The sequence below is a fragment of the Paenibacillus sp. G34 genome, from assembly GCF_056856875.1.
The window spans coordinates 2,479,870-2,710,555 of sequence record NZ_CM166469.1 but is presented as its reverse complement, the minus strand read 5'-3'; the positions used below and the strand labels follow the sequence as shown (position 1 = coordinate 2,710,555).

Genomic DNA, 230,686 nt, shown 5'->3' with positions numbered 1-230,686 from the left:
GCCAGAAGAGAGGAAATCACTTCTTAAAACACGAACTACACTCTCAATATCAGTCTCATCAATAGATTGTTTCCCGTAGTGAAGAATAGTTTCTCTCACCGGTTTGGCTCCGTACATGGCCAATTGTTCTTTTTGCATGTTCAGCATCAAAATCTCCTCTTTTCCAATTTGATTATGAAGTGTCAGCACAACCTAGATCGAAAACGTTTTTGAAAAAGTGCTGCTATACCCTCAATTTTGAATTTAATTCTGCAAGCATCTGCTGCAGTCTCTTAGGGTATCGCAAGCTTAAGTCGTGATTTCACAGGCTTTTCTTCCCCCTTTTTCAACAAAAAGGTCCGTATATGACCTCAATAAAATGAAAAAATATGTATTATATTAAAATATATAGCATTTTTTTCGTTGTAACACCGTACATAAAAATTGTAAATATTTACTACAAAATTACAAAAAAAGGCCTAAGCAAGAAGTTATATCTTGCTCAGGCACTCTTCTATTTCGAAGCAGTTTCATATTTTTCCATCACAAGCATATCTACGGCCCTTATACCGTTCTCCCAAATCTCTTCAGGATAATCTAGAAAAAAGTCTTTTTTGATATCGCATATCCGAAAACCCAATTTTTGATAAAATGCAAGATTGTTTATACTGGAATTTGCCGTCCCCACAACAAAATGTGTAATCCCACGTTGTTTATGTACGGATACGGCTTTGTTTATTAGTAACTTGCCCAATCCTTTGCCTTGGTGATTGGGAGAAACAGCAATATTTTTGATCTCGATAGCGTCGTTGTGTAATCTGAACGTTACGATGACCCCCAAAGGGTCAGCAGAATCATCCGCAAGATACCAGACGTCCCCATCGTCCAAATATTCCATAACTTTGTCTTCTGATTCATCTGCAAGCAACAACAGTGGCATCATCTTCCGTTTTTCCAGTTGGTCTGTAATTTCATAAATATGGTAACCCAGCAGTAATTCCCCCTTAATATCAGTTAAGCTACATATTGTATTCGTTCATGTGTAATATAATAACTAATTATGCGTAAAATTACATTCTCAACTTCAAATCATTTTTCCCTTTAAAACATAAAAAAATCACTTTCAGTTCAATGCATAAAAAAAACGGCACGAGTTCTGCTACTCGCACCGTTTTAAGCTATCTTAGGTCTTCATCTGAAACCTTAATTAAAGTTAAATTATTTATTATCGTCTGCCATAGGGAACCAGCCCGGTGTATGGATAATGGCATTCCACAATCCGTCAGGGATGACCAGACGTTCCTGATCCGATTTTGTCAGAATAGTCTCAATATCCTCTTCACGGCCGCTCTCGATCTTCTCGACCCAATCCGGCTCAATAATGAGTTCACGTCCAATCGCAAGCAGCGGCACCCCCGTCTCCAGTGCTTCTGCCGCTTCATCTGCGGTATGAATCGATCCTACGCCGATTACAGGCACTTTACCACCGACGCGATCCAGAATAAATTCGATTCTGGCACGTGTATCCTCTTCACCACGTCTTGGTTTTGACCAGAATTCATTTAAGGAAACATGCAAATAGTCGAGATTTTTGTCTTTCAAAGCATCAATCAGTGCATACGTATCCTCCATGGTCAGGCCAGGCGTTTCAGGCTCTTCCGGCGAGAAGCGGTAACCGACAATGAATGGAAGCTTGGTATGCTCGGCAACGACACGCTGTACTTCGTCTACCACGGCGAGAGGGAACGCCAAACGTTTCTCTACACTGCCACCCCAGCGGTCTTCACGGCGATTGGAATGTGGAGAGAAAAATTGCTGGATCAGATAACCATTAGCGCCGTGAATCTCAATACCGTCAAAACCGGCTTCAATCGCACGGCGAGTCGCTTCACCGAAATCACGGATGACCGATGTGATCTCTTCATCCGTCATTTCTCTTGGTTCCGGTGAACCTGGACGTTCACTTGCGACTGCACTAGGTGCAACCACTTGACCAGCAGGAACGGCTTGCTCTGGTGTCAGACGTCCTGCATGGAACATTTGCAGCACAGCAACAGAACCTTGTTGTTTAATGGTCTCAGCCAGACGTTTCAGGCCTGGAACAAAGCTGTCATCATAAGAACCAAATTGAGCGGGAAATCCAATGCCGTTAGGTGTGACATGCGTTACTGCTGTAACTGACATACCTGCTCCGCCCGTGCGGCGTGCATAGTAAGCAAGCTCAGCATCCGATACTGTGCCATCTGGATTAGAAGACATATGAGTCATAGGAGCAAGCACGATTCGGTTTTTCAGTGTAATGCCGCTTGGCAGTGAAACTTGTTCAAACATTTTCGAATACTTTGGATTCATTCGTGGTTCCCTCCTGATATTATATCTTTTTAAATAGATATATAGATATATACATCCCGTTACTGTAATTATTATAATTACGTTTTTACTCAATTGCAAATTTTATTTTTCCATTCCTTGTAAGACTGAAACGAAAGCGATGAAGAATGTAAAACAGGACAGAGTGTCCTCGGACGCCCCATCCTGTTCTTTTAACCATTCCGGGAGTTCAGAAACCCCGAAGTCAAAAACATAAACGTAGCTATATCTTCAGAAAAGCTCAGTAATACCTAAGGTATTCCTCAGTCAACTCATTGCTCAGTAACTCCGAACGTAAGCAAGCTTCTGCTCCATCTCTTCCACACATTCATAACAATCATGTTCGTCATTCGCCACCATTGGCGTAACCGGGTACAGATTCATCTCTGTGCGATTGTATGTTTTAAGCAGTGGCAGCAGTTGTGTCACTCTGGTATTGGCCGGATCGAGCCAGGTGTTGATCTCTTCATCCATGAGAATAGCCGGCATCTTACTGCCAAACTCACGGGTCGCAAGGTTCGCGCCAGCCATAAGCATCGTGCAGGTGCGGAGCGGTTGCTTGCGTGTATCTTTCCAAATCTCATACAGCCCTGCAATGCCAAAAAGTCCGCGATCCGGCATCACAACACGCACGGCATACCTCTTCTTACCTTCTTGTCGCCAGTAATACAGTCCGTTACAAGGAATTACACAACGTTTGGTTTCCACCAGTTTGTAATACGCGGGATTTTCATGAACCGTCATCAAATTGGCGTTCACCGCATCTCGTCCCCAAAATGGAATGAACCCCCATCGGAACTCATCCATTACACGCTCTCCATCCTGATGAAGAATGATGGGTGTATGCTGCGTTGGGCTAATGTTATAACGATTTTTATAGTAATACATGACTCGTTGTACCTGGAAATGATCCCGAACTTCGTCCAGATCGGCCGCGAGTGAAAAGCGTTCGCACATCATCATACACTCCTTTTCCTTAGTAAGGTTGAGTGTATTATTTGTGAGTTAAGGGAATTTATGCATACTTCCCCGGACAGAAAGTGACTTGTTGTGACAAGCATTCTCTTGTGGCACAGGCTTTTTCCTTTTTCCCACGACAAAAACAATGACTTGAGACTCATTTCAGGTTCACTTTTACTTGTTACTATAATAGAGAAAATATACATTTATTGGAGGTTTTAAGTATGAAAAGGAAGTTCTTGATGAGCCTGATGTTGTTCTCAGCGCTTGCGATGTTTGGCAGCACGATCTACGCAGCAACCTTTTTGAATTACGGCTACCCGAGCTCCACCATCCCGATCCGCACCTACAACTACGCTTCTGCATGGCAGGGTCCGATGGATACTTCTCTTGCCAACTGGAACAATGCCGGAGCTAAAGTGAAATTCGTCAAAACAAATAATGCTCAGAACACGATCACCGCTGGCAACTTTAACAATACCGCTTATGGTGTCAACTACGCCTCCGTCTCCGGCAATCAGGTTGTCAGCTTCCGCATCGAACTCAACGCCTCCACGATTACTGCAGATGCATCCAACTTATCCAACTTTATTCAAAGCGTGTTTGTCCATGAACTGGGTCACTCCGTCTGGCTTGGTGACAACCCGACAACAAACAGCCCTTCCATTATGTCTTACACGCGCAATCGTAATTCCATGACCAAACCGCAAACTTTCGATATCAATAATGTCAGATCCAGATACTAATACGACGTATGTAATTCATTCAGAACTTTCAAGCCTATTATCAGAACTTTCAAGCCTATTATAAGGAGGATTCCGATCTATGAAAAAGAATCGAGCACTCGTATTGCTTACCTCATGCATAATGATCCTGTCTGTCGTTGGCTGCTCTCCAGCCACTCCAGGTGCTTCTCCCCCAGAAGCTCCCCTCACGATTATCGCTTCCGAGGATTATCCCAATTATGGCAATGTTGACGCTTTGTCTGACCGGGCTGATACCATCGTGAAGGGCAATGTAATGCAGACCCGGGTCGAAGCTTTGGATGACTCCGTGCAGACTGACTTCCAAGATCCGAATATTAGTAAGGCCGCCGGAAGTTCGGCAGATGCACAGGTTTCTTTTGACAAAATCTATACGATCTATAGGGTTCAGGTAACTGAATCTTACAAAGGGGGTTACACAGCCGGGGATCAGCTTGAAGTCAAGCAACTAGGCGGCCAACTGGGCAACACCGAAATTGTCAATGATGACAGCCTCACGCTTATGCCAGCCAAAGATTATGTACTTTTTCTTGAGACCTATGCGGACACCCCTGCAAGCCTGCTGAACAGTGTTCAGAGTCTCTATGTAGTCAAACCTGCTCCGAAATCAGGTCAGGCCAGCCAGCAAACCGCATCTGAAGTGATTGTCAGTGCAAATCCGGAGAACGATCTGACGCTCAGCCTGAGCGAACTTGAACAAATCAAAAACGAACAGTCCAATCCATAATTCTTCTTTAATGCTTCTTTGCTCTACATAAAATAAAGGAACGTGCCGCTCGGAAAACCGGGCAGCACGTTTTTTATTATTGCTCTGACGACATCTCCACCACCCACAGCTAACATGTGGCATATACCGGAAGGGTAAACCAGAAGCAGCTTCCCTCTCCCTTGGTACTCTGCACCCCGATTTTACCTCCATGCCGTTCTACAATAGATTGAGCTATTGCGAGCCCAAGTCCCGCTCCACCATTACTTTTACTGCGAGCTTTATCGATTCGGTAAAACCGTTCGAAAATACGTGTCGTTTCTTCCGCTTCAATTCCCTCACCTTGATCGGTCACCGCAATTCGCAAAAATGCTCCCTGCTCTGTTGCAGTAAGCGTGATTGTGCCTTCAGGTGAAGAGTACTGAATGGCATTTTGCAGTAAATTGGAGAGCACCCGTTTCATCTGTGCAGGTACCATCATAGCGGCTGGCAATCGATCAGGCAGCTCAATCTCAACATTCAGCTGTTTCTCGGCAAGATGGAACGAAAAACTTTCGAGCGTGCAAAGCAGCAACTCGTCGACATGGCTGGGCTCCGGATCAAACGGCTCCCCTTGGGCTTCCAGACTCGATAGATCAAACAAGTCCTGTATGAGCCCTCCCAGCCTTCTCGTTTCAAGGCGAATCGTATTCAGATAACGTTGAAAGGTAGCTTCATCCTTGATCACATCGTCCTCGAGCGCTTCAACAAAGGCCTGAATCGACGCCAGCGGTGTGCGCAAGTCATGAGACACATTGGCAACCAGCTCTCGTCTGGCCGATTCGGAGTGATGCAGATGATCAAAGCTATCCTTTAGCCTGGCGCTCATTTCATTAAATTGCTGTGCGAGCAGTTTGAATTCCCGCGGTCCGATGAGAGGGACTTCCGTGCGGAAATCCCCTTCGGCCACTCGTATTGTATGTTCAGTAATACGTGATATTGATTTTTCCAAAGGCTTGGTCAGTACATACTGAATAACAAAGGAAAGTACCCCCACCCCAGTCGTTACCCCCGACAACCAATAAAACTGTTCAATCGTAAGCAGCATTTTGGAATAGCTAATGAACAAACAAATCAACAATACACCAATGCCTAGAAGACTCGACAAAACCAGATACGAACGTAGTTTCATGATGACTCACCTGCAAACTTGTAACCAATACCCCAAACGGTTTTAATATATTTCGGATCTGAAGCATTTTGCTCGATCTTCTCTCGTAATCTCCGAACATGAACAGTTACTGTGGTCGTATCTCCTTCGTAGCTAAAGTCCCAGATTTCACTTAACATCTGACTACGCGAGAATACCTGTCCGGGGTGACTCGCCAGCAAATACAACATCTCAAATTCGGTAACCGTTAAGTCAATCAGCCGTCCGTTAATCTCTACCTCGCGTTTCACAAAATCAATCGTCAGCCCTTCATAACGAATCGTATGTGAGGATTGTGCAGATGCAGATGAAACCTGTATCGTTCGCATTCTCCGCAATATCGCTTTGACACGCAGAACCAACTCTCTCGGACTAAACGGCTTGGTCAGATAATCATCCGCTCCCATCGTCAGACCCATCAGTCGATCCTGCTCTTCCCCGCGAGCGGTCAGCATCACAATGGGCACATCCTCGGTTTGCCGAATCTCGTTACAGATTTCCCAGCCATTTTTATGTGGCATCATCAGGTCTAGCACAATCAGATCTGGCGTGTGACTGCGCCACAGCTCAATCGCTTCCATGCCATCCTTAGCTGTTACAACGGTATAACCTTCCCTTTCCAGATACCTTCGGCAAACATCTGTTATATTACTATCATCATCAGCGACCATGATAACTTCATTCAATGAACTCACCCCATATTCAGAACAAGCATTTTGAATCATCATATCACAGGGTGATGATCATGCTTCAGTAAATATTGAGCTGTTTTACTTTCACTTTTTACGTTTATTTCATCGCCTTCACTTCATAGCCTTCATAGGCATCATATATTTGGAGATGACCATGTCCGTCACATATGTGTTGCCCTCATGGATTGTAGGCATCGACTTCAAGCTAACCTGCATGCCGTCTACCATCATTTTTTTAGAATCAACCCACATTTTAATGGTTTTAGCCGCAGGCATCATACCTTCTTCCATCATCATGTCGTCCTTCATCATCATATCGTCCTTCATCATCATGTCATCTTGCTTCATTTGGTCATCTTCCATCATGGTGTCATCTTGCTTCATCATATCATCGTCCATCATCATGTCACTTTTCATTTTCACATCATCTTTCATTGTCATACCATCTTTCATCATCGTGTCGTGCATTTTGTCCATATACATTAACGTTACCGACCGGTCTTTGCTGTCCCACATAATGCTGTAACCATACATTTTGGCCGCCTGTCTCAATTGAACAAGCTCCATGCCATCCTTTTTAATCATCTTCATCTCTGTAGCGCCTGCATTTGCTAATCCCGAAAAAGTTAAAGACATCATCAAAACTGCTGCTACCATCGCTTTTTTGCTTTTACTTGTTTTCATCATTGTTATCACTCTCCATGGTTTAGTTGCTTGCATGGACTACAATAAAGAAAATAACTTACGATTCTCTAAGCAAAATATTACGAAAGCATTACGATGTAAATATTTGTATCCCCCTGTAAATAAAAAACGGTTGAAATCCTCTTTTCGAGAGACTTCAACCGTATCATTCGTTTGGCTACGTCTTATTTTCAACTTGTCTAACAATTAGTTCACACGAATAAAATCAGCCATGGATCGAACCTGGACCGCTCCTGGATTCGAAATGACTTCTGCTTGCTGTAATCCTTCTCTTGAGGTGAACTTCACCTTTACCGGAAGACCAGGAATCAGATCAAAGAAGTTATCCGAAAACACCCCTTCGACTTCCGAGGACATCCAGACCTGTTTGGCAAGCACGTCACTTTCCAGCACCAGATGCACACCATCCTCATCGGCTCCTCCGCTGACCTTGATGTTGGCCGGCTGAAGCGCAAGCTCTTTGGCGGGCAAAAAATAGTGCTCCTGACCAATCTCCGTTACACCTTCTTGATGAAGATCCAACCGAAGCAGCGTTGTCGCAGGATCACGACCTTCAAGCCAATCTGCATTACGCAAAGATAACAACTTCTCACCAGAATTCGGCCCCAAGCTTACTTCGTGTGTTTCCTCCCGATGCACGGCTCCATCGAATCCAATCAAACGAATGTGTAATCTCCCCTCCACCGGTTTCAGTTGATCGGAAATCACATAGATATCGGTGACTTCTTCTTGAGTACCATCTACGGAGACCAATACATCATTGAAACTACGCTTCGCATAATATTGCAATGCCTTCCAGCGACCAAGATAATCCATACCCGCCCACGAAGCGACAGGCCAGCAATCATTCATCTGCCAATATAACGTGCCCATACAGTACGGTTTACGGCGGCGATGGGCTTCGATTGCCGTTTTCATTGCTTCTGCTTGAAGCACCTGACTCATATACAGGAAGGATGGGAAATCCTTCGGTTCATGCAAATACATATCCATATACTGCTTGATCAGTCGATTACCCGCACCATTCTTCTGATGTGCAAGCATGACCTCTGACTCCAAGGCCAAGTCTTCTTGCTCCGCATACGTGCGTACCGACTTGTATTCCGGAAACGACTGGAATCCATACTCACTCATAAAACGGCCGACATAAGTATTATAATTCTCAAAAGGCTCTACATTGTGCCACACGCCCCAATAATGGATATCCCCTTCCGATGTAGACGGATGAGCATGCTGTTTCTCGTCTCCTGTCAACGATACAATTGGGGAAGAAGGCCAGTAGTCGATGCCAGGTGCATACGCTTCGACCACTTCTGGCAGTAGGTCATGGAAAATCGCTTCATAATCTGCCCAGATGCGCTTGCGCTGTTCGGCGTTGTAATCTTTTTTCCAGCCCCAGCCACCATTTTCATTATAATGCGCCCAAGCCGAATCAATCTCATTGTTGCCACACCACAGTACAATACTCGGATGGTTACGTAGCCGTTTCACATTGTCAATCGCTTCATGGCGGACACTGTTCAGGAACGCTTCATCACCCGGATACATGCTGCACGCGAACATAAAATCCTGCCACACCATGATACCGTATTCATCACACAGGTCGTAGAACACATCCTCTTCATAAAAGCCACCACCCCATACACGCAGCATATTCATGTTGGACTCAGCGGCCGATATGATCTCATGCATGTACCGTTCTCGTGTCACTTCGGTGATAAAACTGTCATTCGGAATGTGGTTGGCTCCTTTGGCGAACACCGCAACTCCGTTCAATTCAAAATAAAAGGAAGCCCCGGCTTCGTCCGAATCGCGCACAAGACGGATGGAACGAAGTCCCGTTTTGACCTCGTAGGCTGCGACAGCACGCTCACCCTGAAGTACTTCGGCAGCAAATGCATACCGATACGCTTCACCCAGTCCACGGCTCCACCAGAGCTTTGGATTCTGAATCGAGATTGGGACCTCTACCGTATGGGAACCGGCTTGCAAAGATACGGCCTTCTCCCACCGCTGACCATCTGTGCCTACGCGAATAACGGTATCTATAGGCTGAGAGGTTTCCACTTCTACAACGGCGGTGACTTGTGCCAAAGAGGCATTCACTTCATTTTGCCGGATAAATAGATCATTAATTTTCACATCTGTCCATCCCTCAAGCCTAACTTCACGCCAGATGCCACTGGTGACAAAACGTGGCCCCCAATCCCAGCCGTAATGATATGGCGCTTTGCGAGCAAAGATACTTACTCGTTTATCCCCGAGACCGCCCACGTCAGATTGGTCATTGGATGCAGGCAAGGCATATCCCAGCTTTTCCAGCTTCGGCAGATCCTCCTGAATGGGAGAACGAAAATGAATGCGAAGCATGTTCCCCTGTTCCTTCACTAATGCTTTTATATCTGCCTTCCAAACCCGAAACATGTTATCCGTAGACAACACATGTGTATCATTCACATATACATCCGCATACGTATCCAGTCCGTCAAAAACAAGTTCCAAATGCTCCTGTCCATAGAGTGAGGCCTCAACATCAAAGATTGTACGATACTCCCAGTCCTTCTTGTCGATCCACTGTACTTCCCTCTCATTCGTTCCATAGAACGGGTCGGGAATTTTGCCTAATCTCAGCAGATCAGTATGTACGCATCCTGGCACCTGAGCCGGCATCCACTCCTGATCTTCACACGCCTTGAACGTCCAGTTTTCAAACAGTTGCGATTGGTTTATGCTCATGACAGCCTCCCATGTGGTTCGTAATAAAAGTTTTTTGTTAGGTTTTGTTATTACGATAGCAAACAATTAACAAAACAAAATTAACATGTTAGCTACATAATAGTCAATGCATTTGTTGAATCAAATCCATCTTATTATCTCATCCATCACAAAAAAAGACATAGAGAGCTACCTACCTCTCCATGTCTCTATGAATATGTTTTGTTTTTTCTTCCCAAACTCTGTAAAAACCAAAAAACTTTACTTCATTACGCTAACAATGAATGATACTCGTCCCGCATAATAAGTTCCGCATGAATCAGCTTACGTTCATGGGGAGCTTCGGGATTATTTATTCGCCACAAAAGTTGATCCACAGCTCGCGCTCCGAGATGCTCTTTGTGAATATGTGCCGTAGCCATAATAGGGTCATCCGTCCGCGTATTATCAAACCCTGTCACAGCACACTGTTCTGGAACCTGGACGTCACGACTCCGCAAAGCCTCAATCATAATGTAGGCAGTGTGGTCATTCGCACAGACGATCACCTCTGGAATATCTTCAAGGCTCATGTCTGTGATTGTTTGCTGCATATCCGTATACTCCTGCACCAACAGTCCCGCAGGCTGATCTGAGTGTAGCTGCATTTCCTCAAGTCCCATCCGATATCCCAACCACCGTTCCCTGAAACTAACAGCATCAGGCAACTGTCCAGCAAACAGGAACCGCTTGTATCCCTTGGTTGCAAGCATAATAACCAATTCTTTCATCCCTTTTACGTTGTCAGTAAATACCGTGTCCGTATGAATTGCCGAATCCTCGTGATCTACCATGACAAGCGGAATACGCAAACGGTAGATTTCCAGCAAAACTTGCGTCGAGATTGTACCCACCGTAATGACACCTCGAATGGCGTCTGGATTAAGAACCGAAAACATATCATCGGAAGAAGGCTCCGTGAGCGTCAAAATATCCATACCCTGCTCATTCAAACGCGCCGAAATCCCGTCGAATACAGGGCCCCAGTACAAGGAAGAACGATTTTGAGATCGTATATTGGGAAACAAAATCAATATGGTGCCTTCCTGTTTCTTCTCGAACTTTTTGCCAGAAGATATAGGAGACTCCATTGCTTTATATTTTGGTTCTATTTTAAAATAACCCAGCTGTCCCGCGGTTCTGACTATCATCTCGCGCGTATGCTCACTGACCCCCGGCTTACCCGTAAGTGCACGGGAAACTGCAAACTTGGATACTCCTGCAGCATCTGCAATCTGCTGCATGGTCACTCTTTTGCCCATCTTGCTCACCTGATTCTCCTGATTTTTCATCCAGTGTAGCATAAAACCCCGAATGAACAAAACATGTTTTGTTCTTTCGAGGTTTGTTAGGTTAGAAACTGAATAATCTGTGACTTCCGTTTATCTATGGCCGACTGTCTTCAACTAAACAACTTTAGATGATTCCCATCCATATTCAGCTAGCTCTATAACACCGGACGTTTTCTTCGCCTGAACACAGGCTGCGACAGCTTGATCTCCGTAATGAGTACGCCAATCAGCATCAACGCTGCTCCGCAGTATCCTTGCAGCGTAAGGGACTCCCCCTGAAAGATAAAAGCAAACGCAGCGGCAAATAGCGGCTCCAGCGAAAAGATCAAGCTCGTCCTTGTAGGAGAAGCATGGCGCTGGGCAAAAGTTTGCAAAATATAACCAAGCCCACTGCATAATATGCCAAGACCCAGGATCGATGCCCAAGATTCCGGTGTATCCGGCAGTTGCGGTGTTTCAAACAAAAATGTGGCTGCGGTTCCCCACAAAGCTGCTACACCCAGTTGAATGATTCCCAGTGTAAGAGGATCATGCTTCGGTGTATATTTACCTGCAAGCATAATATAAACGGCGTAAACCAATGCCGCCAGAATACACAACAAATCCCCGAGATGCAGGCTCATTTCATGTTGAAGCGTTAATAGTCCAAGCCCTGCTACAGCGACCACAATGCTGACACCTAGTCGTTTGTCCGGCAACCGACGGCGCATGACTGTCGTTATAATTGGCACAAAAATAACCGCCAAACTGATTAGAAACCCCGCCTGAGACGCTGTCGTTCGCTGTACACCATAAGTGATGAATACAAACGCGGCAAACAGAGCTGTACCCAGCACACCTCCAGCAAGGAACGTACCACGATCTACACTTCTCAAACGGCGGTGAAAGAGAATTCCTGCCGCTATAAAGGCGATTCCAAATCGTAAAGCAATTAAATTAAGTTCCTGTATGGATGCTAGTCCCGATTTCATAAACAGATAAGAAGAACCCCATATCACGGTTGCAAGCAGCATCTGCACGTCTGCTCTTCGTGATGTTTGAATCTGATTTCCCTGTAACCCACTCATCTTGCTTCTACCTTCATTCTACTATATAGTCTGAGCTGCGTTGTATGTACCAAACTAACTCGCCTTGGCAAGTATAAACGATCTCTTTGCATTATAAAAATGAATATTTATAATAGTTAATATGAAATAAATTCATGTATAGAAACATAGGCTAACTTGGAAGGAAGTCATTGTATAATGTCACTGATTAAATATGAAATTTTAAATACAGTTGTGGAATACGGCAGTCTGACCAAAGCCTCTGAAGCCCTGAATATTACACAATCGGCCGTCAGCCACGCTATCGCTAGTCTGGAAAGTGAATGTGGTTTCTCTTTGTTACATCGTAGCCGTTCCGGGGTTCGAGTCACCGCAGAGGGTGAGCGTATTCTTGGTTATACACGGGAGATCACCCGCTGGGCAGAGCTGATGAACCAGGAAATCTCCCTGATCCGCGGGGCAGAGATAGGTACGGTACGAATCGGTACTTTTGCCAGTGTCTCCACCCAGTGGCTTCCCGGTATTCTCAAGCAGTTCAGGCTCCGGCATCCGGGAATTGAGATCAAGCTGTGGGAAGGTGATTATGCCGAAATTGAAAACTGGCTGGCCAGCGGTGCCATCGACCTTGGCTTTTTGTCCCTTGGCGAATCCTCACCATTTGAAACCATCACATTGCAAAAAGACAGGATGATGTGCATCCTGCCTCTGGATCATGCTCTCGCTACCGAAACATCTGTGTCGTTTGAACTTTTACTGGAACAGCCTTTCATCCTTCCCAAATGGGGTGGAGACAACGAAATCGAACGTTTGATCCGGCAGCACGCTGCCAAATTAAACGTTGTCTATGAAGTTGCCGAGGATCAAGCCATTATGGCCATGGTTCGGAGCGGACTTGGCATCAGTCTGCTTCCCGAGATGGTGCTGCAAAATCATACCGACTCACTCGCACTCGTGCCACTTGCAGGTGACCCTTACCGAATGATTGGTTTAGCCTGTGCTTCGCTTCAGAATCTGTCGCCCGCAGCAAGACGTTTCATTGAAGAAGTCCAGCAATGGCTCAACTCTGGACGAGAAGATTTCCAGTCAGAAAGTTTAGTGTAGCATTTTGGATAGTCAACTAACGTGTTAACGATGCTTCTAACTTATTCCCAGACCCGATCAAGCTGATCCGCGTAGTAGCGTATCGCCCGGCTATAGTCCGTTATCCGCTGATCTCCAGAAGTTTCCGCGAGTTGAACGAGTAGCCGCTGCATCGCTTCTGCGTGCGCTCCAAGATTGTAAAGCACCATAGCATAGAACACTTCAAACTCCCGGTGCTCTGGAAATTCCGACATCCCGGTAAGCAGCCATCTTCTGGCCTGCTCGTATTGTCCGAGCGTACGATAAGTGCTTCCGAGACCAAGAATAGCCCCAGCCCGATCTTCTGACGACAGTTTCAGTTGCAATGCTTTTTCATAATAAGGTACAGCCTCGCTTTCCAGACCAAGTGAATCATGTGCCCATGCGAGTTGATACCAGCCTTCTCCATGTTGGGGCTCCAGCTCCGTAATTTGGTGCAAGAGCTCAATGGCCTCCTGTGCTTTGCCCTCCTGCCGCAACCGTATAGCTTGCTGCAAATCATTCATGTAGTTGTCACATCCAATAAAATTAATAACAAAAAGCACATTTTGAAAGACAGGAACAACTAGCGTTGTCCGCCTTTTCCCATTCAAAATGTGCTTTCTGCAGTGCGTTCAGTGCCCTTCATTCGATTCCGAACTAAGACCACGTTGTGTTCGCAACCATCACAATAAATATGAGCATGAGATAATTAACCGAGATCAAAAAGTTAATCTTGGCCCACTTCTCATCATCCTGTGTTTTCAACCCGCTAAGCGTATGTATAAACCAGATGATGCTACTAATCAGAGATATGATCAGAAATACCAGACCAACGTAATCAAAATAATACAGCAGGAATACGGCAGGAATCAGCAGAAAAACGTAAGGAATCATCTGCCACTTCGTGCGTATTACTCCTTTGACCACCGGTAACAACGGGAACCCGGCAGCACGATACTCTTCCACGCGGCGAATACCCAGCGACCAGAAATGTGGAGGTTGCCACAGGAATAACAGTGCAAACAACAACCAGGCTCCTGCATCAATCTCATTGGTTACTGCGGTATAACCAATCACTGGAGGCATCGCCCCTGCAATTCCACCCAATGACGTGCTCCACGTCGAAGTGCGCTTTAACCACATCGTGTAGATCACGATATACGCAAACCAGCCAAGCAAAGCCATCCAGCCGGATAGCGGATTCACCAGTAGAAACAATACAGCTAAACCAGCGACTCCGAGGACCAAACCGTAACCAAGAACAAATCCAGGCTTCAGATGATTAATGTAATCCATTCTTTTTTTCGTTCGTTCCATCTTTTGATCCAGTTCACGATCCCAATAGTTGTTAATGACACAAGCCGAAGCAATCACAAGCGTTGAACCAATAACGACCATAAGTAGAGATAACCAAGCGATATCCCATTTTGAAGCAACCCAGAAACCGACGGCAACCGCAAATACATTCAGCCTTAACAGTCCGGGCTTGGTTAAAGCAATCATGTCTTTAAGCATCAGAAGCCTCCTGAATGATGTGAAAACGCCATTCCTATAATGATACATGTCCCATCAATGAATTACAATCGCTTTCATGCATTTGTCATAACAAAAAGCATCCTCCTCCGCTGTTCGAGCGGAAAGAATGCTTTTTTGTAATTATTTGTGTAATCTCTTTTTAAGGAATGTACTGCTGTACAATTTTAATCACTTTGCCATCTTGAATCGTGAGATGGTAAGGGAACACAGACATATCCATAATTCGTTTATCCCCGTAAAGTGACTCAAACTTGGACAAACTTATCGGCTCATTCCACTGGATCTCTGCACCTTGAACCGTTCCATCCCGATCATACAGCTGCATAAGAACGTTGGCGTCAGCTTTGACTTCAACCTGCTCATGCTCTTTATTATCATTAACAATATAGTAACCGTCAGGTGCTTCGTCTATACCCGCATCCGGATTACGTTGTTTGAATATTGTATTGGCTTCCTCGCCCTGATACCAGCCGATTTTATCTACAGTCAGCATTAATTTGCCGTCTTCCACACGCATTCCGTCAATATATGCTGTGTATACTTCGGAATTGGCCAACTGAGCCTTATTAGCAGAAGGTGACTGAACATTGGTACGCTCCTCCGCATTCGCAGGGGTAAGCAAATATGTAGTCAGCACGATGATGCCAAGTAAAGCCACTGCTGCACCAATGATCTGAAATCTCCATTTTTTCGCCGCGTTCTTCATGCCCATCTCTCCTTATTTCACTATATCTTTACACAGCACACTCCGTTAACATGTGAAAGAATAGTTCAACTTATTTAATCAACCTTAAACGATGCTCTTCCAATTATTAAACGAAAGTTTTGCTTCTCAAACGGACAAGTCATACATTTACGGTTCGTTTACGTTGTAATCATCATACGACATACCACTTTCTGAAAAGTATCAGCCAGATTAAAAATAGTTACAATTCACGTCATCACTCCTAGGCTTGTCCAGCACATGACATAGAGAAACCCCAAATCAGCTGCATTCGGGGTTTCTGCTGCATCTATATTAATCTATGCTTGTACAGGCTGTTTATGCCTAAACTCTTTTAATGACTCGTTCTGGTGTCTTGCGCCAAACGAACCAGCATGTGAGCAAGCATATGACGCTCTTCTTCTTTACCTACATTCCAAAGTTCCTGCAGGAGTTTCTCTTCCCGGTTACGAGGTTCTTCGTTTGCCGCCAGATGATCCGCGACTTTTTGTGCAATCTTGGCCATCTGCTCTTCACTTAAACCGATGGATTCACCCATAGCAATCCGTTTGGCGAGGTATTCTTTGAATGCATCAAAATTTTGTAAAATCTGATCTCTTTCCTCCGGTGCAATCTTTTCGATTGCGTTGTCTACCTGATCTGTGGATACCTGTCCGTCTTTATGGATCACATGATTTTGTTCATTCATACTTATTACCTCCTTCAGTTTAATTGAATGTATCTTATTCTTTGGCTTATGTTGAGCCTGTAATAAGCTTCACAAGCAAGGGTCATATATAATATAAACGTTCTGCTCAAGTTTAATCATACGTTTCAAAAATGGTAGTTGGGTTAATCGTTTTACATATACATGTCGGTGTATGGTTATGTTAGTAAACATCGACGACTACGGATTTGAAGGAGGAAATATCATGAATAACAAGCCTAAACATGATAAAACGAACGACGAACTTAAACCAGGCGTGAATACCGTAATTGAACCGGACAAAAGAAATCCGGGTCCAACGGATATGATTGAAGGTGTCGTTGGAGATATTGTAGATAACATTCGTAAAGATTTTACCCATAAAAAACATGATCCATCCTCGGATAACAATACAGCGGATAAACCAAGTAAATAAACATTCACACCCAAATGATCTCGGGAGCAATCTCTATATTCTAACTTCTAACTCCAGTCTTTATAAGGTGTGCTTGAAAACGTTGAGAGAAGCCAATCAAGACGTAGTCTAGCTATTTTGAAAAGAATCGCAACAAAAACAAGTCTTCCTTTGTGCCGATTTGGCGTAGGAAGACTTGTTTTGTTATTTTTTTTTTAAACCTTGCCACTTAACCTTTAACCAGCGTCTGCAACGCTTTATGAATCCAGATCGCCGCTATAGCACCTTCACCCATCGCAACGGTGGCCTGCTCGGCATGAAGACCAAGATCCCCGGCAATCCACACCTGAGGTGCCGCCTGCATGCTGCGAGGATTAGCCTCCACATGTTTATTATCCGCGATGACAGCCCCCAGCTGTTCAGCCAGCTCATAGTGCACCCGGTTACCACCAAACGCGATAAATCCACGATCCGATTCGAAAATCTGCCCATCCTCTGTTAATACGCCTGTAATATGACCGTCTTCCATCTGCTGTACTTCCTGTACCGCTGCTTCGAGATAACGGACTCCTGCTTGCTTCATTTGGCGATGAAGCTCTGCGGAGATCGCAGTCTGTTCATGATTAATATATAAGAGATCGTCCGTACGTTCGATTAAAGTCATCGCCATATTAGCCCCGGCTTCACCAGCGCCCAACAGAATGGTACGTTTCCCCTGAATTTCATACCCATCACAATCAGGGCATACATACACAGTTCTGCCAAGTGTAGGTTTCAGACCCGGAATGTCCGGTATTCGATCCGACAAGCCGGTTGCCAGAAGCACGGTTTTGGTCTCATAAACGGTTCCAGAGGAGCCCTTAAGCCTGATCTTTTCTTCATGCACACGCATGGCTTCTATAATTCGATCTTTTTCAAAAAAAACACCCGTTTGCTCAGCCTGCATCCTGCCAAGTGCTCGCAGCTCTTTACCGGACACCCCATCTGGGTAACCGAGGATGTTATGATACGTTCGGCACAGCGTTGACCTGCCCTCTCCAGCATCCACAACCAGTACTCGATGCGACAAATATCGTCCTAGCTGGATGGCTGCCTGAAGCCCTGCGATCCCTCCGCCCACAATGATGCAATCAAACTCTCGCATGTGTATTCTCCTCCTGTATGTCCAATAACTTCTCTTTTTCGCGTGGTATACTTACAGGACAATACCTGTCCTTCTATACATTAAACCGCACAAAGAGGCTTAAACGGCCTGACTTATTCCATAGCTTAAACCAAAAATAAAAGACCCAAACCTTCGTTTTCATTAAACGACAGGTTTAGGTCTTCAAGTGTTTAGAACCGATACGATTCGAAGCGCATGGCATTGGTAATGGCATCCCACACATCCGCAGTTTCTCCGCCCATATACCAGTAGGCCAGCCCTGCAATGTTTTGTTGACCGCTCATCAGCACTTTGGCTGACAAAGAGCGACTTTCTTCCGCCCAAATCTCTCTTGCCACAGAACTCGACATATAGTTGATAATATACTGATTCAAACGTGAATCCCAGTGTCTTAGAGATCCTGATGCCGCTGCCCGAACCCCTTGTTCTCCCAGCGTAATGTCCCTTGAAGCACCTACTGGATTCACGGTGGACCAATCCCGCGTATATAACGGAAGCGCGAGAATCGTCTTGGCACCCTCTACCTCGGACAGCATCTTGGCCAGCGCTCTTTCCACCCACGGAAGCGAAGCTACAGAACCTGGCTTGGGATCGCCATTCCAATGCTCCTCATAACTCATGAGCACCATGTAGTCTGAGATCGCCCCCAACTTAACGTAGTCAAAGGCTGCCGTCCAATCCGAACCCAAATTGGGAGATACGTCTACGGATACGACAGCACCTAGAGCGTGCAGAGATCGAGTTAACGAAGTCACAAACGCAGTAAAGCCTTCGCGATCGACAGAGTCTACATTTTCAAAATCCACATTAATACCGCCAAGTTTATATTTTTTCACATAAGCACTTACTTGACTGACAACCACTTTCCGGTTCGCCGAGCTGGACAACATCTGATGTGTCATCTCTTTATTGGAACGGTTACCCAGCATCGGCCATAGCGCTCTGCCCGTAGCAGATGCCCAAGAGAGCAATGTGGCATTGGCGTGATCCGAAACGTTCATATCTTGGTTCAGGAAAAACCAACGCGGAACGACCGTGTTCACAGGCGACTGCTCGACTTGTCTTATAAATTCTGCTGTCGATGAATTGTACTGCCATCCAAGTTGAATCCCATGATCCTGCTTCCGCTGAATTTGCGTGGCCCATGTGTAGTTTTGCAAGATCGAATCCAGCATCACCGCAGCCTCTTCCCGTGTAACTTGGTCAGCTGGCCGGAACATGCCGTTGCTTCCGCGCATCAATCCAAGCTGATGTGCCTTCTGTACATACGGACGAGCCCAGCTTGAGATGTCCGTTGCGTCCCAGTATGTATTAGATGTAAGATCGTTGGCCACAGGACGCTGTTTGAGCATACGAACGAGCAGCGCAGCTGCCTCTTCCCGTGTGATGGATGCATTCGGTTGAAACTGACTCTGACCCTTGCCCTCAAGAATGGATAGATTAGTCATCGCGGCCACATTACCGTAATACCAGGCACTTGTAGAAAGATCCGCAAATGGTTTAATGTTGTTTGAAACGGGCTTTAGTCCGAGCAAGCGCACCGCAAACGATGCAAATTCAGCTCGTGTGACCGCTTTTTTCGGTTCAAACGTGTGCTCCGTTGTTCCTGCCACAATCCCTTTCTGTACCAATCGCGTAATGGCTTCTCTTGCATAGCTTGTACTTGTATCCTGAAAGGTAGGTTGCTGACTCCCCGCTGCGTGCACAGTGCTTCCGCTGCCAGCCACTGAACCGATTAAAATGGCACCGCATAACACCATCTTCCATATGGGATGAAAAACTTGTATAGCTCTATTATCATTTACTATTTTCACAATAAAAGGCCTCACTTCAATGGATTACGATCTTCATTATCGTATCAAATTGAAGCGAGGCCGTATGTGGTTAAATATTGGTAATGTTAGTAATTACTTGTGTACTTTGACACACTCTTCCTTACTTGTGTACTTTAACGCGTTCTTCGATCGGTTGGAACTCTTTCTCGCCTGGGGTTGCGGTTGGTTTACCAAACGGCATCTGAGCGATCAGTCTCCAGTGCTCTGGAATATTCCATTCTTGCTTCACTTTTTCATCAATTAGTGGATTGTAGTGTTGCAAGGATGCTCCCAGTCCTTCTTGCTCCAGTGCAGTCCAGATAACCAGTTGCAACATACCGTTCGATTGGTTAGACCAGATCGGGAAGTTGTCTGCGTACGCAGCAAAGTTTTGTTGAAGCTGTGCTACAACATTATTGTCCTCGAAAAAAAGAACGGTACCGTAGCCGCTACGGAAACCTGCCATTTTCTCCGCTGTGGATTGGAAAGCTTCTTCGTTACCCACAACTTCACGCAAAATCTCTTCCGTGTGATTCCATAGTTTATCATGCTGTTCACCAAGCAATACAACTGCTCGTGATGTCTGTGAGTTAAATGCTGTTGGGGTATACTTTACCGCTTCTTCGACGATTTCCTGAATTTTCGCATCCGAAATTGTGGATTCCTTGCTGATTCCATAATAAGATCTTCTGTTCTTCAACGCATCAAAAAAAGTAGACATTCATATACGCCTCCTAAGTCATTTGTTTGTTCATTGCTAACAAGGTAACTATAATATAGTAACATACATTAGTCAATAAACTATTTTATTTTCACAAATTTTCATCTCTCTTGCGATAGTCTGCCCGGTACTTCTCTTCTGTAGACGAATTACTTTTGGTTTGATCCTTATTTTTCTCTTCCTTTGCTTCCATATTCAGATCTTGCATCGGAATCGGGTCCACGGTTTGTTCTTGCTCATACTGATCCAGCATGCTTTCGTGTCCTGTTTCATATTGCTCCGGATGATCATGCATCTGATCTTGTTTTTCATTTTTCTGTTGCTGATCCGGTGTTTGCTTTTCCATACCTGTTCGCCTCCTGTAATAACAATCCTCGTTATTTAAGATGCTTATGGTTAGTATGACAGTTGTTGTCTCGATCATTGGTGTCTGTCTTACCTTTCTTTACCTGTTCCACTGAAAGTCTAAACATCTGTCGTTGCGTGAAGGGTCCTGAATCCTGATCGCTATTATTTGTTTGTTCTAAACTAAAACGAAAAAAGCCGACCATATAAATCCGCTGGTCGACTTCAGGATGACATCCTCTTATTCTAGGTTAAAACTACTAAGCGATAAGCTTCGTTCAACTTCTTTCTCGGCCTCAGAGTTACCGATGCAACTGACTTCGATACAGATCCGGCGAGCAGCCCACACTTTGTTTAAAAATACGGCTGAAATGAGACAGACGCTTAAAGCCGGACAATCGACTGGCCTCCGTCACACTCATCTCGGGCTGAAACTGAAACAGCAGTTTTGCCTGATTAATACGTCTGTCATATAGATACTTAAATACGGTCAGACCCGTCATCTCTTTGAACATACCTGCCAAATACGGTTTGGACAGATGTAACTCCTGAGCAAGATCGTCCAGACTGATGTCATGCATATAATGAGTATCTACATAGCGGATGATATGCTGGACATGTCTTTCTTTTTCCGATGAAGAGCGCTGTTCCTGTACATGCCCCTGACAGATCTCTGCCACACAATATAACAGATCACATACCCGGATATTCATACGCTCCTGCCTGAATCTGGACGAGTGAGAGGATAACTGATGCAGATCATAGAGCAATCCTTCAAACTCGGTGCGGATCTCACCCGTGAGATTGACCCGGCAATTACCCAGTTCATCGAACGGCTTCAGCACTTCATGGATACGCTCCGGGTGCAAACTTTCGCGAATGGCAGAAGGATCAAAATGAAGCGTAGTCCGAACATAAGGTTTGCCGACTTGGGGATGCGGCCGGTGCAGTGTCAGCCCATGCATTAACACCAGATCCCCCGGTTCCAGTTTGTACACACGATCCCCGATAATATAGGTGCATTCCCCATCATGAAAATAATATATTTCATAGTGCGGATGCGAATGGAATCCGTCCGAATTGCCTGGGTCAAACTGACTCGTAGCTCTGTAGGTATACGCCAGTGGAGCATTAAACTGCATCATGCTAGGCACGTCATTACCTCCTGTACAAAAAGAAAGCGGGATTCCACTTTATACTTGGTTGCCTCTCCGATGCTGAGCTGAATTTATAACAGCTCTCGGATACTCGCTTTAATCTCATCCATGGAATCAACTGGCTCAAAGCGCCGAACGACTTGACCTTCTGCATCAATCAGGAATTTCGTGAAATTCCATTTGATTGCATCGCCGTGCAGCCACTCTGGTGCTTTGTCTGCCACCATCAGCTTGAGCAGTTTCGCCTGAATGTCGTTCTCATCAAAGCCCGCAAACGGACCTGACTTTTTCAAAAAGTCGTACAGCGGATGCGCTGCCTCTCCATTCACATCCATCTTCGCAAACATCGGGAATTTCACCCCGTAGTTGATCTGACAGAAAGACTCTGCCTCTGCACTGCTACCCGGCTCCTGCTCCGCAAACTGATTGCATGGGAAGCCAATAACTTGCAAACCCTGATCCTTGTACTCATCATACAACTTCTGAATATCGTCGAATTGATGGGTATATTTGCACTTGCTTGCAGTGTTCACAATCAGTACGGGCTTTCCTTCATATTGAAAAAGCGGAAAACGCTCTCCACTCGTTCTGGTCACAGTGAAATCATAGATCGTTGGCATAAGTCGAAGTGCACCTCGCAATAGTATGTAGTTAAATGTTTTGTAGAGTCACTTTCAATTATATACGAAGTGAGGCCTCACGAATACTAGGATTGCAAAGCCACATAAACATCGATCTCATTATCGACACTTTCCGGCTGGTAACGTTTGTCCCAGATTTCGAAATCATAACACTCAGGTAAGTGTCCAGCATCATCTAACCACTGTCTATAGATGTAGTCATATGTATCACCTATGTCGGATTCTGGTCCTCTGTGCGTACATGTAACGTATGAGCGAGCTGGCACATGATGAATAATCATTTCAGGCGCCGCACCCTCCGGCTCGTTTACTTCATAGCACAATACATGTGTGAATGGATGCACTTTGGCATTAAAGTCCTCATGGGACGGATAAAATTGCATCAAGAGAACCTGATCATTTTTCCGATGCTTGATCTCGTCTTTGTTCTTTATTAACTTATCATAAAGATTCTGTCGTAATCCTGCCTCAAACTCTTCCACCGTAGCTTCAATGCGATAACCTGCAACGTAAAATGCATCCAATGTAACGATCTTCGTTTCCATCTTCTTCTCCCCCAATGAACCAATAGAATACAAACCGTATTAACGTTGCATTTGCCCGAAAAAGATACGACAAAACTATGTCCACTCTTGCCAATGTTGCTCCAGAAAAATCACTTCTCTCTCATAGTGAGCCAGATGACCTTCTTCAACCATCTTCACAAAGGCTATGTCTCCTGCTGCGGCACGATCCTCTAATGTTTTGCACATAAAGCGAATACGTGACACGACCCAATGTTTCAGATCATGTGGAACATCTAACCCGTAAGCTTTCATAAACATCTCAATGCGTTTCTTTCGAACATTTGCGTGCGTTTCTCTATCGTATGAAGCAACTGATTTTCCTTGGCCTTCAAGTTTAGGCGAAAAATTCGCTAGGGGTACGCAAGTGTATAAAGTGTAGGCGATATCCCACAGCCGTGGCCCAGGGCAAGCCATATCAAAATCAATAATCCCCTGCGGCAAACCATGCCTGAAAACGATATTGTATAAAGCAAAATCGTTATGGCAGACGACTTCGGCTTTCTCTGAATTTGTATTTACTGATTCATGTGAGCGTTCATCTCTACCTATACCTGGATAAAGGTTATCAGGCTGTTCCACCGTGGTGAAATTTACGGTTGCATCGTGATAGGCTTTTAATAAATGGGCAACGGCAATCAGAGATTCGTCTGACCACATATAACTTTCGATCTCCGGATAATCATTACCAGGGACATCTCCGTCAAGGTAAGAGAGTATTTCCCTGCCCTTCTCATCCATGCCCAGATACTTCGGCGCCTGATGGAAGCCCTCTTTTTCCAGATGCAACAGCAGCTCATGTACATAACGATTCGAGTTGCTTCCCCGGCGAACCGTATCTCCAACGCGCACAACGTCATTCACGTTACCACCTGTCAACTTCTCCTCCGGTAGTTCAGTCAACTTGAATCCTCCTCTATTGATAATTCTCTGGCCGCTCGTATTGATATTTATTTTTGTTTTTATGTTTGTACGTTCCCGGGAAACCGGCAACCAGCAATACAAATCCAACAAAAAACATGAAATATACGAGTAGTCCTGTGGGTACATCTACCTTCTGCGTAACTTCTCGCAAACCTTGCTCCGATCCGCTTCCCGACTCAACCAATGCTGCTGATAATCGGATAGACATTCGTTCAAGTGTGGATATGAACACACTCGCAACCATTAACACGACACCCAGAATCTTGTTCATCTGATTCAAAATATAACCCCCTTCTTATTCAAAACAAATCTCACTGTACACTCCGGTCAAAAAGGTCTTTAGCGTTTGAGCCAGTGCATAGTGGTTGGGCAGGTCTTTAGCAATGACACCTCCGATATTACCTGCCTCGCCATGGGTTAGGCAGGTTAGTTGAAGCTCATTCGAATTCCCATATATGAATGAGACCAAGTATTCCAGAGGCTGTTCTTGATATAATCGAATTTTGGTACCTGCCCAGATCGGCTCCTGATCCTGAATCTCATCCATTGGAATCCATACCTCTGTTGTCAAAACAACGACCTCCTCAATAGACCTCACTTCCATTGTAATCCATGTTCTTCCATTAAGGAACTTTCTATAACACTTTTAACGAGCCATGTAGCAGCTTTTCATCCCGGAGTTTTCACATATCCTTCTACGAATGAAGCTATACCTAGTTTCATGAGGTCGTGTTTCTCTGTATATCAAATAGCACCGTCATTTCTGACGGCGCCTGGTATACTCTTTTACTACTCCCGAGTTGTCTTACGTAGCTAAAATGTGATGCAACTGCATATGACTTTCGAGAAATTCAGAACGTTCGACATGGTACAGATCATATATTAATTGCTTTGCATTAATGGCTTGCGTGACCTCTGGGTAAAGATCGTTGGAATATTTAACGTAAGGTAGTTTTGCTACCGCTTTGCGGGAGCGAACATTTTGCTTGCGAATTTTCATAAAAACCGTCTGAATATCGTGTTCAAGAAACAATTCCGTCAAAAAAGCGGACTTCGCTCGCTGGCTATATCCAAGCCCGAAGTACGGTGCACCGATCCAAGTCGCCAGAAATCCAGTCTGGTTGACAATGTGATACAAATCAATGGTGCCGATTGCCGTTCCAATCTCATTCAAAATCGTACGCGTTATGGCCGTTCCCTGTTCTTCTTCAGCGATTAACTGCCTCGTCAAAAACATAAATTCCTCTTGCGACTGACATGCATAACGAACATAAGGGGAAACTGCGGGATCCATCATCAAGCTGTGCAGAGATTGACATTCATGCAGCTCACGCTTCTTCAACATTCTGTCTACCACCCAATCCTTCAAGTTCGCTAGATCAAAGCAAAATTAAGTATAACCATGATTGTGTGGCATTTAATGAATTCTGCTTACGGCTTGTGTAAAAATTCATCAATAAATACGAGTGAACCGGCACCCATTTTTTCGGAAAAAACACACTAAAACGGCATGTTCCTGGTTATAAGAAACATACCGCTCGATTCTTGCTTCTGACAATATCAATTATTGCATGCCTTGCATGATCGCATTAATGATATTTTGTTGTGTTACCGTATTGTTAAACCGGTTGAACAGCGCGAATCCATGCTGGCCGTTGAACCCGTTATCCCAATAAACCGGAACCATTTTATATTTTTTCGCCTTGGCAGTCACGGCTTTGGCATAAACCGCTCGATAGGTACTATTGCTGGAATCATAAGAAGATTTGTCAATGGAACCGAACTCACCCATAACGACTGGATAACCTTGAGTCACAAATTTATCGTACATGGACTTGAACTGAGATTCCAAGTAATCCTCTTGCCCCCATGTCGATCTTTTGGAAGGATTCGTCGAGGTAGCTCCCCATTGCGTAATGTTTCCGTTCTCTTCACCAGCAAAATCCCATGGCGAGTAATAGTGTGCTGAGATCATGATTCGCTTCTGAGAGCTTGGAATGGCGGAAGATCTGAAATTATCACTTGGAACGACAAAACCGTAATTACCCACAGTATAGTCAATGTTTGTGTTCCAGCCTGGTACGAGCAACCATCTTGCATTGTTGTTGCCACCAGTTTTGCGAACGGTATCGACGAAGATCTGATTATAAGCGTTCAAGTTACCATAATATGACGTATTCGGATTGTTGTAATTACCGTCGAATACCTCATTCATCGATTCAAAAATAAGACGTTCATTATAATTGCTGAACTTGTTGGCAACTTGTTGCCACACCTTTTGGTACTTTTCACGAATGACGTTCTGATTGCCACTGTTCACATGTAACCAGGAGCCCGGAATCGAGTGGAACCCGTCACCATGCATATTGATGACTACATATAAACCTTCGTTATACGCATAGTCCACCACTTGCTGTATACGATTAAGCCAAGATGCATTCACTGTATAATTGGGAGCGCTTCCAATATAGTTCAGATAAGAAACCGGAATACGAATTGTTTTAAAACCTGCCGCTTTTACCTTTTTGATCAGCTCAGGTGTGATCGTTGGATTGCCCCATGACGTTTCATTCGGCGTACCGTTCACGGTAGCTTCCAACTGATTACCCAGATTCCAGCCTGCCCCCATCTCTGCAGTAATCTGCGCGGCAGTTAATGATCTCATGTCAGCAGCCGACGCTTTGGAGCCCCATCCCGCAAACGCCGCTGTGGCCATGAAAAGCAGTGCCAAACTGGCTATGCCAAATTTTTTAAACGTTTTCGTCATAACGATACCTCCGCTTATTTTATTTTTGAACAAGCAGTGCAGTTATTCTAGTGATTCATCTGGCTGGTTAAAGAAAGAGATTGATTGATTACATTGATTAGATTGAAGAAATAAGAAAATATATTCCTCCCTTCTCTATGAACAGATTATGCGAAAAAACGGTCCGCACCAACATAATAACACAAATATGGTAAATAAAGTTCATTTTCTTGTCCATTTTGACAGGTTATTACACTTTCTAATCCAAATTGAAATGTTCAATCAGCCAAGCCATGAATTTCCCCTTCTCTTCAAACTGAGGATAATGCGCGGATTCATGAAATATAACCAGTTCTTTCTCTGGTGCTTTTAACGTTTCCAAGTAAACCTTGGCCGCATTAAGGGTCGTCATATAATCATATTGCCCCATTAGGAAATAAGTCGGAACTTGGATCTCGTCCGTAATCTCAGGCAATGGGTGATCCAATGATTCTCGCACAAGCCGATCTTGCAATTGGAGAACCCCGGTATAAAATCGAATGACATCCAATCCATTGTACTCGGGATTTATCAGAAATCCTTTAACATAATCAGCGTTCTCGTTAATGAGTCTGGCTGAACCGCCATACTTTTGCACAAACGTTCGAGGAGTCAGTCCTTTCCCTTGCTGTACAGAATCACGCAATAACTCCAAGTGTTTCACATCCGCTTTGTTTCCTGACGCGTTTGCCTGTTTTATCGTATAATCCAGCGTCTCCATTTCACTCTGAATGGTGTCGGCCACCTGTCCAATTCCAATATAAGCTCTAAACTGTTCTGGAGCTTTTGCAACTGCCTTGATGCCGATATACGTCCCAAAAGAATGCCCGACCAGGATCACCTGCTCTTGATGCAGTTCCTCAGTAACATACGTTGTCAGAGCGATTAAATCATCTGCAAGTACATCGGTTGTCAGCTTCGAATAATCCTCTGCAAAATGGAACGACTTTCCGCTACCGCGCTGATCATAATGAACAATTGTAAAATGCCGCTCGAGCTCACGCTGATATTTTCTTACATAAGGAATCTCTGAGTACCCAGGCCCACCATGAACAAATAACAATACCGGATTGGCTCGATCCGCTCCCCTGATCATCACTTCGTGCCCTTCACCGTTAATGACGACTTGCTCTAGACGGTTTATACTGTTCTCCCCTTCGATACTCGGTGTCCATGTAGGAAAAACGAGAAAAAGTACTATAATCGCTATGATGGTGAAAATGGTGTATTTACAAACTTTAACTACCTTTTTCCGCATACGTCCTCCTTTACTTTAACGGATAAATCCAATGAACAGCCTCTTTCTGTAACTCATCCTGAAATATGTAATTGTGATCCGCACCGACAATGCAGAGAATTCTTTTACCTGCGTGATCCTTCATCGCATTTTTCGCTCGCTGTATCATAATTTGGTTACGAACCTGCCAGCGCATATTTTCCGACTTGGGGCTAACCTTACTTAACCATTCATATTTCATTCTAGTAACTTGATCGAATTCAATCGAATTAAACGGAATGTTCCCATACGAGCTGGTTTCCATTTGCTTTATAAACCAGGCATCATCCTGCTGCTCTAGTTTTTTACGTTCTTCAGCTCCATACCCGATAAATGGATCAAAGTCATGCCACACATCGAGTTCAAACCAATCAATAGGAACAAAAGTAATGCGATGTTCTTCGCATAACGGAAAAATCAGTTCCCAATATTCACTGGCTGGTTCTCCCCAGTACCCCTTGTCCTGAGGATCATTCAAGTACTTCTGCCAGCTCAGCGGATGCACTTCACCACAAATCACATCTGGTTTGAATTCGTTAATGATCCGCTCGTATAGAGACAGCGAACAGTTGTAACGCTCCCTAAGTTCTGCATTGTGAATGGTCCCTAACAAACCAACGGTAGTCATTCGTCAATCTCCTTTATTTCCAATCTAAAATCTTTTCCATCGCTTGGCGCCCGTATCCCCGATCCTGGAATGGCTCGTCAATCATCAGCCTCAGGATACAGTAACTGCCTTCTGCGATGGATGGCAGGTCGTACCCTGACCTCCGTTCTGGGAAAGTACTTAACAGGAAGCCACACTAGACAGATTGTAGGCAACGAACCGCCGCTGTCCCTCCGCGACCTCCAGATTAAATACGGCACGCCGATTGTCGAGTGTAATGTTTTGCAATGTAATGGTACTCATTCAAACTCCATTATTTGTATTTCGATTAGCGAGATACTCATCCTTCGTTAATCCGAACATAATAAAATCCATATGTTTCCCATGAATATAAACAACTTGACGACGAATCCCTTCTTGCACACACCCTAGTTTCTGCATCATTCTAGCCGAGCCTTCGTTACCTTCCAGCACATAATCGTTGAACTTGTGAAGTCTTCGCTCCAAAAAAGCATAACCAAGCAAAATATTCATCGCGCTTGTCCCATATCCCTGACCACGATAAGGTTGATCGATGACAATACCGATACTGAACGTTCCGTTCCGCTCATCAATGCTGTTCAGATTAATGCCACCGATGTTATGCCCTTCAAGATTTTCGATTGTAAACATGATACGACCATTGGTTGATGAAAATGCTACATTTTGATCTATAAATCGTTTAGCTCCAGTGATCGTTGGCGGAAGTTCAACAGCACATTCAAGCAAGATGCGCGCAGGAGTGTCAAAGCCTTCTGTATAACAGTTCTCCCAGTCATCTTCTTCAAAGGCTCTCAGCCTCACCTTGTCATCTTGCCAGTAATACTGGCTGTAATCGATTGTTCCCATAAAAATACCTCCCTTTAAACAGCATATGTTGACATGGTGATTCATCTTATTTTCAATCTGTAAATAATCTCATCATCGGAATTGGTCAGATTCTCGCTTACGAATGACATACTTGTATATAAGTGCTGGGCAATAGGGTTGTCTCGTTCAACGGGATGAATCTGAATGATTTGTGTTCTCATGTGATCTCCTTATTCAACATTTAAAACATTTTGTTGCAAGTTTATAAGTAGAATTGATCTTTTCTACAGCCTGCTTCTCATTCGTAATGACAACTACATCCTTGCCATGTTTACTCGTCATCTCTATGATATCCTGAACGTCATATTGATGGTTCCATTTCACCATCATCTTGCACAAATTGCGAAAAGCCTGTTTGTAATTACACTCCTGCACCCCTATTCGAGATAGCAGAAACCTTTTAATAATCCGATAATCTCGAACCAACACATGGGGATGCAACACAAAAATCAAATCTGCTTTAAGAATAGATGGAGAAGTCCATGGTTTCAGCTGTGCTCCTTCAATGATCCAGGCATCCGAACTAAGATTATCCATTTCATAGAAGGCAATGTTATATTTTCGCGACAGTTCTCTAGCTAAAGTCGATTTACCGCTTCCACAAGCGCCAATAATGCGAATTTTCAAGACCTACTACACCTCGATTGAAAATACGGCAACTTGTTTCCCTAGGATGTCGACATCCTTCTCATGGGTCATGCCATTCTTTTCCGCGATCCGCATCGAGCCTGTGTTTCCGTGCTGGATCAAGGAAATCAAACGTTTCTCCCCTTGTTGCAAACCGTGCTCCTTCCAGGCTTTGGCTTGCTCATACCCGTAGCCTTGTTTCCAATAGGGCTCTCGTACCCAATAACCGACTTCCAGCTCATCGGTGCCATCAATCACTTGTGGTATCAATCCAGACGTTCCAACAAGCTGCTTATCTTCTTTGTTAAAGGCAAGTAAAAGTCCTTTACCTGCCTTGTTCCATTGAATAAATTTATCTAGTGTCTGCATCGTTTCTTCTTTCGTCCATGGATTTCCGTGGCGAATATATGTCATCACGTTTGGTTCACTTGTCATCATATATAAATGTTCGAAATCATTCTTAGTGTATTCACGAAATATAAGCCTTTCTGTCTCCATCCTATACACCAATCCTCGCTTTAACATCTTAATTTAAAATAGTCCGATCCCTATTCACGGTGGAGGTGAAAAATTGCTGCTGTATCTCCCGCCTAAACACTTCGGCGTAGCGATGTCTTCCCAGTTGATCATAACGCTCCTGTACTCGCCTTACATGTTCTTGATCAGCTTTTATCTTGCGCTCAATCTCTTCATACTGCTCCATCGTATCGTATTCCCACATCGCAAAGATCTCACTGGTCGCTTCATCCAGTTGTGTGTGCCATCGCCCGATCAATCGTGCTCCGTATTTCAGTTGTGCAGGCAGCAAAATATCATTGAACAGTGCATTAAATTCATCTACAAATGAAGAAGCAATAATATACGTTTTTCTGCGATAAATCACGGACATAGCCTCCGGCTCTATAATTTGAAGCGGCACCCTTCAAACGGAAGATCATTTTGGATCAGATCAACAGCTGCTGAGATAGCGTTTTTTTGATGATCAGACAAGCTACCCTCATCCCCATTCCAATCCTTTAACCACCAGAAGAATGAGCTTATATTTCGGTACTCCATGAATAAAGGAATCCGAGCGATCCATTCCTGACTTATTGGCTGTTGTTGCACATACCCTTCCAGAAAAGCGGTCAGAAACGTCTTCGCGAACTCATCCTTCGTTCCCCACTTCGGATCATGTGACCCCCACCACACCGCATGTGTAGCCGCGATCCCAATATCCAGAGCATACCAGCCGCGTATCGCATCATCAAAGTCAAAGACATTAAGCTCACCCTGATCAATCAAAAAATTATAAGGATGGAAATCATAATGAATTAGGCCATAACCTTCGGCCTCTCTGGGCAAATCCGTCAGTTGTTGCTCCATTGCTCGAAGCTTCCCTAGGAGCAAGGCATAGTCACCTGTGTGGAGATGTGGGTTCTCCAGTTCCAGCGGAGTCCAGTCGGCTCTAATGAACTTCGGATCTTCGGGCTGATAGCTCTGTGTTAGATGGTGTAAACTGCCCATGACGCTTCCCCATCGAGTAAATAAATCCGTATCCCATACACTCCAGTCATAATCAAAGAAATATCCAGTCGCTCCTTCAAATACCGCGGCAACATAACATTTATCCTGATCACGGCACACAGCAGTCAAATTGCCTTCTACCGTAAGAATGGGTAGTGATGCTCGAACCCCCTTGGACACCAGATAGCGAACCCAGTGGACTTCTGCCTGGATAGATGTTTCATATGCTGCCGGTTTCTCCGATAACCGAAGAAAATATGTTCTGTCTTGCTGGTTGTATTTGTAAACCACATTAGTAGATTGACTTACCAAAACCAGTGACTCAGGAACGATGCCAAAGGATTGAGAAGCCTGTGAAAGTATTGCTGTAGACACCATCTTATTTCAGCTTCCTTTCCTAGCCATAAGTAAATTAGAATTCATCACACTACAATTCCACTCGTAATTTTCATATTCGGAGCATACGTCATATACTTATGTTCATTGAATTCCTTGGCGAATCTCTCCTCTGCCTCATATTGATGGATCGCTTCCTCGGAAGTTAATCCTCGTCCAATGAGGTGGGCAATGACTTCTTCTCGGTTACCCGGGACGGCCCCTAGCCCTTCTTCCTTTAACGCGTTATACAACGTCTGTTTATCCGCTTCATCCATCTGTTGATCTACAAAGTTCACACGATCGCTTACTCGGCATTCCACGCCTGTAACACCAAGCTGACTGAGCAGTGTCGGAATCTTCATGCCTATATTTCCATCTTTGCCACTCTCTCTAGCAGCCTGCTCATACAACTCCTGAAGTACGCCAAGCTTCATGATGCTGGACTGCTCAGTGCCATCCAATGCATAACTCGCCATGTTTGCAATCCAGTGTGGCTCGAAACAAATAATCCTGCCTCCGGCCAACACACTGCCGATCATCTTTTCCAATATCACGCGTGGTTCTGACATATGTAATAAAAATGCATGACTTATCGCAATGTCGTAGACTCGCTCAACCTGCACGGTTTCAATATCACCCTCTATGAAGTCGGCTTGATAAGCACTATGTGAAAAGAGTTCTTTGGCGTGTTTGATCAGTTCCAATCCTCGATCTACACCCGTGTACCTTGAACCAGCCGGCAAGAGCGGCAATAACTTTAACCCCATGTAACCAAAACCACATCCAAAATCTATCATATGTACGGCTTGTTCAATCTTCCATACGCGTTGAACCAGGAATTCGAGATAATCATCGTTATAATAGAGCGAGCGTGTATTTCTAAGATACTCTATTTGATTATCCCAATAATATTCAGCCAATAGATATGCCCCCTCTATGTAAACGCATTCACATATTTAAAAGACTTCTTCTAACTTCATTGACAATTCAGCATATCCCATTCTACTCCTAAAATATGTCATAGTCTATCTAAATTCAGGTTAATTTGATCCCTAACCTCCAGAATTCCTCACCAAACAGATAGCCGTTCTCATATCAGGGTTTCTCCCAAAAACCTACCATATCATTAGGAGTTTGAAATTGTATGCCTCTTTTCATATTGCCCCTCTTCTTTTTACCCTTTCACTTTCTGCATAATAATATCAATCACTTCGTTCGTATCCAGATGATCCGTGGGAATGCGGGTTTCAAATACATCTGCTTTGAACGCTTCCACACACTTCGGTGCTTGTTGATACTGCCATCCGCCGAATTCATCTCCCCGTTTAGCAAGACGTCCATATATAGTCTCTAAATCAGCCGTCAGACAAAAATGATACAAGTCTGTGTCGATCTCCTTAAGCCCATTATAGATGTAATCAAAGTTAGCTTTTTTATAGAGCGTCATAGGAACAATCAAATGTTTATTGTATTTTCCCTTCACCTCTTCGGCCGCCTTCGTCGTCAACACTTTCCAGAGTTCGATATCCTGAAAATCATCCGTGCGCTCCTGCTCTTCTCGATGCTCCTCGGGGAGAAGCTTCCGCAGCATATAACCTATTTCTTCGGGGTCAAAGATCATGCTATTATCAATTCTTGGCTGTAACGCCTTCGCTGCTGAAGTCTTACCAGAACCAAATGCGCCATTAATCATAATGATCATAAAATCACTCCTTCACATGGAATCATATCGGATTAACACTATAAGTCATATTCTATAACAATGCAAAATCCCGTCGGAATGGTCCAACAGGATCATGCTAAAACTTTCGATTAACCATCTCACGCTTTGCACTTTCTTGTGTAAAAATATCCTCTCGGGGCACCATGCGTTTGGGCAGAGTGCGCCCTGCCATAATCTCTTTAGTCGCCTGCATGAGCTGAGGACCGAGTAACGGGTTACATTCAACCACTGCGTTAATCTGCCCGTCCGCCAAAATTTTCAGGGCCTTCCGTGAGCCGTCTACGGACACAATGATAATGTCCTCTCCAGGTTTCAACCCAGCTTCCTGAATCGCCTGAATGGCACCAAAAGCCATTTCATCATTATGAGCAAAAAGAACCTGCGGTTGCTCCGCTTCCGAAACCTGAAGAAAACGGCTCATGACCTGCCTGCCTTTGTCCTCTGTAAAATCAGCAGGAGCACTTTGTGAGAATACAATATGGTCCTGATTACCCAAGATACTTCTAAACCCTTCACCCCGCTGGATCGAAGGCGTTGATCCACTCGTGCCTTGCAGTTCAGCAATTCGAATCGTTCCTGGCACATTCCGCAGTCGATCCTGAATGTATTTTCCCGCTTTCACACCCTCTTCATAGAAGTCCGAACCAATCGTTGTTACAAATAGAGAGGTATCCTGTGCGTCTACAGAACGGTCAACGATAATCACGGGAATCCCTGCTTGTTTCGCCTCTTGAAGAATGTCATCCCAGCCGGATTCCACGACGGGCGCAATAGCGATTACATCTACGTTTTGTCTGATAAACGAACGAACAGCCTCAAATTGTTTCGTCTGAGACTGCTCTGCATTTTTCAGAATAAGTGTAATTCCCGACTCTTTGGCCGCATCCTGAATAGAAGTTGAATTTGCGATCCGCCAGGCACTCTCGGTGCCCAATTGGGAAAAACCTAGTTTAATGGGTTCTCTAGAAGGTGTGTTATATTCCGGTGATTGCATCCATTCCTCTAATGAGGGCAAGGATTCGATATTCGATGGAACAGGAGGGGGCTTAGACTCGGACTCAGCTGCGGTGCAGCCAGCGAGGCACAACAGAAGCAGCATACCCAACCAGCCCACAACTTTTTTCATCAGATCTTTGCCCCTCCCTTAACATCATTTAGCGCAGCCAACTTCTCTATACAACCTGACTTTACGTCCTTATCACACCTCATTGATGCCAAGAGATTCAAACGGTTCATGTTGAAGCAGGCTACTGCAAAGTTTTGGCGGATACTCGCCGTTCGCTCAGAAGACGCTGGAACAAAATAAAAACAAACAGCATCAAACCGATGACAATCTTCGTCCACCATGAACTGAGCGTGCCTTCGAAACTAATTATAGTTTGGATAATTCCCTGGATCAATACACCAAGGAACGTGCCTGCCACGTAACCCACACCGCCGGTCAGCAGCGTTCCGCCAATGACAACCGCTGCAATCGTATCCAGCTCTAGCCCCATTGCATGTAATCCGTAACCGGATAACATGTAGAATGTAAAAACAACACCCGCCAGTGCCGAACAAAACCCGCTTAAGGTATAGACGAATATTTTCGTACGCGCAACAGGTAGTCCCATCAGCATGGAAGATTGCTCACTTCCACCAATCGCATACACATTGCGCCCAAAACGAGTGTAATGCGCAAGAAAGATAGCAAGTAGTAAAACGACCAGGGCAATGATCACATTGATGGAAACGAAGCTGCCACCCGGAAGCGGAATTTTGGCTTGTGCTACATCGGTATAAAACGAGTTCGTAATCGTGATGGTGTCTGTACTGATGACATAACACAGCCCTCTTGCCAGAAACATCCCTGCTAATGTGACGATAAAAGGCTGGATTTTAAAATAATAAATAATGGCTCCCATCACAGTACCAAACACCGCGCCCATAACCAGCACCATGGGAATAACGACGGTAGGTGGCCATCCTTGTTTTTCAACCAAACTCGCACTAATAATTGTTGTCAGAGCGATGACTGAACCTACAGAAAGATCGATCCCTCCAGATACAATGACAAAGGTCATGCCAATCGCTGTAATAATCAGAAAAGCATTATCAATCAGCAAATTAAACAGGACTTGAGTGGAAAAGAAACCTGTATAACGGAACGAGCCAATGGCAATCATTACGGCAAGCAAGCCAAAGGTGACCAGGACCGGGAGCAGCTTTCGATTAAGATACATGGCGATTCACCCCTTGTTCAGCTGGATACTTCCGCTTTTTCAGACGAACTGCCATGGACTTGCGGAAGGATTCGGATTGGATTAAACATACGGCGAGCACGACGAATGCTTTGACAACCAGCGTAACCTCTGGAGGCACACCGATCATATAGATCGTTGTTGTTAAGGTTTGAATGATCAGTGCTCCAACCACCGTACCCATCAAATAGAACCGGCCGCCATTGAGTGACGTCCCGCCGATCACGACAGCCAGAATGGCATCCAGTTCATACCAGAGTCCTGCGTTATTCCCGTCCGCACTGGACACATTGGAACTAAGAATCAGTCCTGCAATGCCAGCACAGAGACCACAGAACACATACACGGCGAGAATGACGGTTTTGGAACGGATCCCCGCCAGCTGGCTGGCGCGAGCATTATTCCCAACCGATTCAATGAATAGCCCAAGGGCTGTTTTTCTGGTGAGCAGAACCGCAATAAGTAGCACGGTCAGCACGATAAAAATCGAAAACGGTAAAGCCGCAAGTGAACCCGCTCCAATGTACTGATACTGCGCGTTGGACACCGTGATAATCTGTCCATCGGTAATCAACTGTGCAATACCACGTCCAGCGACCATCAGAATCAGCGTTGCGATAATAGGCTGGATCCGCGCAACCGATACCAGTGCTCCGTTCCACACACCCAAGACCAGAGCAAGACCAATGGACAATGCAAGTGCACTCAGAACAAGCCAGAGCGAGCTTTGATCTGTTCCTTTGCTGATCGTCATACATGCCATCGCCCCCGATATCGCGACAATGGAACCTACCGACAGATCAATGCCGCCGGTAGCAATTACCAGGGTCATGCCGATGGATACCAGGATCAACGGTGCTCCGAAATTCAGAATATCGATCAAACTTCCATATAAATTGCCTTCACGCATCACAAGCGAGAAAAAATCCGGCGAATAGAGCAAGTTAAATAACAAAAGTAAACCGAGCATACATAGCGGCCAAAACAAATGATGTTTTCGCATCCTGCTAATCATTACGTTAACCTCCTGCCATGGCTTTCATGATTTGCTGCTGATTGATCTGATCCCCAGCAAGTTCTTTGACTTTCTTCCGGTCACGCAGTACAGCAACTCGATCGCTGACCCGAATTACTTCTTCCAGCTCTGAGGAAATGAATAGAACGCCCATACCTTGCTTCGACAGCGAAAGCACGAGTTTCTGTATTTCCGCCTTTGCCCCAATATCAATGCCGCGTGTAGGCTCATCAAGAATCAGCAGATCCGGATTCATTAATAACCAGCGAGCAAGCAATACTTTCTGCTGGTTGCCACCACTCAGGTTTTTGATCAGCTGCTCCGGATTTTTAGGATGGATCTGCAGTAAATTAATATATTTTTCAGCGAGTTCATCCTGCTTTTTACGAGAAATCGGTTTAGACCATCCCCGTGTCGCCTGGTAGGCAAGAATAATGTTCTCTCTGATGGTCAGATCGTCAATGATACCTTCGGTTTTGCGATTCTCCGAGCAGAATGCAATATGTTGATCAATCGCATGCCGCGGCGACTTCACTGTGTTCCCTGTGTCCGCAACAGTCAGTTTTCCTTCATCGGCACGATCTGCGCCAAAGATCAGACGAGCGATCTCGGTACGGCCTGATCCGAGCAAGCCAGCAAGACCAACGACCTCTCCCTTACGAATGGTCAAGTTAAATGGATCGATGGCTCCTTTTCGTCCAAGCCCGGTCGCTGTAATCATAACCTCCCCTGCATCAGGGCCTGCTTCCGTCTCTGCCATTCCTTCGCCCGTTTGCTTCGGAAGTTCCTCCAGCATTTCAAGCTCTTTACCAATCATCTTCAGTACGAGTTCCATACGTGGAAGTGTTGCTGCAATGTACTCCCCTTCCAGTTCACCATTCCTGAGCACGGTCAGACGATCCGACATTTCATATACTTGGTCGAGAAAATGCGTCACGAACAGAATCGCCAGCCCTTCACTCTTCAGCTTGCGCATAATCTGAAATAGCTGCTGCACTTCATTTTTATCCAGGCTGGATGTTGGTTCATCGAGAATAAGTACTTTGGCCGAAATGCTAAGTGCTCTGGCAATCGCGATGAGCTGCTGTACCGCTACCGAATACGACTGCAAAGGTGCTTTCACGTCAATTACTAGATTCAATCGTTCACGCAGAAGCTTCTCTGCATCGCGGTTCATTTGTTTCCAGTGAATACGTCCAAACTTCATCGGCTCGCGACCGATATAAATGTTCTCTGCCACGGTTAGATTCGGGCAAAGATTCACTTCCTGGTATACGGTGCTGATCCCCGCTCTTTGTGCTTCAAGTGGTCCCGATATAGCAAGCGTCCGATTGTCCATCGTCACGGTGCCTTCGTCAATCGAGTAAACACCCGTCAAGACTTTAATTAACGTCGACTTTCCTGCCCCATTTTCACCCATCAATGCATGAATTTCACCTGGAAACAGACGAAAGCTGACGTTAGAGAGTGCTTTAACGCCCGGAAAACGCTTGGTGATGCCCGTCATTTGCAGGATGGGTACGTGATTATCATCCATATCAAATCTCTCCCACTATAAATTAATAAAAGCCCCTTATATTGTAGAAGCCGTTACCCACAATCGGCAGATAGAAAAAAGTCATTTAGCGACAACCAGGTCGAAAATGACTTTTCGGTGTTAACCGCATCTGTTTTTAATATTCGCGTGTAGGCAGTGCTTCTTTGGCCTGCTCCGATGTAAAGGTGGTTTCATCCGTAACAATACGGGCTTCAATCTCTTTGCCATCTACCACAGCCTGAACCGCCTCCATCAACTGAGGTCCGAGCAGCGGGTTACACTCCACGATAAAATTGATTTTTCCATCGGCAGCTGCCTGCATACCATCTTTCACGGCATCGACAGAGATAATGGTGATGTCTACGCCTGGTTTCAAACCCGCAGCTTCAATGGCTTGAATGGCGCCAAGTGCCATATCGTCATTGTGCGCATAGAGAACATCGATCTTTTTATGAGCTTTGAGGAAAGCTTGCATAACCTCTTTCCCTTTGGCACGAGTAAAGTCGCCGGTTTGTGACGCAATGACTTTCAGTTTGGCGTTGGAACCAATGACTTCCATGAAGCCTTCTTGGCGGTCATTCGCTGGAGCAGAACCCGTTGTACCCTGAAGCTCCACGATATTGATCTCTTCTTGGGTATCTTTATATTGGTCACTCAGCCATTGCCCTGCTTTACGGCCTTCTTCTACAAAGTCGGAGCCAATAAACGTCTTGTACAAGGATTTATCCGCTGAATCCACAGCACGGTCAGTCAGAATGACAGGGATGCCTGCATCCTTCGCTTCTTTCAGAACCGTATCCCAACCGGATTCTACCACTGGGGAAAAGGCAATTACTGTTACCTTCTGTTGAATAAAGGAGCGTAACGCTTTAATCTGATTCTCCTGTTTCTGCTGTGCATCGGAGAATTTCAGATCATACCCTGCTTCTTTCGCTGAGTCCTGAATCGATTTGGTGTTCGCTGAGCGCCAGCCGCTTTCCGCACCCACTTGGGAGAAACCAAGTGTAATCGTCTTGGAAGTGGCAGGTGTACTGCCGCTGTCCCCTCCAGAACTCGATGGATTTGTACCGGATGCCCCATTACCGCTGTTACAAGCTGTGCTGACAAGCATAACCATCGCGAGTGTGATGGCGAGTCCCCACTTTTTTTTGCTTCGCATCATGTAATCCTCCCTTTTTCAGTTCACCTTGTGTGGTGTGATCACATTATAAAACGCTTACAATGTTAACTGACATGGAATGTGATACGAATTTTATGTAATAATTTAGTAATTGTAGAGACATGGGATGAAAACGTGTAATTTTTTTAGAGAATGGTGTACTATTTTGCGATACGCTTTCATTGTCTAAATTCATGATATAATAATGCTAACTTTTGATCCCGATCCCTTCAGATGGAGTGAAATACGTTGAAACTTGTTAGGTGGATAGCTTCAAGCCTCAGGCTTAAATTACTCAGCATGTTCATCATCCTCAGTTCTGTACCACTGATCATCGTTGGATTGATTTCTTACCATAAGTCATACACGGTTGTATCCAATCATAATAAAGCCTCCACACAACTGGCTGCTGACCAGCTTGCCAGAAACATCGACATCATGTTTGAAGATACAGAACAGCTGCTGGAACTGGGCAAAAATCCGCAAGTTCTACAGTATTTGTATGCTCAATCCGAGTCCTATGCTGAAGCCAAAGCCATTTTGCAGACGTACAATCTCTACAGGGAAACCTACAAATACGATAAGGTGCTTAATATCTCGTTTGTTAACTTCTACGGCAAAGGCATAAGTGAACGTAAAGGGGTATTCAAGCTGGATCGTAACCCGCTCCGCAATCCCTATTTTCAGTATCTTGTTCAGTACCCGAACGCTATTTTACGAATTCCTCATGCCGCACCAGATGCTGAGTATAACCGTTTGGATGGATTTGCATATCCAAAACAGAATGCGCTTTCAATTATGACAACCGTCAAAGAACGGATTACACATGAAGTCATCGGCTTTATTGTGATTGATATGAATGATTCATTCATTGATGATTTTTTGACAACGACGAAAATTAAAGATTCCGGCTTCTTTTATATTAATGATCAATATGGGAAAACACTTTTCAAACCACCTGCGGGCGAGGCATCTCTCGCCATCATCAACCAGATTAACTCGGTTCCTCTCCATGCACAGCAAGATAGCTTTAACCTATCCGCAGGCTCCAAACCACAGTTTGTTGTATATAGCACGTCCAAGCAAACCGGATGGAAAATCATCGGAGCAGCGCCTTTTCAAGAAATTATTGCTGAGGCCAACAGCATTCGCCAGTTAATCATTATCAGCGTTTTGTTAAGCGCATTCTTTGCTATTTCTTTATATTTTTTCCTAAATAACCGACTCATTCATCCGATACAAATTCTCATGAACAAGATGCGAAAAGCAGCAAGTGGATATCTGGAAGTCAAGGTTACCCCCACCGGTTCGGACGAAATTGCGGATCTAGGGCAAAGTTTCAACATCATGCTGGAGCAAATTAAAACTCTGATCGACAAAAGCATCAAAGAAAATGAACAAGTCAAAATAGCCGAATTACGTACGTTGCAAGCACAAATTAATCCACATTTTTTATACAACACGCTGGAGTCCATCATCTGGATGGCCGAAGCCGAAAAAAAAGAAAGTGTGATCAAGCTGGTTCAAGCCCTTTCCAAGTTCTTTCGTTTGAGTCTTAATAAAGGATTTGACTGGGTCACGATCCAAACGGAGCTTGAACATGCCCGCAATTATCTGGTAATCCAGCAGATGAGATATCACGATATTTTGACATATGAAATCAAAGTTGATCACGAGTTACAACAATATCCAATCCTGAAAATGACGCTGCAGCCCCTGATTGAAAACGCCATCTACCATGGCATTAAAAACAGACGTGGTCAAGGGCTCGTCTCGATTCAGGGTTACGCGGAGGATACAAGTATCGTGCTTACCGTGCAGGACAATGGTATTGGCATGACACCCGAACGATTGACACAGTTGAGAGAAGAACTGGAACAACCGGCAGGCTCACGTTCCCTTCAAGAAGATGAACAAGATGGCGGATTTGGCCTGCTGAATGTGCATGATCGAATACGGCTCTACTTCGGCCCTTCCTATGGCGTTGAGATGGAAAGCACCTATATGGAAGGCAGTACATTTAAGATTCGCATTCCAAAAAGCAAGGAGGTTCAGCAATGAAAAAAGTGATGATTGTTGATGACGAGATCGGTATTCGTGAAAATATACGGAGTAGCGTAGATTGGGAAAAGGAAGGTTTCCACTACTGCGGAGATGCGCCAGATGGAGAGCTGGCGTTACCTTTAATTGAAGAATGGGCACCTGATATTCTCATTACGGACATTAAAATGCCTTTTATGAACGGTTTAGAGCTGGCCTCCATCGTTCGTACACAAAGACCAGAGATCAAGATCATTATAATGAGCGGCCATGATGAGTTCAGTTATGCTCAAGAGGCAATACGACTTGGCGTTACCGAGTACTGTCTTAAACCCGTCAGCGCGACCGAACTGCTTCAGACTTTGCATCAGGTCAGTCAGAAAATCGATGAAGAAGAACAGCGAGTGACCAGCCGTGCAATGACCAAAGAAAAACTGCTTGCCGATCTTTGCGGAGGTCTCATTGGCACAACCGATGCCATCGATTCAGCCAAAAAGCTTTCGCTGCCTCTTTCAGCCAAATTTTACACTATCGCCATTATTGATATCCGGTCGCCAGATGACTCTCAACACTCGGAAGAGTTATTCCATAAAATGTTTGGTTTTCTGGAGAAAGCCTGTGGCGGGCAAGTTGAACTTCTCCCCTACGTTCGAAGCCGAACCGAGCTGGTGCTGTTGCTGAAATCCGGTTCCGAAGACAGGATCACATCGTATCTTGAACAACTTCGAGGATCGATACGCCTTGAACTGGAGCAACAGTTCAACTGCTGTGTCATTCTTGGCATTGGTAGCAATCAGACACGCCTTCAAGGTATTCATGTTTCTTATCTGGAGGCGGATGAGGACAAATATATTACTCGTTTGACCCAACAAAACAAAGCTTCGCTTCGTGATACTCCTCTGAATGATAAAATGAATATTTTGCTGGATCGCAGCCGCTTTCTTGAATTTCTCAAGATTGGCGGGCCGCATCTACGTGACAGCTTTGTACAGGAATTCGCTGCTCCTTTACAGTCGGTTGATTGGAATTCATCATCATATGGCTTGTATTTGTTAAACGACCTTACGCTTGAATCTTTTCGACTGGCCAATCAACTCTTCCGCATGGGGGCCGACCCAGATGAGGATATTCCAAGCCTGCAGCAGATGATCCAGGAAATAACAAGCTGGGAAGGCTGTACTCAATACCTGTGTAATCTGTTGAATCAATTATGGCAGCGAAGAGCAGCATCTTCTGGCAAATACAGTGATGTCATTGATCAGGTTAAAGCGTATGTGTCACAACATTATAATAACGAGCAGGTTTCATTGAAGACGATCTCTGCCCATGTGCGCATCAGCCCTAGTCATCTCAGTAAAATTTTCAGCCAGGAAACCGGGCAGACGATAACAGAGTACTTAACCCAAGTGAGAATTGGCAAAGCCAAGGAACTGCTGAAAACAACGAACAACAAGACTTTTGAGATAGCGTTCAAAGTTGGGTATAACGATCCGCATTATTTTTCAAACATTTTCAAAAAAACAACAGGCATCACCCCCAAAGATTATCGTACACATGGATGTGTATCATTCGAGACACCAAGATTAGATATGAAAGCAGAGCCGATATATGAATAAGCTGAAATCTGCCGGCTGGTTCATGATTATGATGGTGTTCGTTTTATTGGTAACTTCGTGTTCATCAGTCACTTCTAGTCGCTCAATGATAACGTCAAGTTCAAGCGATCTATCGCCTAATAGTCAGGAAGCTAGCCCCTATGTCGCCACAACGGTTGAACCGTCTGAGTCAAACAACAAGACATTCGGAATCATCTATCCGATGACCTATCCGACATATGAAATGATTACAACGGATGCTGCACGGGCTGCTGAAAAACATAATGTCACCTTGGCCGTCAATGCACCGGATGAGGCCAATACCGAACAGCAAATTCGCATTGTGGAGAATATGATCAAACAGCACGTTGACGGTATTGCCATTTCTCCTGTGGATTCTACCGCACTAACACCTGTGATTGATAAAGCAATCGCGGCAGGTATTCCCGTGGTTACGTTCGAATCCGATGCCCCCTCCAGTGAGCGAACTGCTTATGTCGGAGCGGATAATTACCGCACAGGCCGACAGTTTGCCATAACGACAGCAAAGCTGCTACATCATGAAGGCATGATATTGGTCGAAAGCGGTCTGGAGGAGATGCATGGTTTACAACAAAGATTGAACGGTTTTGTTGATTATATTCGTAGTGACACAGACATCGAAATTTTGGAAGTACATTATAATCAGGGTAATGAAAATCGGGCAGTATCGGATATCGAATCCATGATTGAAGCCCACCCCCATTTCAATGCGGTGGTTGGGCTCGATTTTGTTTCTGTCTCTGCATCTGCCCTTGTATGGAAAGCAAAAGGATTGAACCGTCACCTCATTGCTTTTGGTGACAGTTCGATCAGTGAAAAAGGGCTGCTGAATGGTCAACTATCAGCAGCAATTTCGCAAAATGAGCGCATGTGGGGAACGAAAATTGTTGAAACACTACTCCGTGCAAGTGACAGGCTTCCAGTTGAGGATTTTAGAGATACGGGGATTACTGAAATAAACCAAGATATGGTTGCACATGAATAGTTTTAACTCGTTAACCAAGCAATACACCAGGGCGTGTCTTGAAACTTACTGAAGTGCATCGTTTTCAGCCCCCCCCTTGCTTAAAGAGGAGTAAAAACCCTAGAGAGCAGACTCGTAAAGAGTCTGCTCTCTAGGGTTAGGCCTAATCTTTAAATCATGTACAATCCTCATTTTTCTTCGTCAACTGGAAGCCGCAAGCCTTCGATCAGGATAAACAATGTAAGTGCTTGCCCGTAACCCATCGGACTAATCGATATATCTTTATAAAACTGGGCATCGTGTCCCACTGGCGTTCCATAAGACACTTGCTGTACAACTCCGGATTCATCAATATGTTGCAACACGGCTTCAAGCGCTTTTAAACCGGTACTCCGATAGGACTCGTCCAGGTACCCATAGCGGATACCCTTAAGAATGCCGTAACCAAACGCAGCCGTTGCTGAGGTCTCTTTATATGAATCTGGATCATCCAGTACTGTATGCCACATGCCATCCTCATGTTGCAGCTTGCTAAGTGCTCTGACTTGCGCAGTCGCTGTATCCAGCAGATAAGCCTTAAGCCCATCTTCGATCGGAGTAATATTCAGGAAATCCATCACACCAGCCGTATACCATGCATTGCCTCGTCCCCAATGAACAGCACCATAGTTATGATTTTCATTGAAATCCCAACCGTGATAGAACAATCCCGTTTCTTTGTTGTATAGATATTTAATGTGCACAAGAAATTGTCGCTTCGCTTCTTCTACATACTCTTTTTTCTTAAAATACACCCCTGCCTTAGCCAAGAATAGTACGGTCATAAAAAGGGTGTCGATCAGTATTTGGCCATCATTTGCGTCTCCAGTAATCATATGCTGAAACGCACCATCTCCAGTTCGCAGCAGCCCCTTCATAATCCAACTGCTCCACTCTTCGCAGACACGTTCGTATTCCTTGTTTCCGGTCAGTTCGCACAGAGACATCAACGTCAGCATGGGCGCACAAGTATTCACATTTTTTTCGGGTAAGCCTTCCATTAGTCTTGCATTGTACCATGATTCGAGAAATTCCAGCACCTTGGCATCCTTTGTTGCTTCATAGAGCTGGAGCAAACCATAAAGGCCAACACCCTGCGGCCATTCCCACAAGTGAATGTCGATCAGTCCAATGGGAAACTGTTCATTAATGCTTGTGTTTTTCATCGATTCCATTGCATGGGATACCTTGTTTATTTTCTCGAGAAGCACTTCTTGATTCGGCATCATTGCTCTCACTCCCTAGATTTATTGCACACGTTTCAACGTTCTATGTCCTGTACCTTCAACTGACCTGTTACTCCATAACCGTTATGCACGATTTCATCTTCTTGAATAAGAAAAGGTTTGTTCATTCCCCACTGAATGGAACCATATACAGGGTCAGTCATGCTGAGCGTTAGGGCAGTACGGTCAAATTGAGGACTTGCAGACCGGACCTCGTTTATAAAATGGCTAAATGATCCGAATTGTCGCTCATTTCCTGCCCTAATGATCCAAGCATTACGTACTCCAGAAGAAATAAGTTCACGTTCTTTCGTTACTCCGTTCTTCTCCATTTGTGCCCCATTGGCTGCATAGATTGCTGCATACCCCTGATCCAGACGGGCAAAATGCCAGTTCTCATGCTCCACCCACTCTGTGAAGGTATTCGCAGGAAAATAAGCATGTGTCCAATCGGAAGTATGATCCGCAGGAATATCAAACATCATCAGCGCTAATCCTTCATGCTGTACAACGTCGGGCAATATCCCGTTTCCTGCCCAAAAACAAGGCCGGCCATCCCCATGCTTGTATATCTCGGCTGGATGATTCACCCAAATCTGCGCTTCTGGCGACAGTGACAGATGATTCACATGCTCCTGATATCCTTGTTTGCCTGGCCGAAAGCGTGTAATAGTGGATAAAGCATATTCATTTGTTCGATAGTGGTAGAGCTTGGCATAGCCCCCCTTGCCCTGTTGATTGGTGAACTCCAGTTGCTGATTCTCCCCAAGTATTAAGTGTTTCTGATACGCTGCAGGAGGATTATAGTCGGACAAACTAAGCGCTACATTGCTTATGGAATAATTATTCACATGACCGATACCATAACCGATCCAACACATAGAGGTCGTTCCTGCTGCATAACTGCCCAGAAGTTCTTTCTCATAGCTGCGACCGAATGTTGTAGACATCACGCCTCGATGCATCTGAACCGAAATATAATAGAATAACAGATCCATTGCCTTTTTCGCTTGCTGTCTGAGCTGTTCATTGTGTGCAAACTCATAGATATGCAATAGCCCAACAGCATCAATCGGAATATACGCACTGGAATTCCATTCTGCCAGTCCTTCTTCCATAAATCGTTCAAACCATAAAGAAAGTCTCTGCTCTGCCTTCTGACGATGCACTTCACCGGATTCACCACTGTTACTGAATATTTCATCCCCAAACAGTTGACCTGCTAACAGCTCATTGGTATGGAACAACAAGGCATGGTTCTCACTGAAGAACCACATCACATCATCGCCCGGTTCATCAATCCAATATCGATAGTCCAATATGCTTGCTTTTACCCGATTCCAGAATGATTCACTGAACAAACCACTATTTCGTTCATCTCTCCAAAGGCGAAACAGTCCTACTAAATAAAAGTCACTGCAATCTTTCCGCTGCTCAATCCCTTCCACACCTTCAAGTAACATATTCTCCGCTTCTTGCCGATTGCCATTCGTTTTTAGCATAGCAATCGCTGTATGAATGTTAGGACTGCCCTTCTCGGCTATACATTGCAGAGCCAGCGCTTTACGATCTTTAATATCCATAGCTTGCTGAGCAGCCTCATCATAACTGGTGTCGTAGGATTGGCAGCCGAACTTTTTCGTCAGTACTACGTTGGATACTGAAATCGTCAGCGTGAAGTATACATAATGATGGCCGAAATCATTCGTATGTCCCAGAGCCAGATCATTCTGCTTCTCGGCTATGCGAACAGTCTTATTTTCCGTGCCATCAAAGAAATTACCATACTGGATATCAACCTCTCTAACGATGTCTGGCAAGGGAAGCGGCAATCGAAGCTTGATCTGCTCACCTCGGAAAATATCTGAAGGAAAATAAGCTTGTTCCAAGGATTGCTCAGCGGATTGTACATCCTCTTTCAGATGAGGAGCAATAGGCAATGAAATGTGCAATTCCTCACTTCCAAGGTACTCAACTGCAAAAGCATACATCGTATCTCGCTCAGCCAGATCCTCCCAGCAGGCATAAATTTCATTGATTCCAGCTATAAGTTCAGCTTCAATAACGACTTCCTCTTCCTTGTTACGAATAAGTGGTACAAAGTCAGTCACTAACTCCCCGTTGATCCACAATGTTAGACTGCCATAGGTTCTTATCCGAAAAGAAGCCTTATGGTTAGTCGAAGAGATGAGACGTGTCGCCGCATAACTGCGAAGATGTGTCGGTACAAACCAAAATCCTGATTTCTCTACTCGGGGATTACCCCAGGGAGAGTACAGCTCCCATGGCATGCCATTCTTTTCTCCACTGAATGCATCGCCCGGGCTCGGGAACCCACTCCAGTGATCAAAAAAACGATCCACAGTCTGAGATCTCCTATTTTCAACAAACTCCTGTCTGCATGGGTTCTCATGAATAGCAAATCCATCAATAAGCCAGTCGTTAATATCTCCCTCCATCGTAGTTGGAACAAAGGCAACAGGCTCTGTATATATACCGCTGATCATCCAATGATTGATGACCTGATTACCGCCTAATTTCATCGGTTTGTAATTCAAAGTATCTATCCCGTCACAGGTCGGTTCTAACATTCAACTCATCCTTTCATACCTGAAGTAATCATACCGCTGACAAAATAACGTTGGAACACCATAAAAACAATCAGCACAGGAAGCATCGTTATAACGGACATCGCAAGCAAACTGCCCCAATCCACGTTGTATTCACCAATAAAATTAGAGAGAGCTAACTGGATCGTATATTTCGATGGATCACTAATCGCAATTAACGGCCATACAAAATCATCCCATCTCCACATGAAGGAGAAGATCGCAAGCACGGCAAGAATCGGCTTCGCTATAGGAAGAATGATGCTCCAGTAAATTTTCCATTCACCTGCGCCATCCATCCGCGCTGCTTCCATCAATTCATCTGGTACGCTTAGCAAATACTGCCGCATAAGGAATACACCCGTCGGGGTCGCAGCCGGTGGGATAATAATCGCGAGCAGGCTATTATACATTCCAAGTGCGCTGAGCACCTTGAAGATCGGAATCATAATGACTTCAATCGGAATCATAAGTGTTGAGATAAAACCGATTAAGATGATTGAGCTTCCCCGGAAGCGGTACTTTGCAAGTGCAAAGCCTGCCATGGAATTGATCAGTAACAGCAACACTGTTGAGGATAGCGTTACAATGGTACTATTCATAAAATACAGGCCAAAATCACCTTTCCTGAAAGCCTCTTTGAAATGCTCAAAGGTAACTGGCTGCGGCCACAGCTTGGGAGGGAAGCTGTACAGATCGCTATTTGTTTTCAGAGCAGAGATAACGACCCACAAGACAGGCAGGAGCCACAGCACTGCGGCAATACTTAACATACTGTAGATGATAACTTTGACCCAAGGTTTCATGACCATCATGTAGCCCCTCCTTTCGATAGACGGAATTGCAGAGCCGAGAATCCGCCAATAAGGATAAACAGCATCACCGACATGGCGCTGGCAAGGCCAAGCTCCTGCCTGTTAAAGCCAATCTCATAAATATATTGAACAATATAGGTAGTATCCTTGCCTGGGCCACCACCTGTAAGCGCAAACATAAGTGGAAAGGCTTTGAACGCGTCAATCAGAGCCAACATAACGACAAGCAAGCTTGTAGGCTTAAGTAGCGGAAGTGTGATATATCGGAATACCTTTGTTCCAGTCGCCCCATCCAAGCGGGCAGCTTCATAGTAATCTGTAGGTATCGCCTGCAAGCCCGCAATAAAAATGACCATAAAAAAGCCTGCACGCGACCATACTGTCGCAATAATTACAGCCGTATTTGCCCAGAACGAAGAGGTTAGAAAGCCTACAGGTTCCACCCCAACCACAGTTAACAGATAATTCAGAATGCCAAACGAATCTCCAAAAATCCATTTCCAGGTCAACCCCACGATGATGTAAGAAATCATGGTTGGCCAGTAAAATATAGCCCTGAAGAATCCACGCATACGAATCTCACGGGCAAGCAGCAGAGCAATACCTAAGGCTGCCGCATAAATTAGCGGCACAACGATTACTGCATAAATTCCCGTTCTTCCGATGGTTGACCAAAACTCTTGGTCTCCTATAATTTTGATATAATTTTCAAGGCCGTTAAACTTCATCGGATTCAATCCATCATAGACATGGAAGGAGTAATAGAGGCCGAGTAAAGATGGGAATACAATGAACGTTCCAAATATTAAGAGATTGGGAAGTATGAACAGATAAGGAGCAATCAGAAGCTTCCTGTTCTGTTTCGCCAGCGTTTTACGTTTTAATGGTTGTGCCTCACTCATATGCTTGCCCCTTTCTTATGCGTTAAGCGAAAGGGAGCCTAACAGGAATCAATAAGCCCCCAAGTGTGAATGAACGATATGACTTTACGTTTTATTGACTTTTAATAGCTTCATTAATCAGCTTGGCCGTCCGATCCAGGGCTTCTTGCGGAGTTGCCTTGTCTGACAGAACATCCATAATATTATTTTTCAAATCGGTTGAAATCTTGGAAATAAGCGTTTGTCTGGACCAGTCATTGGCCGCAAGCGGCGAACTATTTTTCAGTTCATCCGAGAAGATTTCAAACATCTCCTTGCCAAATTCATAATTCAACGTGGCGCTATCCTTCCGCGGACTCATAAACAACGACTCCTGATTATATTTGGAGTTCACTTCTTTCGATGTTAAATATTCGATAAATTCAGCAGCCTGCTCCTCCTGCCCACTACCTTGGAAAGCCATCAGGAACTTTCCGCCTGGCACGGAAGAACGCTGTGTTCCTTTTGGCATATAAGTGACGCCCCACTCAAAATCAGTAATGTCTTTGTAATTGCTGATCATCCAGTTTCCAGCCCAGTGAGCAGCAACTGTTCCGGAACGGAACAGATTGTTTGGGTTCTCCCCGCCAAGCCATACCGATTCTGGCATAATCCCTTCTTGATGCAACTGCTTGAACATCTCCATGGAGCGAATACCCGCTTCACTATTAATTGCTGCCGCACTGCCATCCTCCGTCAAGATGCTTCCCCCATTCTGGTACAACAGTGTAGACCAGCGATGTGGAGTGACATCCCAAACCATGCCATACCGTGCTCCGCCTTTGTCCATTACCTGTTTTAATGCAGCGATATACTCATCCCACGTCCATACGTCATCAGGAGAAGTCGGCACTTTGACACCGGCTTTATCAAATAAGGTTTTGTTATAAATTAATCCATTCGCTGTGACATCCATCGGCGCTGCTACGATTTTGTCATTCATAACATAATAAGGCTTCAAAGAATCAATAAATTGATCCTGAAATTGCGCAGCATTGTCTACATAAGGGGTGAGATCAACGGCTTGGTTCGCAAAAGATCCTGTATCCGTTACACGGCTCAGAGCAGGTGGTTTGCCACCAGATAACATCGTTTTTAATTTGGTTGGAAGATCTTTGAAGCCAACTTCAATGAGATTAATCTTCACTTTGGCATTGGTCTGCTCATAATCTTTGATGATTTGCTTGATCACTTCGCCTTCTTTTCCGTCAGAGAACCATAAAAAATCAAGAGTAGACTGTTTCGATCCTTCATTGTTACCTGTACTCGAGCAAGCAGTTAGCACAATAAGCAACATAACCATTACCATACTAGTGACCAGCCTAAACGTTGTTCTCTTTGTCATATCAACATCTCCTTAGATGAAATTAATGAATTTCGGCTTCGTTAAGCATTTCATTTTTTCGAAACAACTGTGGTGAAACACCCACGTATTGTTTAAAAGCTCTACTGAAATACACAGGTGTGTTAAAGCCTAATGTCTCGGATATGGACAAAATCGGTGCATCCGTTGACAGCAACAGCTTTTTGGCTTCTGCAATTCTTTTGCGTATGACATAGTTGCTGATAGTGTATCCCGTTGTTTCTTTAAAGGAATGACAAATATAATATTTATTCAAATGTAACGTTTTGGACAGTTCATCGAGCGAAACATTCTCCGCGTAATTTTGGTTCAAATAATGAAGAACCCGGCTTACGCTTGACTGCTTTTGAGAAGAAATCAGAATCGGATCGACGGATTGCTCACTAGTCATTTTACGATAAATCCTCAGCAACAACTGAGTAAGCATCAGCTTAACCATCGTTTTGCATCCTGCACTTCGGGCGTGCATCTCCTCTTTAATCCCCTTAAATGTACTTGTAATGTATTCACGCTCCTCCGGGGACCAATGTACCAACAAACCATTGGGGTGACGGAATATGGACATGAGATTTTCCAATTGACTCAGTTCAAGCATGTCTAATAACAATAATTCCGTAAAATTAACAAAACTTCGCTTGTATACAATCTCTCTCGAAGGATTAATCCGATGAGGGACTCCGCCTCTGAATATAAACATATCCCCGGGCTTCGGCTTATAAATTCGATCACCGATTAAGAACGTTGCATCCCCTTGGATGAAATAATGAATCTCATATCCATTATGTGTATGAATGGGCCATTCATCTTGAAAATTATCCGCTTCTGATCTCACATAAACTTCATTTTCCTGCAAAGCCATATTCGTCGGGGTGTGTATGGTTAACATCAATAAAGATCTCCCTTCTCAGAATACAAAAAGCAATATAGTGTAATAAAATAAAATGATAGCGCTTTACAATGAATTGTATCACAGTTTTTTCGACCTAATCAGAACAATATTGCTGTATTGTTGATCACAATTGTTGCAAATGATTAGAAAGTATTTCATACAAACAAATGCTGGAAATAAAAAAAAACCGCTGTCCAGCACTTAGGCTAGAACGCGGTGGATAAGACAAACAAGGATGCTAGGAATTATTGAGCCGGGACATTCGTATAAGAGCGATTCTCATACTCATCTTTCAGAATACTCATAACGATGCTGTCCCAATACTTCCCGCTTTTATATATTTTTTTACGGTATCGCCCTTCTTCTAAAAAGCCACATTGGAGATAACACTTGCGTGCTGCCTGATTATACTCATATACTTCAAGTTCCAAGCGATTCAGATTGAGTTCTTCGAAAGCGAACTTCTGAATCAGGCGGATGGCTTCACTCCCGTACCCTTGGCCTAGGTACTCTTTTCTTCCTATGACGATAGCTAATGAAGCAAAACGGTTTTTCCAATCTAATTTATACAGGTCAATCTGACCTATATATTCCTGCGATTCTATCGCTCCCACCACAAAGCTTTTACTCAAAGCCTTTCCTTCAACCATCGTTTTGAAAAAGGTTTCAGTTTCATAGCTCGAATGAGGATACAAGAAGTTGTCTGATAAATTTGCCGTAATGTTCGGGTCGTTGACCCACTTCTTCATATACAGCAGATCCGCATCCTGATACTCTCTGAGCATAATTCGTTCTCCATATATACGAGACATATCCGTTACCTCCTGGTATGTTTCCTGGCCTTATCCTTCTTTATTAAAATATCGATGATGAGACCTAACCCTGTCCAAAAAAGCAGATGAAACCCATAAATAAGCGGCTTGAATAGGTGTGTTGTCTCCGGGTTCATATTGATGTCTGTTAGCGGGCGGTTTAATAGTGGATTGAAAGGATTTGTTAAATATATCAAAATGTTTTTATCGTCATTACCCGACAGATTGTTGAAACACACCAGCAATGAGAACAGCACAAACCAGAAGGTCAGCTTTTTGAATATGTTCATCTTCATTGTACCTCCTCTCTAAAAAACTTACCCGATCCGTTTAATCAGGGCTAGAGATGTTATTGAGCTGTTCAATATAAACTTTTTTGTGAAAATGGAAAGATGGGAAAGTTGAATAATCCCAATATCCTCCTGCGGAGTCTTCCGTTCGATGTGGTTGTTCAAATTGACTCCATATTATGGAGTCATCTGTCTCTGTGATTTTCACCAACAACGGCCAGCAACCTGGCAGTCCGCAGTTACAGCCCAGGACTAGGGTTTTTCCTTCATAATTAAAGATATCATCCTCTTGTAGCCTGCCTGTAATGTGTGCTTCAATATGATCTACTAAATCGATATTAAGCCCTTCATATAAACCAGCAATTTCAGACTCGAATTGAGCTTCGTAACGCTTCATTCGCTCAACTAAAGATTCATTATTAACATAAATAGCAATAACGGAAGCTTCTTGTTCTTCTGAGTATTCAACTTTAAATTCAATTGAATCCATAATCTTATCTCCTGTTTGAATAAATTGTCGTTCTTAAGCGGATATCTCCCATCAGTTGCACTCCAAAGCTCGGACAACCTCACCATCGATAAGTTCCTCACTGATCCGTTGAAAACCAAGAGATTCATATAACGCATTAGCAACCACATTCTCAGGTCTATGCCCAATCAAGATGCGTTTGCAGTCTAATGCCTTTCGCATCCATTGAACCAAGGCAAGAAGTGCATCTTTTCCATATCCTCTGCCCTGACATTTACTATCTATCATAAGAGCAGGAAGCCAATAGTCACCCGCGTCATGAACTTGATCGGAGTACACTGCAAAACCAACCAGATCTGAATCATTATAGATGGCCATGGGCTGAAAATCTGTGACAAACCTGGACTCCGCCAGCCAATAAACAACCGGTGCAGGAAACGTTTTTTTCTGTTCTTCACTTACCTCAAGCCAGGTACACGCAAACCAATCATTCGTCGTAACTGGCCTCACCTGAATCGTCATTTAAAATTCCTCCTAATGGTTTTCTTGCTTTTTCGATACACATATTCAACTGTTTTCTCATGTTGCATCACTCCTTTCACGTAGGTTTATGTATTTCAGTGCGATCTATCTCGCTATGCATTTACACAAAAATTCGTTTGCAGCGTCCATTCTAATCTTCGTAGCCATTCCTTTTGTACGTTCGGTTGAGCTTTCTTGATTCGGTTCATAATCTGTATTACTTTGGATGTGGAGTAAGCTTGAATTAAATCATGGGTTACTTCGACATTTGTACGTTCTGTATATGCACCTAGTAAAACCTCTGACAGTTCCTTTGCCATGTGAGGATAATGAAGATGCACAAACCAAACCACCCATGCCACATCAAACAGCGGGTTTCCCCAACCTGCCCATTCCCAATCCAAAATGAACATTGAGTCATTGTACAACATTACATTATGCGGTCCGAAATCCCCGTGAATCAGAGTTTGACCCTCATGATCCGGAATGCTTAATACTTCTTTTGCCATACTCTTGATTCTGCTCGGTACGAACTCCAGTCCATCGACAGCTACAACGGATTTCATGATGATCGGCAACTCTTTATCTTGGTTATCTCGTTTGACGGAGTGCACGTCTCTGGCGAGATACGTCCCGAGCAGCCCATATATTCTCATGCCTTGATCAAGTCCACCTTGATCCAGAAGTGTCTGCGCGTTGACGCCTGGAACATAATCCATCGTGACAAACAGCCATTCGTCCTGCTCAAAATAATCATGTATTTGCGGAGTAACTCCAGAATGTCTTAACAAGTTCAGTGTGCTTATTTCTGTCCCTGCATCTGAATTGTTCACATGATAGATTTTAGCGATTTTCTGCGAATTCGCCCCCTCAAGCAACAGAGTCGTATTCGTATAGCCACCTGTTAATTCAACGATATTCAAATTCGGAAATCTGCTTGACAAGATATCATGTATCACTTCATGCATTCCTTCTTTCTTATTTCCTTATAAGTGCTATTCGCCTATGGGTATTCAAATCTGATCCCTGATCTCCACTAGCATCGGACTATGCTTAGTCAGTTCAGAGAACTGAAAAGATTGATTAGCAACCAAAGCTGTCCAAGCAATGCTAGCCCCTTCTGACTTCCAGACCGAATAAACATACTTGGAAAAAGCATATCCATTCAAGACGTATCCACATTCTTGTAGCTGCCTGAACAACATTGCACTTTCCTCAGTCTTCTCAATATCTGCTAGGATACAAGCCAGATTGTTTAGCGCAATGTGAATATCTCTCTGTGAGTTTCTGCAAGAGTTCATGTCTTCCCAGCTGCCGATAACGGCCTCTTTTTTAAAGTGATCCAAGGAAGACCAATCGATTTGGTCTATGAAATGCATCGTTTCATGTAGCAGCAAATCCACTTCTCTTTCGTCTCTCGAGTGATACAAATAAGCGAGGCGCTGTTTGTTATATACAATGCGGGCAAAAAGAATATTATCCCACAGCTCATCTTCTTCAATGAGCTGTTTCATATGTTCTAGAACATATGGGATCTCGTTGTATCTTTCTAACGCCCAGAACGTACCGCTCAATGCACGGTGGCTCTCAAAGCGAACGGCGCGATTGGAAGCGAGCTTCGGTGCATGATCACAAGCGTATTGGTACCAGTCAATCCAATGCCCGAGATCATTCCCTACAGACAATGATAATGCCTGTGTCGAATCGGAAACGATCCAGTGTAACTGATCCGGGGTAAGGTTTTCTTTCCCCCATTCGAAGAATGCCCGATGATTGGTATAAAGTGGTTCCGGTTTTCTTAACAAGGCGTAGCCATCTGAAATATTCCAATATACCCAGCCGCGTTCAGGCACAGACAACTTGCTAGATTGCTCGTATTCTTCCAGTAAATCAATCATGCCTTGATGATCCCTTTGGGTTACGAATTCCTGAAAAGTCCGGATTATATCCATTCGAATCACCGCCCTTTATAGATATATACATTTGAGATGTATAACTTGAAAGAAAACAATTGTCAGATTGCACGTGTAAATAAGTTCTGCTTATCTCCCTATGACAACGGCTTTGTACCACAAGCAGTAATGAAGTTCATCATGGCATAGGCTTCTGGCGAATGATTTATGGCTTCGAAAGCTCCCTGTAACTGGGCAAACTCCTCCTCGCTAATGATCCCCTTTTCAACGAAATGTACAAAACGTTGCAGATTAAATTGCTGCTTAAAGCCTTCTATCCCCAATAAATCGCTATGTTGAAGAACAGCATCCGTGTCAATATGAATGTATCCGCTCTCAGAAAGCAGTCGCGGCAAACTTCTGCCAATTAACCGGTTACCACCATGTTGTGCAACATAGTCCGCAATTTTCATTAATACGGTGTGCAACGCCGGTATATCCGGATTCACTGCCCCAAAAACACCATCGTCAACATCTATAATAGCAAGTCGGCCACCGGGCTTGAGCACACGATAAATTTCTTGTGCTGCTTCGATCGGATGATGCAGGTGAAGAAAGATGAGTCTAGCTACTACGAAATCAAACGTATCATCCGGCAAATCCATCTGATAAATGGATGATTCCACAAATTGCAGTCGCTCAGAAGAAACGTCTTTCAGCCGTTCTTTGGCTTGTGATTGTAACGTATGATCAATCTCAAGCGAAGTTATCTCGCTGTCTGGCAAGCTGTTCAATAATTGCTCTGTTATGTAACCAGGCCCGCTTCCAACCTCTAATACACGCATTCCATTTTTGAGCCCATACCAAGCCAGATTACGGAATTCCTTAGACCATCCCATAACGGCTTGTATCCTTAACCTCTCTAGTTCTTCTTGAAAACTTAATACTGTGGTTTGGGAATTATAAGTTGAACGTGAGTCCATCGTATTTCTCCTCCTGCTCTTCATTGAGATTGTAAATCTACATGATTACACTTTTTATTACACTTTTTTCCTACCTAAAAAAAGAGCCACCTTGTGATGTTTCTCGATCATTCCGCCTGCATCATCAATAGAATCTTTAATTCTTCCTAAAAGTAAACGCCGAACATCCTCAGAGAGCTGCTGATGCTTGGAATTCGTATTTAACAGCGCGGTATATTCATCACTCGAACAGGACTGTATCCAGTTATACTCCTTGACTTGAATATCTGTGAACAAACCAGAATGCTCCGTTATTTCTTTACGCTCTCTAATGACTTCATCGGGTGAAGGATACTGAGAATCATCCAAATGAGAGGCTAACGCAATGTAATGGGAACGAATCTCTTGATGTAGCTGATCATAGCCTGGAACATGAATCGTCCAGAAAAATCCTATGCAGCCCTCATCCTCGAGCAATTCTGAGGCTCTGCGGTAACCGAATTCTGGATCAATAAAATGAAATGCAGTTCCTGACACCATCATCTTGAAAAGCTTTCCTTCATTATTCCACTCTTCAAAGGAAGTGTTGATGACTTGAATCGATGGATACGATTTGAATTTATCTGCGGTAAACTGTGCCAGATTACTGCCTAATTCAATACACGTAATGTTTGTATAGTCCTCACTTACCAGCCCTCCAGTTGCCTGCCCTGTTCCGCAACCGACCTCTAGAATGGAATCACCCTTCTGAAGCTTCGCGTATGTAAAAATATCCTCAAACATCTCACTCGGATAGACAGGTCTGTACCGATCATATTCACTCGCCACAAGATTGAATGTCTCCTTGTTTTCCATAGAATCAGCCTCCAATTTTTACTAGCATTATATTCTCATTTTCATTGACTAAACTCACCATATTTTATTATTCTTGAACATAAGTGAACAAACCTCTCAATAATGGAATGATACTGTTTCTGTTGCTTAAGATATTAAAATGAATCGGGGTGTTCCGATGAAAAGTATCTTTGAACCCAAGCATGCTGCTGAAATTACAGAGCGTATGGATCAACTCACAGAAGATTCTACACCTCAGTGGGGCAGCATGCAGGTTTCTCAAATGTTAGCTCACTGTTCTGCTTTTCACGATATTCCCCTCGGTAATACGTTCCCGCCAAGAGGTCTGCTTGGAAGACTTGTTGGACGGTTTGCCAAACCGATGTTTTACAATGAAAAGCCCTTACCTCAAAATATGTCGACCATTCCGACAATCGTGATTGATGATGATCGAGAATTTGGGGCAGAGAAAGACAAGCTGAAACAGCAGATCACCACTTTTCAAATAAACGGCCTGGCACAATGCGCTCAACATCCCCATCCTTTCTTCGGAAAACTGACAACTGAGCAATGGGGAAAAGGAATCTATAAACATCTGGACCATCACCTAAAGCAATTTGGGGTTTAACCAGGCTCGGACAGATCACATCATACGAAAAAGCCCATGGCAAAATTCAAGCTTAATAATACATCTCTACATGTACCAAGCTCCAATATGCCATGGGCGATATCGAGTTAAACACTTATCCTTTACTTCTTACTTTCATGCACCGCCAGTTAAGGTCACAACCGATTTCCCCGGAATGTATACATTAAAAGATGACTCCTCTTCCGTAGCTGTAACTCTCTCCTGACAAACCAGATCCAGTTCCGCATTGGTCACGTAAGACTCCATTGTATTGACCATTCCATTCAGACCCAAGTCATGAAGATGAACTTGAACATACTTGTCATGTTCACCATGATTCACAAAAACGGCAGTCACGGTTTGCTCTCCTTCATGGACATAAGCTGAACCTAACAAACCGCTGTCGGCTTCCTCACCTAGCCCGGTCAAGTCGATTCGCTTCGAACCAGGCCGAATGAATCTGCTATAGTTACCAAGTACCCACAGCATTTTCGAAGTTAGTATATTTTGCTCGTCGCCTGCTTCATTGAAATCCGTATAGATCAATCCATCCTTGTAATCCACTTTGGAAACCGCAGTCCACCATTGCCATGCGGCCGCACTCGCTTCTACCAGATCAAAATGAATCGTTCTTGCAACATGAAGCGCAGGCTCAATGCCTAAATCACGTCCAGGTCCATAGTCTCCCAAAATGCAATACTCCGTTACCCAGTATTTGCTGTCCGGGTCATAGTGTTTCATGTTGGTGTGCAGTAGCTTTCTAAGTCTGACCAACCGATCATCACCAGGACTTCTGTAGTCAGACCAGTACGAATGTGAAGCGATTTTATTCCCTATGGCTTCTTTCACCTGAGGATCACCAATCATGTCCTTTATGTACTCCCGATATTTCCCTGTGCCTAGTTTGTTAGCCCCGCTTGAATAGATGCCGCTGCCTGCAAACTGACGATAATATTCATCGTCAAGCAACGACGTGATTTCTACGCCGTCCGGTGCACTGATCCGTGCGTTCAGATCCGTCTGCTGCAGTTGGCGGTACAATTCAAGAATCACTTGTTTCAGATCATCGTTATTGTAACGATTCCCCTCCTGCCAAGACTGGTTCCAGTCCCAAGTCGGCTCGTTGATTGGACTAATATAGTCAAAGTCGAATCCTTTTCCCTTGAAATGGGTTAATACGTCAATCAAATAGGACGCAAACTTCCCTTCATAACCTGGCTTCAGATTCGTTGAACCCACTTCAAGATCAGGCTGAGCATGACCATTTTTGGTCATCCACACCGGCGGGCTGTTCACAAAAGCGATAAGTGTCTGCACGCCTCGATCCCGAGCGGCTTGAAGAAACCACTGTTGGCCCGACTGTTTATTCCAATCATACTCGTGTTCCTCTGACATTTTGAAAGCTTCGGCCCGTCTCCATGGGTCGGGGATCTGCTCCTGGTCGGTTTCTGTTGATCCTGCGCCTATGTTAAAACGCCATGCGGACAACCCGATTCCTCTCTCCCTGGAAAATAACAGATCGGCGATCTGCGCCTTGTTTTCCTCATTCCAATGCTTCCCCAAAGGTTCCATCGACCACGCATCCGATGCGCCAAAATTGTCAATGCTCTGATAACAGGTCTTTCCATTGATCGTAACATGTACATCCGGCTTATCTTTTGTTTCTGGATTATCTCGTTGCATCCCTCATCCTCCTCTTCCGGCTCTAACTTTTCAGACATCTGTACCAACGACTCATTACTTTGCTATGGATAAGAGACTGCCATATGTATAGACAGCCTCTTATGAATTCAGAGACCTTCACAAATGAACAAGTGAAGATCCGCTTTACATTTGTCGTTACGATCGCTTTTATCCTACAAGACCGGAACGTTCCACACTCTCCACGAAATGACGCTGAACGAATAGGTAAATGATAATCAGCGGTAGAATCGCCATCAACACACTTGTATTCATCATCATGGACATGAAAAATGGATCTTGTGTATAAGATGCCGCCGCCTGACCACCACCTGTTAGATACGTAGCAATCGTAAATCCGGAGGAAGACATCATCGACGACATGACTTTCGGTTCGTTCAGATACATATTAGTAAAGAATGAGTCATTCCACTGCCATACAAACGAGAACAGCATGACTGTAACCATCGAAGGTATTGCGTTAGGCAATATAATACGGCCAAACGTTTTGAAATATCCTGCACCATCCACGTATGCCGCCTCTTCAATCTCACGCGGAATACCTCTGAAGAACTGGCGGAAAATGTAGACGTACAGACCCGTTTTCACACCCATCCCAAGGGCTGCGGAAATGAGAAACGGCCAATACGTATTGATTAAGTTGGCTGGACTGCCTCGGAACAGCTCGATCAGACCCATCACATCAAAGTTTTTAAAGTTCAGATAGAGTGGAATCATGATCGTCTGTGAAGGGACCAGAATGGTAAATATTACGGCTGCAAACAGAAAACCGCTGCCCCGGAACTTGATTCTGGCGAAACCGTAACCTGCCAGCACACAGGTTATCGTCTGAAGTAACATAACCGCAGAAGACAACCATAGAGTATTCATGAGCACGCCGGGATAATTCATCGCCGTGAACACAAGTTTAAAGTTTTCGAGCGTAAACGTACGCGGAATCCAGATCACCGTTGGATCATACAGATCGGACATGCTTTTAAAGGAAATCGATATTTTCAATAAAATCGGGTAAAGAATGACAAATGAGATACCAAAGATCAGGACAAATCGAACGAGAATCCATGCCCACTTCTTAATCGCTTCGAACCAGTAGGCCGTAGAACCCAAGCGCTGTAGCCATTCCTTCTTCGCAGGCGGCTGTCCTGCTGCGGTTTCTGTCTTCATGTCAGGCCTCCTTCAGAATTACTAATTTTGATAAAAGACCTTACGGGACACCAGGGCGGTCGTTACCCACAGGATCAGTGCGATAACGCCGAAATACATCCAGGACATCGCCGCACTGAGTCCAAAGTTAAAGCTCTTGAAGGCCGTATCTACCACAAGCCGACTCGTCTGATCACTGATGAAGCTATCCACGATGGTATACACCAGATTCGTCAGAATCAACGGGCTCAGCATCGGGAACGTAATTTTCCAAAAGGCTTCATAGCCCGTAGATCCTTCAATTTTGGCAGCTTCATACAGCGATGGAGAGATCGATTGAAGACCCGCAAGGAAAATCAAAATCTGTACGCCAGACTGACTGACAATCTCGTAAATCCGACTGACCGCACCTGTCAGATATTCAACCAGAATTGGACTCATGCCCGATTCAAGCAGCATAATGGTCAAATCCAGATTTTTCATCACGGACAGTCCGCCGCCCGTCATATCATTGGCACTACGAACAACGGATTGCATCAAGTCACCGTTTTCGATACTCGCAATAATACCTGAGGCCAGAATAACTGGAAGGAAAAAAATGGCTCTCGCCAAAACCCTTCCATGAAACTTCTGATTCAGAATCACGGCAAAAAACAAGCTGAAAATAATAATTAACGGTGTATTCACGACGATATTGACCACAGATTCAGTCAGCATCCTCACATAGGATTCATGAGAGAATAAAGCCTCGCGGAAATTCGCCAAACCGATAAATTCCAGCGTAAACCCTTCATTGGACACCTGTAGATTGCTCAGACTGTATCGGAACGATGAGATCAGAGGCACCATGAACAGCAGCAGGAAGCCGATGAACCAAGGCAGGATGAAATACAAACCGTAATATCTGTTTTTCTGTTCTAACGATAATTTCTTGAGTTTCATTCCGGCGTGTCACCTCCTACCTTGTAGCTCTTCGCTGCAACACGTATGCCGTTTAGTTCCACATCAGCATCGTTGTAATTCACAATAACCGTTTTGCCTTTTTCGAATGTCGTTTGATAAACACCCTTACTCAGCTTCTCATGTTTCACAATGGTTTGATTCTGTACATCCTGTAACACATTGCTCAGTTCCTTATAGCGCTCAGCGGATTCCTGAATCCAGCGCCGGTAATCGGCTGAATATAACGCGTCAAAACTCGTCAATTTGATCGCAGATGGATCTGCGTAGAACCACGTGTAATATGGTGCCGATCCGGTTTCAATCGCCCGCAGCATCTGTACATGGGAATCTTGGTCATCCGCCATGTTCCATGCCTGCCCTGTGTATTGGACGTAGCCGTGATAGACCAGTTGGAAAAAAGGGACCGCTTCATCGGTGATGTTAAACCCGCTGTTGCTCACAGGTGCATCTACAATATGTCTGGCATAGGGACTCGCATAACTATTGCCGCCTTCTACAAGAAGAGAGGCATCCGAACTGCGCACCTGTTCAAGCTGCTGTATTGCAATTTCTTTGGCCTGTTCGCGATTGATCACGTTAGCACGGTTGAAGTCGGAATTCAGCTGGTCGCCTAAATCTCGAAGCGACAGACCTGTAAGTCCTGTTTCCTTGTAATCTTGCAAAAACCCGTTCACAATGCCCGGCACCGCTTCCGGACTCAGCACATAGCCAGGAGATGCTTCATCATCCCGTGTAAAGGAGGAGATATGGTACGGGAATAACTGCGCGAGTTTACCTGTAATTTGGCGTGAAGCATACGATTTCTTGAATCCTTTTGCTTCTGGGAACGCCTCCAGGAAAGATACGTCCGGGTATAATCCAAAACCATTTTCTTGTGTGTAGGCCTGCAGGTTTTGCAAACCTTTAGCGCCACCAAGCTTTTTATCTACATCGATGGACTTCGGCATATTATGATGAATGCCTCCGCCAAACCACCCCGAGTACCGAAGCTGGATGTCCTCTACACCCAGGCTTTGCATTTCTTTTAAAATATCCTGCGCCTCTTCAAACGTCGTCAGAGGTTCATAGGCATTGTACGGGATACCCAGGAAGAATTTTTTCTTCGGAATGCCACCAATCAGTTCGACATAGAAAGGCAACGCAGTATCATCAGCCAAACGGGTGAGTTTCTTTTGCTCCGTTAGATAATCCCGATAAGTCGAGGCCATGCCGGAATAACTCGCATTGTCTGCATTCAGAAATTCATATACAACGGCCATCTCGTTATGAAAAGGCTGTGCCTGAAACCGTTTGACTGTGCTGGAACGCCAGCCATTCGTCAGGGTAACCTCTTCCATGCTGCTCAGCGCAAAGCTTGAATGTACGGTGTTGTACTGATTCAATCTGCCGCTGACATCTGCCTCGACGGACGCAACTGCATCACCTTTCTCGATGACCGCAAGGTAACCTTTGTCTCCATAACTCATACCGAACACAGGCATTCTTGCCTTCTGTTCTTTCTGAATCTGGGTGAGCTGGTTCACGGCATGATCGCTACCATACAGCACTGTACTGTATGGGGATACAGACGTTTTTTTGTTATTAAAATAAATCAATGATCCTGATCCGTCCGGCACCAAGCTATATCCTTCATCCTTCGGCCCGCTGGCACCGAAAAACGGCAGCAGAGACAAAGATTGAATCTTCATCGTATCTGGATACTGGATACCATTCTCCGGAATCGATACGCGCAGACGTCCTTCCTCCAGCCGATAGTGGACAGGCACAACGACACTTGTGCTTCCGCTTTCCTCTTCACCATAAGCCGCTTTATCAATTGCGATCTGTGCCTCATCATAACCAACAGACTCAAAGATGCGGGTAACTTTGGACAAACCTACACCTTTCAGAGAAGAGTCCCGTCTCTCGAAACGTTTGTTCTCCTCATCGTACTTAAAGCGCTTCTCGATTTCTTTCTGATCTTTTTCTTCCAGTTTCGCGAGAATCAACGTGTTAAAGCGTTCCTCGCTAATATATTTAGGGATAGCTTCAATATCACTTTTGACTTCACCCAGCGTGTATACGATGTTGAGGCCGTCCTCTACTTTTTCAACTTCAAACTGACCACTCTCTACACTGTGCGTAAAATTATCGTATTTGAGCGCATTGCCCGTATTATCGTAATACGTCAATTCAAACTGCACATTCAGCTGGGATTTGTTATATCCGGTCGCAATGGCATCTGCTTCACGATCCTGTGGATTGGAAAACCACATGGCACCATTCTTCTTGTCCTTGACCGCAATCTCTGTGGTTTCCGGCTTTAGATACAGGATCAGGCCATCCTTTTCTGCAACAGCTTCCATCCCCTCAGGGACAGCTACTGCTTCCTTATTCTGTTGATTCGCCGATGCTGCCTTCGCTCCTGAGCTGGTCGCAACGGACTGCTCTTCTCCCTCACGTGAAGCATCCGCCTTCTCCTGCTCCGATGAACTTTGTTGTGTTTCAGACGACTCAGCAGACGTATTCTTACTCGTCTCTTGTGAATCGCCAGATGTGGTTGCCACCCGTTCCGATACGGATTCCGCATAATTGACATTTTGAGACGTGAACAAACTTGCGATGAGGATAGCCGCTGCCAATGCGGTACGCTTTTTTCTCATATCAGGCACCTCCTTTCTTCTCCTATTCGCGCAGTGTAATCTCTTGAAAGAGGGTATAACCAAAACTGATAATTTGCTGGATCAGGCTAAAGAAAAGCAAGCCCAGGAAGATCACAACACCCATTACTACGAGCGTAAGCAGCATGGTCATAATCGTTTTCATGACCGAATACTGATGTACCGTCTTGGTTCCGATAAAAAGCAGCCACACAAACCAGATGACACCGAACGAATCCAGCAAGTAATAAAAAGAAGATTCGCGCAGCGTAATCACATTACTAAGCAAAATATTGGGAATGTTAACCAGAATAAGCGGAAGCATCGCATATCCTGTTGCAATCAAGATGTCTTTGAACTTGCCTTCCCCGTCCATCAGCGTGGTCAGCGACCAATTGGCAATACACCAGAGGAGAAAAGGGAGTACGATATACTTGAACTCGTTAATACTGTTAAGTGAAAGTGGATAGTTGTCATTGACAACATATCCGGCAAACTGTCGCTTCAAGATCATTGTTACCGTCACGGCAAGCAACACCAGTAATGCAACGCGCAATCTACCTTTATTTTCATATTTCAAATCCCAGTATCCGTCAAACGGACGTACCGCGACATGTAGAGAGTATTTGAGTTCCTTAATTAGCGACATCTGTGGCCCCCCTCTCATTCCGTGTTCTGGCGATCCGGCGCCAGACGATAACGCTGATTAACAATGCAATCGCTACAGTCATGTACAACCCGAAATATTCGCGCATATATTCTCTCCGATACTTAGCTAAAGCTTTGGAATAGTATTCGCGGTCATTCCCCAGCTTAAGATAGGTCATGGCTTCCTTGTACTTTCCTTCTCGCAGCATTGATTTGCCGATCCCGATATAGGCCATCTCATAGTTCGCGTCAAGGCGCAGTACCTCTTGCCATAACTTGGCGGCTTCCGTATGTTTACCAGAGCTGTACAACCGATTGGCCTCATTAACCAGGCTTCCAAAGGTTGTCGCCTTGAACTCCGTAATCCGGCCGAGATCTCGATCCAGTACGTAGATAGCGTCTCCATGGCTTTCGATAGCGACCGGATTTTTGAACGTACCGATCTGATTGCCCAGTTGACCTATGACATAGAGGAGATTACCGTCCTCGTTATACGTGAACACCCGTCCTCTAGTTGAATCTAGTGCGCGATAGACACCGTTACTGGACACCTTGATATCCACGAAGGAAGAGCGATTGAAGGTCAAATCTCCGACCGGTGCAAATTCACCGTTGACCCGTAGTACATCAATACCGGACGGATTCAATCTTTTGACGGAAGAAAGCGAGTTTTTATCCGCTGTTGTGGTGTAGATAAAACCGCCATCATCGATGTCCGCGTTGTTGAACTCCAGCGGGATAAACCGAACCATTTTCTCACGTTGTTCCTTCGTAGATACGGTTTTCCAGAACAGATCGACTGGATCAAACTGCACACGATTGGTACCCATAAATCCTGTGAAACGTCCGTCACTGTCGAACTCAATCAGTCCTTCGAAGACCCCACGACCAACCACATAGATTCGTCCAGCTTTGTCCACGATCACCTTGCGAGGAAAGTATTCAAAGTTATCACTAAGCACATCCGACTCTGGTGCACCGATGGCACGCACAAAAGTACCATCTTGATTCAACTCTACGATCCGTCGGTTTTCGGTATCTGCAACGTAGATTTGACCAGCTTCCGTCACGAAGAGTCCCTCAGGGTTGTTAAAACTATCCTTTTTACCGTCATGGTTAAAATCTTGAATGACCCGAACCGCTTCCCATTTCTCATTTAAGACAACGATCCGTCCATTGCCTGAATCCAGAATATAGAGCAAGCCATCTTTCGCAGCATATAAATCCAGCGGTGACTGCCATGCTCCTGTTCCGGCCTCTTCCCCTGTGATTACTCTGGAGGGAAGAAACGCAATCGGTGACTTCACCGAATCTCCCCAATAGTTGTAGGTATATCCCTCATACGGTGCCGCATGAGCCTGGTTATGTCCTAATCCAGCAATCAGCAGGGAAGCTACCAGAACGATTAGCCATGATTTCACTCTCATCTGTAACACCCTCTCCCTTAATCCTTCATGCCGGATGAAGCCATCGTTTGAATGACATTGCTCTGCGATAATACAAACGTCACGATTGGCACCGTCATCATGATCACAGCCACGGCAGCGCCTACCCCTGCACGAGCAATCCCTCCTTGCACAATCTGTCCCATGGCATAATGCATCGTTTTGAGTTGCTCACTATAGATGAAGCTACCGCCATCCGTTCCCCACAGCATCTGCATCATCAGGATGAGCAAGGTTAACCAAGCCGGTTTGACAAGTGGCATAACCACCTGAAAGAAAATTCGGTATTCGCTCGCACCATCCATTTTTGCCGCCTCTAGCAGTGCATCCGGGATCTGCTCCATAAACTGCTTCATCAGATACAAGCCGAGCGGATAAGCAAAAGCCGGAATAATGATCGCTTGATACGAGTCCAGCCAGCCGAGTGTCGACATGATCATATAGTTCGGAATGGCCGTGACATGCGGCGAGAACATCAATGACAAGACGATCACCGTGAACAAAATCTTATGTCCGCGAAACTTGTGTTTCGCCAGTGGATATGCTGCCGCCGAGGCCAGCATGATATGACCGAATGTACCCGCCGCCGTAATAAACACCGTATTAAAAATGTATCTTGAGAAGGGGACCCATGAATTTTTCATCACCTGAAACAAATCCGAAAAGTTCTCAAACGTCGGATTCCGAACAAACAGGGTTGGCGGAAATATGAACAGCTCATCCAGCGGTTTAAACGCATTATTAATGACATAGATGAGCGGAACCGCCATAAATGCGCCAAATCCGCCAAGTAGCAGGAACAGCAGGATGTCGACCTGCCAGGATCGGTTGATTTTTCGTTTCATACGCAGGGCTATTTTCATCTGCTATTCCCCCACTCTCTTCAGAAGCTTTTGTACAAGCAGGTTGGAACCCAGCATCAGACCGAATAACACCGTTGCAATGGCAGACGCATAACCCATTTCGAAGCGAATCGTTCCGTAATCCATCAAGTGAGTGACGATCGTATGTGCACCATACTGCACACTCGGAAAACCGGCCAGCGCCGTAGCGACTTCGGCCACCGCCAAGGACGCGGTAATCTGAATAACCGCACCAAACATCAACTGAGGGCGCATCGAAGGCAGCGTAATGTACCATAACTCCTGCCAGCGATTCTGGACTCCATCGATTGCCCCTGCTTCATATAGCGTCCGATCTACGGTCTGCAAACCCGCAATAAACGCCAGGAAACTGGTTCCCAGACTGAGCCACAATTGCACGAGCATGATAATCGCCAGCATATATTTAGGATCTTGAAGCCACAGGATCGGCTCATACAGAATGCCTGTTTTCATCAAGAAACCATTCATAATACCGTAAGAATCCCCCGAGAATATAATTTGCCAAATAAAGAACACATTACCCGAGATCGAAGGTGCAAAAAAGATCAGGGTCATAAAGGCTCTCACCTTGGGATTCAGCTCATTAATCAGCCATGCAAATACAAAACAGGCGATGTAACTGATCGGGCCGGTAACGACCGAGAAAATAATCGTATTTTTGAGACCAATCAAGAAGACATCATCATTCCAGAGCAGCTTGGAATAATTCTCCCAGCCGACCCACTGCGGAAACTCCAGCATATTGAAGTTGGTAAAACTGAAGAAAATAGAGATGATGACGGGAAACACTGTAAACAGTAAAAATAACAACATATAAGGTGAGAGTAGAACATACAAATGTTTATCCCGCTTCATATCTCTGACAAAGAGTTCCCATTTACCCGGCATGCCGGCAGGCGTGCGCTTGGGCTGAGAACTAGTTTTGGTCACCATGTCTGCCTTTTGCAAAAGAGTCCCTCCCTAGCGCATTCCGTCCAATTTAAACTCTTTTCGTTTCTGTTGAATTTCATAGTTAATTTCCTGCACATAATCGTAGATCGCATCCGTGGAATTGGTACCGTTATTCACGACCTCACGCAATGCATTATCCAGATGGCGACCTGTAAAGTAACCTCCAGGAACCTCCGGAACACCCTGCACCCACTCCCACTGTTCTTCCAAACTGCGGTAATCGCGAATTGGCCACGGCAATTCCTGTAATGCTTCAATGTTGGCTGTCGGATAGCGCGCCGCAGCTCCCATCAGACCTTCCATTTCCCGTCCGAATCGAACTTGTGCATCTTTACTAACCCACCATTTCATGAATTCCCACGCGGCATCCTTGTGCTTGGATTGTTTCAGCATGACCGTCGCCGTACCACCACTCGCCACATCCCGTTTGATACTTCCGTCCTTCTGCTTGATGCCTGGAACCGGAACGAATTCCCATAATCCCTTGATTTCTGGAGCGGACACGGATAAATAGTTATAGAAGGTATAATCCATAATGCCAACTGGCATTTCCCCTGTTCTAAAACGCATCGGGAAATCAAACGTGAGCGGGAGCTTATAACTGGTATAGAAATTCGTCCACTCTTTGAACGCTTCCAGTCCCGTTTCCGTATCCATACCACTCTTCGCACCGTGGTCTTGATAGAATGAACCACCCATCTGATAAAGCAGCATCGCATACGCCCGATTGACCTCAAGTACAGGTACACCTGTAGTTTGAGCAAGCGGCAGTGCCATTTCCATGTTGTGCTTCTGCAGCACCGGAATCATGGCATATACGTCTTCCCACGTCTGCGGTGGCTCAAGGTCAAGCTGTTCCAATATATCTTTGCGGTAAAATAACATGTTGAAGATTTGCTGTTCCGGCAGTGCAAATACTTGATCCTCAAATTGATAAGGAACCATGGCACTGTCCCTGAACTGTTGGATCAATTCGTGGTACCCCGGATACGTAGACAGATCCTCTGCCGCATGCCGCATCCCGAAGTTAACCGGTACATCATTGCCTACCTGCATCGCCACATCCGGGCCTTCTCCTGCAAGCGAGGCACGAAGCAACACGTCCGCATTGACCAGCTTGAGATTTACACTTATGCCTGTTAGCGGCGTAAATGTGTCATCAATCATCGCTTTTAATACCTGCGCCTGGTCGCGGCCTGTACCAATCCAGACGGTAACGGACTTATCTTCATCCGCTGTGCTACCGATGGTATCGTAATCTTCAAAGAAGGAATGGAAGAAAGACGAAACCTCATGTCCGGCTTTGCGGAAAGCTGAGTCATTTGCTTTTGGCAGCTTCTCATCAGGTGAAGCCAGCAGCAGATAGTCAATCTCTAAAGGCTGTTCACGCACTTCCAGGAGCCAAGAACCGACGCTACCCACATTAATTTTGAATTGAGACAACCGTTTCTGAACCGTTTCCGGTTTGTCGGCCAGATCAGCTAACTGATAGGCTGTTTTATTCAAAATTGCCGTTTTGTCGCTTTTCTCCCCTGTCAGACGAATTAGCTCTTCAGAAACCGCATTCAAAATATCACTTTGTTTATGAAATACATCCACCATATCCGGAATCTGTTTATCTAATTGATAATCACGATACGGATCAGGTACATTACCTGTGATCATCAGAATTTTTCGATACATCGCATTGATTTCAAGCACACTAGCTTCAACCTGACGGATCAAAGGCGCAATAGCCCCCAGACTGACCTCAAGCTGCAAATCATGTTTTCCTTTGGTTAAATAAAATAAATACGGCTCTTCTTCGCTCCCCAAGACGTTCATCTGCCAATCAGAATCATAGAAGAATGGAATCTGTGTCATCTCTTTGAATGGAGTTTTGTTATCAATTTGCAACGAGCGGGTGGAGTATATGCCCCGCAGCAATTCCTGTCTGCCTTTGATCGCTATCTTATATAAGCCATCCTCTGGTACATCCATTTCCCATGCAATCCATTGCCCCGGCACACGCCAGTTGTTTCCGCCAATGGTGTTCATCCTGATTTTGGAAACATCATACGGTTCTGTCGATGTGCTGGATCGATCTGTAATGGGATACAATGTCGGTGATGACTTGGTTGCAGCCTGTTCCCCTTGAACTTTGATCAAGTGTCCACTGGTTGCCGCGTATCCCTTCGATTCGTACTCCTGCTTAAGTTCAGCATAGGATGGCGGCTCTTCGTAATGATGCAGTTTGATCGAATCAATGACCATCGGCTCCCGTGTTGATACAAGCTTTATGGAGTGTTTCCCTGCTGAAAAATAAAACTGGTACGGCTCTTCATAATAGCCTTCTTTATCTCTCAGGATGGACTCCTGCCACATCGGTGCTTCAATCTGACGCGGACGCAGATCATTGCCTCTGTTGTCTTGTTCGATTTCAGACTTCTCATTGACCCAAACCCGATGAAAGCTAATATTGCGTGCACTGTTGAAAGGGATCTCCCCATCAATCCATAATTCACGTTCGATGGCAGAGCTCTTTCCTTGAATCGGGTAATAGCGCAAGGTCATGTTATACATTCCGGATTCCGGAACATCCACGTCCCATTGCACTGAACCACTTTCCTCTGTTCGTATGAACTTGCCCGTTTCGCCGCCGAGCTCCGTGATCATCTCGGGTTTCATTCCTTCAGCAGCTGTGTAATCTGCTCCTTGAATGACAATTTCCCTGGAAGGCTGCTTCTCGTTCTGGAATTGCTGCAGATAATAATCATAGCTACCCTCAGTAGCAGATTCCGATATCGGCATCACACGGCTCGGATCTGATGTTCGATTTCCGGTTTTCGAATTACCGCTTGCACCGGAACTGAATATCGCATACACCACGACGAGCATTAACATGACGACAACAATCGTCACTCGGGATAATGTGAATTTCACCCAATGCCCCTCCTTTAACTGACTCTCTTAAACGTAATGAGATGAACGGCCGCATACTGTTTTCCGGCTAACGGGAACAGACATGGGGCCGTCAACTTATATGCATTATTTTTTCTTGTCCTGCTCTCCACTTAACACTTTTTTCACGGCTGCCTGCGCAGGTGCGATGACTTGTGCAACACCTGTGGAAGGAGTGATTTCCCCTTTAACAAACTTCTCGGTTACGCTATCCAACTGTTCCTTGATGCCCAGACCGCCGAAGCGTCCGCCAAACAAACGTTGTACCTTGCCATCATCATTCATCGCATTTGCAATTGATGCTTCATCCGGCAATATATTTTCAAGGGACAACCTGCGATTTTCTTGCCAGTTATCAAAGTCTTGCAGGTCTTCCCAGATTTTGACGATGACATCTGCATCCTTCACACCCTTAGGAATCACGTAAGCTGCTGTTTGACCAAATGGTTCATGATATGTCTTCGCTTGAGGTCCCTTCGGCATATAAACATATCCCCACTCATCCTTCAGCTTATCTACGATCCGGCCTTCAACCTCCCAGAGTCCTCCTGGATACATCGCGATCGTGCCTTCTCCGAAATATTTGGCTGGATCTTCCCAGTCGTTTCCTCCGTTAGCTTTGATCACTTTATGCTCGTTGTACAGGCTATGCAGGAAATTAAGCGCTTCCATAGCTTCGGGAGAATTAAACGTCACTTTATTGGTCTGCTCATCGTATAATTTCCCGCCATTACTCGCGATCAGCATCTCCGAAAGTACGTAATGCGCTCCAGCGAGACCATATTGATCCATTTTACCGTCACCGTTTCGGTCAACCGTCAGCTTTTTGGCGGCATCCAGCATCGTATTCCAGTTCCAGTTATCCTCGTCCATTAACTGTTGCGGGTCTTTTATACCCGCTTCTTTAAAAATCCGTTTGTTATAGAACATCCCGCTTTCATTCGGTGTATACCAGCTTTCTAAGCCATACACCTTGTCACCACCAAAGCGCATCGAGTCAACAACATCTTTCTCCACCCGAGTGTCTTTGAGATAATCATCCAGTGGTGACAAGAATCCGCCCTGCATTAGTCCCCAGATGAAACCATCGGGAATACGGACAATTTCTGCAAAAGGTTCGTTGGCAAGCACCGAGGAAGACAATTTTTCGGAAGTAGACCAGTATTCGGTGTTCAGATATTTAATCTTCACGTTATACTTCTCTTCCACCAATTTGATCCGCTCACGTGCTAGTTCATCTGACTCCGAATCCCCTTTTGGTGTGGCATCCCACCAGTGTGATATTCGAATGACCCGTCCGTTCAGATCAGGGGCTGGCGTAGCCTCTTCCTTCTCTTCTTCTTTCGCTGGGGTTGTGTTTGTCTCCGTTTCAGCTGGTTTAGCAACAGGCTCGGCTGGTTTGTCATTTGAACTGCTGCATGCAGACAAAAGCGTGATCAATGCGGCAAACAAAACAAAAAACATTATTTTGTTAGAAATCATTTTTTTCAACATGGGCTGCCTCCCTCAAATAAATGATTTTACCTTAGTGCCATTACCACAAAGCCTCTAACATAAGATACAAAACCAAACCTGTAGCTCCATAGCTTACTCCCTACTTGCTTTTTTCGCCCTTCAATACTTTCTGGATTCCTGCCTGGGCAGGCCCAATGATCTGAGCAACACCTGTCGATGGGGTCACTTCACCTTTCACAAACTTTTCAGTTACACTGCCAAGTGCTTCCTTAACACCTAATCCTCCAGCACGAGCACCGTATACCCGTTCAACCTGTCCGTTGTCATTCATGGCGTTAGCGATTGAAGCTTCGTCAGGCAAAATGTTTTCTAACCATAGGCGGTGATTATCCTGCCAGTTGTCAAAGTCCTGAAGTTCTTCCCAGATTTTGACGATGATATCCGCATCTTTTACGCCCTTAGGAATAACAAAACTTTCGGTACTGTTGACTGTATCCAGGTAAGTTTTGGCTTTAGGACCTTTAGGCATGTAAACATATCCCCAGTCGTCTTTTAACTTATCCAGAATGCGGCCTTCCACTTCCCACAATCCGCCGGGGTACATCGCTATATTTCCTTCTGAGAAAAATTTGGAAGGGTCTTCCCAGTCATTGCCGGCGTTAGCCTTCACGACTTTATGATCGTTGTACAGGCTATACAAAAAGTTAAGCGCTTCCAAAGATTCGGGTGAATCAAACGCTGCCTTTTGTGTTGCCTCGTCGTACATTTTACCGCCGTTGCTTCCGATCAGCGTTTCGTGAAGTACGTAATACGCACCCGACAGACCATACTGATCCATCTTGCCATCCCCGTTTTTATCAACGGTTAGTTTCTTCGCTGCATCCAGCATCGTATCCCAGTTCCAGTTATCCTCTTCCATCAATTGCTGGGGATCCTTCAAACCAGCTTCTTTGAAGATTCTTTTGTTATAAAACATTCCACTGTCATTCGGAGTATACCAACCCGTCAAGCCATATACTTTATCACTGCCGAATCGCATGGAATCGATAACATCCGGCTTGATCTGCGTATCTTTCAGATAATCATCCAGTGGTGTAAGGAATCCGCCCTGCATGAGGCCCCAGATGTACCCGTCAGGCACACGCACAATCTCTGCAAAAGGCTCATTGGCCATCACGGATGAAGAAATTTTCTCAGATGTTGCTCCGTAATCAGTATTCAAATAGGAAATTTTCACGTTGTATTTTTCTTCTACATTTTTGATTCGTTCACGAGCACGCTCATCTGCCTCTGAGTCTCCTTTGGGAGATGCATCCCACCAGTTCGATATCCGGACAGCTCTGCCTTTCAAATCCACTTTCGGCTCCTGTTTCTCCTGTGCAGGTTCAACCGCCGCTTCTTTGTTTTCATTCGCAGGCGGCTGAGTCGCAGTATCAGATGGTGTTCCTCCACCACTGCAACCAGCAATAATGGTCACCATTAAGGTGAACATCACCAGCAGGCTATTCCTTTTCTTTCGCACAAACTTCATCTTTCACACGCTCCCCCTCAAAGTTAGATAAAGATGAATCAAGCTTGCATAACGCTAGGATGACTTCCTCGAATGACTTAACTCATCACAAGGCTGTCATAGATGGGAACTTGAAAACCTGTATTACCCCTTTCAACAGAAAGCGCTTACGAAGTTGTCAGGAATTAATGAAACGGATTTCATGAAACCCATTTCATTATAGTATCATAAAAAGCCTTGGGTCAATACATATTCTGTTATTATTTAGAATATTTTGATCACCGTCATTTCATTCCGCACAATTTCAGGAAAATAAAACACTTAAAGGACATAAATTGGAAGAACCCTCTAACATCAAATGAAATGACATCGTAGAGGGCTTCAGTAATATATGAAATACGAATTTAAATTTGAAAATTTATGAATGATTCTACTTCTTGAGTCCATTTCCCCTCTTCATCCGCCAACAATGTCTTCCATCCGAGGTGTTTAGCCGAATGCAAATTTTTCTCTTGGTCATCTATAAACAATACGTCTACTCCGCCTGTCAGATGCGTTTCAACCAGTTGATATATTTCAATCTCCGGTTTGCATAAACCTACTTGATTCGAGATCGTTACACTTTTTGCATAATGGCTTAAGCTATCCAGATTCGGTTGTATCCATTCGCTGCAATGATTGCTAAGTAGATGAATATCGGCGAACTTACTCCAGCGCTCAAGGTACCCAGCAGCAGGTAGCGGAACGATTGAATCAAATAGGATGTCTCTTGCTCGGCCGATCGGTAATTCAGGAAACACTTCGCCTAAGGAAATCCAAAACTCTTCTTCCTTCATCTTCCCAGTCCAAAGCTGTTTCTTAATGCTCCCAAAATGCATTTTTAATTGATCTGCTGACAGATTCGTTTCCTGAATCATTTCTTTCCAGCACATTAACGACATATTACTTAACAACACACCTGCAATATCTAAAACAAGCTGTGGCTTGTCTCTCATCACATCAACCTCCGGTTCATTGATAATACTGAATTAAAGATGTGTCCACTCCGTGATTATGTAAATCATCTATTCAATTTGTATAAGCAGCATAACCGTTTCAAATCACTTAAAAGCATCGTGGGGCAAAAAGGCATGCACGCCTTTCACACCATTCACAATTTGCGTGATACGCAGATCAATTACCGCGCTTCCAAGCGCAATCGCTTCTACCCTCTTCAGGCCATATAACTCACCCATCAGGTTTAACATACCATCTAGCGCTTGCACTGTTGCCTCATTCAGATCCTCATCGAAACCAAAGGTAAGCCAGCCAGACGGCGTATGTGCACGAGGATTGGTCAGTTTCATATCATCTATGACACTTACTGTGACATCTACAAGCTCCATAGCACATTCAATCGCCTGACAACTGACTTCCCCATCACCTTGCCGTGCATGACCATCACCCATTGCAAGATAACCGCCGTCTACAGGAATAGGTAAATATAACTTACTTCCCTGAACCAGTTCCTTACAGTCGATGTTTCCTCCACAATAGCGTGGCGGCCACGTCGTATGAATTCCGCCTGATTCTGGCGGCATGCCCACGACACCCATGAATGGATTTAAGGATACGGCGTATTTCTTTCCCTGCACTTCACAAGAAGCGCTCATCGCTTGTCGATCAATTGTCCAATTCAGAGACAGCTCTTCAACCTCTGTTAAGTGCAATTTCTGGTTCTGCCAATTCGGATATCCGCCTGCGGAAGTAAAACCGTAACTGCCCGGTATGATCTCGTTGAAAATGATCTCTAGCGTTTGGCCCAGCTTCGCTTCTTCAATGTAAATTGGACCAATTAAGGCGTGACCTCCATCTTTTTCACCTTGTCGTGGAAAAGGTTTGATCCGTTTCGCATAACTTTCTCCTGTGCCCCAGCCCGCGTCCAGCGTCTGAAAACGGATGGAATCACCTGACTTGATGTTTAAAATGGGCGTAACCTCATTGGAGGAATGAACCAATCAGGTGTTCCTGAGCTAATGTAATCGTATGAATACTCATAATAATCCCTCCTCAGCAAGATATGTTTTTAACGGTTCCATATGATGCTCGTCATGCCATATAAAATCTTTAAGATATTGGGGAATATAGAACTCGTTGCCCTCTGTGTCCACAAATCGTTGATAAAGCTTCTCCTCCGATAACCTTCGGATATCATTCATAATTTTATGACGGTATGTGATCGCCTTGTCGATGATTTCAGACGTCTCTGTACGGCTCCCGTACTCCACAGCTTTGCGATTGAACTCATCAAAATCCAGATGCTTCAACGTAATCTGCTGATTCAGAGCAATCTTCTCGATCGCTTCCTTGTAAAAATATCGATCCCATAACATCATATGGCTTACGATGGATTTGATCGTCCACTTTCCTTTTTCCAGACTGGAATTCCAGATCTTTTCTTCGAGTTGAGTCAACGTCTTGACAAATAGCGTCCATTCTTCAAAAGCTTGAAGCAAATGTTCCATTTCTTTATTCACACCAAACTCCCCCTTCTCTTTGTAGAAGATGAATCATCTTATTCGCCCTTGCTCGTAAGCAACTGTTCGAGCGCTTCTCTCGTCTTTGGATGCAATATAACATCTTCCGAGTTCATCATGCGTTCTGCCAGATTGGAGTCTTTGACTCTACGACCCCATCCTCCTCCCAAACTGACTATTCCCCGCCATCTACAATGGTTTAGCATGATTGAAACGATGTATTCCGAATTGTTGGAAGTCTGACTGTAATACAGCATCTCTCAGAGGATATAGATTTGTCGTGAATCTCAACTCAACCCCTCTGGCCAAAAGCCTATCTACCAGATGATCTATTTTCTCTATGTAACTTGGTGTAACCACCTGATCCGAAATATAGTACCCTGCGGTTTCATCAAAAAGTTTAAACGACGCTGCATCCATATGATACCGATACAACGTTTGCTGCACGATCCTGGAGTACCACTCGTTCTCAACCGTTACAATAATTTCCGCGTTTGTGTGTTTAAAAAATAGCTCATGATGCTCCTCACTAATGTCTTTTGTTCTTCGAGTAACAATACGAGGACAATCTCTAGGAAAGTAATAACTGAATTCATGCTGCTCATCAATCGCCCAGACAACAGCCGGAAACTCAGCTCGATTCTGCTTCGTTCTTGGTATAAAGATATGAATATCAGATTCTTCACTGAAATGATATAGCATTGGATACACCTCTGTTCGATGAAGTTAAGTCTCAAGCAGTGTGTTCAATCCTTTTCTAATTTCATATGCTAAATTACCTTTAGCTAACAGGCTCTTAATCAGATCTTGATTCACTGATTCTTTGTTGTTCTGTAAGTACGCCAAAATTAAATCAGCTTTCTGATTCCGTTCCATCATATAATAAGCAACGTACCAGACTTCGGGACTTGAAACGTGCATACCGTGCCATTTTACATTTGGAATAGGGAATATAGGTAACTCCAGTCGTTCACCATCTACGTCAAAAGCAAATCCGCCAATGACATCCACGTTTAACGACCCAATCTCCATTCGATATTCACTTGCAAAAGGTTTGTCGCCACTCTCTTTCTCGACCCACTCATATCCAGTAATTGCTTCTATAATTTTGGATTTTGGGCAATCGACCATCAAATCCCAATCATTGACGGACTGGACTAAGTCAAGAAAACTCAACATGGCACTTCCACCCAAAGAATATGCAATATTATTCGCTTCTAGTTGTTTGATTAATGGTAATATTTTTTGTGGATTAATCATCTTTCCCACCTCTAGCATTTGGTTTATATCAAGTCACTATCATCTAACAAGATTAATATAATATCTCAATCTGGCTATACTCTCTATCTGTCTCTTGATCTCTAAACACATTTGGGTCATTCTTTCTGGTAAATAACATATTTATTATATTTAATTCGTAGTACCATTCTCCCGTATCATGGTAGATGTGCCTTCCGTTGTAAACCACTCTTCCATATTCGTTCGCACTTAATCCAAATGCTCGCTCTGTCAAGGGGCGATATCGTTTGTCATATCGGACAGGTTTCCCACATTCTGGGGAGTAGGTGAAGGTCACATCATACTCGGAAGATTCGGATTCGGGCTCCTTATTATCAATCACAACACAACCCAATTTGCAATTTTTTGCAGTAGGCTTCATAATAACGCCCTTATCTTGAACCTTCTCAAAACCTTTCTTATTCTGCAAAATGACCAGCCTGTGGTAAGGCAGGCCATAAGACGTGTCGTAACTGAACAGCATATCCGGTAAAATGAAAGATTTCTGAATATCATTTCGGGCAGTCGAAAATGGAGCCCCTCTTACTTCCTTCTCCCATCGCAGCGTAATATATTGAAGAAGTAATTTTTGTTGATTCGAATGCTCTTTATTCTTGCCAATTTGCATTTCTGTCCTTCCTCTCCTACCTGTTGTGCTGAAATAATCAAGAAGCTGGAACATCATGCTATAGACGTCCCAGCTTCATTTTCAATCTCTTTGTTTCATGCCACAGAAGACACTTTATTCATTTTTGAATAACTTGTTTATAATCATCTCGGCACATTCTTCAGGTGTATGTTGACTCGTATCTACCGAGTACGTGTACTGAATGTCGGAAGCCATAATGCGATGTTGCTCATCGGACTGGTCTTCTCTACGGTCTCCCCGCTCAATGTTACGCTGACGACAGATATCGAGAGGACAGTATAGCTCCACAATGTCGAGCGGGTATCCTTCAAATATCTTTTTCACTTGTTCATAATGCGGTGCAAGCTCCGGTCTCTCTACCAAAATCCCATCGATCAGCACATGCTTGCCATGGTCTGAGAATACCTTTGCTGTGTGATACATCATGATGATGGCTTCGCTTAGGTACTTCCAGTAATCGGTCTGTAGATGTTTATCCCCGATTGTATTTTCAAATAAATCGTTCGCCACAACATAAAAGAACGGATCGTCGTATGACTGCATTGCCTCTACAATTGATGTTTTTCCTGAGCTCGTTACACCGTTCAAAAAAATAATTTTGCCTTTATCCATTATGTTATCTCCCTTTGCTAAAATAAGAATTTATAAATATTTTACAGCATGAACTAACACACACACTCCAACGCTCATTAATTCGAGCGAGATCGTTTACAATATTTTAGAAGTCTTCTACCAAGTAAGTACCATTCTGATAAATTAAACAATTAAGCTGCATTCCAAAGGCACATCCACCGTCAATGCCAATCTTATCTTCAGCAAACCAAACGTCCGCTGATCCATGTATGTCTTTCGTTTTGGTATGTCCAAAGACAACTTTTTTGTGAAGATCTTCGAATGCATGGTGGATGAATTTATCTTTAATATACATAAAATCATGCTCGGGTTGTTGCCTCCATTCACTGTAATCCGGATTCAATCCAGCATGAACATAAATATGATTTTCATCCTCGTGAAATAAAGGTAAGTTGCTCAAAAAATTAATATGATGACTATAATCCGCCTTTATGATCTTCCTTGCCTTTTCTATCATTTCACTCGAAACTTCATCGTTCAATTGACAGTAGCTTTCAAGGGTTTGAATTCCTCCATGTTCCATAAACTTGGATTGAATGGAGGACTTCCCCTCATGTATGAGATCCACGAATCTTTGGTCATGATTTCCTTTTAATGCGATAGCGCGATGTTCTTGTACTAATTCCATGACCTTAGCGACGACTTCTCTACTATTAGCACCTCGATCTACGTAATCTCCCAAGAGGATCAACTGATCATATTTTGAATTGTAGTCTACGTTAATTAACAATTGATTTAATGCATCAATGCAACCATGAATATCACTAATCATGAGAGTTCGATTCATAGAAACCCTTCCTTTTGGATCTTCATGCAGTAAAAACTGACATTTGAAAATCGGTTATATTCTTCGATGTGCTTTAGCTCAAATTTCAATTCAGTCAACAGTTCGAATAGATCTTCTTTTTTGTGGTATCTATCAAAATCCATATACATGAATTGAGCGTTCGGTTTTAACACCTCAGATATTTTCTGCAAACCTTTGCGGTATTCGCCGGTCTCTTGAAGAGCAGAGCCAATCATGGTGACCAGATCATAAGTTTGAGGCAATTCACATGCTAAAAAGTCCTCACATATAACAGTAGAGGCATTGGGATGGCCCTCCTTTTTTTGTCGGTATTTGAATATGTCACATATATCAGAATCAATATCAATACTTGTTAAACTACCTGCCCCATTCAATAAGTAACCGATATAATCGTCCCATTCCCCTACTCCAATTCCAATATTAAGCGCCTTCATTCCGCTGAACACATTAAAGTATTTAGTTAAAAAATCTCTTGTCTCCAGCTCCAAATACAGACTCGCAGGTGATAAGTTCCATTGATAGGCTTCCTTCTCCCTCATATGTAAATAATAATTTAAGAGATTTTGATCATTCATCCCGATCACCACCTGAGAATTTATAATCAGTAACTTCAGCGTACGATTACCTGATGTTATTTATATTGCTCCTCAAATTCTTTGTCTCTCTTTTTCATTTCGGTAAGCGAATGTTGAAAGAAAGCGATGTGACGAATGAAGTAAACTGCTCCCACCAGGATGCAGATTCCTCCAACCCAGTAATTCAGATTCAAATCCATCTCATAATTGATCGGACTATAACTTCCCGCCCCTGCAGCCTGAAATGCGGCATATCCCAGTTTGGGAATGACCTCTTCAATCGTTTTGGTAAGTGTCACTAAGCTGATTCCTACAATTATGAAAATAAACGAAAAAATCATGGGGATTGGCTTCAACTCAGGTGATCTCCTTTCCAGACGAACCTCATATTATTTCGTAACTCCTCAACGATTTCAGATAGTTGTTCTCGGTTGTAATGTTGAGTATAGAGTTTATTTTGTTCTTTTAATTCTGAGCATGTTTCAAATTCCTCTAGTAAAACCAAACTGCGCTCACCCATCTGTACTTCTGCTGATCTCGATTGGTCCCTGGCAATCAGGGTACTTCGATCTACCAACAATACAACATAGACGATCCTGAATTGAAAATCTGTTAACTGCTGCACAAACCATTCTATTTCTGAAGGGAAAGTAACGTAGTCAATGACAACGTCATAATCCTGTTCTAACAGATTCCGGGTTAAGCTCAGTATATTTTTCCATGTCAGATCAAACGTCTCTTTACATAACCATGGTTTACCTCGTCCATTCACTGGAATATGACTGATTGTATCTCCCGAAATATACGCACTTTTGCTCAATGCCTGAACAAGCTGTTGTGATGTTGTCGATTTTCCTACCCCAGCCGGCCCCGAGATCACGTATATGGTTTGACTCATATTGTCCTCACCTTCTATTTATACATCTGGATATACCACATATCGAATCCTAATTCTTCGTAAAATGATGCCGTATCTTTCCATCTCCGATTGGATGATCCAACCAAAGCCCTCTCAATCTGGTGCTCACTTGCTTTATCGATTAAACAAATAATGAGTTCTTTGCCGATCCCTTTACTCCGATGTTCAGGATGGATGTAGACCTCATAAATTTCCAAATAACCATCAGTTTGAGGAATGACCGGCTCTGCGTTTCCACACCTAATCTCTCCGAAGGCATAACCAATAACCACACCATGTAACCCCACAATATAAAAGTATTCGTTCAGCTTTTTTTCTAATTTTTCTGGAGTCCAGGCCACATTCTCGTAACCTACTGTAATGTCTTCTTTTTGCCACAGATTAGAGAGAGCAATAATGTGTGTAAGATCTTCCTTTTGCCCCATTCGGTAATGGTACATATGCAAGTCTCCTATCGAACTCAGTCAAGTTCTGCAAAAGATAAAACGGTCATGAGGGTTCCACACATGCAGATCATCCGCAATGTAACCTCGTAACCACAACTTGTCGTTTATACGTCTGAGGTAAAAGCCTTTTGGAAAAAGATCATCTTCACTAAGAGGATCAGAGGCTATTGTGAGTGAACCTGATGGTGCTTGATTTCCTTTTTCAGGGCTTGATGTACATGTCTCAGGTTGATCCAAATACTGAATTCTAAGAAAGGGAGCCAAATCAATAGGACATAATTGCAAACCGAGAGTATAGGCCATTTGAAAGAGTTGCGAAGTCGTAGCTCCATCTGTAAATCCCAGATTTCTGACCAATATCTCGACCGTCTCTAGTTGCCTCTTTGTAGGAGCAATGATAAATTTCTCATCATCCAACAGTTTAATTCCGTATTCGTTCATTTGAATTGAACACTGCTGCAATTTATGTTTAAGTTGCGGTTTACTTAATCCCCCAACTTCGACGACTCTTATTTTCACGGGGCAATGAGGATAAATTTCGTTTTGGTCAAGCATTCCTATTTCTGTGACACTTTTTAAAGATTTAATCTGGGCAATGTGATGCTGTCCGTGCCATACAAATCGTTGAATAGCGATATCCAGCGAAATGGTACCTAGTACTTCTGTTCGCAACTTCCGCTTGAATTGCTCAGGTTGTAAGCCGCGTAGCAGCGTGAGAAATCGTTTGTGCAGTATTTCAAGCAACTGTATTGAATCTTCCATTGCCAAATCTTGATACTCTTGTAGCGATGCCCATAAATCTTCCCGATACGAGCTTGCGAGCGGTTCCTCTTCGGTTAGCGCTCTTTTGAATCTTATGTACGCGTTCATATCATTGTCAGCAAGATGATGTATTATTTGAGTGATCGTCCAGCCGCCTGTACGATAAGGAGTACGAAGTTGCTCATCATTAAGCTCTTGTGTAATCTCTCTTAAGGTTTTCGTAATCTCGGGAATTTGATCTATGATGTGTCTTCGATTCTCATCAGTGAATTCAAGACGGGGCTCAAAGTGTCCAATCGGAAAACGTATCATTTCATCTAAGTCCATATTTAACACCGCTCCAATCGTTTACTACAGGATCAAATCATATCCAATATAACCCACAATGTTCCATTTGCGAAGTAAAAAAATAAAAAAGAAGCAGCCATAATCCTACCGGCTAGCTTCAATGACTCATCTTATATAGTAAAATTAGGCATAGTACCCTCCTTCTTTTAGATACGAAGCCGTTATTTTATAATGTTTATAGATCTTACTAAATGCCCGGTTTGCTTTATGTTGATGTTCTCCATCACTTAAACACGGCTTGGTTACCTTAACAACTTCTTTCATATCTGTATCCATACTGACTTCACCTGAGAGAAGGCGTTCTAAATTCAATTCAAACCGCCCTTCTAAATTCTCCGAGCAGTCTCCGTAAGCATACGTTGCATTACCGTCATTGACACAAATTAATTTAAAATCAATACATAATGCCATTCATTCACCCCCTCAGTTTACAAAAACTGCTTCATTTTCAATATCCCAACTGCAATTAATATAACCCAACTTGTTCCATTTGCGAAACCTAAAAATAAAGGGGCTGTCTCAAAAGCCCCTAAAATCACACATCGGTGAAGAGATATAACACCGATACGTCCAAAAAGGACAAAGCAGAAGCTCATCCTGCTTTGTCCTTTTTTCGTTTTTCCGTCAGTGTAGCTTTTTTAAGCAGATTGTGAGCAAGGCAAAGCCACCCGACCTCCAGGCTTACTTTTTGCAAGCCGCGAAGCAGGAATCTTCGGAATCCCCGATTGTTTTTGAGCTGTCCAAACACACTTTCTGGCTCGATCATGCGCCGAACGGAAAGCGTATATCCTTCCTCACTACGCAACCGCTCTCGCATCTCGTTTTTTTGCCGCATGTAGGTCATGCTGACCGCAATCTCTCGGTTACCTTGAGCCTTGGTGCATGTCGATTTCAAGGGGCACTGGCTACAATCCTCACTCCGGTAATGACGGGTTCGAATCGTGTAGCCGCTCTCCGTTTCCGATCGGTTTTCAACCCGGAAATGCAACGTCTGTCCTGCCGCACAAGTCCATGTATCTGACGTTTCATTGTAATCCCAGTTGTCGACTTTACCAATGGCTTGCCTAAAAGCCTTTGTTTTTTCTTTGTGATACGTCCCGTATTTGACGATCCCTTGGATATTTTTTTCTTCCATATAGCTGTAATTTTCCTCACTACCATACCCAGCATCGGCAATGACGATCTTGGGTCTTTGGCCAAGCATTTCTTCCAGATGATCCAGATGGGGCTTCAGACATTTGGTGTCCGTGGGCCGCTGATGCACACTGTAACCCAAAACAAACTGATTTTCTGTTCCGATCTGCACATTGTATCCCGGTTTCAATTGACCATTTCGCATGTGGTCCTCTTTCATTCGCATGAAGGTGGCGTCCGGATCGGTTTTACTGTAGCTGTTTCGCTCACCAGCCGTTTGGATTTGATGCTCGTATTTGTGCAGCCGGGGCAGCAAGTCCTTTCGCAACTGGCGCACCGCTTTCTTGAGTGTTTTGTCCTTGGTTTTTTCGCTGAGTTTTTCCTCCAATTGCTGGACGGCTTGCTCCAGCTTTTCCGCTGTGAGCGCCGAGGTTTCACCAAGTTCAGGCAGATCCGCCCCCGTGTGGAGGGCATCTTCTTCGTTTTCTGCTTCTTCGATGGCTTGAAACAGGGTATGTACTTTTTCTTGCAGCTTGGCCTGATGCTTAACGACGGCTTTTTTCCATACAAAGGTGTAGCGATTCGCACTCGCTTCAAGCTTGGTTCCGTCCAGAAAATAGTGATCCAAGGATACATATTGCTCCTGAACCAGCAGCTCCAGTACATGGGTAAACACAGTTTCCAGTACCGTTTTCATCCGCTCGGAACGAAAGCGATTAATGGTACGGAAGTCTGGCTGCTGTCGCCCGGCGAGCCACATGAACATGATATTTTCGCGAACCGCCTTGGCGATTTGCCGGGAAGAATAGATGCGCTGGGTGTAGGCGTAAATGATGATTTTAGTGAGCATTTTGGGATGATAGCTGTGGCGACCACCACCAGGGTATGCGGCGTTGAAAATGGAGTCGCTCAGGCCATGGACGGCCTCATTCACAACACGGACGAGGTGATTTTCGGGGATATCTGTCTCCAAATCCATTGGCAAGAAAAGTTGATTCATGGTATATTGAATGTACAAAGAAACCGTCTCCTTTTGTAAATGGTGGGTCGCACTTCCATTTTACCAAAGAACGGTTTCTTTTTGTTGTATAATTTTGGAGAATAGGGCTATCCCAAGTTTTTTTTATGACTTATGGGACAGCCCCCAATCAATTTCGAAATCTCTTTATTTCATTCTTGTATATTTTCTAGCCTACAATCACTACTATTTTCTTATAGTTTGTACCATGTTTTATAACCCTCAATGTTTGTTTCCGAATAGTCACTAGCGTTAGATGTTTTGAAATATCTCGCATAATAAGCATGTTCAATTGTTTTCTTATCCTCATCCGTGTTTATATCAAGATAAATTTTGGATATTTCTAGTCCCCATTTAACGCTGCGAGCAATCTCATTCATGTTATCCACTGATGTAAATCTCTTAATTTCTGTAAGAATCGCTTCCAGTTCCTCTTTGCTAGGTTCTTTGCTCATGTCTATTCTGTAATAAAGATTTGGGCGGGTAAACGTAAATTGAACCCTTTCAATCAACGGAGAAAGTTCCTTCAGCTCTTTTGTTAATTCTTTAGTTGAATCGGTATTGATCTTATGTGTAGTGCTGCAACCTGTAATAAGAAGAAGAATACCTATTAAAAGAGGAATTAATTTACTCATTCTGAACTCCAATCATTGAGTATTTGTATAAGTTACTCTGTGCAGCCCGGTTTCCAATATCACTAGATATCCTTCTCATATCTCAATGCTAAATCTCTATTGGAGTTATCCAATGCTTTAGAGATCATTCCAAATGATTGTGAATTGATTCCTTCAATCAAAGGAGAATAAAATACGATCGCATTGATCTCTTCATTAGCCACATCTAATCCCTTCGCTTTGAAAAACCTTGCTGAATATTTATTTTCAAATCGATCTTTGGAGCAAATTTCTTCTCCCGTAACCTCACTCATTTCAATAGATACCCTGAAATATTCCTCGAATTCAATCCGATCCTTTATTAACGTCCATCTGAATAAGGTAATCTCTTGACTATCCGGCCTTAAATAGGCATGACATCCTGTGCCATCCGCATGAAATTCTAATTGTGTATCTTCAAATGCATCATAAAAAAAGGCTTCAGAAGACCACACTCCTATAAGATCGTTAACACCAAAAAACTGCACTGGCTCAGTCATATTTGGATACCTCGTTTTATTTATTCGTCTCTATCAGAGAACTTCCTTGTGCTCATGCCTCTAGTTTTTCCATTGCCTTTTTATATCTCTCTAATCTATTGTAATCATATTCCGTCGGATTCTTTATTCTTGATATATTCATATTCTCTTGAATATCAGCGATTTTCACAATTCTTGCGATTGGATTCGTTGTTGTCTTCTCAATAAATTCTTCGTAACTATCCTCTTTAGATTTTGTCAACAAATGAACGGCTGTTAGAATTTCTTCGGAAAAACCCAATGTCCTTAACTCTCCTATTGTGACTTCCGTGTCTTCAATGACATCATGGAGAACAGCCACGATTTTCTCTTCCATGCTTTCAACCCTATTCATTACAGCCAATGGATGTAAAATATACGGGTGCCCACCTTTATCAAGTTGTCCTTTATGAGCTTTTAAAGCGATAGATATGGCTAATTCAATGTCCAAAATGATCAACTCCTTATTTAAATGGGCATTTCAATATATTCAGATACTCTTGCTTTTAATATTTCAACTAATTCGGTTTATTCCTTATCTTTCTTCACTTATATTCTTCAGATTACCTAGCTCGAATTTGTTTCTTTAATAACATGATTTGTCCAATATGATATGCATTATGAATGCTTAGATTAGAAACAACTCCCCACCAAGGAGCATTAAAATATTCTGGAAGTTGCTTTATGAGTTTGGATTCATCTGTTTCTTCTAAAGTAACTCTCCAATTGATAAAAACATGCTCAAGTCTATTTAAAGTTTCCTTCCAGCCAAAATCATTCAATTGCTCTTCATTCAACGAAAATGTTTCATCATTGTTAATCCCATGATTTAATACAAACTCTCCAGCCTTATAACGCTCAAGCCATTTCTCATTCCAATAAATAAGATGATTCATGATGGACCAAATCGTTTGTTTGTTCTCATCCTCAGTAAGTGCTTCTTCCATTGTTACATCTTCCAGTACATCCTCAAGCGGAATAAACCAACTCTTATCGTTATAACATGCAGATATTTGATCTACTAAAATGGATTTATAGGTCATGGGTTAATCCTCTTCTCTTTAGGTAATAGTTCAATATGATTCCATTTTATGACCACTTACATGTTCCTTATAAAATCAGGCATTCTTTTCATAAATCGTTCGTTGTCTTTTTCAAAGTCAAACAGAATTGTTAATTGATTTTTCAATGATTTCTCCAGGTCTTCTGCTGGCCCAGTAACTTCTTGCTAAAAAGCCTTTGACCGTTTCGATGTTTAGCAATTCTTTATTGTCACTAAATAGAAATTGTCCGAAATAAATATTCATCTAACAATCCTCCCCAATGTTGTTTCTGGTTCATCTTGTTAACTCTAAATAATTCAGGTCGTAAACTTCTCCCGAAAAATTCAATATTCCAGAAAATCCACTGAGCTCCCAATCTCCATTTTCGTTGGGTGTGAAAATATACTCTCTGTTCCAGGACTTTAATTTTTCATCAGCACCGACATACTCTTCTTTGATTTTCAAAGTCGTTTCATTGAAAAATTCGTTATCAAATGTACTCTTATCTACAACTGCTTTAGTTATCTTTATGCCTTCATGGAAGACAGTCGGGTAAAATATATTTTTATTAATGGATATATCTGCGTTGGGCTCAGCATCCATATTATTGATAAATAATATGGATAAAATATCCTGTGCGCGGCTTCCAAATTCTTTAGTAAAAGATTTCTCGATTTCTTCATACTCCAGCTTGGATACCTTCATACAATAACTTTAAGTTTCTATTCTCATGTTTGTATAATATGCTTTAAATCCTGCCCTGTCCCAAAACCTTTTCCCATCAGGGTTGGTTTCTAATACATCAATTTCAATTCTCTTTACGTCGTTAAAACGCAATTTCTTCAAAAGCTCTATTCCAGCAATTCCATACCCCTTATTTCGAAATTCTCGTCTTATAAAATATTGTCTCACATAAACTTGTTTCTCATCGTTATTGAGTAAATCCCTCTGATATTTATAGAGTGAGTAGCCAATAATGTTTGCTTCTTTCATGATCAAATCAATCTCCCAAGAATCTTCGAGAAATTCACACATACGTTGCTCTAGTTCTTTAATTCCCATTGTGTTAGAACTTTTCTCATCTTCGATCAGCTGCTTATTCATTTCTGCCAAAATTTGAAGATCCGAGCTCCTTGCACTCTGTAATCTAAGAGTCATAATTTCAACCTCCTAGTAATTATAAAATCATTCATGCATTAATCGCTGTCTCAATCATATAAATCTTTGATTCCCTATTCCAAGTATGATACCCATTGCATATATGAATCCAGCCATATTTCTCATAATAATTGATATGATCTGTACATAAATACAATTTATTGTATCCGAGTTTATAAGCTTCTTGTCTCGCGTGCTTCAGCAGGATTACTCCAAGACCTTTTCCTCGGTCCTTTTCATCAACATACAGATTTGATAAGTACGGCCATAAATCTTGTCGACTCACAAAATCATTATTCATTAATGAGTAGCTACCAATGATTTCATCTCCATTTATCAACAAATACCATCGAGGTAGTGGACTTGTTGTTGTCATACTAGAAGTTATACACTCCTCAAATATTCTTCTATGTAATCCCCATCTTTGGGCAACATACTCGATAGCTTCTTTTAGCAGATTTGGATAATCTCTCAAGTCAATTATTTGATGTTTCATAAGTTCCCCCCAATGCGTTTACCCGCAGCTAAAATATTATGTTAATTGTTATATCAGGTTTCTTAAGTTTTCTTACCCATGATCGCTTCTGTATTTACTTATGTGATCTTCTAATGTCGTTATCGCTTCTTCATACATTTTAATGACCTCATCCAATTCGTTCTTCAATTCTTTATGTTTTTTCCAATATTGTTTCTCTACTCGCAGTATCGAACAAAATAAATCTCCGATATATAAATCTCCTGACCCAAACGGGTTCTGTATTAATCGCTCTAAGGCTAGGGGTAAAAGAAAATCTAGATTCATTTGCTGCACAATCAAAAGTCTTAAATCTTCATTATTCAATTCGCAAAGAGTTTTCCCCCTCGTTCATTCAATCCTTGCCTTACAATTTGCAACAATTCTTCTTTGTGATCTGCGTGACATGCAATTAAATAAGGCTCTTCTTTCATTCCATTAAACGTATTTCCTTCAAAATCGATAACAATTCCACCCGCTTCTCTAACCATCAAAATACCTGAATACAAGTCATCACCTGCCGAATTGTATAGAACGATTCCATCAATATCCCCTTTAGCCAACATACACCATTGAAGCGTAGGAGCCCATAATCTTAACATTCGCTTAAATCTAACATCCATGTATTGTCTTAATTTAACTGCTCGGGGATCGTTTTGTACGCTGTGACCTTGAATCCAACCTATATTTCCTTTGAAAATATTCGGGTTACTTTTCATTTGTATCCGTCGATTATTACAGCTTGTCCCTTCACCAATAACAGATAAAAATAAACGTTCGGTAAGAGGTTCGTAGACCACTCCAAGAACAGGCTCTCTTTTGTACATTAAGGTAATAGATATCGAAAAAACAGGTAAACCAATTGCAAAATTATTTGTTCCATCTAAAGGATCAATTAACCATAACCAATCGTCTTCATGCCCGATAAACCCTGCCTCTTCACTGTGTATATGGTGATTTGGAAATATGTCTTGTATTTCTTTGATAATGATCTCTTCACACATATGATCAACTTCAGTAACCACATCCCCAAATTCGTCCTTAGATCTCAGTTCAACAAAGTTATCGAACTTCTCTTTAGAGATCAAACCTGCTTCGCGAATAATTGTTATTGCAATCTCTTTTGCGGTTTGAATAATTTTACGATCCATTGTGCACCTCATTTGGTTTTGATTTTAACTGATTTCATCTAGCCTCTTCACATCATTTCGATAAGCTTCTACATGTTCTTTAAATTCCTTCAAGTCGGAACAATCGAACCAGCCACTTTTATTGTTAATCTCATATAGCAGCGGGTAACCATAATTTTGAATCAGAAAATCCCAGCCCACTTCGTATATAATGGCTTCGAGAATCTGACAATAATCAAATAATTGTTCAACGTTCTCTTTAGTCATTAAATCTCTCTGCAAATAAGTTGTTCCATCAGGTTCTGGAAATATTCTATATGCACAGCAATTATTTTCACCATTTTGTTCCATAAGCAACTTGATACCTTCTCCACATTTAATATTCCTCTACGCACTCACATACTAAATTTCCAAATGTTTTTATATCTTTAAGGTAATCGTATCCTTTTGGATTCGGTCCATTTTGATTATACATTCTTACTGCGACAGTATTATATTTAGGGATGACAAGACATGCACATCCAGTAGAACCTAAAGATTGAAAAGAACCAGATGGAAGCTTATGGCCTAACTCTGTTGAAGAACGCGGCTCATCTTGTACAAACCAAAAAAAACCGTTCCTTGGTAATTCATGTTTTAGATCGGCTGGACTGATAATGGAGGTAGTTTGTTTGAATATTTCTTCAGCTAAAATCTGTTTCCCATCTATAACTCCTCTATTTAAATGCACGTAACCCCAATAAGCCAATTCTCTTGCACTCATAAATAAGTTAGCTTCAGTGCCCTTCTCATTTGCATATTGTTCGTTAAGCCAAACTAATTTATCATTATGATCTTTGCACCATCCGGTTTGTTTAAATCCCATAGGTAAACATATATGTTCTTCAATGAATTGAGCTAACGGCATCTTAAATAATTTCTGAGTGATCTCAATAAGTAAATTAACACCCACATTATTATACTTCCAGCTAGTTCCTTGTAAAAAAAATCGACTATCAAGACTCTTGAGTCCATGAGTATGGGTTAATAAATGTCTTATTGTCGTACGGTCCAAAACTTCGTTATCTAAGTCATTTAAATAGTCGATTACGAGATCATCTAAACTTTTGATTTTTCTTTGCTGCAATGCAGCACTAATCGAAAAACCTAAAAATGTTTTTCTGACTGATGCAACATTAAATCGTGATTCCGCATCAACTGATCGACTATTCTTAAAATGTTCATGTACTCCAGAATACCACTCATTCACGATACGATCGTTATGAATAATAAAGGTTGCTGCTGCAGTTGCAGAAATTTTGTTCTTTACCTCTGAAACGTAATCATTTATTGCCTCAAACGACTCTACCTCAGCTTTTTCTAAACTCAACACTTCTTGTTCACCTTCCTTAATTTCCGGCTAGGCTGATACTGTTTGTGGAGGATCAAGGCTTCAGAGCAAAACTGGGGTTCATTCCATTCACCCATTTAAGTGTATTGATTCGATTTGTTCTCTATCAACGTTTATTATTAATATATGCTCATGGAGCAAGTTATCCCCACAAGTAATTGTTGCACCATAATCATCAGCGCTATTGAATGTTATATCTACAGTGTATACTTTTATTTCATTAAACCAATCCTTATCTACCCTTTCTCCATGTTCATTCTCATAATAGTTTCGTAGTGCAGTCTCACACACAGTAAACCAACGAATATAACTCTCAATCGTATTTTGTATCGTTTTCAAGTGGACATCAGTAGATACATATATCCGTACTTCTTCTAATTTCTCACCTTTCATAATATTCTTGAAAATCTGTATAGGAATACTAACAGTGTAGCATCTGTATCGTTCATCACTTTCTTCTACTATTTCAAATAAATTATCAACTATCAAGTAAACACACCTCAAAGACATTTATGGAATTAACGTTAATGAAAACTAAAATCTATTTCGATTTTTCGTATAACGTTACTGTATTCCCGACCCAGTGTATAATGAGCATCAGACAAATATCCTACCTATGACATATGTCCGCAAATTCTTATCATTCAACCAGTTTTCTAACACAACAGTCATTTTTTGATATTCTTCAAGTGCATTAAGTGTGTGCATCACTTGTTCGGTTCCCATCTCTTGTTCAATTCCATCTACACATTCAATCCACAATGAACGCTTAAGGCTGTATTCTAACCAGTCCAGTTTGCTTAAATAGCCGAGTTCCAACACAACGTTCCAATCTGCTTCTAGATTTCCATAAAGCTGTCGATATCCGCTTAAGAAAGCTTTGAACTTGCTTTTGTTTAGTTGGCTCGATTCATCGATCGACCAATAAATCGCCGTTTCAATCAGATCATGTTTGGGATTGATTTCACCAGCCGACTCCCAATCAATAACTATGGGTTTATCTTGGTTCCACATGACATTTTTAGGTTCCAGATCGCGATGACTGAATACTTTTTCGGCCTCCAACAGCTTGACTGATCGGTTTGTTTGTTCGGTCCAGAAAGTTAGCTGCTCGATACGATCGAATAAATGTTTTGTCCAAACAGCCCTTGAGTCCTTTCCTATGTTTAATTTGTATTGCTACAAAATTCTGTTGAGTTCTACTTCTTTGCCTATAATAAAAGACTTCACCATAATGGAGGCCTCATGGCATACCAATTTAAAATTTCCTTATGTGTACTTTCAATCTTTATGTTATATGTTTCTCTGTATTCTTCTTTAATATCACTAGGATCAAATCCATACCATATATAACAATTAACTAAAAGATCTCGAATCTCATCCATTGAATCTTGAAGAAGTAGTTCTAATATTTCCGTAGTTAAACGATCGTGTTCATCAACTGGAGCACCACCTTCAACTAAATTCACAGGATCAAATCGGTTAACTATTTCTCTTAATTCTAAAAACATCTTAGAATCTTCTAAAATTCTCATTTTATTGTTTTCTTTAGCTCTACCCTTAAAATCCATGTGTTCCCCCACCTATCATTCTACTAATAACTCTAGTTGTTTTTCTATTATTTCAATAACATCCTTTTTTAATACAATATTATGGCCTGATATCCATGTTTTCACATCTAAATTTTTGTATATATTTATTGTTTCTCTGTAGTGCTTTGTATCACAGTACAGAGATGGAATGATTTCCTCCAGTGTATCTCCAATATTATCCCCTACATTAATGACTTTTTCTTCTTCATCCAGCACACTTATAGAATCGATTGTATGTCCTGGTGTATAAATTAATCTTATTTTATCTTCTGGAAAGAATAGCTCATTTTCAAACAATAGATTAGGAAGACATTTCTTCACTTCTCCCATGCTGAATTTTGAATATTTATTAACCATCGTGTCCCATTCTTTTTCAATAATGTCTCTACAAAGTTGATGAGATATTATTAAGCAATCTTTAAATGCATTGTTTCCAAAAACATGATCCCAATGATAGTGAGTATTAATAATAATTAAGGGCTTACCGACTTGTTTTATGTAATTTACAACAGGTTGCAAAAATTCGGAACCAAGACCAGTATCAATTAAATAAGTGTTCTTAGACCCCAAGATTAAATGAATATTCAAATCAAAAAATTGATTACTGCAAAATAAAACGTGTTTATTACTAATCTGTTTAATGTTCATCGTTTTTCACCCTTCCGGTTATGTGACGTTACTCCCTACTTAGATTTGCTTTCCAAATCTGTGTTTTAAATAGTACTTCAATCCAGCGCGATCTACATCTGAAAACTGTTTCTGGTCTTCTATCATCAATTTATAGATTTCATCAATAGTTGCCCATCTAATATTTGTAGTTTCATCTCCTACTTCTAAGAGGTTACCTTCAACCTTACATATAAAATACATACCCATAGAATCAACTGGACCCTTTATCGTTTGATATACACAATAAGGTTCTAAACACTCAACTTCAAAATTCGGGTTAATCCCACGTGTATCTATACGCTTTTGACTACCTTCCACTTCTATTACTGTTAAACCTGTTTCTTCGAATACTTCTCGTCTCAGACCATCTAATATGGATTCGAATAATTCTAATCTTCCACCTGGCAATTCTAATGATATCTCATCCCTTTTATTTCGTGTCTGTATGATGATTTCTATATTATCGTTACCTTTACGTTCGATGATTGCCCTTGCATTAACATAAAACATCAAGCATTCTCCTTTCAATTTTTTATGTTGATCTCTAATTGTAGTGCAGTAGTTTCACATAACGTTTCCGTATTTACGATCCAACACGTATGCTGGGTGGACGATAAATGGCGTACTAAGGAAGAATGCCGCAGTGTGAATATTAGTAGTTACATACCTCTTTGAGATTCTAAGTAGGTCTTGTCTGTGAACTCTCTGCTTTTGCTGTATCCAATTCTGAATCCATTCGGTGCCTTAAACTTTGTGTCCAGAAATATAACTTCCCGCCACTTCGAGCGATCCATAGAAAAGCGTTAAACATGGTTCGTTCATCTAATTTTGACAGAACGTCCTGTTGTGTAGGGGTCGCCTGATCCATCTTCCTCGCCCCCTAGGCGACCGAGGGCAAATTTTGTTAATAGATGATACACTTTATTATTCGAATTACAACATAGAAGTCCTGCTTACTTTATAAGACCAGTTTAGCCAAAATTTCGCCGTCTTCATCTAACTCTCCTGTTTCTATAAAACCAAGAGAAGAATAAAGTTTCCTTGCTATCTTATTCTCGGGCGAATAAAGAATCATGACTTCTGAGGCCTTTCCATGGGGCAAAGTTCGAAGTAACTCAATTGACTTTTCTATTGCTTTTTTTGCCATATCCTTTGTGCTGATATCGTTTATCTATCATAAATCTAGATTTGTCTCCCCCTTATGCCCCTCGTCCACTATTGCAGCGTAGATAAGATGTTATGAATTTTCTTTTTGAGCTACCACTAATATTATTCCAGATTTAATCGTTTGTTTTGTCATCTCTCACCAATTCACTTTTTGAATAGTACTTAACTATCTTCCCATTTTCATTTGCATATTCAATTTCTTTTCTTGTACTACTACCAATGTAACCGCCTACATCAATAACAAATATTTCATCTGACATATCAATCTTACGAAAATGGATTTCTCCAAATAATTCTGACTGTTCGTTGGTAATCCCAATTCCTTCGCTTTGCTCAAAAAAAGCTAAACTAAAAACAATGTTACCCTTAAGGGTTAAGTATCTATTGGCCTGTTCAAATTCATCCTTGAATTTTGTTGATCCACATAGTGTTATGACTCTCATTGTATTCACCTCTGTTATTTTTTCGCGGATTTCATAACGTTGGGCATTCCTGACTTCAAAGCGGCATAAAGCAACAAAGCTTTCGGGTCGAATGACTTGGCTGGTTGAATGACCCTCGTGAATAAGCTTCTTCGATATCCCTCTTGACGACCAAGGAGCCTTCGCTTCGGAGTAGGAATGTAATCTTATTCAATGAATGGAGCCACAGCTTGAATATTATGTTAGATGAAGTACCTGTAGTCATTGACCTTACACTTTATTTATTTCGTTTACCTCGACCGATTCCAATATCTAAAGAAAGATCTATTTTCAGTTCAACTATCTTTCATTTTTTCCATTTGAATTTCACGCATTAATAAGAATAACGGCAGTCCAAATGAAACGCCAACCGTTAATGTTCCAATGATCGGTATCCACTTATGCTTTACGCCAATTCGCTTTCCTTCATATAAAACAAATCCAATCAAAACAACTGCAGAAATTATTATGTCCAACCAGGCAAATGAACTAATTCGATTCTCTGTTGCTTCATTAAAAAGTATCATCAGATTGAATCCGTTTTCACTAATCCAAGGAATAAACTCCATGTAAGGAATTATTATTCCTAGAATTGATAACAATCCAAAAAAACATTTCAAACCTCTCACCCCCGCAACTACTATGAATTCTCTACAAATCATGCTTTTTAGCTAAATTCCATTCTAAAAAATGGTTTATATCATTTATTGCATCTATAATCGTTCCCCTATGTTCTTCATTATTCTTTAATTCTTTTAGTACCACCGGTTTTATTATTCTTTTATCAAGCTCTCCCTTTGTTCTTGCAACATGAGCTAACCCTAATATTGCATTTGCCCTAACATGAGGATGGATATGTTGGGCCAATTCCAGACACCGTTTTTGAGCAATCCTCCAATTGGAATGATACATCCCCACCGACAACGATACTACAACCAGCTCTTTAATCACTTGTCGTTCTAATATTTCTGTAATCTCTTCGTCGTTGTACTCTCTTATCTCTTCGTATTTAAGCTCCATGAGTTGCTCCTACATATTTTTTTTACTTTGGTTGATTTCGTATAACGTTCCTGTATTCGTGAAACGACCCAGCCTTAGATAGCTCTTATCTTAGGCTGGGTCGTTTGTTGTCTGAGCTTCGTTCCATAATTAGCATCTAACACCAAGGGTGATAACCCAGCAGCGTGAATACTTTGTTATAGAATGTCAGCTTCCTCTTGGATATACTAGCAAGATCTTTCCTTTGGGACTAGTTCTTTTCCTTTTCTTTATCAACTAAATGTTATCCATAGGGATCACATAGCACTTAAATGTCTTATACAATCCATACCTGACTCAGAGTTTGATGGAATTCTGAAGCGGCAAGTAAGGATACCATACATTCGCATCTCCGACGTAGCCCTTTTAAGTAATCGGCAAAAACACCAGAACGGCGAAATTGCGGACGAACCATACTATTAATATTAGCTTCAATCCCTAACCCTTATTCCTTTAGTCATTACGATTTCAATAGATATTTATTGGCTCTTGCCTTCTTATTAATTTCTTTTAGTAAATTCTCTTTATAAATTGAAACACTATATGGAATTTCCCTATGGTTATCATCCGGATAGATATTCTCCGCGTAAATTATAAAGTTGTTTAAATCCATTTTCTTTATAATGTAATAATTCCCTTCAAATTCTCCATTACGAATGTGCACCGACTGAATAAAATCAAAGATAGCTTCATAGAGTTCTTGAGATGAAATCTCTTCTTCTAAAAAACGTTTGATCTCCTTTTGGCTGCTAATCAATCTCTTTCACTTCCTTTAGCTTCTTCTTCGTATTTCATCAAAAAATGATTTACTTTATTCTCATATTCTTCCCAATTGTACTTTTCGTTTTTTATGATTAATTTTGGTATCTCCCATTCCTGAACGATATTGAACATGAAATCCTGGTTTTTCGTCCAAAAAAGTCCCGCTTCAATAAAATCATTATCTGTATAAAGTCCACAACGATCTTGTGCGAACTCAGGTCCACGAACACTACATATCCATCTCCAATGTTGTTCTACCTGTGTTTGATAAAAATAAATTAGGATAGGATCGAGACGACTTAAAATAAGTTGTACTTTCTTAGTCAAATCTAATATTCTGTGTTCGTCCATTTGCATATTAAAGGCAAAGCCAAGCGTATTCTGAAAAACGTAACTTTCCATAATTGTAACTTCGTCTCGCCCTACTCTTTCATTGACAAAATCCGTGAATAGTTGTTCAACTTTTGTAGTAAACCACTCCGCTTCATCTTGAATAGCAAAAGAAGTAAACGTCTTATCGTATATTCGCAACGGGTGGTTCTCTTCCAATTCGTGATAAAACCTATTCTGAATATTCATTTCATTCAACTTAGAACCTATTACTTTCCCAATCGTTGACTTACCGGAGCCCGGCATTCCATCTATTAGTATCAATCTTGACTTCATAGGCATTCCTCATTTCTATATTTTTATTACTTAATTTCTTTCACAAGGTCTTCCCATTCTTCTATTGATAATTTATTGGATATATTCTTCAAATTTTCAGGAACACTCACAAAACACATTTATTCTAAACTATTTCCATCCGGATCATTGAAATAGACTGAAGCATCTTACCAGTTTCAGATAACGCTCCTGTATTCATGAACCTCGCATAAGTTGTATGCTGTAATGCCTCTCCGAAATCCTTCCCGTAGACACTGGCTCCAACGGATCCGCTGAATGAATATTTTGTTATGTGAAGTTCCCTCTTCTCGAATAGCTATCGATTGCTTTACAATCGATTTTCTAAGTCATTTATTGTATTTAACCAGATTGGATATTCTTCTGATTCTTCCCATAGCTCTTTTAGTTCTGAATCTTTCTTAATTTTCTTAACTGCTCGTTTAGCTTTTGAAATGAGTTTTTTTCCTTTTCCTTTATTTGTATTAATCCAGTCATATAGATCTTCAGTATTACTTTGATTATTCAATATCTCTTTCCCTGGGCTACCTTGTAATGCTGCAAGGATCTCAATTGCGCCTAGAGCATTTGAGGCTAAATCTGCCTCAATATATTCTTCTTCTAATACTTCTTCAATCGTCTCTTCAATTAATTCGATGTCATCAGAATCAAGCAAATCTGCCTTCCAATCTAATACATCATCGTTCTCAAAAATTCCAGTTCCCCATGCTCCCATCCATTAACCTCCAAAAAGTATCATTATGGTTTAAAACTTTTAGGGATTTTCATATAACGTCCCTGTATTCACGAGCTCATCTTAAATATGATATTATACAACGGTTCGTTCTTCGTGGAGTGAATCAATTACAATTCGTTTACTCATTTCTCATTTCACCCTGTTCTTTTGAAAATCACTTTTACTTTTAGGATATCCTCCTCTTTTATATGCACTTAATGAACATTCGCATTAGGATTCTCTGGACTGCATGTACTAACTAAAAAAGCATATTTGAAATTAAATAGGTTTGCGAATATTTTTCTTTAATTTCATTCATTATTATCCGCCAGTGATCCTCAGCCTTTGACTCATCCTTTAAATCGTCCATATTAAGATTTAATTTAAGATATGTTGTAATTTCATTTAATTCTAAACAAATCTGCTTCCACTTTTCGAAGTCTTCTTCAGTACGAATCATATCCAATAAAAGAGATTTTAGGTGTCCGAAAAAGTTTCTAGAATTGATCAGTGATGTTGTTGCAGTGTTTTCGGCGACACTATAATCTGATGCTATTTCTAATAACCAAGTTTCTACTCCTTCTCTTGCATCAGGCGAATCATCATTTATTAGCTCTATTATTTTTCCAATTTTGAATTGTGGTATCTCCAATCCATAACTATAAAAGTTTTCAATTTCGGTAGTATACCTCTCATTGTTTTTTGTTTTATAATCAAGAATTCTAAAATATGAAAAGCAATTAACAACAACAGAAATAACCAAGCAAACGGAGAGTAAACGAACAAGACATTCTTTTCTCATATTTATCTCCTTTGATTTCCCGACTTTTATATTGAGTTAACATAAGTAAAGTCTTTCTCCAAATTCCTTCATCTGTGTTCCCATTCTCTGCAAATCAAATCGGATTTGTAATGGAGTGTCACCAATCCATGCACCCACATGAATATGTGGATTTCTGGAATATCCATTGTTCCCAGCTTTCGCAACTACTTGACCCGTCGTAATGATGTCACCTTCTTCAACACTTATGTCCATTACATGGGCATAAGTAACAAGAACACCATCTTCTCTGGCAAATACTATAGAACTCGCCCTTCCTGGTGTAAAAGTTCCGGGAATATTAGTTATCGGATTTATAAATATAGTTTTCACAACTCCATCAAATGGAGCTAGTACATCGGCACCCCATGTATACCAATCCTCATTGAGCATACCATCACCATCATACATCCGCATCCATCCATCTTTAAATCTGGTGATCATGCAATCTCTACCTAATGCATCACCTATGTACTGGTATTGCCCTTCAGGATGTTCAATTGTTAGAAATAAATGATTGAATACAGGATTTATAATCACTTCGGAAATATTCAAATCTTTCATCCTTTCTTCATTTATGTTTCTTCAAAACTAGTTTGGGCGAATGCCCGCAGTAGGGATGATGTGTCATCGAATGTCAGCGACTTCTTTGAATAACTAACATTCATTCTTTATCCCTTACTCTTCTTTTCGTACTTCATGTAACTGATTCGTTCCCACTCACTTGGAACGTGTAGCCATATTGCTGGAGCAAAGCATTTGCTGAAGAGTTCATCTTTGGTGAATTCAAAAATATAGGTTTTGACATTTTCATTTAGTAATTTGATTTCTTCTGAAGTAATCTGACCGTTTTCTAATTGGTCATAAGTATTTTGTGGAATATCAAAGCTTTCATAATCAACGCCCATTTCGCTATACCATCCCTCATAGTAATCACTCTTGGGTCCTCCCATTCCATGAGGGCAACTATATTGTTTCATATTATCTTCTGAACAAAGGCACCACCAAGTAACACCATTAACAGCAATACCAATATCCGAAAGCTCAAGTATTAGGTTTTCAATTAAATCAAAGTTCGTAATAATATCGATGTATCCACTTCCAACTGACTGAGATCTATACTTCTCTAATAAATCCTCAATATTATTCTGAATGAGTTCATAATTCGATCTCAGAAATTCCAAATAATTCAACTTCTATCACAACCTCTATAATTATGTCTCTATGTCTCTATGTCTCTATGTCTCTATGTCTCTATGTCTCTATGTCTAAGTATTTCTTCCAATCGTTTCTTTTTCAATTGATGTTGCTTCCTTCAAAAATAATGCTGTTTATTGTGTTCTATAATTATTCTCAAGCTTTAAGTATCTTTCAGATAACATTCCCGTATTCACGACTCAGCTCATGCTTGGTTCCGACGATTGCCGGATCAAGGACGTATGTCCTCAGCGTGAATATTCTGTTATATGTTGTCACTGCTTTCACTGCCTTTCAATGAGTGAAGCTTTCTTTGAAATAAGATTAATAGTCCAGTCGTGAGTATCATCTCTAAGTAATATTTCATGTTTTTTAAGTTATACGGCTGAGGTGCCATAAGCAAGATCGTGACTATTTATACTCCATATTTTAGCATTAGGCGATACGAATCGATCAATGGTACCCTTAATTGTATTTCTAAGTTCTGTATTCATATATCCTCCTTCAATAGCACTATAATATCTTTGCTGTGATTGATATAACGTTACTGTATCTACGAACTCGAAAGGCTTAAAGGGGAGAAGTGACTGCTTATATAGAGTACACTTCGTATTCTTTTTCCATTTTGTAACCTAATTTTTCTGCAAGAGCAACGGACTCTATATTGGCTGCGTCCCAGTTTGGGTGGATATTTCGGCTCAGGCACTCAAGAATCAATCTTGATGCGCAAGCAAGTGCCAAACCTTGGCGCCTGTACATGGGATTTGTCCCAATTGTAACCTCAATACACCCTTCATGATAAGTATAAGAAGAAGCACCGGCAATAATCTGATTATCCTTGAGGATAACAAATCCAATTCCATGCTGCATAAATTCTTCTAAAGAAGAGAAGAAACAACAACAATCTGCCATAAAGGGATCTCGCAATACCATTGGGTAAATGTGTTCATCTATGGATACGATTTTGAAAGCAGTATCTATCATTTTTATGTTCTCTTCTAACTGTTCTACTTGGAAAGTCGGTTCTTTCTTAAAGGAATACCGGTTAAACTTTTGGAATGAATCTGAGTAATGTTGAGATAAAAGGGATATCCAAGAAAATTCATTCGTAATTATGATTTTCCCCCTGCATTCTTCAAGAACATACCGCAATGGAACATCTACTTCTTTCAAAGCTTCGACACTTCCAAGTAAGAATGCGAAATCTCCTGCAATAATTACGGAGTACATGGGCTTCTTCTTACTGTCAATCCATGTCCTTCCTATATTTCCTTCTATATTTGCCAAAAGAACTGTATTACTTCTATCGCTGCATAAAAAGCGAACAGTCTCGAGCTCATTCTTCGCTAATTCTAACACCATTTATTCCCCCTCGCGGCTATTTCTTATAATGTTCCTGTATTATTTAAGAACCCCAACGGAGTTGTCTGCAGAGAATCCTTCTGGGTAATATTCTTCGTCCATTAATTCAACATCAGGATACCTAGTAAACACAGTTTCAAATTCATCTGTTTCAATTAAGAAATTTATTACTTCATAGATCCTTTTTTTACTTCCAATATCAATTAGAACCATATCACTAGACCAGAAATACCCCCCATTCAACCATTCTCCGGTTTTTCTATTCTTTTCTCTTAATGTTACAATCCAAAATCAGTTAAGCCTTGATCTTAACGTTTCAATAAATTCATATTCATTCTGTTCTAACCATTGCTTTCTAATAACCAATTGATTAAGTATGAATCGAAAGTATTCTTCTATCTCCCGTCCTGAATAATATTGACCTATGTAAATACATATCAATGATACATAGTACATTTGCATCAAAAAGGGAATCCTTTTAATTTCTTCATCTGTTAATGTCATATGTTGAGAATACTCATCCAAAAATAATTCTAGATTTAAAAGTGAACTATCGTCAAATTGAAGAAGGTGGTTCATACAAATAGCTAATTCTAACGCACGAACATCATATGAAGCAAAGTCAAAATCTAATACCCCATTCATCTTTCTTGTCTGGTTATCAATAAGCAAATTAAAAATTAATATATCATGATGAACAATTTGCTTTGGTAAATCGTCTACAATGGATTCATTTCTTTGAACAGTTTGTAATGTATGTCGTAATATAGATAATTGATTACTTTCAATCTCAAAAGGTGGCTGATCAAAAAAACGGTTTACAGATCTTTCGTTAGATAATGGATGAAGATTGTATATTTTTGAAAACTTAAATTCTTGCATTAATAAGTCACATTTAAATTTCTTGAATGCAACCGATAGTTCTCCAACGGTTTTTCCATATTCCTTAACATCTGATACCCGTGTTAGGTTAGGAACTTCCCCTTCAATAAAACGCATAACTGAACCAAATTGACCATTTGATAGCTCGACAAATCTTCCCCCTGTCTTGGCAATTAAAAAACCAGGAAGCTTAAATGATAGATTAATATGTTGTTCAAGGAATGTCGTTAATTCAATTTCGAATTTTAATTTCTCTAGGTTTTTTGAGTGGTTGTCATATATTCTTGCAACATATTTCTTATTGTTAACGGTTAATACTTGAGAGTAATTAGTAAGACCAAATGGCACTGATTCAATGTTCTCAACTGTCTCATTAAAATAATATGTAATCAGTTCTTCGATTAAATGTTCCAATATGGTTTCCCACTTTCTTTGTCATATATCGTATAACATTGTTGTATTCACGACACCAGCGTACGCTAGATGGCCGGCGAATACCGGTCCAAGCGCGTATGCCCGTAGCTTAAATATTATGTTAGATGTTGGATGCGTTTTCATAGAGGCGCTCTCAAATTTCACTAAGCAATTTCATAATTGACATAAAGTTATTTAATCCCAGTCCATGTATAATTGTATTTCTAATTTTTCTTCCTCACAGTCAGGGCATCTCAAAGAATTTCCTTCTATTTCATCTAGCATTGGTTTTTGAGGCATTTGTACATGACAACGCGGACAGTCATAACTATTTATATAAGAATAATCTTTTGAGATTAAATGTAGAAATGTACGATTCAGTAAATATCCACATTGCTCGCAAACGTAAAGTCCGTCATAACATTCAAAATGTACATCTTCTTCATTCATATATTTTATGATTTGTTGTCGCCCTTCTTCTTGTTCATACCACTCCAAAATAGTCTTCAAATTTATATAATTAAAACCAATTCCCAAAAAAGCTTTATGATTATAAGAGCACTGTCTGCAATCCAATGTATAGGCTACTCCCATATAAATAACCTCTCTCATTTTGAAAAATGGATTTACTTATCTTTCATTTTTTCATCTAACGTTCCTGTATTCACGATTCAGCATATGCTGAGTGTCCGGCGAATGCCGGACCAAGTACGTATGTCCGTAACGTGGATATATTATTATGTGATGCTCCAGACCTCTTCGAATTATACTACTCTATTAATCCCTCCAACTTACACTTGAATGATCTTCAATCTCTTGTAACAAGAATTCCTCGAATGTATCAAATAACTTAATAGCTGATGCTGGGTTCTCCATTCCTTCGTACCAAAGAAATACAGGTGGGTTCTCGCCCATATTGACATCAAAAAATCTAATTTCATACCCTTGGTGCATTGAAAAGACAAATGAAGTATTTGGTAAAGTAATAGGGTTATTATTCTCTTCTAATAATTCTTTTGCCCATCCTTGAATTTCAATAAGGTTCATATAATGAACAGCTGTTCCTTGAAATAATCTGCCTGATTCGTGTCCAACCGCAAACAAAAATTCTTTGTACATTCCCGGTAGCGTATAACCAATCTTATCCTCTAATTTCATTATCTCTTCTTCAGTACAACCAACGAGAGGAGTGTTAATTAGTTTCTTTTTCATTAATAGTATTCTTATATCCTCTTGTTTCATGCTTTCACCTCTAAATACTCATTCTGGAGTTTCACATAACGTTGCTGCACTCCTGTAGTTAATTCCCTTAGATCGCTCTTATCTTAGGAAAATTAATGTGTCACTTGAACCTCTTCCTAGAAGCGCCTCTAGCGACCTAGGTCGAATGCCCCGCAATAGGAATGTGATGTTAGATTATTTTATCAGACAACATTGAATTAGCTCTCAAAAATCCTTTAGTTCTTTCATTATATTCCTCCCATAAATAATCTTTGTTTTCAATAATTAATTTGGGTATTTCCCATTCTTCAATCAATGATTTCATAAATTCTTGATTCGGTTTCCAATCTCTTTCAGCTTCATCTAATCCTTCTTGAGTATGTAAAGAAGCTATCCATTCTACACCTCTTATCTTACCAATTTTTTTCCAATTTCTTCTAACATTTAATTGATAGATATAAATGAGAATAGGATTCATGTTTCTTAATATATCTACTAATTTGCTAAATAGTTCTTCAATCTTTAGCCTGTCCATTCCCCTGTTATATGCAAAACTTAATGTATCTTGAAATAATACACTTTCGATTATAATAACTTCCGATTTATTTTTATGAGATTCTACAAAACTATTAAACAATTCAACTACTCGATTAAAATAATACTCTGCTTCCTCTTTATCTTTTAAGGTCGTAAATTTACGCTCCCATATAAAAAGTGGGTGATTTTCAGTTAATTCATGATAAAAAATATTGTTTATTTCTTGCTTATCCAACTCTTTAGATATCATTTCCGAAAGCGTTGACTTCCCAGATCCCGGTATTCCGTCTACTATGATTAGTTTATGACTCATTATATATTTTTCCTTCTTTCTGATAATTTCACCTAACGTTATTGTATTCACGAATCAGCGTATGCTGAGTGTCTGCAACGTGAATATTATGTTAGATGATGTAATCGACTTCTCTTTGCTTTCTCATGTTTTTCTCTTATTAATGCTTCACTTATTTTCTTTCTAACTTCTTTCCCGATTTCGGAAGGTACTATTTCGATAAATCCAATCTCTCCATTAAAGACTTCAATTAGTCCTGATTTTGTTGAAAGTCCTTCATGGCTTAATTGTCCATTTTCTGTTACTGAAGGTTCAACAGTATAGAAAGACCCACAACTAGGGTCTCCACATTCGCACAAACTGATAATACGAAGTCCTTGTACTTGTTCTAACAAATCCAATCTTTTTTCTTTTTCAATTTTTTCAATCATGTCATTTGCAAGATCAGGAAGTAGAGAAACTAACTTTAAATGAGGAGAAGATTTCATAAATCACCGCTCTTTATAATTATATGTTGTTATATACTGTTAGGATATTTCAGCTAACTTTGTTGTATTCACGAACCCGAGTGGCTTAAAGGAGCATTAGCGACTGGGTCGAAGACTTAGCCTCGCAGGAGTTGCCTGCCTGTATCAACTTCCCCGAAATTCCTCAGGCAGACCAAGGGGCGTAGCCTCGCAGCTTGAATACGTGTTAGCTAATGTCGACTTCTTCCTCGAGTTACTTTCAGTGCCCTTAATTAGTAAATAAACCAACGATCTTCGTTACTTCTACTTCACCCACTCTTCTCGAACCTTCCATGAAATATCCTTTAGTTCCAACTTTAATTCTATGTTTATGAACTCTTTCTCTCATTTCCTCAAATAAGATCCACATTCTAGCTGTACCAGAATTATTAATTGGTCTATCATTGTCTAAAATAATATTTCCTTCTTCATCCTCAAACTCAGGATGAATTGCAAATATTCCAATTTCTTTGATATCATCACCTGCATACGAAAAATCACATCTATAGCCTTGTCTAGGTAATAACCTTCTTCCTCCTTCTTCAGTACTGTAAAATTTGTATTTAATATTAAAATCCTGAGGATGGTTTCTTATTGTTTCATATGGTATCCACATATAATCTACTCCTACTCAGTGTGATTCGAAATTAGGCTTTCAACTGATCTTTAATCTAAGTCAATTTCAGCTAACATCTAATTTATGCACCTCGGATATACAGCATACCCCGTGTGATATTTGCGAAGAGAAAATTGGTGGAAAAGGGAGGATTCCTCGGTTACTCAGTCCCACAGCAAACCGTACTCACCTGAGGACTTTAATATCATAGTCTTGCAAAAATTAATTTTTCGCAATAACCAAAATAACGCTGAATCACCAAGCTCTTATAGATTCAATGGTTTTGTTAGAATATCCATAAAACTACTCGAAATAGATCATAATTTGATCTTACGATTTCTTCAATTTCTTTTCCAAATCTATATATTTCCAATAATACATTAACCCTTCTCGATCAACATCTGAAAACTGTCTTGGATCATCGATCATCCTTTCATAGACTTCATCAACCTTTCTCCATCCGATATTTGCGGTTTCGTCTCCTGTTTCCAAGAGCTTCCCTTCCACCTTACATATAAAATACATGCCAATCGAATCCACTGGCCCTTTAATCGTTTGATATACACAATACGGCTCCAAACATTCAACTTCAAAATCCGGGTTGATCCCACATGTATCTATTCGCTTTTGACTGCCTTCTATCGATATAACGGTCAAACCTGTTTCTTCATAAACTTCTCTTTCAGTCCATCTACTATGGATTCGTAGAGTTCCAATCTGCCGTCTGGTAGTTCCAGCGACTCCTCAATCTTTTTATTTCGAGTCTGAATTATAACTTCTGTTCTATCCTATCTTTACTGGTTAGCGTAATCTACTTAGGTGGTACGGTTATCTTATCGTCTGGTAAGCAAGACCTGTGGCTCCAGAATCAAAGGTCTTGTTTTCAATCAGTTTAAGTTTGATCCTCTCCTTGATACCTTGGAATAACGGCAATCCCTTACCGATCAGAACGGGAGAAACCGTAATTTTATACTCATTAATTAAATCAAGCTGCATAAGGTGATTTGCGAACCTAGGACTACCGAGGATGACCATGTCCTTGCCTGGCTGCTGTTTGAGGTTCTTGATCTCTTCCTCGACATCTTCTTTCACCAGTCTTGAATTGTTCCATTCGACTTTCTCCAGCGTGGTGAAAAAAACGATTTTTGCTGTCTTTTCGATCCACTCGGCATGATCCCGTTCATGTTGCGAAACAGATGGATTAGTAGGCATAGATGGCCAGTAACTGTGCATCATCTGATAAGTCCCCCGCCCCCAAATGACAGTGTCTGCCGTACTCAGAATTTCTTTCCCGTGCTTCTCAAAATCAGCATCATATGAAACTCAGCCAATGTCCATTCCACCATTCGGCCCTTCTACAAAACCGTCAAGCGAAGCGTGCAGAAATAAAACGAGTTTTCTCATTTTCTCCTTTGTTCATGAGGGATTTCATCATTATACATCAACCTGGGGGGTGTTTCTTATAAATTGCTGATGGAATATTCTACTCATCCACAAAAAAACTCTATTAAATTCTGCAAGTTTCACATTGATGGACTAAAGCCTAATGAAGAAAGTGATTATACTATTCGCCTGCTCTTTTTGTCATATATCATAACGGTTACAATTGAAACAAGGACAATCACAGCATTTGCGACAATTGTTCCCGTCCAAGTCATCGTCATGGTGCCAAAGATGGGGGATGACGCATTGAACATGGTGTGGAATAATACGCACATAAACACACGGCCTTTTCCAGATATTTTGTAGATTGCCCCGTAGAAAAACCGAAACGCAAGGAGTTGAACCGCAAACATCCAAAAGTTAATGAGCCCCTCTCCGTGATTCGTCCCCGGAATGAAGAAGAGAGGGATATGCCATAAGCACCATATTACTCCAATAATAACAGAAGACAAAATAAAGCCGTACTTTTTGTCAATCCTAGGTTGCAATATGTACGACCAGCCAGCTTCCTCCAAGCCACCGATAATAAGACCACCAGGCAGGGAAAGGAAAAACGTATAAAACGGAAGCACCATTCCCGTGCGATCTGAAACTGCAATATGTATCAAAAAATACATTGCAAGCCCTGCAAACACGAACAAATAGAGAGATATGTTATTTTTGGCGTAAAAAACAGTTTTTAACCATTCCTTAAAATCTGCTATTTTGTTATTTTGTTTCAGAACAATATACGAAGCAATAGCAGGCGACAAAATATAGATTGCAAAAGGGGTGTTCATTCCGAATTGCTGTAACGAGTGAACCCAATTGTGAACCGAATAACCAAATTGCCCAAGAGCGATTAAAGCACCTGAAAAAAGATAAGCAATTAAAAATGTCAGCATTGTAAATTGTACTATGATTTTTCTATCTGTCACGATGTCTTCACCTCGCATTGACTCTCCTCTATGAGATCCATTTCCGTCAGGAGATGTGTATGGAATATAAACTATTGTGTTTAATATCAAAACTCAATTTGCTTTAACTTCTCTGGCCATTGTTTCTTCCAAATGCTTTTCGGCCCCTATTCATCCACTAGATAATTCCAACTTGTTCCACTCAACTTGACTTTAAGATCTGACACATCATAATTACTACTTTGTGGTTCTGCGTAATGGGGAGCTTCAAACTCAACCTGGAGATTGCTTACTAACCTGCTCTTTTCATAGCTTTTTTTGTTTTGATTCATCTTTTTCGATGTGTTATCATATTCTTAAATAAAGACCAAGTGAGGCGAACACTTGGTCAGTACAATTGGCTTGGATGGTCTATTTCCTTCTAAGTCTCAGGTAATAAAAACCCACCTTCGGCGGTCAACCTTTGGGTGGGTTTTTACTTTCTCTTGTTGTTATTGATGTACGTTAAGAGTGCAAGAATAAATGTTCCAAATAATAACATCAGAGTCATCGCATCTTTCACTTCCATGGTCTCACCTCCTTTCGAAGGGAAACCATGCCCACCCAAGATTCAATTGTATCTATATTTTACCTGTGTTTACATCTCCGTACAAGTGTTCTTATCTACTTTCTTGTATTATTCCTATATTCTATTTTTAGCTTATCATTTCTATCATATAACGTTGTTGTATTCATGAACCCCGAGGGGCTTGTATGCTGAAATTCCTCCTCGAAACCCTCCCGCAGACCCAGGCTCCGATGGAGTCGAAGCTTGAATACTATGTTATGAGATGTCATTGGCTTCTGCAAACTATCCCCAAAACATTCCGTTGTGTCCTTCATCTACGATCTTTAACTGTGTTTCAAAATCTTCACTCGGTTCTATGTCATCTATGAAATGCCATTTTCCTTTACTGTCTTGCCAATATATTTTCCATTCATTGTCACCTAATCTAAACTGAGCTACTGGCATCTGCACCCATTGATCACTTTTGAATCCTTGTCTTTCTTCGATTAATGTCACGTGATTTCCTCTGATTTTGTAACTAATTTTAATTTGGCTTTTCACATGTTCCGGTACTGCATTTTCGGTGTACTTGTCCATAATCTTCATAATCCGCTTCTTCGTAAAATCATCCATGAATTAGTCTCACCTGCCTTATTCTCTTTTGCCTTGATTATATCACGATGATTTCTCATAACGTTGTTGTATTCACAACCCTCACTGGTAAGGGCGCTCGCCCCGGGTCCGACGGACTTAGCCAGTGCAGGGTTGTCCGGTTGCTCCAGCTTCCCCGATAAATTATTCTTCTTCATTTCCTAGGTTGTTCAATTTATTTGCAATATCTACTTCTGAATATCCAAACCAAGTCATTTCATATAGACATAACGCTACTATTTGTTCATTTCTAAATCTATTTAATACTTTCATGTCAATAAAATATCCAAGCCATTCATCCCACCTGGAAGCTGATAAATCCCAGTAACCTAACCACTCTGTAGAATTATTCTTTCCATGAACTCGATATTCTTCAATCTCTACCTCATCATTAAATGAATATTCAGAAAAATCTTCTGATTCTTGTTTATCGATATATATGATCATATTCTCTTCGTTGGTACTTGTATCTTTTAATAACAAATCATTAAATATTGATCTTAAATAATTCTTTTGGTCAATATAATCAGGATAATAAGAAATATATCGATCCCACACTTCATCAAATTCAACTTTATGTAATAAATCTTTAAAAGTAGTCATGAGCATTAACTCCTTGATTTTCTAGCTCTTTGCAATGGTTTTCGATAACGTTCCTGTATCCACGACATCCCACCGACTTAAGGCTGCGCCAGCAGCCGGCCGCGATGCGGTTAGTCGGTGCGGATGTGCCCGCTGAATTTACTTCTCTGCCGTTCGCTTCTCGCGGACCGAGGGCCGTCAGGCCCGATGCATGGATATGATGTTAAGTACTGTCCCTGACTTCTATGATTTTACCCACAAGTCTCTTATGTCACATTATAATTTGGATATCATTGGACATACATGAAGTTCTGGTTAGTTCTGGTTTAAGTACTTTTCATAATATACGATTGTCATCTTGTCGTTAATTTTTTTTAGCTCTCCTTATCCTAATTTTTCATAGAGATAGCAGTTACCATGTTCCTCTAATATGGTATCAAGTTCCCACTTTCTGGCATCCTTATGCATCAGTTCAATCTCAGTAAATACTTTTTGCGCTATTCCTCTGCCTTGATACTCAGGCAAAATAAAAATAGGGCTAACCCGATAAACAAAATCTTCTTTTCTAACTATTCTGATAGCGCCTACATAAAGGTCTAAATTTCTTATGAGATAGTAATCAGTAAAAGATTGATTCATTCTACTAATAATCCTATCGACAGTTTCATTGGCCGGACTTGTTTCATAGTCTTTATATTTCTCTAACAATGGAATAAATGCTTTGACTTGCATTTCATGTATTAATGATGCTTGATCTAATCCAGATCTGATTAAGTCTATTTCCAAAATATATCCCTCCAAAAGATCATGTCTCTTTATACTCTTATTTGCTCTTCAGGGTTTGCACATAACGTTCTTGTATTCACGAACCCTCACTGGCTTAAGGGCGCCAGCCCGGGTCGATAGACTTAGCCAGTGCAGGGTTGTCCGGCTGCTCTCGCTTCCCCGAAATACCTCTGCTGGTCCGAGGACCGGATGGCCCGATGCGTGAATATCATGTTAGGCGATGTTGCTAGCATCTTCGAATGCGCTTTCTACACTACTTTCAGTTTCTCAATTTTTTATATTAAAATGTCTTCTTATAAATTGAGGTTGTTTTATATGATGATCCTAAACACACCTTCGCTAAATAAAGAATTTGACCAAGGTGTTCGGAATAATGAGTTGCACACTGTTGTAAAACCTCATAAATTGTTTTGGGTTTTCCTCGCACTTCTATTTCTCTTAATAGATCTTCGTTTTGCAATTCTTTTATGCTTTCAATCAACAACTTAAACGAGTTATCAATTCTATTTAATAACTCTTCCTTTGAAACATACAATTTTCTGCTAAATTCATTATCCCTAGATCTCTCATCTTGATATCCATGTATGCCTGTTCCAATCCTTTGATTTATATTCCCTTCCATATGAACAACCAAATTTGCTATTGTATTACTCTCATAATTAGGTCGATAATTTACTTCATTATCATCTAATTGATCTATTCCCTTCTTCATGGTGTCTCTAATCTCCTCAAATTTTCTTACTAACTGAATAAATATTAAGTTATAAATATCCATGGTTCCACTCCTGTCTTTATCCTCTTAATAGTGATGTCGCCTAACGTTCCTGTATTCACGACGTCCCACCGACTAACTGCGCTTGCGCAGTTAGTCGGTGCGGATGTGTCCGTCTGATTCCACTCCCCTGCTAATCCACCTCGGGCGAACCGTGGAGCCGTCAGAATCCGAAGCGTGGATATTATGTTAGGTGAAGTTCGTTCTTCGAAGCCTATACTACTAAAGAATCTTTAATATTTGTAATATCTGCATTATTGCCAATGCAAAACCAGCTAATTGCGCTATAACTACAGGGAGCTTTACATATAGTTTTACTTTCATTGATTCATTTGCATTGGTGAAGAGAAAAAATACAACATTCACTAAACCTAATATAGTTCCATAAACTCCAAATATTAATACAGGAAAAATCAACAGATTTACCCACCAAACACTATAGTAGTAGAATAAAAAAATCCAAATCGCAAATATTCCTGCTCCAACGCCCAGATTGTCAAATCCTATACCTTTTGGGTTTGAACTTAATCTATTTAATTCAGTCCCTAACCCTATAACTCCAATAATTGCAAATAAGATACTTACAGTTAACGTGATTATCTCAAACTTGAAGTACGAAGGAAATGAATATAAAACTAGTGAACAGATCAGAAAAGTTAAAGCCAAAGCTATTCCGCTCTGGATTTTTTCTTTTTGAGATTTGTCAGGTTTATTTTTTTTTGTATTTTCCATCTTCGCTTCCCCCAATATTATCTTCAACGAATTTCACCTAACGTTCCTGTATTCACGACTCAGCGTATGCTGAGTGTCCGGCATATGCCGGACCCAGGACGTATGTCCGCAGCGTGAATATTATGTTATATGACGTTCCACCTTCTATGAGATACCTTCTAATTCATCGATTAATTTAGAATCTATCACTCGCAACGAGTTTTTATTATTCCAATAATGTCTTTCTTGTCTACTTGTTAACAAGAATATTCCGCTGATTCTTTGAGATTTAACGAGGAAGTCTTCTCCTGAAATATAGCCCTTTTTCTGAATAACTTCTTCATTGGTTTCTCTTAACAATTGGTTAATTAAATGAATAGAGTCCATCATGTCGTAAACTTCATGAGTTTCATTGTCAGCATAAATAAATATTATATTCTTTTCGCCTTCAAGTAACTGCCGTGTCTTCTCAAAGATTATATCTCCAAATTTTCTATCTTCATTTCCCGAGTATGGAGTTCTGAATAGTCCTCCATATTTCCTAATCTCATTATGAATTCTTCTTTCTTCTGGAATACTTGATATATAGATTTCTAATCCATCTGCAAATTCATCTAGTGTCAACTCGATTGGCGCTCCTATATCTTCTGGCAACTTAGAAAGTATAGAATCAATATTGCCTATAATTTCGTCTATTTTTTGTATTAATTGTTCAAAAATTTCTGCTTCTTCTATTGCACTTATGTTGAGAGACAAACCAAAATTCCTATGAATATTCTGTTTAGCTTTTATCCAAAACAATTCAGTGAATTCATCTCTTTTAAACTGTGATAGATTCTTTCTAATTCTTCTTACTTCAAAGTAAACTTCGCCGTCTGTTTTCGTAATAACTTTAAAATCTGGAGATTGTTGCACCTGGTGTAACGGTTCATATTGTAGGTCAGTTACTTCATCAAGCGTCAACAAGAAAGAAGCACATCGTAGTTCTGTTAACACATCGTAAAGATCTTCTTCAGATTTTGCTCCTCGAATCTTACTTAATATTTTAGTTTGATTACTTGAAAACCAAGAAGAAAACCTAATTGATTCTTTGCTCAGCTTGATGAGTAAATTCTTTACTTTATCTGATAAGGCACTTAAGTAAGGACTTCTAATAATAATATCTTCCATAGAAACACCTCATGTCTGTTCAATATTATTTTGCGCTGATTTCCTATAACGTTCCTTTATTCATGAACCCCAAAGGGGTTGTCTGCCGAAATTGCCTCATCGGAATCCTTCTAGCAGACCAAGGCTCCAACGGAGCCCCAGCTTGAATATTTTGTTATGTGAAGTTCCCTCTTCTCGAAAAGCTATCCATTTCTTTACAATCGATTTTCTAAGTCATTTATTGTATTTAACCAGATTGGGTATTCTTCTGATTCTTCCCATAGCTCTTTTAGTTCTGAATCTTTCTTAATTTTCTTAACTGCTCGTTTAGCTTTTGAAATGAGTTTTTTTCCTTTACCTTTATGTTTATCGATCCAGTCATATAGATCCTTTGTATTACTTTGATTATTCAAAATTTCTTTCCCAGGATTACCTTGTAATGCTACAAGGATCTCAATTGCGCCTAAAGCATTGGAAGCTAAATCTGACTCAATATAATCTTTCTCTAATACTTCTTCAATCGTCTCTTCAATTAATTCGATGTCATCAGAATCAAGTAAATCTGCCTTCCAATCTAATACATCATCGTTCTCGAAAATTCCAGTTCCCCATGCTCCCATCAATTAACCTCCAAAAAGTCTCATTATGTTTCAAAGTTCTTATGGACATAACGTTCCTATATTCATGAACCCCAGAGGGGTTGTCTGCTGAAATGTCTCCTCGAAATCCATCGGCAGACCAAGGCTCTGAAGGATCAGCTGCATGAACATTATGTTATAGGATGTCAGCAACTTCTTCGCAACCCTTTTATATAAAGAAACGAAGAAACTAGTTTAATAGTTTCTTCGCCTCTTTTAATAACGTGATGGAATTTGTGATCTAGTTATGTTGCTCTTATCAAATGTAGAATATTTTCTTTCTAGCAGATAGAATAGGCTTTTTTCTGTTGCATCTAAAGTGTGATAAGGGCCTAACTTTATCTTTTTTATTGGTATCTCAAGATCACTTCTTGCTTCTTTATTGAAAATAATGTAAGGAATAAAGCAACCTCTCAATACTCTAAATTCTTCACTTTTAGAAATGAGGCTGTCTTTTTTGCATATAACCACTATTCTTTCTTCCATTTCTGAAGAATATGCAGAATGCTTTATGGAATAAGACATATTTGCTAACTTTAAAGCAAGCTGATCAAATTTATCTCGCTTATTTTCTATATCTTCTGCATTAAAATGAATGAATGGAAGTAATTCATCTCTTACTGCTTTCTCATCTCCATTTTCACTTAAATATTTTACTTCCGTAATTGTCACTCTGGAATCAGGATCTTTTTCTTTAAAATAATTTGTCAATTTTGAAATGAAATCATCTTTATCAATCCCGACGCTGTACCCTTCATTTTCAGAATAATAATTCCAAAGAGGTAATGAATCATCTGTTTTGGAAAATGAGAGTATGTAATGATTGTAGTTATTTAAATACTCTGATAATTGATTAATTATATATCCTTGAACATCTTTATCCACCTTTTTCTCTTTAAAGAACGCTTTTAGTGGATCCATAATCATTACCTGTTCAGAGGTGTCGTTTAAATAATCGCTTTTTGTAATCCAGAACGTTTGGTTTAACATTATGCTTTTCAAAGCTTCAGCGCTAGTGTAATGATAAATTAAATTGCTCATAATTATTCATCATCTTCCTCATTCAAAAAATATTCTAATTCTTGAAGTTCATACTTATCCTTAATTTCACGGTTTGCAATATTCTGAATGATTGTTTTAAGATCTTCAATTGATATTCTATTCTCTACATCATCATCATTGTCATGGACATAAACAAATCCATCTTTCTGACTTCTTTCAAGATAAAGATCATCACTGTATAAACCTATGTTAAACTCTGTATCTTGAAGGTCTCTACTAATGCAGGAAACGGTTTCATACTTAGAAATAATTTGTTTTATCTCTTTAATTCTAAGTTTAATTTCATTCTCTTTTGTGGTCATATGTAATTCCTCCATTATATACTTATGCTCTAAATAAGCATACTTCATTTCTAAATTCTTTTCTACTTGAAATTTTTTTAAAAATCACTCGCATTTTATAGGATTTTTCACTTTTCAGTTTTAAGCTGAATTCCTACAACGTTCTTGTATTCACTAACCCTCACTGGCTTAAGGGGCGAAGTCCTGGGTCCGACGGACTTAGCCAGTGCAGGGTTGTATGCTGATTCATCTTCCTAGAAATTACTCTGTAGACCAAGGCTGAATGCCCCAAAGCTTGAAACATATTGTTATGCGTACTTAATTCCTTCCCGAGAAACTCACCAATATTCAAGCTGGTTACATTCCTCTAAAACGAATTTAATATGAAACCCTATTCCAATTCCTGAATTGGCATTAAATTCAATTATTTGATTAGATATCAAGAAAGATTCAGACATCAACGCTGCAAATTGTCCAAAATCTATTCCCATAATGGAGACTCCACCTCCACCAACAATTGAATTACAATGCACTTGTAATTGTTTTGCTCTAGCACTAATTTCTTGGAGCTGACTTACACCTGAAAATCTTCGTTGCGTAACTATTCCAATAATGGTTTCATCAATCACATCAATAATTGGTCCACCTGAGTTTCCACCATTTACTGATCCATCAATATAAAATCCTATTTGACTTACCAAACCAGAAACATATGCTTTATGAACTAACAAATCATTAATTCCATGTGGATACCCACTAAAACATATCTCAGTACCTCGATTAACATAGTCTTGAGGTCTAGGTTTAAGAATTACCCTATCTTTAGAAATTTGATTACGCACCTTAAAAATAGCATAATCGAAATTCCCTTTATCAGAATACGACAATAAGTCTAATCGATAGACCTGACCGTCTTCGGTCAAAGCTTGTACATCAACACCAGAGGTCAAGTGATGTTCAATTACATGATGATTTGTTATCACTAGTTCATCATTGATAAAGTGGAATCCTGAACCACTGCTTGTACCAAATTAATTTTTAGCGTTGCTTTTGCTAATCGTTCAAACATAATGATTTTCTCCTTTTGTTTTATAAATTATTGCATTGATTTCACATAACGTTCCTGTATTCACGACTCGACGCATGTCGAGTGTCCGGCGAATGCCGGATCAAGGACGAATGTCCGCAGCGTGAATATTATGTTATCCGATTCCTCCAACAACTTTGATTTACTTACGAGATTATTCTCTAATGTCTTGTTCATTCCTTTGCTTCAATCAGTCTTTCGTCATCTCCCACTATTACTAAAACTGGTTTTTCAAAAGCATATTTGAGTAATATCAATTGCTCTTCTAAATGTTCTTTACTATCACCATGAAGTACATTTTTTCCCCATATCCATGAGGTTGGCTTATCATTCTCATAGAAAACCTCACAGATCTCATAGGAGATCAAATCATTTCCCCAATCTTTTTTTATGATCCGATAATTCCAGTATGTACTCATTCTTTTCCCTTCTTTGTTGGAGAATTTCAAATTCTTTTTCTGCTCTTCTCAATCAATCATTTGTTCAAATCATAGCTGGTATTATTCTTGTATCATTTTTGCATTTAATTTTTAAAATAAACCATATTAAATTTTGCTTATATGCTTAATTTCATCTTTGCGTCTGATCCATTTGAATATTTATCATCAATTTAAGCACTTATGGAGGTTTCGGATAACATCATATCCACGAACTTCGTATATACCTCTCATCTCAATCTCATATCCGAACTACATCTAATATAACCCAATTTGTTCCATCTGCGAAGTCGAAAAAGAGAAAAAGCAGTCCCTTCACTGCGCCGTTTGTTAGTACGAACTAACAAGCGTACCTACAGCTTCACTAGGACTGCTTTGCCTTATCTAAAAGCTTACTGCCTCATACCTAAAATCTTACTCCCTACTCCTAAACCTTATTTGCCACCGACACTCCATACCACGCGTTCGCTCATCGCTTTATGCTGGGCGATCAAGCAGAGTTCTGCTGCTTTGAATGCATGCTCCTGTGTCATTGCGGTCTCGGTACGATCCAGACAGTCGCGGATGAGCTGACCGAAGAATGGATAGCCGACTTTGCCTTTGACGTTGTATCTGAACTCACCCTCATGGTTAACCAGATACACCTGATCTCCTTCTGGCTCGCGTGCAATATCGATGTATTTGCGCAGCTCGATGTAACCGTCTGTGCCGAGAATCACGGTACGTCCATCGCCCCAAGTGCCGAGGCCGTCCGGTGTGAACCAGTCTACGCGGAAGTAGCCGGATGCGCCGTTATCACCGATCAGGGAAGCTTCACCGAAATCCTCCAGTTCCGGGAACTGTGGATGGTTAAAGTTATTGACCCGGCTGAAGGCTACCTGTGCATCACTGCACGATGCAAAGGTCAGGAACTGCTCAATTTGGTGACTGCCAATGTCGCAGAGAATACCGCCGTATTGTTCATGGTTGAAGAACCAATCTGGTCGTCCGCCCGCATTCAAACGGTGTGGCCCTGTGCCCATGACCTGTACTACTTTGCCGATAGCTCCTTGTTCAATAAGCTGTCCCGCATAGATGGCACTTTCCACATGCAAGCGTTCACTGTAATACACCATGTATTTTTTGCCCGTACGCTTCACTTCTTCACGTGCCAAGTCTAATTGCTCCATCGTGGTGAACGGGGCCTTGTCTGTAAAATAATCTTTGCCTGCCGCCATTACTCTCATGCCGAGTGGCGCACGATCTGATGTTATAGCTGCGCTTGCTACCAGCAGAACCTCCTCATCTGCGAGCACTTCCGCTTCCGATGTGGCTACCTGTGCCTGAGGGAACTGTTTACGGAATGCCTCCACCTTCACTGGGTCCGGGTCATATACCCATTTGAGCGTAGCTCCAGCATCCAGCAATCCGCCAACCATACCATAGATATGTCCGTGATCTAACGCTACAGCTGCGATCGTGAACTCTCCCGGTTCACACACAACTTCTTTTGTTATACTTTTGGGTGCATAAAACATTCCGTCTTTAGCCATGTTATCCCATCCTTATTAAAAGTTATATTCAAACGCATATAGAACAAGTTAGAATTTCAGAAGTCATCGGAGTGTCCCGTGTAAATCTCCAGTTTCACTTATTTACATCATCATTTAAAGGTCTGGCTCAGATCGGCAGGCTGACCACCCGCATACGCTTTGTCTTTCTTCGTAGTTGAATTGGCAATCCGCTCCTGCAAGTGCTCATAGAACAAGTCTTCATTGATCGGCAGATCAACCCAGTTATCCGTCCATGTGGAGAGTAACATCGCGTTGGATAACGTTAAACCGTGAATACCATCCTGCCCTGGAGCGATCAGTGGCGCACCTGTGCGAATCGCATCAACCCAGTTGCGGATTAACCCTGGATGACCTGTCTCTATTCCTGTAATCGGCACATCACATTTCCAGCATTCGGGCTGTCCGAATCCTCCCCTAAAACGTTGATTGAACTCCGGCTCCGATTCACGTAACCGCCAGAAGGTGAGCTGTCCGTCTTCGATGACGATTTTACCGCGGTCGCCGCTGACCTCAAAGCGGTTGGTTCCTGGCGCTTCACCCGTGGTGGTTACAAACACACCGGTTGCTCCATTTTCATACTCCACATAAGCGGTCACGTCATCTTCCACTTCAATGTTCCGGTATTTACCGAAGGCGCAGAAGGCACGCATACGAACAGGCATCATGCCAATCGTCCATTGCCACAAGTCCAGCTGATGCGGGTCTTGGTTAATTAACACGCCGCCGCCTTCGCCTGCCCATGTTGCACGCCAGCCGCCGGAATCATAGTAGCTCTGGGAGCGATACCAGTTCGTAATAATCCAGTTGGTACGCCGCACCTCACCAAGCTCACCTGAGGCAATCAGGTCTCGCAACTTGATGTACAGCGGATTCGTGCGCTGATTGTACATGATGGAGAACACTTTACCGCTTGCCGCAGCAGCCTCATTCATCTCTCGTACCTGCTTCGTATACACACCCGCCGGCTTTTCAATCATCACATGCAAGCCATGACGGAATGCCTGGATGGCTTGTTCGGGATGATCATAGTGCGGTGTAGCCACAATAACAGCATCAATCGTTCCAGAACTCATCATCTGCTCCGCATCCTGCCAGTAGGTTACGGTGGACGGAAGATTACTCGTTACCCAGCTCCCCATCTCTTCTCTTACATCACAGACGGCTACCAGCTCAGCACCCGGTACTTCTCCAGCCACTAACGTTCTGGCATGTGACGCTCCCATATTTCCAATACCAATGACCGCTACTCGAACGATACTCATGCTTATTCCTCCTCGTGTACGCGACGCTCAATTTCAGCAAAAACGTCGGCAAAATGTTGCAACATCGCTCTGGAATCCAAAGCTCCGCTAAAATCTTCGATGCCATAATAACCGTCATATCCAACCGCCCTCAGATCACGGACCATCTGCACCCAGTCCACCATACCTTCCGTCAGCGGAGCCCAGTGGCACTGCCATGACGTACTCAATATTTGTTCAGAAACACCGTTCGCAGGAAGCGCGCTCCGATCAGATGTGTTGCCGGCATTATCCTTGTACCATCCAGCATTTTTCACATGCACATGGGCGAGATACGGGCCAAGAAGTTCTAGCCCCATGCGATGGTTTTCATACCCTTCATGAACCATATTGCCTGGATCATAGAGCACCCCGACATGCTGCGGGTCAAGAGACTGCACAAGACGGTAGGCTAGTGAAGCCGTTGGCGCAATCGTTTGATGATGCGTCTCAATGATTGCCTTGATGTTGTACTGTTTTGCCATATCCTGAACTTCGTTTAGGTAACGAACGGCCTTCTCGTATAACTCCGGATAAGCTGTACTTCGGTCATAACCCGGGACACCAACACGCATCATGGAAGCGCCAAGTTGAGACGCAGCTTGGAACGCTTGCTCGGTTGCAGCCATGTCTCCACAATTCAGATACGGCACAAGAGCAATAGACTGTCTACCTTGAGCCAAGGCTGCTTCCCGAAAATCAGGAACCTGTTCCTGCCACTTATCCGGATCAATAGAGCAACGATTGTTTCTCCAGAAGGAAGGCTGTTCAGACAACGCATCCTCCGGTATTCCGCGATATCTCCACTCAATACCATCAATTCCCGCTGCTGCAGCTGCAGAAGCAAGCGCGTGTGCATCCAGATCAGGGACTGCAACGGTGAATATGGACAGCTTCATGTTCTTGACCTCCTTTTATGTAAGCGTATTCATTTTATGTCGTAAACGCATTGTATCACTCTCTTGAACACTCACATAGTGCATAACATAAACAGATGAATGACAGATAACAATCCGCACATATTCCCCATTCAGAGATAACCCTGCTAACCAAAATCAGGCTACCAACTAAAAAAAGCATCTCCAAATCAGAAATCCATTCTGATCAGAGATGCTCTTCATATGAATGATATTCAAACGGTGTTCAAGCAACTTGTCCCTATAAACCGATCTATTCCCGGTCAAAAAAAACATGCTCGGCCTGCAATTTTCCATCTTCTGCCGTCATAATTCCGAACGAAAAACGTTTCTGGAATCGCCGGTCCGTCGGTGAACCCGGATTAAATACAAGCAGGTCATCTACCGTATGCATCACAGGGATATGTGAATGTCCATAGATCACCGCATCTAGCTGCTCTCCAGCAAAGGTCTGAATGGCGTTCTGCTCCGTACCTTTTGACCCACGGTGACCATGTACAATTCCCAACCGTAACCCTTCCGCCTCAACAATACGGGAAAAACCAAGCTTTTCCCCAATCTCGGAAGGATCGGTGTTACCAGCGACGCCCTCCACCGGAGCATATTGGCTTAGAAGCTCGTACACGCTCCAGTCCGACCAGTCACCCGCATGAAGAATGAGATCGGCACCTGACAATGCGTTAACCAAAGGTGCTGGCAAAGTCCGTGATTTCTTTGGTAGATGCGTATCGGAAATGACTATGATTTTCATATGACAACCGCCTTCCCTTAGTTAGGCTTTTGGTTCGCCTCTAATTGTGCAGCTTGCATCTGCTGTGAACAGGTACGTTCCATATCTTTTAATGTAATCGTTGCAAAAAACTGTTCCACCTTCGACTCCGCGATCTGATACAAATTCGAAAGCAGCCCATCCATTTGCATACCCACCTCGCAATTGGGATTGCAACTTCCATGAATCGGGAATAGGGGCCCTTCATCCTTGGCTGCCTGATAGATCATATCCAGCGTAATCTCACTGGCTGGCATCGCCAGATAAAATCCTCTTGTGCCTGGTGAAGAATTGACCAATCCAGCCTTTTTCAGCCCTCCCAGTATACGTCTGACAACGACAGGATTGGTATTTACACTGCCCGCAATTTCTGCAGACGTGATTCGTTCAGGCGCGCTGATAGAAAGTAACAACAAACAATGCACACTGACCGAAAAATGAGTACTCATGGTTAACCACCTTTATTTAATATATTCCCACATGAAACATCGTTATTCTGTAAACAGATCCTTTTCAGGACGTGCTCTGACTTTAAGTTGTCGCACCGTGTACTCCAGTTGCTTCACGATGTCATCCAGTTGTTTGCGATCAATCTTATTCGGGTCATCTACAGGTTTGACCGAATTTTTGAGATCACGAATGGTCAGCTGCTGCTCCTGCCATTTATCCATTAAATCGGCAATATTTGCATAAAAGCGCTCGTAATCCTTAATCACCAGATCCAGGTATGCATCTACCTCATCCGGGTCGTAACCACGAAGTTTATAATTAAACTGTTTCTCATGAATAGATAGAGCATCCAGCTGTACACCCAGTTGTTTGAACAATTGTCTCTGTTTGTCCAATCTTCGTTTCATATGTTCATCCATCTTGACAACCCTCCATTATAGCCGAGCAGCGGTTCGATTCGTCCGAATAGAACATACGGCAATTTCTCTCTCTATTTTTTATAACACATAATTCATCAGATATAAAACGAAACAGCCCTCTCATGCGCAAAATGATTGCTTCACTTGCTTTTCGGGTAAGAAGTCACTACAACCCCTCAAGCGGGAAAGGAGCATGTCCTTATGAGTACATTAACCCAAGAGCAACGTAAAGAATTGCAGCAAGCGCTACTGGAACAGCGTGAGGATCTGCAACGTCACTTTGAATCCAGCATGGAGGACGGCGCACCAGCAGAATCGTTAAAAGATTCAACAGGCGAGCTGTCCTCTTATGATAATCACCCGGCAGATGCGGGAACAGAAACGTTTGAACGCAGTCGTGACCTGGCAATCGACGATACACTAACCGAAGAGTTTAATCAGGTTAATGATGCCCTCGAACGCATGGAAGATGGCACATACGGAACTTGTGTCACGTGTGGTAAAGACATTCCTTTTGAACGTCTGCAAGCCATACCTTATACCGCCTATTGCATCGATGATACTCCAAATCGGGACGTAAGCAATGATCGTCCTGTTGAGGAAGAAGTCATGACGATGCCGCCAAGTGGAGCCGGAGAAGTGAGACAGCGTAATGCCGGCAAGTTTGACCAAGCGGAAGCATGGGAAGCTGTCGAGGAGTACGGTACATCCAATTCCCCTGCGATGGCCGCCAAACGAGATGTGCACGATTACGATGAGAACATGTAAAGCAGCAAATAATCCGACCTAGTCCAGACTATGCAGATTTCTGGGATAAACGTGTTACCGAGGTTATCAAGCAGAGAGTTTAGTTTATAAACTATAGAACAGACTATCACGATTTAATAACAAAAAGCCGCCACTGGCGGCTTTTTATGTTCTATGGATCCTTGCTGCCCTTTTTTTAATTATCTTCCTATAATTATTAAATGTTCCGTTCCAACCACTCACTCAGGTCCATTGTGCATTCTACATAGAAAGAAATAACCTATTTAAGTTACAACGCTAGCCATCTGTAGACCCCGAAGCCTCGCGGCTTCCAGAACGTCCAGATCTCTTCTCCCCCTACTCGGTTGTACCGGGTGGTATGTCAGATGTTGTGGATGCCTTTGCAGGCGCCTTGGAAGCAGACTCTTTTCCCTTTTTCTGTACCGTTGCCTTCTTCTTCTTAGACCCGGAACCAGCTTGCTGTGAAGCTTGAACCTCTTTGGACAGTGCCGTGAATAACTGGAAAACCTGATGATCCGCTTTCTGTCCATCTTTGGTTAAATACGGCTTGCACAGCTCTACAATCTTCTGGTATAACTCCTCGACTTCATCCGCCGTAGCGTACAGCGTCATGTCGGAAATAAAACGCTTTTCCTCGTTATCATGTTCTGCATGATTCATAAAACGCTGACGGCTCTGCTCAAACATCTCGTTCAGCAGTTTAAGTGTCTCGGAGCGAAAGACCTGTTTAAGCGGTGAATTCTCATCCTCTTCATCCTTGTGCCGCAGATGAATTTCACCCGAGAAGGGTTCATAATATTTGGCGATAATGCCGTTGATTTCACGTGTGGATACCATGCTTAGGAGGCCGATCTTCTCCAGCTTTTTTACATGATAATGCACCTTCGCAGGCACCTCGCCCATCAGATCCGCGATTTCCTTCACGGTGGACGGTCGGCTCTGGCGATTAAACATATTCATAATCTGTATCCGGTACGGATCAGAGTATATCTTGATCTCTTCAATCGTTGAAAGCACTTTATGCTGCTGCATACCTGAATCCTCATTTCCGGGGTACCTGCCTGCCCTTCGTTCCTTATATTATAGCGTTCAGACAGGACTGCGGTCAAAAGGACTCCCTCACATCTCCTGGCGAAAACTTTTACTGGCAAGCAGCGAAATCGCCGATAATCCGAGTAGAACACCAAACAGAATGAACAGGATCGGCATGGAGAACCAGTCTGCGAGAACCCCGGACAGAAGGCTGCCGAGCGGCGAAACACTTAATACCAGCATACTTTGCAATGCAGAGACTCTGCCGAGCATATGGGAGGGAGTCACCTCCATCAGATAAGAAACCAGCGGTGTTGTCGCAAGCGGAATGCCCAGACCCATAAGCAGACAGAACACACCTGCAACGGGAAGCTGGTATGACGTCATGTAAGCCGGAAGTGCAGTCATTGCGTAGCCGCAACCAAGCATAACAATGCCGGTGATGACCAGTACACTTTTGCGATAACGAGCCCCGTTTTGTGACATCCACAGACCACCAAGCACGATCCCGCCAACTAAAAGCCCACTAAGCAGACTTAATCCCCATGCACCTGCTTGCAGTGTCTCCATCACGTAAGGTGTACGCAGTACGTTAAATGGCATCAGGCAGAAGTTAACCCATGCGAAGAGCGTCGAAGAGACCAATAACAGCGCATGTTTACGTAGAAAATGAAAAGCTTCCGCCATATCGGAGATTATACTCCTGGCGCCAGAGGATATTGCCCGCGGTGACATCCATTCCGGATAGTCCACCCGGCTCATCAGGATTGCACTCACCGCAAACAAGGCGGCGTCGATCCAGATCGTCCATGCTATGCCCACGGTTGCAATCAAGGCTCCAGCCGCAGCAAGACCTGCAAGTTCGGCCAGCCGGGTAGCCGATGAAGTCATCGCATTACCCGAAAGCAACATGGACTGAGGCAGTAACCTTGGAACACTGGATACCTCAGCAGGTGACGTAAAACATTCCAACAAGGAGTTCAAGATGGTGACTACGAATAAATGCCAGACTTCAAGCTGACCTAGAGCGAATAAAAGTGCCGTAATACCAACCAACACTCCCCGTCCGGTGTTGGTCATCACGATAACTTTTTTCGGGGATAATCGATCAACCAGTGCTCCGGCAAACAAGCCAAACAGAATATTCGGCAGAAAATTAACCGCCAGCAATGTTCCCATCAGCACCTTCGAACCGGTCAAAATGTAAACCATCCAGCTATAAGCAATCGAATCGATGGAATCCCCAAAGCGGGACACCATTTTACTCAACATAAATTGGATATAGGGTCTGATTCGAATTAATTCCCCCAACCCTTGTTTCCCAGCCACAGCACCTTCGTTCATATCTCTCCACTCCCTAACGTTAAAATATTTTTCATGTTAATATTATTTTAACGAAGTTTATGCAAAAAGCAATATAAACGTGAAAATATTTTTAACGTCGGATTAAAAATAGACCTGGCTGCGTTGTCCAGCTGATTCAGGCATACAAAAAAGACTCTCATCAATAGTGATGGAGTCCTCTGAAAATCATGTATTTTATGGATTAGCCTTCAAAGTATAGTCTTCCGTCCAATGGCGTATCGGTACAACGCAGTTTCAGCAGTTATTTAGATCGGACTATGATCCACCAGCACCCTTTGACGCCTGCGTGCAGATTCCAGACAGGCATCAATGACACGCATGTTCCGAATGGTGTTGTCCGGACCGAATGGCAACGCTTCTCCCTCAAGGGCTGCAGTCGCAAACGTCTCCACCTGTAGCACATACGAGTTGGATACCGAAACCCGTTCCTCCCGGCTCACCGAATCGGTATGAATGATAATCTGAGGCGGAATATCGCTATTCTCCCAGCCGAACACTTTGGGCAGCTCAATGCGTCCTTCGGTACCGAGAATCTCCATCTCAGCCCGTCCTGAAGCCCACATGCCACAGTCAAAGGTCAGGGCGACCGAGTTCGGAAACTCGATCAATCCCGATGCCATCATATCTACGCCGTCATGTTCCTCCGAGAACAGCGCATGAACGGTAACCGCCTCTGGCTCCTGTCCCAGATACATGCGGGCAGCAGAAATTGGGTATACACCGAGGTCAAAAATGGAGCCCCCACCCATATGTTTTTTGAATCTCACATTATCTTTATCATCAGCGGTATTACATGTAAAGTTACCATGAATGGCTCTGACCGTTCCAATCTCGCCACTCTCGATGATCTCTTGAACCCGTCTGTGTTTTGGATGATATCGATACATAATGGCTTCTGAGAACAAAACCCCTTGACGTTCGCATACTTCGATCATCTCGATGGATTCCTTGGCATTCAAAGCCGCAGGTTTCTCGCATAACACATGTTTTCCAGCCTCAGCAGCTTTAATGGTCCATTCTCTATGCATATGGTTAGGTAACGGAATGTATACAGCCTGGATATCTGGATCAGCAATAAGCTCTTCGTAACTGCCATAGGATCTGGCGATATTCATCTCTTCAGCCAGCATTTCCGCTTTTTCCTTCGAGCGGCTGGCAATGGCCAGCACTTCACCACGTTCGGACTGCTGTATCGCAGGAATGATTGCATTTCTGGCAATCGTTGAAGTTCCCAGTACACCCCACTGCAGAGGTCTGTTCATGCTCATCTTCCTTTCGTACCGTAATTATCCGCTTCTGCCTTGTGCAAAATGCCAAGACAACGATCCAGATCGGCTTTCACCTGTTTCTTGTATAATTCTGCTTTGGCTGCACCGTCATCCGTGAAATGATAGAGAACGATCTCCTGAAAATCCACCTTTGGATCATTGCCCTTTAATTTTTTGGTTCGATAAAAGATACCCTGTTGGACTAACTCATGTAATGCACGATATACCTCACTCTGAGGCGGTACATATCCGTAATCTTTGAATTCCTCTTTCATCGCTTCCAGCATTTCGTAGCCATAGCCTCTGTGTTGCTCCACCATCGTTATAAGATAAACTTTGATAAATGCCCGCTGTGCAATCATAAAAGCCATGCTCGTTCCCTCCTGTCAGAACCTGTCTACATCTCATTATAAAACATATGTTCTGATCCTGCCATCTTGCTCCTGATCTTGCCCTTGTGACAGGCTGCTATTGGGAATAAGCAAGATAAAAGACGGATTAAAACGGCTGGAGTAAGCAAGCAAAGATGTTTATTATTGTGAAATTTTCACATGATGATATATTCATTTTTGAGTCGAAGCAGTCGTTTTACTGACTTGCGTCTGCTTGGGTACAACGCCGACGATCCATTTTCCCCATTTCAGACATGAGATTAGCCAGGTCAGCATACAAGACACCCCAAGTGCCACTAGCCAAGTGACGATCATGCGTACCGATGGATTCCATCCCCATGCCACGTAAAGCCATTCATCTGGAATATAACTGTAACGAAGCACCAGCATATGCATCAGATAACCTCCATACGACATGCCACCGATCCATCCCAACCAATAGAGAACTTGGGGTTGACGAAGCTTGCCAGCAAGTTGGTACATGACCATAATCGAAGCAATCAGGAACAGAATCATATCGGGCCTGATCAGGCTGACGGTATAAAAACGGATTTGAATGCCTTCGGGCTTTTGAAACTCCAGCATTAATAGATAAATAAACCGTAGCCCCAGGGTGATAAACACCAGCCAGTATACCCAGCGCAAACGAACAATCCATTCCTGCCAGCGCTGAACGGAAAGTCCCGCCACCGCACCAAGTACAAAATAAAAGAAGAAGTAGATGAAATTACGGTCTGCATAGGTTGTAAAGGCATCCGTTAGGACCGGGATTTGCAGACGCTCCATCCATCCGGCAATGTTCCTTAATTGATCGGATAGAATCAGAAACATTACGCCTGAGACCAGCAATGCAGTCATTCTTCCCTTGGCTTGGTAACGATGGTGCACATATCGGATGCCACGCAGAAATAACGGAAAAAACACGTAAAACTGAATCAGCATAATGATATACCAGAAATGTGAAGCTGTTTTGCCTGTTACCAGCTTCAGAGCGAGATCAGGAATGTCCTGCCAACCGAAATCTGCCCAGTTGCGCGGCGCAAGTATAAAATAAATGAGAGACCAGACCACATAAGGTAAAATCACGTCCATTACTCTTTTGCGCATAAACTGGCCATAATGCAACTGATCCCCAGTGTTGTAGAACAGCACCATCCCGGTTATAAATATAAACAACGGTACCGCAAACTTGGCGAGCATCAGTAACAAAGCCAGCACGACGCCATCCTGAAGTCCTGCCTGCGGAACCAGGGAGTAATGCGCAATGGAATGCTGCAACACGACGGCTGCAAAAGCGATTCCTCTTAGTGTTTCGATTTCGGTAATCCGTTCTTTGCGAGGCAAATCACTCAACCTACCCTTCTTGATTATTCTAGAAATATAAAACAAACTTTTCACTCATGGATAGGAGGCCTATGGCCCATGAGCAGACTTTTCAAGCTACAACTGGACTCATCACTTTTCTCAGTCTCTTGCTTCTTGTCATTGGTTTCGCACTTGCGGTACTGCTGTATGTACTGTTATTCCCTGCCTGACAACGCAAAAAACAATATTTGACTTAAGAAGTTGCAAACCTATAGACAGCCAAACCCCGTATGGTTACAAAAACCGGCCTCCTCAGCGGAGACCGGCTGTAGTCCATGTTTAATTTCCATGCATCATTCCTATTTCAAAGCCGTTAACTTAGAGTGAGTCCACATCTGTTCTGTGTGCTCAGCCTTGACGTTCTTCATGGAAAGATTTATCAGCCTTTAAACAAGGCATCGCCTTTACAAAAAGGTGTTGTTGCCAAAACGAGCGGCTTTGGTCTGCGCTTCCATCCGGCGCTCTTCCATATCCAGATCCGAACGAACCTCAGTCGCGTTCACATCTTCACCGTGCAGAGAGTCGATGTTCGAATGTGTGTGACGCTTCAAGTTGAACACATCGTATACCGTGCTGTCTCGGTCGGACGAGTCAACCAGCAACAGAATTTTACCATTCTGCACATATTCTTCATACTCTCTCGCATCTTCTTCTGGAATGCCCAGCCCGACGAGTCCGCCAACGAGTCCGCCGGCTCCTGCACCTACAGCTGCACCTGTGAAGGCCGCTGCAATGGGTCCTGCAGCCAGAATCGGGCCGATCCCCGGAACAGCCAGCGCACCTATTCCGGCGAGTAATCCGGCTACGCCTCCAAGCACGCCGCCAGTGGCAGCCCCTGCTGCTACTCCCTCCGGCGCTTTCGTGCCTGTTTCTTCCCGAATGGCCTTCAGCTCATCTCTATCCTGGGTAACAACCGATATTTCATCAGACGTAAAACCTTCTGCTTTCAAACTTTCAATAGCTTGCGATGCCTCACGCTCTGTATTAAACACACCTACGATTTTCTTCTTCATAGTGAATACCTCCTCAGAATTTTGAGTGGTTCGCTTCGCTATGTTATTACCCGTCATTCTTTCTTTCAAACGTTCTTGGGCTGATAAACGTATGCACGGATACTAATTTAGGTCAAAAGAACGAGCTTCCATAAGGACGGAAAATGAAGATATTGAAGTACATTTTTTATCGCGGTTTTGCTCGATTCGTTGCAACCGCTTCAAGTGGATTATCCGGCCAGTAATGCTTCGGGTAACGCCCTTTCAAATCTTTTTTCACTTCAAAATAGGTCTCGCGCCAGAAATTGGCTAAATCCCGTGTAACCTGAACAGGACGCTGCGCTGGGGATAACAAATGAAGTGTGACCGGAACCAGTCCGCCTCCGATGCGTGGTGTCTCATGTTGACCAAACATCTCCTGTAATCGAACAGCCAGGATCGGATCTTCCGGATTACTGTAATCCACCGGAATGCGTGAACCACTTGGAACCCGGATATGGGTGGGAGCCTCTTCATCCAGTTGTTGCCGCTGCGTCCAGCTGAGTCCGCCCAGAAGCACGTCATGCATCGATAGACGCTTCAGATCAGTCGCCGAGCGCATGCCCGTTAAATAAGGTGCAAGCTGTTCGGACAGCTCATCGGTCAGTTGATCTTCAATCAGATCAGGCCAGTCCGGCAAGTGCAGATGCAGAAAACGCAAGCGATCCGCAAGTTGGCGGGATGTTTTGCTCCATGGCAGAATGTCTGATCCTTCCTGACGTATACCCGATATAAGTGCTTCAAGCACCTGATCTTCTGGTGGCTTCACGATCGGGCTTTCCTTGATGATCAGCGCTCCGATACACTGCCGCTTGTGCGCCCGCACACTTTTTGTTGTGCGATCCCAAGCCACAAGCACTTCCTCGTGCAGGAGATGCTGAGCGGCACGCAGCATCGTCTGCTCCTGCAATGGCGCAGCCAGCAGGATGCGCGCATCCGCGCCCTGGTCGTCTGCCTCGGCTGCGACCAGGTAGGCGGAACGGCTCAGCGACTCTGTCCCCGCGAGCCGCACCCCTCGGCCGCTGCTCAGCAGATAGCGGCCGTCCTCCCGGCGTTGCCCGATCCGGTCCGGATACGCGAAGGACAGCAGCAATCCGCAGCTGTCCTCATCCGGCCGCACCGGCTCGGCCGCCGGGCTGCCGAGCGCCGAGCGAAGCTGGCGGCTCTCCTGCAGCATGCGCCGCACGGCAGCACCGTCTGCGCCAGCTGCTGACGCTTGCGGCATGGCGCTGCTGCGGCCTGCGGCCAGCAGCGCTTCCACGCGCGGGCGCAAGTCCGTGCCCGCGCCGCCAGCACTTGCACTGCTGCTGCGGAGGCCTCCGGGCTCCTGCAGCAGTGCCGCCAGCGTGCTGGCGTAGCTGGCCAGCCCAAGCTCCGCCGCGCGGAGCAGCATGCTGGCCAGCCGCGGATGAACGCCGAGCGTGTTCATCCGCCGCCCAAAGGGCGTAATGCGGCCTGCGTCATCCAGGCCGCCCAGCTGGCGCAGCAGCGCCTGTGCCTGAGCGTATGCCGCATCAGGCGGGGTGTCCAGCCAGCGCAGCTCAGCTGGGGACTGGACACCCCAGGCGGCAAGCTCCAGCGCCAGCGGCGCAAGATCCGCGGAGGTGATCTCCGGGCGCGCTGCTTCAGGCAGCGCACCATGAGCCTCCTCGCTCCATAGCCGGTAACACACCCCCGGGGCAATACGCCCCGCACGTCCGCGCCGCTGGTCAGCGGACGCCTTGGATGCCGGCAGTGTCACAAGCCGGCTCATCCCCGTTCTGGGCGAAAAAGCCGAAGCTCGGCTAAGCCCGGCATCTACCACCACTTTTACACCCGGAAGGGTAAGACTCGACTCCGCAATCGAGGTGGACAGCACGACTTTGCGCCAGCCATCTACAGCAGGCCGAATCGCCTCATCCTGCTTCTCCGCAGACATACTGCCATATAACGTATGTATGTTCACCTGTGCAGGAAGTGAAGCTTGCAACACTTGCAACAGTTCCCGTTCGGTACGATGGATCTCTCTCGCCCCAGGAAGAAAAACCAAGATATCTCCCTCTTCTTCACTCAAAGCTCGAATGATCGTGCGAGCCGTCCAGCTCTCGAGTTCAACTGCCGCAGGTTTAGGGACATATCGTGTGTCCACCGGAAACGTGCGCCCGGCACAGTTTACCACGCGGGTTTCTTCACCCAGCAAATTGCAGACCGGAGCCGGATCAAGCGTAGCCGACATCACCAGCAGTTTCAGATCAGGACGCAGCATCGCACGGGATTCCAGCGCCAATGCCAGACCCAGATCCCCATGCAGATGCCGTTCATGGAACTCGTCAAAAATAATCATCGCCGTATCCTCAAGTCCCTGATCCTGCTGCAACATACGGGTCAGCACACCTTCAGTGACCACTTCGATACGTGTAGCCGGGCTTACCCGGGTATCCATTCGTACACGGTATCCGATCGTCTCTCCTGTTTTTTCTCCCAGTGATGCAGCCATTCTCGCCGCAGCTGAACGGGCTGCAAGCCTGCGCGGCTCCAGCATAATAACTTTTTTGCCATCCAGCCAAGGCTCCTCCAGCATGGCGAGCGGTACAACCGTTGTCTTTCCTGCTCCCGGTTCTGCGATCAAAACACCCGTGTCCTGATCACGGAATAATTGCTGTAACTCCGGAATAATCACATTTATCGGTAAATCAGTGTACATATCATCGCTCCTAATGGATGTCTACCACTTTAATCACTTATACTTTTATCACTTACATAAGTTCAATATTCGAATGTTAGCATTATAACAAAAAAAGCCGTCCCGAAGGAACGACTATACGAATCTATGACTTGTAGCGATTACACCCAAGGTCATCCAGTCTTTAACGTTTCAGCTGATGGGCTAATCTTTAGTTCACAAAAGGTTGTTATCTTATCCGTTTACTGCCCTGTCATTGAACAGATCAACTGAGCAGAGACTCCGCACCATCAATCACGATCTCGGCCCCGGTAATGTGTTTGGATGCACCGGAAGCGAGGAAACTTACCAGATCGGCAACATGCTCCGGCTGTCCTGGTCCGTCAGCAAGCGGCTGCTGTCCTTCGGGGAACTCCATCGGAATGATAATGTCTTGCAAATCGTCCGTCTTGATTGTACTTTGATCAATATTCGTTGCGATTGCACCTGGGCAGATCACATTTACTCTGATCTTGAACTTCGCCAGTTCCAAAGCCGCCATTTTAGCAAAAGCAACCTGTCCCGCCTTTGACGTACTATAAGCCGACATCCCAAAACTGGAGAAACGCTGATTACCATTAATTGAACTTGTGATAATAATGCTGCCCCCGCCACGCTTTTTCAGATGAGGGAGTGCATATTTTACCGTAAAAAATGTGCCGTCCAGGTTTGTCGTAATAATCTGCTTCCAGTCCTGCACCTGAATCTCCTCGATTGGAGCGGATACTCCGTTAATGCCTGCATTGGCAAAAACGATATCTAGCCCACCGAACAGTTCCACGGTTTCCAGTACTGCCTTCTCAACCCGCGCCGGATCGGAAATATCCACATCAAATGCGCGCGCAGCCCCTTCATGGTTCGCATTAATCTCCGCTTCTGTCTGTGAAATCCGATCATTTACCAGATCAAACAAGGCCACATGTGCCCCTTCATTCGCCAGTTTGAGTGCCGTTGCTTTACCAATTCCCGAGCCTGCTCCTGTAATAATAGCCACCTTGCCCTGAAACGGTAATCTGCTGCTGTGTTGTGTCATGCCCAATCACTCCTTCGATTTGGAAATTATGTACGAAGATTCGATCCAACTTGATTTCAATCAATTCTTCACAAGATTACCCAAAACGAGCAGCTTTTAAATCAACACCCACAACTTTTTTCATTTTTCAGGCACGTATGTACACAGGCCATGTACTCTGGCAAACGCTCCTCATCCCATGTCTGCTTTTACCACTCCAGTTCAATGAAAGCGGCATCATCCTCAAGTCCGCCCGTATGGGCAGCATCCAGCAATACTTGGATATGCTGATCGGGGATGTATGTATCAATGGCATCAAGATCATTCAGTCCATCCGTATACAGCTGCAGACGAAATGATTCACTTCCTGAACCTTTCAATTCAAAAACATGGGGCTTGCCCCCTATAGAACCTTCTCGCGTAGACCAGCGTTCACTCGTCTTGCAATGCTTTTGGAATGGTTCCGACTGTTCCTGTCCATTACGCCAGAGTCGTATTCTGGAATCTCCTTGCCATGCCAACCAAGCTCGGCTCTTTCGACCTCCAGATGTAAGTTCAATGCGTCCGCATACATACATAGCCTGGCTTCCCTGACTTCGTTTCTCCATCAATACCTCCCGCAACAAAAGCGGAGAGGTATCCAAAGGCTGTAACTGTTCAAGCTGTTCGGATGCAGCCCCCGTTAAATTTTGAAGAAAGCGCTCCACCCCTTCAGCTGTTAACGTGGCCGTCTTTTCCAGCCATTCAAGCAGTGCACTGCCCAGAAAACGTGCAGCAAAATCACCGAGATAACTCATGCCAACTCCATCGCACAATACAAAATGACAGACATTGCCTTGCATGCGAATAGCAACAAAGTCTTGCCCTGCGTCACCTTGATTGACGCTTTCTGCTGCACGTCCATACCCGTATCTGCATTTCAGCTTGCCCTGGTAACGAGTTAACGGCTGTTCCCCCGTCTGCACGCTTACATAGCGAAAATTGTCATGCCGCTGCTTCGCATGACCTCCCCGATCACTGGCAGACAATGTCGCCATACGTATTGCTCGCATGATTCCCCTCCTATCTCACAGGTGTCGCAGCAGACATCTGGAATCCAATGGATACCAGTTCTGCACAAGTACCAGGCAACATCATAAGCGCGCCTGGTGCAAGCAAATAATCTGCCTCCACCAACATTTCCCGATAGCTTTCAGGCAGCACGGATGACATATTGCGCAACTTCTCCCCATGCTCGTCTTGCAGATTGGTCTCTGGAGAAATGCCTTTCCAACGTCTAGGCTCCGCGATAGGAGCTTCAAGCAAGTGATCACTGATAAATATATTTTCAACCAATACGTTACCATCGGGAACACTCATGCCCATAATACGTTTGGCAATCGGTTCCGGGTCTTCCCCTGTCGCGACACCATCGGTCATGTGACAGACAAGCGGGGCTGGACAGTCTTGCATATTCGGTATTTCCGCTTGCAAAATTTTCTCTGCCTGCAAAAACGCCTTTGCCGAATCCGAGAAACGTCTAGGTGTCAGATCTGGTAGCGAACCCACCGCTGCCACCTCATCAATCCCTTTAATCCCGTTCAATACGTCGTATACATCATCACTGTAAGCCAATATTGCGATTCGGTAACGAGGCGTCAGCCGATTTCCCTTGGTCGAACGAAACACCATTTGGCGAATCGCCAAGGATAAAGCATCATAAACGATGTCAATTCGGCGACGATTGTCCAGCACCATATTCATGGAAGCGCTGATATCAATTAAATAAATAATAAGTGCAGGTGTACGCTGTGATGCTTGAATTGTGTAGTTCATCTAGAGTGTGTCACCTCTATTATTTAATATAAATTTATAGGTCAGGCAGTGTATACTTGGAATTACTCAAAAATTTGTTGAGCGCACTCATCCGCGCGGCCACTTTCCCTACACCTTTAAAATACGAAGCATCTGTATTATAGAGGTTTTTGAAGTCACGGGCATAGGAAAGTGCGTTATCTGTTTTTCTGCCTTTTTGCGCATTATACGCCTTGTTATAGTTTGCAATCAAAGTCACGACATTTTGAGCACGCTTTTTCTTAAGGGCTTCCTTCTGTGCCAGTTCCTGCTTACGTTTTGCTTCGGCGGCAGCTTTCTGCTTGGCTATTTTGGCATCATTTTCTTTTTTCCAGGCCAGATAAGCTTCATATTTCGCTTGCTGATCATATTTTGCCTGCAATGCCTTTTGCGCTGCTTCCTTTTTCTGTTGCTCCTGCTTCGCCAGATAAGCCTCATATTTAGCCTGCTTCTCATACTTTGCTTGCAAAGCTTTTCGTTCTTCCTCTTGTTTCTTCGTTTCCGCTTCCTTTTTCTTCGCTTCTGCAAGCTTTTTCTTCGCATCAGCTTCCCGCTTTGCCGCTTCTGCAGCTTTCTGCTTTTCTGCTTCTTCCTGCTTGAGCTTGGCGGCGGCTGCATCCTGTGCCGCTTTTGCTTCAGCCAGACGAGCCGCTTCCTGCTGCTTAACCTCGGACTGATCGGCGAGGATTTTGACTGTTGGTACACCACCAGCCAGCAGTACAATAAGCACCGCCGAAGAGATCATGAATTTTCTGGATCGGTAAAACGGAATTGGTACCGGCTCCGTGCTCTCCGTCTTCGCATTCATTTTCTCATCCAGTTCCTTGATCGCAGCCTCAACTTCCATCTGCATCGCACTGTTATCCGGAATGAAATGATACAGTGAACGGTAAACTTCGAGCGCAGCCGCAGGTTTGCCTTCATCCTCCAGAGCTCTCGCTTGCAAAAACAGACGATTTACAACAGCTTCTTGATCCCTGGATTGTTTTGAATCTAAAGTATGGCTGGCTGCAGCATCCTGATTTACAGCTTTTGACTCGTCAGAGTCCTTCGGTGTTGCAGTCGCATCAGACTCTGAGGAAGCTGTCATATTCTCGTCTGGCTCTGCCAGAGCAGCAAGAAAGGCCTCCGCCTGTTGTGTATCCGCCGCTGCGAGTGCAATGTACCATTCCCCAAACGTTGGACAACTGCTCAGATCATGACTTTCCCATGCCCGGATAAAGAGATCCGACAATTTGGAACCCCAGCGATTCTCTAGAGAACCGCGCATCGCGAAATAACGCTCGCTCATGGTTTGCATCTCATGTTGATCAAAATAACTCTCGCCCCAAGCCTTCTCTACGATAGCGGGGTCAGACCAGCATAACATCTCAGCGATAATAACAGCTCCGGCAAATCGATCTGCATAAGAACTCCACAAACCGCTGTGTACTGTTCGATGGGCTGCATAACCAGGTGAACCAGCAAGCAATGCATCTGGTCGATCCATTTTAGAGCCGTACATCTGTTCCACATCAACCAGTTCAACTGCAGAAGTCAGTGCCGAGTTCTGCACTTCGGAAAAAAACGGAATCATTACATTGGGCGCAGACATATCACAATGTGCGAGTCCACGCTGCTCCATTGCAGAACCTGTACCTGCAAGTGCTCTAGCCAGCTGCAGACTTTCCTCCGCTGTCAGCTGCTTTTGATCACTGATCACATCGAACCAGGTCAGACCCTGTACCCATGGCATCAGTACTGCATATAACAGATCGGGGTGTTCTCCAATAAGCGCTCCGTTTCTTTCCGGAGTGAGCACTTCTCGTTTGCATACCTTTAAGCCAGGGAGTTCACTGTACGGCTCCATATGCTCGGACTGATAGACCATTGCCGGGATACGGAATTTAGGAAAAAATACTTTTAGTGCTTTGGCCCCATGAATGGAGTCGCCGCGGGGAATCAATTGATAAACAATTCCTTGCCTGCCGGCTTGAGCATAAGCAAGACCAGGCGCAGCTGGATGCTGACCAATCGTATAGGCAATATCATTAATCACCACTTCATCCCCGGGATTCGGTTGAAAAGACATGCTCATCCCTCTCTCATTCTTTGTGTTATAGTTGCGGCAAAAACCGGGTGTAGTCCACCCGGTTTTTGCCGTATTTGTGCAATTTTCAACTTGCTACCCGCATATAGTCAAGACAATTTAAGTTACTATATTGTCCGGACCTATGTAAGAGCAGATTAACGAGATTGGTCTGCTGTGCGGAATTTAGTCGCGATTGCTGTAAGTTCTGCACTAATGCTATTCAGCGTTTGAACGAAAGATTGCATTTGTTTGCTTGCTTCCTGGAACTCTTGGAAGAAACGTTGTTTTGTCATACCTTCCCATTGTCCTTCCATGCTTGTAATGGATTGAGTCAATGTAGATACGATCTGCTGACTTTGTTCTCCACTTTGTTTGAATTGATTGGAGACCTGATCCAGTTGTTCTGGGGTAACTAAAATACGTCCTGCCATTGTTAAATTCCTCCTTGATGTGTGCAATTATTTTGGTTTGTTCAAATTGTACTATACAAGGATCACTCGGACAAAAGCCGAAGGACCTAATCCTATTTACCCCATTTTTAGCATATGAAACTTCAACTAACAGACTATTTACAATTTATTTCACGTCCAGTTGCACTACGTCTGTCAGGACTTTTATGAAACTACAGGTTCAGTTCCTCTTCTCTCTCGAAAGGAAGGGTCTCTGAATCTCCATGCCACCGGTTCAGGCTGCATTGCTTGTACCAGTGTCGCTGGAGAACCATCAGGAGGAGCAGTATCCTGTATCCGATATACAGCTGCCATAGCGGATAGAGGGTCGGATACAACAGCTACATCAGCAGCATGCGCAGGCAGAATTTCGCCACTGCGGCCGCTCTGAAGAACATTCAGCATATTGACCGCATTACCATAGGCCACATTGACATGACTCAGCACGGAACGATATTCCATGTCTACTTGTTGGAATAATACTGCCTTGCGGCCCAGTTGCACACTTAAGTCCATCAAACGGCGAAGGGCTTCCTCACCCAGCCGCTTACTACGATTCCATTCGCTCATCACCGCTGCACGGGACTCGATATCCCAATCCAGCGAATGTATCGCTTGATCCAACACTGTCATTTTTTGCTGTATTTGCTCCGCTGCATACTGAATCTGCCTGCTCAGTGCCCGAAGCACATCCGGTTCCACACGAATGCGCATTTACCATCACCTTTCCTCTTCCCCTGCAGGCTGTTTAAGCCAGTCCAGCAGCATTTCGTGAAACTGTTCTTTTGTTGTCAGTGCTGCAACAAGCCAGTCGTCCGAGGCTGTTGAGCTCATTCGGAATAACCAGTTGGAGATCGGGCTCGCAGTAAATGCCGCCGATTGTGACCGCCAACCTTCCTGCCCCCATACGAGCAACCTGAGTTCTCCGTCCGATTGCTTGTCTACCAAGCAACGCGCTAATGCCAGTGAACCTTCAGAATCATTTGTTTCCTGTGAAAGCTCATCCGCAAGCGTTTGTACTTCACAGCCTTTTAGCCCATTCATGACATCATAAAACTTTTTCTTGGAACACATCAGTGCCGGTTTCTCCACTGGAGAATGACCACTCCACTTCATCCGTTCAATCAGGACATCAATGGCTTCACGCACATTTCCCAGATCACTTAGACGGAACGAATCGGGAACATCCGCAACGCGGGTGACTTCAACGACGCGTTCATCCGTGCAGTGTATATAACTTTCATGCGACTTGCCGTTAATCGTATAGCGGAGCCAGCATGCTCTGTCGGATAATCCGGCAATGGCTACTCTGGAAAACACGGTTGGTGTCATGATCAGCTCATCGGTATCTTGATCCTGAATCAAGTAGCCTTTGTCCAGCAAAGAAGTTTTGACGCGCTCCCATTCCATGGCAATATCTTCTGCCATATAACCGCGGAACGGATCTTCCACGCCGAGCAGTCGATCTGAACCGAGGATGCCAGCAAGGAAAAATAGTTCCTTAATCTGTAGCGTGACTACCTTTTGCTTAGAATCATGAACCGTCAACATTATGAGCCACCTCCCCTCAAACTACAACATGCCATCGGTCACGAATTTCTGAAATCCAATTATTCATTTTCCAGCTGCTATCACATGGAACTGCACCTTTAACCCTGGAATATTTGCGTTTTATATAATAACCTTGACCCGGTGGCAGTACCTTCAGCCCACCTGTGGTACCCCCGGACTCCGAATAAGGTATACGGAAGAACGAGAGATCATTAGGGTCCAAAGTCCCGAATAACAATCCGCTTTGGGAAGCTTTTACATCACTTACCCAATCCGAACCGAACGTTGGAAAGTCCGCTGGAACCCCGGAGAGAATGACATGAATCCCCCGGTCTCTACCTTGGCGAACAATGACACCGAGCTGATCTTTTACATTAAAATCGGTGAGTTGTTTGGATAAAGTGTCCGCATCATCAATAACAAGTACGATATCCGGACCTCCCTTAATCTCACCGCGTTTTAGAACTTCATCGTACAACTCCTGAATGACAGGTGCAAGCTGTTCTTCCCTTGATACATGTCCACGGACATGGGGCAAACTGCTGATTTCACCCAATCCACCTGAGCCATACCTCATATCTACCGTGTATATTTGCACATCCTCAGGCGAGGCATGATAGGCCAGTGACAACATCCAGGTTTGCAAAAATGTCGTTTTACCGCCTTCCATAGGACTTGCCACCATAAAATGCGGCCCTTCACGTAGATTGAGTTCAAACGGCTCCAAATCGTCCGTAAGCAGACCTACTGGTACATTCACCGTTGAAGTCTCCCATGCTTTACCGAAGGATCCCGTGCGAACAAGAAGGTCTTTAAGTTTGATTTCTTCCGGTAGTGGTGCAATTTGTGGTGTTTCTTCCCCCGTCCACTCTTGACGAATCGTTGCAATGGTCCGCCGCAACGCGGATGAGCGTTCACCCTCATCCGCTCCGGAAGACGGTAGCGCAGCCTGAAACATTAATGGAGGTACTTGCCCTTTCACTAACCCTCGGCCAGGAGGAAGCTGACTGGGAGCCTTGGAAGGGCGTCCCACAGCATAATAATAATCACTCGGATCAGACAGTTCAAACGAAACGGCATTCTGAATGTTACTTCTGAATTTCTCGAAAATATCGGTGACCCGATTAGCGGTGAGCACAAAGGTAATACCTAAACTTCCGCCTTCTCGCAAAATAGTCTCAAGCGATTCATTCTCATCTGGATAAGCATTGCGAAAAGACATATAACCGTCAATAACTACCAAAATCTGTGGGACTGCAGCATGAGCAGTACGACGATAAGCCGAAATCGTTTTAACCCCAGCCTCCGATATCATATCTTTGCGCTGCGCCGAAATTTTCAGAATGTAACGGAACAAGCGCTTGATACGATCCTCTTCCTCAGCCATCATCACTCCGCCGATCTGTGGTAGCCCCGCAAAGTCTTTCATCATACGGCCCATATCAATAATGTATCCGTTCCAAGGCTCTGTACGCTCCGTAGAGGCAAGAGACATTAATAACGTCTGAACAAAAGTCGTTTTGCCAAGACCAGGCATGCCATACACGACAAGATGGCCCTGATCCATGGGCAATGCCAGCGGCAACTGACGCTGATTCGGCAAATCATCCAGCATACCAACCAGCGGTTTAAGCCCGCTCGCTCCACCCTCCAGCAGAGGTTCCCTTTTTTGCACCTGCTTCCAGTCATGAAGATAATCCAGTTCCAGCGTCTCTGGCAACGGTGGCAGCCATGGCCCAGGCAAACGCTCTATGCCAGCCTCTTCAGCAGACTTTGCGACATAATCAATAAATACCTGCAGCTGTTTCGGGACATCCTCTCCCTTAAGAACAGCTCTTCGTTCTCCCGTTAACAGCGGCTCACGCTTGCCGTTCAGGCGTACCTCCATTACGGGTAGCACCGTAGTTGAATCCTCCTGCTGGTTATAAGGTGCACCGCTCCAGGCGAATTGCATTTCTTCAAAAACTTCGTCACTGCCGACTTGAAAATAACCTCGACCAGGCTTGGTAATCCAGGCAGCGTTCGGAATTTTAATCATATCTCTGCTGTCCCCTTCACTCTGTACACGAAGACAGATGCGGAAACGGGAGTTACTCCATATTTTATCATCCACGACGCCGGCAGGCTTTTGCGTTGCCAGAATAAGGTGAACGCCAAGCGTCCGGCCGATGGCTGCAATACTGATCAACTCGTCCATGAACTCTGGCTGGTCACGTTTCAGTTGTGCAAATTCATCAATAATAATAACAAGATGGGGCAAAGGTTGTTCATGTCTGGAACGCAAAATTTTGTAATACTCATCAATATGTTGCAGGTTTCCAGCATCATTTAAAATTTTCTGTCTTCTAACCAGTTCTGCCCGAAGCGATACATTAGCACGTTCTATCAGATTGCCGTCCAGATTCGTAATGGTACCTACGACATGCGGCAGGTCAACAAAGGTGTTGGACATGCCCCCGCCTTTATAGTCGATCAGCATGAAAGCCAGGTCATGCGGATGGAACTCGGCGGCCAGTGAAGCAACAATGGACTGAATAACTTCACTTTTACCTGAACCGGTTGTACCCGCAATCAAGCCATGCGGGCCATGCCCTTGCCGCTCGATTTTATCATGCAAATTAATAGAGATTTTTTTACCGCCAGCCCTTACTCCCATAGGTACAGGCAGCGTATCCGGATATCTGGTTTGTGCCCAGCGAGACACCACATCCAAATCTTCCACATGTGAAGTGCTGAGCAAGTCAAATAACGGGAGCACTTGCGGAATCTCCGAAGCAGAAGAGCGCTTTAGGCGGATCGGTGACATATATCGGGATAATGCCTCTGCTGTCTCCTTCGAGATCACATCCGGTTTATACGTTTGTGAGATGACATCCGCATCTTCCGTCTTTTTAATATAAACTCCTTTGTCCTTGGAAGCTTCCATAATTAACTGACAGTGCATTGGCAGTGATTGTTTACGGTTCGCCAGTACAATTGTGCATACATCAATCTCTTGCGCAGCCTCAAGCAACAATGGAAGTAAAGGTTCTTCTTCAATGAGCTGAGTATCGGACAGAATAACAACATAACAAGGGGTTTGCACTGTCTTTTTATAACGGTCTTCCTTATTGTTACGACGACGGTTCAACACGGAAAACAAGCTGTCCGCCAATTGATGCGCACTGCTGTGCCTGTCGGCCATATATCGCTGCCCCTGATCCTCGTCCCAGATGTGGGGTAGCCAGCGGAGCCATTCCCACTCTTTGCTATCTTTTTCTTCATAAAATGCAGCAAGCTTTAATTCATCCGGTGAGTGCCTTACCGTGAGCTGCGAGAGAATAACCCGCAGTGAAGCCATCACTTCTTCCCGATCCCCCACAAGCCCCATCACTTTGGATTCGAATAAAGGCAGGGTTATCGTAGCATCAGGCACAGTCTGGAATTCAGCAGCGAGTCCATGGGCTGCCTCAATTAATTCATCCTTTTCATATCCATCGATGCGCGGCACCTGAAGTTTAATGCGAAAAGGAATTTCTCCTGTACCGATACGAACCTGTAGAAAATCATCATCTTCCGGAGAACGCTCCCAGAGGGAGCTATGCCGGTTCTTCACGACCTGCAGGCACACAGACGGATCACCATGAATCTCATGCAGGCTTTTCACCTGATCAGCCTGTGCTTCCTTCAGCTCTTCACGGTGTTTATCCAGCTGTGCGAGATACATCGCTTTGCGTTCCTCAATCTTTTTGCGATACGATTTTTTATTGCTCAAATATACAAAGAACGGGATGGTATACGATGTAAGCATCATCATAACCGTCATCATCTGGAACATCATATAACTGCTGTTATTCATTTTGTTAGTCATATTGATGTATACGTAGAAACCGATGCTGACCATCGTCATCATCACGGGAACAACGATTGAAATCATGGAAAACGTAGGTTTGTTGGGTTCTGCAGGCGGCCTGAGGATTTCGAGGTTCTCTTCCTTCAAAACCGGTGTCATTCTCGGAGAACGCTGGTATAACACATTCACGAAGAAAAGACCTCCTTTAGTTGTTCAATTAATGAATGATACGCTTTATAACGTTATTCGTTGCTCTCCTGTTGAAATAACGAGCGTCTTCCGTAGATTGGAGCCTCTTCAGAAGTCGTTGAAAATGCGCGTTGCACACGTACACAGCTTCCTTGGCGAAGCCCTGTTTCCATTAACTGCTGGGTGTTCTGAGGACTAAACCACAGTCCCTCCGGAAATTTAGCCTCCAATATATACTGAATCCCATCTCCAGGTGCCTGTCCGAATATTCGTACACCGAGCAGTGTCTTTAGATGTTCAATGGTGCATTCATCCGGAACCTCAATGTCGAACCATTCGCCTTCCTCCCGGCCGGAATACACGGTTAGAATCATGTGAATCCCTCCCAAGGTCTCATATGTAAATTGTCCTAATGTCAGATTAAATCAAAAAAATGCGAGTGAAACGGTATTCCATCCTATTTTCTTATATAAAACCCTTGTTTGCAACGTATCCGCTGTAATTTTGTTACATATGACCCACGTATATATTAAAATATCGTCCATTTGACTCAGAACTTTCGTGTCATTGTTCCATTTAGAAATTGCAACGATGCGAAAATATCGTACATTTTCCCATTTAATAGTAAAATAAAACGATGAATCTGGGACTTTTATTCATTCGCCCACAATTGAATTGTGAACACTTTTCAAACTTTATCCACCTTTATGTTTTCATAAGCTGATTTTAAGGTAATTTTAAGCATTGGTATTTAATATTACCTGTATGAAATAACTCTCGTGAGGTGATTTCAAGTGAGAACTCTAATAACTTTTCAAGACAAATCAATCCCTGTATATTTTAATCAAGAAAACAAACAACCTGTGCAAAAAACATTAAGATTGCTTAGCAGTGCTCTCGAGCACAAGATCAGCAACGGCAAACGCGCTTTGCAAAAATGTCTGCACTCTTTGATTAGTATTGAAATTGTTGGCGGCGAAGCTATTCTTCACAGCCGCAGTGAAAATGACTCTCTTGCTCTATCGTTATATTGAAGAAGAGTCCAGTAACCTTCGTTTATACGTTACCGTGAAAAAGGAAGCTTCCCTATAAAGGACAAGCTTCCTTTTTGACGTGGTTTAGCGGCAACCTCCACATGGCTGATCGGACAACATTACAAGGTAGGACTTCTCCTGACGTCATTGCCAGTAACACCCTTCCACATGCCCTTATTGCAACCTTTCGAGCACATAGGCCGCATCTTGCTCTTCAGCAATCTCAGCTTTCCGAATGCGAATGACAAATAATCTAACCAAATTTGCTCGTGTATGTTCTTCCTGACAGGTATTTAATTTCCTTAAAATAAAGCGGTCAATGGACATGAATTCCAAGCCCCTTTGCCAAGATATTTACGGAGCTTTTCGCTCCGTGTATCCATAAATAACCAGATTGGAAGCTACCCAAACAGCTTTTTCATTGTATCCAGAGAAGTGCTTTCATCCGTTGTAAAATGATGCAAAATCCCGTCCTAATAACGCTCAGACGGGATTCATGCAGGTCCTGTCGTTTCATTGGGAACCGACTCGGATAATTAGTGGATTGTATGACTCCATCCAGGCGTATTCGACTTATTCTACGCCGGGAAACTCCCGAAATTGATGCTGTAGACTGATCCAGCGTGTACGTGTAAATTTTTCAATCGCCCAGTCTCCGCCGAAACGACCGATGCCAGAGGATTTCTCTCCACCAAACATGACATGAGCTTCATCATTGACCGATTGATCGTTCACATGCACCATACCGGATTCAATCTGCTGTGCTACCTGATATCCCCGCTCCAGATTGCCTGTAAATACAGAACCACTAAGGCCGTAGGGAGTATCATTAGCGAACCTGATAGCCTGCTGCTCATCTCCAGCTTTCATGATGATCGCTACAGGGCCAAACAGCTCCTGTTGTACAATCTCTTGTTCCGGTTTCACATCAGCAAGTACCGTGGGCATAAGCACACTGTCCTGATGTGTTCCACCAAGCATTAATTGAGCACCCTCATCCTGAGCCTGCTTCACGAGTTCAAGCAGTCGTTCAACTTCTTCTTTGCGGATTAGCGGTCCTACTAGCGTTTTCTCATCAGCCGGATTGCCAGCGTGTATGTTTTTCGTTTTGTTTACAAAGGATTGAACAAATTGGTCGTATATATCTTCATGCACAATAATTCGGTTTAGCGCCATGCAGATCTGGCCCTGATGCAGGAACTTTCCGAATACGGCAGCCTGTGCCGCATGCTCAATATCTGCATCTTCTAAGACAATCATCGCATTGTTCCCGCCAAGCTCGAGCGCCGTTTCCTTAAGGTGCTCGCCCGCAAGTTTGCCAATGCCTTTTCCCACTTCTGTGGAGCCTGTAAATGAGATCACCTTAGGGATTGAATGTGAAACAAAATAATCTCCAATCTCGCTGCCACTTCCAGCTACAACATTTAACACGCCCTTAGGCAGTCCCGCGTGTTCAAACAAATCCGCAATCAACCAGCCCGCTGTGATCGGGGTGTCCGAGGCCGGTTTGATAACTACACCATTGCCAAGTGCGATTGCGGGTGCGACGGATCGCAGACAGAGATGCAGCGGGAAATTCCATGGTCCGATGACACCTATAACGCCTTTAGGCTCACGGATTACCCGATTTTCTTTGCCTGGCGTGTTGGATGGGATCAGTTCCCCTTTCATCCGATAAGGAAACGAAGCCGACTCGTCTACAATCCGTCTCGCTGCAGCAAATTCCGCTTCAGCTTTGATTCTAGTACTGCCTGATTCCGTAATGAGCAGTTGGATAATTTCTTCTTTTCGTTCATCCATTAGGCTGGAAACTTTACGAAGTACCTCTTCTTTAATAGAAGGTAGCGTTGCTTTCCATTCCACGGCACTCTTTTGCGCAGATTTATAAGCCTGATCTATATCCTCCTGACTGGAAGAACGCCAGGTCGCGATAACTTCACCCGTATACGGATTGATGTTCTCTATCATTTTCTGACCTGAGCCCTCTACCCATTTGCCTGAGATATATTGTTTAGTCCACGTTCCCGCCTTATGTTGGTTATCCACTAAAGTCATTACGCACGCCTCCGATCTTCAGATTAGAATGTACATAAAAAAATGATGTCTCATTCATTGACCTTGTTCGAAGTTAGGCAAACGATTATCGCAACGTAAAACGGAGTGAGTAAGACTCAAGCTTGGATAACATGACCAAGTTGAACGATCAATCAAATGACGTCAGATCAGACCAGCCGTAGGCGATCTCTGCCAGATCTTCGTTCCCGATACGAATCCACTGGGTTTGAATAGGGATACCACCCATTTTTTCATAGAAACGGCACGCTGGATTTCGCTCCAATGCCCAAATGATCATCGTGCGTATCTGGCATGTTTGGAGGTGATAAACTACCCGTTTGACGAGTTGTCTCCCAATTCCAGAATGCTGATAGGACTGCAACAGGTAAATCGCGTATAATTCTCCCTCATAGTGTAACTTACCTTCACGGTTCTTACCTCCGCAGGCAAAACCGACAATTTTCCCGTCTTCATCCTCAGCGACGATTACAATCTGATCTTTTTCGTCAGAACGTAACTGCTGCTCCCATTGGTTTAATCTAGATTCTGTAGTCAAATCATCCAAAACATGATCTGGCACGATCCCCCGATATGTTGTTTTCCAGCTCTCTGTATGTACATGCGCAATCCCATGTGCATCCACTTCACGTGCTAGTCTAATTCGCATCGGTTTCTACTCCCTTTCTCTCTTAGGACGAATTCCTCTCACATTCAAAGAAGCACAACCCGGCCTATGGCCGGATCGTAACTCGGGTCCCTACAGATACCTTGGAAGACAAATTCAGCACATCCGAATTGTACATACGTATGCAACCATGCGATACGGATTTGCCGATTGACCAAGGTTCATTGGTTCCATGAATACCGTAATGCGGTTTGGACAAACCCATCCAGAGTACACCAAAAGGCCCTCCCGGATTCTCTTGTTTGTTGATAATTGTAAACTCTCCGCTTGGAGTACTGGTAAGCATCTTACCTGTAGCTATGGGATACCCCTTTACAACTTGATCTCCATCCAGCAGATATAACATGTGGTCAGACAAGTCCACGATAATTCTGTAATTTGGCATTACGACATCCCTCCTGCCCTATCCTATGCAAGACAAACAGGGATGCCCCGCCTTATATCAGTCCTGTTCCCAATCTTTGATCCGCTGGGTATGCTTGGCCTTGCGTGTTTTGATCGGTTTGCTTGAAGCTGTCCGCTTACGCGAAGCGACTTCTTCCTTGCGCCGCTGATACTGCATCTCTTTTTGCATCTTGAGGAAGTTATTCAGCCTTTTCTCATCCAGTTCACCGTTTTCAATGGCCTCTTTAACTGCACAACCTTCTTCTTTTGTATGACTGCAATCCATAAATCTGCATGCACCAGCCAGCTCATCAATTTCACCAAAAGCCTGCGACAGGCCATCTTCTCCCTCGTCCCAGAGATGAAGTTCACGCATGCCCGGCGTATCAATCAAGACGGCTCCCTGCGGCAATATAAACATTTCCCGATGCGTTGTTGTATGTCTTCCACGGCTGTCCCCTTCACGCACGGATTGCGTAATCTGAACCTCCTTGCCCATCATCCAGTTGACCAGTGTCGACTTGCCACTTCCGGAGGAGCCTGTGAGTGCTACAGTTGCTCCTGATTTCAGATACGTTTCCAGCATGTCCTTCCCTTGTCCTTCTACGGCAGAGATCGCTAGTACTTCCACGCCGGGGGCAATCCCTTCCACTTCATGGATTCGTTCTTGCACCGCATCACTCAGATCACTTTTACTCAGAACGATAACGGGTCTTACTCCCCCATTCCAAGCCATTAACACATATCTTTCAAGTCTTCTAAGGTTAAAATCATGATTAAGCGCTGCAACGATCAGAAGAGTGTCTACGTTCGCTGCAATCAGTTGTTCTTTCGTTACCGGGCCAGCGGCTTGCCTGGATACACGACTCTGACGTGGCAATACATGATGGATAATCACTTCCTCACCTTGTTCTCCTGCCACAGCTACCCAATCGCCAACAGCAGGTGCAAGTCCTGTCTCCAAGCTATCATGACGAAGTTTTCCCGACACTTTGCCCCAACATTCTCCGTCTGCTGTAACCAGACGCAGCATGTGTCCGTGATCCGCAATTATTCGGGCTGGCCGTCTGGACTCCAAGCCCAACTGTTCCTCAGACCATCGTTTCTCCCATGCCGCAGACCAGCCATAATTTTCAATCCTCTTATTTTCCATACGTTGATTTATAATAAAAATTCCTCCCAGATTGTTTACGTTTTGAGTTTAAGTGTTTTTAAATTCAATTTTTTTGTTTCGTGCTTGCTTTCGGCTTCATTCTGCATCTCCGATTCAGATCTAAACAAAAAAGCCACAGGTTTGTTTATACCCGCGGCAATTCATAGTTATGCGAATTAAAGAAACTCCATAGCATATTGAATAACGGTTTTCCTATCCCTTCGTTATCCCAGCTCTGAAACTCCCCTTATCAGCACACAAAAAAGCCACGGGTACGTCTCCCGTGACTTTGTCTGAAGGTCTATTGATCGTTCGCCAAAATTTGGATATTTCTATCCATCTATAGCAAACTCAATCTACCTTGATCCGTTCCGGAGACGCTGTTCTTATTCAACTCCACGTATACTGCCGTTAGATTTGTCATGAACATCGCCTCCCTTGTAGAATATGCCATCATGTTACACAGTCTGCTGCTCGTTTGTCAAGAGTATTCTTTTTTCTTACGTACTCGCTTTATTTCACCTGATCCCATCTTGTCCACATCTCTCGAGGATTGAGCTCATATACTCCGTCTTCGCGATACATGAACTGATGCATGATAAACTCCCGGCGAATGGTTGCGAAGTCCTCATGATAGTTCTGAATAAACATATTAATTTCTTTCTCACTGTACTTGCGCCCGAACTCTAATTGCTCTACCAAATATTCAAGCACTACCAGCTTTTTCTTGTACTGTGCAGGAATCTGACGAAGCCGACCATCCTTGGAAAAAAAGTTTCTCATAATGGACGCTTTAAGGGTCTCATTAACATCTGTCATATCGGATTGCTCCTTTCTTTTGAATATAAAATCAACCGAAGCTTGGGCGTGTTCACGGATAAATGAAGGGTTCAACGTAAAATAAACCGTATTTTTATCTCGCCGTTCTTGAATGAGCGCGGCTTCTCTCAGCTTGGCAGCATGATGAGTGACCGTCGGCTGAGATAAATTAAGGCGCTCCGCCAGCGCTTGTCCATGCAGTTCTTCTTCGGAGAGCAGCAGAAGCATCCGAAGCCGGGTAGGATCAGCCAAGGCTTTGTGATAAGCCACAATTTTCTCAAGCTGCATCGTTTTACACCTCTCATTTAATTAGATGATCATCTAATTCGATATTAATCTATATTCACTAGCGAGTCAATTCAAATTCATTCTGATTTTCGTCCCATTGGGTTGTATGTCAAAACTGGCATTGAAGTGTTATTTACGGTAGGATTATATTGCTTGTAATGAAGGAGGATTAAGAACATGGAAGATGTCATTATTATTGGCGGAGGCCCATGCGGTCTGTCCGCGGCAATTGAATGTGAGCGGGTAGGATTGTCCGCAGTCATTATTGAGAAACACAATATTGTACAATCCATCTATCTTTACCCAACGCATATGCAGTTTTTCAGTACAGCCGAGTTGCTTGAAATCGGGAACGTGCCATTTAGTAGCCCCAATGACAAGCCGTTTCGATATGAAGCACTTGCCTATTATCGCAAAGTAGCCGAACATTTCGGCCTGCGCGTTCATAATTATGAGGAAGCCCGTGAGATCCAGCGTAAGGAAGACGGGACTTTCGAGGTACATACGGTTAATCGGCGCGGAGAAACCATTGTACATCAGGGTCGTCATGTCATCGTGGCTACCGGCTATTTCGATCATCCGAATTACCTCGGCATCCCTGGAGAAGACAAGGAAAAGGTGACCCATTACTTCCGGGAGGCTCACCCTTACACTCGCACACGCGTAGCCATTATTGGCGGAAGCAATTCAGCTGTTGATGCCGCCATGGAGCTTGTCCGCGTTGGAGCTCATATTGATATGGTTTACCGAGGCACGGGTCTATCCGACCATATTAAACCTTGGGTTCGCCCTTTATTCGAAAGTATGGTACAGAAAAATCACATTACACTTCATCTCGGTTCACGTGTGAATGAGATCATGGATGATTCAATCCGAATTGTACACACCGACGGTTCAGAGAGCGAACTGGAGAACGACTTTGTCCTCGCTATGACCGGGTTTAGGCCAGACCGTCAGTTGCTGACCTCCATTGGCGCTGAGATGTCCGAGGACATGGATAAACCGTTATACAATCCACAGACAATGGAAAGTAGCGTACCAGGAATTTACGTGGGCGGTGTTATCGCTTCGGGGCGCAATGCCAATGAAGTGTTTATCGAGTCAGGCCGCTGGCATGGACGTTATATTGCTGAGCATATTATTAGCAAAACAGCACATGCCATTGACCATTCAGAACATATCAACGGCACAAATCGCGCTCTGCCTGAGGAGCAATGAAGTCGATGGACATGACCTCCCTTCTGTTGCTTGTGTTCGCGGCACTTGGCATTATTAGCAGCAATACACCAGTAACCGTTGCAATGGTATTTCTTCTCCTGCTGCGTGTACTAAACGTCAATCAAGCTTTTCCCTGGCTTGAAAAATACGGACTCACCGTAGGTATCATCATTCTTACGATTGGTGTTATGGCTCCTCTCGCCAGTGGTAAGATGAGTCTGCAAACCATCGGTGAATCATTCCTGCACTGGAAGTCACTTCTAGCGATTGGAGTGGGCCTGCTTGTTGCATATTTGGGTGGACGCGGCGCCTCACTGATGAGCACACAGCCAACGGTTGTAGCGGGTCTCTTGATCGGGACGGTTCTTGGAGTTGCCTTGTTTAAAGGCGTGCCTGTTGGGCCGCTGATTGCAGCAGGCATCCTGTCCTTGCTTTTAGGTAAATCCTGAACCGTACGGTACGGTAAAGCGTGTAGGCTTTTGCAAACTGGCTGTATTTTCCACCGCTCTGTGCTATACTTCTATTCATGCAAACAGATGCATGCACTTTGCAACAGGGATGAACATCTTTCTCACCTTGTCAGATGAACTCATTCAGCACTTCACGACGTTTATCGTCCTCAGGAGGATTCAGGAACCATGTCACGTCCCTTTGTTACCGAAGCCGTGATGGTGGCTATCTACGGTCAATTACTTGCGCCGCCGGCGCCTGTGGAATATATCGTTCCTTACACCACCATCCTTGAACTATACGAATTTCAGAGCAGTGCTGATCCCATGATGGATAATCCTACAGATGATCAGCATGTCAAAACCAAAATCAATGAATTGATCTCGTACTTTGAGGAGCCGTTGAATAAGAAAAAGATTGAACGTGCCCTGGCTGTACCTTGGGCAAAAAGCCCTGCTATTCTGTTTGGCGATCATGCTTGCATTACGATTGTTAACGCGATGGATACCGCACAATATGGAGAATACTTTGACCCGATTGAGACAGAGCTTATTCTCACTTCTCAGCGTTTGGGTATTCCAATCCTGACCGATCAAGTGGAACTGATTGCCCGAATCATTGAATCGGAATCCCCTGTGCAGGTGTTTGATATTGATGATTTCGATTTTGCGATGGATGACGAGCCACTGGATCAGGTTTAATTCAATGCAAAACATATACTCAAATATATGCAAAAGACCTCAACTTCCACTGTGTAGTGGCAGTCGAGGTCTTTTTTTGAATTCACACATTTCAGTTCCGCACTCTGGGTTCACACTGTACACATTACAGATTAGCAATACTTATACCTGAAGTTTATTCTGTTACTCCAAACGTTCGTACTGCATGCACGTATTACTTTAAACCAGACTGTTCCAGTAGCGTTTGGCTGATGCTGTTCATCGGAGGCAGTTCATTCGAATCAAAAAACTTTAAACCAGCATCGCTGTTTACACGCGCTTCCACAAGATCATCCTGTATAATTCGGGCTTTGAATAAGGCAATAACATAGTATTCCTCATCACCGTTCGCATGTACTTGCCGTAATTCTGGGCCGGAGTATAATGCTTCAAAGTTCATCAACTCTGTTGTCCATCCGGTCTCTTCCCAGAGTTCACGATGCGCAGCCTCTTCAATGGTCTCACCAGGACGCATCTCTCCAACAGGCAGCCGCCAATGCCCCTGTTCGGCATGCTGGATGAGCAGTAGCTTACCTTGTTCGTTTGCGGCCATCACGGCCGCTTTTACCACAATATTAGCCCGTTTAGCAATGTACTGGCCTATATCCCGCGCCGGCAGATCCACTCCTCATCCCTCCTTTGTCCCGATTACAACACTCACCTTTCAAGCCTTAATCAAGTCAGACTGCACAATTTTACCCGCTAACGATCACCAGAGAGCTTATTTGGCTAATTTAAAGACGTTTCGATTTCTAACGATCACCAGGAATCTTATCTACTCTCAAACCTCAGAAAAACACATCAAATCTTCACTTTTTCAGAAAATAAGGTCTGTACAGATCGTTAGAATGCTGAACAGTCGAAAAAGGTGCACATAGCGCTTCCTGTGATCGTTAGAATGTAATACAGTCTATAGCTTGACAGGGTCACCCTATGTTGATCTGTGTATTACCTGCGATTATTGATCTGGTTGAGTACTTGACCAGTGTTTACTACACTTCGGTGTAACGATATTCAATATCCCGGCCTTCATCAACGACATCCACATGCAATTGATGCCCTTTCAGATACCAGTAATCGTGATCTTCCATAAAAAACTGGATACCGGATACTTCAGTTTGGTCTGCAGGATGTCTCGGTTTTTCAACGGCAATCCCCAATGAAAAACCTGGATGAAGACCTCCGCCAGAGCTGTAACGGGCAAAGAAGCGGATGCTGTCTCCCTCATTTAGGTTCAGTTCTTCTTTGTACCAGCGGGCAGCTTGGTCGGATACATGTATGGTATTCATATGATGTCAGCTCCTTTTGTATATATATGTTACATCATATCGCTAGAGCGGCTTGAACACAAACCCTGCAAATCATATGAAGGCATACGTTGTTGTGAAAAATGTTTGACAGACTGTAAAAGCCGGTGGTAAGATGCAAACATACGAGGTCTACATTGCATTTATTTCCATTAACAAGAAAGGGTGATTACGGTGTTTAACAAACATATGTTGGTTCACATTAACACACAATTAAATACCGGAGTATCCCCGAAATCATTTTTCCGTTCATAAGACAGCACTTCAGGTGTCTCTTTTTTACCAGAGCCCTGTGAAGTTTGCTCACAATATCTTATGTGCGGCGGCGGCTCTGCTCTCGGAGTCCATGCTGCCGTATGAAGAACCAAGACATACCGCCTGCGTGCGGTGTGTCTTTTTTTGTGGGTTTTATTGAATTGGACTGCGCTTAGATGGGTTTTAAGATGCTTTAACCATCATTTCGAACGAATTTTGCATTTCTTGGACAATGAAAGGAAGGGATAACACTTGTTCTCTGTACTTAAAAACCTGGCCTGGTTCTTCAGGCTGGAACGCAAAAGATACCTGATTGGTGTCATTTTGCTCATCCTTGTGGGCGTTGCTGAACTGCTGCCCCCGCGCCTTTTGGGGAACGCCATCGACGAGATCGTACGTGGCTCCATTACGAGCGCCTCATTAACATTTTACATTTCGCTTATTCTTGGGACGGTCATCATTATCTATCTGATTACGTACATATGGATGCACAAATTATTCGGTGGAGCCAATCTCGTTGAACGGTTGCTGCGCTCCCGCTTTATGGATCACTTGCTGCGGATGACGCCGCCCTTTTTCGAAAAAAATAGAACCGGGGATCTGATGGCTCGGGCCACCAATGATCTTCGTTCTATAGCAACAACCGCAGGTTTCGGTATGCTCACACTAACAGATTCCACGGCATTTCTATTAACCGTACTGTTCGCCATGGGTTTCCTCGTCAGCTGGAAGCTGACCTTGGCTGCAATTCTGCCCCTGCCTTTTATCGCCATCGCTATGATGATCTATGGTAAAGCGGTGCACCAACGTTATACGTTGGCACAGGATGCCTTTGGTGATATGAATGATCAGGTGCTGGAGTCCATTGCGGGCATCCGTGTTGTACGCGCGTACGTGCAGGAACGTCTGGACGAGAAACGATTTGCTGATGTCACGGAGGATGTATACCGCAAAAACTTGGCGGTTGCCCGAATGGATGCTTTATTTGAACCAACCATTCGACTATTCGTAGGTCTGAGTTATGTTATTGCACTGGCTTACGGTATTTATCTTGTGTTCCACAATGAAATTACACTGGGAGACCTCGTATCTTTCAACATGTATCTCGGGATGATGATCTGGCCGATGTTTGCCATCGGTGAATTAATTAACCTCATGCAACGTGGTAGCGCTTCTCTGGATCGGGTAAACGAAACGTTATCCGTAGAGCCTGCTGTTCAGGACAAAGAACATCCTGTTCATATTGCGCAGCCGGACGAAATCGTTATGAAAGATGTGACATTCCGCTATCCAACCTCTACTGTGGATAATCTGAGTCATATCAATGTTACCATTCAACGCGGAGAGACGCTTGGTGTGGTAGGACGCACGGGAAGCGGAAAATCTACCCTGCTCAAACAATTGCTGCACGAATACCCTGCTGGATCAGGTATGCTCAGCATTTCAGGACATTCCATCGAGGATATTGCGAAGGATGATCTACACAGCTGGATCGGATACGTACCACAGGAGCAAGTATTGTTCTCCAAATCGGTTCGTCAGAACATTCAGTTCGGTAAACCAAACGCGTCGGATGAGGTCATTATGGAAGCAATTCGTACCGCTGCCTTTGACGGCGATCTCGGAACGTTGTCTGACGGTCTCGATACACTTGTAGGTGAAAAAGGTATCGCTTTGTCTGGTGGACAGAAACAGCGGGTATCCCTGGCTAGGGCTTTTATTGCTGACCCAGATATCCTTATTCTTGACGATGCCCTGTCTGCTGTCGACGCTCGCACAGAAGCTAAAATCATTGAAAATATTCGCAACAAACGCGCTGGCAAAACAACATTGATCTCGACACATCGCCTGTCCGCTATCGAACACGCAGATCGGATCATCGTGCTGGAGCACGGTAAAATTACGGAAGAAGGCACTCATCAGGAACTACTCGCCAAAAATGGCTGGTACCGTGAACAATATGAACGGCAACAGGTCGAGTCCAATCTGTCCACGTAGGAGGTAACTCATTTGAAGTCCAATACAGGTAAAAGGCTACTGGATTATGCCTTGAAAGCCAAAGGCACATTCATCGCTGCCTTAATCATGCTGACGATTGGGGTTGCGGCTGAACTCGCCGGACCCTTTATCGCCAAATCCATGATTGATAATCACCTGCTCGCCATTGAGCAGCCATTTTATGAGACTGCAGCTTCGGAAGAAGCCGCCGTTTATCAAGGGAAAAATTATAAACGTGAAGGGTTGTTCGCACCAGACGAAACCAAAGGAGCCGAGGTACGTATACTGCAAGCCGGCAAAAGCTTTTATTTCGTGGGCGAGCCGGTCAATGCTCCTGACGGCGATCGTTCCTATGCGAACGGAACCTTAACCGTAACTCGCGCAGGTGAAGTTACCGGTCAATACGCGGCAGTTCCGCTCTCTGCCGGTGAACTGTTTGCTTTTTACAAACCCGAAATGCCAAGTATCTATCAATTAATTGTGTATTATCTGATCTTTCTTGTGATCTCCGTTATTATGGAGTTCGGTAAAACCTTCTGGCTGCAGTCCTCTGCCAACAAGGTCATTCAGCGGCTTCGAAATGACGTGTATGCGCACATTCAGCGGCTGCCGGTAAACTTTTTTGATAATCTGCCCGCAGGTAAGGTCGTATCCCGGGTAACCAATGATACCGAGGCCGTCAAAGATCTGTTTGTGGCGGTACTGTCCAACTTTTTCTCAGGCATTATTACGATAACAGGAGTTTATATTGCTCTCTTCCTGCTCGATGTACGTCTGGGTCTAATCTCCCTGTTTGTTGTGCCAATGCTGATTGCGTGGATTGTACTCTATCGCAAATTCGCTACCCGTTACAATACGATCATTCGCTCGCGGCTAAGTGAGATTAATGCAATCATTAACGAGTCTATTCAGGGCATGTCCATCATTCGTGTGTTCCGTCGCCAGAAGCAAACTCGCCAGGAATTCGAAGAGCTGAATGAAGACTATATGAAACATCAGAACAAAATGCTCAATCTGAATGCCTTTACCTCTCATAACCTGGTGAATGTGTTGCGGAATATCGCCTTTGCAGTTGTTCTTTGGTACTTCGGCGCAGGTGCGATCACAGGTACAAGTATTATTTCACTGGGTGTACTGTATGCCTTTGTTGACGTTCTCGGGCGGTTGTTCCAGCCGATCATCGGTATGGTGAACCAGCTTGCGAACCTTGACTCCTCTCTTGTCTCTGCCGGCCGTGTATTTGAGCTGATGGATGAAAAAGGAGAACCTGTTACAGACGGCTCGATGCCGAGGTATAAAGGAAATGTCGTTTTTGACGATGTATCGTTTGCTTATAAAAAAGATTATGTGCTGAACAATATCTCGTTCAGAGCATCACAAGGCCAGACGGTGGCCCTCGTCGGTCACACCGGTTCCGGTAAAAGTTCGATCATTAACTTGCTGTTCAGGTTCTATGATCCGCAAAAAGGCAAAATTACGATCGATGGACAGAACGTTAAAGAATTGCCTAAACAGTGGATTCGGGAACATATGGGCATCGTGTTGCAAGATCCGTATCTCTTTACGGGTACCATCGCTTCCAATGTCAGTTTGGGTGATGAAAAAATTTCGCGGGCACGGATTGAGCAGGCACTGCGCGATGTAGGTGCAGAACGTATTCTGGCGCATCTGCCGCAAGGCTTTGATGAGCCGGTAGTTGAGAAAGGTAGCACGTTGTCCGCAGGGCAGCGTCAACTGATTTCTTTTGCACGCGCACTCGCTTTCGATCCCGCGATCCTGATTCTGGACGAAGCCACCGCCAATATTGATACGGAAACGGAAGCTTTGATCCAGAACGCGCTGGAAGTCCTCAAAAAAGGACGCACCACCTTTATCATCGCTCACCGTCTGTCAACCATTCGCTCTGCAGATCAAATTCTCGTTCTGCATCGTGGAAGAATTGTCGAACAGGGCGCGCATGAGGATCTGATGGCACTGAAAGGCCGTTACTATCAGATGTATCAGTTGCAGCAAGGGGCTCAAGGAGAAGCCATCCCCGATGGTTCTACTCAATCAGCTGCTTCCTTCAGTACGGCTTCGGCATCGCTCGCAGGAGGAAATGCTTAACCTTCTTTACATCCAAATTCATTCAACAAATGTTATGCAACAGATCTATTTCGGATTTCGTGACGTATTTAACACATATAACCCGCTTTGCACAGTAGCCTTCTGGTTACTATACAGAGCGGGTTTTGTTATCGTTTCGAATTATTCACTACAATTAATTCCATCCTTTCAGAGTATACCCCATATACATGACTGTTTCTCGGGCAAGGAACGGAATTTGAGTGTTCCAGGTCTGATAGGCTGTTGTTTGTGTCGGTGATGGGACGGCGTCCATACCAAGTTCAGTTGCCATTTTCATCGATCGTTTCATGTGCAGAGGATCGCTAACAATGGTGTAGGTCCGATATCCTTCCCGCCTCCCTACTTCCAGCGAGTTCACCAGATTCTCTTGGGTAATCACCGACTTCATCTCCATCTGGATGTGCTCTGGTCTTACGCCATGGGCAACAGCATACTTGCGTCCTACCCACGCTTCCGTAGGAACGCCTTCAATACTGGAGCCTCCTGTAAAAATGAGATTACGTACCGTACCTGCCTTGTACAGCCGGATCGCTTGTTCGATTCGTTCACGGAATACCGGTGAAGGATATTCCCCTTGTACCGCTGCACCCAGCACAATTGCTGCATCGGATGACCTAAGTGAGTTGGTATTCATCTCCGAAAGAATGCCTGCGGCTGTGACACCTGCCCAAATGATTACGGCTACGAGTAAGAGTGAGATAAACAGAACTACCCGGCGTTTCATTTGATGTTTGTGTCTGCGTTGGACTGAATGACTGGTACTCATGCTTCCTCGTCTAGTCTCTGTTCCTGAAAACTTGCGGCATGCATTCGTTCCAAAGCAGCCCATGCTGCCGCGGACTCATCATTTAATCCCAATGCTGCGATCCAAGCAGTTATATATTGCTGGAGGGTCATCTCCAGTTCTTGTGCACGTTCTTTGAAATCATTCAATTCCTTAATCATACGAGTTCGACCTTCCGGACTGAACGTTTCATGAATACGTTCCTTAAAATAATGATGCACGATCCGATTTCGCTGCTGCCATAATTCATTTAATTGGTTCGTTTCTTCTTCTGAAAACGTAAAATGGTGGCGTGCCTCATGAATAAGCTGGCCGAGTGAACTGCTCATTTTTCGCTCGTATAACTCCTCCAGCTCTTCCTCGGACACAACTTTGCCCTGTGACATTTTAGTTAACAAAATAAGATTAACCAGTTGCTGTTCCAGCGCCTGTCCATAATATACGGCCAAACCGTAATAGGCAAACAGTTCCTTGGAGTGTTCGCTGTCCAGCATGAAATCATTCTGGAAATCCGTGTTATGCATGTGCGAGCGCTCCTTTCCATCCGTGCATCTTGGCTGTTTATTATGCCTCTATCGTAACCAAACTGCAAACAACATTCAAGTTGCCGGAAAAGGCAGCGTCTAACTTCGGATTTTCTTACGCTGTGTTTAGCTAAAATGAATCCATAGCAATATCACAATAGCATCGTTCACATCCGTTCAGGAGCCTGCACACCTAGTAAAGACAAGTTGAAAGCCAGACGTTTAGCGGTGTGCTTTGCCAGCTCCACTCGAAAAGCTTTGATGGCAGCTGGAGCATCCGCAATCCGTTCGGCGTGATAGAAGCGGTTAAAGGCCTGAGCAACATCAATCGTATATTTGGCTATGACCGAAGGTTCGTTGCGAAGCACTGCTCTCTCCAGATAAGACGGATAGTCACTAAGTAATTTTAACAGTGCCCATGACGTATCGCCGACAACCGTTACTGATTGGTTATTCTTAATCTCCGCAGCAGAATCGTTCATGTCCAGAACCGTTTCCTGCTCCTCTCGTGATACATTGGCGGCTTTGGAAAGCACACTTTGAATCCGAGCATGGGTATATTGCACATAAGGGCCAGTCTCTCCTTCGAAACTCACCGCATCCTCCAGCGAAAAATCGATGTCATTCAGCCGATTGTTTCGCAGATCACCAAAGACAATAGCCCCGACGCCAACAGCTTCGGCTACTTGTTCAGCTTGCTCCAGATTCGGATTTTTTTCCTGTATAATTTGCAAGGCACGAGCTACGGCTTCATCCAGTACTTCCTGCAGAAAGACAACCTTACCCCTGCGTGTGGACATCTTCCGTCCCTCGAATCGCATCAAACCAAAAGGAATGTGCTCACAATTTGCTGCCCAGCCATACCCCATCTTTGACAATACCGTAAACACCTGACTGAAGTGGAGCTTTTGCTCCCCGCCAACAACGTACAACAATCGATCTGCCTGGATCACATCATGGCGATAGAGCGCTGTTGCTAAATCCCGGGTTGGATAGATCGTCGTTCCGTCCTTTTTGATAATCAGACATGGTGGCATATTCTCTTCGTCCAACCTTACCACAAGAGCACCATCACTCTCTTCCAGTAGCCCTTTGGCTTGAAGATCCTCAACAACGGGACTCATCTTGTCATTATAAAAACTCTCACCCAGCGTATGATCAAAATCAACATGCAAACGTTCATACATCCGGTTGAACTCTTGCATACTCACTTTTACGAAGAATGCCCATAACCGCTTGGCTTCCTCATCCCCTTGTTCCAACTTGCGGAACCAGTCCCGTGCTTCAATCTCCAAAGACGGATCTTGCTCTGCTTCATCATGGAATCGAACATACAATTCCAAAGAATTACGGATCGGATCTGCTTGCAATGCTTCTTCATTTCCCCACCGTTTATATGCCGCGATTTGCTTGCCAAACTGCGTTCCCCAATCGCCCAGATGATTCACACTGATCGAGGTATAACCTGCTTCGTTATAAAGACGATACAATGCTGCACCAATAACGGTCGAACGCAAATGCCCAATACCAAAAGGTTTAGCAATGTTAGGTGAAGACATGTCAATCACAACACGTGCCCCTCGTCCGAGTTGCAATTTGCCAAATGTTTCGCTAGCTATCTCATTAAGTAATTGGGGTGCCAGTGCATGTCGATCAAAGCGAATGTTCACATAAGGCCCCGCAGCTGTAGCATCCGTTCCAGTGGCCTGCAAACCAGTTGCAATCTCACTGGCAATAACGGCGGGTGCTTTCCTTAGCGACTTAGCTAGTGAATAACAAGGAAATGCGGCATCCCCCATCTCCTCCTGCGGTGGAACTTCCAATAATCTGCACACTTCTTCCGGTGTGTGTCCGGTCAAAGGGGCAATCTGAGCTGCAGCCTGTTTCATTAACATTTCAAACACTCCTTCTCTTAATTAAATGGCTAAAATAAACGCAAAAAAGCTCTCGTCTCTTCAAACAAGAGACGAGAGCTGTATTTACAGTTCCCGCGGTACCACTCTAAGTGAACAGTTTACTAACATGCATCAAATTGCATATCAGATATAACCGATCCGCTCGGTGCAAATAACGGTTGCGGCCGGATTACCCTCAGATCCATTAAATGTACTCCTGATTAGAGTTACCTTGCATGGCTTCGGATAACCATCTCACGGGTGCGCTTCACGCAGATCATCGCATACCGGCTTACACCTCACCCGGCTCGCTGTCATGGCCTGAATCTGGGCTACTCTCCCGATCACGGATATTGCTGTTTCAATCATTTCAGATCATTATACATATCCTTGTATGGATTGGCAACCCTGTTATTTGGTCTAATGATACAAATCAATTAAGCAACTGCTGCCATTAAACGGCAAGCTTCTGCACATCTGCGGCAAGCTTCTGCGCAGTCCTGACAGTGATCATGTCCATGCTTTCCACATTCCGCTGCACAGGCTTCACATGCCTTCACACACAGTTCACAAATTTCACTGATAAAATCACTTCCACGTGTCATTGCTTGTGCAGCAAATGCACAAATATCAGCACATTCCCGATTCATACGAATACAGTCACGCAGCATGGCCAAATCATATTCTTTCAGGCTCGATATGTAACATACGTTGCAAGCATTCATGCATTCCAGGCAAGCATCGATACATTGTTGGTATTGTTGTTGTGTCATTTAAAGTTACCTCCCAGGCAAAGTTTGCTATGCTTCTTAATACCCATCTGGGAGGAACTTTGAACCATTAGCCTAGTCTTGTTTTACCGCTTCCAATTCCAGCAATTGTTTACGAATGGCAGTTTGGTCAAAATGCTCACCGATAAATACAGCTACATTGGGCACATCACCTTGTGGTGTAATCTTCATGTAATCCGATTCACGATAGGCATATTGAAACCAGAACCGGCTTGCCGTATCGCGAAACGATAGGATTCCCTTTGCGCGGTATATGTCCCGCGGCAAAGCAGCCACAAACTGTTCGAACGCTTCGCTGTTCACGGGTTCACTGAAATAATGCGTATAAACCATAACATGTTCATGTGATGTGTGAGGTTTGGATGCATGTTCATGATGAGCGTCTGAATCGTCATGATGATGGTCATGTCCATGATTGCATCCATGTGTACGGCATGCGTCTGTATGTACATGAGACTCTGCTGCATAATTTGAATTTTCAACTACTGCACCTGACTGCTGAATGTGAACGTCAGCACCGCTATGGAGTAAATGTTCCATTTGCACTTCACATTTGACCGTAGGAATCACTGGTGCAAAGCCGTTCCACTTGTTCAAGAGCTGTTCCAAATCCTGTAGCTGCTCTGCTTGAACCCGATCGGTTTTATTTAATAGCAACATCGAGGCACAGCGAATCTGTTCTTGCATCAGTTTGAAGGTTTTTCCCTTTTGCTCCTGATACAAGCCGGACAGATGGGCCGCATCCACTACGGTGATCAGACTTTTAAGCTCCAAACGCATATATAACGAAGTTTCCGTTACAGCATCCAAAATCTCCATCGGATTTGCCGCACCGGTCGCCTCGATTACGATGACATCAGGCGACTCTTCCTGAATAAGATCTGCAAGCTGAAGTCCAAGATCGCCCCGTACGGTACAGCAGATGCATCCGCCCAACATTTCTGTCATGGGCACTTCCTCATCCACGATCTGACCATCCAGATTCACTTCACCCAGTTCATTCATCACAACCGCTGGACGCAGATTCTGTTGCTTCCAGTATTCAATAAGTTTCACAAGCAATGTTGTTTTGCCACTGCCCAAAAAACCAGACAAAATATATACAGGAATGGTTTTCCCTTGTTCATTGTAGTTATTCATCATCTACACACCTCTCTGCCAATCACTATCCTAGTCTGACTCTATTAGCGAGTGTACACTATCCTTCAATTGTTGTGCAATACGCCTATTCTGTGTTGTTGTGTGTTGTTCCGTACATCGTTCTTAATCGTTTTTTGCAAACCCCTCCTGCAGAAAACTTCATTGCCGGATTTATATGAATGGTCTATGCTATGAGAACATGTTGATTCAAGGAGGATTATCAATGACCAATTCGGTTGAGCAGCACCGTCAAGAAGCTCCACAAACCGTCGCCTGTATGATTGTTACTGTCTCAGACACACGCACCAAAGAAACGGATACGAGCGGTCAACTCATGCACGAGTTATTGCACCAAGCTGGCTATCAGGTGGTGGAGTATGTAATTACTCCAGACGAGACAGAACGCATTCAAAGCATTCTGCAAGATGCCGTTGTACGAGATGATATCGAAGCCGTGCTGCTGAGTGGAGGCACAGGCATCGCTCCCCGGGATACTACGTATGAAGCCGTCTCTTCCCTGCTGGACAAAGAATTGCCTGGTTTTGGTGAAATATTCCGTTACCTCAGTTATACCGAGGATATCGGTTCAGCAGCCATTCTAAGCCGAGCGGTCGCCGGAACCATCGGACGTACAGCCGTATTTTCGATGCCAGGCTCTCGTGGAGCAGTTAAACTAGCCATGGAACGCATTATTTTACCTGAGCTACGCCATGTCATGCGTGAAATATATAAACCCGTCTGAAGGATCAGACGGGTTTATATATTCATCTTTATTTTGCTCACACAAGACTTATGGTTGGAATTAACTAGCTTAACTTGAGTGAACTTAACTTTATTTTTAATTCATGTCATTGGAAAAGATGTCTTTCTCTCTTATTTGATGAAGCACTCCCTGAAATACCTGCATAACATCCTGCTCATATACATCCTTCTCTCCACCAGAAGCCGTATAGACAAATGATACATGTCCTTTACTGCGAATGGTCGTTCTGCCCAGTGCATTCTCCAGAACTGCATTCTCTCTGCGCTCGCCATACATTTCTTCCATTCGTGCGGCCCTGATGTTTGCATCATGATAGATATGCACTTTGACGATATGCCTTGCACTGCCATTTAATAAGTACATATAAGTCATGCCACCATCACCATCATCCTCAAACATATTATTCATCAGCTTTATGTGTTTGGCAGCAAAACCTTCTGTTAGTTGTTTGGCTAACCTACCGTTTAACCCGTGACCTTGCTGTTTTGCCCTGAAATTGCCTTCCGTTGTTGCTTCACGTGTGTAAACTTTTCTTTCCTGCTCAATCGATGAAGACATACAAGCTGCCAGAGATACCACACTTAGAAACAGCACGCTACCTACCATTACGGTGCGTTTTACTTTCTGACCCGCCAATTTCCGTTTTTTCTCATTCAGCGACATGTCTAACCTTCCTTTCTATGAGCCACAACAGGGCGACTCTCTCAGGTAGAATTAGCATGTCTAAGCGATAAACATTTTATTCCAAACATTATTCAGACAGAATACGTACAACGGTGCGTCCGACTGCACCACCCTGTAATATATTTTCTAACGTGTGTGGCAGCTGCTCTAGTGTATTCTCCTGGATACCCAGCGTAAGAGCCCGTTCCGGTTTCCATTCACCGCCCAGCTTCCTCCAGATGTGTTCTCGACGTTCCATGGGACAATATACCGAATCAATCCCAATCAGCTGGATACCACGCAAAATGAATGGATATACCGTCGATTCAAAACTGTTGCCTCCAGTTAACCCGGACACGGCAACTGCTCCGCCATATTGTACCTGCTTCAACCGCTCGCCCAGTGCCGGACCCGCTGTTGGATCAACAATTCCTGCCCATTGCTGTTTAGCCATGCTTCCCTTGATCGGAGCGTCCGCCTGTTCACGCGAAATCACTTCGGTGGCTCCTAAGCTACATAGCAGTGCCTCTTCTTGCTGCTTTTTCCCGGTGCTCGCTGTCACTTCAAAGCCAAGCTTGGCAAGGATGGCAATCGCCATACTGCCAACGCCTCCCGTGGCACCCGTAACTAGAATTTTGCCCATTTCGGGGGTTACACCAGCGTTTAATAATGCGTCTACTGAAAGCGCCGCTGTGAATCCAGCTGTACCAATTGCCATCGCTTCCTTTTCACTTAATCCTTGCGGTAAAGGTACCAGCCACTCACTCCGCAAACGAGCATACTCACTATATCCCCCATAATGAGAAACACCGGATTCAAATCCAGTGCTAATTACCCGATCCCCAGGTGCGAAGCGCCCGCTCACGGATTCCTCCACCGTTCCAGCCAGGTCAATACCAGGCACCATCGGATAATTGCGAACTACGCCTCCATTCTCTTTTGACGCAAGTCCATCTTTATAATTCACACTGGAAAAGTGTACTTGTACTGTCACATCACCGTTCGGAAGGTCTTCCTTTTTCAGTTGTTCTATACCAGCGGTTACTCCCTTTTGATCATCCTTGCGTATTACATAAGCTTGAAACTGTTCTTTCATCGGTATCATCTCCTTATTTTCGTTCCGTGAGTAGATATATTAATGGTCCTGCAAGCGGCAGCAATCCTGCCCATGCCCAGTAAGTTGTCCGCCCGTTCACTCTGGCATCCCTGGAGATTGCCATCGCGGACAGCAAAGTTAGCACACCAAAGTCAATTGTCATGATATGTACAAACGAGGATTGATTGAACGCTTCTGCAAAACGTTCTGGGTTTCCCTGTATCATTGCATAACATGCCGATCCTAATGTTAAGATTAGCAAGATCAGATGGGTCAGCTTATGCGATGCCACTCGCGAAATGCCAGATTTCGGACGTTCAGCAGATGGCCGATGATCAGATGATACTCCTTTTTGAAAAGGAGAACTCAGTGCATAATACGGCAACAATGCAAATGCACCCAGCCCAAAAGAAAACAAAACGAACGGCCATGCAGGTACACGCTGATCCTCACGTACTCTTACTGATTTTCGTAGTAAAATGCAGGCATAGACTGCCGGGAAAATACCCAGCCACGAAAACACCGTAAGCAGCCAAGGCTCCTCGCTTTGGAATGTAAGCAATTGGTTAAATACAGGGTCATTCCCAGGGGGATTTCCCGGCGCCATAAATAAAGCGTAAGCTATAAATGCAACCCACAGTAGTCCAAGCACATATTTCATCAGGCAACCCTCCTCTACCTTTCATCCCCTGTCGACATGAGTTTGAAACAGAACCATTCTCACTCCTCGCTTCTTGTTCCAAAAGGCATTTTCTTCTGTCGAAGCTACGCTAAGAACATGGCGGGATTTGACGTTTCCTGCGCTTTCCCGAGAAATAATTTTGTTTATCTTACTTAAAGCAATGCTTGGAGCTGGAGATGCAATGGATGCTCTACAAGAGTCGCTTTACGAGAGTCACTTCACAAGTATAGCTTATCAAGTGAGTGTACATCTTCCTCTGGTATACTTCTATGAACCTTCACACATGTTAGGTGGGATCATCATCCATGTTTCATCATATCAAAAAGGCATAAGCCGGTATTTCTACCAGTTATGCCTCCTTTATTCTCGCATATCGTTTACGAATGTTACTCTTCTGTTGATTTTACATGCTCTGCTATCAGCTTCTGCTTCATATTCCATGCTGCAGGGCTGATGTTCACACGGTAAATCTCTGGATTCAGCTTCCGCTGGTATTCAGGCCAGAAGAGGTTCAACTGCTCCTTGTGGTACGCACGTATTTCATCCAGTGTAGGCAGATCATATACCTTACGCCCATTTACAAAAATCGGCTCCAGCATATTCACTGCTTCATAGCGAGTCACCGTCTTTTTCAGATAAGGATGTAGCGGGTTGAACAGCTTGAGCGGCCCTCCCTGAAGCGGTTGCTCCTCATCCGGATAGCAGATGTAGTCTGCAATGGCTTTACCATGCTTCGGATCAATGATCCGGAAAACTTCTTTTTTACCCGGTGTAGACACCTTCTCGGGATTGGCCGATATTTTAAGCGTTGGCAACATTTCTCCGTTCACTTCACGCTCTACCAGTTTGTAAACACCGCCCAGAGAAGGTTGATCTGACGCCGTAATTAACTGTGTACCGACACCCCATGTGTCGATCCGCGCACCTTGAGCTTTCAGGTTAAAAATCGTATTTTCATCCAGATCATTCGAAGCTACGATTTTCACATAATGCAGTCCAGCTTCATCCAACATCTGACGTGCCTGAATGGAAAGATAGGCAAGGTCGCCACTATCGAGGCGAATGGCATTCATCTTTTTGCCCTGACTCTCCAGCCATTTGGCCGTTTTGATCGCATGAGGAACGCCGCTATTCAGCGTATCAAACGTATCCACCAGCAGTGTCACCTGATCTGGAAGCACTCTTGCGTAGGCATCAAACGCCTCCTGCTCCGTCATAAAGCTCTGCACCCAGGAATGTGCATGTGTGCCGGCAGTCGGAATGCCAAACTGTTCACCAGCCAGCATATTGGATGTGGCATGAAAACCGGCAACATACGAAGCACGCGCCCCCCAAATTGCAGCATCTGCTTCTTGCGCACGGCGTGTTCCGAACTCCAGCAGCGTATCCTGCTGCGCTACCTGTTTAATACGGGAAGCCTTCGTTGCAATCAGTGTCTGATAATTCATGAAGTTAAGTATCGCTGTTTCCACCAACTGCGTTTCCAGAATACAGCCTTCAACCCGAATGAGCGGTTCGTCAGGAAAAACAATTGCACCCTCCTTCATGGAATGAATCGTTCCCTGGAAAGAGAACTGAAGCAATTCCTCCAAAAAGGCCGGATCATAATTCTCTGGTTGTTTGGATAAAAACTTGATATCTTCCATGGTGAAACGGAGCTGGCTAATATAATTCACAATGCGCTCCAATCCGGCAAATACGGCATAACCGTTGCCAAAGGGAAGCTTACGGAAGTAGGCCTCAAACACTGCCTTCCGTTTGTGTGTACCATTCACCCAGTGCGCATACATCATGTTGATCTGATATTTATCCGTATGTAAAGCCAGGCTTGTTGTCTGCATTTGTCTCATCCTCTCTGACTTCCGCTCGTTTCTCAGATCGTTCCTGAAAATACGGGCATAAAGCTGATTACACCTTAATACTCGGTGGCGAATCAGGCCAAAATCGTTTCACTTGCCTTAACCACCTGTGCCCCCATACTCGAACGAAAGTGCCCTAGAGCCCATTCGTGCCCTGCAGGGTTAAAACTGGCCACAGCATCCTCATAGATCGTAATATGGAATCCTTTGTTATACGCGTCCACAGCGGTATGCAATACACATATATCTGTACATACCCCAATCAGTGCGATATCTGTTATGCCTCGTACACGCAGCTTCAGTTCCAGGTCTGTTCCGCAGAAGGCGCTATATCGAGTTTTATCCATCCATCGAATTTCGTTCGCGCGTTTCTCCATCACCTCAGCCAGACGACCATATAGTTCTCTTCCCTCTGTACCACGAATGTTATGAGGTGGAAAAAGTACTGTTTCCGGATGGTAAGGATCATTTTCTTCGTGCAGGTCTACCGCCATAATCACTTCATCCTTGTTATGGAGATACGCTTCCGTAATTGCCGCTACCGTTTCTTGGATCTCTACAGCTGGCTGACCTACAGGCAAAGCTCCCGTAACAAAATCCTCTGTAAAATCAATAACAATCAATGCTTTCATCGTCCACACTCCCTTTTGGATATGGTTGAATGCATCTTCCGTTTACTTACGTATAAATCGATAAACGAGGTACAAGCTCAGTGAATCGGTAAAGCTGAGCTGGACGCTGAGAATACTGATTCGAGCTAACCAGATTGCCTTCTTCGTCACGCACTTCCTCGACAATTCCTTTACGGCTGCGTGTAGATGTTATTTTACGAATAAAATTAGGTTCTTCGAAATCGGGCACCACACTCTGGATGACCTGATATAATTCACTTAACGTAAAATCACGCGGGAGAAACTGTCTGGCAATCGTAGTCTCCAGCATCTGCTGCTGGATTCGTCTGTATGCATCTTCAATGATCGTTCTGTGATCAAAGGCCAGTTCCAGCTCTTCCAGTGCTTCCTTGATCGTAAACAATCCCACATCCTCAGCATCATCTGCTGCCTGCCTGTGTTCAAGCATCCACTCCTCAACAAGTGCAAAGAAAGCGTGAGAGATAATCCATCCCCTCGGGTCACGACCCGGCTGACTATAAACGTTCAGGTATTCCAGATGTCCACCATCTACGCCGGTTTCCTCCATTAATTCGCGTTTCGCTGCACCATAAATGGACTCATCTTCTTGGCAAAATCCACCAGGCAACGCCCATCTTCCAGCAAACGGCCAACCCTTGCGTTTAATTAACATGACCTTCAACTCCCGGATTGGGAGGGTTTTCGTTACCGTTTTGCGTTCACGTTTCGTCAGGGTGAACATGACGATATCCGCAGGAACCCCATCCGGGGTACGATATTTCTTGGAACTATAATTACGTGCTTCCAGTTCATCGTTCGCTGGTTCAATGTTAATGTGTTTGTTATTTTCGCTCATGGGCACCACCGACTAAATTCATTTTGATAATCTCATTATGACATAATAATATCTTTTGTCAACCGTGGATTCCAATTCCTATCTTCAAGCTCTCGATTTCGCTATGCGGAATGTAGCTGTAGCCATACAACCCAGCGTTCCCGCTGCGTCGCGAACCTCGGCCTGGGTTGTGATGCTTCGCCCGGCCTGATGAAGCACAGTAGACGTTACAATTAGTTCCCCTTGTCTCATTGGCGCAAGAAAATGCACATTCAGGTTTGTGGTGACACAACTATCGACCTCCATCGCAGCTGCCGCGACCATGCCCATCGCCTGATCCATCAGTGATGTAAGCACACCGCCATGAATGATGCCCATCGAGTTGGTATGGTGTTCACCCGCTGTCAGCGCAATTTGAACTTCTTGATTGCTGCCCTTTAAATAGCGGCATCCGAGAAATCCCCAGAACCGGCCATCGCCGTCTTCCACCATTTTGTCCAATATACTCATGTTTCATTTCTCCTTCTATTCTACATGTTGTCTAAATCACTCTGGATGTCGTTTATCATTAATGCCTTTTTAACGTTTTCACATATTGTTTTCACATATCACTGTATGCACGTGCACTTACCTGGGCTACCCAAACCAAATAACCCCACATCGTGGAGCACGGCCTTTAACATGTTTTTCATGAGTCAGGCACTTGCCGCTCCATTCGGTATGTTTTCATCATGTCAAAAAGGCGCGGACTGCGTCCGCACCCTTCCGTTCATTTAACCGCAGCTGGTCGGAGGTGAATCCGTTCCTGCTTCGACATTGACTTTGTCGGATACTGTATCCCGAATAACCGATATGACCAGTTGAAGCAAATAATTGATGTCACTTTGACTCTGCTGGAACTCCGTGACGAGCGGAATGCTGTCCAGTTCGTTTTGCAAATCATCAATTTCCTGTTCGATTTTACTGACCATTGCGCTATTGTTAAAGCTTTCAAAAGCAACGATTTCCTTCTGCTTCTTCTTAATCGTTGCAATCAATTGCTGAATGCGCTCATGATCTCGGATCTTGGCTTCCGCCTGTTGAAACTGTTTCACTTCTTCGCTCGTACCGAGCATATCTGCCAGTTCTTTGGCCTTTCCCATAATGTCGTCGCGTATGATCAGATTGCGCGTATCGTAGGTTGGCATTCCGTAATGGTTGTACTGCACTTCTTCCTGCGCCACTGTGATCGCTCCATTCGTATGAGATGATATAAGATGAATATTGGGATTGCACTTAGGTCAAAGAGCGGTGCTCGAGTGGACGCTCCAGGTTCGGATCGTTCTTTCGATTGCTGTTATCTCCGGATTTTTTCGATCCCCTTCTCAAAGGGGAAAATCCGGAGATAAAGGCGAGCGCTTCGCTTCTTCAGAATCGATTCCGCCCCCTTCGCTACGTCTCGCCGCACCCCTGACCTAAGTACAAAAGAATATTCATCTTAATTAGGGATGTTGGTATTGAAAACAAAAATCTCATCTTGTTAGGTGAGTTGTTGTAATAGTAAGGCTTGAGTGGACGCTCCGGGTTCGGATCGTTCTTTCGATCGCTGTTATCTCCAGATTTTTTCGATCCCCTTCTCAAAGGGGAAAATCCGGAGATAAAGGCGAGCGCTTCGCTTCTTCAGAATCGATTCCGCCCCCTTCGCTACGTCTCGCCGCACCCCTGACCTAAGTACAAAAGAATATTCATCTTAATTAGGGATGTTGGTATTGAAAACAAAAATCTCATCTTGTTAGGTGAGTTGTTGTAATAGTAAGGCACGAGTAGCCTCTACTGATTTGCGGCTACCGGCTCCGTAAGCAAGTTGCCGCGAATATAAAACGTCATCGGATCGGTAATTTCTACTTGTACAAACGTACCGATCAGTTCTTTAGACCCTTCAAAATGCACCAACTTATTGCTGCGAGTACGCCCAGCCAGAACGGTCGAGTTGCGTTTACTCTCGCCTTCGACGAGCACTTCAACAATCTTGCCACGTTGCTGCTCGTTACTGCGCTGGCTGTACTCGTTCACCGTTTCGTTTAGGCGTTTCAGACGTTCTTTTTTCACTTCCATCGGTACATTATCTTCCATCACCGCTGCAGGTGTGCCTTCACGCGGAGAGTAGATGTACGTATAGGCAAAATCATAACCGACTTCGCGCACCAGTGAAAGTGTATCTTCAAACTGCTCATCTGTTTCACCAGGGAATCCCACAATGAAATCCGTTGTCAGAACCACGTCTGGGATCGCAGCTTTAATCTTCGCCGCCAGATTCAGATAGTGTTCCCGCGTATACTTACGGCTCATACGTTTGAGCACTTCCGTACTACCCGATTGCACTGGTAGATGGATATGCTCTACGAGATTGCCACCTTTAGCGAGTACCTCGATCAGATGATCATCGAAGTCGCGCGGGTGGCTTGTCGTAAAGCGTACGCGCGGTATGTCTATTTTGCGAATATCATCCATCAAGTCACCAAAAGTGTACTTCAGGTCCGTAAAGTCCTTACCATACGCATTCACATTCTGCCCTAGCAGTGTAATTTCCTTGAATCCCTGCCTAGCCAGTTCTCGCACTTCTGCAATCACGTCCTCTGGACGACGACTGCGTTCTTTCCCCCGGGTAAACGGCACAATGCAATATGTACAGAATTTGTCGCAGCCATACATAATGTTTACCCAGCCGCGCATGCCTTCCCGTTTCTTCGGCAGGTTCTCAATGATGTCGCCTTCCTTGGACCATACTTCAACAACCATCTCTTTACTGAAGAGGGCTTCCTGAATCAGGTGTGGCAGACGGTGTACATTGTGGGTACCAAAGATCATGTCGACGAAACCATGCTTCTGCATAATTCGGTTAACGACGCCCTCTTCCTGAGACATACATCCGCATACTCCAAGCAATAAGCCTGGGTTTTCCAGCTTCAGCGTTTTCAGATGGCCCAGTTCGCCAAATACCTTGTCTTCCGCATTTTCACGAATCGCACAAGTGTTAAGTAGAATGAGATCCGCAGCTTTACGATCTTCTGTAGCTTCATAACCCATCGTTTCCAGCAGACCTTTGATCGTTTCGGAGTCATGTTCATTCATCTGACATCCATAGGTGTATACGATATAATGCTTGCCTTTTCCGATCGTTTTCAGTTCATCGGGAACTGCAGTTTCATACAGAACCTGTATATCCTCTTTGCCCCTTTGTTTCTCCTGACGATGGTTCGGTTCCGCTTTGATATTAATCTCGCGTCCGCGAATTCTAATCTTTTTGCTGAATTCATCTTGCGAAATTACTTTGGCATCGGAGAAATCAAAATATTGGGAGTAATCCTTTTTTGAGTCTTTAGCCATTTCCTTCGGTCACTCCTTACAGCCTCTATTCATAAAAAACATTCATTTCATCTTGAAATACGCACGTTTGGTTCTTCATGCTTCAAAAGAGCATTACAGCAAATTATAACATGAATTGGGCTGTAGTTCCACAAGCAAACACGCCCGCTTTCGAATGGATTCCGCCGTTCAACTCCGTCTTTCTCACAAAAAAACCTGAGCACTCTGACTCACACAGTCCAAATGGACTGGCTTTGCCAGTGTACTCAGGTGTCCTACCCTTATATATAACCTTCATTCAACAGCTACTGCTGCGCTTGAAGGCCGCTTAAGGTTATTAATCGATGATTTCAGCGGTGTCGCCATTACGAGCGCCTGCTGCATTTGCTTCATCTGTATCGATGTGCATATCCAGTGCGAAAGAATCGGATACACGAGCCAGTACATTTTCGAGTACCAGGCCACGCTCTCCACCCAGACGGACTTTCAACATTTGTTTGTCTTCAATGCCCCAGTTTGCTGCATCGGAAGTATGGAAGTGGATATGACGAGCCGCAACGATTACACCTTTGTCGATTGTAACTTCGCCAGCTGGTCCTTTAATCGTGATTCCTGGTGTGCCTTCGATGCTTCCGGATTCACGTACAGGTGCTTTTACACCGATTGCAAAAGAATCCGTCATGGAGATTTCCAATTGTGTTTCTGGACGAACAGGTCCGAGGATACGCACTTTATCAAACTGCCCTTTCGAACCAATCACCGCTACCGTTTCGTTTGCAGCATATTGTCCGGGCTGGGACAGAGGTTTAAATTCAGTCAGTTCATAACCTTTGCCGAACAAAATGTCAACGTGCTCTTGGGATACATGAATGTGACGGGCAGATACGCCCACAGGTACTGTTTTACTCATCGTAAATTCACTCCTTGTTTATCTATGGCCTATAGACAGGCTCTTAACAATCCAAGTGGTATTATACTCCTTTTTATCATGAAATGAAAACAAACTATTGAAAATTCATGAAATACACTTATTTCTGCTGAATGTTATGCATTTCACAGCACATATCTTGAAAAAGTGAGATTTATTACATCTTTCTTTCTGCCTTTTTTTACTTTTCTTCCTACCCTTGTTCTTTGAATTCACTCACTTGTTTCAGTTTACCCTCTGGCAAGTGTTCCCCGAGATAACGCATCGCATTCCCCCATAACCAGCCTTGCACTAAAGCTTCGTCGTAGTGCTTCAGCAAAATCTCCGTCAGTTTTGGGTAACAACCCGCATGTTCCAGACCTTGAACTTTCGTCGAAATCCCGTCAAAATCAGACCCCATCATCAAATGATGAGCTCCGCCAAGCGCACAGATTTGTTCAATGTGTGGCAGCAAATCCTCTATTTGCACTTCATCCTCTTCTCGAACAAACCAAGGTACAAACGTCAAGCCAATACGTCCATCTCTCGCAACTATGGCCTGAATCTGGTCATCCTTCAAGTTACGTACATGCGGACATACGCTATAGCTGTTTGAATGTGAGGCTATGAAGGGACGTTCACTCAGATCGGCTAGTTCCCAGAAGCCTTTTTCCGATAAATGAGATACATCTAGCAGCAGCCCGATCCGATTGCAGAGACGTATCAGTTCCTTGCCTTTCTCTGTCAGACCCGCCCCCCGCTTTTCCATAATACCGTCCGCTGCCCAGTTGGCATGATTCCACGTAAGCCCAACTATGCGTACCCCCATCTGAAAACACAATTCCAGATAAAACAGGTTGCCCTCCAGTCCGTCCACGCCCTCCAGCGTGATAAGCCCCCATGGAGAGGTTTTCACCTCCTTTTGCAACTGTACTGTCTGTTCACGCCAGAGCAGTGTCTTGACCCCGCTGGAGCGCTGTGCGCTCTGTTCCACCTTTTTACGGTACAGTTCCAGTTGCCCCATCACATGTTCAAACTTCCCTCGGCCGAGCACTTCTGGCAAATAAATCGCAAACGCCTGTAGATGAACACCCCCTTCTTGCATACGCTGTAGATTGACATCCAGTTCGGGAACACTCTCAAAAGAAAGTTCGGGTTTCATCAGCAATTTGCTTAGTGCATCACAATGGAAATCAGCGATCCGCTGGCCTGTTCTCGGCATTCATACCCCTCCTGTTAACATATAATTAAACATTTCCGCTCCAATTCATTTGAAAAATAACGCAAAAAAACCTGTCTACTTCATTCGTAAACAGGCTCATGCATAACTTAATTCATGTATTATCTGGGCTCCACAATCAGCTTAATGGCCGTTCGGTCCTCACCGTCAATCACTATGTCTGTAAAAGCTGGAATACAAATCAGGTCAACTCCGCTTGGTGCTACAAATCCCCGGGCAATCGCTACCGCTTTAATGGCTTGGTTCAGTGCTCCCGCTCCAATTGCCTGCAGTTCAGCATTTCCACGTTCACGAAGAACTCCTGCAAGAGCGCCGGCTACAGAGTTAGGGTTGGACTTTGCTGAAACTTTTAATACATCCATGGTAAGTACCTCCCTGGGAATGTTGAAAGTTTGTTTCCACTTACTAGATGTTATTCGCGGGAGGCAAAAAAATTCCTTCTTTTTAGCAGGGTTTCACGGCAAAATGGGACAATGCCCCTATTCCATGCGCCACTCGTCTTCCATTAGACGGATTTTCTCGATCCGTGTGGCTGCTCCTGTAGACTCGTCAATATCCACGATCACACCATGAAAGTGCCATTTGCCATCATCTACAACAAAACGAACCGGAAGTTGGGTATAGAACTTACGTAACACCGCTTCGCGCTCCATGCCAAGGATACCGTCACGTGGGCCGACCATGCCTGCATCGGTCAAGTACGCAGTACCCCCAGGCAGAATACGTTCATCGTTGCTCTGTACGTGGGTATGTGTTCCTACAACGAAGGATGCTCGTCCATCGAGATGCCAGCCCATAGCGATCTTCTCCGACGTTGCTTCCGCGTGCATATCCACAAGAATACACTTATAGTCCCTACGTAGCTCATCCACAATCTCATCCGCTGCACGAAACGGACAATCAATAGCAGGCAAGAATGTTCTGCCTTGTAGATTCACGATCGCAAGTTCTTTACCTTCTCCTTTAACCACAGTATAACCTCGTCCAGGCGTGCCTGGTGGAAAGTTTGCCGGTCTGATCATGCGTGGCTCATCATCTATAAAATCAAAAATATCCTTATTGTCCCAAGTATGGTTGCCCAGCGTAATGCCATGCACACCCCAGTTAAAAAACTCATTGGCAATCGCGCCTGTAATCCCGCGTCCTGCCGCAGCATTCTCACCATTGACAATGATCACATGGGGTTTATATTTCGATTTCAGGTATGGCAAGTTCTCTTTAAGCGCTTTACGCCCTACGTTACCTACGATATCCCCAATAAACAAAACTTTCATGATTTGTTGCCTCCTCAATTCCTACATGGCTTATCAACAGGAAAAGTGGCCCACTGAAGCGGCCACTTTTCCAAAATGCTCTATTTTGCGTATTCAACCGCCCGGGTTTCCCGGATCACGGTGACTTTGATATGACCTGGATAGTCAAGTTCATTCTCAATCATCTTCGTAATGTCACGTGCGAGGCGGAAAGCTTCGGCATCATCAATCTTCTCAGGCTGCACCATGACACGAACTTCGCGGCCAGCTTGAATGGCGTATGATTTCTCTACACCTTCGAAGGATTCCGAAATCTCTTCCAACTTCTCCAGTCGCTTGATATACGTCTCCAGCGTTTCGCGGCGTGCACCTGGACGTGCTGCGGACAGCGCATCTGCTGCACCCACCAGCATCGCAATAACCGAAGTTGCTTCGCAGTCCCCGTGATGGGAAGCGATACTGTTGATAACTACTGGATGTTCCTTGTACTTCTTCGCCAGTTCCACGCCAATTTCGACGTGTGATCCTTCCACTTCGTGATCCAGCGCTTTACCGATGTCATGCAATAAACCTGCACGTCTTGCCAAAGTTACGTCTTCTCCAAGTTCTCCAGCCATCAGTCCTGCCAAATAAGCGACTTCCATCGAATGTTTCAGAACGTTCTGACCGTAGCTTGTACGGAACTTCAGGCGGCCCAGAATCTTGATAAGATCCGGGTGCAGACCATGCACGCCCACTTCAAAGGTAGCTTGCTCACCGTATTCACGGATGCGCTCATCCACTTCTTTACGTGATTTCTCCACCATTTCTTCAATACGCGCCGGGTGAATCCGTCCGTCTGCCACCAGTTTCTCCAGTGCAGTGCGGGCAATTTCACGACGAATCGGGTCAAAGCCCGACAGAATAACAGCTTCTGGCGTATCATCGATAATGAGGTCAATCCCGGTAAGGGTTTCAAGCGCACGGATGTTACGTCCTTCACGACCGATAATTCGGCCTTTCATTTCTTCATTAGGCAGTGTTACAACGGATACCGTTGTCTCTGCTACATGGTCAGCCGCACAGCGTTGGATGGCGAGTGTAATGATCTCGCGGGACTTTTTGTCCGCCTCTTCCTTCGCTTGCTGTTCAATGTCCTTGATCATTTGAGCCGTCTCATGACGGACTTCCTGTTCTACGTTGGACAGTATGATACTGCGTGCGTCTTCCATTGTGAGATTGGAGATTCGTTCAAGCTCCGTCACCTGGTTTTTGTAGATCATTTCGATCTGCTGCTGTGTTTCATCGATACGTTTCTCTTTGTTAGCCACTTGCTCTTCTTTACGTTCGAGTGATTCCAATTTTTTATCCAGCGACTCTTCTTTTTGCAACAATCGTCTCTCTTGTCGTTGAATTTCGTTCCGACGTTCACGAGTGTCCTTTTCAGCCTCGGCGCGAATGCGATGAATCTCGTCCTTCGCTTCGAGCACCGTTTCTTTCTTCAGTGCCTCTGCCTCTTTCTTCGCGTTCTCCACGATTTGTACGGCAGCTTGTTCCGCACTAGAGATTTTAGCCTCTGCAAGAGATTTGCGAATAAAATATCCGACTCCGAACCCAATAACGAGCGCGGCCACAACGAGAACGATCGTGATAGCGATTTCGCCCATACTGTTCACCTCCTCGTTGGTTCCTCCAAGGCACTCCTTGGGTCAACTTTTCTGTTTTCATACTTTACATATGTTTGGGAATAACGAATACTCACGGCGATCCCCCGCCGATTTTCATTTCACATGTACATGACTACATGTACTATTCACCGTATCCAGTGAACCCATAATTAAGAATGGTATAAATCTGTAGAAACCGAAACCGCTTTTTTGGAAGGAAAAAGGGTTGTCCTTTTCTTAACAGACTCATGTCCATTTTAGTATTTGACGAAAGAAATTGTCAAGAGAATGCAGTATTGTTAGTCTTCGCGTCTAGTCCCATAACAATGCGTCATCATCTTCGGCATCTTCTGCCCCATCCTCTTCTATTAAACGATTCACAACCCGGCGCACCAAATCCATGCTAAAACCGCGTCGTATCAAGAAAGGGAACGTTTTACGTTTCTTCTCCTGCACGTCCCCTCGAACTTGTTTCCACTTCTTACGGCCAGCTGTTAATGCGGTGTCGAATTCTGCATCTGCACTCACATCATCCAGTACCTCCGCAATAAGTTCATTCGTAATGCCTTTTTGACGCAATTCTTGTCTAATCCACAGTTTTCCCTTCCGTTGCCCCTCCATACGCTGTCTTGTCCATTCCTTGGCAAACAGGTCATCATCGACAAGCTTTTCTTGCTCAAGCCGATCGAGGACCTCTTCAATAATTGGTGCCGCGAACTCCTTTTGCTTTAGCTTTTGCCGCAATTCATGACGTGTCCGCTGCTTAAACTCCAAGAAACGCAGTGACTGCACGTACGTCCTCTGCCGTTCATCCGCAACGATGATTTCCTCTAGATCTTTCTTCATAAAGATGTTACCACGCGTCATTCTATACTTGATCATTACATCTTCCAAAACCGTAAGAGAATAGTTACCAAACGAAATCCGATAGCGTGCTTCACGACTTTTAGTTCGCTCCACCAAGGTTATAATAAGTTCTTCATCGTCTGGAAATTGAGAGATGCCGTTTAATTCTGCTTCTTCATGCAAATCTTCATCATGTGTATCATATCCATACTGATTTTGGTGATGCTTCACTACGATACTCACGCTCCCAATGGATTGTATTTTGGCTCAAAAGTACTTCCCCTTTGCCAACTCTTAATATGATTCAGATATAGCTTAGGTCATATATGGCATAGATGCTAACAGCCTCTGTCCGGAATGGACAGAGGCTGTTAGCATCGCGAGAAACCAATCCTATTTAACTAGATAAGCTCAGTACTCGCTTAATATAAGTTTTATGTCAGGTCAGAAGAAGGAAGACCTCTCCCCGTACAGAAAGATTACTCATTAATCTCGAATAATTCCTGTTCCTCAGCCGCTTCTTTTTCTTGCTCTTCACTTGTCGGTGCAGGAACCGCCGTCGTCAAATTGCTAGCTTCACGAATTCTCTGCTCAATCGTATCTGCAATTTCTTTATGTTCTTTCATAAATTGCTTCGCGTTCTCACGACCTTGTCCTAAACGTTCGCCTTCGTAAGAATACCAGGCACCACTTTTGTTGACGATATCCAGCTCTGTACCGATATCAATGATACTTCCTTCTCTGGAAATACCTTCACCGTACATGATATCAACTTCTGCTTGTTTGAACGGAGGTGCCACTTTGTTTTTCACAACTTTAATACGGGTACGGTTACCCGTAATGTCATTACCCGATTTGATGCTCTCAATACGACGAACATCCAGACGAACTGTTGAATAGAACTTCAACGCACGACCACCTGGTGTTGTTTCCGGGTTACCAAACATAACGCCAACTTTCTCACGAAGCTGGTTGATGAAGATGGCAATTGTTTTGGATTTGCTGATCGCACCAGACAATTTACGAAGTGCCTGTGACATCAAACGAGCCTGCAAACCTACGTGGGAATCACCCATTTCCCCTTCAATCTCTGCTTTTGGTACAAGGGCTGCTACAGAGTCAATAACAATGATGTCTACTGCACCACTTCGTACGAGAGCTTCGGCGATCTCCAATCCTTGCTCTCCTGTATCCGGTTGGGACAAGAGCAATTCATCAATATTAACGCCTAGTTTGCTTGCATAATTCGGATCAAGCGCATGCTCGGCATCGATAAATGCTGCTTGTCCACCCACACGTTGAACTTCAGCAATGGCATGCAATGCCACAGTTGTTTTACCTGAAGACTCAGGTCCATATATTTCAACAATACGGCCTTTAGGCAAGCCGCCTGTTCCTAATGCAATATCCAAAGCCAAAGATCCGCTGGGAATAATTTCCACATTCATGTGAGTTGACTCACCCAGTTTCATGATGGAACCTTTACCAAATTGCTTCTCTATTTGACGGAGCGCCATATCAAGCGCAGCACGACGGTCTGACAATAAACTCACACCCTTTACTGTTTATAATATAATGATACCTTGTTTTAACTCGTTTGCCAAGCTTTTTTTCGAACATACATTCGTTTTTTTATTCAGGCCGAGGCGCCTCTTCCTCACAAAAATAAACAAAAAATAGAAAAAGAACCGTAAACAAGGCTGTTTAAGCCACATTTTACGGTTCTTCCGTCTCTACTCATTATACTTCCTCAATTATGCAAATGCAATCTGTTACGCAACTCTCAATCAATAGCGACCAATTTTTTCCACAGTCGATACAGAATCGCTTTTGCCGAGCGAATGCGGACCGTTTCGCGATTACCATTAATCCGGAGTTCATGAATTTCAGTATCTTTACCACGCTCAGCCAATGCAATAAATACAAGTCCAGGCGGTTTACGTTCCGAATACCCTGGACCGGCTACTCCGGTTATAGCCAAACCGAAATCAGCATCGCCGATCATACGGACTTGCTCAGCAAGAACCTTTGCCACCTCTGGACTAACTGCGCCTGGCGCATCTTCACCCTCCAGGTAACTATGCGGCACATTTAGCAGTTTTTCTTTGATTTCATTGGAATAACATACGATGCCGCCTTTCAGCATGGATGCACTTCCCGGTACGGAAGTAAGGCTCTGCATAACAAGCCCTCCTGTGCAGCTTTCGGCTGCACTCAAGGTCAGTCCCATATCAGACATCATGGTAACAATCGTGTACTCTATAGGCACATCCTCGTTAGCGTACAGGTGTTCAGACAAACGTTCACGGATCTGGACCTCCATCGCATCCAGCTTCAGCTTGGCTTCTCCTTCGCTTGGAGCCTTGGTAGAGACACGCACAGTCACTTCCCCTTCACTCGCGTAAGGAGCGATTGTAGGGTCTGTCTGCCCGTCAATGAGATCAAGCAATCGATCTTCCAGTGCGGATTCACCAATGCCTGCGAATTTCAGCATACGTGAATAAATCGGCATTTCTTCTGTAAGAGCATGCTGGAGCAACCAAGGCTTTACTTCCTGCTCAAACATTGGAATCAGTTCCTTTGGAGGACCAGGCATCACAATATAATATTTTTCGTTATCCGCAATCGCGTTGCCGGCAGCAAGTCCCGTTTCATTCGCCAGAGGAGTTCCATCCTCAATGACGATGGCTTGGCGACGATTATTTTCCGTCATCTCCACATTACGATCCCGGAAAAAACCTTCGATTTTATCCATAGCCATGCGGTCGATATGCAGCTTCCGGTTGAGTACAGCAGCCAGCGCGTCTTTGGTCAGATCATCCTGTGTTGGACCGATTCCGCCAGAAAATAAAATAATGTCTGCGCGTCCCTGCGCGATGCGTATGGCTTCACTAAGCCGATTCAGATTATCTCCAACTACCGTCTGAAAATATACGTCGATCCCCATTGCAGCAAGTTCTCGGGAAAGGTATCTGGCATTCGTATTTACGATCTGTCCAAGCAACAGTTCTGTTCCAACTGCGATAATCTCTGCCTTCATTCCAGCTTCCTCCTGTGCACATGTTGAGTAGTCAAAGGGCAATAGGATAAATTCCTATTGCCCTTTGACCCGATGAGTCTTTCATCATTACCCATTCCAGCATAAATCATTACGCTTTTGATAAATGAAGCAAGTTTTTGTTTTTGATGAAGTAGTCAATTCCGGACCAGATCGTAATCAGAGCAGCTGCCCATACCGCGATCTCATCAACATGAATGCCTGTGTATGAGAACGGAAAATTGTTCAGCAGCATCAAAACAATCGCTACGATCTGCACTACCGTCTTCAGTTTGCCCCAAGCACTCGCAGCAACAACCGAACCGTCCAGCAAAGCAATCTGGCGTAGACCGGTCACGGCAAATTCACGGCTAATAATAACGACTGCAATCCATGAATCCAGCTTGCCCATTTGAACCAGTGAAATCAGAACAGCGGTAACGAGCAGCTTGTCTGCCAGAGGATCCAGCAGTTTGCCCAGATTGGTAACCATGTTGTTTTTCCTTGCAAGATAGCCGTCTATTCCATCCGTGCTTGCAGCAACGATAAAAATAAAAGCAGCAATTAACTGATTATACGGAAGCGTAAAGCTTCCAAGATGCAACGGCTCTGGATAAAACGGAAAATCCACCAGCAGGAACACCATCAAAAAAGGGATTAAGCAAATTCGTGCAAGCGTAATCCGGTTGGGTAAATTCACAAGACGCCCTCCCTTTGTATCCTTCATTACTTCAAACATTCATCTTAATCCCGTATTCATCATCTGAAGCAAAGAATGAACGTTTGAACCGTCGACTTGTATTTACAAGAAAGCCTATGTAGAAACGCAAAAAATAAAGTCTCCCGCTCAAACGCAAAACCGCTTTTAAACGCTCCGGTGACTTCCAGAAGTGTACTGCTTTTCACAAAGTCAGCAAACGATGAAGACTGGACTTGATGTATGACTGCCAGCAATGCACATTCAGTATAATATACGTACCAATACAGTGTCAAAAGGACATTGTTGCCCAAAAATTCTTATTTAAAGTTGGTATATTGCAGATCCAGCGGCAAGTTAGCTCCATTAAGCAATTGCATAACGGCTTGCAGATCGTTTTTGCTTTTTCCAGTCACCCGAAGTTGATCGCCCTGAATCTGACTCTTCACCTTCAGTTTGGAATCACGAATGAGAATATTAATTTTTTTGGCGACATCCTGATCAATTCCCTGTTTGAAATTCAAACGCTGGCGAACCGTACCAGAAGAAGCCGGCTCTACTTTACCATAATCCATGTTTTTCAGCGGAAGCCCACGCTTTGCCATTTTGGATTGCAGAACCTCAATAACAGCTTTTAATTTGGTCTCATCATCAGACACAATCGTTAGAGCATCTTTTTCCAGTTTCAGGCTGCTTTTGCTGCCCTTGAAATCATAACGGGCACCAATTTCCTTTTCCGTTTGTGTAACGGCATTGGTCAATTCCTGCAAGTCCATTTTGGACACAATATCAAATGAATTTTCTGAACTCAAACCGAGTCACCCTTTCAGTTAATCATATGTTCTGTAACATTATAGAGTAAACTTCAAGCAAAAGTCTAATTTTAGCTATGCCTACCCATAGAAAAAAGCATTTTTGGTGTACCTTCTGGTCACCAAAAATGCTTGCTGGTTCAACTGCCTCTAATACCGGCTACGGTCAGGCTGCCTGAACATATCGAGCACACCGAGTACGATATGCGCAAGTCCAAAGCCCAATATTCCGTAGCCCCAGGCATTTGGAGTCAGGTAATAACCCAGGAGGCTGACAATGATCCCTAAACCGGTTACGATCCAGCTGACTGTCACGGCCTTCCACCTCACTTCACCATAAGTTGACTGCAATTGAAGACGAGTTTATTGTCCCCTGCAGTCAACCAGGTTATTCGTTGCTGGTGCTTCCGCCGCCATCAGAGGAGTCACTGTTCGTTGTCCCAGCCATTCCTTCAGTTCCCGTGGAAGAAGCTGTGCTGTCTGAGTCCAGTTTAAGACGAATGCGGTTGGTTGCTTTGCCATCCGTCACGACTTGACCGCCAACATCAATTGTCGTTGCTGCCGCATATCCGGACTTAATGTACATTCCTGTACTATCCAAAGTAAATGTAAACGTGTCACCGTCGGCTGTATTACCATACTGGAGCTTCTCACCGCTGGAATTCTCGCCTTTATATACCTCAAGCCAGCTGTTCCCTGTCGCCTTGATCGTTACGGTTACAGGCTGACCTGCGCTTCCGCTAACTTTAAAGTTTGTGATATTGCCCGATTTTCCATCCTCTGAAACTGTAACCGATCCAGGTGTGCTTGGCGGTGCTTCCTCTTGGTTCTCACCTGTTTGGCCATCCGTCTGTCCGTCAGTTTGTCCATCGGTTTGACCGTTATTTTGCTCACCGGTCTGACCATTCGCTTCACTACCGCCACCGTTTCCACCAGCCTCACCTTTACCGGTATCCTTAGACCCCGAATCCGTTACAGGCGGTGTCGCCGCTTGCCCGTTGTCGGACGACGGATCAGGTTTGTCATTAGCAGGTTTCTGACTGTCTGTGATTTTCGTTTCATCCAGCCCTTGTGGGTTGGTATCATCGCCCTTGTTGTTTGCCATATATATATACAAAAGAACGAAGATCAAAATAGGAAATGTCCACATTAGAGCAACCGACATCCAGCGATTACTCCGTTCCACCGGTCGGTTGGAGCGCTTCTGGATCACTGGCTCCATCGTCGCTTCCGTAGCCTCTGCGGGTACGTCCTTTTTATGTCCTTCCAGCAGCTCATCTGGATTCAGTCCCACTGTTTCCGCATAGGTTTTAATAAATGCACGCACATAGAAGCTACCAGGCAGCACTTTATAGTCCCCTGCTTCTATAGCCTCCAAATACCTCTTGCGAATTTTAGTCATTTCCTGTACATCGTCGAGACTCATCCCTTTTTGCAGCCGGGCCTCTCTTAACTGCTGACCCAGTTCAGACATGCCATCTCCTCCTTATGTTTATCTCTTCAGTTGTTGCTGATCTATTCCATGATGCCGTACGGAGCTTTACAGTTCGTCGGTGTAGCTTGCCGTAAACGTATCATAAATAATTTCTTCATTAGGATTATTGCGCAATTCAATAATAATATCAAAATCATTGTAATCATATTCGGATTCCTGTACAAAGATATCCGGGTGCTCAATAACCTTGGTGCTTGGCATCGACATGATGTCCTGCAATAGGTTGTAATGTCTTTCACTGGAGCGAATTGTGCTGACAATTCCATCAATGATAAATACATTGTTGGGATTCAATTCGTCTTCGGACATCTGGCTACGGATCGTTTGACGAAGAAGTGTAGAGGATACAAAAGTCCACCGTTTCATGGCACACACACTACCCGCAATGATTGACTCTGTTTTGCCAACCCGTGGCATACCACGCAAGCCGATAACCTGATTGCCTTCTCTTTTAAATACTTCACCCAAAAAATCAACAAGTAACCCAAGTTCGTCACGAGTAAAACGAAATGTTTTTCGATCATCCGAATCGCGGTCGATATACCTGCCGTGACGTACAGCAAGAATATCAACCAATTTCGGTTGACGCAGTGCCGATACGGTAATGCTGTTGACTTTACCAAGCATTTCGCCAAGCAGACGGATTTTCTCGTCATCGTCTGATTCGAGCAGCATCCCCCGTGTTTTGCCTTCCACACCGTTGATGGTCAATATATTGACTTCAAGCATCCCCAGCATAGAGGCGATATCCCCCAAAAGACCAGGTCTGTTCTTATGTATTTTATATTCCATATACCATTGTTTAGTTTCCATATATACACCCCGTAATGCATTATTCCACATTATTCGACAACATCCGAACGTGTCCATTGGACGCTATTTCGGGTCATCTTCTAAAAATGGGTCACGTTAATGATATATAAAATGAAAATGAATTACAAGAACAGCTCTGTAATCCGTTTGTAATCATTAGAGAAAAGCCCCCTTGCGGGAGCTCTTCATCTCTTGCCTTATGCGTTTTGTTTGGCCAATTTGACCATCAGGCACGCAATCGTACGACGCTCATCCGCATCGCCGACATCCCATAGTTCCTTCAATGCTCGGTTGGAATGGTTCGCAGGATCAACTTTCTCATCAAGAAAGTCACCGATTTCGTATGCAAGTTTGTTGATGGTCTCTTCACTCATTCCCATCCGCTCAGCTTGCAATACGCGATCGCCCAAGAACTTCTTCCATGTGTCAAAGTTGGAAACCACTGTTTTGTCTGTTGACATGATAAATCCTCCTTGGCTGACGCATGAGATTTAAAATCAACAGTTGTAATATGTGCTTCCGGGACATTTTATATACGAGCTTTCTAAATAAATCACGACTACATGTCCAAGTGAGAACGCTTTTGCTCTCCCATTTCACTCATAAGCCATATCAGATCCGAAACGTGTTCAAACAAAATTAGGTCAGCCAGCCTCCATTGGGGCTAATAATCTGTCCATTGATGTAACCCGACTCGGGCAGCGCGAGAAAATAAACCAGTGACGAAATCTCATCCGGCTGCGCCAAACGACCCGCAGGAATCTCTTCCTCCAGCATCTTCAGTTCACTCTGGTCCAAGTGGTCTAACATCGTCGTTTGAACCGCACCAGGGGCAACGGCATTCACCGTAACTCCGGAGGGGGCAAGCTCTTTCGCAAGTGCCTTCGTGAAGGCATTTACCCCGCCCTTGGTTGTGGAATACAGCACTTCACAAGAAGCGCCAGATAACCCCCAGATGGACGACACATTAATGATTCGACCGTATCTTTGGGAGATCATATGAGGCATCATCTCTTGTGTGCATAGAAAAGTACCTTTCAAATTAATCGCCATCACTTCATCCCAGATTTCTTCTGTCACATCCGCAAGCAAACCATAGTGAGATATGCCTGCGTTGTTCACAAGAATATCCGGAAGCAGATCATGAGAAGCTAGCTTCTCCCGCATGCGCTGAATCTGTTCCCGGCTACGAAGATCTGCTGAAACCGTCATAATGCGTCCGCTTCCCTGCTCCATACAACGTCTTGCCGCTTCATTGGCCGCTTCATGAGACTTCATGTAGTGCAACACCACATTCATGCCTACACGCGCAAATCGCTCTGCAATTGCAGCTCCTATGCCTCCGCTTGCACCGGTAACCAGAACTGTCATTTCCCCTATAGCTTTCACGATCGTTCCCCCCCATACTTCACTCTTGCTCATTAAAAGCTTCAAAATGTCCGGTTCCCTCTCCAGATCACGGATTTACAACGAGCGATACCGCCAACTGATCCCAGCGAATATGCTCTTTCAACCGATGATTCACATCTTGCAGTGTAATCGCTTCATATAGCGATATCATATTGAAAAAGTCACCGCCACGGAATTGCTGACGTGTGAATTCATTCGCAATGTTTTCAGGTGAATTAAGCATTCTTAAATAACCACCGATTTTCTTTTTGCGCGCACGCTCAAAATCGGAAGCATCAAATCCTTTTTGCTTAATCGCTTCGACTTCTTCGCGTATCCGTTTCAACAATTGATCCGGGTCTTTCGTATCCCCACCAACCGCAGAGAAAGCATATTGCGGCGAACTGATATAGTCATGCCCAAAACTGTCCGAGATCAGATCTTCATCATACAACTTCTGAAACAGACGTGTGCTGGAACCAAACAACAGATCCATCATCAGCTGCGTAGTTGTGTCCCGGCGCAAAAGCTCCTCACCTGTAAGTCCAACATCCGTTTCTTTAAATCCAAACAAACATTTCGGCAGCGAAACAGATAACTTCACCTCACGTCTTGCCTCTGCAACTTGGTTAGGCTCCGGCTCAAAAAAGCGCTGAATTTGCCCCTGAGGTTCAACATTTTTCTTCTCCTGATTGGAACGAATCATGCTAATGACCTGCTCCGGATCAACGCCGCCGACAACAAACAAGAGCATGTTACTTGGGTGATAAAATGTGTTATAACACGTATACAACGTTTCTTTGGTGATCGTATTAATCGATTGGACCGTGCCCGCAATGTCGATATGCACCGGATGTTTTTGATACATTGCTTCAATCAATCCGAAATAAACACGCCAGTCTGGATTATCGGCATACATATTAATTTCTTGTTCAATGATCCCTTTCTCTTTATCGACATTTTGATCTGTGAAATACGGATTTTGCACAAAATCAACTAATGTTTGTATATTTTCGATTATATTTTCTGTCGCTGAAAACAAATAAACGGTCTGATCAAAACTAGTGAATGCGTTCGCAGAAGCACCATGAGAAGCAAATGTTGCAAAAATATCACCCGTAGGCTCTTCAAACATTTTATGCTCCAGGAAATGAGCAATACCGTCCGGAACCTTCACCTCGGCCTGTCCTTCCACCTTAAAGTGATTATCCACTGACCCGTATTTTGTTGCAAACGTAGCATATGTTTTCTGGAAACCTGGTTTGGGCAAAACATAAACCTGCAGTCCATTATCCATTACTTCGTAATATAACGTTTCCTGCAGATGTTCATAGTGAATGCTCTCCACGACTATTCCCCCTTCTCGTCCCGCAAGAAATAAATCGTATCCAAACGGAACTGCTCTGCGGCTTCACGAACATCCTGCTTGCTGATCTGCTCAATCTGACCAAGCAACTCTTCAGCTGTTCTCTCCTTACCAGACAACTGACGGTTAAAATCATAGGCAATCATCTCAAAGGCAGAATCCTGCATTTCTTTCAGCAGATTACGAATCATCGCTTTAGTCTGAGACATTTCTAAATCCGTAATATTGCCATTCTTCATCTCATCAAGCTGCTGCTTGATAATGGTCACCGCTTTTTCATAATTTGGAATTTCAATCCCGGATTGAATGGTCGCAATACCTTTATGTCCGTCATATCTGGAAGAAGCATAATAGGCAAGACTTTCTTTTTCACGAACATTGACAAACAGTTTCGAATGCGGATATCCGCCAAGAATACCGTTATACATCAGCGCTGCTGCGTATTTATCGTCTGCATACGTTATGGAAGTGCGAAGACCCATATTCAGCTTGCCCTGGCCAATGTTTAGCCGCTCGATAACTGTATTTGCCTCCTCATTCCCACGAACTGCTGCCTGAGCTAGATAGTCAGAGGAAACCGTGCGCTCCAGGTTAAAATGACGCTGAACCATTCGCTCCACTTCTTCTAGTGTCGTATCACCAACCACATACAAGTCCATGCTTGCTTCCCTTAGCCAGTTTTCATAAGCAGCTGTTAATTCTGGAGGTTCGATGGCTGGCAGTACTTTTCGTTCACCCAGGGGATGAAGACGGTACGGCTCATCATTGCACATTTCTTCGATACACCGTTCAGCCGCATAACGCATTTTATCGTTAACGATGGACTCCAGCTTTTTACGAACCGTCTCGCGTTCTGCCTGTACATACGACGTTTTGAAGTGTCCATTTTCCCTTGCAGGCTTGGTCAACACTTCGCCAAGAAAGGCAAACGAACGGTCCAGAAGTTGCTGCTCCCCGCCCCCGACAAACGAATCATTTATAGTGTCCATACGGAATTGAACAATCTGATAATCACCGCGTTTATAGACGTCAAAACCAAATCCTGCTCCGTACAAATGCTCCAACTGTTCTCGAAATTGCGTTGTTTCCGGATATGATTCCGTTCCTCGTCTTAGAACAAACGGCGTTAACGCCACATGCGTAACCGTGTCCTCTCGTAGAGGAATCCCAGCATAAAGGGAAATCGCAAACGTTTTGAAACGTTTGGTTGGAAGCACATGGATACGTAGCTGTTTACGGCTACCCCGTTCGAATTCTTCGGTATTCAATGTCAAAACCCCTTTACGGCGTCATTTAGATAACAAGTCATCATCAAGCTTAAACGTAACAACCATTTTAAACCATCCAAAAGCCAAGAAGCAACCGAAGTCATGACCTCCGGTTGCTTCTCCGCCGATTACATGCAGAATATATGCTGCCCGATCGTTTTCACCTGTGGACGAGTCCATATCCATTTCGATGTGGCTGTTTTCGGGTTAAAATAATACAGACATCCACCGGAAGGATCCCAGCCGTTCAAAGCCTGCTCAACCGCCTTTTTCGCCTGAGCGTTAGGCTCCAGATAGATTTGTCCATCTGCTACGGCTGTAAATGCTCCCGGCTGAAAGATAACGCCCGAAGGAGTTGATGGGAAACTTGCGGAGTTTACGCGATTCAAAATAACAGCAGCTACGGCTACCTGACCTTCAAACGGTTCTCCGCGTGCTTCTCCATATACGGCATTCGCCATAATTTTGAGTTCATTCTCGGTGAGTCCCAGCGCATTGGCAGAACCCATATTATCCTTCTCATTATTTGCAGTATCTCCACTTCCACCTGTATCTCCGCCAGATGCTCCTCCTTTATGCAACGGTGGTTCTGTAGGTGACCATTTGGTGGTGGCATTGTACAGCTTTAGTTTCGTTTTTGCTCCAACCACGCCGTCGGCCTTCATACCGAATTCGGACTGAAACCATTTAACGGATTTCAGCGTGCTGCTGCCGAAATTGCTATCGATTTTCCCGTTGTAGAAACCAAGATACTTCAAGCGTCCCTGAAGCTCATATACATCCTGACCGTAACTGCCAACCTTCACAGTATTGTTGCTGAAGGTCGGCATAGCTTTTTCCTCTGCCGGGATGTTGTTCTGGACGTCACGTTGAGGTGCTGTATGCTCAGGAAGCAAATAACGGATTCCCAGCGCGGATATCAGCAAAATAGCGGTGAAAAGCCATAGGTTCATTTTTCGCATCGACTATGCTCTACCTTTCTTTTGTGGAATTTAACAGAATCGCTACCGTTATTATGACAAGTGGACTTGTTTCCTATGCACCAAACCATCCGATCTCTGGGGCAAATGGCAGAACCTCAAACGTTGTTATACAAAAAAAACTCCAACCATAATGGTTGAAGGTTTTCAGAGCTCGTCTACGAGCTTATTTTACTCTGTTGATACTGTTCCAGCGAAACAAGGACTTCACGCGGCTTGCTGCCTTCGTACGGCCCAATCACTCCTCTGGCTTCCATTGAATCAATCAAACGTGCTGCACGAGTGTACCCTACCCGCATTCGCCGTTGCAAGAGTGACACTGAAGCTTGCTTGGCCTCCAGAATAATCTGCACAGCCTGTTCATAAAGCTCATCTTGCACTTCTTCCGTTGCCTGATTTGAATCATCAACTTCGGGAACAAGGGATTCATCATACTGTGCTTCGCCTTGACCCCGAACGTAATTCACGATACTTTCAACCTCTTCATCACTCATAAACGCACCTTGAACCCGAATCGGCTTGGATGCACCCATCGGCATGAATAACATGTCGCCACGACCTAACAGTTTCTCCGCTCCGCCCATATCCAGAATGGTACGTGAATCGACTTGAGAAGATACTCCAAACGCAATCCGTGAAGGAATATTGGCTTTGATGACCCCCGTAATAACATCGACGGAAGGGCGCTGTGTAGCAATAATAAGATGTATGCCGGCTGCACGAGCCATCTGTGCAAGACGCGCAATGGCATCCTCTACATCTCCAGCAGCTACCATCATCAAGTCAGCGAGCTCGTCCACAATGACCACAATGTAAGGCAACACCGCCGCCGGGTTATCCTTCATCAAGTTGTTATATCCCTCAACGTTACGTGTGCCTGATTTGGAGAACAATTCATATCTTTTCTCCATCTCGACTACGATCTTTTTGAGTGCAAGCGACGCCCTCTTCGGATCGGTCACAACCGGTGCCATCAGATGCGGAATTCCGTTATATACATTCAGTTCGACCATTTTGGGGTCAACCATTAGAAACTTGACCTCATCCGGCTTCGCTTTATACAGAATACTGGTGATTATGCCATTGATACATACGGATTTTCCTGATCCGGTAGCACCAGCCACCAGCAAATGGGGCATACGAGCCAGGTTGCCAATGATCGTCTGACCGGATATGTCCCGGCCAAACGCAATGGTTACTTTGGATTCAGCCTCCTGGAACGTTGCAGTCTCCATCACTTCACGCATCGTGACAACGGATACCTCGCCATTGGGAACCTCAATACCAATCGCCGATTTCCCCGGAATAGGTGCTTCCATCCGAATATCCTTGGCTGCCAAGGCAAGGGCGATGTCGTCCGTCAGACTGACAATCCGGCTCACTTTGACCCCGATATCTGGTTGAATTTCATACCTTGTCACCGCAGGGCCTCGGACAACCTCCAGAACTTTCGCACGTACGCCGAAGCTCTCCAGCGTCGCCTCCAGCTTGCGAGCCGTTTGCATATAATCCTTCTGATCCCCGCCTTTTCCGCTATTGTTAGGCTTGGAGAGGAGACGGAATGAAGGTAGCTTGTACGGCTTCGGAGGTGGAGGTGGTGGCGCAGCTGGCTGCACAACATCTCCTCCTCCCTGGGCAGATTGATCGGTTCCGGAGTCTGCCGATTCACCCGACATGGGTTCTCCATTGACTATCTCATGTTCAGGATCGGTGTGAAGCGTATCCACTGTACCACCTGTATCAGACCAATCAGCTTCAACCAGTTCATCTGTAAATTTGATACCAGATTTCTCCGCCTGATTAGCAGTGCTGCCGTTATCGTCCAGATCATCAGGGAACGGATAGGCATCATCCAGATCGTCGTCTTTATCCGGCCCCTCTGCTCTGACATGCTCAAAAAAGTCACGAATGATTGGTGCCGAGTCAAGCTTAGTCTGTGCTATGGGTGCCGCAGCAACGGCCGCTGCTCCAGTTCCATTGGCCTTTGTCATAGATTCAGGCTCACCATACCTTGAGTCGGATATCGATTCTTGTCCAGCGCGATAAACAACCTGTTCGGAATCAAGCTCATCCATATCTTCTGATTGTTTCGACGACTGACGGTGTGCTCCCCATTTCCCAAACAACTGGAAGAATATTGGAGCCTTACGTCTAGGAAGCTGTCCTTCATCGGAATCGTTCAGTTCATGCTCATCATCTTCCTCTTCATCATTAACCGGTACAGGTACTAATTTACGCGCATTGCCTTTCGTACCATTTGCAGAAGCAGAACGTTTCGCTGGTCTGGACTCGAGCTTTTTATACATGGAGCTACCAGCATCCCAGATCTTTGTTCTAAATATGCGTATCAAATCAACATAGGACAGACTTGTAATAAGCATGAAGCTAATCACAAACATAACAATCATGATGAGCCTTGCACCAAGACTACCGAACAGCCACAAGAATAGAGCGAACTGTCCTGCACCCAGATACCCACCGCTAATATCCTTACCTAGCATAGAATCACGTTCCCCTGGTGCAGCGGGCGTCAATAATTCAGTTTGCATATCATTATGTACCTGAGTCAGAACTGCACCTGGTTCAAGTGCACCCACCGGAATCAGCTTCTGATGCATGGCGGATATTGTACTCATCAACGTTAACGCAAAAACCAGTAGAACCAACCCTGTCTTGCGAGTGGTCCAGCCGCTTGGCCACTTTCGGTGAATCATCACCATCAGACCGTAATAAATACCCACCAGTGGAATCGCAAAATAAAACTTACCAAGCATGAGTCCAAACATCTTGGAAAGCGAACGTCCCACGGTGGCTTCACCCGATAGTGCTATGACTGCCAGCGTTATAAGCACGATGCCGTAGATTTCATATTTTAAGACGCCGCTAAATCCAGCGCCCTTTTTTTTCCTCTTTTTTCTTCTGGCCAAAATCAGGTCACCCCCAGAAGAATATTATACCATACAAATATAATCCGTACATATGTTCTTTTTCTGCGCCATTTGTCTGAATTCGTCGTGTTATGTTGGACTCGTGTTAACTGAAAGCGGTACGGTTGAACCCGGCTGGTTTGCCGGATCCAGATAAGCTTCAAGTGGACATTCAAGTAAACGCACGATAACCGCTTCCGTTTCATTGACCGGTCTGACTTGCATTAATAAACCGTTCATGCGAATCTCTTTTATATCCGCGGCCTCTGTCCACATGCCAGACCATAGCTGCTCTGGTGGCATTACGGTATACATTGTGCTCATTGCGTGTATCCTCCCGCCTGCATCGTTTGTCTCTTATCTCCCATAAGCTTGTTCAATTGTGCAATGGCTTGGCCAATACCACCAACAGCATCCATCAGGCCGTACTTCACCGCGTCTGCACTTCCCACCGCAGTACCGATGTCCCGATTCAATTCCCCTGTCTTGAACATCAACTCTTTGAACATCTCTTCCGAAATGTTGGAGTGGGATGTTACAAAACGTACAACACGCTCCTGCATCTTTTCCATGTATTCAAATGTCTGCGGTACACCAATAACAAGTCCGTTCATTCGAATAGGGTGAATAGTCATTGTTGCACTTCCCGCAATAAGCGAATACGTTGAAGCGACTGCAATAGGTACACCGATACTGTGTCCGCCTCCAATCACTACAGTCACGGTTGGCTTACTTAGAGAGGCAATCATCTCAGCGATCGCAAGTCCAGCTTCCACATCGCCACCTACCGTATTGAGAATAAGCAGAATCCCCTCAATCTTCGGATTTTGTTCTGCTGCTACCAGTTGCGGGATAATATGTTCGTATTTTGTTGTTTTATTTTGCGGGGGTAAAATTAAATGTCCCTCCACCTGACCAATAATAGTCATACAAAAAATGTTGGATTCGCTGGCGGGCGACTGTGTTTGTCCAAACTGCTGAATCGACTCCGTGACTGGCGAGATGTGCTTGTCTTCCTGTACCGGAATATCAGGTGCCTCTGTCTCCGGCTGATTGGACCTTGGTATTTGCTTGTCATTCAACTGCTCGTTCATTAATGATGTCCCCTTCTCCTGAAAGATGTAATGGTTTGATCTTTACCTTAGTATGGGGAATCTGCCAACAAGCTTATACTTTCCTTGAACAATCATTTCCATCATTCAAGCCTTGGAACTCATAATCCTCTTAAAAAACACAAAAAAAGCCCCTTCTCTACGAGGAACCGTCCAATATTACTCGTAGAGAAGGGGCGACTGTGTGCCTTAATTATATGTTTTTCATTAAACTTATTTTAAACTTCCATAATGATTGGCAAAATCATCGGTCTACGACGCGTTTGCTCATACAGGAAACGTCCCAAAGCATCTTTAACATTTGTTTTAAGTGAAGCCCACTCATTCACGTTTTCGCTCATCAGCTTCTGCAATGTGCTGCTAACGATACGGTTAGCCTCATCGAGAAGTCCTTCGGATTCACGTACATACACGAATCCGCGGGAGATGATATCCGGACCAGAGACGATTTTACCATCCTGCTTGCTGAGTGTTACCACAACAACCAGAATACCATCCTGAGACAGCAATTTACGATCACGCAATACGATGTTACCTACGTCACCTACACCCAGACCGTCAATCAACACATTACCGGCAGTAACTTTCCCTGCTTTACGTGCTGCTCCGCCTTGAATCTCCACAACTTCACCGATATCTGTGATGAAGATGTTGTCCGAGTCGATGCCCACGGATTCAGCGAGAACCGCGTGACGACGCTGCATCCGGAATTCACCGTGAATTGGCAAGAAGTATTTCGGTTTCATCAGGTTGAGCATGAGTTTCAATTCTTCCTGGCTACCGTGACCGGATACGTGAACGCCGCTGTTAGCACCGCTGTAATGTACGTTAGCTCCCAGACGGAACAGTTCGTCAATTGTACGGCCTACATACTTTTCGTTTCCTGGTACTGGTGTTGCTGCAATAATAACCGTATCTCCAGGAAGGATGTCCACTTTACGATGCGTAGAACGTGCCATACGTGTCAATGCTGACATTGGCTCGCCCTGGCTACCTGTGCACAAAATAACTACGCGATCCGCCGCCATTTTGCCTACTTCTTCCGGTTCAATGATCATACCGTCCGGAATTTCGAGGTAACCCAGTTCCGAAGCAATACCTACAACGTTTACCATGCTACGTCCGATAACTGCAACTTTACGTCCAGTGACCTCTGCTGCATTGATAACCTGTTGAATACGGTGTACGTTGGAAGCAAATGTTGCGACAACGACACGCTGGCTCGCTTTGCGGAAAATATCTTCCAGTACGATACCTACATTTTTCTCCGATGGTGTGAATCCAGGTTTCTCCGCATTAGTACTGTCAGACAGCAACGCGAGTACGCCGTTCGTTCCGATCTGTGCCATACGTTGAAGATCTGCATATTGACCATTCACTGGCGTATGATCAAATTTGAAGTCACCCGTGTGTACAACTGCACCTTCCGGTGTTTCAACACATACCCCAACGGAATCCGGAATACTATGGTTAGTAGCAAAGAATGAAGCTTTCAGCGTCGAACCCAGTTCGATCTCCGAATCTGCGTTGATGAGAATACGTTTCGTCTCACCCAGCAAATTAGCTTCCTTCAGCTTGTTCTCTACCAGACCAAGTGTAAGCCTAGTTCCGTATACCGGTACATTCAAGTGTTTGAGAACATACGGTAAACCACCAATATGATCCTCGTGTCCGTGAGTTAGAATAATACCGCGTACTTTATCACGGTTTTCAGTCAAGTACGAAATGTCAGGGATGACAATATCAATACCAAGCATGTCTTCTTCCGGGAATTTAAGACCAGCGTCTACGACAACAATGTCGTTCGCGTATTGGATAACATACATATTTTTACCAATCTCGCCTACGCCGCCCAATGCAAAAATCATCAGCTTTTCGTTATTATTATTATTATTTTTCTTAGACAAATGAATCTGAACCTCCTATGGTAGTTGGACGTCGTACCTTATTATTTATTGTAAGTTAAGAAAAGTAGTTCAAACATTACACACCCGTGAATCAGGAGTGAATGTAAAAGAACACCTTTATTCACGATATTTGGAAGAAGTTCTTCGAAGTTATTTCCCATCACCAACTCGTTGGATCTGAATTGCCCCTCTTAGCCGTCCCTTCCTTTTTCACCGCAAAGCCACACCATCGAAACGATGTCGCTTTCAATTTCAAAAAAATACCGCACCCAGTCACTTGACATCATTATACATGATTAAAAACAGAAAAAACAAGTCACTCTCTCGTTAACCTGTAGGTTTCCCCTACCTATCAAAAAAGAAACCTTACACTGCTCATCAAAAAAAGAACCGCTGCCTCAACCTGAGAGGTGCGGTTCTTTCGTGAAACAAAGCATTCATGCTTATAATTAATAAACGATTGCAGATCCAACTGTTATTTACAGTTGAAGCAAATTTTTAATATATTCCTGCTCCTCGGCCGTTGGCGGAATCAGAGGCAAACGCACTGAACCAACGTCCAAACCGCGCAAGGTCAGAGCATATTTAACCGCTACCGGATTTGGCAAAGGCTGCGGGCACTCAAACAGCCCTTTGAAGAGCGGGAAGAGCCTCTGGTGAATTCGTGTGGCTTGAAGTGGATCGCCACCGTAAAAGGCATCGATCATCTTTTTCATCTCCGCGCCCACCACATGACTTGCCACGCTAACGATGCCATGAGCACCAACAGCAATAGCTGATAGACCGGCTGCATCATCTCCAGAATAGACTCTGAAATGTTCCGGTGCACCCGCAGCGATTAAGGTAACCTGCTCCATAGAAGCACATTCCTTCGTTGCCACGATGTTCGGAATTTGTGCAAGGCGTAACGTGGTTGCGGCAGACAGATTAGCGACAGTACGTCCGGGCACATTGTATAGCATCACTGGCAGCTTCGTTGCTGCAGCAATAGCTTCAAAATGTTTGTACATCCCTTCCTGACTCGGTTTATTGTAATAAGGGACTACCAATAATACGCCGTCCGCCCCGACACGTTCTGCTTCCTTCGTCAGATGGATGGAGTGTGCCGTATTGTTGCTGCCTGTTCCGGCAATAATTTTGCACCGTCCAGCCGCATGTTTCACTGCAAATTCGAATAATTGAACTTTCTCCGCATCACTAAGTGTCGGTGACTCCCCTGTTGTTCCAGAGACCACGAGAGTCTCGGACTTTTGTTCAACGATCAGATAATCGATGAGACGTGCCGTTTCCTCCCAATGTATCTCTCCTTGTGCATTGAACGGAGTGACCATTGCTGTAATCAATCTTCCAAAGTCCAACTCGATTTCCTCCCTCAAAACAGGTCTGACTTCGCTAACTCAGTATTTATAAGTGAAGTTCAAATGAGGCATGAAGTGCCCTAAGAGCCTGAACCATATCTTCTTTTTTGACAAGCACCCAGATCGTTGTGTTGGAATCTGCCGATTGCAGAATCTGAATGTCTGCGAGGGTCAAAGACTCTACAATACGGGCCATAATTCCGGGTACACCGTTAATTCCTCCGCCAATGACAGATACTTTGGCACAACCCGACAAGCTTTGAGGCTTCAGACCAATTTCCTGCAATACACGTATAGCCTTCTCGGAATCACTATCAAACACGGTATAGACAACTCCCGAGGGGGTAACATTAATAAAATCAACGCTGATTGAATTTTCAGCCATCGTTTTGAAAACTTTCAATTGCAGACGATCTGTTCCACCGGGAACATCCACTGTAATTTGCGTAACATTGCTCACATAAGCAATACCCGTTACATAACGGTCAATAATGCCTGTCTGTACATCTTGAAATCCTTCGGGATGGGTAACAAGTGTACCTTCTGTATCGGCAAAAGTTGATCTCACCCGTACCGGTATTTGGGATTGCATTGCGATTTCAACCGCACGAGGATGAATGACCTTCGCTCCATGATGAGCCATATTGCAAATCTCCGCATAACTTACGACAGTCAGTGGACGAGCATCTTCTACAATACGGGGATCAGCCGTCAAAATGCCGTTTACATCTGTATAGATGTCCACCATCTCAGCTCGTAATGCTGCACCCAGAGCTGTTGCAGATGTATCACTGCCTCCGCGGCCCAGTGTCGTAAAATCACCTTTTTCTGTCTGTCCCTGGAATCCGGTTACAATGACAACACGACCAAGTTGAAGCTGTTCCAGCACACGAACAGGACGGACATCCAATATTCGGGCATTCCCGAAATTGTCGTCCGTCACAAAACCCGCTTGTGCACCGGTCAGCACTGAAGTTGGAATGCCCTCATGTTCAAGCAAACTGCTGAGTGTTGTTGCGGAGATAATTTCACCACAGCACAGCAGTAAATCTTTTTCGCGAGCAGATAAAGCATTTCCGTTCTGTGCAGCCCAGTCCAAGAGTGTATCCGTAGCATAAGGTTCGCCGCGGCGACCCATCGCTGATACGACAATAACCAGGTTTAATCCTGCTTCAAGCTCACGTTTAACATGCCGGAGCACATGCTCTCTCGCTTGAACGGTAGAGAGCGACGTACCTCCGAATTTTTGAACCATAATACGCATCTTTATTCCTCCATTTGTGTACGCAAGAAGACTGGACACGGGTCAAATCAACAAATGCATAACCCTTGGGAGCGTTCCGATGCGATAATCTCAGCAATGTATACGGCATGTATTTCAAATACATCTCTCCTGCTTGCTTCATGATCACTCTTGGCAAGCAGGAATGCCCTTATGAACAGGAACGTGGTAGAAGTAGCTATGCAATCCAGCTATCGTCCCCCATGATTTTCTTTGTCTCTCGAACCCTTCTTCATTTCTCCAAGCGTATAACCGTTATTGCCTTGGCCATAATTCTTATGCCTGTGAAGCGCGCTCCACAATCATCGGCTGCAGCTGTTTGCCTTCCAGTGCACTCCAGCAAGCTTCCGGAATTAGCTCCATTTTGGCAACTAACGAATTTGGTTTTTTCATTGGATCATCTTGACCAAATGGCACAAAATACAAATATTTGGCCACTAATAATTTTGCAATATTTGCTGCATTCAAACCGAGACCATCATTTGTCGATATCGCCAGCACAAGCGGACGCTGATTACGCATCTGCGCTTTAGCAGCCATCAGCACCGGGCTGTCGGTCATTGCATTAGCCAGCTTGCTTGTTGTATTTCCTGTGCATGGAGCAATGACCAGCACATCAAGCAGTTTGGAAGGCCCCAAAGGCTCCGCCTCAACAATTGTAGAGATGATGTCATTACCCGTTATATCCTTCAATTGTTTTTGCCAATTCTGTGCCGTGCCGAAGCGTGTGTCTGTCGTGAGTACCGAGTTTGAAATAATCGGAATAACATTTGCGCCTTCGGACACAAAGCGGCTAATGACCGGCATAACCTCTTCAAATGTACAATGAGACCCCGTAATTGCGTAACCTACCGTTTTACCCTGCCAGTTCATGATTTAACCTCCCGTGCGTTCTGTTCTTCCAAAAGCAAACGGATTAACGCGTCGGCAATGATGCCGCCAGCCGTCTTTGGAGCAACAATACCGGGGAGGCCTGGTGCAAGCAGCGCCTTGATGCCGCGTTTGTCTGCATATCTGAAATCACAGCCGCCAGGAGCGGATGCAAGGTCGATAATGACTGCTTTTTGAGGCATTCTGGACAGGATTTGTGCTGTGATTATCATAGTCGGTATCGTATTAAAAAGCAAGTCAACATCCCCGGTTTGGGCGGCCAAATCCGTTGTCATGAAAGGCTTCCAGCCCATGATTGTTGCGCGGGCAACATCTTCATTTCTACGGATTCCCACCCGTACGTTGGCCCCAAGTCCCTGCAGAGTTTTAGCCAGCGTAAACCCTGTTCGGCCGATGCCAAGCACGATGCATTCTGATCCGTGAATCGTAAAATCCGTTTCTTTAATGGCGATGGCGATGGCTCCCTCCGCTGTCGGAATCGAGTTATACAGTGCAATGTCATCACGATCAAGCACTTCCACAAGCCGAAGGCCGTTCTCCTGGCAAAGTTCACGTAAAAACGGCTTTGCCATGCCTGTGAACACGGTACAATGCTCCGGTAAGGCAGCCATATGTTCCTTTTTCAAAACAATAGGATCACTACTAAACGAAGAGCTTACTCTCCCTTGATCATCGCAACTAACTACTGGCAGTACCAGCACATCTGCAGAAGCAAACACATCTTCCTCAAGTTCGCGGTGTTCAATTCCCGGAATAACTTGCTCCAGTTGATCGAAGCCTACCACACTTACCGCTGCATCCAGCTCGGCGCACTTTTGAATAACTTCAAGTTGCCTTGCATCTCCGCCCAGAACGACAATCCGGACTCCGGTCAGCATCGGGACGTCACTCCTTTCACCACATGTATGCCTTATCGTATGCAGCAGCCCACAGGGGGGTGAAAACAATAAATGAAATGAACGCCAGTTCAACATAAAAAAGCCGCCCTGTGAAGGACGACTTTGATGTAAGTTTTTCTTGATATTCTTCAACTAGTACTTTTAGACAAGGAAAAGATCTCATCCGTTATGGTTACTTACCTGTATGACCAAATCCACCTTCGCCTCGCACAGTCTCTGAAAGTTCTTCCACTTCGGTCAATTCGATGACAGGCACTGTCTGGAACACGATCTGTGCAATACGTTCTCCGCGCACAATCGTAAACGGTTCCTGCCCCAGATTAATGAGCAGCACTTTCACCTCTCCGCGATAATCCGCATCAATGGTTCCTGGTGTATTCAGACAAGTAATACCATGTTTAAACGCCAGCCCGCTTCGTGGTCGAATTTGAGCTTCCAGCCCAGCTGGCATCGCCATCGCAAGTCCGGTCGGAATCAAGGTACGCTGCCCCGGCTCTAGCACCACCTCTTCTTCCAGTGCCGCCACCACATCAAAGCCAGCAGCCAGTTCGGACATTTTTTGTGGCAGTTTAATATCTTCGTTACCCGGTAACTTCTTTATTTGAACGTAATGCAACCAAATCATCCCTTCTCAGTCCAGCAATCGTCTTGTCTGAAGCACCTACCATTGCGAGTGCAAACGGCTCTGCAAACATCAGATCAAGCACGGCGTCGATGTCTTTCATTGTAACTTGCTCGATTTTAGAAATCATTTCATCGAGCGTATGATGTCTGCCAAGCATCAATTCGTTTTTCCCCAGTCGGTTCATACGGCTGCCCGTGCTCTCCAGACTCAGAATCAGACTACCTTTCAGCTGTTCCTTGCCTTTACGGAGTTCATCTTCGGATAAACCATTGACAGCTAAATCATGCAACACTTCTTTGGTCAGATCAAGCACTTCTTTCGTCTGTTTCGGTGCTGTACCTGCATAAATGGTGAATAAGCCGCTGTCTGCATGAGAGCTGTGATAAGAATAAACGGAGTAAGCGAGCCCGCGCTTTTCACGGATTTCCTGAAACAATCTAGAGCTCATGCCCCCGCCGATCGCATTGTTAAGAACAACCATGGCAAATTGAAGCGGGTCTCCGATTTTGCAGCCCGGAAACGAGATACAGATGTGATTTTGCTCCGTTTTCTTTTTGTGGAAGAGCTGACCGCTTTGAAAGGCTGGCGCGTTCACTTCCTCAGTTACACCTTTGACATCAAACGCACCAAAGTGTTTCTCCATCAGATCAATCACACTATCGTCGATATTGCCCGCAATGCTGATTACCGTGTTCTCAATCGTGTAATGTTCCTTCATGTATGCACGCAAATGACTGGAATCCATCGCTTTAAGACGTTCTTCTGTACCGAGGATTGGATAAGCAAGCGGGTGTTCTCCATATGCAGCCAAAGCCATCAAATCATGGACCATATCGTCAGGCGTATCCTCGTACATTGAGATTTCTTCCAAAATCACATTTTTCTCCTTGACGAGTTCACCGTCGTCCATTTTGGAGCGGAAGAACATATCGGACAACACATCAACCGCAATTGGCAGATGCTCATCCAGTACTTTTGCATAATAGCAGGTATATTCTTTGGAGGTAAATGCATTCACGTTACCGCCGATCGCATCAAATTGCTCCGCGATTGCTTTAGCATCAAAACGATCCGTACCCTTAAAAAGCATATGTTCAATAAAATGGGATACCCCGTTATTTTCTGTTCGCTCATTCCGCGAACCTGTTTTGACCCATATTCCAAATGACACGGAACGACAGGTCGGGATTTGTTCCATCACGACTCTGAGGCCATTGCCCAGCTGAATTTTTTTCACGGTTGGCCCTCCTACATCTCTATAATTGCCCTGATCTCAATTATGAAAAAATTGAAATCGACATTTGGTTCCAACTTTTTGATATTAACAAAAAAACGGCGTTCACTCAACCGCATGGCCTTGCACCCGTTCAGAAGACAACGTTTCACTTACAGTTCCTAACGACAGTCCTTTGGCGTGAATGGAATCAATCATACCTTTTAATGCCCCTGCAGAGGAAGCTGTAGGATGCATGAGAATTAACGATCCGGCCTCGGTTTTATTCGCAATTTTGGCAATGACGGAGTCTGGACTTGGTTTGCGCCAATCTACTGTATCTACCGTCCACAGAACAGTTTGCAGCCCCATGGATGCCGCAATATCCACCGTTTTTTGATTAAAATCACCCGAAGGCGGTGCGAACCAACGATTTTCAACACCAAGCGTTTTCTTCAGCAGTTCCTGGGTTTTGCTTATCTCCAGTCTTGCCCTCTCTGCACTTAAACGACTCATATTCGGGTGTGAATACGCATGATTGGACAGCTCGTGTCCACGCTTTTGAATTTCCTTGGCCATTTCGGCGTTCTTACTCAGCCAACTTCCATCCAGAAAAAAAGTAGCTTTCACCTGCTCGGTGTCAAGCGTGTCCAGCATTGGAACGAGAAACTCATTCCCCCAAGCCACATTGATCATAAAAGAAACCATCGGTTTACTTGCATTGCCTCGATAAATCGGATGTGCACCCAGGTCTCTTAACTGAATTTCCGGTTCGGTCTGGCGATAAACATAAGGAATCTTGGTATTGAGTGTACCGCTTAAGGCCTTGCGATAGGTAGCTTCCACGTCAATTTCAAGACCATTATAACCGGGGATCGCTTTCCATACCCGATCGAGTCTCGCATTCACCGGTACAATTCGAGTTTCAGCAGCCTTATCTTTAATCGCAGACAACAACGATTCTTCTCCGGTCGCTTCCTTAAACATATCAAATGCATTCTGCGTGCCTGGGCCATCACGGATCTCCGTAATGTATGTACGTACACTGTCGACTTGTCCGATTAGCATGACCGCTGCCACACCCGCGAGAACAACCGCCAGTTTTTTGGATTGGTTTCTCACAGCTCCATCCTCCTGCCGTCTTTGTCCCCATCATATGAGGACAAGGGCCGGAATATGAATAAAAACTGCAATCTTATGAATAGTCGTATTTTTTGTTTAAACGTTAAAAAAAGAGCCAGAAATTCGCATTCTGTCTCTTCATTCAATCGTGCATATGTTATTCAAACATCAGCTACCTAGGATTGCGCTGGAGCTTCTGCTGTCAGGACGGCTTTACGGGACAAATTGATTCGACCTTGCGGGTCAATCTCCGTTACTTTTACTGTAATGGAATCACCAATCGCCACAACATCTTCTACTTTCGCTACACGCTCAGTAGACAATTGAGAGATGTGAACCAGACCTTCTTTATTTGGCAACACTTCAACGAATGCACCGAATTTCTCAACGCGTTTTACTTTGCCGACATAGATCTCGCCAACCAAGACTTCGCGTACAATACCTTCGATAATCGCTTTGGCTTTATCATTCATCTCCTGATTGGAAGAAGCGATAAAGACACGTCCATCCTGCTCAATATCAATTTTAACACCGGTTTCTTCGATGATTTTATTGATGATTTTACCACCAGCACCGATAACATCACGGATTTTATCCGGATTGATATGCATAGTCGTAATTTTAGGCGCATATTGGGACAATTGCTCACGAGGTGTTTTCATCACTTCGGTCATTTTACCCAAAATGTGCATACGTCCTTCTTTGGCTTGAGCAAGCGCTTCGGACAAGATTTGACGATCGATTCCATCAATTTTAATATCCATTTGAATCGCTGTTACGCCTTCAGGTGTTCCTGCTACCTTGAAGTCCATGTCGCCCAGATGATCTTCCATACCTTGAATATCACTCAGGATGGATACATGGTCTCCATCTTTGATCAGACCCATCGCCACACCAGCTACTGGAGCTTTGATTGGTACACCTGCGTCCATCATGGCAAGTGTACTTGCACAGATACTTGCTTGAGACGTAGAACCGTTGGATTCCAATACTTCAGATACCAAACGAATCGTGTACGGGAAGTCTGTTTCAGAAGGAATAACCTTAGACAATGCACGCTCACCAAGGGCACCATGTCCAATTTCACGACGTCCTGGCGCACGAAGCGGACGAGCTTCACCTACGCTGAACGGTGGAAAGTTATAATGATGCATGAAACGTTTCGTTTCTTCCAAACTGATGCCATCCAGAATTTGAACGTCACCCAGTGCACCTAGTGTACAGATACTCAGTGCTTGCGTTTGTCCACGTGTGAACAGACCTGAACCATGTGTACGCGGAAGCAGGGAAGTATCACATTCAATTGCACGGATCTCAGCAAGGCCGCGTCCATCCGGACGTACTTTATCGTGAGTGATTAGACGGCGCACTTCTTCCTTGACGATATCGTGCAGCACTTCTTTCACATCTTTCAGCAGTTCCGGTGATTCGATGTATTTCTCTTCAAAATGAGCAACCGTTTCGTCATTCACGACATCAATCGCATCTTGACGGGCATGTTTCTCAGCAATTTTAACTGCTTCCACCAAACGTGCACTTGCAAACTCACGCACGCTACTGTTCACTTCTGCATTAACGGCATGCAGTTTCACTTCCATTTTTTCTTTACCGGCAACTTGTACAAGCTGTTCAATGACTGTCACAATGTTTTTGATCTCGTCATGTCCGAACATAATTGCTTCAAGCATTACTTCTTCCGGCAATTCATTCGCTTCGGCTTCAACCATCATGATCGCATCTCTAGTTCCTGCAACCACGAGTTCAAGTTCGCTGATTTCAAGCTGGGCAATCGTTGGGTTAATGATGAACTCTCCATCAATACGACCAACCTTCACGCCACCAATCGGCCCGCTGAAAGGTACATCGGAAATGCTCAGTGCTGCTGAAGTCCCAATCATTGCTGCGATTTGTGGTTCGCAATCCTGATCCACACTCATAACAATGTTCAGAACTTGTACATCATTACGGAAACCTTCCGGGAACAATGGACGAATCGGGCGGTCTGTCAGACGACTTGCCAGAATCGCTTTCTCGGATGGTCTGCCTTCACGCTTGATAAATCCACCCGGAATTTTACCTACAGCGTACAATCTTTCTTCATAGTTCACCGTCAGTGGGAAAAAGTCCAGATCTTTCGGCTCACTTGATGCTGTCACGGTACACAATACTACAGTATCTCCGTATGTTACCTTAACGGCAGCATTTGCTTGCTTGGCCAAACGTCCGGTTTCAAGCGTAAGCTTTCTTCCTCCAAGCTGCATTTCAACACGTTGTTCCATGAAATCCCTCCTTTAGTTCGTTCCTATCACAATGGATTCTGCATATTCACAGTATTTCCTGCTTGTCCGGCATTCATTAGCTTTGGTCGGACAGACTGCAGGCTGGCTTGCAAAACAAAAGCTCCTTGCGGAGCCCTCAGCTACAAATATATGGCAACATGTTCATCTACAAAACAACCCGGCTGTAAGCTCCGCTTGTCCTTTTAAACAAAAGAAAGGCGGATAACAGCCAGGTTGATTTTGAAAACATGTACGATAATTAACGACGCAATCCGAGCTTTTCGATCAGTGCGCTGTAACGTTTAACATCTTTGTTTTTTACGTAAGCCAAAAGCTTACGACGTTGACCTACCATTTTCAAAAGTCCACGACGTGAGTGGTGGTCTTTCTTATGCGTACGCAAGTGGTCTGTCAAACTTCTGATGTTTTCCGTAAGGATAGCAACTTGCACCTCAGGTGATCCAGTATCGGACTCATGAGTTTTGTGCTCGTCGATCAGTTGTTGTTTACGTTCTTGAGTCAATGCCATCCTATTCACCTCCTTCATTATAATCGCCATTAGCCTCGTCACCGCCGGTGAGAGCGTGTAACCAAGCTAAGGTTATTGTTGTCTCTTTCGACAACGTAGTACATTATACCATACTTGCCCGGACAAAGTAAATGTAAACATCCATTTTAATCAAAGTTTTTAGGACAGCAAGCGAGCTGCAGTGAGTGCATCTTCACGGATCTGAGCAATCAAAGCTTCAATGGAATCGAATTTTCGTTCGTTACGAATGTAGTGCACCAATTCCACTTTCAGTTCCTGATCATAGATTTGGCCGTCAAAATCAAGCAGATGTACTTCGTATGTCGGTCTCATTCCATTCTCGTGAAAGGTAGGTTTGACACCAAGGTTCATCACACCTGCCAGTTCTTGATCGCCAACATTCACTCGTACAGCATATACACCTTTGGCTGGTGTAACATAGTGATCGGTAAGTTCGAGATTGGCGGTAGGAAAACCAATGGTCCGTCCCCGTTTCTCTCCATGAATAACAGTTCCTCTGACACTATAAGGACGCCCGAGCCACTGGCTTGCCTCATCCATCTCACCACGCTTCAAAAGAGCACGAATCAACGAACTGCTTACTTTCTCCCCTCCAAGCAAGAACGGGGGAACAGTCTCTACGGTCATTTCTCCATGGCCCAGCGCACGAAGCATCTGCTCATCGCCGGCTCCTTTGTGACCAAAGCGAAAATCAAACCCAACAACAGCTGTACGCGTCTCAATAGGAAGTAACAGTTCATGAACGAATTGCTCTGGGGAGAGCTGTGAAAAGGATTCATTGAACTCCACAACATAGAGTATGTCTACGCCCATGTTAGCCAGAATTTCTTCTTTGTCTCTGAGAGGCGTCAGATAACCCTCGTAATCCCCTTTGCGCATAACTTCCTTCGGATGTGGATGGAAGGTCATGACAGCCGCCTTCATGCCTGATTCCTTTGCAATGCGAACAGCAGACAGAATGACACTTGCATGTCCGAGATGCAGCCCGTCAAATTGACCAATTGCCAGCACTTGGGGATGTGTACTCAGTTCCGCCGATTGTAATGTTTGCGGATAAGTTAGCATTACGGTTTTCACAATCATTCACCTGCATTTCACTTGATGGGCCAAGCTTGAACCTCGTCATCACTCCAAGCCCGGTACCTCTTTATTCTGGTAAGAAGACTTTAACAGCCCTCACGGTTGGTTTCAATTCATCCCGCTCAAAAATCCCCAGAAATGTTCCATCCTGAGCATACAAACGCAGTAGCCCTGGCTTCTCCACAGGCGGATCCAATAACCGTGCAGACAGCTTTTGGCCCTGTAGAGCACCCTTCGTCTGTTCTTCTCCAACTTTATGCGCTGGGATGGAGGAAATCGCTTCATCTACAGGAATCAAAGCTTCAGCAAGCGTACCTTCATTCATGCGCTGTTCCACTTCTTCGATACGAAGACAGTGATCAGCTGATATTCCGGCGGAGATCGTCCGTTCTAGTTTAACCATAGTAGAGGGATAACCAAGCTCGCGGCCAATATCTACGCACAGGGTGCGAATATAAGTTCCTTTTGAACATAAAGCGCGGAACGATATATCGGTTGCTTCATCAGTGGTCTCTATTCCGGTAAGCTCCAGCTCATAGATTGTAACTTCTCGGCTCTTGCGCTCAACCGTCTTACCCTCACGAGCAAGTTCATATAGACGTTTTCCATCTACTTTTACCGCGGAATACATCGGTGGAACCTGGGAAATGGTACCCATAAACTGCTTAAGTACCTCCTGCACTTGCTCCTGAGTTACTTCTACAGGAGATTCTGAACGTTCAATAACTTCACCGGTTAGATCCTCGGTGTCTGTAGCAAGCCCCAGCCGGAGTGTCGCCAGATATTCCTTCGGAAGTTCCTGCATATACTCTACCACCCGTGTCGCTCGTCCAAGACATAACGGGAGAACCCCGGTTACCTGTGGATCGAGTGTACCCGTGTGACCGATACGCTTCATTTTCAAAATCCGACGCATTTTGGCTACAACATCATGGGAAGTAAATCCCGCTGGTTTATATACCGGGAGAATACCTTCAAACGGTTTTACCATTGTGTATTCACCTGCTTCAACACTTTTTCCACGCTTTCTTCAACCTTGCCTTCCAGTCGGCATCCAGCTGCGAGAACATGTCCGCCGCCACCAAAAGTTTGTGCCAGTGCTGCAACATCTATTTTACCGGCTGAGCGCAAGGAAGCTTTAACAGCATTATCGTTGATTACTTTGAAAAAGATACCTACTTCTACCCCACGAATGTTACGGGTATAGTTCACGATTCCTTCCAGATCTTCGTTCGCTGCCCCACACTCCTGCATATCTTCCGGTGTAATAACAACCCAGGCAACTCTACCGTCTTCTGACATTTGCAAGGATGAGAGTGCCTTGTTCAAGATGCGGATCTGCGGAAGAGTGACCTCTTCGAGCAGCGTTTGTGCCAAATACGGCCCATCCACACCATGCTCCAATAAACGAGAAGCAACAGCCATCACATTGGGACTTGTATTCGCATAACGGAATCCACCCGTATCCGTCAGCATACCTGTATATACTGCCGTAGCTATATCCTTATCCCATGTAATATCGAAGAGTTCCAGCAATTCAAACAGAATTTCGGCCGTAGCTGCTGCATCGGATTTAATGATGTTCACTGTACCATATCCGTTATTCGTAGGATGATGATCGATATTTAAAATAACTGCGTCTTCCTCGAAATATTGACGTGTGAGCCCCACTCTGGCAAAGTCCGCACAATCAACACAAATGATCGCTTTATACTTACGCTTCGGTGGTTGTTCGGTCATGTTCACAATGGCATCCGCATGATACAAAAAACGCATGCGTGACGGGATTTCGCCCTCATTAATCATTGTGAATGTCTTTCCCAGACATGACAGCAGCCAGCCCATCGTTACCGTCGAGCTGACTGCGTCACCGTCCGGCTGTACATGCGACACGACCAGGTAATCGTCATGCTCCAGCAGGAATTGTTTTCCTGCTTGGAGCGCCTGTTCATAAGTGTGCATTGCCGTCTCCTCTATTCTGTTACTGGGATTCGTTTTTGTCGTTGTCGGAACCAATATCGCCAAGCAGCTTTTCAATCCGGCTGCCGTATGCAATCGATTCGTCAATCTTGAATATCAATTCGGGAACATGACGGAAACGGATACGTTTGCCGAGTTCCGTGCGCAAAAAGCCATTTGCTTTGGCAAGTGCCTTAAGCGAGTTATCTTTCTGCTCCTGTTCACCGAAGACACTCAGATAAACTTTGGCTTGCGACAAGTCGCCAGTCACTTCAACTCCCGTTACGGTAATAAAACCGATCCGTGGATCTTTCAGCTCTGACTGGATAAGCAGACTCAGTTCTTTCTTGATCTGCTCTCCCACTCTACCTGTACGAATCTTAGCCATTGTTGTTCACCTCATACTTCCTTGCTTATCGTTGTACGGTCTCCATAATGAAGGCTTCAATAACATCGCCTTCCTTGAGATCGTTGTATTTATCCAATGTGATACCGCACTCATAACCTTGAGCCACTTCTTTGGCATCATCTTTAAAGCGTTTCAGGGAATCCAGCTTACCTTCGTAAAGCACAATACCATCACGAATTAGGCGAGCTTCCGCAGAACGCATCATTTTGCCCGAAGTAACCATACAACCTGCAATGGTACCCACTTTACTGATGGAGAAAGTGTTACGTACTTCAGCATGGCCAATCACTTTTTCTTTGTAGATCGGATCAAGCATACCTTTCATTGCTTGTTCAATCTCTTCGATAACACTGTAGATGACGCGATGCAGACGAATGTCTACTTGCTCTTGATCCGCAGTGATTTTCGCCTGATTTTCAGGACGAACGTTAAACCCGATTACGATGGCATTGGAAGCTGCAGCCAAAATGATGTCGGATTCCGTGATCGCGCCAGCACCGCTATGAATGATCTTCACGCGTACACCTTCGATTTCGATTTTCGCAAGGGAACCTTTCAATGCTTCAACCGAACCTTGCACGTCACCTTTGATAATCACGTTCAAATCTTTGATCTCGCCATCTTTGATGTGTTGGAACAGATCATCCAGAGTTACACGTGTGTTCGTACCCAAATCGGATTCACGTTGCGTAATCGCACGTTTTTCAGCGATGGAACGAGCTTTGCGCTCATCTTCGAACACCATGAACGGATCTCCCGCACCTGGCACTTCAGTAAGACCTGTGATTTCTACCGGAGTAGACGGTCCAGCTTCTTTCAAACGACGGCCCTTATCATTGACCATCGCACGTACACGACCGAAGCAGTTACCTGCCACGAACGCATCCCCGACTTTTAATGTACCATGCTGTACAAGGATACGAGCAACCGGGCCACGACCTTTATCCAGCTCGGCTTCAATCACCGTACCGCGGGCACGTTTATTCGGATTCGCTTTGTATTCATTTACTTCTGCAACGAGCAAAATCATTTCAAGCAAACCTTCCAGACCCATTCTTTGTTTCGCAGATACGTTGACAAAGATGGTGTCTCCGCCCCACTCTTCCGGAACGAGTTCATAGTTGGTCAGTTCCTGCTTCACTTTGTCAGGATCAGCACCCGGTTTGTCGATTTTATTGACTGCAACGATAATCGGCAGACCAGCGGCTTTGGCATGGTTAATCGCCTCAACCGTTTGTGGCATAACGCCATCGTCCGCAGCAACAACAATAATCGTCATATCCGTAACTTGTGCTCCACGCGCACGCATTGCTGTAAACGCTTCGTGACCCGGAGTATCCAGGAACGTAATTTTCTTGTGGTTAATTTCAACTTGATATGCACCGATATGCTGCGTGATTCCGCCCGCTTCGCCGCCAGTTACATTCGTAGAACGAATAGCATCCAGCAATGTTGTTTTACCATGGTCAACGTGACCCATGATTGTTACAACCGGAGGACGGGATTGAAGATCTGCAGCATCATCATTCTCTTCCACGGTTTCAAAACGGTCATCTTCAAGCACAATCTTCACTTCAACTTCAACACCGAATTCACCTGCGAGCAGAAGAATAGTATCAATATCAAGTTCTTGGTTAATGGTTGCCATGACACCCATACCAATAAGCTTTTTGATAACTTCAGAAGCATCCTTGTGAAGAAGTTTCGCTGTTTCACCAACCGTCATGTCACCACGAACGATGATTTTCTTCGGTGTGTTATCGATTTTTTCACGTTGCACATACTGTTGCTGATTTCTGTTACGGTTGTTCTTGCCACCGCGGTTATTACGGAAGTTACCACCACGATTGTCGTCGAAACGACGTCCACCGCCGCCATTATTGGAACGGTTACCGCTATTATTACCGGTACTTCCTTGACCACCTCTTCGTTGGCCACCTTGTCCTTGTCCCTGCCCTTGGCCACCACTACGGTTAGCGCTATTGCTGGAGTTGCCACCACTGTTCGGTCCTGTTGTTCTGTTAGGTCCGCTTGAGTTTGATCCTGTCGTTCTGTTAGGACCACCACTATTGTTCGGACGTTGACCCGACCCTTGCGGGCGTGAAGCCGTGTTTCCTTGACCGCTTGAAGCTGGTCTTGGACGATTTCCGGTTTGTCCTCCTTGGCTTGAGCCTTGGGAAGAAGAATTTGTTCTGTTACGGCTATCTTGGCCGCTTGATCTTTGAGTGCCATTGTTATTGTTGGAATTTGGTCTATTGTTCATACCTACCTGCTTTTCCTGTTGTATTTTTGTTTGTACGGGACTTCCGGTTGTGTTGCTGTTATTCGGCGTGTTCACTCCGCCGCCCGGCTTGTTGCTGTCCACTGGTTTGTCACTGCGTACAGCCGAAGTTGCAACAGATTTTGCTTCGTTGCCTTGTTTCGACGCGGCAGTGGATTTAATATCCTTAAAAAATTGTTCCACCTTACCGACTGAACCATTCTCCATAACACTCATATGATTGTTAACAGGAATATCCAGTTTCTTAAGAATGGTAATAATTTCTTTACTACTCATGTTAAGGGACTTCGCATATTCATAAACTCGCAATTTTTCCTTGTTTTCCTGTTTACTCAATATACTCCACCTCCGACATTATACCGACTTGCTTGGAGATCATTTTTGCAAACCCAAGGTCTGTTACTGCAAGAACCACCCGCGTGTCTTTACCGATGCTTGACCCTATACGGTCACGATCTAATCCGATAAGAAGCGGAACCTTGTAAGTAGCACATTTGTCGCGAAATTTCTTTTGTGTATTCCCCGAGGCGTCGCCTGCTACAATAACCATCTTGGCTTCACCTGAACGGATCGCTTTGTGTACAATCTCATCACCTGTAAGAAGTTTACCAGCGCGCATGGAGAGCCCGAGGTAAGATAACACTTTCGTATCACTCATGCTCTTCACGCTCCTGTGCAGCTATGAATTCATCCTCAACTGCGACGAAATCCGCAGCGAGTTGTTCATAGATTTCTGGTGAAACTTTACCCTTAAGTGCTCGATCCAGCGCCCGATTTTTTAGTGCAAGCTTGAAACAAGACTCTTTGCCACACAGATATGCGCCGCGTCCAGACTTTTTACCAGTCAAATCGATCAGCACTTCGTCCTCTGGCGTTTTAACGATGCGAATCAGTTGCTTTTTGGGCATCATTTCCTGGCATGCCACACATTTACGCAGCGGCACTTTTTTAGGTTTCATACGTCAGCGCCCCCCCGTGCTTTCCTTTAGTCGACGGAGACGGAATCCTGATGCATTTCCGAAGAAGAATCTTTTTCTCTGCCGAATTCCTGCTCCGCCTGGCTCTCGCTCTTAATGTCGATTTTCCAGCCCGTTAATTTGGCTGCCAATCTGGCATTTTGGCCTTTGATGCCAATGGCAAGGGACAGTTGATAGTCAGGAACAATCACCCGAGCCATCTTTTCTTCCTCGAACACATGGACTTCCAAGACCTTGGAAGGACTCAGTGCATTAGCCACATATTCATCCACTTGTTCGGAATAACGAACGATGTCGATTTTCTCACCGCGCAGCTCACCCACAATGGTCTGCACGCGCATTCCTTTTGGACCTACGCAAGAACCAACTGGATCAACTTCCTCGTTGCGAGAATGAACTGCAATTTTGGAACGAAATCCTGCTTCGCGAGCAACGGAACGAATCTCAACAACGCCATCAAAAATCTCAGGCACTTCCAGCTCAAAGAGACGTTTCAAGAGACCCGGGTGAGTACGGGACAAAATGATCTGCGGACCTTTAGTCGTATTTTCGACCTTAGTAATGTACGCCTTGATACGGTCACCGTGAACGAACTTCTCATTTGGCATTAATTCGGTAAGCGGCAGTGCCGCTTCGATTTTGCCCAGATCGATGTAGATATTGCGCAAATCCTGACGCTGCACTACTCCCGTAACGATATCTTCTTCCTTATCCACGAAAGCATTGTAGATCAGGCCGCGTTCGGCTTCACGAATCCGCTGGGTAACAACCTGTTTGGCCGTCTGTGCGGCGATACGTCCAAAGTCACGCGGCGTAACTTCAATCTCCGCAATATCTTCCAACTGGAAGTGTGGGTTAATTTCCCGTGCAGCAGGCAACGAAATTTCAGTGCGTGAATCCAGGACTTCTTCCACGATCAGTTTGCGTGCATATACGCGAATAACCCCCGTATTGCGGTTCATGTCAACACGTACGTTCTGTGCCGTATTAAAATTACGCTTGTAACTGGAGATAAGTGCAGCCTCGATCGCTTCAAACAGCACATCCTTGCTGATCCCTTTTTCCCGTTCCAATTCATTCATTGCTTCAATAAAATCCATACTCATGAATGTTGATCCCCCTTTCAAACATGGCATCCCATACGTAAAACGGCGAAAGGCTCGAAACTTGTGAGCACCTTGCCGTTATCGTGAGATGTGTCTTTTTCATTAATCAAGTGAACAAGGCACTTTAAAACAAAATGGCCAAGCGCGCACTGGCAACCTTCTCGTATGAAATGGTGTGCTGCTTCTTACCTGCTTCAATCACAAGCTCCCCATTGTCAAAGGAAAGCAGCTTGCCTTCGAATTCCTTTAATTTATTCACCGGCTCGTAGGTTGTAACAAATACGTTTTTACCTACGGCTTTGGCAACATCCTCCGCTTTTTTCAGTGGACGTTCCGCACCGGGAGAAGACACTTCAAGGAAATAGACAGACGGAATCGGATCGTTCTCATCCAGCTTGACGCTCAGCTTTTCGCTGATCAAGACACAATCGTCGATGTCGATACCACCTTCTTTGTCGACATACACCCGTAAAAACCAGTTGCTGCCTTCTTTGACGTATTCGATGTCAACCAGCTCGAAGCCTTGTTCATTCAAGTAGGGTTGGATCATTTCTTCCACGGTAGATTTAATATTCGTTGTGCTCAAAACCGATAACCTCCAACTTAGGTCACACCAGCTCTAATCGCTGGCTGATGATTAAATACCCAAGATTCTTGTATACCAAAGACTAAAGAGTGGGTTTCCCCACTCTTTAGAAATTCGTACTATCTCGTTCACTTCAAAAATTATAACATAGTCTGGTAATAGTGACAAGTAACCATCCTTGGCACAGCAAACCATACTAATGAAGGAAAAATCAAAGTCTGTGGCCTCAGTACAGAACAAATGGATTCATTCTGCTTTTTTTCATTTAGAACAAAGAGAGTTGGTTGCTCTCAGGCAAACCACGGAAACATCCCATGTTGGTCAGCAATTCAACAATCGTTTTAGTCGCTTTGGACTTCTGCTGGAAGTCCTCAATCGACAGAAACTCACCATGTTCCCGGGCTGCAGCAATGTTACGAGCGGCGTTATCGCCAATACCTGCCAGTGCGGAGAATGGAGGAATCAATGACTTCTCGTCCACGATGAATTTTGTCGCTTCCGAGCGGTACAGATCAATCGGTTTAAGCGAAAAGCCACGGGCAGCCATTTCCAGTGCCATTTCAAGAACAGGAAGGCTGTTTTTCTCCTTTGGCGGTGCCTGGAAACCGAGTTGTTCAATCTCTACGATTTTGCGGTAGATGGCATCATAACCCTGACACACCAGTTCAATGTCCAACTCGTCCGCACGCACGGTGAAGTAAGTCGCATAATATTCAATCGGATGATACAGTTTAAAGTATGCCGTACGCACTGCGGAAATAACGTAAGCAGCCGCGTGGGCCTTTGGAAACATGTACTGGATTTTGAGACAGGAGTCAATGTACCACTGTGGCACTTTGCAGTTTTTCATCTCATCGATCCATTCCTGTGGAAGACCGCGTCCTTTACGTACACTTTCTGTAATCTTAAACGCCAGGCTCGCATCCATTCCCGCTTTATAAATCAGGAACAACATGATGTCATCCCGGCAACCTATTACCGTTTTGATGTTGCATGTGCCGTTCTTAATCAAATCTTGCGCATTACCAAGCCATACACCTGTACCATGAGAAAGACCGGAAATCTGCAACAAATCGGCAAAAGACGACGGCTGGGATTCGACAAGCATCTGACGAACGAATTTGGTCCCCATCTCCGGGACACCGAAGGTGGCAACAGGAGAGCGGATCAGCTCTGGAGTTACACCAAGAGCATCCGTAGAGTTGAACATGCTCATTACTTTGGGATCATTCATCGGAATTGTCGTTGGATCAACGCCAGTAAGATCCTGCAGCATACGCATCATGGTCGGATCATCGTGCCCCAGAATATCAAGCTTAAGCAGGTTTTCTTCAAAAGCATGATAGTCAAAGTGGGTTGTTTTCCACTCGGCTGTTACATCATCTGCCGGATACTGGACAGGTGTGACATCTTCAACCTCAATATAGTCCGGTACTACGACGATTCCGCCGGGATGCTGTCCCGTGCTTCGTTTTACACCGGTACAGCCGGATGCCAGACGATTCAGCTCGGCGCCGCGCCACTTCTTTTGATGTTGTTCTTCATATTTCTTCGCAAAACCAAACGCCGTTTTCTCAGCTACCGTTCCGATCGTACCCGCACGGAACACGCTTTTTTCACTAAACAATATTTTCGTATAGTTATGGGCATGTGGTTGATAATCACCCGAGAAGTTCAAGTCGATATCGGGAACTTTGTCCCCTTTAAAACCAAGGAAAGTTTCGAACGGAATATCCTGTCCTTCCCCTTTGAGTTTTCCACCGCAATCAGGACATGGTTTCTCTGGCAAGTCAAATCCACTCGGTACACTACCGTCAAGGAACCATTCGCTATGCTTACATTCAGGATTCACACAGATATAATGTGCAGGAAGTGGATTAACTTCTGAGATACCCAAGAACGTTGCTACGACGGATGAACCCACCGATCCACGCGAACCTACAAGGTAACCATCTTGATTTGATTTTTTAACGAGACGTTCCGAGATCAGATAGTTGGCAGAAAATCCGTATTTGATAATCGGTTGCAATTCTTTTTCCAAACGGGCAATAATAACTTCTGGCAGTTCTTCACCATAGATTGATTTGGCCGTGTTGTAGCACGTATTACGGATTTCCTCATCTGCGCCCTCCAAAATCGGGGTAAAGAGTTTATCCGGGAAGAGCTTGATTTCCTCAAAACGGTCTGCCAGCTGAATCGTGTTAGTTACAACAACTTCGTATGCTTTGTCCTGTCCAAGAAACTGGAATTCCTCCAGCATTTCGGCTGTCGTTCTAAAGTGAGCATCGGGTTTGCGCTGATCTTTAAGCGGACTGAACCCCGTTATGCCATGAATCGTAATATCCCGATAAATTTTATCTCTCGGCTCCAAATAATGCACATTGCCTGTAGCGATAACAGGTTTGTTCAGCTTCGCTCCAATATCTATGACTTTGCGAACCGCAAGTTTCAACTCCTCGGGTGTGGCAACAAGTCCTTTGTCCACCAGATGCATGTACATCGTCAGTGGCTGAATCTCCAGAATGTCGTAAAACTGGGCAATCTCCTCAGCCTCTTCTACCGATTTATTGAGGACAGCCTCAAAGAACTCTCCTTTTTCACAACCGGATATGACAACCAATCCTTCGCGCAAACTTACCAGCTTGGACTTTGGTATACATGCAACACGTTTGAAGTACTCTGTATGTGACAGAGAAACCAGCTTGTACAGATTCTTCTTGCCTATATCATTCAACGCGTAAATTCCACAGTGGAAAGGACGGGTATTCGACAAGTCCACTCCAACAAAATCGTTCAGGCGATCCAGCATCGTCAGACCTTTTAACTGAGCTGCATCATTGATAAGTCCATTCAAGATACCCGCGAGAGCAATTGTATCATCAATGGCCCGGTGATGGCTTTCCAGTGCAACTTTGTACTTGTCTGCCAATGTATTCAGCCGGTGATTTTTCATTTTTGGATATAAAAGACGAGCAAGTTCCAGTGTATCTAGCACCGGGTTTGGCAACTCAGGCATGCCCAGATTTTTGAGTGAAGCCTGAATAAAACCCATATCGAATCGTGCATTATGCGCGACCAGTACACCATCTCCTGCAAAGGCAACAAAATCACGAATAACCGGCTCAAGCTCAGGTGCATCCTTAACCATCTCATCGGTAATGTTTGTCAACTGTTGGATGTTATATGGAATTCGTTCGTGCGGATTAACAAAAGTAGCAAACCGATCTACTTCTTTGCCCTCTTGAACTTTAACAGCAGCAATCTCGATAATTTTGCTTTGTGTAACCGAGAGACCGGTTGTCTCGATATCAAATACGATATACGTAGCCGTCTTAAGATCTATCGGTTGCGGACTTAGGACAACAGCTACGGAATCGTTCACCACATTGGCCTCTAGGCCGTAGATCATTTTGATTCCATTTTTCTTCGCTGCCTTGGATGCTTCCGGGTAGACCTGTACACCGCCGTGGTCGGTGACTGCAATTGCCTTGTGTCCCCAATCAGCAGCTGTTTTCACATATTTATCAATGGACGTTACCGCATCCATCGTACTCATCGTGGAGTGCAAGTGGAATTCTACACGTTTCTCCTCCGCTGTATCCTTCCGGGATGGAGGTGCCTTGATTTCGGTCAGATCCGAAGGAATCATGGCCAGTTCAGGAATTTGCATAAACCGGTCATATTCTACACGTCCACGAACTTTTACCCATTTTCCATTAGCCAGTAAGCTGAGAATTTTGACGTCTTCTTTGGTTTTGGCAAACATCTTCATTTGCATCGAATCGGTAAAATCCGTCAGATAGAAAGTGAATAGCGTGTTTCCATTCCGCAGTTCCTTGCGGTCCAGGCCAAAAATCGTTCCCTGAAGTGTGATTTTCTTCTCTTCATCCTGAACTTCCTGCATAGGTACCGCCGGTTCTTTGATTTCATAACCCATTTGTAACCGCACATCACCTTGATCTTCATCCTCCGGCAGTTCGGTTTCGATGACTTCGCTCATCATTTTTTCAATAACCTGTCGTTCTTCTACCTTTTTCTGAGCCTGGAATTGCTCCATGGCCTCCTTGTTGCTTCCCGCTTCGCCCACCTGCATTTTAATACGCAGTGGCAAGTGAAAATACTTCTCGTAGAATCGAGTAATAGCTTGGTCAATCTGCTTTTTGCGAGCAAGTTCCATAGATGTGGAATCACTCATCGTCAGTTGCAGCAGATCGTCTTCACATTCCACTGTCGCACGATTCATCCAACCATTTACAGACGGAATTTCACGAGTAACCCACTCCAGAAACAGGTTCCAATACTCATTTACGATATCATTAGACAGCACCTTGTCTGTATATTTAAAAACAAATGTAATTTTAGCTATATGATTTAACTTCTCCTGAATATGCAGACTGAACGTTCGATAGATCGGCGCTGGCACCAGTGTGTCCTTTCCAATCTGAATATGCCATTCGCGATTCGTACGATTGGTCTCGACCTGTTCAATCCACCCATCCAGGAAATAAGGGTCAGTCAAACCTACCGGAAGTTCTGCCTGTTTCATCAACAACTCAAACCGTTTTCTCTTCTCCTCAAATCCACTCATCGTGTTCCTCCTGTGCCCCCTTAAAACATGAAAAGCCTCTGTATTCAAAAATGTCCCCGATCCGAACCCGCACCGATCCATTTTATCCGACAGAAGCTCTTCATTCATTACTAAACCGGTGAATAAGCTCTCTTCATCAAGCCGTCAACTAGTATGCTCTTGCAAACACAACAGTGTGCTGCGCTTTTTCACCACACGCCAGGCATGTGTGCTTTTCTTCCGCAGGCTGGAACGGGATGTTCCGGCTAGTTGCACCCGTGACTTCTCTTACTTTATCTTCACATTCTTCCGATCCACACCATCCTGCCAGTGTAAATCCACGTTTGTTTTCCATTAGTTCTTTCATCTCATCCAATGTATCCACGGAGTAGAAATTATCTGACATAAATGTACGTGCTCGATCAAGCATGTCAGCCTGTACTTGTGTCAACATCGTTTGAATCTCTTCAACGAGGTTTGCTTGCTCAACCACTTTCTTCTCTCCAGTAATACGGGAGACAAGAACACATACGCCGTTCTCCATATCACGAGGGCCAATCTCCAAACGGATCGGTACACCACGCATCTCATACTCGTTGAACTTCCAGCCTGGACGAACATCACTGCGATCATCCATTTTCACACGAATACCTGCTTTTTTCAGTTCAGCAAACAATTCATCCGCACGACCTACAACGGCATCACGTGTTTTTGGCGGTCCAATCGGGATCATCACCACTTGCGTTGGTGCCACTTTTGGCGGCAGCACAAGACCACGGTCATCTCCGTGAACCATAATCAAAGCTCCGATCAAACGTGTACTTGTTCCCCATGAAGTGGTATGCGCAAGTTCCAGAACGTTATTACGGCTCAAATATTGAATTTCAAAGGCTTTGGCAAAGTTAGTCCCCATGTAGTGAGAAGTACCTGCCTGTACGGCACGTCCATCCTTCATCATGGCTTCAATCGAAAACGTATCCACTGCCCCTGCGAACTTCTCGGATTTGGTCTTCTGCCCTGTAATAACCGGAATGGCAAGGTATTCTTCCACTACTTCACGGTAGATTTCAAGCATTTTCATCGTTTCTTCGCGAGCTTCTTCTTCTGTTTCGTGCGCTGTATGGCCCTCTTGCCACAGGAACTCACTCGTGCGAAGGAACGGCAACGTTCTCTTTTCCCAACGAACCACGTTAGCCCATTGGTTAATCAATACTGGCAGATCACGATAGGACTGAATCCATTTGGAATACATATGTCCAATGATCGTTTCGGAAGTTGGGCGGATCGCCAAACGTTCTTCGAGCTTTTCTCCGCCTGCTTCAGTTACCCAAGGCAACTCAGGGTTAAACCCTTCTACGTGCTCTTTTTCCTTTTGGAAAAAGCTTTCGGGAATGAACATTGGGAAGTACGCGTTGCGATGGCCCGTTTCGCGGAAACGGCGATCCATCTCATCCTTGATGTGCTCCCAAATTTCGAAGCCGTCCGGTTTAAATACAATGCAGCCACGAACCGGTGAGTAGTCCATCAGATCTGCTTTTTTAATAACATCAATGTACCAGCGAGAGAAATCCTCACCCTGCGGTGTAATTTCTGTCACGAACTGTTTATCGTTTTCCTTTGACATAAGACTCCAGCGTCCTCCCATAACGACTAGTACTGAATACTCAGCACATAGTCAAACCGTAATTATCCGTTAATTAAACGTAGTATATCATTATATGTTACAGCCAGCATTAGCACAAAGAGCATCGCGAACCCGACAAAATGCACCATACCTTCCCGGTTAGGGTCAACCGGACGTCCACGCAACGCTTCGATTCCGAGGAAAACGAGACGGCTTCCATCAAGCGCAGGAATCGGGAGTAAATTGAAAATTCCCAAATAAAGGCTTAGAATCGCCGCCCATCTTGTTAATTGCTCGATACCTTGCTTGGCGATCTGACCAGTTACCTCAAACGTACGCACAGGTCCACCAATGTCATCCATGCTAAACTGATTAATCAAATGTCTGAATCCTTCAAAGATAACCCTGGTCGTATCCACCATAGCTACTCCCGAGAACTTGAACATTTCCACGAATCCAACGGAACGAGTCGGCAAGACAGGCGCAATGCCTACCTTTCCGCCTTCCTGACCTTCTACCGCACGAGGTGTGATCGTGACATTAAATGTCTCGTTCCCCCGGCGCAGAGTCCATTCCATCGGCTTGTCTTTGGACTCAGCAATCATGGATACCATCTTCTTAGAATCCGTACCGATAACTGTACCGTTAATGGTTTCAATGATATCGCCCTTTTGTAGATTCGCTTGATCTGCCGCTCCGCCTTTAAACACTTCACCGATCTGCAAATTCTTTGGATTTTCCACCGGAACGCCTGCCATCTGTGCATAAACAGCGAACAGAACAAAAGCAAGAATAAAGTTCATGAGTGGACCTGCAAAAATTGCCATAGCGCGTTGAGCAACCGTTTTACTGCCGAACTGTCGATCTTTAGGCGCAATTTGTGTCTGCTTGCCTCGGCTGACCAACATTGCTTGTGGATGTATTTGATAATGCTGCACTTCGCCATCCACATCCAGTTGTAACTTAAGCGCGTTCTCCATATCAATGGAGATCACTTCACCGCGAATTACATTTTTACGGTTATCCAATTGGTCCAGATAGATCATTTTGACCTGATCGTCCACAGTTCGTACCGCTATGGTCTGTCCTTCTTGAATCTCAATCAGCTCCGGGTCTTCTCCTGCCATCCGTGCATATCCGCCAAAAGGCAGCAAGCGCAGTGTGAACTGCGTCTCATTTCTTTTATATGAGAATAATTTGGGACCAAAACCGATCGCAAATTCCCGTACAAGAATGCCGGCGCGCTTGGCAAAATAATAATGCCCCCATTCATGCACCGTTACGATGACAAAGAACATAAGCACCGTTAGAAATACCACTTGTATGGTTTCCAATCCCTATTCATCCTCCTTCACGGCACGTACCGCAGTCTGTCCCTCTAGACTATCATTATTCTCTAATGCCGCACAAGAGAATCCCTTCTTCCAGTTTGTCTCGAAAAAAGAGATTACAGCAAGGACGCAAGCTTGCGGCTGTCCTGATCACAGGCAGCGATCTGCTCCAAATCAGGTTTGTCCACATTCCGGTGCGCTTCCAGCACAGAAGCAATGATATCTTCTATTTTAAGGAATGAAATCTCCTTTCGCAAGAAACGGGCTACAGCAACCTCATTGGCTGCATTAAAAGCCGTCGTTGCAGTTCCTCCCATTTTACCACATTCATATGCCATTCTTAAACACGGGAAACGGTCCAAGTCCATCTCCCTGAAATGAAGTTGTCCAATCTGAGCGAGAGACAACCGTTTTGCTGGAGAAGGCATACGATCAGGATAAGTCAGCGCGTATTGAATCGGGACACGCATATCCGGAGTACCGAGCTGCGCAATGATACTTGTATCTTCGAATTCTACATAAGAATGAATAATACTCTCCGGATGAAGAAGTACGGTAATCTGTTCATAATCAAGACCAAACAACCAATGTGCCTCAATGACCTCGAGTCCTTTATTTACCATCGTTGCAGAGTCGATCGTGATTTTCGATCCCATGGACCAGTTAGGATGTTTAAGCGCATCTTCTACAGTCACATGCTGCAGCTGCTCACGTGTAAGAGCTCGGAACGAACCCCCTGACGCAGTCAATGTAATTCCGGCTACACTTGAGCGGTTCTCTCCGTTTAGACACTGAAAGATGGCCGAGTGCTCACTATCTACAGGCAAAATAGATACGCCTTTTGCTGCAGCTCTTGCTGTCACGATATGACCAGCCGTAACCAAGGTTTCCTTATTCGCAAGTCCAATTTTTTTACCAGAATCTATCGCTGCAAGCGTAGACTCTAGTCCAACACTACCTACGACAGCCGTAACAACTGTGTCTGCTTCAGTTCCTGCAGCAATCTCAATAAGACCTTCCGAACCGTAATACACTTTTGTGCCTGCTGGCACATGTGAAGCAACCTTGTCGGCAAGTTCCTTGGAACCTACCGAAATCTTTTTTGGCTGGTAACGTCTTACTTGTTCAATCAGCAGATCTGTATTGCTTCCAGCAGCCAGCGCTTCCACTTGAAAGTGCTCCGGATGCATATCAACAACTTCCAATGTTTGTGTGCCGATCGAACCGGTCGAGCCAAGAATCGCTATTTTTTTCATTGCTGCACCTCACGTCTAATGAATCCAATGCTTCCAGGCGGTTAACTCTGTCATCTTGCACCTGTTTCCTCCTAATAAGGCAATAGCATCAGTATATGTACAAATGGAAACACCACAATCCAGCTGTCGCACCGATCCAGAATACCACCATGCCCAGGAAGAAGATTGCCTGAATCCTTAATGTTGTATACGCGTTTGTAGGCCGACTGGATCAAATCTCCCATCTGACCTACTACTGCACAGGCTATCCCGATCACAATCGCTCTCTGCCAAGAAAGCAAACCATCCGAAACTAGGGCAAACACCACGGAGGTGACAATAGCAATGAAAATACCACCGAGCGCCCCTTCCACGGTTTTGTTCGGACTGATTGAAGGCCAGAGTTTGTTTTTCCCAATCCATTTCCCTACAAAGTAAGCTCCAGCATCACTTGCCCAGATTGAACCCAGCAGCAGAAACGTCCAGAACAGGCCATGATGTAGATGTCTAGACTCTGCGATGTAATAGAATCCCGTTCCAATATAAAGCACGCCTATAAAAAGCATAGCCACCGTATTAATAGGCAATCTGTTCTTGGTAACAACTGAAGCGGTCATCAAAATCAACATGACCATCCACAAAATTTGAAACAAGGATAACGGTCTTTCATCCCAAACCATTTCCCAAGGAAATACAATGGAGATAATCCCCGCATATCCAATCAGGGCTACGCCTGAAAAAGGCTTCACCCCGGTCATTTTTACAAACTCATAATAACCGATGAGAGCCATAAGCAAGACTAACCCATGATACCAGGGCCCGCCAAGCATGCAAAACCCCAAAAACAACACTCCTGCAATAATTCCTGTCGTTAATCGCTGTTTCAACGGCTTCATCCTCCATCTATTTCAAACCGCCGTAACGCCTTGTTCTGCGCTGATATTCGGCTACTGCTTCAAGCAAATGCTGTTTGCCAAATTCGGGCCAGTATATATCCGTAAACCATAATTCACTATATGCAAGCTGCCATAACATGAAATTGCTCAATCGCAGTTCTCCGCTCGTTCGGATCAACAAATCCGGGTCGGGCAAATCTGCGGTCAGCATATGTTTGTCGATGAGTTCAGGTGTGATATCTTCTGCAGCGAGTTCCCCCGACTTTACCTGCAGAGCAATCTCTTTCACACATTCCGTCATCTCACGGCGGCTTCCATAGTTCATCGCAAAGTTCAATACCAAACCAGTATTATGCTCCGTGAGGCGAATGGCTTCCCGCAAAGCATTAACCGTATGTGAAGGCAAATGCTCCTCATGTCCCATCATACGGATACGCACATTTTTTTCTATCAGTTCTTCCAACTCAATAGCCAAAAATTCTTGCGGAAGTCTCATCAGAAAATCCACTTCTTCTTTTGGACGCGTCCAGTTTTCTGTCGAAAAAGCATACATCGTTAGATATTTGATGCCCAGTTCATCCGCCGCGATGGTTGCACGTTTCACTGCCTTCATGCCGTTCTGGTGCCCGGCTATACGCGGGAGACCCAAACGTTTGGCCCATCGTCCATTGCCGTCCATGATGATGGCGACGTGCTGCGGGATATTATCCTCGGATATAGTCAGCGTTTCCTGCTTGTCAGCCCCATTCCACCACGACCGAACCCGTTTGATCATTCCTGTTCCTCCAAAATCCCTGAAGTTTCTTCATCTGAAGCTTGGAAAAAGAGACAAAACCCCACCGTATTGGAGGGGCTGCGCATGTCTTACACTTCCATGATTTCTTTTTCTTTGGCAGCAAGTACCTTATCGACTTCAGCGATAAATTTATCAGTCGACTTTTGAATGTCGTCCTGATGTCTCCGGGATTCATCTTCGGAAATCTCGGACTTTTCCATTTTCTTAATATCATCATTCGCATCACGGCGAATGTTACGAATCGCGACTTTGCCTTCTTCGCCAAACTTTTTAGTCAGTTTGACAAGCTCAGCTCTACGCTCTTCCGTCAGCGGCGGAATAGCCAAACGAATCATACTGCCATCGTTAGCCGGGGTCAGACCCAAATCTGATTTCATGATGGCACGTTCGATATCACTCATCGCTGATTTGTCCCAAGGCTGAATCATCAGTGTACGGGAATCCGGTGTACTGATATTCGCCAGTTGGTTCAAAGGCGTCATTGCACCATAATACTCAACTTGTACACGATCCAGAAGAGCAGGGGTTGCACGACCTGCACGCAAGGTAGCCAGGTCACGGCGCAGTGCCTGAATCGCTTTTTCCATACGCTCCTCAGCATGTTGTTTAACTGCTTGTGGCATTAATCTACACTCCCTTTAACGATTGTTCCGATACGCTCGCCCAGAACAACGCGTTTGATGTTACCTTGTTCAGTAATGTTGAATACAATCAACGGAATGTCGTTATCCATGCAGAGCGAGGACGCCGTCGAATCCATTACACCAAGGTTTTTGTTAAGTACATCCAGGTACGTCAACTGCTCGAACTTTTCAGCTGTACTATCTTTGAATGGATCTGCCGAATAGACACCATCCACTTTATTTTTAGCCATCAAGATGACTTCTGCCTCAATCTCCGCTGCGCGCAGTGCTGCTGTTGTATCCGTGGAGAAGAACGGATTACCTGTACCTGCTGCAAAAATAACGACACGGCCTTTCTCCAGATGACGAATGGCTTTACGACGAATGTACGGCTCAGCAATTTGCTGCATAGCAATCGATGTCTGCACACGAGTTGGCACTTCAATCTGTTCAAGTGCGTCTTGCAGCGCCAGAGAGTTCATTACCGTCGCGAGCATACCCATATAGTCCGCAGTTGCACGATCAATCCCGTTTTCACTGCCAGCAATACCGCGCCAGATGTTTCCGCCGCCGCATACAATCGCAACCTGCACGCCAAGCGCAACTACATCTTTCACCTGCTCAGCAATGGATGAAATCGTTGCTGCATCAATGCCATAGCCGTTTTGACCGGAAAGAGACTCTCCGCTCACCTTTAAGACAACACGTTTAAATACTGGCTGTTCCAATTGTTCACCCTCCACTTTGAATTGAACACCCTTCAGTGTCCAACCAACAAAACTTTCTCGCGCATGGACTCCTGCTTAAAAAGAAAGGAACACAGAAGTGTTCCGCTCTTTTAGGAAAAACGATCAACCGATAAGTTCCTGTTTTCCTGAGATATAAGGGAGTTTACGCTTCGAAGTTTCATCATTCTTATATCTTCGAAAATCATTCCTGCTTTGTCGGCTTGATCAATGTCTTATTTGTTAACTTGGGACATAACTTCTTCTACGAAGTTATCGACTTTTTTCTCAAGACCTTCACCCAGTTCGTAACGAACGAAACGACGGATGGAGATGTTTTCACCAATTTGGCTGATTTTTTCATTCAACAATTGGGAAATTGTTTTGTCTGGATCTTTAACAAAAGTTTGTTCCATCAGGCAATATTCTTCGTAGTATTTACCGATACGGCCTTCAACCATTTTTTCAATGATTTTTTCTGGTTTACCTTCGTTAAGAGCTTGAGCTTTCAAAATTTCTTTCTCTTTTTCCAGCTCATCTGTAGGAACTTCTTCACGTGTAACGAATTTAGGGTTAGCAGCTGCAATTTGCATAGCTACATCTTTAACGAAATCTTTGAATTGGTCTGTTTTACCAACGAAGTCTGTTTCGCAGTTAACTTCAACCAATACGCCGATACGTCCGCCAGCATGGATGTAAGATTCTACAACACCTTCAGTAGCTGCACGTCCTGCTTTGCTGGCTGCTGCGGAAAGGCCTTTCTCACGCAACAATTCAGCTGCTTTCGTGATATCACCGTTTGCTTCTTCCAGTGCTTTTTTGCAATCGAGCATACCTGCGCCCGTTTTTTCGCGAAGTTCTTTTACTGCGCTCGCATTAACTGCCATTATAAATTCCCTCCAGATTAAGTATTGTACATACACGTACACTCTAAAAAAAGGGCAGTGAGAGGTTATCCACCTACCAACCACCCTTTTCATTTAATTCATGAATGTTATGTTCGAAGACTATTAAGCGGAAGTTTCTTCGCCTTGGTTAGCTTCGATAACGGCATCAGCCATTTTACCTGTCAGCAATTTAACAGCGCGGATCGCGTCGTCATTACCTGGGATAACATAATCGATCTCGTCTGGATCGCAGTTAGTATCAACGATACCAACGATTGGGATACCCAATTTGCGAGCTTCAGCAACAGCGATACGCTCTTTGCGTGGATCGATGATGAACAGGGCGCTAGGCAGGCCTTTCATATTTTTAATACCGCCCAAGAATTTCTCAAGACGATCTTTTTCTTTGCGAAGCAAGATAACTTCTTTTTTAGGCAGAACAGCGAAAGTACCGTCTTCTTCCCAAGCTTCCAACTGTTTCAAACGATCAATACGTTTTTGAATAGTAGAGAAGTTAGTCAGGGTACCGCCGAGCCAGCGTTGGTTAATGTAGAATTGACCAGCGCGTTCAGCTTCTTCTTTAACGGAATCTTGAGCTTGTTTTTTAGTACCTACGAAAAGAATAGTACCATTCTCGCCTGCGATTCCTTTAACAAAGTTGTAAGCCTCTTCGACTTTTTTCACCGTTTTTTGCAAATCGATGATATAAATTCCGTTTCTTTCAGTGAAGATATAACGATCCATTTTTGGGTTCCAACGACGAGTTTGGTGACCGAAGTGTACCCCAGCTTCGAGAAGCTGCTTCATGGAGATTACTGCCATCTTCACACACCTCCTAATATGGTTTTTTATTGTGTCCTCCGCCAGCATCATTTTTCGCTAAGACTCTCCATCAGGAAAGCACCCTCAACAAAATTAGCACAGCGTGTGTTTTAACACCGTTATCTAATATAGCATAAGTGGAAGCACGTTGCAACATTATCTGAATCTAAATTTATGGTTTGGTATATCTACCCGTTGCTTCGGTCATCAAAAAGAACCGTCCAGTCCGAGCATGCATGCTCAGCTTGACGGTTCTTTGGTGATTTTGGCGATAATTGACTTAAAACTCTCGCCTGTTTGAAGAAAATAAGTACCTACTTGGATCTTCTTATTAATGCCCTGAGCTTTACCTGCCTTGATAAAGGCTTGTGCATCGTCCACAATGCCAGCTTCCTTCAGATTTTCGGCAACCATAGCCAAACTATTTCCGGAACGCACCTTAAACGTTACA

243 protein-coding genes and 3 pseudogenes (2 of these 246 running past the window's edge) are annotated in these 230,686 nt (G+C 44.2%); 17 read left to right on the top strand and 229 right to left on the bottom strand.

Annotated elements, in window-relative coordinates:
• The 4 genes from pseC to AC1VYS_RS12525 form a co-directional block, all read right to left on the bottom strand.
• Positions 1-138: the 5' end (the start) of a UDP-4-amino-4,6-dideoxy-N-acetyl-beta-L-altrosamine transaminase gene (gene pseC / locus AC1VYS_RS12540; RefSeq protein ID WP_482914977.1), read on the bottom strand. It extends 1,062 nt beyond the left edge of the window; 138 of the gene's 1,200 nt are visible here — the first part of the coding sequence; it begins with the start codon at positions 136-138; its stop codon lies off the left edge, out of view.
• A 355-nt stretch (positions 139-493) separates the two neighbouring features.
• Positions 494-907 (bottom strand): GNAT family N-acetyltransferase, encoded by a 414-nt coding sequence (locus tag AC1VYS_RS12535; protein ID WP_482934519.1) that lies wholly within the window; start codon positions 905-907, stop codon positions 494-496.
• A 290-nt stretch (positions 908-1,197) separates the two neighbouring features.
• Complete coding sequence (locus AC1VYS_RS12530) at positions 1,198-2,331, bottom strand: NADH-dependent flavin oxidoreductase (protein WP_482914508.1); 1,134 nt, start codon at positions 2,329-2,331, stop codon at positions 1,198-1,200.
• Between the two features lie 297 nt (positions 2,332-2,628).
• A complete protein-coding gene (locus AC1VYS_RS12525) occupies positions 2,629-3,306 on the bottom strand; it encodes an SOS response-associated peptidase (RefSeq protein ID WP_482914507.1) in 678 nt (225 codons plus the stop codon).
• 227 nt (positions 3,307-3,533) lie between these two features.
• Between AC1VYS_RS12525 and AC1VYS_RS12520 the strand changes: the two genes are divergently transcribed.
• Both AC1VYS_RS12520 and AC1VYS_RS12515 read left to right on the top strand, forming a co-directional pair.
• Positions 3,534-4,055: a zinc metalloprotease gene (locus AC1VYS_RS12520; RefSeq protein WP_482914506.1), complete on the top strand. Its 522-nt coding sequence runs from the start codon at positions 3,534-3,536 to the stop codon at positions 4,053-4,055.
• Between the two features lie 79 nt (positions 4,056-4,134).
• Complete coding sequence (locus AC1VYS_RS12515; RefSeq protein ID WP_482914505.1) at positions 4,135-4,800, top strand: hypothetical protein; 666 nt, start codon at positions 4,135-4,137, stop codon at positions 4,798-4,800.
• Positions 4,801-4,909: 109 nt separating this feature from the next.
• Here the strand turns inward: AC1VYS_RS12515 and AC1VYS_RS12510 are convergent, their stop codons facing one another.
• The 6 genes from AC1VYS_RS12510 to AC1VYS_RS12485 all read right to left on the bottom strand — a co-directional run bounded on the left by AC1VYS_RS12510 (position 4,910) and on the right by AC1VYS_RS12485 (position 12,478).
• Entirely contained in the window at positions 4,910-5,950 is a 1,041-nt protein-coding gene (locus AC1VYS_RS12510; RefSeq protein ID WP_482914504.1) for a sensor histidine kinase, read from the bottom strand.
• Positions 5,947-6,654, bottom strand: a complete 708-nt coding sequence (locus tag AC1VYS_RS12505) for a response regulator transcription factor (RefSeq protein ID WP_482914503.1) — start codon at positions 6,652-6,654, stop codon at positions 5,947-5,949. The genes AC1VYS_RS12510 and AC1VYS_RS12505 overlap by 4 nt, the downstream gene beginning before the upstream one ends.
• 117 nt (positions 6,655-6,771) lie before the next feature.
• Positions 6,772-7,347: a hypothetical protein gene (locus tag AC1VYS_RS12500; protein ID WP_482914502.1), complete on the bottom strand. Its 576-nt coding sequence runs from the start codon at positions 7,345-7,347 to the stop codon at positions 6,772-6,774.
• A 204-nt stretch (positions 7,348-7,551) separates the two neighbouring features.
• Positions 7,552-10,101, bottom strand: coding sequence for a beta-mannosidase (locus AC1VYS_RS12495; protein WP_482914501.1), 2,550 nt, complete (start codon positions 10,099-10,101; stop codon positions 7,552-7,554).
• Positions 10,102-10,349: 248 nt separating this feature from the next.
• The gene (locus AC1VYS_RS12490; protein ID WP_482934518.1) at positions 10,350-11,411 is read right to left on the bottom strand and encodes a LacI family DNA-binding transcriptional regulator; all 1,062 of its coding nucleotides are present in this window, start codon (positions 11,409-11,411) and stop codon (positions 10,350-10,352) included.
• A 155-nt stretch (positions 11,412-11,566) separates the two neighbouring features.
• On the bottom strand, positions 11,567-12,478 hold the full coding sequence (locus AC1VYS_RS12485; protein WP_482914500.1) for a DMT family transporter: 912 nt from the start codon (positions 12,476-12,478) through the stop codon (positions 11,567-11,569).
• Positions 12,479-12,655: 177 nt separating this feature from the next.
• On the opposite strand from AC1VYS_RS12485, the gene AC1VYS_RS12480 reads away from it, so the two are divergent.
• Positions 12,656-13,558: a LysR family transcriptional regulator gene (locus AC1VYS_RS12480; RefSeq protein ID WP_482914499.1), complete on the top strand. Its 903-nt coding sequence runs from the start codon at positions 12,656-12,658 to the stop codon at positions 13,556-13,558.
• Positions 13,559-13,599: 41 nt separating this feature from the next.
• Here AC1VYS_RS12480 and AC1VYS_RS12475 read toward each other — a convergent pair whose 3' ends face one another.
• The 4 genes from AC1VYS_RS12475 to AC1VYS_RS12460 form a co-directional block, all read right to left on the bottom strand.
• Complete coding sequence (locus AC1VYS_RS12475; RefSeq protein WP_482914498.1) at positions 13,600-14,082, bottom strand: tetratricopeptide repeat protein; 483 nt, start codon at positions 14,080-14,082, stop codon at positions 13,600-13,602.
• 133 nt (positions 14,083-14,215) lie between these two features.
• Positions 14,216-15,073 (bottom strand): heme o synthase, encoded by an 858-nt coding sequence (gene cyoE / locus AC1VYS_RS12470; RefSeq protein WP_482914497.1) that lies wholly within the window; start codon positions 15,071-15,073, stop codon positions 14,216-14,218.
• 160 nt (positions 15,074-15,233) lie between these two features.
• Positions 15,234-15,800 carry a hypothetical protein gene (locus tag AC1VYS_RS12465; protein ID WP_482914496.1) on the bottom strand — a complete coding sequence of 189 codons (567 nt, stop codon included), beginning with the start codon at positions 15,798-15,800 and terminating at the stop codon, positions 15,234-15,236.
• A 352-nt stretch (positions 15,801-16,152) separates the two neighbouring features.
• Positions 16,153-16,506, bottom strand: a complete 354-nt coding sequence (locus AC1VYS_RS12460; RefSeq protein WP_482914495.1) for a DUF3243 family protein — start codon at positions 16,504-16,506, stop codon at positions 16,153-16,155.
• A 223-nt stretch (positions 16,507-16,729) separates the two neighbouring features.
• Here AC1VYS_RS12460 and AC1VYS_RS12455 point away from each other — a divergent pair, with 223 nt between their 5' ends.
• Positions 16,730-16,939: a hypothetical protein gene (locus tag AC1VYS_RS12455; RefSeq protein WP_482914494.1), complete on the top strand. Its 210-nt coding sequence runs from the start codon at positions 16,730-16,732 to the stop codon at positions 16,937-16,939.
• 208 nt (positions 16,940-17,147) lie between these two features.
• On the opposite strand, the gene AC1VYS_RS12450 is transcribed toward AC1VYS_RS12455, so the two are convergent.
• From AC1VYS_RS12450 to AC1VYS_RS12320, 27 genes are all read right to left on the bottom strand, one after another.
• Complete coding sequence (locus AC1VYS_RS12450) at positions 17,148-18,062, bottom strand: NAD(P)/FAD-dependent oxidoreductase (protein WP_482914493.1); 915 nt, start codon at positions 18,060-18,062, stop codon at positions 17,148-17,150.
• A 191-nt stretch (positions 18,063-18,253) separates the two neighbouring features.
• Positions 18,254-19,843 carry an S-layer homology domain-containing protein gene (locus AC1VYS_RS12445; RefSeq protein WP_482934517.1) on the bottom strand — a complete coding sequence of 530 codons (1,590 nt, stop codon included), beginning with the start codon at positions 19,841-19,843 and terminating at the stop codon, positions 18,254-18,256.
• A gap of 175 nt (positions 19,844-20,018) precedes the next feature.
• Complete coding sequence (locus AC1VYS_RS12440; protein WP_090920855.1) at positions 20,019-20,618, bottom strand: nitroreductase family protein; 600 nt, start codon at positions 20,616-20,618, stop codon at positions 20,019-20,021.
• A 91-nt stretch (positions 20,619-20,709) separates the two neighbouring features.
• Positions 20,710-20,964 carry a hypothetical protein gene (locus AC1VYS_RS12435; RefSeq protein WP_482914491.1) on the bottom strand — a complete coding sequence of 85 codons (255 nt, stop codon included), beginning with the start codon at positions 20,962-20,964 and terminating at the stop codon, positions 20,710-20,712.
• 301 nt (positions 20,965-21,265) lie between these two features.
• Positions 21,266-22,108 carry an AraC family transcriptional regulator gene (locus AC1VYS_RS12430; RefSeq protein WP_482914975.1) on the bottom strand — a complete coding sequence of 281 codons (843 nt, stop codon included), beginning with the start codon at positions 22,106-22,108 and terminating at the stop codon, positions 21,266-21,268.
• 83 nt (positions 22,109-22,191) lie between these two features.
• The gene (locus AC1VYS_RS12425; protein ID WP_482914490.1) at positions 22,192-22,740 is read right to left on the bottom strand and encodes a glutathione peroxidase; all 549 of its coding nucleotides are present in this window, start codon (positions 22,738-22,740) and stop codon (positions 22,192-22,194) included.
• A gap of 86 nt (positions 22,741-22,826) precedes the next feature.
• Positions 22,827-23,306, bottom strand: a complete 480-nt coding sequence (locus tag AC1VYS_RS12420) for a GyrI-like domain-containing protein (RefSeq protein ID WP_482914489.1) — start codon at positions 23,304-23,306, stop codon at positions 22,827-22,829.
• Positions 23,307-23,381: 75 nt separating this feature from the next.
• The gene (locus tag AC1VYS_RS12415; protein ID WP_482914488.1) at positions 23,382-24,227 is read right to left on the bottom strand and encodes a phosphotransferase; all 846 of its coding nucleotides are present in this window, start codon (positions 24,225-24,227) and stop codon (positions 23,382-23,384) included.
• Positions 24,228-24,240: 13 nt separating this feature from the next.
• A complete protein-coding gene (locus AC1VYS_RS12410; RefSeq protein WP_482914487.1) occupies positions 24,241-24,528 on the bottom strand; it encodes a hypothetical protein in 288 nt (95 codons plus the stop codon).
• A gap of 15 nt (positions 24,529-24,543) precedes the next feature.
• Complete coding sequence (locus tag AC1VYS_RS12405) at positions 24,544-24,819, bottom strand: hypothetical protein (protein WP_482914486.1); 276 nt, start codon at positions 24,817-24,819, stop codon at positions 24,544-24,546.
• Between the two features lie 234 nt (positions 24,820-25,053).
• Positions 25,054-25,593, bottom strand: a complete 540-nt coding sequence (locus tag AC1VYS_RS12400) for a GNAT family N-acetyltransferase (RefSeq protein WP_482914485.1) — start codon at positions 25,591-25,593, stop codon at positions 25,054-25,056.
• Between the two features lie 219 nt (positions 25,594-25,812).
• Entirely contained in the window at positions 25,813-27,015 is a 1,203-nt protein-coding gene (locus tag AC1VYS_RS12395) for a glycoside hydrolase family 5 protein (protein WP_482914484.1), read from the bottom strand.
• Positions 27,016-27,253: 238 nt separating this feature from the next.
• Positions 27,254-28,291, bottom strand: a complete 1,038-nt coding sequence (locus AC1VYS_RS12390; protein ID WP_482914483.1) for an alpha/beta fold hydrolase — start codon at positions 28,289-28,291, stop codon at positions 27,254-27,256.
• A 10-nt stretch (positions 28,292-28,301) separates the two neighbouring features.
• Positions 28,302-28,937: a hypothetical protein gene (locus AC1VYS_RS12385; protein WP_482914482.1), complete on the bottom strand. Its 636-nt coding sequence runs from the start codon at positions 28,935-28,937 to the stop codon at positions 28,302-28,304.
• Between the two features lie 159 nt (positions 28,938-29,096).
• Positions 29,097-29,219: a hypothetical protein gene (locus AC1VYS_RS12380; protein ID WP_482914481.1), complete on the bottom strand. Its 123-nt coding sequence runs from the start codon at positions 29,217-29,219 to the stop codon at positions 29,097-29,099.
• Positions 29,220-29,804 carry a GNAT family N-acetyltransferase gene (locus AC1VYS_RS12375; protein ID WP_482914480.1) on the bottom strand — a complete coding sequence of 195 codons (585 nt, stop codon included), beginning with the start codon at positions 29,802-29,804 and terminating at the stop codon, positions 29,220-29,222.
• Between the two features lie 195 nt (positions 29,805-29,999).
• Positions 30,000-30,452, bottom strand: coding sequence for a P-loop NTPase family protein (locus AC1VYS_RS12370; protein WP_482914479.1), 453 nt, complete (start codon positions 30,450-30,452; stop codon positions 30,000-30,002).
• Between the two features lie 6 nt (positions 30,453-30,458).
• Positions 30,459-30,950 (bottom strand): GNAT family N-acetyltransferase, encoded by a 492-nt coding sequence (locus AC1VYS_RS12365; protein WP_482914478.1) that lies wholly within the window; start codon positions 30,948-30,950, stop codon positions 30,459-30,461.
• Between the two features lie 28 nt (positions 30,951-30,978).
• The gene (locus AC1VYS_RS12360) at positions 30,979-31,335 is read right to left on the bottom strand and encodes an NIPSNAP family protein (protein ID WP_482914477.1); all 357 of its coding nucleotides are present in this window, start codon (positions 31,333-31,335) and stop codon (positions 30,979-30,981) included.
• A 17-nt stretch (positions 31,336-31,352) separates the two neighbouring features.
• Positions 31,353-32,336: a phosphotransferase enzyme family protein gene (locus AC1VYS_RS12355; RefSeq protein ID WP_482914476.1), complete on the bottom strand. Its 984-nt coding sequence runs from the start codon at positions 32,334-32,336 to the stop codon at positions 31,353-31,355.
• Positions 32,337-32,380: 44 nt separating this feature from the next.
• Complete coding sequence (locus AC1VYS_RS12350) at positions 32,381-33,256, bottom strand: class I SAM-dependent methyltransferase (RefSeq protein ID WP_482914475.1); 876 nt, start codon at positions 33,254-33,256, stop codon at positions 32,381-32,383.
• Between the two features lie 254 nt (positions 33,257-33,510).
• On the bottom strand, positions 33,511-34,038 hold the full coding sequence (locus AC1VYS_RS12345) for an AAA family ATPase (RefSeq protein WP_482914474.1): 528 nt from the start codon (positions 34,036-34,038) through the stop codon (positions 33,511-33,513).
• A 97-nt stretch (positions 34,039-34,135) separates the two neighbouring features.
• Entirely contained in the window at positions 34,136-35,185 is a 1,050-nt protein-coding gene (locus AC1VYS_RS12340; protein ID WP_482914473.1) for an ABC transporter substrate-binding protein, read from the bottom strand.
• Between the two features lie 121 nt (positions 35,186-35,306).
• Positions 35,307-36,281 (bottom strand): galactofuranose ABC transporter, permease protein YjfF, encoded by a 975-nt coding sequence (gene yjfF, locus AC1VYS_RS12335; protein ID WP_482914472.1) that lies wholly within the window; start codon positions 36,279-36,281, stop codon positions 35,307-35,309.
• Positions 36,271-37,314, bottom strand: coding sequence for an ABC transporter permease (locus tag AC1VYS_RS12330; protein WP_482914471.1), 1,044 nt, complete (start codon positions 37,312-37,314; stop codon positions 36,271-36,273). Before AC1VYS_RS12330 ends, yjfF begins: the two co-directional genes overlap by 11 nt.
• A gap of 4 nt (positions 37,315-37,318) precedes the next feature.
• Positions 37,319-38,851: a sugar ABC transporter ATP-binding protein gene (locus tag AC1VYS_RS12325; protein ID WP_482914470.1), complete on the bottom strand. Its 1,533-nt coding sequence runs from the start codon at positions 38,849-38,851 to the stop codon at positions 37,319-37,321.
• A gap of 136 nt (positions 38,852-38,987) precedes the next feature.
• A complete protein-coding gene (locus AC1VYS_RS12320) occupies positions 38,988-40,010 on the bottom strand; it encodes an ABC transporter substrate-binding protein (protein ID WP_482914974.1) in 1,023 nt (340 codons plus the stop codon).
• A gap of 300 nt (positions 40,011-40,310) precedes the next feature.
• Here AC1VYS_RS12320 and AC1VYS_RS12315 point away from each other — a divergent pair, with 300 nt between their 5' ends.
• Genes AC1VYS_RS12315 through AC1VYS_RS12305 form a run of 3 tightly spaced genes read left to right on the top strand, consistent with a single transcriptional unit; the run spans position 40,311 to position 44,672 of the window.
• Positions 40,311-42,071: a cache domain-containing sensor histidine kinase gene (locus AC1VYS_RS12315; protein ID WP_482914469.1), complete on the top strand. Its 1,761-nt coding sequence runs from the start codon at positions 40,311-40,313 to the stop codon at positions 42,069-42,071.
• Positions 42,068-43,666 carry a response regulator transcription factor gene (locus AC1VYS_RS12310; protein WP_482914468.1) on the top strand — a complete coding sequence of 533 codons (1,599 nt, stop codon included), beginning with the start codon at positions 42,068-42,070 and terminating at the stop codon, positions 43,664-43,666. The genes AC1VYS_RS12315 and AC1VYS_RS12310 overlap by 4 nt, the downstream gene beginning before the upstream one ends.
• On the top strand, positions 43,659-44,672 hold the full coding sequence (locus AC1VYS_RS12305) for a sugar ABC transporter substrate-binding protein (protein WP_482914467.1): 1,014 nt from the start codon (positions 43,659-43,661) through the stop codon (positions 44,670-44,672). Before AC1VYS_RS12310 ends, AC1VYS_RS12305 begins: the two co-directional genes overlap by 8 nt.
• A gap of 167 nt (positions 44,673-44,839) precedes the next feature.
• On the opposite strand, the gene bglB is transcribed toward AC1VYS_RS12305, so the two are convergent.
• From bglB to AC1VYS_RS12235, 14 genes are all read right to left on the bottom strand, one after another.
• Positions 44,840-45,919, bottom strand: coding sequence for a beta-galactosidase BglB (bglB, locus tag AC1VYS_RS12300; protein WP_482914466.1), 1,080 nt, complete (start codon positions 45,917-45,919; stop codon positions 44,840-44,842).
• A 32-nt stretch (positions 45,920-45,951) separates the two neighbouring features.
• Complete coding sequence (locus tag AC1VYS_RS12295; RefSeq protein WP_482914465.1) at positions 45,952-48,507, bottom strand: hypothetical protein; 2,556 nt, start codon at positions 48,505-48,507, stop codon at positions 45,952-45,954.
• Between the two features lie 5 nt (positions 48,508-48,512).
• Positions 48,513-49,337, bottom strand: coding sequence for a carbohydrate ABC transporter permease (locus AC1VYS_RS12290; RefSeq protein ID WP_482914973.1), 825 nt, complete (start codon positions 49,335-49,337; stop codon positions 48,513-48,515).
• A complete protein-coding gene (locus AC1VYS_RS12285; RefSeq protein WP_482914464.1) occupies positions 49,337-50,242 on the bottom strand; it encodes a carbohydrate ABC transporter permease in 906 nt (301 codons plus the stop codon). Before AC1VYS_RS12285 ends, AC1VYS_RS12290 begins: the two co-directional genes overlap by 1 nt.
• Before the next feature lie 91 nt (positions 50,243-50,333).
• The gene (locus AC1VYS_RS12280; protein WP_482914463.1) at positions 50,334-51,605 is read right to left on the bottom strand and encodes an ABC transporter substrate-binding protein; all 1,272 of its coding nucleotides are present in this window, start codon (positions 51,603-51,605) and stop codon (positions 50,334-50,336) included.
• Between the two features lie 22 nt (positions 51,606-51,627).
• Positions 51,628-52,509 (bottom strand): helix-turn-helix domain-containing protein, encoded by an 882-nt coding sequence (locus tag AC1VYS_RS12275; protein WP_482914462.1) that lies wholly within the window; start codon positions 52,507-52,509, stop codon positions 51,628-51,630.
• A 248-nt stretch (positions 52,510-52,757) separates the two neighbouring features.
• On the bottom strand, positions 52,758-53,324 hold the full coding sequence (locus AC1VYS_RS12270) for a GNAT family N-acetyltransferase (RefSeq protein ID WP_482914461.1): 567 nt from the start codon (positions 53,322-53,324) through the stop codon (positions 52,758-52,760).
• Positions 53,325-53,329: 5 nt separating this feature from the next.
• A complete protein-coding gene (locus AC1VYS_RS12265; RefSeq protein WP_482934516.1) occupies positions 53,330-53,614 on the bottom strand; it encodes a hypothetical protein in 285 nt (94 codons plus the stop codon).
• A gap of 40 nt (positions 53,615-53,654) precedes the next feature.
• On the bottom strand, positions 53,655-54,104 hold the full coding sequence (locus tag AC1VYS_RS12260; protein WP_482914460.1) for a hypothetical protein: 450 nt from the start codon (positions 54,102-54,104) through the stop codon (positions 53,655-53,657).
• 51 nt (positions 54,105-54,155) lie between these two features.
• Positions 54,156-54,605 (bottom strand): GNAT family N-acetyltransferase, encoded by a 450-nt coding sequence (locus AC1VYS_RS12255; RefSeq protein ID WP_482914459.1) that lies wholly within the window; start codon positions 54,603-54,605, stop codon positions 54,156-54,158.
• Between the two features lie 113 nt (positions 54,606-54,718).
• Positions 54,719-55,549: a phosphotransferase family protein gene (locus AC1VYS_RS12250; protein ID WP_482914458.1), complete on the bottom strand. Its 831-nt coding sequence runs from the start codon at positions 55,547-55,549 to the stop codon at positions 54,719-54,721.
• Positions 55,550-55,618: 69 nt separating this feature from the next.
• The gene (locus AC1VYS_RS12245) at positions 55,619-56,557 is read right to left on the bottom strand and encodes a hypothetical protein (protein WP_482914457.1); all 939 of its coding nucleotides are present in this window, start codon (positions 56,555-56,557) and stop codon (positions 55,619-55,621) included.
• A 98-nt stretch (positions 56,558-56,655) separates the two neighbouring features.
• A complete protein-coding gene (locus AC1VYS_RS12240; RefSeq protein WP_482914456.1) occupies positions 56,656-57,480 on the bottom strand; it encodes a methyltransferase domain-containing protein in 825 nt (274 codons plus the stop codon).
• 57 nt (positions 57,481-57,537) lie between these two features.
• Positions 57,538-58,314, bottom strand: a complete 777-nt coding sequence (locus tag AC1VYS_RS12235) for a class I SAM-dependent methyltransferase (RefSeq protein WP_482914455.1) — start codon at positions 58,312-58,314, stop codon at positions 57,538-57,540.
• Positions 58,315-58,471: 157 nt separating this feature from the next.
• Here AC1VYS_RS12235 and AC1VYS_RS12230 point away from each other — a divergent pair, with 157 nt between their 5' ends.
• Positions 58,472-58,921, top strand: coding sequence for a DUF1569 domain-containing protein (locus AC1VYS_RS12230; protein ID WP_482914454.1), 450 nt, complete (start codon positions 58,472-58,474; stop codon positions 58,919-58,921).
• A gap of 135 nt (positions 58,922-59,056) precedes the next feature.
• Here AC1VYS_RS12230 and AC1VYS_RS12225 read toward each other — a convergent pair whose 3' ends face one another.
• From AC1VYS_RS12225 to AC1VYS_RS11805, 85 genes and pseudogenes are all read right to left on the bottom strand, one after another.
• A complete protein-coding gene (locus AC1VYS_RS12225) occupies positions 59,057-60,604 on the bottom strand; it encodes a glycoside hydrolase (protein ID WP_482914453.1) in 1,548 nt (515 codons plus the stop codon).
• A 168-nt stretch (positions 60,605-60,772) separates the two neighbouring features.
• Positions 60,773-61,786 (bottom strand): carbohydrate ABC transporter permease, encoded by a 1,014-nt coding sequence (locus AC1VYS_RS12220; protein ID WP_441924015.1) that lies wholly within the window; start codon positions 61,784-61,786, stop codon positions 60,773-60,775.
• 21 nt (positions 61,787-61,807) lie between these two features.
• Positions 61,808-62,707: a carbohydrate ABC transporter permease gene (locus AC1VYS_RS12215; RefSeq protein ID WP_482914452.1), complete on the bottom strand. Its 900-nt coding sequence runs from the start codon at positions 62,705-62,707 to the stop codon at positions 61,808-61,810.
• Positions 62,704-65,370, bottom strand: coding sequence for a DUF5696 domain-containing protein (locus AC1VYS_RS12210; RefSeq protein ID WP_482914451.1), 2,667 nt, complete (start codon positions 65,368-65,370; stop codon positions 62,704-62,706). The genes AC1VYS_RS12215 and AC1VYS_RS12210 overlap by 4 nt, the downstream gene beginning before the upstream one ends.
• Before the next feature lie 22 nt (positions 65,371-65,392).
• Complete coding sequence (locus tag AC1VYS_RS12205; protein WP_482914450.1) at positions 65,393-66,016, bottom strand: Yip1 family protein; 624 nt, start codon at positions 66,014-66,016, stop codon at positions 65,393-65,395.
• A complete protein-coding gene (locus tag AC1VYS_RS12200) occupies positions 66,003-67,442 on the bottom strand; it encodes a gluconolactonase (RefSeq protein WP_482914449.1) in 1,440 nt (479 codons plus the stop codon). Before AC1VYS_RS12200 ends, AC1VYS_RS12205 begins: the two co-directional genes overlap by 14 nt.
• A gap of 17 nt (positions 67,443-67,459) precedes the next feature.
• Positions 67,460-68,305: a carbohydrate ABC transporter permease gene (locus AC1VYS_RS12195; RefSeq protein ID WP_482934515.1), complete on the bottom strand. Its 846-nt coding sequence runs from the start codon at positions 68,303-68,305 to the stop codon at positions 67,460-67,462.
• A gap of 21 nt (positions 68,306-68,326) precedes the next feature.
• Positions 68,327-69,232 (bottom strand): carbohydrate ABC transporter permease, encoded by a 906-nt coding sequence (locus AC1VYS_RS12190; protein WP_240037208.1) that lies wholly within the window; start codon positions 69,230-69,232, stop codon positions 68,327-68,329.
• Positions 69,233-69,304: 72 nt separating this feature from the next.
• Entirely contained in the window at positions 69,305-72,178 is a 2,874-nt protein-coding gene (locus AC1VYS_RS12185; protein ID WP_482914972.1) for an extracellular solute-binding protein, read from the bottom strand.
• A gap of 144 nt (positions 72,179-72,322) precedes the next feature.
• Positions 72,323-73,717, bottom strand: a complete 1,395-nt coding sequence (locus AC1VYS_RS12180) for an ABC transporter substrate-binding protein (RefSeq protein WP_482914971.1) — start codon at positions 73,715-73,717, stop codon at positions 72,323-72,325.
• Positions 73,718-73,829: 112 nt separating this feature from the next.
• The gene (locus AC1VYS_RS12175) at positions 73,830-75,221 is read right to left on the bottom strand and encodes an extracellular solute-binding protein (protein WP_482914448.1); all 1,392 of its coding nucleotides are present in this window, start codon (positions 75,219-75,221) and stop codon (positions 73,830-73,832) included.
• Between the two features lie 383 nt (positions 75,222-75,604).
• On the bottom strand, positions 75,605-76,195 hold the full coding sequence (locus AC1VYS_RS12170; RefSeq protein WP_482914447.1) for an HAD-IA family hydrolase: 591 nt from the start codon (positions 76,193-76,195) through the stop codon (positions 75,605-75,607).
• Between the two features lie 105 nt (positions 76,196-76,300).
• The gene (locus AC1VYS_RS12165; RefSeq protein ID WP_482914446.1) at positions 76,301-77,197 is read right to left on the bottom strand and encodes an acetamidase/formamidase family protein; all 897 of its coding nucleotides are present in this window, start codon (positions 77,195-77,197) and stop codon (positions 76,301-76,303) included.
• A gap of 36 nt (positions 77,198-77,233) precedes the next feature.
• Positions 77,234-77,716: a DinB family protein gene (locus tag AC1VYS_RS12160; RefSeq protein ID WP_482914445.1), complete on the bottom strand. Its 483-nt coding sequence runs from the start codon at positions 77,714-77,716 to the stop codon at positions 77,234-77,236.
• A gap of 38 nt (positions 77,717-77,754) precedes the next feature.
• Positions 77,755-77,886 carry a hypothetical protein gene (locus AC1VYS_RS12155; protein ID WP_482914444.1) on the bottom strand — a complete coding sequence of 44 codons (132 nt, stop codon included), beginning with the start codon at positions 77,884-77,886 and terminating at the stop codon, positions 77,755-77,757.
• Positions 77,887-77,905: 19 nt separating this feature from the next.
• The gene (locus AC1VYS_RS12150; RefSeq protein ID WP_482914443.1) at positions 77,906-78,418 is read right to left on the bottom strand and encodes a DUF6886 family protein; all 513 of its coding nucleotides are present in this window, start codon (positions 78,416-78,418) and stop codon (positions 77,906-77,908) included.
• Between the two features lie 24 nt (positions 78,419-78,442).
• A complete protein-coding gene (locus AC1VYS_RS12145) occupies positions 78,443-78,976 on the bottom strand; it encodes a hypothetical protein (protein ID WP_482914442.1) in 534 nt (177 codons plus the stop codon).
• Positions 78,977-79,028: 52 nt separating this feature from the next.
• Positions 79,029-79,679 carry a hypothetical protein gene (locus AC1VYS_RS12140; RefSeq protein ID WP_482934514.1) on the bottom strand — a complete coding sequence of 217 codons (651 nt, stop codon included), beginning with the start codon at positions 79,677-79,679 and terminating at the stop codon, positions 79,029-79,031.
• A gap of 57 nt (positions 79,680-79,736) precedes the next feature.
• A complete protein-coding gene (locus AC1VYS_RS12135) occupies positions 79,737-80,255 on the bottom strand; it encodes a phosphotransferase-like protein (protein WP_482914440.1) in 519 nt (172 codons plus the stop codon).
• Between the two features lie 106 nt (positions 80,256-80,361).
• Positions 80,362-81,048, bottom strand: coding sequence for a metallophosphoesterase family protein (locus tag AC1VYS_RS12130; RefSeq protein ID WP_482914439.1), 687 nt, complete (start codon positions 81,046-81,048; stop codon positions 80,362-80,364).
• 11 nt (positions 81,049-81,059) lie between these two features.
• Entirely contained in the window at positions 81,060-81,659 is a 600-nt protein-coding gene (locus tag AC1VYS_RS12125; RefSeq protein ID WP_482914438.1) for a methyltransferase domain-containing protein, read from the bottom strand.
• A 56-nt stretch (positions 81,660-81,715) separates the two neighbouring features.
• On the bottom strand, positions 81,716-81,958 hold the full coding sequence (locus tag AC1VYS_RS12120) for a hypothetical protein (protein WP_482914437.1): 243 nt from the start codon (positions 81,956-81,958) through the stop codon (positions 81,716-81,718).
• Between the two features lie 53 nt (positions 81,959-82,011).
• Positions 82,012-82,557: a P-loop nucleotide/nucleoside kinase family protein gene (locus AC1VYS_RS12115; protein ID WP_482914436.1), complete on the bottom strand. Its 546-nt coding sequence runs from the start codon at positions 82,555-82,557 to the stop codon at positions 82,012-82,014.
• A 14-nt stretch (positions 82,558-82,571) separates the two neighbouring features.
• Positions 82,572-83,018: a GNAT family N-acetyltransferase gene (locus AC1VYS_RS12110; protein WP_482914435.1), complete on the bottom strand. Its 447-nt coding sequence runs from the start codon at positions 83,016-83,018 to the stop codon at positions 82,572-82,574.
• Positions 83,019-83,042: 24 nt separating this feature from the next.
• The gene (locus AC1VYS_RS12105; RefSeq protein ID WP_482914970.1) at positions 83,043-83,579 is read right to left on the bottom strand and encodes a helicase; all 537 of its coding nucleotides are present in this window, start codon (positions 83,577-83,579) and stop codon (positions 83,043-83,045) included.
• 27 nt (positions 83,580-83,606) lie between these two features.
• Positions 83,607-84,098: pseudogene (locus AC1VYS_RS12100) on the bottom strand (YfiT family bacillithiol transferase); the annotation flags it as partial.
• Between the two features lie 159 nt (positions 84,099-84,257).
• Complete coding sequence (locus AC1VYS_RS12095; RefSeq protein WP_482914434.1) at positions 84,258-84,545, bottom strand: hypothetical protein; 288 nt, start codon at positions 84,543-84,545, stop codon at positions 84,258-84,260.
• Between the two features lie 181 nt (positions 84,546-84,726).
• On the bottom strand, positions 84,727-86,286 hold the full coding sequence (locus tag AC1VYS_RS12090) for an IS1182 family transposase (RefSeq protein ID WP_482911585.1): 1,560 nt from the start codon (positions 86,284-86,286) through the stop codon (positions 84,727-84,729).
• Positions 86,287-86,480: 194 nt separating this feature from the next.
• On the bottom strand, positions 86,481-86,921 hold the full coding sequence (locus tag AC1VYS_RS12085) for a hypothetical protein (RefSeq protein ID WP_482914433.1): 441 nt from the start codon (positions 86,919-86,921) through the stop codon (positions 86,481-86,483).
• Positions 86,922-86,983: 62 nt separating this feature from the next.
• On the bottom strand, positions 86,984-87,439 hold the full coding sequence (locus AC1VYS_RS12080) for a hypothetical protein (RefSeq protein ID WP_482914432.1): 456 nt from the start codon (positions 87,437-87,439) through the stop codon (positions 86,984-86,986).
• A 52-nt stretch (positions 87,440-87,491) separates the two neighbouring features.
• Positions 87,492-87,908, bottom strand: coding sequence for a GTP pyrophosphokinase (locus tag AC1VYS_RS12075; protein WP_482914431.1), 417 nt, complete (start codon positions 87,906-87,908; stop codon positions 87,492-87,494).
• Between the two features lie 112 nt (positions 87,909-88,020).
• Positions 88,021-88,500, bottom strand: a complete 480-nt coding sequence (locus AC1VYS_RS12070) for a DinB family protein (RefSeq protein WP_482914430.1) — start codon at positions 88,498-88,500, stop codon at positions 88,021-88,023.
• A 117-nt stretch (positions 88,501-88,617) separates the two neighbouring features.
• Complete coding sequence (locus AC1VYS_RS12065; protein ID WP_482914429.1) at positions 88,618-88,764, bottom strand: hypothetical protein; 147 nt, start codon at positions 88,762-88,764, stop codon at positions 88,618-88,620.
• A 30-nt stretch (positions 88,765-88,794) separates the two neighbouring features.
• On the bottom strand, positions 88,795-89,205 hold the full coding sequence (locus AC1VYS_RS12060) for a hypothetical protein (RefSeq protein WP_482914428.1): 411 nt from the start codon (positions 89,203-89,205) through the stop codon (positions 88,795-88,797).
• A gap of 9 nt (positions 89,206-89,214) precedes the next feature.
• The gene (locus AC1VYS_RS12055; RefSeq protein ID WP_482914427.1) at positions 89,215-89,658 is read right to left on the bottom strand and encodes a GNAT family N-acetyltransferase; all 444 of its coding nucleotides are present in this window, start codon (positions 89,656-89,658) and stop codon (positions 89,215-89,217) included.
• Positions 89,659-89,689: 31 nt separating this feature from the next.
• Positions 89,690-90,154: a GNAT family N-acetyltransferase gene (locus AC1VYS_RS12050; protein ID WP_482914426.1), complete on the bottom strand. Its 465-nt coding sequence runs from the start codon at positions 90,152-90,154 to the stop codon at positions 89,690-89,692.
• A gap of 72 nt (positions 90,155-90,226) precedes the next feature.
• A complete protein-coding gene (locus AC1VYS_RS12045; protein WP_482914425.1) occupies positions 90,227-90,499 on the bottom strand; it encodes a contact-dependent growth inhibition system immunity protein in 273 nt (90 codons plus the stop codon).
• Positions 90,496-91,323: an inositol monophosphatase family protein gene (locus AC1VYS_RS12040; protein ID WP_482914424.1), complete on the bottom strand. Its 828-nt coding sequence runs from the start codon at positions 91,321-91,323 to the stop codon at positions 90,496-90,498. The genes AC1VYS_RS12045 and AC1VYS_RS12040 overlap by 4 nt, the downstream gene beginning before the upstream one ends.
• A gap of 24 nt (positions 91,324-91,347) precedes the next feature.
• Positions 91,348-91,653, bottom strand: a complete 306-nt coding sequence (locus tag AC1VYS_RS12035) for a hypothetical protein (protein ID WP_482934536.1) — start codon at positions 91,651-91,653, stop codon at positions 91,348-91,350.
• Between the two features lie 25 nt (positions 91,654-91,678).
• Complete coding sequence (locus tag AC1VYS_RS12030; RefSeq protein WP_482914422.1) at positions 91,679-92,674, bottom strand: serine hydrolase domain-containing protein; 996 nt, start codon at positions 92,672-92,674, stop codon at positions 91,679-91,681.
• 87 nt (positions 92,675-92,761) lie between these two features.
• The gene (locus AC1VYS_RS12025) at positions 92,762-93,181 is read right to left on the bottom strand and encodes a hypothetical protein (protein ID WP_482914421.1); all 420 of its coding nucleotides are present in this window, start codon (positions 93,179-93,181) and stop codon (positions 92,762-92,764) included.
• A 108-nt stretch (positions 93,182-93,289) separates the two neighbouring features.
• On the bottom strand, positions 93,290-93,757 hold the full coding sequence (locus AC1VYS_RS12020) for a phosphotransferase (protein ID WP_482914420.1): 468 nt from the start codon (positions 93,755-93,757) through the stop codon (positions 93,290-93,292).
• A 161-nt stretch (positions 93,758-93,918) separates the two neighbouring features.
• Positions 93,919-94,263 (bottom strand): hypothetical protein, encoded by a 345-nt coding sequence (locus AC1VYS_RS12015; RefSeq protein ID WP_482914419.1) that lies wholly within the window; start codon positions 94,261-94,263, stop codon positions 93,919-93,921.
• A gap of 15 nt (positions 94,264-94,278) precedes the next feature.
• A complete protein-coding gene (locus AC1VYS_RS12010; protein ID WP_482914418.1) occupies positions 94,279-94,932 on the bottom strand; it encodes an MBL fold metallo-hydrolase in 654 nt (217 codons plus the stop codon).
• Positions 94,933-94,971: 39 nt separating this feature from the next.
• The gene (locus tag AC1VYS_RS12005) at positions 94,972-95,463 is read right to left on the bottom strand and encodes an NUDIX hydrolase (RefSeq protein ID WP_482914417.1); all 492 of its coding nucleotides are present in this window, start codon (positions 95,461-95,463) and stop codon (positions 94,972-94,974) included.
• A 169-nt stretch (positions 95,464-95,632) separates the two neighbouring features.
• Positions 95,633-95,821 carry a hypothetical protein gene (locus AC1VYS_RS12000; protein ID WP_482914416.1) on the bottom strand — a complete coding sequence of 63 codons (189 nt, stop codon included), beginning with the start codon at positions 95,819-95,821 and terminating at the stop codon, positions 95,633-95,635.
• A 90-nt stretch (positions 95,822-95,911) separates the two neighbouring features.
• Positions 95,912-96,100, bottom strand: a complete 189-nt coding sequence (locus tag AC1VYS_RS11995; RefSeq protein WP_482914415.1) for an N-acetyltransferase — start codon at positions 96,098-96,100, stop codon at positions 95,912-95,914.
• A gap of 133 nt (positions 96,101-96,233) precedes the next feature.
• Positions 96,234-96,563, bottom strand: coding sequence for a hypothetical protein (locus tag AC1VYS_RS11990; protein WP_482914414.1), 330 nt, complete (start codon positions 96,561-96,563; stop codon positions 96,234-96,236).
• Between the two features lie 314 nt (positions 96,564-96,877).
• Positions 96,878-97,210, bottom strand: coding sequence for a DUF2834 domain-containing protein (locus AC1VYS_RS11985; protein WP_482914413.1), 333 nt, complete (start codon positions 97,208-97,210; stop codon positions 96,878-96,880).
• 22 nt (positions 97,211-97,232) lie between these two features.
• Complete coding sequence (locus tag AC1VYS_RS11980; protein ID WP_482914412.1) at positions 97,233-97,601, bottom strand: hypothetical protein; 369 nt, start codon at positions 97,599-97,601, stop codon at positions 97,233-97,235.
• A 478-nt stretch (positions 97,602-98,079) separates the two neighbouring features.
• Positions 98,080-98,376 (bottom strand): hypothetical protein, encoded by a 297-nt coding sequence (locus AC1VYS_RS11975; protein WP_482914411.1) that lies wholly within the window; start codon positions 98,374-98,376, stop codon positions 98,080-98,082.
• Complete coding sequence (locus AC1VYS_RS11970; protein ID WP_482914410.1) at positions 98,373-99,047, bottom strand: P-loop NTPase family protein; 675 nt, start codon at positions 99,045-99,047, stop codon at positions 98,373-98,375. Before AC1VYS_RS11970 ends, AC1VYS_RS11975 begins: the two co-directional genes overlap by 4 nt.
• Before the next feature lie 328 nt (positions 99,048-99,375).
• Positions 99,376-99,780, bottom strand: a complete 405-nt coding sequence (locus AC1VYS_RS11965) for a DUF4259 domain-containing protein (protein WP_482914409.1) — start codon at positions 99,778-99,780, stop codon at positions 99,376-99,378.
• A gap of 259 nt (positions 99,781-100,039) precedes the next feature.
• Positions 100,040-100,582 (bottom strand): hypothetical protein, encoded by a 543-nt coding sequence (locus tag AC1VYS_RS11960; RefSeq protein WP_482914408.1) that lies wholly within the window; start codon positions 100,580-100,582, stop codon positions 100,040-100,042.
• A gap of 36 nt (positions 100,583-100,618) precedes the next feature.
• On the bottom strand, positions 100,619-101,164 hold the full coding sequence (locus AC1VYS_RS11955) for a M23 family metallopeptidase (protein ID WP_482914407.1): 546 nt from the start codon (positions 101,162-101,164) through the stop codon (positions 100,619-100,621).
• A 107-nt stretch (positions 101,165-101,271) separates the two neighbouring features.
• A complete protein-coding gene (locus AC1VYS_RS11950; RefSeq protein ID WP_482914406.1) occupies positions 101,272-101,793 on the bottom strand; it encodes a hypothetical protein in 522 nt (173 codons plus the stop codon).
• 595 nt (positions 101,794-102,388) lie between these two features.
• Complete coding sequence (locus tag AC1VYS_RS11945) at positions 102,389-103,156, bottom strand: GNAT family N-acetyltransferase (protein WP_482914405.1); 768 nt, start codon at positions 103,154-103,156, stop codon at positions 102,389-102,391.
• Between the two features lie 42 nt (positions 103,157-103,198).
• Positions 103,199-103,372, bottom strand: coding sequence for a hypothetical protein (locus AC1VYS_RS11940; protein WP_482914404.1), 174 nt, complete (start codon positions 103,370-103,372; stop codon positions 103,199-103,201).
• Positions 103,373-103,450: 78 nt separating this feature from the next.
• Positions 103,451-104,455: a phosphotransferase gene (locus AC1VYS_RS11935; protein WP_482914403.1), complete on the bottom strand. Its 1,005-nt coding sequence runs from the start codon at positions 104,453-104,455 to the stop codon at positions 103,451-103,453.
• A gap of 195 nt (positions 104,456-104,650) precedes the next feature.
• The gene (locus AC1VYS_RS11930) at positions 104,651-105,067 is read right to left on the bottom strand and encodes a hypothetical protein (RefSeq protein ID WP_482934513.1); all 417 of its coding nucleotides are present in this window, start codon (positions 105,065-105,067) and stop codon (positions 104,651-104,653) included.
• A 165-nt stretch (positions 105,068-105,232) separates the two neighbouring features.
• Positions 105,233-105,697 carry an SMI1/KNR4 family protein gene (locus AC1VYS_RS11925; RefSeq protein WP_482914401.1) on the bottom strand — a complete coding sequence of 155 codons (465 nt, stop codon included), beginning with the start codon at positions 105,695-105,697 and terminating at the stop codon, positions 105,233-105,235.
• Positions 105,698-105,866: 169 nt separating this feature from the next.
• Positions 105,867-106,526, bottom strand: a complete 660-nt coding sequence (locus tag AC1VYS_RS11920) for a P-loop NTPase fold protein (protein ID WP_482914400.1) — start codon at positions 106,524-106,526, stop codon at positions 105,867-105,869.
• Positions 106,527-106,612: 86 nt separating this feature from the next.
• Positions 106,613-106,993: a hypothetical protein gene (locus tag AC1VYS_RS11915; RefSeq protein WP_482914399.1), complete on the bottom strand. Its 381-nt coding sequence runs from the start codon at positions 106,991-106,993 to the stop codon at positions 106,613-106,615.
• A gap of 247 nt (positions 106,994-107,240) precedes the next feature.
• Positions 107,241-107,627, bottom strand: a complete 387-nt coding sequence (locus AC1VYS_RS11910; RefSeq protein WP_482914398.1) for a hypothetical protein — start codon at positions 107,625-107,627, stop codon at positions 107,241-107,243.
• Positions 107,628-107,957: 330 nt separating this feature from the next.
• On the bottom strand, positions 107,958-108,284 hold the full coding sequence (locus tag AC1VYS_RS11905; RefSeq protein ID WP_482934512.1) for a hypothetical protein: 327 nt from the start codon (positions 108,282-108,284) through the stop codon (positions 107,958-107,960).
• 171 nt (positions 108,285-108,455) lie between these two features.
• Positions 108,456-109,031: pseudogene (locus tag AC1VYS_RS11900) on the bottom strand (dihydrofolate reductase family protein).
• Between the two features lie 155 nt (positions 109,032-109,186).
• Complete coding sequence (locus AC1VYS_RS11895) at positions 109,187-109,987, bottom strand: CPBP family intramembrane glutamic endopeptidase (RefSeq protein WP_482914396.1); 801 nt, start codon at positions 109,985-109,987, stop codon at positions 109,187-109,189.
• Positions 109,988-110,441: 454 nt separating this feature from the next.
• Positions 110,442-110,534 carry a competence inhibitor ComI gene (gene comI, locus AC1VYS_RS11890; protein ID WP_007431380.1) on the bottom strand — a complete coding sequence of 31 codons (93 nt, stop codon included), beginning with the start codon at positions 110,532-110,534 and terminating at the stop codon, positions 110,442-110,444.
• A 282-nt stretch (positions 110,535-110,816) separates the two neighbouring features.
• The gene (locus tag AC1VYS_RS11885) at positions 110,817-111,146 is read right to left on the bottom strand and encodes a DUF3024 domain-containing protein (RefSeq protein WP_482914395.1); all 330 of its coding nucleotides are present in this window, start codon (positions 111,144-111,146) and stop codon (positions 110,817-110,819) included.
• Between the two features lie 162 nt (positions 111,147-111,308).
• Positions 111,309-111,767 (bottom strand): DUF6557 family protein, encoded by a 459-nt coding sequence (locus tag AC1VYS_RS11880; RefSeq protein ID WP_482913774.1) that lies wholly within the window; start codon positions 111,765-111,767, stop codon positions 111,309-111,311.
• Positions 111,768-112,130: 363 nt separating this feature from the next.
• Positions 112,131-112,532 carry a GNAT family N-acetyltransferase gene (locus AC1VYS_RS11875; RefSeq protein ID WP_482914394.1) on the bottom strand — a complete coding sequence of 134 codons (402 nt, stop codon included), beginning with the start codon at positions 112,530-112,532 and terminating at the stop codon, positions 112,131-112,133.
• A 280-nt stretch (positions 112,533-112,812) separates the two neighbouring features.
• Positions 112,813-113,307 carry a DinB family protein gene (locus tag AC1VYS_RS11870; RefSeq protein ID WP_482914393.1) on the bottom strand — a complete coding sequence of 165 codons (495 nt, stop codon included), beginning with the start codon at positions 113,305-113,307 and terminating at the stop codon, positions 112,813-112,815.
• Positions 113,308-113,526: 219 nt separating this feature from the next.
• Positions 113,527-114,036: a hypothetical protein gene (locus tag AC1VYS_RS11865; RefSeq protein ID WP_482914392.1), complete on the bottom strand. Its 510-nt coding sequence runs from the start codon at positions 114,034-114,036 to the stop codon at positions 113,527-113,529.
• 144 nt (positions 114,037-114,180) lie between these two features.
• Entirely contained in the window at positions 114,181-115,185 is a 1,005-nt protein-coding gene (locus tag AC1VYS_RS11860) for a hypothetical protein (RefSeq protein ID WP_482914391.1), read from the bottom strand.
• Positions 115,186-115,379: 194 nt separating this feature from the next.
• The gene (locus AC1VYS_RS11855; protein ID WP_482914390.1) at positions 115,380-115,784 is read right to left on the bottom strand and encodes a DUF4259 domain-containing protein; all 405 of its coding nucleotides are present in this window, start codon (positions 115,782-115,784) and stop codon (positions 115,380-115,382) included.
• Between the two features lie 234 nt (positions 115,785-116,018).
• On the bottom strand, positions 116,019-116,843 hold the full coding sequence (locus tag AC1VYS_RS11850; protein ID WP_347387699.1) for a DUF2971 domain-containing protein: 825 nt from the start codon (positions 116,841-116,843) through the stop codon (positions 116,019-116,021).
• Positions 116,844-116,845: 2 nt separating this feature from the next.
• Positions 116,846-117,166, bottom strand: coding sequence for a hypothetical protein (locus tag AC1VYS_RS11845; RefSeq protein ID WP_347387700.1), 321 nt, complete (start codon positions 117,164-117,166; stop codon positions 116,846-116,848).
• A 317-nt stretch (positions 117,167-117,483) separates the two neighbouring features.
• Positions 117,484-118,149, bottom strand: a pseudogene (locus AC1VYS_RS11840) (trypsin-like peptidase domain-containing protein); the annotation flags it as partial.
• A 256-nt stretch (positions 118,150-118,405) separates the two neighbouring features.
• Positions 118,406-118,651: a hypothetical protein gene (locus tag AC1VYS_RS11835; RefSeq protein WP_482914389.1), complete on the bottom strand. Its 246-nt coding sequence runs from the start codon at positions 118,649-118,651 to the stop codon at positions 118,406-118,408.
• Positions 118,652-119,103: 452 nt separating this feature from the next.
• Positions 119,104-120,201 (bottom strand): Gfo/Idh/MocA family protein, encoded by a 1,098-nt coding sequence (locus tag AC1VYS_RS11830; protein WP_482914388.1) that lies wholly within the window; start codon positions 120,199-120,201, stop codon positions 119,104-119,106.
• 110 nt (positions 120,202-120,311) lie between these two features.
• Positions 120,312-121,484 carry a Gfo/Idh/MocA family protein gene (locus tag AC1VYS_RS11825; RefSeq protein WP_482914387.1) on the bottom strand — a complete coding sequence of 391 codons (1,173 nt, stop codon included), beginning with the start codon at positions 121,482-121,484 and terminating at the stop codon, positions 120,312-120,314.
• 2 nt (positions 121,485-121,486) lie between these two features.
• Entirely contained in the window at positions 121,487-122,401 is a 915-nt protein-coding gene (locus tag AC1VYS_RS11820) for a sugar phosphate isomerase/epimerase family protein (RefSeq protein ID WP_482914386.1), read from the bottom strand.
• A 271-nt stretch (positions 122,402-122,672) separates the two neighbouring features.
• Positions 122,673-123,170 (bottom strand): metallophosphoesterase family protein, encoded by a 498-nt coding sequence (locus AC1VYS_RS11815; protein ID WP_441930706.1) that lies wholly within the window; start codon positions 123,168-123,170, stop codon positions 122,673-122,675.
• Positions 123,171-123,187: 17 nt separating this feature from the next.
• Positions 123,188-123,637: an Rrf2 family transcriptional regulator gene (locus AC1VYS_RS11810; RefSeq protein ID WP_482914385.1), complete on the bottom strand. Its 450-nt coding sequence runs from the start codon at positions 123,635-123,637 to the stop codon at positions 123,188-123,190.
• Between the two features lie 42 nt (positions 123,638-123,679).
• Positions 123,680-124,057, bottom strand: a complete 378-nt coding sequence (locus AC1VYS_RS11805) for a DivIVA domain-containing protein (protein WP_123067129.1) — start codon at positions 124,055-124,057, stop codon at positions 123,680-123,682.
• Between the two features lie 201 nt (positions 124,058-124,258).
• On the opposite strand from AC1VYS_RS11805, the gene AC1VYS_RS11800 reads away from it, so the two are divergent.
• Positions 124,259-124,825 carry a TraR/DksA C4-type zinc finger protein gene (locus AC1VYS_RS11800; RefSeq protein WP_482914384.1) on the top strand — a complete coding sequence of 189 codons (567 nt, stop codon included), beginning with the start codon at positions 124,259-124,261 and terminating at the stop codon, positions 124,823-124,825.
• Positions 124,826-125,161: 336 nt separating this feature from the next.
• Here the strand turns inward: AC1VYS_RS11800 and AC1VYS_RS11795 are convergent, their stop codons facing one another.
• From AC1VYS_RS11795 to AC1VYS_RS11775, 5 genes are all read right to left on the bottom strand, one after another.
• The gene (locus tag AC1VYS_RS11795) at positions 125,162-125,857 is read right to left on the bottom strand and encodes an ArsR/SmtB family transcription factor (protein WP_482914383.1); all 696 of its coding nucleotides are present in this window, start codon (positions 125,855-125,857) and stop codon (positions 125,162-125,164) included.
• Positions 125,858-125,944: 87 nt separating this feature from the next.
• On the bottom strand, positions 125,945-127,201 hold the full coding sequence (locus AC1VYS_RS11790; protein ID WP_482914382.1) for an MFS transporter: 1,257 nt from the start codon (positions 127,199-127,201) through the stop codon (positions 125,945-125,947).
• Between the two features lie 266 nt (positions 127,202-127,467).
• Positions 127,468-128,484, bottom strand: a complete 1,017-nt coding sequence (locus tag AC1VYS_RS11785) for a Gfo/Idh/MocA family protein (RefSeq protein ID WP_482914381.1) — start codon at positions 128,482-128,484, stop codon at positions 127,468-127,470.
• Positions 128,485-128,486: 2 nt separating this feature from the next.
• A complete protein-coding gene (locus AC1VYS_RS11780; RefSeq protein ID WP_441930718.1) occupies positions 128,487-128,861 on the bottom strand; it encodes a replication termination protein in 375 nt (124 codons plus the stop codon).
• Positions 128,862-129,053: 192 nt separating this feature from the next.
• On the bottom strand, positions 129,054-130,235 hold the full coding sequence (locus AC1VYS_RS11775; protein ID WP_482914380.1) for an acyltransferase: 1,182 nt from the start codon (positions 130,233-130,235) through the stop codon (positions 129,054-129,056).
• A 47-nt stretch (positions 130,236-130,282) separates the two neighbouring features.
• Between AC1VYS_RS11775 and AC1VYS_RS11770 the strand changes: the two genes are divergently transcribed.
• On the top strand, positions 130,283-130,417 hold the full coding sequence (locus AC1VYS_RS11770) for a hypothetical protein (protein WP_482934511.1): 135 nt from the start codon (positions 130,283-130,285) through the stop codon (positions 130,415-130,417).
• Positions 130,418-130,651: 234 nt separating this feature from the next.
• Here the strand turns inward: AC1VYS_RS11770 and AC1VYS_RS11765 are convergent, their stop codons facing one another.
• From AC1VYS_RS11765 to AC1VYS_RS11715, 11 genes are all read right to left on the bottom strand, one after another.
• Positions 130,652-131,260, bottom strand: a complete 609-nt coding sequence (locus tag AC1VYS_RS11765) for a general stress protein (protein WP_441930724.1) — start codon at positions 131,258-131,260, stop codon at positions 130,652-130,654.
• 166 nt (positions 131,261-131,426) lie between these two features.
• Positions 131,427-133,961 (bottom strand): ATP-dependent helicase HrpB, encoded by a 2,535-nt coding sequence (gene hrpB / locus AC1VYS_RS11760; RefSeq protein ID WP_482914379.1) that lies wholly within the window; start codon positions 133,959-133,961, stop codon positions 131,427-131,429.
• Between the two features lie 244 nt (positions 133,962-134,205).
• Entirely contained in the window at positions 134,206-135,012 is an 807-nt protein-coding gene (locus AC1VYS_RS11755) for an SDR family oxidoreductase (RefSeq protein ID WP_482914378.1), read from the bottom strand.
• Positions 135,013-135,200: 188 nt separating this feature from the next.
• The gene (locus AC1VYS_RS11750; RefSeq protein ID WP_482914377.1) at positions 135,201-136,043 is read right to left on the bottom strand and encodes a hypothetical protein; all 843 of its coding nucleotides are present in this window, start codon (positions 136,041-136,043) and stop codon (positions 135,201-135,203) included.
• A 10-nt stretch (positions 136,044-136,053) separates the two neighbouring features.
• A complete protein-coding gene (locus tag AC1VYS_RS11745; protein ID WP_090921050.1) occupies positions 136,054-136,806 on the bottom strand; it encodes a vWA domain-containing protein in 753 nt (250 codons plus the stop codon).
• 34 nt (positions 136,807-136,840) lie between these two features.
• On the bottom strand, positions 136,841-138,895 hold the full coding sequence (locus AC1VYS_RS11740; protein WP_482914376.1) for a protein kinase family protein: 2,055 nt from the start codon (positions 138,893-138,895) through the stop codon (positions 136,841-136,843).
• Between the two features lie 155 nt (positions 138,896-139,050).
• A complete protein-coding gene (locus AC1VYS_RS11735; RefSeq protein ID WP_441930734.1) occupies positions 139,051-139,326 on the bottom strand; it encodes a WXG100 family type VII secretion target in 276 nt (91 codons plus the stop codon).
• Between the two features lie 183 nt (positions 139,327-139,509).
• Positions 139,510-140,058, bottom strand: coding sequence for a WXG100 family type VII secretion target (locus AC1VYS_RS11730; RefSeq protein WP_482914375.1), 549 nt, complete (start codon positions 140,056-140,058; stop codon positions 139,510-139,512).
• Positions 140,059-140,064: 6 nt separating this feature from the next.
• Positions 140,065-140,895 carry a hypothetical protein gene (locus AC1VYS_RS11725; RefSeq protein ID WP_482914374.1) on the bottom strand — a complete coding sequence of 277 codons (831 nt, stop codon included), beginning with the start codon at positions 140,893-140,895 and terminating at the stop codon, positions 140,065-140,067.
• A gap of 16 nt (positions 140,896-140,911) precedes the next feature.
• Entirely contained in the window at positions 140,912-144,916 is a 4,005-nt protein-coding gene (essC, locus tag AC1VYS_RS11720; RefSeq protein ID WP_482914373.1) for a type VII secretion protein EssC, read from the bottom strand.
• Positions 144,917-144,969: 53 nt separating this feature from the next.
• Entirely contained in the window at positions 144,970-145,290 is a 321-nt protein-coding gene (locus AC1VYS_RS11715) for a hypothetical protein (RefSeq protein WP_441930741.1), read from the bottom strand.
• Between the two features lie 420 nt (positions 145,291-145,710).
• Here AC1VYS_RS11715 and AC1VYS_RS11710 point away from each other — a divergent pair, with 420 nt between their 5' ends.
• Complete coding sequence (locus AC1VYS_RS11710; protein WP_090921063.1) at positions 145,711-145,950, top strand: hypothetical protein; 240 nt, start codon at positions 145,711-145,713, stop codon at positions 145,948-145,950.
• A 174-nt stretch (positions 145,951-146,124) separates the two neighbouring features.
• Here AC1VYS_RS11710 and AC1VYS_RS11705 read toward each other — a convergent pair whose 3' ends face one another.
• The 6 genes from AC1VYS_RS11705 to AC1VYS_RS11680 form a co-directional block, all read right to left on the bottom strand.
• On the bottom strand, positions 146,125-146,277 hold the full coding sequence (locus AC1VYS_RS11705) for a hypothetical protein (protein ID WP_482914372.1): 153 nt from the start codon (positions 146,275-146,277) through the stop codon (positions 146,125-146,127).
• Between the two features lie 246 nt (positions 146,278-146,523).
• The gene (locus tag AC1VYS_RS11700) at positions 146,524-148,005 is read right to left on the bottom strand and encodes an aldehyde dehydrogenase family protein (protein WP_482914371.1); all 1,482 of its coding nucleotides are present in this window, start codon (positions 148,003-148,005) and stop codon (positions 146,524-146,526) included.
• A 148-nt stretch (positions 148,006-148,153) separates the two neighbouring features.
• On the bottom strand, positions 148,154-148,672 hold the full coding sequence (locus AC1VYS_RS11695; RefSeq protein ID WP_482914370.1) for a GNAT family N-acetyltransferase: 519 nt from the start codon (positions 148,670-148,672) through the stop codon (positions 148,154-148,156).
• A 64-nt stretch (positions 148,673-148,736) separates the two neighbouring features.
• Entirely contained in the window at positions 148,737-149,075 is a 339-nt protein-coding gene (locus AC1VYS_RS11690) for a L,D-transpeptidase (RefSeq protein WP_482914369.1), read from the bottom strand.
• Between the two features lie 57 nt (positions 149,076-149,132).
• Positions 149,133-150,227: a ribosome small subunit-dependent GTPase A gene (rsgA, locus tag AC1VYS_RS11685; protein ID WP_482914368.1), complete on the bottom strand. Its 1,095-nt coding sequence runs from the start codon at positions 150,225-150,227 to the stop codon at positions 149,133-149,135.
• A gap of 513 nt (positions 150,228-150,740) precedes the next feature.
• Positions 150,741-151,334: a DUF2087 domain-containing protein gene (locus AC1VYS_RS11680; RefSeq protein WP_482914367.1), complete on the bottom strand. Its 594-nt coding sequence runs from the start codon at positions 151,332-151,334 to the stop codon at positions 150,741-150,743.
• A 177-nt stretch (positions 151,335-151,511) separates the two neighbouring features.
• Between AC1VYS_RS11680 and AC1VYS_RS11675 the strand changes: the two genes are divergently transcribed.
• From AC1VYS_RS11675 to AC1VYS_RS11665, 3 genes are all read left to right on the top strand, one after another.
• A complete protein-coding gene (locus AC1VYS_RS11675) occupies positions 151,512-152,552 on the top strand; it encodes a YpdA family putative bacillithiol disulfide reductase (RefSeq protein WP_482914366.1) in 1,041 nt (346 codons plus the stop codon).
• Positions 152,553-152,557: 5 nt separating this feature from the next.
• Positions 152,558-153,001, top strand: coding sequence for a DUF441 domain-containing protein (locus AC1VYS_RS11670; protein ID WP_366296491.1), 444 nt, complete (start codon positions 152,558-152,560; stop codon positions 152,999-153,001).
• Between the two features lie 189 nt (positions 153,002-153,190).
• Positions 153,191-153,703, top strand: coding sequence for an ADP-heptose synthase (locus AC1VYS_RS11665; protein ID WP_482914365.1), 513 nt, complete (start codon positions 153,191-153,193; stop codon positions 153,701-153,703).
• A gap of 193 nt (positions 153,704-153,896) precedes the next feature.
• On the opposite strand, the gene AC1VYS_RS11660 is transcribed toward AC1VYS_RS11665, so the two are convergent.
• A complete protein-coding gene (locus tag AC1VYS_RS11660) occupies positions 153,897-154,346 on the bottom strand; it encodes an NUDIX domain-containing protein (protein WP_482914364.1) in 450 nt (149 codons plus the stop codon).
• A gap of 367 nt (positions 154,347-154,713) precedes the next feature.
• Positions 154,714-155,010, bottom strand: coding sequence for a HesB/YadR/YfhF family protein (locus AC1VYS_RS11655; protein ID WP_482914363.1), 297 nt, complete (start codon positions 155,008-155,010; stop codon positions 154,714-154,716).
• A 525-nt stretch (positions 155,011-155,535) separates the two neighbouring features.
• Here AC1VYS_RS11655 and AC1VYS_RS11650 point away from each other — a divergent pair.
• Together AC1VYS_RS11650 and AC1VYS_RS11645 are read left to right on the top strand one after the other, a co-directional pair.
• Entirely contained in the window at positions 155,536-157,281 is a 1,746-nt protein-coding gene (locus tag AC1VYS_RS11650; RefSeq protein ID WP_482914362.1) for an ABC transporter ATP-binding protein, read from the top strand.
• Positions 157,282-157,293: 12 nt separating this feature from the next.
• A complete protein-coding gene (locus AC1VYS_RS11645) occupies positions 157,294-159,387 on the top strand; it encodes an ABC transporter ATP-binding protein (protein ID WP_482914361.1) in 2,094 nt (697 codons plus the stop codon).
• 154 nt (positions 159,388-159,541) lie between these two features.
• On the opposite strand, the gene AC1VYS_RS11640 is transcribed toward AC1VYS_RS11645, so the two are convergent.
• From AC1VYS_RS11640 to AC1VYS_RS11620, 5 genes are all read right to left on the bottom strand, one after another.
• Entirely contained in the window at positions 159,542-160,174 is a 633-nt protein-coding gene (locus AC1VYS_RS11640) for a YdcF family protein (RefSeq protein WP_482914360.1), read from the bottom strand.
• Positions 160,171-160,716, bottom strand: coding sequence for a hypothetical protein (locus AC1VYS_RS11635; protein ID WP_482914359.1), 546 nt, complete (start codon positions 160,714-160,716; stop codon positions 160,171-160,173). The genes AC1VYS_RS11640 and AC1VYS_RS11635 overlap by 4 nt, the downstream gene beginning before the upstream one ends.
• A gap of 167 nt (positions 160,717-160,883) precedes the next feature.
• Entirely contained in the window at positions 160,884-162,611 is a 1,728-nt protein-coding gene (gene argS, locus AC1VYS_RS11630; protein ID WP_482914358.1) for an arginine--tRNA ligase, read from the bottom strand.
• Between the two features lie 437 nt (positions 162,612-163,048).
• Positions 163,049-163,384, bottom strand: coding sequence for a four-helix bundle copper-binding protein (locus tag AC1VYS_RS11625; RefSeq protein WP_482914357.1), 336 nt, complete (start codon positions 163,382-163,384; stop codon positions 163,049-163,051).
• Between the two features lie 72 nt (positions 163,385-163,456).
• Positions 163,457-164,542, bottom strand: coding sequence for a CobW family GTP-binding protein (locus tag AC1VYS_RS11620; RefSeq protein ID WP_482914356.1), 1,086 nt, complete (start codon positions 164,540-164,542; stop codon positions 163,457-163,459).
• A 223-nt stretch (positions 164,543-164,765) separates the two neighbouring features.
• On the opposite strand from AC1VYS_RS11620, the gene AC1VYS_RS11615 reads away from it, so the two are divergent.
• On the top strand, positions 164,766-165,284 hold the full coding sequence (locus AC1VYS_RS11615) for a MogA/MoaB family molybdenum cofactor biosynthesis protein (RefSeq protein ID WP_482914355.1): 519 nt from the start codon (positions 164,766-164,768) through the stop codon (positions 165,282-165,284).
• Between the two features lie 96 nt (positions 165,285-165,380).
• Here AC1VYS_RS11615 and AC1VYS_RS11610 read toward each other — a convergent pair whose 3' ends face one another.
• From AC1VYS_RS11610 to AC1VYS_RS11315, 60 genes are all read right to left on the bottom strand, one after another.
• Positions 165,381-165,968 carry a hypothetical protein gene (locus AC1VYS_RS11610; RefSeq protein WP_482914354.1) on the bottom strand — a complete coding sequence of 196 codons (588 nt, stop codon included), beginning with the start codon at positions 165,966-165,968 and terminating at the stop codon, positions 165,381-165,383.
• Positions 165,969-166,056: 88 nt separating this feature from the next.
• A complete protein-coding gene (locus tag AC1VYS_RS11605; protein ID WP_482914353.1) occupies positions 166,057-167,064 on the bottom strand; it encodes an oxidoreductase in 1,008 nt (335 codons plus the stop codon).
• 13 nt (positions 167,065-167,077) lie between these two features.
• Positions 167,078-167,725 carry a hypothetical protein gene (locus AC1VYS_RS11600; protein WP_482914352.1) on the bottom strand — a complete coding sequence of 216 codons (648 nt, stop codon included), beginning with the start codon at positions 167,723-167,725 and terminating at the stop codon, positions 167,078-167,080.
• Positions 167,726-168,132: 407 nt separating this feature from the next.
• A complete protein-coding gene (locus AC1VYS_RS11595) occupies positions 168,133-169,587 on the bottom strand; it encodes a nicotinate phosphoribosyltransferase (protein WP_482914351.1) in 1,455 nt (484 codons plus the stop codon).
• Between the two features lie 92 nt (positions 169,588-169,679).
• On the bottom strand, positions 169,680-170,237 hold the full coding sequence (locus tag AC1VYS_RS11590) for a cysteine hydrolase family protein (RefSeq protein ID WP_482914350.1): 558 nt from the start codon (positions 170,235-170,237) through the stop codon (positions 169,680-169,682).
• 46 nt (positions 170,238-170,283) lie between these two features.
• Positions 170,284-171,093, bottom strand: a complete 810-nt coding sequence (locus AC1VYS_RS11585; RefSeq protein WP_482914349.1) for an NUDIX hydrolase — start codon at positions 171,091-171,093, stop codon at positions 170,284-170,286.
• Positions 171,094-171,177: 84 nt separating this feature from the next.
• The gene (locus AC1VYS_RS11580) at positions 171,178-171,582 is read right to left on the bottom strand and encodes a PaaI family thioesterase (protein ID WP_482914348.1); all 405 of its coding nucleotides are present in this window, start codon (positions 171,580-171,582) and stop codon (positions 171,178-171,180) included.
• Between the two features lie 263 nt (positions 171,583-171,845).
• Entirely contained in the window at positions 171,846-172,259 is a 414-nt protein-coding gene (locus tag AC1VYS_RS11575; RefSeq protein WP_441930796.1) for a YlbF/YmcA family competence regulator, read from the bottom strand.
• A gap of 622 nt (positions 172,260-172,881) precedes the next feature.
• Complete coding sequence (gene miaB, locus AC1VYS_RS11570; protein ID WP_482914347.1) at positions 172,882-174,438, bottom strand: tRNA (N6-isopentenyl adenosine(37)-C2)-methylthiotransferase MiaB; 1,557 nt, start codon at positions 174,436-174,438, stop codon at positions 172,882-172,884.
• Between the two features lie 316 nt (positions 174,439-174,754).
• Positions 174,755-175,327: a phosphate propanoyltransferase gene (gene pduL / locus AC1VYS_RS11565; RefSeq protein ID WP_445644926.1), complete on the bottom strand. Its 573-nt coding sequence runs from the start codon at positions 175,325-175,327 to the stop codon at positions 174,755-174,757.
• Between the two features lie 211 nt (positions 175,328-175,538).
• Positions 175,539-176,546, bottom strand: coding sequence for a dipeptidase (locus AC1VYS_RS11560; RefSeq protein ID WP_482914346.1), 1,008 nt, complete (start codon positions 176,544-176,546; stop codon positions 175,539-175,541).
• 119 nt (positions 176,547-176,665) lie between these two features.
• On the bottom strand, positions 176,666-176,926 hold the full coding sequence (locus AC1VYS_RS11555; RefSeq protein WP_007430104.1) for a stage V sporulation protein S: 261 nt from the start codon (positions 176,924-176,926) through the stop codon (positions 176,666-176,668).
• Between the two features lie 117 nt (positions 176,927-177,043).
• Positions 177,044-177,838, bottom strand: coding sequence for a TIGR00282 family metallophosphoesterase (locus AC1VYS_RS11550; protein WP_482914345.1), 795 nt, complete (start codon positions 177,836-177,838; stop codon positions 177,044-177,046).
• Positions 177,839-177,918: 80 nt separating this feature from the next.
• Positions 177,919-179,463 (bottom strand): ribonuclease Y, encoded by a 1,545-nt coding sequence (gene rny / locus AC1VYS_RS11545; RefSeq protein WP_434751629.1) that lies wholly within the window; start codon positions 179,461-179,463, stop codon positions 177,919-177,921.
• Positions 179,464-179,775: 312 nt separating this feature from the next.
• A complete protein-coding gene (locus tag AC1VYS_RS11540) occupies positions 179,776-180,540 on the bottom strand; it encodes a regulatory protein RecX (protein ID WP_482934510.1) in 765 nt (254 codons plus the stop codon).
• Positions 180,541-180,788: 248 nt separating this feature from the next.
• Entirely contained in the window at positions 180,789-181,853 is a 1,065-nt protein-coding gene (gene recA / locus AC1VYS_RS11535) for a recombinase RecA (protein WP_482914344.1), read from the bottom strand.
• Positions 181,854-182,092: 239 nt separating this feature from the next.
• Positions 182,093-183,349, bottom strand: a complete 1,257-nt coding sequence (locus AC1VYS_RS11530) for a competence/damage-inducible protein A (RefSeq protein ID WP_482914343.1) — start codon at positions 183,347-183,349, stop codon at positions 182,093-182,095.
• A gap of 109 nt (positions 183,350-183,458) precedes the next feature.
• Complete coding sequence (gene pgsA / locus AC1VYS_RS11525; protein WP_482914342.1) at positions 183,459-184,046, bottom strand: CDP-diacylglycerol--glycerol-3-phosphate 3-phosphatidyltransferase; 588 nt, start codon at positions 184,044-184,046, stop codon at positions 183,459-183,461.
• A 317-nt stretch (positions 184,047-184,363) separates the two neighbouring features.
• On the bottom strand, positions 184,364-184,855 hold the full coding sequence (locus AC1VYS_RS11520; protein ID WP_482914341.1) for a YajQ family cyclic di-GMP-binding protein: 492 nt from the start codon (positions 184,853-184,855) through the stop codon (positions 184,364-184,366).
• Positions 184,856-185,005: 150 nt separating this feature from the next.
• A complete protein-coding gene (locus AC1VYS_RS11515; protein ID WP_434751633.1) occupies positions 185,006-185,170 on the bottom strand; it encodes a hypothetical protein in 165 nt (54 codons plus the stop codon).
• Between the two features lie 73 nt (positions 185,171-185,243).
• Positions 185,244-186,329 carry a RodZ domain-containing protein gene (locus AC1VYS_RS11510; protein ID WP_482914340.1) on the bottom strand — a complete coding sequence of 362 codons (1,086 nt, stop codon included), beginning with the start codon at positions 186,327-186,329 and terminating at the stop codon, positions 185,244-185,246.
• A 66-nt stretch (positions 186,330-186,395) separates the two neighbouring features.
• Positions 186,396-187,163 carry a DUF3388 domain-containing protein gene (locus AC1VYS_RS11505; protein WP_090923944.1) on the bottom strand — a complete coding sequence of 256 codons (768 nt, stop codon included), beginning with the start codon at positions 187,161-187,163 and terminating at the stop codon, positions 186,396-186,398.
• A 197-nt stretch (positions 187,164-187,360) separates the two neighbouring features.
• Entirely contained in the window at positions 187,361-187,624 is a 264-nt protein-coding gene (locus AC1VYS_RS11500) for a DUF3243 domain-containing protein (RefSeq protein WP_090923814.1), read from the bottom strand.
• Between the two features lie 178 nt (positions 187,625-187,802).
• A complete protein-coding gene (gene ymfI / locus AC1VYS_RS11495) occupies positions 187,803-188,585 on the bottom strand; it encodes an elongation factor P 5-aminopentanone reductase (RefSeq protein WP_482914339.1) in 783 nt (260 codons plus the stop codon).
• A gap of 34 nt (positions 188,586-188,619) precedes the next feature.
• On the bottom strand, positions 188,620-189,900 hold the full coding sequence (gene yfmH, locus AC1VYS_RS11490; protein WP_482914338.1) for an EF-P 5-aminopentanol modification-associated protein YfmH: 1,281 nt from the start codon (positions 189,898-189,900) through the stop codon (positions 188,620-188,622).
• Positions 189,901-189,902: 2 nt separating this feature from the next.
• Positions 189,903-191,186: an EF-P 5-aminopentanol modification-associated protein YfmF gene (yfmF, locus tag AC1VYS_RS11485; protein WP_482914337.1), complete on the bottom strand. Its 1,284-nt coding sequence runs from the start codon at positions 191,184-191,186 to the stop codon at positions 189,903-189,905.
• 128 nt (positions 191,187-191,314) lie between these two features.
• Entirely contained in the window at positions 191,315-192,148 is an 834-nt protein-coding gene (gene sleB, locus AC1VYS_RS11480) for a spore cortex-lytic enzyme (RefSeq protein WP_482914336.1), read from the bottom strand.
• 176 nt (positions 192,149-192,324) lie between these two features.
• Positions 192,325-195,093, bottom strand: a complete 2,769-nt coding sequence (locus AC1VYS_RS11475) for an FtsK/SpoIIIE family DNA translocase (protein WP_482914335.1) — start codon at positions 195,091-195,093, stop codon at positions 192,325-192,327.
• 90 nt (positions 195,094-195,183) lie between these two features.
• Positions 195,184-195,417 (bottom strand): YlzJ-like family protein, encoded by a 234-nt coding sequence (locus tag AC1VYS_RS11470; RefSeq protein ID WP_482914334.1) that lies wholly within the window; start codon positions 195,415-195,417, stop codon positions 195,184-195,186.
• The gene (locus AC1VYS_RS11465) at positions 195,414-196,187 is read right to left on the bottom strand and encodes a ClpP family protease (protein WP_482914333.1); all 774 of its coding nucleotides are present in this window, start codon (positions 196,185-196,187) and stop codon (positions 195,414-195,416) included. The genes AC1VYS_RS11470 and AC1VYS_RS11465 overlap by 4 nt, the downstream gene beginning before the upstream one ends.
• 236 nt (positions 196,188-196,423) lie before the next feature.
• Positions 196,424-198,073, bottom strand: coding sequence for a ribonuclease J (locus tag AC1VYS_RS11460; RefSeq protein WP_482914968.1), 1,650 nt, complete (start codon positions 198,071-198,073; stop codon positions 196,424-196,426).
• A 518-nt stretch (positions 198,074-198,591) separates the two neighbouring features.
• Positions 198,592-199,470: a 4-hydroxy-tetrahydrodipicolinate synthase gene (gene dapA / locus AC1VYS_RS11455; RefSeq protein ID WP_482914332.1), complete on the bottom strand. Its 879-nt coding sequence runs from the start codon at positions 199,468-199,470 to the stop codon at positions 198,592-198,594.
• A 46-nt stretch (positions 199,471-199,516) separates the two neighbouring features.
• Complete coding sequence (gene dapG, locus AC1VYS_RS11450) at positions 199,517-200,734, bottom strand: aspartate kinase (RefSeq protein ID WP_445644910.1); 1,218 nt, start codon at positions 200,732-200,734, stop codon at positions 199,517-199,519.
• A 294-nt stretch (positions 200,735-201,028) separates the two neighbouring features.
• Positions 201,029-201,625: a dipicolinate synthase subunit B gene (locus AC1VYS_RS11445; protein WP_482914331.1), complete on the bottom strand. Its 597-nt coding sequence runs from the start codon at positions 201,623-201,625 to the stop codon at positions 201,029-201,031.
• Entirely contained in the window at positions 201,622-202,521 is a 900-nt protein-coding gene (dpsA, locus tag AC1VYS_RS11440; RefSeq protein ID WP_482914330.1) for a dipicolinate synthase subunit DpsA, read from the bottom strand. The genes AC1VYS_RS11445 and dpsA overlap by 4 nt, the downstream gene beginning before the upstream one ends.
• A 193-nt stretch (positions 202,522-202,714) precedes the next feature.
• Positions 202,715-203,167 (bottom strand): dUTP diphosphatase, encoded by a 453-nt coding sequence (dut, locus tag AC1VYS_RS11435; protein WP_482914329.1) that lies wholly within the window; start codon positions 203,165-203,167, stop codon positions 202,715-202,717.
• Entirely contained in the window at positions 203,124-204,404 is a 1,281-nt protein-coding gene (locus AC1VYS_RS11430) for a M16 family metallopeptidase (RefSeq protein ID WP_482914328.1), read from the bottom strand. The genes dut and AC1VYS_RS11430 overlap by 44 nt, the downstream gene beginning before the upstream one ends.
• 102 nt (positions 204,405-204,506) lie before the next feature.
• Entirely contained in the window at positions 204,507-205,502 is a 996-nt protein-coding gene (locus tag AC1VYS_RS11425; RefSeq protein WP_482914327.1) for a polysaccharide deacetylase family protein, read from the bottom strand.
• 176 nt (positions 205,503-205,678) lie between these two features.
• Entirely contained in the window at positions 205,679-207,781 is a 2,103-nt protein-coding gene (pnp, locus tag AC1VYS_RS11420; RefSeq protein WP_482914326.1) for a polyribonucleotide nucleotidyltransferase, read from the bottom strand.
• 259 nt (positions 207,782-208,040) lie between these two features.
• On the bottom strand, positions 208,041-208,310 hold the full coding sequence (rpsO, locus tag AC1VYS_RS11415; protein ID WP_056700672.1) for a 30S ribosomal protein S15: 270 nt from the start codon (positions 208,308-208,310) through the stop codon (positions 208,041-208,043).
• 159 nt (positions 208,311-208,469) lie between these two features.
• Positions 208,470-209,408 (bottom strand): bifunctional riboflavin kinase/FAD synthetase, encoded by a 939-nt coding sequence (locus tag AC1VYS_RS11410; RefSeq protein ID WP_482914325.1) that lies wholly within the window; start codon positions 209,406-209,408, stop codon positions 208,470-208,472.
• 70 nt (positions 209,409-209,478) lie between these two features.
• Positions 209,479-210,402, bottom strand: coding sequence for a tRNA pseudouridine(55) synthase TruB (gene truB / locus AC1VYS_RS11405; protein ID WP_482914324.1), 924 nt, complete (start codon positions 210,400-210,402; stop codon positions 209,479-209,481).
• Positions 210,396-211,373 (bottom strand): DHH family phosphoesterase, encoded by a 978-nt coding sequence (locus AC1VYS_RS11400; protein WP_482914323.1) that lies wholly within the window; start codon positions 211,371-211,373, stop codon positions 210,396-210,398. The genes truB and AC1VYS_RS11400 overlap by 7 nt, the downstream gene beginning before the upstream one ends.
• Before the next feature lie 19 nt (positions 211,374-211,392).
• Positions 211,393-211,758: a 30S ribosome-binding factor RbfA gene (gene rbfA / locus AC1VYS_RS11395; RefSeq protein WP_090923831.1), complete on the bottom strand. Its 366-nt coding sequence runs from the start codon at positions 211,756-211,758 to the stop codon at positions 211,393-211,395.
• 25 nt (positions 211,759-211,783) lie between these two features.
• Entirely contained in the window at positions 211,784-214,396 is a 2,613-nt protein-coding gene (gene infB / locus AC1VYS_RS11390) for a translation initiation factor IF-2 (protein WP_482914322.1), read from the bottom strand.
• A complete protein-coding gene (locus AC1VYS_RS11385; protein WP_208606818.1) occupies positions 214,389-214,718 on the bottom strand; it encodes a L7Ae/L30e/S12e/Gadd45 family ribosomal protein in 330 nt (109 codons plus the stop codon). The genes infB and AC1VYS_RS11385 overlap by 8 nt, the downstream gene beginning before the upstream one ends.
• Positions 214,711-215,019 carry an RNase P modulator RnpM gene (rnpM, locus tag AC1VYS_RS11380; RefSeq protein WP_482914321.1) on the bottom strand — a complete coding sequence of 103 codons (309 nt, stop codon included), beginning with the start codon at positions 215,017-215,019 and terminating at the stop codon, positions 214,711-214,713. The genes AC1VYS_RS11385 and rnpM overlap by 8 nt, the downstream gene beginning before the upstream one ends.
• Before the next feature lie 26 nt (positions 215,020-215,045).
• Positions 215,046-216,143 carry a transcription termination factor NusA gene (gene nusA / locus AC1VYS_RS11375; protein WP_090923835.1) on the bottom strand — a complete coding sequence of 366 codons (1,098 nt, stop codon included), beginning with the start codon at positions 216,141-216,143 and terminating at the stop codon, positions 215,046-215,048.
• A 124-nt stretch (positions 216,144-216,267) separates the two neighbouring features.
• Positions 216,268-216,729, bottom strand: coding sequence for a ribosome maturation factor RimP (gene rimP / locus AC1VYS_RS11370; RefSeq protein WP_441929291.1), 462 nt, complete (start codon positions 216,727-216,729; stop codon positions 216,268-216,270).
• 265 nt (positions 216,730-216,994) lie between these two features.
• Positions 216,995-221,317, bottom strand: coding sequence for a PolC-type DNA polymerase III (locus AC1VYS_RS11365; RefSeq protein WP_482914320.1), 4,323 nt, complete (start codon positions 221,315-221,317; stop codon positions 216,995-216,997).
• Between the two features lie 148 nt (positions 221,318-221,465).
• Positions 221,466-222,920 carry a proline--tRNA ligase gene (proS, locus tag AC1VYS_RS11360; RefSeq protein ID WP_482914319.1) on the bottom strand — a complete coding sequence of 485 codons (1,455 nt, stop codon included), beginning with the start codon at positions 222,918-222,920 and terminating at the stop codon, positions 221,466-221,468.
• A 62-nt stretch (positions 222,921-222,982) separates the two neighbouring features.
• Complete coding sequence (gene rseP / locus AC1VYS_RS11355) at positions 222,983-224,254, bottom strand: RIP metalloprotease RseP (protein WP_154886351.1); 1,272 nt, start codon at positions 224,252-224,254, stop codon at positions 222,983-222,985.
• A gap of 113 nt (positions 224,255-224,367) precedes the next feature.
• Positions 224,368-225,507 (bottom strand): 1-deoxy-D-xylulose-5-phosphate reductoisomerase, encoded by a 1,140-nt coding sequence (locus AC1VYS_RS11350; protein ID WP_482914318.1) that lies wholly within the window; start codon positions 225,505-225,507, stop codon positions 224,368-224,370.
• A gap of 71 nt (positions 225,508-225,578) precedes the next feature.
• A complete protein-coding gene (locus AC1VYS_RS11345; protein WP_482914967.1) occupies positions 225,579-226,373 on the bottom strand; it encodes a phosphatidate cytidylyltransferase in 795 nt (264 codons plus the stop codon).
• A gap of 16 nt (positions 226,374-226,389) precedes the next feature.
• The gene (locus tag AC1VYS_RS11340; RefSeq protein WP_482914317.1) at positions 226,390-227,157 is read right to left on the bottom strand and encodes an isoprenyl transferase; all 768 of its coding nucleotides are present in this window, start codon (positions 227,155-227,157) and stop codon (positions 226,390-226,392) included.
• Between the two features lie 89 nt (positions 227,158-227,246).
• Positions 227,247-227,801 (bottom strand): ribosome recycling factor, encoded by a 555-nt coding sequence (frr, locus tag AC1VYS_RS11335; protein WP_090923843.1) that lies wholly within the window; start codon positions 227,799-227,801, stop codon positions 227,247-227,249.
• The gene (pyrH, locus tag AC1VYS_RS11330) at positions 227,801-228,529 is read right to left on the bottom strand and encodes a UMP kinase (protein WP_441929284.1); all 729 of its coding nucleotides are present in this window, start codon (positions 228,527-228,529) and stop codon (positions 227,801-227,803) included. Before pyrH ends, frr begins: the two co-directional genes overlap by 1 nt.
• A gap of 233 nt (positions 228,530-228,762) precedes the next feature.
• The gene (gene tsf, locus AC1VYS_RS11325) at positions 228,763-229,413 is read right to left on the bottom strand and encodes a translation elongation factor Ts (protein WP_482914316.1); all 651 of its coding nucleotides are present in this window, start codon (positions 229,411-229,413) and stop codon (positions 228,763-228,765) included.
• A gap of 123 nt (positions 229,414-229,536) precedes the next feature.
• Entirely contained in the window at positions 229,537-230,235 is a 699-nt protein-coding gene (gene rpsB / locus AC1VYS_RS11320; RefSeq protein WP_024630243.1) for a 30S ribosomal protein S2, read from the bottom strand.
• A gap of 240 nt (positions 230,236-230,475) precedes the next feature.
• Positions 230,476-230,686 carry the final stretch of an endolytic transglycosylase MltG gene (locus AC1VYS_RS11315; RefSeq protein ID WP_482914315.1) on the bottom strand. Its footprint extends 380 nt past the window's final position, so 211 of the gene's 591 nt are visible here — the last part of the coding sequence; its start codon lies beyond the right edge, outside the window; its stop codon occupies positions 230,476-230,478.

Excerpts from the sequence above, each read along its gene's own strand:
- AC1VYS_RS12200 (WP_482914449.1), bottom strand. The coding sequence starts at position 67,442 with ATGAGAGTGAAATCATGGCTAATCGTTCTGGTAGCTTCCCTGCTGATT.
- AC1VYS_RS12005 (WP_482914417.1), bottom strand. The coding sequence starts at position 95,463 with ATGTTTTATGTTAATGCAAGGGCAATCATCGAACGTAAAGGTAACGAT.
- AC1VYS_RS11600 (WP_482914352.1), bottom strand. The coding sequence starts at position 167,725 with ATGAAATATGTGCTTGGACTACTGTGGGTTGCATTTATAGCTTACGCT.
- AC1VYS_RS12420 (WP_482914489.1), bottom strand. The coding sequence starts at position 23,306 with ATGGAAACGAAGATCGTTACATTGGATGCATTTTACGTTGCAGGTTAT.
- AC1VYS_RS12000 (WP_482914416.1), bottom strand. The coding sequence starts at position 95,821 with ATGGATCAGGCGACCCCTACACAACAGGACGTTCTGTCAAAATTAGAT.
- dpsA (WP_482914330.1), bottom strand. The coding sequence starts at position 202,521 with ATGCTGACCGGAGTCCGGATTGTCGTTCTGGGCGGAGATGCAAGGCAA.
- AC1VYS_RS12180 (WP_482914971.1), bottom strand. The coding sequence starts at position 73,717 with ATGATTTCTAACAAAATAATGTTTTTTGTTTTGTTTGCCGCATTGATC.
- AC1VYS_RS11830 (WP_482914388.1), bottom strand. The coding sequence starts at position 120,201 with ATGGCTAAAGACGGAATGTTTTATGCACCCAAAAGTATAACAAAAGAA.
- AC1VYS_RS11910 (WP_482914398.1), bottom strand. The coding sequence starts at position 107,627 with ATGTGGATACCATATGAAACAATAAGAAACCATCCTCAGGATTTTAAT.
- AC1VYS_RS12230 (WP_482914454.1), top strand. The coding sequence starts at position 58,472 with ATGAAAAGTATCTTTGAACCCAAGCATGCTGCTGAAATTACAGAGCGT.
- nusA (WP_090923835.1), bottom strand. The coding sequence starts at position 216,143 with ATGAGTATGGATTTTATTGAAGCAATGAATGAATTGGAACGGGAAAAA.
- AC1VYS_RS12355 (WP_482914476.1), bottom strand. The coding sequence starts at position 32,336 with ATGGTGTCTACAGCAATACTTTCACAGGCTTCTCAATCCTTTGGCATC.
- AC1VYS_RS11500 (WP_090923814.1), bottom strand. The coding sequence starts at position 187,624 with ATGTCAACAGACAAAACAGTGGTTTCCAACTTTGACACATGGAAGAAG.
- AC1VYS_RS11770 (WP_482934511.1), top strand. The coding sequence starts at position 130,283 with ATGGATAGGAGGCCTATGGCCCATGAGCAGACTTTTCAAGCTACAACT.
- tsf (WP_482914316.1), bottom strand. The coding sequence starts at position 229,413 with ATGGCAGTTAATGCGAGCGCAGTAAAAGAACTTCGCGAAAAAACGGGC.
- AC1VYS_RS12170 (WP_482914447.1), bottom strand. The coding sequence starts at position 76,195 with ATGAGAGACAAGCCACAGCTTGTTTTAGATATTGCAGGTGTGTTGTTA.
- AC1VYS_RS12085 (WP_482914433.1), bottom strand. The coding sequence starts at position 86,921 with ATGAGTAAATTAATTCCTCTTTTAATAGGTATTCTTCTTCTTATTACA.
- AC1VYS_RS11400 (WP_482914323.1), bottom strand. The coding sequence starts at position 211,373 with ATGCACACTTATGAACAGGCGCTCCAAGCAGGAAAACAATTCCTGCTG.
- AC1VYS_RS11575 (WP_441930796.1), bottom strand. The coding sequence starts at position 172,259 with ATGCCAACCTACGATACGCGCAATCTGATCATACGCGACGACATTATG.
- AC1VYS_RS11990 (WP_482914414.1), bottom strand. The coding sequence starts at position 96,563 with ATGAGAGTCATAACACTATGTGGATCAACAAAATTCAAGGATGAATTT.
- rny (WP_434751629.1), bottom strand. The coding sequence starts at position 179,463 with ATGGGCGAAATCGCTATCACGATCGTTCTCGTTGTGGCCGCGCTCGTT.
- AC1VYS_RS12390 (WP_482914483.1), bottom strand. The coding sequence starts at position 28,291 with ATGCGGAAAAAGGTAGTTAAAGTTTGTAAATACACCATTTTCACCATC.
- AC1VYS_RS12240 (WP_482914456.1), bottom strand. The coding sequence starts at position 57,480 with ATGGACTCACGTTCAACTTATAATTCCCAAACCACAGTATTAAGTTTT.
- AC1VYS_RS11530 (WP_482914343.1), bottom strand. The coding sequence starts at position 183,349 with ATGAAGGCAGAGATTATCGCAGTTGGAACAGAACTGTTGCTTGGACAG.
- AC1VYS_RS11340 (WP_482914317.1), bottom strand. The coding sequence starts at position 227,157 with ATGATCAAACGGGTTCGGTCGTGGTGGAATGGGGCTGACAAGCAGGAA.
- AC1VYS_RS12475 (WP_482914498.1), bottom strand. The coding sequence starts at position 14,082 with ATGAATGATTTGCAGCAAGCTATACGGTTGCGGCAGGAGGGCAAAGCA.
- rpsB (WP_024630243.1), bottom strand. The coding sequence starts at position 230,235 with ATGGCAGTAATCTCCATGAAGCAGCTTCTCGAAGCTGGGGTACACTTC.
- AC1VYS_RS11955 (WP_482914407.1), bottom strand. The coding sequence starts at position 101,164 with ATGAAAGATTTGAATATTTCCGAAGTGATTATAAATCCTGTATTCAAT.
- AC1VYS_RS12050 (WP_482914426.1), bottom strand. The coding sequence starts at position 90,154 with ATGAAACATCAAATAATTGACTTGAGAGATTATCCAAATCTGCTAAAA.
- AC1VYS_RS12130 (WP_482914439.1), bottom strand. The coding sequence starts at position 81,048 with ATGATTAGTGATATTCATGGTTGCATTGATGCATTAAATCAATTGTTA.
- AC1VYS_RS12255 (WP_482914459.1), bottom strand. The coding sequence starts at position 54,605 with ATGACGATTCAGGTGAGGCCAGTTACGACGAATGATTGGTTTGCGTGT.
- AC1VYS_RS12345 (WP_482914474.1), bottom strand. The coding sequence starts at position 34,038 with ATGATCATTATGATTAATGGCGCATTTGGTTCTGGTAAGACTTCAGCA.
- AC1VYS_RS11590 (WP_482914350.1), bottom strand. The coding sequence starts at position 170,237 with ATGAAAGCATTGATTGTTATTGATTTTACAGAGGATTTTGTTACGGGA.
- proS (WP_482914319.1), bottom strand. The coding sequence starts at position 222,920 with ATGTCAAAGGAAAACGATAAACAGTTCGTGACAGAAATTACACCGCAG.
- AC1VYS_RS12215 (WP_482914452.1), bottom strand. The coding sequence starts at position 62,707 with ATGAAACTCAAGAAATTATCGTTAGAACAGAAAAACAGATATTACGGT.
- AC1VYS_RS11885 (WP_482914395.1), bottom strand. The coding sequence starts at position 111,146 with ATGGATGATTTTACGAAGAAGCGGATTATGAAGATTATGGACAAGTAC.
- AC1VYS_RS12275 (WP_482914462.1), bottom strand. The coding sequence starts at position 52,509 with ATGTTAACCATACACACCCCGACGAATATGGCTTTGCAGGAAAATGAA.
- AC1VYS_RS12295 (WP_482914465.1), bottom strand. The coding sequence starts at position 48,507 with ATGTTAGAACCGACCTGTGACGGGATAGATACTTTGAATTACAAACCG.
- dut (WP_482914329.1), bottom strand. The coding sequence starts at position 203,167 with ATGATTTGGTTGCATTACGTTCAAATAAAGAAGTTACCGGGTAACGAA.
- AC1VYS_RS11865 (WP_482914392.1), bottom strand. The coding sequence starts at position 114,036 with ATGGAAAATACAAAAAAAAATAAACCTGACAAATCTCAAAAAGAAAAA.
- AC1VYS_RS11965 (WP_482914409.1), bottom strand. The coding sequence starts at position 99,780 with ATGGGAGCATGGGGAACTGGAATTTTTGAGAACGATGATGTATTAGAT.
- AC1VYS_RS12285 (WP_482914464.1), bottom strand. The coding sequence starts at position 50,242 with ATGAGTGAGGCACAACCATTAAAACGTAAAACGCTGGCGAAACAGAAC.
- AC1VYS_RS11835 (WP_482914389.1), bottom strand. The coding sequence starts at position 118,651 with ATGAGTACATACTGGAATTATCGGATCATAAAAAAAGATTGGGGAAAT.
- AC1VYS_RS12145 (WP_482914442.1), bottom strand. The coding sequence starts at position 78,976 with ATGATTAATCCACAAAAAATATTACCATTAATCAAACAACTAGAAGCG.
- AC1VYS_RS12320 (WP_482914974.1), bottom strand. The coding sequence starts at position 40,010 with ATGCGAAGCAAAAAAAAGTGGGGACTCGCCATCACACTCGCGATGGTT.
- AC1VYS_RS12310 (WP_482914468.1), top strand. The coding sequence starts at position 42,068 with ATGAAAAAAGTGATGATTGTTGATGACGAGATCGGTATTCGTGAAAAT.
- AC1VYS_RS11580 (WP_482914348.1), bottom strand. The coding sequence starts at position 171,582 with ATGAGTATATTGGACAAAATGGTGGAAGACGGCGATGGCCGGTTCTGG.
- AC1VYS_RS11925 (WP_482914401.1), bottom strand. The coding sequence starts at position 105,697 with ATGAAACAAGAGGATATAAGAATACTATTAATGAAAAAGAAACTAATT.
- AC1VYS_RS11510 (WP_482914340.1), bottom strand. The coding sequence starts at position 186,329 with ATGTCTGAACTGGGTCAGCAGTTAAGAGAGGCCCGGCTGCAAAAAGGG.
- AC1VYS_RS11755 (WP_482914378.1), bottom strand. The coding sequence starts at position 135,012 with ATGACACAACACAGCAGCAGATTACCGTTTCAGGGCAAGGTGGCTATT.
- ymfI (WP_482914339.1), bottom strand. The coding sequence starts at position 188,585 with ATGAGCAAGAGTGAAGTATGGGGGGGAACGATCGTGAAAGCTATAGGG.
- AC1VYS_RS12070 (WP_482914430.1), bottom strand. The coding sequence starts at position 88,500 with ATGACCTATAAATCCATTTTAGTAGATCAAATATCTGCATGTTATAAC.
- AC1VYS_RS11815 (WP_441930706.1), bottom strand. The coding sequence starts at position 123,170 with ATGAAAATCATAGTCATTTCCGATACGCATCTACCAAAGAAATCACGG.
- AC1VYS_RS11715 (WP_441930741.1), bottom strand. The coding sequence starts at position 145,290 with ATGATTCTAACCGTGTATTCCGGCCGGGAGGAAGGCGAATGGTTCGAC.
- AC1VYS_RS11550 (WP_482914345.1), bottom strand. The coding sequence starts at position 177,838 with ATGAAAGTTTTGTTTATTGGGGATATCGTAGGTAACGTAGGGCGTAAA.
- AC1VYS_RS12135 (WP_482914440.1), bottom strand. The coding sequence starts at position 80,255 with ATGGATAAAGGCAAAATTATTTTTTTGAACGGTGTAACGAGCTCAGGA.
- AC1VYS_RS11350 (WP_482914318.1), bottom strand. The coding sequence starts at position 225,507 with ATGAAAAAAATAGCGATTCTTGGCTCGACCGGTTCGATCGGCACACAA.
- AC1VYS_RS11930 (WP_482934513.1), bottom strand. The coding sequence starts at position 105,067 with ATGAGAGAGGTTATTTATATGGGAGTAGCCTATACATTGGATTGCAGA.
- comI (WP_007431380.1), bottom strand. The coding sequence starts at position 110,534 with ATGGAAGTGAAAGATGCGATGACTCTGATGTTATTATTTGGAACATTT.
- AC1VYS_RS11620 (WP_482914356.1), bottom strand. The coding sequence starts at position 164,542 with ATGAATAACTACAATGAACAAGGGAAAACCATTCCTGTATATATTTTG.
- AC1VYS_RS12265 (WP_482934516.1), bottom strand. The coding sequence starts at position 53,614 with ATGAACATATTCAAAAAGCTGACCTTCTGGTTTGTGCTGTTCTCATTG.
- AC1VYS_RS12225 (WP_482914453.1), bottom strand. The coding sequence starts at position 60,604 with ATGCAACGAGATAATCCAGAAACAAAAGATAAGCCGGATGTACATGTT.
- rnpM (WP_482914321.1), bottom strand. The coding sequence starts at position 215,019 with ATGAAACCTAAAAAAGTGCCGCTGCGTAAATGTGTGGCATGCCAGGAA.
- AC1VYS_RS11670 (WP_366296491.1), top strand. The coding sequence starts at position 152,558 with ATGGACATGACCTCCCTTCTGTTGCTTGTGTTCGCGGCACTTGGCATT.
- AC1VYS_RS12465 (WP_482914496.1), bottom strand. The coding sequence starts at position 15,800 with ATGAAGAACGCGGCGAAAAAATGGAGATTTCAGATCATTGGTGCAGCA.
- AC1VYS_RS11995 (WP_482914415.1), bottom strand. The coding sequence starts at position 96,100 with ATGGCAAAAAAAGCAATAGAAAAGTCAATTGAGTTACTTCGAACTTTG.
- AC1VYS_RS11690 (WP_482914369.1), bottom strand. The coding sequence starts at position 149,075 with ATGCCAAATTACAGAATTATCGTGGACTTGTCTGACCACATGTTATAT.
- AC1VYS_RS12185 (WP_482914972.1), bottom strand. The coding sequence starts at position 72,178 with ATGTTAATGCTCGTCGTGGTGTATGCGATATTCAGTTCCGGTGCAAGC.
- AC1VYS_RS12430 (WP_482914975.1), bottom strand. The coding sequence starts at position 22,108 with ATGATGCAGTTTAATGCTCCACTGGCGTATACCTACAGAGCTACGAGT.
- AC1VYS_RS12110 (WP_482914435.1), bottom strand. The coding sequence starts at position 83,018 with ATGTACCATTACCGAATGGGGCAAAAGGAAGATCTTACACACATTATT.
- AC1VYS_RS11640 (WP_482914360.1), bottom strand. The coding sequence starts at position 160,174 with ATGAGTACCAGTCATTCAGTCCAACGCAGACACAAACATCAAATGAAA.
- cyoE (WP_482914497.1), bottom strand. The coding sequence starts at position 15,073 with ATGCTTAAAGACATGATTGCTTTAACCAAGCCCGGACTGTTAAGGCTG.
- bglB (WP_482914466.1), bottom strand. The coding sequence starts at position 45,919 with ATGATGCCGAATCAAGAAGTGCTTCTCGAGAAAATAAACAAGGTATCC.
- AC1VYS_RS12150 (WP_482914443.1), bottom strand. The coding sequence starts at position 78,418 with ATGCTATATCATTTCAGTGAAGAATCTGATATTCATATCTTTATACCA.
- AC1VYS_RS11740 (WP_482914376.1), bottom strand. The coding sequence starts at position 138,895 with ATGTCTTTTCAACCGAATCCCGGGGATGAAGTGGTGATTAATGATATT.
- AC1VYS_RS11790 (WP_482914382.1), bottom strand. The coding sequence starts at position 127,201 with ATGAACGAAGGTGCTGTGGCTGGGAAACAAGGGTTGGGGGAATTAATT.
- AC1VYS_RS12330 (WP_482914471.1), bottom strand. The coding sequence starts at position 37,314 with ATGATTAGCAGGATGCGAAAACATCATTTGTTTTGGCCGCTATGTATG.
- AC1VYS_RS12365 (WP_482914478.1), bottom strand. The coding sequence starts at position 30,950 with ATGGAGACAGAAAGGCTTATATTTCGTGAATACACTAAGAATGATTTC.
- AC1VYS_RS11615 (WP_482914355.1), top strand. The coding sequence starts at position 164,766 with ATGACCAATTCGGTTGAGCAGCACCGTCAAGAAGCTCCACAAACCGTC.
- AC1VYS_RS12340 (WP_482914473.1), bottom strand. The coding sequence starts at position 35,185 with ATGAAAAAAGTTGTGGGCTGGTTGGGTATGCTGCTTCTGTTGTGCCTC.
- AC1VYS_RS11655 (WP_482914363.1), bottom strand. The coding sequence starts at position 155,010 with ATGAATACCATACATGTATCCGACCAAGCTGCCCGCTGGTACAAAGAA.
- AC1VYS_RS12495 (WP_482914501.1), bottom strand. The coding sequence starts at position 10,101 with ATGAGCATAAACCAATCGCAACTGTTTGAAAACTGGACGTTCAAGGCG.
- AC1VYS_RS11870 (WP_482914393.1), bottom strand. The coding sequence starts at position 113,307 with ATGGATATTTATAACTTAATATTTATTCAGTTAGTAAGAAAATTTGAG.
- dapG (WP_445644910.1), bottom strand. The coding sequence starts at position 200,734 with ATGCGTATTATGGTTCAAAAATTCGGAGGTACGTCGCTCTCTACCGTT.
- AC1VYS_RS12425 (WP_482914490.1), bottom strand. The coding sequence starts at position 22,740 with ATGCCAACGATCTATGATTTCACTGTGACCAGAACGAGTGGAGAGCGT.
- AC1VYS_RS11610 (WP_482914354.1), bottom strand. The coding sequence starts at position 165,968 with ATGTCGCTGAATGAGAAAAAACGGAAATTGGCGGGTCAGAAAGTAAAA.
- AC1VYS_RS12040 (WP_482914424.1), bottom strand. The coding sequence starts at position 91,323 with ATGGATCGTAAAATTATTCAAACCGCAAAAGAGATTGCAATAACAATT.
- AC1VYS_RS11555 (WP_007430104.1), bottom strand. The coding sequence starts at position 176,926 with ATGGATGTATTAAAAGTTTCAGCAAAGTCCAACCCTAACTCTGTAGCC.
- AC1VYS_RS11825 (WP_482914387.1), bottom strand. The coding sequence starts at position 121,484 with ATGAGTATCGTTCGAGTAGCGGTCATTGGTATTGGAAATATGGGAGCG.
- AC1VYS_RS11765 (WP_441930724.1), bottom strand. The coding sequence starts at position 131,260 with ATGAAGAAGAAAATCGTAGGTGTGTTTAATACAGAGCGTGAGGCATCG.
- AC1VYS_RS12510 (WP_482914504.1), bottom strand. The coding sequence starts at position 5,950 with ATGAAACTACGTTCGTATCTGGTTTTGTCGAGTCTTCTAGGCATTGGT.
- AC1VYS_RS12095 (WP_482914434.1), bottom strand. The coding sequence starts at position 84,545 with ATGGCATTATGTATTGATTTTAAATTAATTTGTGTCAATGACGGTAAT.
- AC1VYS_RS12080 (WP_482914432.1), bottom strand. The coding sequence starts at position 87,439 with ATGACTGAGCCAGTGCAGTTTTTTGGTGTTAACGATCTTATAGGAGTG.
- AC1VYS_RS12460 (WP_482914495.1), bottom strand. The coding sequence starts at position 16,506 with ATGAATGAACAAAATCATGTGATCCATAAAGACGGACAGGTATCCACA.
- AC1VYS_RS12515 (WP_482914505.1), top strand. The coding sequence starts at position 4,135 with ATGAAAAAGAATCGAGCACTCGTATTGCTTACCTCATGCATAATGATC.
- AC1VYS_RS11805 (WP_123067129.1), bottom strand. The coding sequence starts at position 124,057 with ATGGATGAACATATGAAACGAAGATTGGACAAACAGAGACAATTGTTC.
- rsgA (WP_482914368.1), bottom strand. The coding sequence starts at position 150,227 with ATGGAAAATAAGAGGATTGAAAATTATGGCTGGTCTGCGGCATGGGAG.
- AC1VYS_RS11625 (WP_482914357.1), bottom strand. The coding sequence starts at position 163,384 with ATGACACAACAACAATACCAACAATGTATCGATGCTTGCCTGGAATGC.
- AC1VYS_RS12445 (WP_482934517.1), bottom strand. The coding sequence starts at position 19,843 with ATGGTGTTATGCGGTGCCATTTTAATCGGTTCAGTGGCTGGCAGCGGA.
- AC1VYS_RS11750 (WP_482914377.1), bottom strand. The coding sequence starts at position 136,043 with ATGCGAGCAATACGTATGGCGACATTGTCTGCCAGTGATCGGGGAGGT.
- AC1VYS_RS11970 (WP_482914410.1), bottom strand. The coding sequence starts at position 99,047 with ATGAAGTCAAGATTGATACTAATAGATGGAATGCCGGGCTCCGGTAAG.
- AC1VYS_RS11560 (WP_482914346.1), bottom strand. The coding sequence starts at position 176,546 with ATGCCGAGAACAGGCCAGCGGATCGCTGATTTCCATTGTGATGCACTA.
- AC1VYS_RS11915 (WP_482914399.1), bottom strand. The coding sequence starts at position 106,993 with ATGAAATCTTCTCCTCATTTAAAGTTAGTTTCTCTACTTCCTGATCTT.
- pnp (WP_482914326.1), bottom strand. The coding sequence starts at position 207,781 with ATGGAACAACGTGTTGAAATGCAGCTTGGAGGAAGAAAGCTTACGCTT.
- AC1VYS_RS12395 (WP_482914484.1), bottom strand. The coding sequence starts at position 27,015 with ATGACGAAAACGTTTAAAAAATTTGGCATAGCCAGTTTGGCACTGCTT.
- AC1VYS_RS11850 (WP_347387699.1), bottom strand. The coding sequence starts at position 116,843 with ATGAGCAATTTAATTTATCATTACACTAGCGCTGAAGCTTTGAAAAGC.
- yjfF (WP_482914472.1), bottom strand. The coding sequence starts at position 36,281 with ATGTATCTTAATCGAAAGCTGCTCCCGGTCCTGGTCACCTTTGGCTTG.
- AC1VYS_RS11810 (WP_482914385.1), bottom strand. The coding sequence starts at position 123,637 with ATGAGTACTCATTTTTCGGTCAGTGTGCATTGTTTGTTGTTACTTTCT.
- AC1VYS_RS11680 (WP_482914367.1), bottom strand. The coding sequence starts at position 151,334 with ATGCAGCTTGAGAAAATTGTGGCTTATCACAAAGCCTTGGCTGATCCT.
- AC1VYS_RS11460 (WP_482914968.1), bottom strand. The coding sequence starts at position 198,073 with ATGATTTTTGCATTGGGCGGCGTAGGCGAGATTGGTAAAAATATGTAT.
- AC1VYS_RS11820 (WP_482914386.1), bottom strand. The coding sequence starts at position 122,401 with ATGAAGCTGTCCATATTCACCGTTGCAGTCCCTGATCTGGATGCACAC.
- AC1VYS_RS11730 (WP_482914375.1), bottom strand. The coding sequence starts at position 140,058 with ATGCGCATTCGTGTGGAACCGGATGTGCTTCGGGCACTGAGCAGGCAG.
- AC1VYS_RS12530 (WP_482914508.1), bottom strand. The coding sequence starts at position 2,331 with ATGAATCCAAAGTATTCGAAAATGTTTGAACAAGTTTCACTGCCAAGC.
- AC1VYS_RS12380 (WP_482914481.1), bottom strand. The coding sequence starts at position 29,219 with ATGAGTACCATTACATTGCAAAACATTACACTCGACAATCGGCGTGCC.
- AC1VYS_RS11795 (WP_482914383.1), bottom strand. The coding sequence starts at position 125,857 with ATGCAGCAGCATAAAGTGCTTTCAACGATTGAAGAGATCAAGATATAC.
- AC1VYS_RS11980 (WP_482914412.1), bottom strand. The coding sequence starts at position 97,601 with ATGGAGCTTAAATACGAAGAGATAAGAGAGTACAACGACGAAGAGATT.
- AC1VYS_RS12260 (WP_482914460.1), bottom strand. The coding sequence starts at position 54,104 with ATGGATTCAATTGAATTTAAAGTTGAATACTCAGAAGAACAAGAAGCT.
- AC1VYS_RS11855 (WP_482914390.1), bottom strand. The coding sequence starts at position 115,784 with ATGGGAGCATGGGGAACTGGAATTTTCGAGAACGATGATGTATTAGAT.
- AC1VYS_RS11845 (WP_347387700.1), bottom strand. The coding sequence starts at position 117,166 with ATGACCACAAAAGAGAATGAAATTAAACTTAGAATTAAAGAGATAAAA.
- AC1VYS_RS11595 (WP_482914351.1), bottom strand. The coding sequence starts at position 169,587 with ATGCAGACAACAAGCCTGGCTTTACATACGGATAAATATCAGATCAAC.
- AC1VYS_RS12525 (WP_482914507.1), bottom strand. The coding sequence starts at position 3,306 with ATGTGCGAACGCTTTTCACTCGCGGCCGATCTGGACGAAGTTCGGGAT.
- AC1VYS_RS12220 (WP_441924015.1), bottom strand. The coding sequence starts at position 61,786 with ATGAAGACAGAAACCGCAGCAGGACAGCCGCCTGCGAAGAAGGAATGG.
- rbfA (WP_090923831.1), bottom strand. The coding sequence starts at position 211,758 with ATGGCTAAGATTCGTACAGGTAGAGTGGGAGAGCAGATCAAGAAAGAA.
- AC1VYS_RS11585 (WP_482914349.1), bottom strand. The coding sequence starts at position 171,093 with ATGAGCGAAAATAACAAACACATTAACATTGAACCAGCGAACGATGAA.
- AC1VYS_RS11880 (WP_482913774.1), bottom strand. The coding sequence starts at position 111,767 with ATGACTACTTTTAAAGATTTATTACATAAAGTTGAATTTGATGAAGTG.
- AC1VYS_RS12105 (WP_482914970.1), bottom strand. The coding sequence starts at position 83,579 with ATGCTTGACCAAAACGAAATTTATCCTCATTGCCCCGTGAAAATAAGA.
- hrpB (WP_482914379.1), bottom strand. The coding sequence starts at position 133,961 with ATGTACACTGATTTACCGATAAATGTGATTATTCCGGAGTTACAGCAA.
- AC1VYS_RS12385 (WP_482914482.1), bottom strand. The coding sequence starts at position 28,937 with ATGACTACCGTTGGTTTGTTAGGGACCATTCACAATGCAGAACTTAGG.
- AC1VYS_RS11725 (WP_482914374.1), bottom strand. The coding sequence starts at position 140,895 with ATGTTGACGGTTCATGATTCTAAGCAAAAGGTAGTCACGCTACAGATT.
- AC1VYS_RS11675 (WP_482914366.1), top strand. The coding sequence starts at position 151,512 with ATGGAAGATGTCATTATTATTGGCGGAGGCCCATGCGGTCTGTCCGCG.
- AC1VYS_RS11735 (WP_441930734.1), bottom strand. The coding sequence starts at position 139,326 with ATGGCAGGACGTATTTTAGTTACCCCAGAACAACTGGATCAGGTCTCC.
- AC1VYS_RS12015 (WP_482914419.1), bottom strand. The coding sequence starts at position 94,263 with ATGGATTTTAAGGGTAGAGCTAAAGAAAACAATAAAATGAGAATTTTA.
- AC1VYS_RS12175 (WP_482914448.1), bottom strand. The coding sequence starts at position 75,221 with ATGAAGTTTGTGCGAAAGAAAAGGAATAGCCTGCTGGTGATGTTCACC.
- AC1VYS_RS11800 (WP_482914384.1), top strand. The coding sequence starts at position 124,259 with ATGAGTACATTAACCCAAGAGCAACGTAAAGAATTGCAGCAAGCGCTA.
- AC1VYS_RS12450 (WP_482914493.1), bottom strand. The coding sequence starts at position 18,062 with ATGCGAGAGTTTGATTGCATCATTGTGGGCGGAGGGATCGCAGGGCTT.
- AC1VYS_RS12190 (WP_240037208.1), bottom strand. The coding sequence starts at position 69,232 with ATGCCGGGTAAATGGGAACTCTTTGTCAGAGATATGAAGCGGGATAAA.
- AC1VYS_RS12400 (WP_482914485.1), bottom strand. The coding sequence starts at position 25,593 with ATGTTGAAGAAGCGTGAGCTGCATGAATGTCAATCTCTGCACAGCTTG.
- AC1VYS_RS11470 (WP_482914334.1), bottom strand. The coding sequence starts at position 195,417 with ATGAGCACAATGTATACCGTAATGCCACCAGAGCAGCTATGGTCTGGC.
- AC1VYS_RS12035 (WP_482934536.1), bottom strand. The coding sequence starts at position 91,653 with ATGGAACAAAATGGTGAAAATAATTGCTGTGCATATAGAATATTTCCA.
- AC1VYS_RS12060 (WP_482914428.1), bottom strand. The coding sequence starts at position 89,205 with ATGAAGGTATCCAAGCTGGAGTATGAAGAAATCGAGAAATCTTTTACT.
- AC1VYS_RS12195 (WP_482934515.1), bottom strand. The coding sequence starts at position 68,305 with ATGAAACGAAAAATCAACCGATCCTGGCAGGTCGACATCCTGCTGTTC.
- AC1VYS_RS11465 (WP_482914333.1), bottom strand. The coding sequence starts at position 196,187 with ATGAACGAGCAGTTGAATGACAAGCAAATACCAAGGTCCAATCAGCCG.
- AC1VYS_RS12520 (WP_482914506.1), top strand. The coding sequence starts at position 3,534 with ATGAAAAGGAAGTTCTTGATGAGCCTGATGTTGTTCTCAGCGCTTGCG.
- AC1VYS_RS12065 (WP_482914429.1), bottom strand. The coding sequence starts at position 88,764 with ATGAATATTTATTTCGGACAATTTCTATTTAGTGACAATAAAGAATTG.
- AC1VYS_RS11960 (WP_482914408.1), bottom strand. The coding sequence starts at position 100,582 with ATGAGAAAAGAATGTCTTGTTCGTTTACTCTCCGTTTGCTTGGTTATT.
- argS (WP_482914358.1), bottom strand. The coding sequence starts at position 162,611 with ATGTTAATGAAACAGGCTGCAGCTCAGATTGCCCCTTTGACCGGACAC.
- AC1VYS_RS12140 (WP_482934514.1), bottom strand. The coding sequence starts at position 79,679 with ATGATGTTCCAGCTTCTTGATTATTTCAGCACAACAGGTAGGAGAGGA.
- sleB (WP_482914336.1), bottom strand. The coding sequence starts at position 192,148 with ATGCGAAAAATGAACCTATGGCTTTTCACCGCTATTTTGCTGATATCC.
- pduL (WP_445644926.1), bottom strand. The coding sequence starts at position 175,327 with ATGAGTAAAACAGTACCTGTGGGCGTATCTGCCCGTCACATTCATGTA.
- AC1VYS_RS12435 (WP_482914491.1), bottom strand. The coding sequence starts at position 20,964 with ATGGAAAAGCAAACACCGGATCAGCAACAGAAAAATGAAAAACAAGAT.
- AC1VYS_RS12270 (WP_482914461.1), bottom strand. The coding sequence starts at position 53,324 with ATGTCTCGTATATATGGAGAACGAATTATGCTCAGAGAGTATCAGGAT.
- AC1VYS_RS11635 (WP_482914359.1), bottom strand. The coding sequence starts at position 160,716 with ATGCATAACACGGATTTCCAGAATGATTTCATGCTGGACAGCGAACAC.
- AC1VYS_RS11695 (WP_482914370.1), bottom strand. The coding sequence starts at position 148,672 with ATGCGAATTAGACTAGCACGTGAAGTGGATGCACATGGGATTGCGCAT.
- AC1VYS_RS12245 (WP_482914457.1), bottom strand. The coding sequence starts at position 56,557 with ATGGATATAATCCGGACTTTTCAGGAATTCGTAACCCAAAGGGATCAT.
- miaB (WP_482914347.1), bottom strand. The coding sequence starts at position 174,438 with ATGGCTAAAGACTCAAAAAAGGATTACTCCCAATATTTTGATTTCTCC.
- AC1VYS_RS11785 (WP_482914381.1), bottom strand. The coding sequence starts at position 128,484 with ATGAACAGACCTCTGCAGTGGGGTGTACTGGGAACTTCAACGATTGCC.
- AC1VYS_RS11940 (WP_482914404.1), bottom strand. The coding sequence starts at position 103,372 with ATGGTTCTAATTGATATTGGAAGTAAAAAAAGGATCTATGAAGTAATA.
- AC1VYS_RS12480 (WP_482914499.1), top strand. The coding sequence starts at position 12,656 with ATGTCACTGATTAAATATGAAATTTTAAATACAGTTGTGGAATACGGC.
- AC1VYS_RS12455 (WP_482914494.1), top strand. The coding sequence starts at position 16,730 with ATGAATAACAAGCCTAAACATGATAAAACGAACGACGAACTTAAACCA.
- AC1VYS_RS12055 (WP_482914427.1), bottom strand. The coding sequence starts at position 89,658 with ATGACTCTTAGATTACAGAGTGCAAGGAGCTCGGATCTTCAAATTTTG.
- AC1VYS_RS11780 (WP_441930718.1), bottom strand. The coding sequence starts at position 128,861 with ATGGCTTTTATGATTGCACAGCGGGCATTTATCAAAGTTTATCTTATA.
- rpsO (WP_056700672.1), bottom strand. The coding sequence starts at position 208,310 with ATGGCATTGACTCAAGAACGTAAACAACAACTGATCGACGAGCACAAA.
- AC1VYS_RS12210 (WP_482914451.1), bottom strand. The coding sequence starts at position 65,370 with ATGAGAAAAAAGCGTACCGCATTGGCAGCGGCTATCCTCATCGCAAGT.
- AC1VYS_RS11705 (WP_482914372.1), bottom strand. The coding sequence starts at position 146,277 with ATGTCCATTGACCGCTTTATTTTAAGGAAATTAAATACCTGTCAGGAA.
- AC1VYS_RS11745 (WP_090921050.1), bottom strand. The coding sequence starts at position 136,806 with ATGAACTACACAATTCAAGCATCACAGCGTACACCTGCACTTATTATT.
- AC1VYS_RS12290 (WP_482914973.1), bottom strand. The coding sequence starts at position 49,337 with ATGGTCATGAAACCTTGGGTCAAAGTTATCATCTACAGTATGTTAAGT.
- AC1VYS_RS11385 (WP_208606818.1), bottom strand. The coding sequence starts at position 214,718 with ATGAGTGATACGAAAGTGTTATCTTACCTCGGGCTCTCCATGCGCGCT.
- frr (WP_090923843.1), bottom strand. The coding sequence starts at position 227,801 with ATGCCACAAGCAGTTAAACAACATGCTGAGGAGCGTATGGAAAAAGCG.
- AC1VYS_RS11445 (WP_482914331.1), bottom strand. The coding sequence starts at position 201,625 with ATGAACTGGCAGGGTAAAACGGTAGGTTACGCAATTACGGGGTCTCAT.
- AC1VYS_RS12280 (WP_482914463.1), bottom strand. The coding sequence starts at position 51,605 with ATGACAAAGAGAACAACGTTTAGGCTGGTCACTAGTATGGTAATGGTT.
- AC1VYS_RS12440 (WP_090920855.1), bottom strand. The coding sequence starts at position 20,618 with ATGTCTACTTTTTTTGATGCGTTGAAGAACAGAAGATCTTATTATGGA.
- AC1VYS_RS11920 (WP_482914400.1), bottom strand. The coding sequence starts at position 106,526 with ATGAGTCATAAACTAATCATAGTAGACGGAATACCGGGATCTGGGAAG.
- AC1VYS_RS12125 (WP_482914438.1), bottom strand. The coding sequence starts at position 81,659 with ATGAATGATCAAAATCTCTTAAATTATTATTTACATATGAGGGAGAAG.
- AC1VYS_RS12485 (WP_482914500.1), bottom strand. The coding sequence starts at position 12,478 with ATGAGTGGGTTACAGGGAAATCAGATTCAAACATCACGAAGAGCAGAC.
- AC1VYS_RS12115 (WP_482914436.1), bottom strand. The coding sequence starts at position 82,557 with ATGAGTCAAACCATATACGTGATCTCGGGGCCGGCTGGGGTAGGAAAA.
- AC1VYS_RS12325 (WP_482914470.1), bottom strand. The coding sequence starts at position 38,851 with ATGGATGATAATCACGTACCCATCCTGCAAATGACGGGCATCACCAAG.
- AC1VYS_RS12315 (WP_482914469.1), top strand. The coding sequence starts at position 40,311 with ATGTTCATCATCCTCAGTTCTGTACCACTGATCATCGTTGGATTGATT.
- AC1VYS_RS11860 (WP_482914391.1), bottom strand. The coding sequence starts at position 115,185 with ATGGAAGATATTATTATTAGAAGTCCTTACTTAAGTGCCTTATCAGAT.
- AC1VYS_RS11605 (WP_482914353.1), bottom strand. The coding sequence starts at position 167,064 with ATGAAAGAACAGTTTCAAGCTTATGTAATACGCAAGGATGATCAAAAG.
- AC1VYS_RS12205 (WP_482914450.1), bottom strand. The coding sequence starts at position 66,016 with ATGTCGCTAATTAAGGAACTCAAATACTCTCTACATGTCGCGGTACGT.
- AC1VYS_RS12235 (WP_482914455.1), bottom strand. The coding sequence starts at position 58,314 with ATGGAAAACAAGGAGACATTCAATCTTGTGGCGAGTGAATATGATCGG.
- AC1VYS_RS12375 (WP_482914480.1), bottom strand. The coding sequence starts at position 29,804 with ATGGGAACAATCGATTACAGCCAGTATTACTGGCAAGATGACAAGGTG.
- AC1VYS_RS11665 (WP_482914365.1), top strand. The coding sequence starts at position 153,191 with ATGTCACGTCCCTTTGTTACCGAAGCCGTGATGGTGGCTATCTACGGT.
- truB (WP_482914324.1), bottom strand. The coding sequence starts at position 210,402 with ATGGTAAAACCGTTTGAAGGTATTCTCCCGGTATATAAACCAGCGGGA.
- AC1VYS_RS11700 (WP_482914371.1), bottom strand. The coding sequence starts at position 148,005 with ATGACTTTAGTGGATAACCAACATAAGGCGGGAACGTGGACTAAACAA.
- AC1VYS_RS11365 (WP_482914320.1), bottom strand. The coding sequence starts at position 221,317 with ATGAGTGGATTTGAGGAGAAGAGAAAACGGTTTGAGTTGTTGATGAAA.
- AC1VYS_RS12490 (WP_482934518.1), bottom strand. The coding sequence starts at position 11,411 with ATGAAAAATCAGGAGAATCAGGTGAGCAAGATGGGCAAAAGAGTGACC.
- AC1VYS_RS12010 (WP_482914418.1), bottom strand. The coding sequence starts at position 94,932 with ATGAACATTAAACAGATTAGTAATAAACACGTTTTATTTTGCAGTAAT.
- AC1VYS_RS11505 (WP_090923944.1), bottom strand. The coding sequence starts at position 187,163 with ATGGAAACTAAACAATGGTATATGGAATATAAAATACATAAGAACAGA.
- AC1VYS_RS12500 (WP_482914502.1), bottom strand. The coding sequence starts at position 7,347 with ATGATGAAAACAAGTAAAAGCAAAAAAGCGATGGTAGCAGCAGTTTTG.
- AC1VYS_RS12305 (WP_482914467.1), top strand. The coding sequence starts at position 43,659 with ATGAATAAGCTGAAATCTGCCGGCTGGTTCATGATTATGATGGTGTTC.